This window comes from Sphingomonas metalli (assembly GCF_014641735.1).
GTDB lineage: Bacteria > Pseudomonadota > Alphaproteobacteria > Sphingomonadales > Sphingomonadaceae > Sphingomonas > Sphingomonas metalli.
Genome location: NZ_BMIH01000001.1, coordinates 268962 through 492679 on the forward strand (window position 1 = coordinate 268962; position 223718 = coordinate 492679).

Here is a 223718-nt window from a genome sequence, read left to right on the forward strand (position 1 = left end):
CGCGCGCTCTACGATGGCCGGCTCGATCTCGGCGCCGCGCTCAGCGTGGCGGCGGCTGCATGACGGTCCGCGCCCGCGTCATCCCGTGCCTGGACGTCGCCAACGGCCGCGTCGTCAAGGGCGTCAACTTCGTCGACCTGATCGATGCCGGCGATCCGGTCGAACAGGCGCGCGCCTATGATGCGGCCGGCGCGGACGAGCTCTGCTTCCTCGACATCACCGCCAGTCACGAGGATCGCGGCACCATCCTGGACGTCGTGCGGCGGACCGCCGCGGTCTGCTTCATGCCGCTCACCGTGGGCGGCGGCGTGCGTACCGCCGACGATGCCCGTGCGCTGTTGCTGGCCGGAGCGGACAAGGTCGCCGTCAACTCGGCCGCGGTCTCCCGGCCCGAGATCGTGGCGGAGATCGCCGAACGCTTCGGCAGCCAATGCTGCGTCGCCTCGATCGACGCCCGCCGCAGCGGCGACGGCTGGGAGGTATTCACCCATGGCGGTCGCCGCGCCACCGGCATCGATGCGGTCGCCCACGCCCTTCGCCTCGCCGAACTGGGCGCGGGCGAATTGCTCGTCACCTCGATGGACCGCGACGGCACCCGCGGCGGCTACGACCTCGACCTGGTCCGCGCCATCGCTGACCGCAGCGCCGTACCGGTGGTGGCATCCGGCGGCGTCGGTACCCTGGGCGACCTGGTCGCGGGGATCACCGAAGGTCATGCGAGCGCCGTCCTCGCTGCCTCGATCTTCCATTTCGGCGAGGCCTCGATCGCCGAGGCGCATGCCGCCCTCGCCGCCGCCGGCGTACCGGTCCGCCGCCCGCACGATTGACCGCGCCCGCCGGACGCGCCACGGGCATCGGCCATGGACCCGCTCGACCGCCTAGACGCCACCATCCGCGCACGCCGCGGCGCGGACCCCGCCTCCAGCTACACCGCCAGCCTGTTCGCGAAGGGTCGCGGCAAGATCGCGCAGAAGGTGGGCGAGGAAGCGACCGAAACGGTGATCGCCGCGCTCGCCGAGCCGCACACGCTCGCCTCCGAGGCTGCGGACCTCGTCTTCCACCTCCTCGTCCTGCTGGCCGATGCCGGACTGGGTCTGGACGACGTCCGCGCCGAGCTCGTCCGGCGCGAGGGCGTGTCGGGCCACGACGAGAAGGCCGCTCGATCCCCGCAAGGAACCCGCTGATGCCGATCGACGCCACCCAGCCCTACGACCCCGACAACATCTTCGCCCGGATCCTGCGCGGCGAGATCCCGTCCCGCCGCGTCTACGAGGACGATTATGCGATCGCCTTCCACGACATTGCGCCGCAGGCTCCCGTCCATATCCTCGTCGTGCCGCGCGGCGCCTATGTCTCCTGGGACGATTTCTCGGCCCGTGCGCCGGCCGAGGAGATCGCCGGCTTCGTCCGCGCGGTGGGCAACGTCGCGCGCGAGCAGAGGCTGGTCGAGCCGGGCTACCGCCTGCTCGCCAATATCGGCGGCCATGGCGGACAGGAGGTCGCCCATCTGCACGTCCACCTGTTCGGCGGCGCCCCGCTGGGTCGCATGATCGCCGGCTGAGGCCGAAAGGGCACACCGGCGCCGCACCCACAAGCTGGGGTATTGCGCGACATAGATTTGGCTCTAGGCTCCCCTTTTTTACGCATTCCCTTGGGGGTCCCGCCTACATGATCTTCGACCGTGTCAAACCGCTGGAAGCCATTCTGGCGACTGCGGAGAGCAAGTCGCTCCACCGCACGCTGGGCTGGTTCCAACTCATGCTGTTCGGCATCGGCTGCGTCATCGGCGGCGGCATCTTCGTCCTGACGGCGGTCGGCGCGCAGAAGGCCGGACCCGGCCTGATGCTCGCCTTCGCCATTGCCGGCGCGATCTGCATTGTCGCCGCGCTCTGCTACGCGGAGATCGCCGCGATGATCCCCGTCGCGGGATCCGCCTATACCTACAGCTACACGACCCTGGGCGAGACGATCGCCTGGACGGTCGGCTGGGCCCTGATCCTCGAATATGCCGTCGCGGCCAGCGCGGTCTCGGTCAGCTGGTCGGGCTATTTCAGCGGCACCATCCTCAACCAGTTCCTCGGCATCCATCTTCCTGCCTGGGCGAGCGCAGGACCCCTGGCGCTCGGCGGCGCCCCGGGCGGACTGGTCAACCTGCCGGCCGTGTTCATCTCGCTGCTCATGACCTGGCTGCTGATGGTCGGCACCTCGGAAAGCGCCAAGGTCAATGCCGTGCTGGTCGCGATCAAGGTCATCGCGCTCACCATCTTCTCGGCGCTGACCCTGCCGGTGATCGACTCGAACAACTACAGCCCCTTCCTGCCCGCCGGCGTCTTCGGCGGCATCGGCAGCGGCGTCGGCGCGGTCGGGGCGGCGGCGACGATCTTCTTCGCCTATGTCGGCTTCGACGCGGTGTCGACCGCGGCGGAGGAGACCAAGAACCCGCAGCGCAACGTGCCGATCGGCCTGATCGGCTCGCTGCTGATCTGCACGATCTTCTACATCGTCGTGTCCGCGGGCGCGATCGGGGCGATCGGCGGCCAGCCCGTTCTGGGCGCGTCGGGCCTGCCGCTCGAGGCCGGTTCGGCCGAGCTCGCCCGGCAATGCGCCATGCCGCAATATCGCGAGGCGCTGGTCTGCTCGAACGAGGCACTGGCCCATGTGCTGCGCGTGATCGGCTTCGGTTCGATCGGCAACATGCTGGGCATCGCCGCTAACATCGCCTTGCCGTCGGTCATCCTGATCCTGCTGTTCGGCCAGACGCGCATCTTCTTCGTGATGAGCCGCGACGGTCTTCTCCCGGCCGCACTCAGCCGCGTCCATCCCAAGTGGAAGACCCCGCACATCGTCACGGCGCTGACCGGCGTCGCGGTGGCGATCGCCGCCGCCTTCCTGCCGGTCGGACAGCTCGCCGACTGGGCGAATGCCGGCACGCTCTATGCCTTCATGATGGTCGCCATCAACGTCATGATGCTCCGCAAGTCGAAGCCGGATGCGAAGCGGTCCTTCCGCACCCCCGCGCTGTGGCTGGTGGGCCCGGCCACGATCGCGGGCTGCATCTTCCTGTTCGTGAACCTGCCCTGGCAGGCGATGCTGGTCTTCTTCCTCTGGGGCGCGATCGGCCTCGTCGTCTATTTCGTCTACGGCAAGGGGGCGAGCCATCTGGGTCGCGGCATCGTCGAGGCGCATGAGAGCGACGCCGTTTCCGGTCTCGAGCCGCCGCTCCCCGGCGCCCGCTGACCGGGCGATCGTCGCACACGAAAAAGGGCCGGAGGAGCGATCCTCCGGCCCTTTTTCGTTGCTGGCGTATGAGCCGATCAGGCCCTTGCGGCGAGCGCCTTCATGTCGGCCAGCGGACGCGCGCCGAAATGGCTGATGATCTCCGCCGCGCACAGCGCCCCCAGGCTCAGCGAACGCTGCAGGTCCCATCCCTGCGCCTGCCCGTGCAGGAAGCCGGCCGCGAACAGATCGCCCGCGCCCGTCGTATCCACCACCTGCGTCACCGGTGCGGCCGGCACCGTCACGCGCGTGCCGTCGCGCACCGCCAGCGCTCCCTTCTCGGACAGGGTGACGATCAGCGTCTCGACCTTGGGTGCCAGCGCTGCGATCGCGGCCTCCAGGTCGGTGGTCTCCGTCAGCGACATCGCCTCCGCCTCGTTGGCGAAGATCAGGTCGATCATCCCGCCATCGATCAGCGCATGGAAATCCGCCCGGTGCCGGTCGATGACGAACTCCGCAGAGGCGGTGAAGGCGATCTTGCGGCCGGCGGCGCGGGCCACGTCGATCGCCGCCCGCATCGCCGCCCGCGGCTCTTCCGGATCCCAGAGATAGCCCTCGATGTAGAGATAGGCCGCCGCCGCGATCAGCTCGCGGTCAAGCGCCGCGGCCGGAAGATAGTGCGACGCGCCCAGAAAGGTGTTCATCGTCCGCTGGCCGTCGGGCGTCACGAAGATCAGGCAGCGACCGGTCGTCGGCGCACCGGCGCGCGCGGGAGTGTCGAAGCGGACGCCGGCGGCGCGGATGTCGTGCGCGAACACCTCGCCGAGCTGATCGTCCGCGACCTGCCCGATAAAGGCGGCCCGTCCGCCCAGCGCGGCGATCCCGGCAAGCGTGTTGGCGGCCGAACCGCCGGAGACTTCGCGCCCCGGCCCCATCTTGGCATAAAGCGCATCCGCGGCCTCCGGCGAGAAGACGAGCTGCATCGCCCCCTTGGTCATCCCCTCCCCGGTCAGGAAGGCGTCGTCGCACTGGGCAAGGATATCGACGATGGCATTGCCGATCGCGACGACATCATAAGCGGGGCTGGTCAAGTCGGAACTCCGGTTCGCATAGCAAAGCCGCCGCGATAGAGGGGCCGCCCGGCGCGTGCAATGTTGACGAGCGGGCGTCGGTAGCTCCAAGCCGCTGGCGATGCTCCGCGCGCTGCTTCTCGCTTTCGGTCAGATCGGCGATCCTGCGGTGTTGCGCGTCCTCGCCAAGTCGCTGGGCGTGACGCTCGCGCTGTTCGTCCTGCTGGGCGCCGGGCTCTGGTGGATCATCGAGGCCCTGCTGACGCCCTGGTTCGGCAACGGTGCCGGCGCGCTCGCTGCCGTGGCGGCCACGCTCGTCATCGTCCTTGCCCTGTGGCTGCTGTTCCGGGCGATCGCGGTCGCGGTCATCGGCCTGTTCGCCGACGAGGTCGTCGTCGCGGTCGAGCGACGTCACTATCCGAACGCGCTGGGACGCGCGCGGGACGTGCCGTTTCTTCGCGCGGCCGCCATGGCGATGCGCTCGGCGCTGCGCGTGATCGCCATCAACCTGGTGCTCGCCCCCGTCTATGTCGCGTTGCTCGTCACCGGTATCGGCACCGGCGCAGCGTTTCTTCTGGTCAACGCCTGGTTGCTGGGCCGCGATCTCGGCGACATGGTCGCCGCCCGCCACCTCGATCCTGCGGCGATGCGTCGCTGGCGCGGCGAGACGAGCGGCCGGCGCTTCCTTCTCGGGCTGGCCGACGCCGTGCTGTTCCTGATCCCCGGCGTGAACCTCTTCGCGCCGCTGATCGGCGCGGCGGCGGCAACCCATCTCTTTCATGCGAGGCGCCTGTGAGGATCACGCTCTTCCTTCTCCCGCTCGGCCTGGCGGCCTGCGCCACTCAGCCGGTTCCGCGCGTTCCGCAGAACAGCGCGCCTCCTGCGCCCAGCTTCTCGGCGGCCGGGCTCGAGCGGGTGATGGGCCAGCATGCGTCGACCCTCACGCGCCTGCTCGGCGAGCCCGATGCCGATGTGCGCGAGGGGCCGGCGCGCAAGCTGCAATTCGCCAGCAATATCTGCGTTCTCGACGCCTATCTCTACCCCGGGAAAGACGGTGCCGAACCCCGCGTCACCTATATCGACACCCGCGAGCCCGACGGCAGTGCGATCGACCGCGCGAGCTGCCTGTCCGCGCTCACCCGACGCGACGGAGGCCGCTGAGCCGCGCGCTGGCCCATGCCGCCGCATCGCGGACGGCCGGATCGGCATCGTTCAACAGGTTCGCCAGCGGCTCGAGCAAGGCCGGATCGCCGCTATTTCCCGCCGCGATCGCGGCATTGCGCACCATGCGGTCCCGCCCGATCCTTTTTATCGGCGAGCCGGCGAAGACCTGGCGAAATCCGTCGTCGTCGAGCGCCAGCAGGTCGGCCAGCTCCGGCGCGACGAGTTCGGCGCGCGGGTGGAAGGCCTGGTTGGCGGCAGCCGCGACCGCGAACTTGTTCCAAGGGCACACGGCCAGGCAGTCGTCGCATCCATAGATACGATTGCCGATCGCGGCGCGGAACTCCTCCGGGATCGGCCCCCTGTGCTCGATCGTCAGGTAGGAGATGCACCGCCGCGCATCGAGTCGATAGGGCGCCGGGAAGGCATCGGTCGGGCAGGCACGCTGGCAAGCGTCGCAGCGCCCGCACCGGTCGATCCCGCCCGCATCGGGATCGAGCGCCAGCGTCGTGTAGAGCGCGCCGAGGAAAAGCCAGCTGCCATGCTCGCGGCTGACCAGATTGGTGTGCTTGCCCTGCCACCCGATCCCGGCCGCCGCCGCCAGCGGCTTTTCCATGACCGGCGCCGTGTCGACGAAGACCTTGAGGTCGCAGCCCGCCTCCTGCGCCAGCCACCGGCCGAGCGCCTTCAGCGCCCGCTTGACGACATCGTGATAATCGCCGCCCTGCGCATAGACCGAGATCCGTCCGATCCCGCCCTCCCCCTCCAGAGCTAGCGGATCGTTCGCCGGTGCGTAGCTCATTCCCAGCGCGACGACGCTGCGCACCTCCGGCCAGAGACCCGCGGGGCTCTCGCGATGATGGGCCCGTTCCTCCATCCAGATCATGTCGCCATGACAGCCATCGGCCAGCCACTGGCGCAGCCGCTCCCCCGCACGCGGAGCCGCATCAGCGCGCGCGATCCCGCAGGCCGCGAAGCCCAGCTCGGCGGCCTTGGCCCTGATCCTGTCTTCCAGCTTGTCGAGCGGCACCCGGCCCCGCTACCACGTCCTGTGCGGCGGGAGAAAGACGTGCCGGAACAACGGGCAGAAGACTGGGCGGTCACCGCCACCGGATTGATCAAGCGTTTCGAGGGGAAGCAGGTGGTCGGCGGGGTCGACCTCGCCGTGCCCCGCGGCGCGATCTACGGCGTGCTCGGCCCCAATGGCGCAGGCAAGACCACGACGCTTCGCATGATCCTCGGAATCATCGAACCCGACGAGGGCTACCGCACACTGCTCGGCTGCGAGCGTCCGCGCGACGCCGGCGACCGGGTCGGCTATCTTCCCGAAGAGCGCGGCCTCTATCCGGCGATGAAGGCCCGTGAGGCTATCGCCTTCATGGGCGCGCTGCGCGGTCTGGCCTGGGGCGAAGGGCGGCGCCGCGCCGCGGATCTGCTCGCGCAGGTCGGGCTCGCGCACGCCGCCGACGAGAAGATCCGCAAGCTGTCCAAGGGCATGGCGCAGCTCGTCCAGCTGCTCGGCTCGGTCGTGCATCGCCCGGATCTGATCGTCCTCGACGAGCCGTTTTCCGGCCTTGATCCGGTCAATCAGGAGAAGCTGGAGGCGCTGATCCTCGCCGAGCGCGACCGCGGCGCGACGATCCTCTTCTCGACCCACGTCATGGCCCATGCCGAACGTCTGTGCGACCGGCTGGCGATCATCGCCGGCGGCCAGCGCCAGTTCGAAGGCACGGTCGACGACGCCCGCGCGACCCTGCCTGCCCAGGTCCACTATCAACCCCGGCAACCCAACCCGGCGCTTGCGGCCCAATTGCCGGCCGGCGCGACGCCGGAGGGCGACGGCTGGCGTTTCGCGATGCCCCCGGACGGGATCGAACCGCTGCTGAACCGGCTGATCGCGGCCGGCCACGGTATCGCCGGGCTGACCATCGAGCGCCCGACCCTGCACGAGGCGTTCGTCCGGATCGTCGGGTCCGTCGAGGACCGCCGCTTCGCCGACCGGAAGGCCGCCGCATGAGCCCGTTTCGCCGCGCCTTGCGCCAGATGCTGACGATCGCCCGTCGCGATTTCATCGCCACCGTCTTCACGCCCGTCTTCCTCCTCTTCCTGTTCGCGCCCGCGCTGATCGGCGGCATGAGCACGATCGGCGGACTGGGCGCCGCCAGCATGGCGGACGGGGCCGCCGACCGGGCCCGGCTGGTGGTGATCGCGCCGCCGCCGCTCGCCGCGATCCTCAGCCGCGAGGATGCGCGCCTGCGCAAGCTGTTCCGCCACGACGAACGCCCCTCGACCCTGTCGATCGTCGCGCCGCAACCCGATCCGGCCGCGCAGGCGCGGGCGCTTATGGGCGAGCAGGGCCGCGACACCGATGCCGTCCTCTACGGCCCCATCGACCGGCCCAGCATCCTGGTACCGGCGCGCAGCCGGCTCACCGGCAATTATCTCGAGGCCTTGGCCCAGGCGACCGTCTCCGCCGGCCGGCCCGATGCCGTCGTCGTCAGCGCCACCCGCATCGCCGCACCGCGACCCGCCGTGTCGCTCGGCGGCCAGCACCAGTCGGGCTTCCTGGCGGTGTTTGGCATCTTCTTCCTCACCCTGTTCCTCGCCGGCCAGGTCGTGGGCACCATGGCCGAGGAGCGGAACAACAAGGTGATCGAGGTGCTCGCCGCCGCCGTTCCGCTGGAGGCGGTGTTCGGCGGCAAGCTGATCGGCATGTTCGGCGTCGCCGTCCTCTTCGTCGCCTTCTGGGGCACGGTGCTCGGGCAGGTCGCCGCGCTCATTCCCCCGGCGATAGCGGCCGATCTCGGCACCCTCACCCCGGCCGTGGGCGGACCGGCCTTCGCGATCCTCTTCGCAGCCTATTTCTCCATGGCCTATCTGCTGCTGGGATCGGTGTTCCTCGGCATCGGCGCGCAGGCCTCGACGATGCGCGAGATCCAGATGCTGTCGCTGCCGATCACGCTGGTGCAGGTCGGCATGTTCGCGCTCGCCTCCGCCGCGGCGCGCCTTCCGAACAGCCTGCTCGCACGCGTCGCGGAAATCTTTCCGCTGTCCTCGCCCTTCGCCATGGCAGGACGTGCCGCCAACTCGCCCGAGATCTGGCCGCACCTTCTCGCCCTGGGTTGGCAGGCCCTGTGGGTCGCCCTGTTCATCACCGTGGGCGCGCGCCTGTTCCGCCGCGGGGTGCTGCAATCGGGCGGCGGTCGCCCCTTCTGGCGGCGGCGGCCGCGCGATCCCATATCCGCGGCATGACAACCGATCGCCGCTCCTTCCTGTCCATCGCGGGACTCGCCCTGCTCTTCGGCTGCCGCGGCACCGCCGAGGCTGCCGAGCGTTACCCCGTCCAGCTCACCGACGCCGAATGGCGTCGCAAGCTGCCGCCGGCCGCCTATGACGTACTGCGGCACGAGGGCACCGAACGGCCCTTCTCCAGCCCGCTCAACGACGAGCATCGCACCGGCACCTTCGCCTGTCGCGGCTGCGCCCAGCCCCTGTTCGCGTCCAGGACGAAGTTCGACAGCGGCACCGGCTGGCCGAGCTTCTGGGCGCCCCTGCCCCGCGCGGTCGCTACGCGGACCGACCGGTCGCTGATGATGGAGCGGGTGGAGGTGCATTGCAGCCGCTGCGGCGGCCATCTCGGCCATGTCTTCGACGACGGCCCAAAGCCGACCGGCAAGCGCTATTGCATGAACGGCGTGGCGATGACGTTTCGCGCTGCCTGAGAACGCCCTGAATTCCCGGTAAATTCGGCAAAGGCGAGACTTTGCCTGAGCCACCTCGTCATGCCGGACTTGGTCCGGCATCCACGGCTCCGCAAGCGCGCAAGCTGTTGACTCCGCGGCACGGTGGATCCCGGACCAAGTCCGGGATGACGAGTGAAAGAGGGCGCTGTTGCCACGTTCGCAAGGAAGTCTCGCGAAGGCCCGGATCTTCGTGAGGAGAGGGCTGCGCCAACTTCAGGGAGACTTCGGCCTGCACGGGGGCGACGACTCGGCCAGCCTCAACCCGCGGCAACCTCGCCGCCCGCATGGTGCGCATAATCCACCGGCGCGTGGCCGGCATAGATGAAGCCCTTGGTCGGATAGCTGGACGTCCCCAGCCCGCCGGTCGGACCGTACCACACCTTCACCCGGCTCCAGTCGCCCGCATCGGACACGTCGATCGCACGTACGTCGGTCTCGACGCCGCCGCGGCGCGACCAGTTGGCATGGGTCAGCAGCACCTCGCGCTCGCTGACGACCTGGCTCACCATCGCGACATGGCCGACGCGCATCCGGCCGGTCGCCTCGAACGCCAGCACCGCGCCCGGCTGCGGCGTGTGGCCGCGCTCGTAACGGCCCTCCGCCTGCGACCACCAGGTATTGGCGTTACCGTACAGATCGATGCCCGAGACGTGGCGCGCAAACGGCGCGCACTGCCAGAACTGCGCCATGGCGGGGGTCGCCGTCATCAGGCCGCACGCTGCCATCAGCGCGAAACGCGCCGCAAAATGCTTCATCATGATCCTCTAGACCCCCCGGTCTCGTTCGGTACGAGTGTCCGCTATGGCAGGTCCGCGACGCTGGAAAGAGCCGCGGGAACCTTATCCGATGAAGCGTGTTTTGGCGCCGACGACCTGTCCAGATCGGGCTTATTGCGCGCCCGAACCCGCCTTCCAGCCCAGGATCTTGTCCACCGTCGTCGCGGTCACCGCATGATAGCCGGGTCGGGCGCGGGCATAGATTCGCGTGGCGAGCGCCCGGCCCCAGTCCCCCTGTCCCCAAAGCTGATCGAACAGCGGCGCGACGAACTTGCGCCGGCCCTGCGCCGTCAGGAACTGCTCCGCCGAGGCTTGCGCAGGCGGGTAGCGGTTGGCCAGCGTCAACGACAGCCAGACGAAGCGGATCTCGGCATTGCCGGTCTCGCTCCAGTGGAAGCGCTGATCCAGCGCCGCCAGACGGTCGGCGGGCATTTGTCGCGGCAGCTGGGTGATGAAGCGCACATATTCCTGCGTCGTCACGTCGCCCGGCACCGCGCCGACGGGCCCGCCCGCCGCATAGGCGCGCGCCGCCGCGTCGATGGCGGGGAAAGCATCGGACCGGACATGCACCGCATTGGCGGGAATCCCGGGCTTGTAGACCCACTGGTCGATCCCGATCCGCTCGGCCTCGCCCGGCTTCAGCAGATTTTTCCGCAGGTCGGCCAGGAAGCCGGCGCTGGTCTGGGGCTGGAAGGCGTGACGGTCGAAATAGCTGCGCAGATAGGCGTCCCAGCGCGCGCGCCCGACGACCGATTCGATGGTGCGCAGAAACGTCGCCCCCTTGTCATAGGCGATCTGCGTCATGCCGTCGTCCGGATCGCGATTGGCGGCGAGGTTCAGGTGAAGCTGCGTGTCGGGGGAGGTCGGCCCGCCGGCCCCTTTCACCGCGGCCTCCATGTCGCTCCAGGCGAGGTCCGCTTCCATCGCCGCACGGCGCGGGCCGTACAGCTTCTCCATGATGCGGTTCTCGAAATAGCTGGTGAAGCCTTCGTTGAGCCAGAAGTCATCCCATGTCGCGTTGGTGACGAGATTGCCCGACCAGCTGTGCGCCAGTTCGTGCGCGATCAGGCTGACGAGGCTGCGATCGCCGGCGATGGCGGTCGGCGTGGCGAAGGTCAGCGTGGGGTTTTCCATACCGCCGAACGGAAAGGAGGGCGGAAGGACGAGCACGTCGTAGCGGCCCCAGCGATAGGGCCCGTAGAGCGATTCGGCGGCGGCGACGAATTTCTCGAGCTCGCCGAACTCCCAGGCCGTCTTCGCCAGAACCGCCGGCTCGGTCCAGATGCCCGTCCGTGGGCCCGTCGCCTTGAAGGCGATGTCGCCGGCGGCGAGCGCGATCAGATAGGGCGCGACAGGCTTGTCCATCCGGTAGGCGAAGGTACAGCGATCCTTCGCGCAGACCGGCTTGCCGACCGCCACGCCGCTCATCACCGCGGTCAGCGGCCGGGGCACGTTGATCCGCGCATCCCAGGTCTGGCGGATGCCGGGCGAATCCTGGGTCGGGATCCAGCTGCGGTTGAGGATCGCCTCGCCCTGGCTGAACAGATAGGGGTATTTCTTGCCCGCCGTCTGCGCGGGATCGAGCCATTGCAGCGCGGCGTTCGGGCCTTGCGGGGTCGCGTAGGCGATGCGGATCTTCGTCGCCGCACCGCGATCGATCGTCAGGGCCGCGCCATGGGCAGCGTCACCCGCGCCGACCGTGTATCGCAGCGGCTTGCCGGCGCCGTCGCTGATCGAGGCGATGACGAGACGGTTGTCGTCGAGCACGATCTGCCGGCCCGGTCCGGTCACGTCGAGCGTCGCGGTACCCCGCAGCACCCGCCCGTCGAAATCGGCGGTCAGGTCGAGCGAGACATGTGTCACCCGTGCCTCCAGCGGGCGCGCGTGACTATGGACGTCGCGGGCATCGGGCGCGGTCAGCACCGGCGCGATGGTCGGAGCGGGCGCCGCTGCGGCGAGCAGTGCGGCGGCGGGAAGGGCGGCGAGCGGGAATGGCGTCTTCATGTGCCGTTTCTACCGCCATTGCGCGGCGGCGCCAGTATCCAGCGATCCTTTCGCCACCTCTTGCCGGCGCAGGCGAACCGCCGTACCCGATCTTCTAAAGACAAGGAGAGGATGACCATGGACATCGACAGCCTGTTCCGCCTGGACGGCCGCATCGCGCTTGTCACCGGCGGCAGCCGAGGAATCGGACGGATGATCGCGGAAGGCTTCGTCGCCTCTGGCGCGAAAGTCTATGTCTCCTCGCGCAAGGCCGCCGCCTGCGAGGAGACGGCCGCGGCGCTCGGGCCGAACTGCATCGCCCTGCCCGCCGATGTGGCGACCGTCGACGGCTGCCGCGCCCTCGCCGCCGCCATCGCCGAGCGCGAGCCGCGGCTCGACATCCTCGTCAACAATGCCGGCGCGGCCTGGGGCGTACCCTTCGATCAGTTTCCCGAACAGGGCTGGGACAAGGTGATGGACCTCAACGTCAAATCGCCCTTCTTCCTGACCCAGGCGCTGCATCCGCTCCTCAGGGCGGCCGGCGATCCGACGCGGCCGGCCAAGGTCATCAACATCACCTCGATCGACGGTCTCCGGCTGAACGCGTGGGAGACGTACAGCTATCACGCCTCGAAATCGGCCCTCATCTACCTGACGAAGCGTCTCGCCGCGCGGCTGGTGCGCGACGGAATCAACGTCACCTCGATCGCGCCCGGCGCCTTTGCCAGCGACATGAACAAGGCCGCCCGCGATCATGGTGATGCCGTCGCGCGAAGCATCCCCGCCGGCCGCATCGGCCATGACGAAGACATGGCCGCCGCCGCCATCTACCTCGCCAGCCGGGCCGGCGACTATGTGGTGGGCGAGACGATCACCGTCGACGGCGGCCTCGTCCACGCCGCGCTGGGGCAGTCGATCGATGCTTGAGCGACTGTCGTCTCACCGGCAGGACGTCGATCAATCCTCCCTCCCCTCAAGGGGAGGGGCAAGGCTGGAAACTTCGCCTACCGCCGCTCGAACAGCTTCCAAACCCTTGGATAGCTGGTCGGCTTCGGCTGGCCGTCGAGACGCACCGCACGCCGGATCACGATCGGCCGCAGGATCATCTGCCCCTTCATCGCGTCCATCCCGCCCCCGGACGGCAGCGCGAGGATGCGCTTCACCACCTCCATGCCCGCGGTGACATGGCCGAACGCGGCATAGCCGGGATAGCCGGGCCGCGCGTCAATCTGCGGCGTCGGGCCGACCGAGATCACGAAATTGCCGCCCGCCGAATCGGGACTGTCGCCCCGCGCCATCGAGATGGTCGCGTCGAGGTGGCGGATGCCCGTCTGCGTCGTCGTCTCCAGCTTGAACGGCGGCAGGATGCGGTTGGCGTCCTGCCGGATGCCGCCCTGGATGAAGCCGCGCTTCGGATCGGCCTTGCTCCGCGCCGCCCGGTAGAAGACGGTGCCGTCGAAGCGTCCGTCATCGACATAGGCGAGGAAGTTCGCGCTCGTCTTCGGCGCGCGGCGCATGTCGAGCGCGACCATGATCGGCCCCGCTTCCGTGTCGAGGCGCACCCGCACCACGCCCGGCCTCGCTCCCGGGGCCTGGGCGGGAGCGGCACTGGCAACCAGAAGGAGGAGGAGCGGTACGAAGGACTTCACGCGCGTCGCACTAGCCCGCCGATCCTGTCGCCCCGGTGAAGCCGCCGCGCATCTATCGCGCGATGCCGCCGGCGGCGAGCACCGCGAGTGTCACCAGCTCGCCCGCGGTCGAGGTCATCGGCGCGATCTGCACCGACTTCTCCATGCCCACCAGCACCGGCCCGATCATGCTGTCGCCGCCCAGCTCGCGCAGCAGCTTGGCCGAGATGTTGGCCGATTGCAGCCCCGGCATCACCAGCACGTTGGCGGGCCCGGACAGGCGCGCGAAGGGATAGTTGGCGAGCTGCCGGGGGTTGAGCGCCACGTCGGGCGCCATCTCACCCTCATATTCGAACCCGACCTGGCGTGCGTCGAGCACGCCCACCGCCGCACGGATATTCTCGAGGAAATGCCCCTCGGGATTGCCGAAGGTCGAATAGGAGAGGAAGGCGACGCGCGGCTCATGCCCCATGCGCCGCGCCACCTGCGCCGTCTGCTCGGCGATGTCGGCCAGTTCCTCGGCGGTCGGCCGCTCGTTGACCGTGGTGTCGGCGATGAAGACGGTGTGGCTCTGCCCGACCAGGATATGGATGCCGAACGGCGTGCGGCCGGGTGCGGGATCGATCACCCGCTTCACCTCGCGCATCGTATGCGCCCAGGTGCGGGTGATGCCGGTGATCATCGCATCCGCCTCGCCGAGCTGGAGCAGCACCGCGCCGAAGATGTTGCGGTCCTGGTTGATCATCCGCTCGACGTCGCGGCGCAGGAAGCCGCGCCGCTGCACCCGGTTGTAGAGGAAGTCGACCATGCGCGGCACCAGCGGCGAATGGCGGCTGTTATGAACCTCGTACTCCTCGGGATTCTGCACGCCCAGCGCGCGCAGCCGGTCATGCACGTCGTCGCGCCCGACCAGCACCGGCGTGCCATAGCCGCCTTCCTTGAACGAGATGGCGGCGCGCAGCACCACCTCTTCCTCGCCCTCGGCGAACAGCACGCGCTTGGGGTGCGCCTTTGCCCCTTCATAGGCGAGCGTCAGCAGCGCCGTGGTCGGATTGAGGCGCGCGCGCAGCGACTGGCGATAGCCCTCCATGTCGAGGATCGGCTTGGTCGCGACGCCCGAATCCATCGCCGCCTTGGCGACCGCGGCCGGCACCACCTCCATCAGTCGCGGGTCGAACGGCGCCGGGATGATATAGTCGGGCCCGAAGCTGTGGCGCGTGCCATAGGCGATCGCGACCTCCTCGGGCACGCGCTCGCGTGCCAGCTCGGCGATCGCGCGCGCGGCGGCGATCTTCATCTCGTCATTGATCCCGGTCGCCCGCACGTCGAGCGCGCCGCGGAAGATGAAGGGGAAGCCGAGGACGTTGTTGACCTGATTGGGATAGTCCGACCGGCCGGTCGCCACGATCGCATCGGGCCGCGCCGCCTTGGCCAGCTCCGGCCGGATCTCCGGCTCCGGATTGGCCATGGCGAAGATGATCGGCTTGGGCGCCATGTCGGTGACCATCTCGGGCTTCAGCGCGCCCGCCGCCGACAGGCCCAGGAACACGTCCGCGCCGTGCAGCGCCTCGGTCAGGCTCCGCCGCTCGGTCGCCACCGCATGCGCGGACTGCCACTGGTTTACGTTGTCGCGGCCCTGATAGATCACGCCGGTGCGGTCGCACATGATGACGTTGTCGTGGCGGACGCCCATCGCCTTCATCAGCTCGGTGCACGCGATCGCCGCCGCGCCCGCCCCATTCACCACCACCTTGATGTCGCCCAGCGACCGCCCGGTCAGCAGGCAGGCGTTGATCAGGCCCGCCGCGCAGATGATCGCGGTGCCGTGCTGGTCGTCATGGAAGACGGGAATATTCATCCGCTCGCGCAGCGTCTGCTCGATGATGAAGCATTCGGGCGCCTTGATGTCTTCGAGGTTGATCCCGCCGAAGCTCGGCTCCAGCAGCTCGACCGCATCGATGAAGCGGTTCACGTCCTCGGTCTTCAGCTCGAGGTCGATCGAATCGACGTCGGCGAAGCGCTTGAACAGCACCGCCTTGCCCTCCATCACCGGCTTGGAGGCCAGCGCGCCCAGATTGCCCATGCCCAGGATCGCGGTGCCGTTGGAGATGACCGCGACCAGATTGCCCTTGGTCGTGTAGTCGTAAGCGGTTGCCGGATCGTCCGCGATCGCCTGCACCGGCACCGCCACGCCCGGCGAATAGGCCAGCGCCAGGTCGCGCTGCGTCGCCATCGGCTTCGACGCGACGATCTCGATCTTGCCCGGCCGCCCCTCCGAGTGGAACAGCAACGCCTCCCGTTCGGAGAACTGGACGTTATTGACGGCGTCGGACATCTGGGGCTCCCGGGCTTGGACGCTAGGGCTCTTGGCGGTTTCGCGCGGGGCTTTCAACCCGCCGGACGCGCATCGGACCGCTCCGGCCAGCTTGCTTCGGCCAAGGCTGCCGCCCTACAGCCCTGACCCTCGGGGCCAGGCGGGATTCGCCGGCCTTCTTCACGGCACCTGCCACCTGCTCGATTGATCGCTCCCGATGTCCAACCCCGCCCCTACGCCGATGATGGCGCAGTATCTGACCTTGAAGGAGGAGGCGGGCGACTGCCTGCTCTTCTACCGCATGGGCGATTTCTTCGAGCTGTTCTTCGACGATGCCCGGGTCGCCAGCGCCTGTCTCGACATCGCGCTCACCGCGCGGGGCGAGCATGACGGCGACAAGGTCCCGATGTGCGGCGTACCGGTCCACAGCGCCACCGCCTATCTCCAGCGCCTGATCAAGGCCGGGCACCGCGTCGCCATCGCCGAGCAGACCGAAAGCCCGGAGGCGGCGCGCAAGGCGCGCGGATCCAAGGCGCTGGTGAACCGCGCGATCGTGCGCGTCGTCACCGCCGGCACGCTGACCGAGGAGGCGCTGCTCGATGCGCGCACCGACAATTGGTGCGTCGCGATCGGCGAGGCGGCGGGCGCGGTCGCGCTGGCGGCGGCCGATGTCTCGACCGGCCGCTTCCAGGTCATCACCCTGTCGCCCGATGCGGTGCCGGCGGAACTCGCCCGGCTGGCCGCGGCGGAGGTGGTCGCCTGCGATGCCGGCGCCTTCGCCGCCGCCGCCACGACGCTGCGGCCGCGTGCGGAGTTCGACAGCAATGCCGGCGAGGCGCGGCTGAAGCGCCAGTTCGGCGTCGCAACGCTCGACGGCTTCGGCCAGTTCGGCCGGGCGGAACTGGCCGCGGCGGGCGGCCTCGTCGCCTATCTCGACCATACGGCCAAGGGCGCCCTGCCCTTCCTCCGCCCGCCGGTCCTTCATCGCGCGGCCGGCACGATGGCGATCGATGCCGCGACGCGCGAAAGCCTGGAGCTGACCTGCACCACCGGCGGCCAGCGCAAGGGATCGCTGCTCGATGCGGTCGACCGCACCGTCACCGGTGCCGGCGCGCGGCTGCTCGCCGCCGATCTGGGTGCGCCGCTGATGGACCGCGCCGCGATCGACGCGCGGCTCGATCTCGTCCAATGGCTGCACGACGACGGCGCGATGCGGGAGCGTCTGCGCGCGAGCCTGAAGGCGATGCCCGATATCGGCCGCGCGCTCGGCCGGCTCGCCGCCGGGCGCGGCAGCCCGCGCGATCTCGGCCAGCTGCGCGATGGCCTCGACGGCGCATGGCATCTCGGCGAGCGGCTCGGCGACGGCGGCCCCGCGCTCCTCGCGGAACTCGCACCGGCGCTGCGCGGCCATGGCGCGCTGATCGACCTGCTCCGCCGCGCCCTCGTGCCCTCCCCGCCGATCGAGGCCAGCGCGGGCGGATATATCGCCGCGGGCTACGACCTTGCCCTCGACGACCTGCGCGATGCGGGTGCGGGCGGCCGCCGCGCCATCGCCGCGCTGGAGGCGGAGATGCGCAGCGTCACCGGCATTGCCGCGCTCAAGGTCCGCCACAACAATGTCCTCGGCTATCATGTCGAGGTACCCGCCCGTGCCGCGGACGCGCTGATGAAGCCCGACAGCGGCTTCACCCATCGCCAGACTCTGGCGGGCGTCGTCCGCTTCAACACGCCTGCGCTGCACGAGGTCGCGGTGAAGGTGTCGCAGGCGGGCGCCCATGCGCTCGCCGCCGAAGCCGCGCATCTGGAGGAACTCACCGCCACCGCGCTCGCCGATCGCGAACGCATCGCCGCCACCGCCGACGCGCTCGCCCGGCTCGACGTCGCGGCCGCCCTCGCCGAACGCGCGGCGGAAGGCGGCTGGGCGCGGCCGGCGCTGGTCGATCATGCCTGTTTCGAGATCGTCGGCGGCCGCCATCCGGTTGTCGAGGCCGCGGTCGCGAAAGCCGGCGAGCGCTTCGTCGCCAATGACTGCCGGCTGTCGGAAAGCTCCCGGCTATGGCTCGTCACCGGCCCCAATATGGGCGGCAAGTCGACCTTCCTTCGCCAGAACGCGCTGATCGCCGTCCTCGCGCAAGCCGGCAGCTTCGTGCCCGCGACGGAGGCGACGCTGGGGCTGGTCGACCGGCTGTTCAGCCGCGTCGGGGCGTCCGACAACCTCGCGCGCGGCCGATCCACCTTCATGGTCGAGATGGTCGAGACGGCGGCGATCCTGGCGCAGGCCACCCCGCGCAGCTTCGTCATCCTCGACGAGGTCGGGCGCGGCACCTCCACCTATGACGGGCTCGCCATCGCCTGGGCCGTGGTGGAGGCGATCCACGAGGACAATCGCTGCCGCTGCCTGTTCGCGACCCACTATCACGAGCTGACGCGCCTCGCCGAGCGGTGCGACGCGCTGTCGCTCCATCATGTCCGCGCGCGCGAATGGAAGGGCGATCTGGTGCTCCTGCACGAGGTTGCCGATGGCCCGGCCGATCGCAGCTACGGCCTCGCCGTCGCGCGCCTCGCCGGCATGGCCCCGCAGACGGTCGCACGCGCGAAGGCGGTACTCGCCAAGCTGGAGGCGGGCCGTGCGAAGACCGGCGGCATCGCGGCAGGCCTCGACGACCTCCCCCTCTTCGCCGCCGCGCGCGAGGTGGAGGAGCCGGCCCCCGATCCCCTGCGCCAGATGGTCGAGGCGCTCGATGTCGACGCCTTGACCCCGCGCGAGGCGCTGGACACACTCTACCGGATGAAGGGGATCGTTCGGAAGGGGTAGGATGCTGGGATTGGCCGCATTGTTACTGGTTCAGGCGGCGCCGTCGCCCCCGGCCGAAGCGCTGCCGCTCGCGCGCGAGCTGGCCGAGGCGGGTACGCTCGCCACGCTGCTGCCCATGCTGATCGGCAAGGATCTGGACGATCTCGCCAAGGAGCGCCCCGGCTTCACGCCCGAACAGCAGCGGCAACTCCGCGCCACGGGGGAAGCCATCGCCGCCCGCCGCCGCGGCCAAGTCATCGACGCGCTGGCCACGGCCTATGCCCGTCGCCTGTCGGTCGCCGACCTGCGCACGCTGGTGGCGGCAAGCCGCACGCCTGCCGCACGGGCGAAGCGCGCCGCCGACGTCCCTGTGACGATGGAGGCCATGGCGACGCTCGGCTCGATCGACCTCAAGAAGGAGACGGCGGCGCAATTCTGTCGCGACACCCGTCTCTTCTGCGACCGCTAAGGCAAGCGGAAGAACATCAACCATGGTCGATTTCCGCCTGAACCCCGCGCTGGATGCGGATGCGCTCGCCAGCGTCTACCGCCTCGATCGTCACCTGCGCATTCCGGATTTCCTCGCGCCCGAGGGTGCCGAGGCACTACGCCAACACCTCGCCGGCCGGGACGACTGGCGTCAGGTGATGAACAGCGGCGACAAGGTCTTCGAATTGGATCGCACGACGCAGGCGAGCCTGTCGCCGGACCGGCGCGTGGCGCTCGACGACGCGCTCGCCGCCGGAGCCCGCGAGGGCTTCCAGTACCGCTACGAGACCGTGCGCATATCCGATGCGGCGAGCGTTCGCGACGCATCCAGCGACCTGCTGGCGGCCTTCGCCCGGTGGCTCTCCGGCGGCGAGGCGCTCGCCTTCCTGTCGCGCGTGATCGATGCCCCCGACCTCGTCTTCGCCGATGCGCAGGCGACGGCCTATGCGCCGGGCGACTTCCTGACGGGGCATGACGACGAGGTCCCCGGCAAGGATCGGCGCGCCGCCTATGTCTTCGGCCTCAATCCGCGTTGGCGGCCCGAATGGGGCGGCTTGTTGCTGTTCCACGAGGCGGCCGACCGGCTGACCGGCGTCAGCCCCGGCTTCAACACGCTCGACCTGCTCGCGGTGCCCCAACCGCACAGCGTCTCGATGGTGACGCGCGCGGCCGCCAACCGTCGCTATTCGATCACCGGATGGCTGCGCGCCCAGCCCCAGCCGGCCTGATCCGCGCTCTGGCGTTCGCCTGCGCGCGCGGCCATGGTGCGCCGCGATGAGCCGCTTCGACACCCTGCCCAACCGCCGCGCCATCGCCGATCGTCGCGCCCTGGCGGAGGCGATCGCCGCCCTGCCCGATGCCGGGCTGCGCCCCGCCGCGGTCGCGCTGCTGCGCGAGACCCTCGCGGCCGGTCGCGAGGAGATCGCCCGCCGCCTGTCCGAACATCCCAGCCGCGGGCTGGAGGTGGCGGCGGCGCAGGCCTATCTGATCGACCAGCTCGTCCGCCTGCTCTTCGACCTCGTCGTGTCGCGGCTGCACCCGTGCGAGCAGCCGATCCTGGTGCTGGCGGTGGGCGGCTATGGCCGCGGCGAGATGGCGGCGCATTCCGATGTCGATATCGGCTTCCTCACCGGCGCGCGCGCGACGCCCGCCGCGGAGGCGGCGATCGAGGCCATGCTCTACGCGCTCTGGGATCTGGGGCTGAAGGTCGGCCATAGCAGCCGCTCGCTCGACGAGATGATCCGCCAGGCGAAGAGCGACGTGACAATCCGGACCGCGCTGCTGGAAGCGCGATACGTCACCGGCGATCAGGCGCTGTACGACGAGGCCTCGCGCCGCTTCAAGGCGGAGGTGCAGCGCGGTACCGAGCGGCGCTTCGTCGCCGACAAGCTCGCCGAGCGCGACGCCCGCCACCTGCGAATGGGCGACACGCGCTACGTCGTCGAGCCCAACGTCAAGGAGGGCAAGGGTGGGCTGCGCGACCTGCATACGCTCTTCTGGATCGGCAAATATGTCTACGACGTCGAACGGGCGCGCCAGCTGGTCGATGTCGGGCTGCTGACCGCGGCCGAATACCGGCTGTTCCACCGCGCCGACGAATTCCTCTGGGCGGTGCGCTGCCATCTGCACGTCATCACCGGCCGCGCCGAGGATCGCCTGACCTTCGACGTCCAGCGCGAGATCGCTTCGCGCATGCGGTTCCGCGACCGTGCGGGCAAGCTCGGCGTCGAGCGGTTCATGCAATATTACTTCCTCCAGGCCCGTTCGGTCGGCGTGCTGACCGGCGTCTTCCTCTCGCATCTCGACGAGCGCTTCGCAGCGCGCGGGCGGCGACTCGGCTTCCCGCGGATCCGCCGCGCGCCGCGCCGGCTGCGCGGCTTCGTCATGGATCGCGGTCGTCTGGCCATGCCGCGCGACGACTTCTTCCAGGAAGATCCGGTGCGCCTGCTCGAGATCTTCGCGCTCGCCGATGCGGAGGGGCTGGAGATCCACCCGCTCAGCATGCGCGCCGCCGCGCGCGATGCGAAGCTGATCGACGACTATCGCAACGATCCGCGCGCCAATGCGATCTTCCTCGAACTGCTCACCTCTCCGGGCGACCCGGAGCTGGTGCTGCGCTGGATGAACGAGGCAGGCGTGTTCGGCCGCTTCGTGCCCGACTTCGGCCGCGTCGTCGCGCAGATGCAGTTCGACATGTACCATCACTTCACCGTCGACGAGCATACGATCCGCGCCATCGGCCTGGTCGCGAAGATCGAGGCGGGTACGCTGAAGGAGGATCACCCGCTCGCCACCGGCGTGATCGACCAGATCGTCTCGCGCCGGGCACTCCGCGTCGCGGTGTTGCTGCACGACATCGCGAAGGGGCGCGGCGGCGATCACTCCATCCTGGGCGCGGCGGTGGCCGAGCGGCTCTGCCCGCGCTTCGGCATGACCCCGGCCGAGACCGAGACGGTGGCATGGCTGGTCCGCCACCACCTGCTGATGTCCGCCACCGCCTTCAAGCGCGACCTGTCGGACTTCAAGACGATCCTGGATTTCGCCAATGTTGTCGCCAGCCCGGAGCGGCTGCGCCTGCTCCTCGTGCTGACCGTCGTCGACATCCGCGCGGTTGGTCCGGGGACGTGGAACGGCTGGAAGCGCCAGTTGCTCACCGACCTGTACGACGCCGCCGAGGAGGTGCTGCGCCTCGGCCACAAGCAGCGGGGTCGCGAGGAGCGGATTGCCGCCAAGCAGGAGGCGCTGCACGCCGCGCTGGGCTGGGACCGCGCGCGGTTCGACGCTCTGGTCCGTCGCCTGCCGCCGACCTATTGGATCGCCGAGCCGCCCGACGTGCTGGCGGCGAATGCCCGGCTGATGGACGCGGCCGGCGACGCCGCGCTGCTCATCCATGCCCAGGTCTATCCGGAACGCGGCGCGACGCTGGTGACCATCTACGCCGCCGACCATCCCGGCCTCTTCTACCGGATCGCCGGCGCGATCCACGTCGCCGGCGGCAACATCATCGATGCGCGCATCCACACGACGCGCGACGGCATGGCGATCGACAATTTCCTGGTGCAGGACCCGCTTGGCCGGCCGTTCGACGATGCCGGCCAGCTCGCCCGGCTGGAAGCGGCGATCCGCGACGCGCTCGCCAATCGCGGCAAGCTCACCGACCGTCTCGTCGCCAAGCCGGCCGCCCGGCCACGCGCGGACAGCTTCCCGATTCAGCCCAACGTCCTGATCGACAATGGCGCGTCGAACCGCTTCACGGTGGTGGAGGTCAACGCCCGCGACCGGCCGGCGCTGCTCAACCAGCTCGCCCATGCGCTCTTCCAGTCGAAGGTGACAATCCACTCCGCCCATGTCGCCACCTATGGCGAGCGGGCGGTCGACACCTTCTACCTCACCGACCTGACCGGCGACCGGATCACCGCCGCACCCCGGCTCAAGGCGCTGGAGAAGCGGCTGCTGGAAGCCGCGGCCGGCGCCGCCCGTACGGGTTGAGGAGGAGACCTCTACCTCCTCAACCTGCCCCTAAACCGTTCATGCTAGGCCTGTCGAAGCACTGTTCTTCTTGCCACAAGCACCGACGCCCGAGGCAAACGCGCGGTGCTTCGACAACCTCAACACGAACGGCGTGGGTTACGTTCGGCCTGGCGGCTTCCCCTCAGAACCGCGACCGCAAGGTCACGCCGTAGGTCCGCGGCTCGGCCAGATAGGCCGAGTAGAGCGCGTTGGCGACGCTGCCGAAGCGCTGGGTGTTGGCGATCGACCCCGCCCCCTGGAAGGGCGAGTTGAAGGCGACCTGGATATAGTCCTGGTTCAGCAGGTTCTGCGCCCAGAATTCGAGCGCCCAGAGCTGCTTGGGCCCGCGCAGGCCGATGCGGGCATTGACCAGCGCATAGCCGTCCTGCCGCTTCTCCGGCGCCAGGTCGGAACCGGTATTGTAGTCGGAGGTCAGGCGGCCATCGACGTAGAACAGCGCCGACATGCCGCTCGACCCGATATCCGGCGTCCAGGCGAGCGAGGTGGTGACGACGTTCTTCGGCGCATTCGACATCGCGCTGCCCGGCAGCAGGAACAGCGCCGGATCGAGCGGCTCGCCGGCGGAACTGCCGACGAGGTTCTTGCGGAAATGCGTGTCGGCATAGGTGTAGCCGGCGGTGAAGGTGAAGTTGCGCGCGGGGTTCATTACCGCCTCCAGCTCCACGCCCTGCGAGATCACGCCCGGCTTGTCCGCCGCACCCACGCAGCTTCCGGTACCGGGCACCGCCGGCGCGTTGTCGCGATCGGCGCCGCCCAGATCGTTCTTGCAGCCCTGGATGTTCTGCACGACAAAGATCGAGCCGTTGAAGGTGTTGAGCTGGAAGTCGGTGAATTCCTGCCGGAACGCCGCGACGTTCAGGCTGAAGGCGCCGCGCACGTTGAACTTGGCGCCGACTTCATAGGCATTGACCTTCTCGGCATCGAAGCGCAGTCCCGAGGCATCGGAGGCGACGCGCGGCGCGAACACACCGTTCGGCCCGCCGAGGTCCGACCGGTCGAGATTGTAGCCGCCCGCCTTGTAACCCTTGGCGTAGGAGGCATAGGTCATCAGCCGCGGCGTCGGCTTCCACGACACGACCGCGGTGCCGGTGAACTCGCCGTCCTTGAAGCCGTCGCGCAGGTTCAACGCGTTGAGCGTCGAGGAGTTGTTGCCGACGCAGCTCAGCGTCACGATCGCCGCGATATACTGGCGCGCGGCGGCCGGGACTGCCGCATTCGCGATCAGCGGCGACAGGGTCGCCTGCTGCACCGGGCACAGCGTATTGTTGTTGTTGAAGTTGGCGCGGAAGTCCTTCTTCTCGTGCGTGTAGCGCAGGCCCAGCGTGACCGAGAGCGTGTCGGTCAGATTGATGATGTTGTGGGTGAAGAACGCGAAGTTCTCGCTGTTCTGCCGATAGACCGAGCCCTGATCGCCGACATTGTTGATCTGGTAGAGGCGGTCGAGCCCGGCCAGCACCGTCGGCCCCAGCGCACCGAAATTGGCGCCGATCGCCTGCCGCGCCGTCGCGCCGCCCAGCGCTGCCAGCGGCGTGGTGCCGAGGCAGCCGGGATTGTTCTGGTTCTGCAGGAACGAGGCGGGATTGGCGGTGGCGACGAGGCGGCAGGCGGCGAATTGGCCGTACTGTGCGCCGAACTTGAAGTTGTCGACCAGCCGCAGCTTTTCCTTCGAATAGAAGCCGCCGATCAGCCAGTCGAGCTTGCCGTCGAATGCCGATCCGTTGAGGCGCACTTCCTGGGTGAAGGTATGGAACTGGCGATAGGCGTCGCCGTCGCCCGCGCGGTGCGCCAGATCGACATTGGTATAGTCGACGTCGCCAGCATTGCCGGACTTGTATTCGCGATAAGCCGTGATCGAGGTCAGCGATGCGCCGCCGAGATCGACGTCGAGCTGGGCCGAGCCGCCATAGTCCTTGGTCTTGTTGCGATAGGTCTGGCCGGGCGTGATCGCGACCTCGCGGTTGAACGGATCGGAGCGGATGCCGGCCAACGGATAGGCCGCGCCCTGCCGCCGCAGGATGTCGACGATCCGGTTGCTGCTGTTGTACTGGAACGCGCCGCTGGCGTTGGTCGTGCTGCCGTTCGCGTTCTGCGTCACCACGGTGCCGGTCGGCACCTGCGTTTCCGACTGGCTGTAATAAACCGCGCCGCAGCAGCTTTCGTTGCGATAGGTATAGTCGCCGATGATCCGCAGGCTGACCGCGTCGGTCGGCTTGAACAGCAACTGACCGCGGACGAAGTAGCGGTCGCGATCGTTGACGCGGCTCTCCGTCCCGTTCGCCGCGGTGACGTTGCGGTAGAAGCCGTCGCGCTTGTTGTAGACGCCGTCGACGCGGAAGGCGAGCGTGTCGCCGATCAGCGGACCGGTCAGGCCGCCGACGAAGCGGATATTGTCGTAATTGCCGTAGGTTGCCTCGGCGACCCCGCCAAAGGTGAATTCGGGCGAGCGCGTGACGATGTTGATCAGGCCGGCCGAGGCGTTGCGGCCGAACAGCGTGCCCTGCGGACCGCGCAGCACCTCGACCCGTTCGATCTCGCCGAGTTCGTTGAGGCCGACGCCGGTACGGCTGCGATAGACGCCGTCGATGAACACCGCGACCGAGCTTTCGAGGCCCGGATTGTCGCCCACGGTGCCGATGCCGCGGATGCGCGCGGAGGCATTCGCCTCGGATCCCGTCGAGGACACGAGCAGCGACGGCGCGAGCTGGTTCAGCTGGCGGATGTCGTTCGCGCCGGTGTTCTGCAGGGCTTCCTGCGTCACCGCGCTGACCGCGATCGGCACATCGCTCAGCGGGCTGGCGCGCCGCGTCGCGGTGACGATGATGTCGCCGGCGGTCGCACCGCGTTCCTCGCTCTCGGCAGCCGGGCCGGCACCGATCGTGCCGGCCTGCACAGCGCCCGCCGCCGTGCCCTGGCTCGGCACCTGCCGCTCCGCGCCCGTGGTGGGGGTCGGCTCCTGCGCCAGGGCGGGAGCGGCCAGGGCGATCGTCGCCGCAGCAGACAGCAGATACGCGGTCGCGCGCATGGGCATCCTCTCCTTTTCGGTCGATATTCGTTGTTTCGAATATCTGGTTTGACGCCAGCTTAGCATCGCGCCCGGCAGCGTCTACCATTTTTGAAGATTGACCATGTTGCAGTCGCATATTCGCGTGCGGGTGTCACAGGGTCGCAACATCGTGCAGCGCAGCATCCGCCGCGACCGCGCTCGCGTCGCGGTCCTGCCTCGCGCCGCAACCGCGTGCTTGCCGTAGGGGAAAGCCGCATTGCCGTCGTCCCGCAGGTTGAACATGCCTCCTCGATCGGCTTAGCCGCAGCAATGCCACCATCCCGTACCGGTCGTCGCGCCATCCTCCTTCTCGTCATCGCCTTGGGCTTGCGCATCTGGGACTGGGGCAATCCCGTGATCCATGTCGACGAGCAATATTATCTGCTCGTCGGCGACCGCATGCTGCGGGGCGCGCTGCCCTATGTCGATGTCTGGGATCGCAAGCCGGTCGGCCTGTTCCTCCTCTTCGCGGGATTCCGGCTGCTGCCCGGCGACGGCATCCTCGCCTACCAGATCTCGGCGACGCTGGCCGCGGCGCTGACCGCCATGCTGGTCGCATCCGGCGCGGAGAGGGTCGGCGCCCATCGGCGCGGTGGGCTTCTGACTGCGATCCTGTACCTGGTCGGATTGTCGCTGCTCGGCGGACGAGGTGGCCAGGCGCCCGTCTTCTACAATCTGCCGATCGCGGCAGCCGGACTTCTCACTCTGACGCTGCCCGGGCGGAGCGTGCGGGGCATCGTCGCCAGCGGAGCGGCCGCGTGCCTGTTGGCCGGGATCGCCATCCAGATGAAATATACGCCGGCGATCGAGGGAAGCTTTTTCGGCCTCGCGCACGTCTATGCCTTGTGGCGTCGCGGAGCCTTGCGCGCGCTGCCCGGCGCGGCGCTGCTCTGGCTTGGCCTGGGATTGCTCCCGACGGCACTCGCCATCGGCTATTACGCGCATGTCGGACAGTTCGGCGCCTGGTGGTTCGCCAACATCACCTCGATCGGCCTGCGTCCCGGCTATCCCTTCGCCGAATGGGCCATGCGCCTCCTTGGCATCGTCGCGCAGCTTGCTCCGCTGGGGATCGCCGCCGGGATCGGATGGCGCACCCGCCCGAGGACCGGCCTGGTGGCCGCTTCGAACCGTCTGGCATTCGGCTGGCTGGCCGCCGCGACCCTCGGCTTCGCCGCGATCGGCACCTTCTTCGATCATTACGCCCTGCCACTGCTCGCACCGCTCACCATCGCCGCCGCGCCCGTGCTGGGGCGCCACGCGAAGGCGGCGATCGCCCTGCTGACCGCAGCCTTGCTGCTGCTGGGGATCGAGGCCGCGCGTCGGCCCCGGGACGGTGCCGCGGCGCGGCAGGTCGCGGCGCTCGTACGCGCCGAAACCGGCAAGGACTGTCCCTATGTCTTCAACGGGGATACGATAACCTATCTGCTGGCCGATGCCTGCCTGCCGACCGCCTATGCCTTTCCCAACCTGCTGGCCTATACCACCGAACGGGGAGCCACGGGCATCGACGAGGCCGCAGAGGTTCGCCGCATCCTCGCCGGCGATCCTCCCGTGATCGTCACCACCGACCGGAGGCTCGCCATCTGGAACCCGGCAAGCCTCGCCGCCCTCCGGTCCGCCCTGACACGCCGCTACCGGCTGTCGCTGTCGGTGCCGCGCAGCGACTGGCACACGCTCGTCTATATCCGGCGACGCGCAGCCACCGAACGGCGATCACGCTGAAACGACAAGGGCGACGATCGCGCCCCTTGCGCGACCGTCGCCCTGATCCCGTCGAAGAGCGGGCCGCCGAAACGACGGCGCGCGACTCACTTGGGCGCTAGCACCATCAGCATCTGCCGGCCTTCCATGCGCGGATAGGCCTCGACCTTGGCGACCTCGTTCACCTGCTCGGCGACCCGCTGCAGCACCGCCATGCCCAGCTGGCCATGGCTCAGCTCGCGCCCGCGGAAGCGCATCGTCACCTTCACCTTGTCGCCCTCGCCGATGAACTCGACCACCTTCTTCATCTTGGTGTCATAGTCGTGATCGTCGATGTTCGGACGCATCTTGATCTCCTTGATCTCCTGCGTCTTCTGCGACTTGCGGGCGAGGTTCGCCTTCTTCTGCGCCTCGTACTTATACTTGCCGACGTCGAGGAACTTGGCGACGGGCGGATCGGCGTTGGGCGACACTTCGACCAGGTCGAGGCCGACTTCCTGCGCCTGCGCGATCGCTTCGCGCGTGTACATCACGCCGAGATTCTCGCCCTCGTGGTCGATCACGCGGACCTTCTGGCTCTGGATCCACTCGTTGAAGCGAGGGCCGTTCATCGGCGGCGCCTGCATCGGCCGGCGCATCATGGGAGGACGTATGGGTATTTCTCCTGTTACAGTTCTGGATCTTATATAAGCCGAATGCGCGCGAATTTGAAGGCTAGTCGAGCGTGTCGAGCCTGATGGTCACGCCGGCCAGCAAAGCCGTGACCGGCTCGTGCGCCTCATGCTCCGAAATCGCCGTATAACGACCGTCGACCGGGCGTCGATGGACCCGGATCGTCTGGCGCACGGCATCGACGACCCAATAGTCCTCGACGCCATGTTCGGCGTAGAGCGGCGCCTTGACGCGCAGATCGTAGCCCAGCGAGCTGTCGGCCACCTCGATCACCAGCATCAGGTCGGGACCGCGCACCTGTCGCGGCAGGCCACCGACCCGCCACACGACCAGATCGGGTTCGAGCAGCCGGACCGGCGACAGGGTCACTGACGGCTCGACGAAGAGACGGAGTTCGTCCGGCAGCATCCGCGCCAGGGCGCGGTTTAGCCTCGACTTCATCATCTCGTGCCAGTCCGCCTTCGCCGCCGCCGTCGGCACGATCTCCCCGTCGATCAGCTCGAAATTCTCGTTCTCGGCGAACACGCCGGCCGCCGTGAGCTCATAAACCTGATCGACCGTCAGGCGGGCGGGGATGGTCCCTTTCTGGATGTCCTGAAAGACGGTCATTGCACCTCGTCAGCGCAGATCGGGCGGAGTCGCCTCCGCGCGCAGCATAGCCACCGCCTCGGCGAGCGTCACGATCTCCTGCGCCTGGCTGCCCAGCCGGCGGATCGCGACCTTGCCCTCCTCCGCCTCGCGCTTGCCGACGACCAGCATCGCCGGAACCTTGGCGAGCGAGTGTTCGCGCACCTTGTAGTTGATCTTCTCGTTGCGCAGATCGGTCTCGACGCGCAGTCCTGCGCGCCGCAGCGCCGCTGCGGCCTCGCCGGCATAGCCGTCGGCATCCGACACGATCGTCGCCACCACCGCCTGCACCGGCGCCAGCCAGAGCGGGAAGCGACCCGCATGATGCTCAATCAGGATGCCGATGAACCGCTCGAACGTACCCAGGATCGCCCGGTGCAGCATGATCGGCCGGTGCCGGTTCCCGTCCTCGCCGACATAGGAGGCGTCGAGCCGCTCGGGCAAAACGCGGTCGGACTGGATGGTGCCGACCTGCCAGGTCCGCCCGATCGCGTCGGTCAGATGGAATTCGAGCTTTGGCGCGTAGAAGGCCCCCTCGCCCGGCAACTCCTCGAACTTCGCCTTGATCGTCTCGGACAGGCCGGACGACTGCACCGCCTCGCGCAACTCCGCTTCGGCCTTGTCCCACATGTCATCGCTGCCGAAGCGCTTGTCGGGGCGCAGCGCCAGCTTCACCGCATAATCGTCGAAGCCGAGGTCCTTATAGACCGAATCGAGCAGCTCGCAGAACTTGCGCACCTCCTCGACCAGCTGGTCCTCGCGGACGAAGATATGGGCGTCGTCCTGCGTGAACTGGCGTACCCGCATGATGCCGTGGAGCGCGCCATGCGCCTCGTTGCGATGACAGCAACCGAACTCCGCCATGCGGATCGGCAGGTCGCGATAGCTCTTGATCCCCTGTTTGAAGATCAGGACATGCGCCGGGCAGTTCATCGGCTTGAGCGCCATCAGCTCGCCCTCACCGGTGAAGATCGCGCCCTCGTCCTCGGTGTTCGGCACCTCGTCGGGCACCACGAACATATTCTCGCGATACTTGCCCCAATGCCCCGACTGCTCCCATTGGCGCGCGTCCATCAGCTGCGGCGTCTTGACCTCGGCATAGTCGGCCGCGTCCAGCCGGCGGCGCATATAGGCCTCCAGCTGCCGCCACAGCACGAAACCGTTGGGATGCCAGAAGACCGACCCCTGCGCCTCGGACTGGAGGTGGAACAGGTCCATTTCCTGCCCGATCTTGCGATGGTCGCGCTTGGCCGCCTCTTCCAGCCGGAAGAGATGCGCATCGAGCTGCTTCTTGTTGAGCCAGCCGGTGCCGTAGATGCGGCTGAGCATCGCGTTGTTCTGGTCGCCGCGCCAATAGGCGCCCGACACGCGCGTCAGCTTGAACGCCTGCGGGTCGATCCGGCCGGTGGTCGGCATGTGCGGCCCGCGGCACATGTCGAGCCATTCGCCCTGGCGATAGATGGTCAGCTCCTCGCCATCGGGCAGTTCGGCGGCCCATTCCGCCTTGAACGTCTCGCCCTGCTGCTTCCACGTCTCGATCAGCTGCTCGCGGCTCCAGACCTCGCGCGTGAAGGGCTCGTTCTTCGCGATGATGCGCCGCATCTCCGCCTCGATCGCCGGCAGATCGTCCTCGGTGAACGGACCGCGATCGGGCGCGGGGGCGAAGTCGTAATAGAAGCCGTCGTCGGTCGCCGGGCCGAAGGTGATCTGCGTGCCGGGGTACAGATGCTGCACCGCCTCGGCCATCACATGCGCAAGGTCATGGCGCGCCAGCTCAAGAGCGTCCGCCTCGTCCTTGCCGGTCACCAGCGCCAGCTGCGCATCGCCCTCGAACGGCCGCGACAGGTCGCGCAGGTCGCCATCCACCCGCGCCGCGATCGCCGCCTTGGCCAGCCCCGGCCCGATCGCCGCGGCCACGTCCGCGGGGGTAGTTCCGGGCGCGACCTCGCGGACGGAACCGTCGGGCAGCGTGATACGGAACATCGCGGACATGGAAAAACTCGTCGGTTGGAGAAGGGTGCGGCTTATGCTGCCCGATGCGCCTTAAAGGCAACCGATGCATTTTTCCATGCGAGAGGCGTCGCGGCGGATCACGCTATCCCGAACGGCACGACGTGATTGTCCTGCGTGTGCCCGATCCGGGCGCGGCCCAGATAGGGCACGCCCATCTCGCCGCACCAGCGCAGGATCATCGTCTCCAGCGTCTCGCCCCAGGGCGGATCGTTCGCCACGATGTCGCTGACCGCCCCCAGCCGCACACCGGCCACGCCCTTTAGCTGAGTGGCATGGGCGAGCGTGAAGAGCATCCGGTCGACGGCATAGAGCGGCTCCGACACCTCCTCGATCAGCAGCACATGGTCGGTCAGGTCGGGCAGGAACGGCGTTCCCGTCAGCGCATGGAGGATCGACAGGTTGAAGGCCGCCGCCGGCCGTTGTCCGAGATCCGGCTCCAGCCCCTGCGGGTCGCCCCGCGCGATCCAGCCGAGCGTCCGCGCCACAGTGGCGTCGCCGCCGGCACGGTTGATGTCGGTCGCCATCGGCGCATGGCAGGGCCGCCCGATCCGCCGCGCGTAAAGCGCACCGAGCAGGAACCCCATGTCGGAATAGCCCGCATAGATCTTCCGCGCCGCCGCGGGCGCCAGCTGCGGCATCACCTGGGCCAGCAGCCGGTTCGAGCCATAGCCGCCCCGCGCGAACCAGACGGCATCATAGCCGGGATCGTTCGCCACCTCGACCAGCGCCGCCGCGCGCGCGGCATCCGGGCCGGCGAAATGCCCTTCCGACAGGAAGCATTGCGGGTGGAAGACCAGCTCCACCTCCGGATAGGCGATCGCGGCGAAGGCACCGGCCCGCGTCGCCACCACAGGATCGACCGGCCTGCCGGGCGCCACCACCCCGATCCTCATGCCGTCCGCCTCCCGCGCTTGCCCCGTCCGTGCGGGGGCGATAGCCCGCAGGGATGGAGCATCGCAAATTCTTCTTCGTGGGTATTGGCGGGTCAGGCATGATGCCGCTGGCGATGATCGTCCGCGCGCGCGGCGGAACGGTCGCCGGCTCGGACCGCGGGCTGGACCAGGGCCGCACCGCAGCCAAGTTCGATGCGCTGCGCGACCTCGGCATCGCGCTGTTCCCACAGGACGGCAGCGGCATCACCGATTCGACCCAGACGGTCGTCGCCTCCGCTGCGGTGGAGGACAGCGTGGCGGATATCGTCGCGGCTTCCCGGCTCGGCTGTCCGCGCCAGTCGCGCGCGCAGCTGCTCGCCGAGCTGTTCAACGCCGCCGCCCTGCCGATCGGCGTCGCCGGCACCAGCGGCAAGTCGACCGTCACCGGCATGATCGGCTGGCTTCTCCACGCCTGCGGTCGCGACCCGACGGTGATGAACGGCGCGGTGATGAAGAATTTCGCCCGCCCCGACGCCCCCTTCGCCAGCGCGCTGGTCGGCAGCGGCGCGCCCTTCGTCAGCGAGGTGGACGAAAGCGACGGCTCGATCGCCCTCTACCGCCCCGCCATCGCCGTGCTCAACAACGTCACGCTCGATCATAAAACGCTGGAGGAACTCCGCACCCTGTTCGGCGACTTCGCCCGCCATGCCCGCCACGTCGTCGCCAATGCCGGCGACCCGGAAACCGCCGCGCTGCTCGCCGGTCTGCCGAACGTCACCACCTTCGCGGTCGAGGGGCCAGCCGATCTCTCCGCGACGAACCTGCGCCCCGAACGCTTCGCCGTCGGCTTCGACCTTCATGCGCGGGGAGAGGTTCACCCGATCCGGCTGGCCGTGCCAGGACGCCACAACGTCTCCAACGCCCTCGCCGCCGTCGCCGCGGCAGAGGCGGCGGGTGTTCCGCTCGCTGAGGCAGCGCGCGCCATCGCCGGCTTCACCGGGCTCCGCCGTCGCTTCGATCTGGTCGGCGAGGCGAACGGCGTCGCGGTGATCGATGATTTCGGCCACAATCCCGACAAGGTCGCCGCGACGCTCGACACGCTCCATGCCCATCCCGGCCGACTGCTCGTCCTCTTCCAGCCGCATGGCTATGGTCCGCTCAGGCAGATGGGCCACGAACTCGCCCGCACCTTCGCCGAACGTCTGCATCCTAAAGACGTGCTGGTCATGCCCGATCCAGTCTATTTCGGCGGCACCGTGGCCCGCGAGGTGACGAGCGCCGACATCGTCGCCGCCGTCGCCGCCGCCGGCCGACAGGCGCACCACGATGCCGATCGCGACGCCGCAGCTCGCCGCCTGATCGACCTCGCCCGCCCCGGCGACCGCATCGTGATCATGGGCGCACGCGATGACACGCTGACCCAGCTGGCCTCCGGCATCGTCGCAGCACTTACGTGAGGGTGTAAAGGGCCCTTGACGTAAAGCGAGCTTGTCATGTAAAGCGTCCTTCACAAACTGAAGGAGGCCGTTCGATGCGTTTTTCTCCCGCGCAGCAGCGCTACAACCGTCGCGCCCTGTGGCTGAGCATCGCCTATATGGCGTTGCTCCTGCCTGCGGTTTACCTCCTGTCGCGCCATATGGTCGGCGGCCCGGCTGCCTATGTGATCGGCGTCGCGCCAGCCTTGCCCATCTGCGGCCTGTTCTGGGCGATGGGCCTCTATCTGGTCGAGGAAAGCGACGAGTATCTGCGGATGATGCAGACCCGCGCACTGCTCGTCGCCACCGCCATCGCGCTCACCGCCACGACGATCTGGGGCTTTCTGGAAGGGTTCGAGCTGGTTCCCCACCTGCCCGCCTATATCTGGTCGGTGGTCTGGATCGGGGGCCTCGGCATCGGCGCCGGCACGTGCCGGATCACCGCGCGGCGGTCGGCATGAACAACCATCTGCGCGGCCTGCGCGCGGAGCGGGGCTGGAGCCAGCAGGACCTGGCCGACCGGCTGGAGGTCAGCCGCCAGAGCGTCAACGCGATCGAGACCGGCCGCTACGATCCCTCGCTCCCGCTCGCCTTCCGCATCGCCGAGCTGTTCAGCCTGCCGATCGAACAGGTCTTCGTCAGCCCCTCCGCCACCGGCTGACCAGCGGCTTGCGGGACCCGGCGCTCGCGCTCTAACCACGGGCGATCATGACCGATCCTCGCTCCGCCGCTCCGCCCGCCGCCGCGCCCCGCCCGCGCCTCGCCTTCCATCACACGCCGGGCGAGGGCCCGACCGTGGTCTTCCTGCCCGGCTATGCCAGCGACATGCTGGGGTCGAAGGCGCTGGCGCTGGAAGAATGGGCGAAGGCGGCCGGGCGCGCCTACCTGCGGTTCGACTATGGCGGCTGCGGCCAGAGCGAGGGGGCGTTCGAGGATCAGACCCTGGCCGGCTGGCGCGACGATGTTGTCGCGATGATCGACCAGGTCGCGCGCGGGCCGGTCGTGCTGGTCGGATCGTCGATGGGCGGCTGGCTGATGCTGCTCGCGGCCAAGGCGCGGCCGGAGCGCGTGGTCGGGCTGATCGGGATCGCGCCGGCGCCCGACTTTACCGATTGGGGCTTCTCGACCGACGAGAAGATGGCGATCCTGCGCCAGGGGCGGCTCGAGCGCGCGAACCCCTATGGCCCGGAGCCCACCGTCTACACCCGCGGCTTCTGGTCGTCGGGCGAGGCCAATCGCCTGATGTTCGGCACCATCGCCTTCGCCGGCCCGGTGCGGCTGCTGCAGGGACAGGCCGACCCCGACGTGCCCTGGGCGCGCACGGTCCAGCTGGCGCAGATGCTCGCCAGCACGGACGTGCAGACCTGGCTGGTAAAGGACGGCGACCATCGCCTGTCACGCCTGCAGGATATCTCGCTGCTGATCCGTGCGGTGCACGACGTGCTCGCCGCGGTGGATCAGAAATCCGGGGAAACCCTCAACCCTCAAAGCGTTGGAACCGCATGAAATATCTGCACACGATGATCCGCGTCGCCGATCCCGAGGCGACGATCCGCTTCTTCGAGGTACTCGGCCTCAGGGAGGTCCGGCGGATGGAGAATCAGGCCGGTCGCTTCACCCTGATCTTCCTCGCGACGCCCGAGGAGATGAAGGGGCCCGGTCAGCGCGCGGACGCCGAGGTCGAGCTGACCTATAACTGGCCGGCAGAGGACGGCAGCGCGCCCGAAACCTATAGCGGCGGCCGGAACTTCGGCCATCTCGCCTATCGCGTCGACAATATCTACGAGACCTGCCAGCGGCTGATGGACCATGGCTACACCATCCATCGCCCGCCGCGTGACGGTCACATGGCGTTCGTGAAGACGCCGGACGGCATATCGATCGAACTGTTGCAGGACGGCCAGCTCGCCCCCGCAGAGCCCTGGGCGTCGATGCCGAACACCGGCAGCTGGTAGAGGCGATGCCGGCGCTCGAGATCATCGCCGTGCCGGTCCTGGCGGACAATTACGCCTGGCTCCTCTTCGATCCGCAGACCGAGGAGGTCGCGGTGGTCGATCCCGGCGAGGCCGGGCCGGTCCTCGACGCCGCAAAGGCGCGGGGCTGGACGGTGTCGCAGGTGTGGACGACCCACTGGCATCCCGATCATACCGGCGGCAATGCGGACATGAAGGCGGCCGGGGCGACGATCACGGGACCGGCCGCCGAGCGCGACCGTATCCCCACGCTCGACACCCTGATCGGCGAGGGCGACGTGGTGCGGATCGGCCATCATACCGCGCAGGTCTGGGCCGTTCCCGGCCACACCGCAGGGCATATCGCCTTCCACTTCGCCGAGGACGATGTGATCTTCACCGGCGATACGCTGTTCGCCATGGGCTGCGGCCGCCTGTTCGAAGGGACGCCCGAGCAGATGTGGCGCAACATGGAGCGGTTCGCGGCGCTGCCGGACGAGACCCGGGTCTATGGCGGCCACGAATATACCGCCGCCAACGCCCGCTTCGCCGCGCATGTCGACCCGGACAATGCCGCCATCGCCGATCGCCGCGTCGAGGTGGATCGGCTGCGCGCGCGCGACCAGCCGACGCTGCCGACCACCATCGGTCAGGAGCGCGCGACCAATCCGTTCCTGCGCGCCGGCTCCGCCGAGCGCCTGGGCGCGTTGCGAGCGCAGAAGGACGGATTTCGAGGATGAAGGACAGGAGAGCTCCGATGCGTATCGCCGTGATCGCGACTTGCTTGCTCGTGGCGGGTTGCGCCGCAGGCGGGGCGCCATCCTCCAGCCGGGCGGCGGGCGACCCGGTCTCCTACGACAGCAAGCGCCGGCTGTCCGACGCGCTCAAGGGCCTCACCCCCGGCCAACCGCAGACCTGCCTGCCGCTCGGCCGGTCGCCGTCGAGTGAGTCGTTCGGCAGCACGGTCCTCTACCGCTTCGGCCGCAACGAGGTGTGGCGCAACGATACGGGTCCGGGTTGCGAGCGCATGGGCCAGAATGGCGACGTGATGGTCGTCCGGACGCCGATCGGTCGCTTCTGTCGCGGCGACATCGTCCAGCTGGTCGACCGGGTCAGCGGCTTCCCGAGCGGCAGTTGTGCGTTCGGCGACTTCATTCCATACCGGCGGGCGAAATGACCCGCGCGCTCTGGATCCTCCCCGCCGCCGTGCTGCTCGCCGCGCCCTTGACCGCGCGGACGCAGCGCGATCCCTTCGCCGGACGGGTGGCGGGCACGCCGCAGCAATGCATCCCGGTGTCGCAGACCCAGGGCGGCACGGTGATCGACCAGAACACCATCGTCTATGAGGGGCTGGGCGGCCGCAAATATCGGGTCAGCCCGATCGGCCCCTGCCCCTTCCTGCGGCCCATGACGATCCTGATCACCCAGATCTATGGCGGCCAGCTCTGCCGCAACGACCGGTTCCAGACGATCGAGCCCGGCATGACCATCCCGTCGGCCTATTGCCGGTTCGGCGAGTTCGTGCCGTACAGCAAGCCGAAGAAGCAGTAGAGTCGCCGGCAACGCTGAACGTCGCCCAGCGAAGGCTGGGACCTCGTGCGGCTCATGCCACGCTTGCCCGAAGAGATCCCAGCCTTCGCTGGGATGACGGGAGATATCGGTCCTGAATGCTCCCCGCCGTTCGTGCTGAGCTTGTCGAAGCACTGTTCTTCCCCCTCTACTTCAGGGGAGGGGCTAGGGATGGGGCGCTTCCACAGGCGCAAGGTCTTTGGGGAGACGCCCCACCCCAACCCCTCCCCTGAAGGGGAGGGGCTTTCCGTGACCAGCAGATCGGACACCAGCACAAGCAGGCGCCCCCCCTCCGTTCGTGCTGAGCCTGTCGAAGCACCGTTCTTCTCTTTCCGGAGCGCCATCTCTTGAGGAAGAAGTGCAGTGCTTCGACAAGCTCAGCACGAACGGTCGAGATCAGGCGGTCACCATTCCGGCCCTGCCTTCACAACACGAACCGGCTGAGATCCGCATTCCGCGCGATGCCGGAGAGCTGCTTCTCCACATAGGCCGCGTCGATCGTCAGCGTGGACCCGCCGCGATCCTCCGCGTCGAAGCTCACTTCCTCGAGCAGCTTCTCCATCACCGTCTGCAACCGGCGGGCGCCGATATTTTCCACCTGCCCGTTCACCTCGGCGGCGATCTTCGCCACCGCGGCGATGCCGTCCTCGGCGAAGGCGATCTCCACCCCCTCGGTCGCCAGCAGCGCGCGATATTGCGCGGGCAGCGAGGCCTTGGTGTCGGAGAGGATCGCGACGAAATCCGCCTCGGTCAGGCCCTTCAGCTCGACCCGGATCGGCAGGCGGCCCTGAAGCTCGGGCAGCAGGTCGCTCGGCTTGGCGACGTGGAAGGCACCGCTCGCGATGAAGAGGACATGGTCGGTCTTCATCGGCCCGTATTTGGTCGCGACCGTCGTCCCCTCGATCAGCGGCAGCAGGTCGCGCTGCACGCCCTCGCGGCTGACCGATCCGCCGCGCACGTCGCTGACCGCGATCTTGTCGATCTCGTCGAGAAAGACGATGCCGTTCGCCTCCGCATCCGCCAGCGCGGTGCGGTTGACGTCGTCCTGATCCAGCCGCTTGTCCGCCTCCTCCTCGACCAGCTTGTCCCACGCCGCACGCACGTTGAGCTTGCGCCGCTTGAGCGGCTGGCCGCCGCCGAACGACTTCATCATCTCGGTCAGGTTGATCATCTGCGGCGCACCGCCCGGCACGTCGAACGGCATGGAGGGCGCCTGCTCGACCTCGATCTCGATCTCGGTCTGGTCGAGATGGCCGTCGCGGAAGCGCTGGCGGAAGCTCTCGCGCGTCGCCTGGCTCGCATCCTTGCCGACCAGCGCGTCGAGCAGCCGGGCGAGCGCCGCCTCCTCCGCCTTGTCCTTCACGGCGGTGCGACGACGTTCCTTCTCCAGCCGGATCGCCTCCTCGACCAGGTCGCGCGCGATCTGCTCGACATCGCGGCCGACATAGCCGACCTCGGTGAACTTGGTGGCCTCCACCTTCACGAACGGCGCATCCGCCAGCTTGGCGAGGCGGCGGCTGATCTCGGTCTTGCCGCAGCCGGTCGGGCCGATCATGAGGATGTTCTTGGGGCTCACCTCGTCGCGCAGATCGGGCGAGAGCTGCTGGCGCCGCCAGCGATTGCGCAGCGCCACCGCGACCGCCCGCTTGGCGTCCTGCTGCCCGATGATGTGCGCGTCGAGCGCCGCGACGATGGCCTTGGGGGTCAGGGAGTTGTTCATAAAACCTCGTCATCCCGGCGAAGGCCGGGATCTCGTGCCGCAGGAGCGGACGTCGTTACGGAAAGACCCCAGCCTGCGCTGGGGTGACGCTGGGTCAAGAAGCCGCGTCCAGCGTCTCGATCGTCAGCCGGTCGTTGGTGTAGACGCAGACCTCCGCCGCGATCGCCATCGCCTTGCGCGCGATGGTCTCGGCATCGCTCTCATAGTCGACCAGCGCCTTGGCCGCGGCGAGCGCATAATTGCCGCCCGATCCGATCGCGGCGACGCCGGCTTCCGGCTCGAGCACGTCGCCATTGCCGGTCAGGATCAGCGTCACGTCCTTGTCGGCGACGATCATCATCGCCTCCAGGTTGCGCAGGAACTTGTCGGTGCGCCAGTCCTTCGCCAGCTCGACCGCGGCGCGCAGCAATTGGCCCTGATGCTGCTCCAGCTTGCGCTCCAGCCGCTCGAACAGCGTGAAGGCATCGGCCGTCGCCCCGGCGAAGCCGCCGATGACGCTGCCGTCGCCCAGCCGCCGCACCTTGCGCGCATTGGGTTTCATCACGGTCTGGCCCATCGAGACCTGACCATCGCCCGCCACGACGACCTTGCCGCCGCGCCGGACCGAACAAATCGTGGTGCCGTGCCATGTCGGCATGGCGCTGTCGTTCCCGCTCATGCGCGCCGATGTAGGCGCGCGCCGCCGCGGGTCAATCTCACCCGGCCAGCTTGTCGACCTTGGTCTTGAGCGAGGCGAGCTCCGCCTTCAGCGCGGCGATCTGATCGTCCTTGCTGCTTTCCGCCGCGACGGGGGCCGTCGTCGTCGGAGCCGACGGGGTGGCGGCACCCGCCGCGGCTGCGGCCGGCTTGAAGGCGCTGGTCGCGGCATCGATCATCGCCATGTTGCGGCGCGCGATCTCGGCGAAGGGCGAGCCGGCAAAGGCATCCTCGACGGCCGAGCGGAACTGCTCCTGGTTGCGGCGGAAGCTGTTCATCGACGCCTCCAGATAGCCGGGCACCATGGCCTGCATCGAGTCGCCGTACATGGAGATCAGCTGGCGCAGGAAGCTGACCGGCAGCATCGCCTGCCCGCGGCTCTCTTCCTCCATGATGATCTGGGTCAGCACATTGTGGGTGATGTCGTCGTCGGTCTTGGCGTCCACTACCTTGAAGTCGCGCCCTTCGCGGGTCATCGCCGCGAGATGCTCGAGCGTGATGTAGGACGAGGTTTCGGTATTGTAGAGACGACGGTTGGCGTACTTCTTGATGATGACGCTGCCACCAGCATTGTGCTTCTTCATGGCTCCCCCCGGTGCGATCCACCTTTATGTCGATGAACCAGCCTACTACGCCGCTTGACGCGCCGCAACATGCGCCAAGGCCCCTACCCCTGTTCCTTTCGATGCTGCGCAGCGAGACCGCAGCAACACCGGACCGACTGAGCGCTGCGCTGCGCGGCCTTGCCGCCTATCAGGCTGCCGGGCGCGAGCCCCCGCCCCCTTCGCTGCCGCTATGCCGCACGCACGGACAGGCCCGGCTGACCGGGCTTGGCGGAGGGGGCCGGCCGGTCGTGCTCATCCCCTCGCTGATCAATCCGTCCACCATCCTCGACCTGTCGGAGGACGTGTCGCTGCTGCGCTGGCTGTCGACAGAGGGATGGCAGGCCTGGCTTCTCGACTGGGGTGTTCCGACCCCGGACGAGCGCGGCCGCGACATCATCGGCCATGTCGAAACGCTGCTCGTCCCGCTTCTCGCAGGGTTCGAGCGACCGCCGGTCGCGATCGGCTATTGCCTGGGTGGCACGATCGCCTGGGCGGCGGCCGCACGCCTGCCGCTTGCCGGCGTGGCGACGATCGCCGCGCCATGGCGGTTCTCGGGCTATGGGGACGGACGCGCGGCGATGGTCGATCTCTGGCAAGGCGCAAAGCCGTCCGCCGAGGCGCTGGGGCTGGTGCCCATGGAGGTGTTGCAGGCGGGCTTCTGGCGGCTCGATCCGAAGCGGACCGTCGACAAATATGTCGCCTTCGCCGATCTGGCCCCCAACGGTGCGGAGGCGCGCGCCTTCGTCCGCCTCGAGGACTGGGCCAATGCCGGTGCGCCGCTGACCTATGCCGCCGGCCGCGAGCTGTTCGAGGATCTGGTCGCGGCCGATCGGCCGGGTTGCGGCAGCTGGTCGTGCCATCCCGCCACCCTCCCCTGCCCGACGGTGGAATTCGTCTCGACCACCGACCGTATCGTGCCGGCCGCGACCGCGGCGGGCCTGGCCGACCGGCGCGACGTGCAGGCGGGCCATGTCGGCATGATCGTCGGGCGGCAGCGCCATCGGCTCTGGCAGGCGCTCCACGACTGGATCGCAGCGCTGCCAGCGACTAGATAGGCGACGAGCATTTCCCCCGGAGAGGACGCCCCCATGACCAGCCCCACCGATGTCGTCATCATCGCCGCCAAGCGCACGCCCGTCGGCAGCTTCCTCGGCGCCTTCGGCTCGACCCCTGCGCACGAACTCGGCCGGGTCGCGATCGAGGCGGCGCTCGAACAGGCGGGCGTGAAGGGCGAGGAGGTGTCGGAGGTGATCCTCGGTCAGGTCCTCACCGCCGCACAGGGCCAGAACCCGGCGCGTCAGGCGTCGATGGCCGCCGGCGTCCCCAAGGAGGTACCGGCCTGGGGCGTGAACCAGGTGTGCGGCTCGGGCCTGCGCGCGGTCGCGCTGGCGGCGCAGGCGGTCGCGACCGGCGACGCGCAGATCGTCGTGGCGGGCGGTCAGGAGTCGATGTCGCTCAGCCCGCACGCGCAGACGATGCGCGGCGGCACCAAGATGGGGAATGTCAGCCTCGTCGACACCATGGTGCATGACGGCCTGACCGACGTCTTCAACGGCTATCACATGGGCATTACCGCCGAGAATCTGGCGGAACAATATCAGGTCACCCGCGACGACCAGGACAGCTTCTCGGTCCGCTCGCAGAACCTTGCCGAGAAGGCGCGCGCCGAGGGTCGCTTCCGGGACGAGATCGCCCCCGTGACCGTCAAGGGGCGCAAGGGCGACACCATCGTCGCCGACGACGAATATATCCGTGCGGGCGCGACGCTGGAGAGCGTGTCCGGCGTACGCCCCGCCTTCAAGAAGGACGGCACCGTCACCGCGGCCAATGCCTCGGGCCTCAACGACGGCGCCGCCGCGATCGTCATCACCACGCGCGAGGAAGCCGAAAAGCGCGGCGCGCCGATCCTGGCGACGATCCGCAGCTGGGCGTCGGCCGGCGTCGACCCGTCGGTGATGGGCATCGGCCCCGTCCCCGCGACCCGCCGCGCGCTGGAGAAAGCCGGCTGGCGCGTCGCCGATCTCGACCTGATCGAGGCGAACGAGGCCTTCGCCGCCCAGGCGCTGTCGGTGGGCAAGGAACTCGGCTGGGACGCCGACAAGGTCAACGTCAACGGCGGTGCCATCGCGATCGGCCATCCGATCGGCGCCAGCGGCGCCCGCGTCCTGACGACGCTGATCTACGAGATGCAGAAGCGCGACGCGAAGAAGGGCCTCGCGACCCTGTGCATCGGCGGCGGCATGGGCATCGCCATGTGTCTCGAGCGGTAGAACTTAGCATATGTCAGAGATGCTGCTGGATTGTGACAATCTGTCACATTCACGCAACACCGGATTTTGAAAACATCTGTAGTCATTTATGAACTTCAGATGAACCATTGTTCACGAACTCCGAGCCGTGTTCTCTCCCGTGAATGGCAATCGTGCCGTTCACGGGGGTTATTGGATGCGTTCGAAATTCCGTCATCTTGCTAGCGCGACCGCACTCACGGGATCGCTGTTCCTGACGGTTCAGGCTTGGGCACAGACCTCTGAAACGTTGCCGCCGGCGCAATCGGCTGGCCTGACGCCGACCGGGCAGGATCCTGCGGCAATCGGCGCGGATGGCGAGCCGGAGACCGACGGGGTGATCACCGTCACCGGCTCCCGCATTCCGCGGCCGGAGAGCGACGGGATCCTACCCGGCATCCAGATCGATTCTGCGCAGATCCGGGCACGCGGCTTCACCAATGCGCTCGACGCCCTGAACGACAATCCGCTCACCGGGCCGGGCGCCAGCTTCAATGGCAACAATGGCGGCCAGACGGCCAGCCTTGGCCGTGCCTTCGTCGACCTCCTCGATTTGGGAACGCAGCGCACTCTGACGCTGGTCAACGGCCGCCGCTTCGTGTCGGGCAATTCGGCATCGCTGTTCGTCGAGGGCAATGCGACGGGCAGTCAGGTCGACACCAATGTCATCCCCACCTCGCTCGTCCAGCGGATCGACGTGCTCACCGTCGGCGGCGCCGCCGCCTATGGCTCCGATGCGATCGCCGGGGTGGTGAACTATATCCTGCGCGACGATTATGAAGGTTCGGAAGTCCGGGCACTGGCGGGCCTTTCGTCGCGTGGCGACGCCGGGGTCCAGCAGACCAACATCGTATGGGGCAAGAATTTCGCCGGCGGCCGGGGCAACATCACCCTTGCCGCGGAATATACGCATCTCGACGGTCTACAGGCGGACAGCCGCAGCTTCCGCCTCGCACGCCCGAACACGATCACGAACTATGCCAGCGGCGGCGCCCGCAACCCCAACTTCTCGCCGAACGGCACCATCGTCAACGTGCAGGCCAACAACAACGGCGCCTTTCTGCGGACATCGGACGACCTGATCCCCAGCACTGCCTTTGGCCAGGGCTTCATCAATCAAACGCTGAGCTTCAACGGCACCATCCTGAACGTATTGGGCGCTCCCACCCGTGCGCTCTACACGCCGGACGCGAACGGCTTTCTCCTCTTCGCAAACGGTATCGGCCAGCCGTCGATCACCAACTTCACGACCGGAGTGCAGCTGGTACAGGGAACGCCCGGATCGACGCTGACCGGGTTGGGACTGAGCGGAAACGGTCTCAACGGACGGACGACCGCGGCCACCAACCTGCCCATCACGACCTTCGCCCCGACCGCATTGCCGAGCGGCGTGACTCCGGCTCAGGTCTTCGCGCAGTTCGGCGTGACGCCGCCCGCCGGCGTCACCGGAACCCCGCTGACCACGCTGGCGATCAACGTGCTCCAGGCTAATCGTCCGACCGCACGTGAGTTCTTCGCGGCAAACCCGAACGTCAATATCAATGCGTTCCTCGGCACCTTCATCCCGAACCTCCCACGCATCGCCAATACGGACACGACGCTCGTCACCGTGCGCTCGAATGCCAACGGCGGTACGGTGCAGGTACCGCTCAATCAGGTTCTGCCCTATATCGCCGTCCCACTGGAATTCACGCCCGACGGGCAGGTCCGCAACTACACCGCCGTCAGCGGTTTCAACCCGACCTCGCAGGGCACGCTGTCGCAATCACCCGGTTCGAACGGCGGCTTTTCACGTTCGATCGAGAACATCGTCGTGCGCGTCCAGCAGGACCGGTATGTTTCCAATCTGATCGGCAAGTTCGACGTCACCGACGAGGTCACGGCGTTCACCGAGAACTTCTTCACCCGGACGAAGTCCGTGGCCCTGCGGAACAGCCCCAGCCAGAACTTCATCACCTCGACCGCCGAGAACGCCGCGCTCGTTCTGAACGTGAACAACCCCTATCTCGACTCCTCTGATCGCAGCGCTCTCAACGGGGTGGGCATCAACTCGGCGACGCGCGGCGGCTATTTCACCCTGACGCGGCAAAATCAGGACATCTTCGGCGACAATCCCGTCACCTCTACGGACGAGACCTATCGGCTGCTGGTGGGCGCGAAGTCCAAATTTGAAGCCCTCGGGCGTCAGTGGAATGCCGAGATCTCCGCGGCGTATGGCCGCTCGACTTCGGTCGTCCGGTCGACGCAGATCAACGACATCGAATATCAGCTCGCCCTTGACGCGGTCGATGAGGGTCAGGCGCTGCGCGGCGTGGCGAACGGCAACATCGTCTGTCGGGCGCAGCTCTTCCCGAACCAGTATATCGGCTATAGTCCGCTCGGCATCTCGGCCAATCTGACCCGCCAGCCCGGCGCCGGCGGGTTGCCGACCGAGGTCGTGGTCCAGCCGCGCATCACAGCCGACCAGATCGCCGCATGCCGACCGCTCAATCCGTTCGGCTACAACCAGATGTCCGAAGCGTCCAAGGCCTATGTTCGCCAGAACAACGTCTTCAGGAACGTGTCGCAACAGACGGTGCTCCAGGCGTTCTTTGGTGGATCGCCTTTCCGGCTGCCCGCTGGCGACCTCAGCTTCTCGATCAACGGCGAGTATCGAAAGGAACAGCTCGCCTACAAGACCGACCTGCTGAACCAGCTTGGCCGTGGCCGCTCGGCGCCGTCGGCCAATACTTCGGGCCAGACCGAGACTTACGAGGTCGGTGCCGAGCTACTCGTGCCGATAACGGGGCCGGACTTCCTGCCGTTCCTCGGCCGGCTGGAGTTCCAGCCGGCGGTCAGGACCTCGCAGCAGAGTGGGCGTGCAGCGACCTACCGCAATCTTGCCGGACAGATCGTCGAGCCGCGCGCAAACGGCGACGCGAACACGATTTACAGCCTGGCGGGTACTTGGGCCCCGATCCGCGATATCCTGGTCCGCGGCAACTACACGCGATCGGTCCGTAACCCTTCGGTGGTCGAGCTCTTCCTGGGCGGCCAGCCGTCCTTCACCACCCCCATCGACTACTGCTCGCCCGCAAACATCGATCTTGGCCTGCAGGCGACGGCCCGCCGCCAGAACTGCGTTGCCGACGTGATCCGTCGCGGTGTCGTTTTCAACGGCCAGACGATCACGACGAGCGATGTCGCAACCCAGTTCCTCGCTCAATATGTTCCATTGGGTCAGGGCCTCCAGGGAAGCTTCGCCGGTGCGCCGACCCTTCAGCCCGAGAAGGGCAAGAGCTGGACCGTTGGCACCATCCTGACGCCGCGCTTCATTCCTGGTTTGGAGCTGAACTTCGACTATATCAGCCTCGATCTGTCCAACATCATTTCCCCGACAACGCTCGCTACGGCAGTGCAGTTCTGCTACGACAGCTCGACCTTCCCCAACACGGCACCTCAGACGGGCGCAAATACCTGCGACTTCTTCTCGCGCGGGACCGATTTCCAGATTCAGAACGGTTTCGCCTCGGGATTTATCAACCTGTCCGCGACACAAGTCCGTGCGATGCTGATCGGCGCGCGATATGGCTTCGACCTGCCCAAGGATTGGGGTCGCCTGAACTTCAAGGCAACCGCCTATCACCTGGTGCGCTACACCTCCTCCGCAGCGGGCGACTTTACCGACGCGCAGGAATCGGCTGGCACCTATGATCGCCCGCAATGGCGTACGCAGCTCATCACCCGCTACGAGAATGGCCCGTTCTACACGCAGTTGACCTGGAACTGGCGTGATCGCACGCGCCTCTTCTCGTCGGGCCAGCCGGCGACGATCGAGGTCGCCAATCTCGTCGTCTATCCGCGTCTCAATACCTTTGACTACGTTATCGGCACGGATATCGGTGAGAACTTCAACATCCAGTTCGTGGTCAACAATATCACGGACAAGAATTATATCGGCGACCTCGGCTACTATAACAGCCCGAATGTCGGCTATTACGATCAGATTGGCCGCCGTTTCCAAGTCGCGGTCCAAGCCAAGTTCTAACGCGACGATCGTCTCGAAGGGCTGCCCACGGGCAGCCCTTCTCGTTGCTCAGGACGGGCGCTGCACCGGCACCAGGAGCCGCCGGTCACCCACCTTGATGTCGGCGAAGTCGACGCCGTAGAGCTGCGCGGCGCTCTCGATGGTCAGGACCGTTTCACAAGGCCCGGCCGCAACGACCTGCCCCTCCTTCATCAGCACCACATCGTCGGCCGCGAGGGCGACTTGCGGCAGGTCGTGGAGAACGACCACCACGCCCGCCCCGCCCGCTGCGATTCCGCGCAGCCGGCCGAGCATATCGAGGGCGTGCGCGGGATCGAGGCTGGCGAGCGGTTCGTCGACGAGCATCCATTGCGGCGTGCCGGCGAGCACGCGGGCCAGCAGGACGCGCGAACGCTCGCCGCCGGACAGCGCGCCGACCGGACGGTCGGCGAAGCCCGCCACCCCCGTCGCCGCCATGGCAATGCCGATCGCGTCCGGATCGCGGTCGCCGTGGGGCAGGCGACCGAGCGTTACGACCTCGTCCACCCGCATGTCCCAATGGACGATCGCGTCCTGCGGCAGATAGCCGATCCTACGCGCCCGCTCGCGGGCCGGCATCGTCGCCACCGCCACCCCGTCGAGCGTGACGTCGCCCTGATGCGTCAGCAGCCCCGCCATGGCCTGGAGCAGCGAAGACTTGCCCGCGCCGTTCGGTCCGAGGATCACAGTCACGCGGCCCGGCATCAGGGCGAGCGAGACATCCTCCACGACGACATGCCGGCCGCGGCACACCGTGACCCGGTCCAGCGTCAGCGCCATCCCGTCCTCCGCGATCCGAGCAGCAGCATGAGGAAGAAGGGCGCCCCGATCATCGCCATCGCCACGCCCAGCCGCACCTCGCCGGCGCCCGGGGCGAGCCGCACGAGGCTGTCCGCCGCCAGGAGCAGGGCGCCGCCGCCGAGCGCCGAGGGCAGCAGCAGCGCCGCGGGTCGGTGCCCGAAGACCGGGCGCAGCAGATGCGGCACGACCAGCCCGACGAAACCGATGACCCCGGTCGCCGCCACCCCCGCGCCCACTGCCAGCCCGGTTCCCGCCACGACCAGCAGGCGGACGCGTCCCGGACGGATCCCCAGCGAGCGCGCGGCCGGCTCGCCGAGCGCCAGGGCGTCGAGCGCCGGCGCCGTCAGCGCCAGCAACAGCCCGCCCGCTGCCATGGCCGGCAGAGCGCGGGCGACGTCGGGCCAGCTGCGATCGGTCAGCGCCCCCATCAGCCAGTCCATGACCTCGGCCACGGCATAGGGATTGGGTGCGATGGATATCAGGAAGGCGGTCAGGGCGCCGCCCAGGCTGGCCAGCACCGTTCCGGCGAGGACGAAGGTCACCGTCGAATCCGAACGCCAGGTCAGCGCGGCGAGAAGCGCCATCGCCGCCGCCGCGCCCAGGATGGCGGCGGCAAAGACTGCACCACCGCTCGCCGACCCGGCGATGATCGCAGCCACCGCGCCCAGCGCCGCGGCGGACGAAACGCCGACCACGCCCGGATCGGCGAGCGGATTGCGCAGATAGCCCTGCAGCACCGCGCCCGACAGGCCGAGCGACGCTCCCAGCGCGGCGCCCAGCACGGCACGCGGCAGGCGCAGTTCGAGGACGATCCACCAGCGCGGATCGTCACTGCCCCAGGCCGAGAGAGGCACCCAAGCCTTGCCGCACATCAGCGAGCCCGCGAACAGCAGCGCGACCAGCAGGGTCAGCAGCAGGATCTTGGCCCCGCGGCTCATCGTCCCATGCCTTGCCGGATCGCGGCCAGGCGGCGGAGCGCCGGCACCATCACCGGCCCGCCGCAATTGACCAGCGAACGGGGCAGCCGCGCCTCGGGCACCCCGGGAAGCAGGCGTCGCCGCAGCATCGCCGCGCGGCCGCCCCCCGGCGCGATCACCACCGCCGGCGGCGCGCCGACGATCTGCTCGGCCGGCAGCCGCCCGGTGAAGCTCAGGCCGTAGCGCGCCGCGGCATTGCGGAAGCCGACATGCGTCATCATCGCATCGAGCAGCGTGCCCGAGCCGGTCGCCAGATCGCCGGCGATGTAGAGCAGCGCGCTCGGCCCGGCCGGCGCCCGCGTCGCCGCCAGGGTCCGGTCGATCCGGGCGACCATCCGCTCTCCCGCCGCCGTCGCTCCGACGGCGCGGGCGAGATCGCGCACCTGCGCGCGGCTGGCCTCGATCGTCTGCGGCGCGTCGAGATAGAGGGTCTTCAGCCCCGCCCGCGCAAACGCCTCGCGCGTCGCGACCGGCGTGAAGCTGGATGCGACGACGAGATCCGGGGACAGGGTGAGCACTTCCTCCGCTGTGCCGGCCGTCGCGCGGAAGCGGCGGGCGACGGCGAGCGATATCGAGGTCGCGCCCTCATCCTGCGAATAATGGCTGATTGCCGCGATCCGCGATGGCGGCAGCAGCCGGACCAGCATCGCGTCGGCGCAGGGATTGGTGGAGACGATCCCCCCGCCCCCCGCTGCCCCGTGCGGCGAACAGCCGGCGAGCAGCAGGAGGGGAAGGATCGAACGCATCAGCCCAGTCTCACCCGAACGCCCGCATAGGCGGCACGACCATAGGTGCCATAGCCGGATACCGTCTGATACCGCGCGTCGAACAGGTTCTCGACACGGCCATAGAGCGCCAGTCGCGGCCCGATCGGAAGCTCCGCTCGCACGCCGGCCAGCACATAGCCGTCCAGCCGCACCGTATTGGCGGCATTGTCGAAGCTGTCGCCGACCACCGACACGGTGGATCCGAGCGCGAGGCCGAAGGGCGCCTGCCAGTCGACGTTCAGGTTCACGGCGTCCTGCGGCCGGCGCGCCAGCAGCTTGCCAAAATCGGCCCCGGCCTGGCGGTTGCGCGCGTTGGTGCGCGTATAGTTGAGCGAGACGTCGAGCGTGTCGACCGGTCGCAGCGCGACGACCGCCTCGAAACCGTCGGCACGGGTGCGCTGGATATTGTCGTACACGCCGTAGAGCCGGTCGACGCAGATCGAACCGGCCGTCGCCTGTTCGGCCTGGGAGCAGGACCGGAAGACGATCTGGTTGCGCGACACGCGGTTGAAGTAGGTGACGCCGATCCGCGCCCGCCCGTCGAGCAACGCCTGCTCGACGCCCGCATCGAAGCTGCGGGCGGTCTCCGGATCGAGGGTGACGTTCCCATAGGCCGAGTAGAGCTGGTAGAGAGTAGGCGCCTTGAAACCTTCGCCATAGCTGGCGCGGAGGGTCGTCCCGCCGTCGAGCGCGAGCGCCGCATCCGCGCCGAAGGTCGTCCGGCCGCCGAAGCGCCGGTGATCGTCGTGGCGCACCCCGCCGGTCAGGGTCAGCTGGCGGACCGGCTGGACGATCAGTTCGCCGTAAACGCTGGTGATGCCCGTGCGCTGCTCCGGGCCGCCATCGGTGTACCGGCTGTTCTCGTGCTCCGCGCCGGCGATCAGGCGGACCGGATCGGCGATCCGGAAATCGCCCTGATATTCGTAGCGCTCCGACCGGCCGCGCCCGAAGAAGGACGGGTCCGCGCCAAAGGCGGGCTCGTAATTGTCGCGATTGATGTCGGCGATGGTAAAGGCGATCCGGTTCCGCAGCCGCCCTCCGGCCAGATCGGCATGGGCGCCGGCATAGCCGTAGATCTCCTGAGTAGTGGAATAGTCGCTGGTGTCGGCGAAGCTGTAGTTCGGCGGCGGATAGCCGTCGAGGCCGGCGCGGCTGTGCGCATACCAGCCGCGCAGGTCGATGCCGATCCCCGGCGCGAGCTCCAGCCCGAGCCGGCCGTTCGCGCCATATTGGCGATAGCCGTCACGCTCGGCACCATCGGCCGCGGCGGAGATGCCGTCGGTCCGCAGGTAGCCGCCCGTGAGCGAACCGGAGAGCGCGCCCGTGCCGCCCGCCACGCCGGCGCTCGCGAACACCTGGTCCGCATAGCCATATTCGGCGTTGGCGCGCGCCGAGAAGCCCTCGGTGGGCGTGCGGGTCATGATGTTGACGACGCCGCCGATCGCCTGGCTGCCCCAGGGCACGGAATTGGGACCGCGCAGCACCTCGATCCGCTCGACCGAGGAGGAGAGAAGGTTGGCGAAGTCGAACCCGCCGCCGGTCGACGACGGGTCGTTGACCCGCACCCCGTCGATCACGACCAGCGTCTGGTCGCCCTCGGCGCCGCGCAGCCGGACCGCGGTAAGGCCGCCGACCGAGCCGTTGCGCGTCACGCTGACGCCCGGTGTCGTGGCGAGCAGGTCGGACACCACCACCGTCTGCCGCCGCTCGATCTCGGCGCGGTCGATCACGGTGATGGCCTGACCGACCTCGTCGCGCGACTGTTCGGCGCGGGCGGCGGTGACGACGATCTGGCTGTCGTCGGTCTGCGGCTGGTCCAGGCTTTGCGCGGCGGCGGGTCCGGCGATCAGGGCAGCGCAGGCTGCCGACAGGTAGAGAATCTTCAACATCGAACACGTCCTCATGACGGCCGCCGCGCACCATGCGCGAAAGGCCCTTGGGGCGTCGCTCGCTCGAGGAATAAGCCTCGTCCGCGCCGGTACTCCCGCCGGTGCGATGGATCGACCGTGACCGGCAGGTCTCCTGGCTCCCGGGTCGTCGCATGCCGCCCTGCCTTCCCGGTTTCCCAGTGGCGTCGTCGGGCGGCGGCTCGCCGGTTACAGTTGCGGGAACAGCGCCGGTCTCGCACCGGCTTCCCTTTTCATCCGCCTCCCGGCGGAACCTGTCACGGCGCGGCGGTTAGCCGCGGGGCGAGGGAAGGTCAATGATGCCGGAGCACCCGCCCGTCAGCTGCCCTTGCGCCCGATCGCCTCGACCCGCGCCGCCAGCTCCTCGCGCACGCTGGGCGACACGAACTTGGCGACGTCGCCGCCATAGAGGGCGATCTCCTTGACGAGCCGGCTGGCGATCGGCTGCAACGCCACGTCCGCCATCAGGAAGACGGTCTCGACATGGCGGTTGAGCTGCTGGTTCATGCCCGCCATCTGATACTCATATTCGAAGTCCGCGACCGCGCGCAGCCCGCGCACGATCATGCTCGCGCCCTCGCGCGTGGCGAAGTCCATCAGCAGAGAATCGAAGGCGACCACATCGATCGCCCCGCCGATCTCCGCCACCTCGCGCCGCACCGTCGCCATCCGCTCCTCGAGCGTGAACATCGGCGACTTGGAGGGATTGGTCGTCACCCCGATCACCAGCCGGTCGACCAGCTTCGCGCCGCGGCGGATGATGTCCATATGCCCCAGGGTCAGGGGGTCGAATGTGCCGGGATAGACCCCGATGCGCTGGGTCATGCCGCTGCTCGTGATGAATTACGGGATTGCGTCGTCAGCCGGTCGCGACGAGAGTCGAGCCGAAACCCCTTCCCGTCGTCCCCGCGCAGGCGGGGATCCAGACGCGCGGGAGCCTTCCGCATCTCCCGCAACGCCAGAGGATCTGGATCCCCGCCTGCGCGGGGATGACGGAAAAGAAAGCGAGGGAAACATGGCCCGCAACGCCGCGTCCAGACGCCTTGCGTCGCCAGCCCACCGACACCACTTCCAACCCTCACCGGTCCCGCTCCACCACATACCGCGCCACGGCGCGCAATACCTCGGCTTCGCGGCCGTAGCTGCGCAGGTGGTCGATCGCCTGATCGACCAGCATCCGGCACTGCTCGCGTGCCCGATCCACCCCGAGCAGCGACAGGAACGTCTCCTTGCCCGCCTCACCGTCCTTGCGCAGCTTCTTGCCGGCCAGCGCCTCGTCGCCTTCCGCATCGAGCAGGTCGTCGGCGATCTGGAAGGCGAGCCCGATGTCGCGCGCATAGCCGCGCAGATGCAGTCGACCTTCCGGCGGAACGCGACCCAGGATCGCGCCCGCCTCCACCGCCGCGCAGATCAGCGCGCCGGTCTTCATCTGCTGCAGCCGCGTGACGGTCGGCAGGTCGAAGCGCGAGCGCTCCGCCTCCAGGTCCATCATCTGCCCGCCCGCCATCCCCGACGGGCCGGAGGCGCGGGCGAGATCGAGCACGAGCTCGCTGCGCACGAAGGGATCGGGATGCGTCTTCGGGTCCGCCAGGATCTCGAAGGCGAGCGCATGGAGGCAATCGCCCGCCAGGATCGCGGTCGCCTCGTCGAACGCCTTGTGCACGGTCGGCTTGCCGCGGCGCAGATCGTCGTCGTCCATCGCGGGCAGATCGTCGTGGATCAGCGAATAGACATGGATCGCCTCGATCGCGGTTCCCACCAGCACCGCGCAGTCGCGATCGACCTTGAACAGATCGGCCGTCGCCACCGTCAGCAGCGGACGCAACCGCTTGCCTCCGCCGATCGTGGCATGCCGCATCGCCCGGTAGAGCGAGGCGCGCGGATCGTCGGGCACGGACAGCAGCGCATCGAAGCGCCGGTCGACCGCGGCCGTGATCTCCGCCACCGCCTCGGCCAGCGTCTCCGACATGGCCCGCACCTCGCTGTCAGCCGGCGGCAAAGGGTCGCACCCCGGCCGGCTTGCCCTCCGCATCCAGCCGGATCGCCTCGATCCGCGCCTGCGCCGCATCGAGCCGCTCGGCACAGCGTGCGCGCAACCGGTCGCCGCGCTCGTAGAGGCGGATCGACTCGTCGAGCGTCGCATCGCCGCTCTCCAGCCGACCCACGATCCGCTCCAGTTCCTTCAGCGCGTCCTCGAACGAGAGGTCGTCGACGGGCGTTTCGGTGTCCATTCGGCCGCTATGCGACACGCATCGGCACGTGGCAAGGATACCCCAGGGTCGGCACGACGTTGTGGCCGCCATGTTCACCCCCATCAATCCTGCGACCGGCGAGGCCGGAACCCCCATCCCTGCCCTGACCGACGATGCGCTGGAGGCGCGGCTCGCCCGCGCGGCCGAAACCTTCGTCCGCTGGCGTACCAGCCGCCTTGACGAGCGCACCGCCCTGCTCGCCGCCATCGCCGACCGGTTCGAGCGTGACAAGCGCCGCCTGGCCGAGATCGCGGTGCGCGAGATGGGCAAGACGCTGAAGACCGCGACCGCCGAGGTCGAGAAGTGCGCCGCGGCCTTTCGCCACTATGCGCAAGCCGGGCCGTCGATGCTGGAAAGCCGCCGCTTCGAGACGCCGATGGGGCCCGCCACCGCCCGCTGGCTGCCGCTGGGCCCGGTGCTGGCGATCATGCCGTGGAACTTCCCCTATTGGCAGGTCGTGCGCTTCGCCGCGCCGACGATCATGGCGGGCAATGTCGGGCTGCTCAAACACGCCTCGCTGACGCAAGGGGTCGGTGCGGCGATCGAGGAGACGATCCGCGCCGCCGGCGCGCCGGACGGACTGTTCCAGAACCTCGCCATTCCTTCCAGCCGCGTCGATGCACTGATCCCAGACGACCGGATCGCGGCGGTGACGCTGACCGGCAGCGAAGGCGCGGGCATCAAGGTCGCAGAGGCTGCGGGCCGACAGCTGAAGAAGGTGGTGCTCGAACTCGGCGGCTCCGACCCCTTTATCGTCATGCCGTCCGCCGATCTCGACGCGGCGGCCAAGGCGGCGGTCGCGGCGCGTATCCAGAACACCGGCCAGTCGTGCATCTGCGCCAAGCGGATGATCGTCCACACCGATGTCTACGACGCCTTCATGGAGCGGTTCGAGGCCGGGATGCGGGCGGTCAGGGCTGGCGACCCGATGGCCGACGAGACCGATATGGGCCCGCTGTCGAGCGAGGAGCAGCGCCAGACCGTGCTCGACCAGCTCGCCCAGATCCGCGAGGCGGGCGGCCGACTGCTGTTCGGCGGAGAAGCGCTGCCGGGGCCGGGCGCCTTCATGTCGGCCGGCATCCTGGTCGACGTGCCGCCCGCCTCCGCCGCCGCGCAGGAGGAGCTGTTCGGCCCGATCGCCATGGTGTTCCGCGCACGGGATCTCGACGCGGCGATCGCGCTCGCCAATAACGTGCCGTTCGGCCTCGGCTCCTCGGTCTGGACCAACGACCCGGACGAACGCGAACGGTTCGAGCGGGACATCGCCGCCGGGATGACCGCGGTGAATCGCATGCTCTCCTCGACCCCGGAGGCGCCGTTCGGCGGGATCAAGAAGTCCGGTCACGGCCGCGAGCTGGGGCCTTATGGGCTGCACGAGTTCATGAACCTGAAGACGGTGTTCGGCTGAAGGGGACGGGCAGCGCTTGCGATCGCGCGCTGCCCCTACTCCGTTCGTGCTGAGCGAAGTCGGAACCTTGTTCTTCTGTCCACGCCGTGGGCGATCCACCCCTCACCCCTGCTCGCCCAACACCTCCTTCACCAGATCCTTGCGGCTGAGCTTGCCGATCATCGTCTTCGGCAGGCTCTCGCGCACCACCACGGTATCAACCCGCTCGTGCCGACCGAGCTGCGGGTTGAGCCAGCTTGCCAGCGCCGCGCCGTCGACCGCGGCGCCCTCCTCCAGCGTCACATAGGCGCGCGGCTGCTCGCCGCGATAGGCGTCGGGTATGCCGATCACCAACGCCTCCTTTACCGCCGGGTGGTGGTGGAGCACCGCCTCGATCTGGCTTGGAAAGACCTTGAAGCCGCTGACCGCGATCATGTCCTTCAGCCGGTCGACCACCCGGATGAACCCGTCCGCATCGATCGCCCCCACGTCGCCGGTGCGCAGCCAGCGTCGCCCGCCGGCATCGGTGACGAAGACCTGTGCATCCGCCTCGGGCCGGTTCCAGTAGCCCATCATGATCTGCGGCCCGGCGATCGCGATCTCGCCCGGTTCGCCGTCCGGCGCGGGACGCGTAGGATCCTCCTTGTCGAGCAGACGGATATCAGTGCCCGGCAGCGGCTGGCCGATCGTTCCCGAGCGCGCATGGCCGTCATAGGGATTGGACGAGACGACGCCCGAGCTTTCCGAAAGCCCGTATCCCTCGACCAGCGTCGCCCCGGTGACTGCCTGGAACCGCGTCTTGAGTTCCGCCGGCAGCGGCGCGCCGCCCGATACGCAGATCCGCAGCGAGGAGAAGTCGGTCCGCGGCGTCGCGGGATGATCGAGCAGCGCCTGATACATGGTCGGCACGCCGGGCATCGACGTCGCGCGCGTCCGGGCCAGCGCGGCGAGCACCTGTCCCGCGTCGAACCGCGGCAGCATCACGATCTCGCCCCCGGTCAGCACCGTGCGGTTGAGCACGCAGGTATTGGCGAAGACATGGAAGAGCGGCAGCACGCCCATGATCCGGTCGACCGACCGTCCCCGCTCGGGATCGAGGCTGGCGACCTGCTCGGCATTGGCGGCCAGATTGCGGTGCGACAGCATCGCGCCCTTGGGCGTGCCCGTCGTGCCGCCGGTATATTGGATCAGTGCGACGTCGCGTTCGGGATCGATGGCGGGTCGGCCGCAACCGCCATCGTTGGCGATCAGCTGCGAGAAGGCCATGACCCGCGGGTCCTGCGGCCGCACCGCCACTTCGCGCCGCCGCGTGAGGCGGTAGAGAATCGACTTGGCCGGCGGCAGCGCACCGGCCACCGACCCGACCACCAGCCGCTCGAGCGCGCTCTCCTCCAGCACCTTCAGCGCCGTCGGCAAAAGCGCGGTGGCCGACAGGGTGAACAGGAGGCGCGTTCCCGAGTCGGCGACCTGGTCGCACAGCTCCGCCGCCGTGTAGAGCGGGGAGAAGTTGACGACGGTCGCACCCAGCTTGAGGATGCCGTAATAGGCGGCGACATAGTGCGGGACGTTGGGCAGGAAGAGCCCGATCCGGTCGCCCCGTCCATATCCCAGGGCGGCCAGCCCGCAGGCGACGCGATCGGCGCCGTCGAGCGTCTCGCCATAGCTGTAGTGGCGACCCAGGAAGTCGATCAGCGGGGCATCGCGATTGACCCGTGCAGACGCCTCGAACAGGTCGACCATGGAGTGCGGATCGGGCGTCCAGTCCCACCGGACGGGATGGCGATAATGGTCGGCCCAGGCCAGCGCGCTGCTCATTGACACAGGTGTAAGCAAGGCGGGTACAAAGGCAATAGGGACGCGTCCGGCCGGATCAGGCCCGGGCTATTACGCCGCCATCGACAGGCTCGCGGCATCGCGCGCGCGGTCGCGTCCCGCCGCCTTGGCCGCGTAGAGGGCGCGGTCGGCCTGGCGGTAGAGGTCCTTCCAGTCGGTCTCGCGCAGCAGGGGCCCGGTGCAGCTGCCGATGCTCGTCGTCACCATCATGTCGAACGGCATCCGCGCCCCGCGCAGGGCATGGAGCAGCGCGTCGACATCCAGTCCCGTCGCGGCGTCGACCACGACGGCGAATTCCTCGCCGCCGATGCGCGCCACCAGCGCGTCCTCCGGGACGGCATCGGCCAATGTCCGGGCAAAGCTTCGCAGCACTTCGTCCCCGCCATCGTGTCCGATCGTCTCGTTGATGACCTTGAAATGGTCGAGATCGGCCAGCACCAGCAGCTGCGGCCGCTGCCGCCCGATCGCGCGATGGAGGAAGGCGCGGCGGTTGAGCAGCCCGGTCAGCGGATCGGCATCGGCCAGCGCGCGCGCCAGCATTTCCCGCTCGCGCGCCTCGTCCCGCTGATGCTGGAGGAGGCGCAGGCGATAGGCGATGCCGATGCCCGACAGCAGCGCCTCGACCGCCATCGACAGGATGGTCGACTGGTCCAGCCAGAAGTGCCACCCGATCAGCCCCATGGCCTGCGCGATCCGCATGCCGGCGAAGACGATCGGCGCGCCCCAGGCGATCGCGAAGACCCACAGATAATCGCTGCGCACGCGCCACGCGCGCACGAGCACCGCCGGCACCAGCAGCATCAGCGCGACGAAGCTGCAGGTCATCGCCCGATCGAGTGCGATGGCGTGCCAGGGCGACAGCAGCGCCGCGGTCCAGCTCGACAGGAACAGTGCGGCGATCACGCCATTGGCGGCATGGCCCAGCCAGCCCGCGAAGACGCGCCGCTCGAAAAAGGATCGCGCGAAGACCAGCACCATCGCAGCGGATCCGCCCAGCAGCACCCAGTTCAGGCGCAAGCGGCTGTTATTGTCGATCGCCGGCATTATCTGGGTCAGGATGCCCGAGGTCGACAGGGCATAGCCGATGATGCAGCCGAGCAGCAGGCAATAGCTGATCTGGAAGCCCTGTCGCAGCGCGGCCACCAGCGCGAGATTGTAGATGAGCAGCGCGGCGATGCCGCCGATCAGCACGCCGTAAAAGCCTGCCAGCATCAGCTCGACCTGATCGTCGCGGCGATGCGTGCCCACGACCGGGCCCAGCACGATGCCCCGCTGATTGCCCGCGCCCTCGACATGCCACAGCAGGCGGACGGGCGGCGTCGATGCGCGCGGGATCGGCAGCTGGATCGCCGCCCCCATCTTCAGGTAGCGACCCGTCGTCGCGCTGGTGAAGCCGAGCGTGCGGATCGTCCCGTCGGCGTAGAGGATGTGGAGCGTGACCCGGTCCTGGAAGACGCTCGACATGCGGATCACGTCGAACCGGCCGGGCGGGATAGGCTGCGACAGCACCCAGAAGTCGCCGCTGCCGAAGCTGCGCTGGTCGTGCGCGCAGTCGAAGCGATCCGGGCGGGCGAACAGCGCCGGCGCCGCCATGCCCCGTTCCGCGCGCGCGATGCAGACGTTCAGCTTCGGACCGCCGAGCGAAGCGGCGGCGGGCGCGGACAGGACCAGCGCGAGGCACGCCGCCACCATCCTCCACACGATCCGCCACGCCGCTTCCATCGCACAAGGGCTACGGCCCGCAAGGCAAAGGAAGGGTTAACAAAATCCTGCGCGTCACAAGTTTCGTCGCATTTGTTCAAGGCTTTGGGCCGTTCGCTTACGGCGGGGAAGAGCAATGCTTCGACGAGCTCGACACGAACGGGAAGGTCCGGCGCGCGTCCGGATCGCTCGCAACGCGGCGATCCCATGTTGGAGAATGTTTCACGTGGAACATTCCGCGAACATCGGGATCAACCGCCCGTCTCCCCCGAGCGGTCCCAACGATCGATGATGGCCGGGGTGACCGGCAGGGCACGCAGAGGAGTACCACCCACCGCCAGACTCCACCCACAAACGAATGGCCCGCCTTCCTCCCGGAAGACGGGCCGCCCGATCACCCGAAGCGCATCCCTATTTGGCGACGACCGCAGCCTTGCCGCCCTTCTTGCGCGGCTTCTTCGGCGCGGCCGGTTCGATGCCGAAGGACAGAGCGCCCTCCTTCATCCGCACCGTCACCTCGCCGCCATGGACGAGCTTGCCGAAGAGAAGCTCCTCCGCCAGCGGCTGCTTGATCTTCTCCTGGATCAGCCGGCCCATCGGCCGCGCGCCGTACAGCTTGTCATAGCCCTTGTCGGTCAGCCACTTGCGAGCCTCTTCGTCCAGCTTGATGTGGACGTCGCGGTCGGCCAGCTGCAATTCCAGCTGCAGGATGAACTTGTCGACAACGCGGGCCACCACCTCGGTCGGGAGATAGCCGAAGGGCACGATCGCATCGAGCCGGTTGCGGAACTCCGGCGAGAACATCCGCTGCACCGCCTGCTCGTCCTCACCCTCGCGGGTCAGGTTGCCGAAGCCGACCGTCTCGCGCGCCATGTCGGCGGCGCCCGCATTGGTCGTCATGATCAGGATGACGTTGCGGAAGTCGACCGTCTTGCCGTGCTGGTCGGTCAGGCGGCCATTGTCCATGACCTGCAACAGGATGTTGTACAGGTCCGGATGCGCCTTCTCGATCTCGTCGAGCAGCAGCACCGAGTGCGGATTCTGGTCGACCGCATCGGTCAGCAGCCCGCCCTGGTCGAAGCCGACATAGCCGGGAGGCGCGCCGATCAGCCGGCTGACCGAATGCCGCTCCATATATTCGCTCATGTCGAACCGCTGGAGCGGGATGCCCAGGATCGAGGCGAGCTGCTTGGCGACCTCGGTCTTGCCGACGCCGGTCGGGCCGGTGAACAGATAGTTGCCGATCGGCTTTTCCGGATCGCGCAAGCCGGCGCGGCTCAGCTTGATCGCCGCCGCCAGCTTCTCGATCGCAGCATTCTGGCCGAACACCACCCGCTTCAGATCGGTCTCGAGCGATTCCAGTGCCTTCTTGTCGTCGGTGCTGACGCTCTTCGGCGGGATGCGCGCCATGGTTGCGATCACCGCCTCGATCTCCCGCGCGGTGATCGTCTTCTTGCGCTTGTTGGCGGGCACCAGCATCTGCATCGCGCCGACCTCGTCGATCACGTCGATCGCCTTGTCGGGCAGCTTGCGATCGTTGATGTAGCGCGCCGACAGCTCGACCGCCGACTTGATCGCATCCGGCGTGTACTTGACCGAATGGTGATCCTCGAAGGCGGAGCGCAGCCCCGCCAGGATCTTGATCGTGTCCTCGATCGTCGGCTCGTTCACGTCGATCTTCTGGAACCGGCGCAGCAGTGCGCGATCCTTCTCGAAGTGGTTGCGGAACTCCTTGTAGGTGGTCGAGCCGATGCAGCGGATCGAGCCGCCCGACAGCGCCGGCTTCAGCAGGTTCGAGGCGTCCATCGCGCCGCCGCTGGTCGCGCCGGCACCGATCACCGTGTGGATCTCGTCGATGAAGAGCACCGCGTGCGGCAGCTTCTCCAACTCGTTGACGACTGCCTTCAGCCGCTCCTCGAAGTCGCCGCGATAGCGGGTGCCCGCCAGCAGCGCGCCCATGTCGAGAGAGTAGATCACGGCTTCGCGAAGCACGTCGGGCACCTCGCCCTCGACGATCTTGCGCGCCAGCCCCTCCGCGATTGCGGTCTTGCCGACGCCGGGATCGCCGACATAGAGCGGGTTGTTCTTCGACCGGCGGCACAGGATCTGGATGGTGCGGTCGACCTCGGGCCCGCGCCCGATCAGCGGATCGACCTTGCCGCCCTTCGCCTTCTCGTTGAGGTCGACGGTGAACTGCTTCAGCGCGCTTTCCGTCTTGCCCTTCTCCTGTCCCTTGGCCGGCTTTTCTTCCTCGACGCCCTTGGGAGTCGGGGTCTCCGCCGCCGCCGCGCCGCCCTTGCCGACGCCGTGGCTGATGAAGCTGACCGCATCGAGGCGGCTCATGTCCTGCTGCTGCAGGAAATAGACGGCGTAGCTCTCGCGCTCGCTGAACAGGGCGACGAGCACGTTGGCCCCGGTCACCTCGTCGCGGCCCGAGGACTGGACGTGCAGGATCGCGCGCTGGACCACGCGCTGGAACCCGCTGGTCGGCGAGGGATCGGTGGCGGCATCGACCTTCAGTGCATCGAGCTCGGTATCGAGATAGTGCGCGACGGTGGTCTTAAGCTCGCCGAGATCGACGTGGCACGCGGTCATCACCTTGGCCGCATGCTCGTCGTCGACCAGCGCCAGCAGCAGATGCTCCAGCGTGGCATATTCGTGGCGGCGCGAGGACGCCGCCTCCAGCGCCTTGTGAAGCGTGGTCTCCAGCGCAGGGGCGAAAGAAGGCATTCAGATTACTCCGGTCGGACGCGTCTGCGCGTCCTGTGTGCCTATGTCGGCATCGCGGGGCCCCGCATCAAGCGCCCCCCGTGCACCGCCATGGCTCCCCTCGGCGTGCCGCCCGGAGGGAGCCCGAAGGATCATCGGCGGAACAACGCGTCGGCATTGGCGATGTGGTCGCTGGCCCGCTCGAGCCGGCCGCGGGTGCGAGCGATCTCGGCCTCCAGCGCGGCAATGCGCGCGGTCAGCTCGTGGCGCGACAGCCGGTCGAGATCCTCCGCGGCGAGTGCCGCGAGGAGGTCGTTCGGCCGCGAGGGTGCGTCGTCGATCTCCATCGGACACAGCGTTGACCCGCCGCCGCACGTTGTCAATATGGCCGACAGTTTCAGGGGGCTGAAGACCGATGACGACCATTCCCGCCGCGATGCTGGCGATCGATCCGGCGGACCATGGCGGCCCGGAGGTCCTGCGCCTCGAGGAACGGCCGGTGCCGCAGCCCGGCCCGGGCGAGCTGCTGATCCGCGTCGCCGCGGCGGGGGTCAACCGGCCCGAGGTGATGCAGCGCCAGGGCAAATACCCGCCCCCGCCCGGCGCCCCGTCGATCCTGGGACTGGAGCTGTCCGGCACGGTGATGGCGGTCGGCGACGGCGTGGAGCCGGAGCGGGTCGGCCAGCCGGTCTGCGCGCTCGTCGCCGGCGGCGCCTATGCCGAATATGCGGTGGCGCCGGCGGGCCAGTGCCTGCCCGTCCCCGCCGCCCTGTCGATGGAGGAGGCGGCGGCGATCCCGGAGACGCTGTTCACCGTGTGGACCAATCTGTTCGAGCGCGCCTATGCGGTCGAAGGCGACAGCGTCCTCGTCCATGGCGGCACCTCGGGCATCGGCACCATGGCGATCGCGCTCGGCCGCATCTTCGGGCTGACCGTGATCGTGACCGCGGGCAGCGACGACAAGTGCGCCGCGGCCCTGCGCCTGGGGGCCGCGCACGCGATCAACTACAAGACCGAGGATTTCGTCGAGCGCGTCGCCGCGATCACGCAGGGCAAGGGGGTGCAGGCGGTGCTCGACATGGTCGGCGGCGACTATGTGCCGCGCAACCTGCAATGCCTGGCGGAGGATGGCCGCCACGTCTCCATCGCGGTGCAGCGCGGGGCGACCGCGACCGTGCCGCTGTTCGACATCATGCGCCGCCGCCTGACCCTGACCGGCTCGACGCTGCGCCAGCGCTCTACCGCCTTCAAGTCGCTGGTCGCGGACGAGATCCACCGCTCCGTCTGGCCGCATGTCGAAGAGGGCAAGCTGAAGCCGGTGATCGACGCCGTCTTCCCGATCGCCGACGCCGCGGAGGCGCATCGGCGGATGGAAGCCGGCGACCATGTCGGCAAGATCGTGCTGCGCGTCCGGCAGGACTGACCGGCGCGGGCGCGGCGCCGGGCCGCCCGGTCCGCCTTCAACCTTGCCCTTTGGGGGATCAGCGCGTACATCGCCACCATGGTGTGGCCGCTCCGTGAAGGGGCGGCCCTTATTGTTTCCGACGGAGTCTTGCTCTCGTGGCCCAGCCGCTGATGCCCCATGCGACCGCTTCCTGGCTGGTCGACAACACCTCCCTCTCCTTCTCGCAGATCGCCGATTTCTGCGGCCTCCATGTGCTCGAGGTGCAGGCGATCGCCGACGATACCGCCGCCACCAAGCTGACCGGCCGCGATCCCGTGCGCGCGCACGAGCTGACCCAGGACGAGATCGAGAAGGGTCAGGCCAATCCGGACTATCGCCTCCAGATCAGCAAGGGTCCGGAGCAGGTCCGCCGCACCAAGGGCCCGCGCTACACGCCGGTGTCGAAGCGGCAGGACAAGCCCGACGGCATCGCCTGGATCATCCGCAACCATCCGGAGATTTCGGACGGGGCGATCAGCAACCTGATCGGCACCACCCGTACGACGATCGCCGCGATCCGCGACCGCAGCCACTGGAACATCGCCAACATCACCCCCAAGGATCCGGTGACGCTCGGCCTCACCTCGCAGCGCGAGCTCGACGCGGCGGTGGCCAAGGCGGCGAAGGCCGCGGGGACCGAGGCGCAGCCGACCGATACGAGGCTGGAGGGCGATCGCGAGGCGCTGATCGCGCAGCTCCAGGCCGAGCGCACCCAGTCGAGCCGCGACGCGGACGCGGCGGCGCACGGTGACGATCCCGCCGCACAGGCGCGCGCGCTGTTCGACGACCCGTTCCGCCGCTGAGGGTTCGGGCATCACGGACGAGATATAGATGGCCGTCTGTTCGTGACCGCCCGGACTGAACCGGCGTCATCCCGGCGAAGGTGAGACCTTCGCAAAGGTCCTCCGTCCACCCCGGCGCAGGCCGGGGTCCAGCTGGGTGAGCTTTGCAATAACTTACGGCCGTCCCCCGACTGGACCCCGGCCTCCGCCGGGGTGGACGAGGGGTATTGAACAGGCAGACCTTCGCGAAGGCTGAAATCTTCCGCTGACAGCGCGAGGCGAGAGTCGCCAAAGACCCCAGCCTGCGCTGGGCCGACGGTTGAGGCTGAGAGGATGTCTGGCGCCCCGCTTCGACCGTTCGCCCTGAGCGCAGTCGCAGGGCCTGAGACTTGACCGTGTTTCGACTTCGCTCAGCACGAGCGGGTCAGAGTGCTGCCATCCAGCCCTAAACGGCCCCTGCCCACCCCCGCTTGGCGTCCACGCCCGCCACGCCTATGCTCCGCCGAAAATCAGCTGGGAGCGGAATGGCATGTGCGACGAACTTACGGCCGCCGACAATGATCGCGGCGCGGGCGACGGCACCACGCGACGGCAGTTCGGGGTGGCGCTCGGCGCCGCGTCGCTCGCCGCCCTGCTTCCCAGCCCGGTCGATGCCCTGCCCGTCGATGGCCGCGCCGTGTCGATCGCCACGCCCGACGGCAGCGCCGACGCCTTCTTCGTCGCGCCCGCCAAGGGAAAGCATCCGGGCGTGCTGATCTGGCCGGACATCATGGGCCTGCGCCCCGCCTTCGAGCAGATGGCCCGCCGCCTCGCCGAGTCCGGCTATGCGGTACTGGTGGTCAACCAGTTCTATCGATCGACCCGCGCCCCCTTCCTCAAGCCCGGCGAGAGTTTCGATCAGCCGGCGGTGCGCGAGCGGATCATGCCGTGGCGTGCGCCGCTGACGGCGGACGCCGTCACACGCGACGGCCGCACCTTCATCGACTGGCTCGACGCCCGGCCCGAGGTGGATCGCAAGCGCGGCCTGGCGGTCACCGGCTATTGCATGGGCGGGCCCATGATGCTGCGCACCGCCGCCGCCCGCGCCGACCGGGTCCGCGCGGGTGCGTCCTTCCACGGCGCGGCGATGGTCGGCGAGGGTCCGGACGCGCCGATCCGCCTCGTTCCGCAGCTCAAGGGCGGCTATCTGATCGCCATCGCCGCGAACGACGATGCGCGCGCACCGGGCGACAAGGATGCGCTGCGCACCGCCTTCAAAGAGGCGCGCGTGCCGGCGGAGATCGAGGTCTATGCCGGCGCCGATCATGGCTGGTGCCCGCCCGACAGCCGCGCCTACAACCAGGCCCAGGCGGAGCGCGCCTGGACCCGCCAGCTGGCGCTGCTGCGCCGACTCTGACCTGCCGCAAGGGGAGTTCGACGATGACGCTGACGCTCTACACAAACCCGCAGTCGCGCGGCCGTATCGCCCGGTGGATGGTCGAGGAGACGGGCGCGCCCTATGAGGCGGTGATCCTCGACTATTCGACCACGATGAAGGACGAAGGCTATCGGGCGATCAACCCGATGCTCAAGGTGCCCGCGATCCGCCACGACGACCGGATCGTCACCGAATGCGCCGCGATCTGCGCCTACCTTGCCGAGGCGTTTCCGGAGGCGGAGCTGGATCCCCGGCCCGGGGAGCTGGCTGATTATTATCGCTGGCTGTTCTTCGCCGCCGGGCCGCTGGAACAGGCGGTCACCAACGCCTCGATGGGCGTCACGCCAAACGAGAACCAGCAGCGGATGGTCGGCTATGGCGACTTCGCCAGAGTGATCGACGTGCTCGAACAGGCGGTCGGGCGGGCGCCCTATATCGCCGGCGACCGCTTCACTGCCGCCGATGTCTATGTAGGATCGGGCGTAATGTGGTACACGCAGTTCGGGCTGGTCGAGAAGCGCCCGGTCTTCCTCGACTATATCGCGCGGCTGCAGGAGCGGCCCGCCTATCGCCGCGCCGCGGAAAAGGACGATGCCGCGCTCGCGGCGGCCGCGTCGGGCGATCAGGGCGGTTGACAATCCCGGTAGGTGGCCCTAGCTGGCCGCTCTTCTCCGCTCGGGCAGTGGCCGGGTGGGGCTACGCTATTGGAAAGTGATGAGGGCCATGTTCGCAGTGGTGCGCACGGGCGGCAAGCAGTATCGCGTCGCCGCCGGAGACAAGATCGTCGTCGAGAAGATCGACGGCGAGGCCGGTTCGTCCGTGACGCTGGGCGATGTCCTGCTCGCGGGCGAGGGCTCTGAGTTGAAGGCGGTTTCGGGCCTGACGGTCGCCGCTGAAATCGTGGCGCAGGCGAAGGGCGAGAAGGTCATCGTCTTCAAGAAGCGCCGTCGTCATAACTATCGCCGCCGCAACGGCCATCGCCAGAACCACACGATCCTCAAGATCGTGTCGGTCGGCTGATCCAGCGCGCGAACAGGAGTAATCGCAAATGGCACATAAGAAAGCAGGCGGTTCGTCGCGCAACGGTCGCGATTCGGCCGGTCGTCGCCTCGGCGTGAAGAAGTTCGGTGGGCAGGAGTGCGTCGCCGGCAACATCCTCGTGCGCCAGCGCGGCACCAAATTCTATCCGGGTGCGAATGTGGGCATCGGCAAGGACCATACCCTGTTCGCGCTCGTCGACGGCCGCGTCGCGTTTGCCAAGGGCAAGCTCGGCCGCAGCTTCTGCTCGGTCGAGATTATGGCCGAGGCCGCCGAATAACATCGGGTAACCAGCCGGGTTGCCCACCAGGGCAGATCCGGAGCCTTCACTCGAAGGCCAGCCAAAGCAAAAAGGGAGCCGGGTCCGCCCAGGCTCCCTTTTTTCATGCTCCCTCCCCCCGGTTGTCGTGCCCGCGTCACATGCGCGTGCCAGCGGCAACCCGACGCGACGAGGAGTATGAAGAATGTTCGCGCGGACGGAGAGACTGATGCTGCGCCCGGCCTGGCCGGAAGACGCAGCCGCGCTGGCGACGGCGATCGGGCATGCGGCGGTGCTGCGCATGCTGTCGCGCGTGCCCTTCCCCTATGACATCAAGGATGCCGCCGACTGGATCGCCGGGCCGTGCGACTTGCATGCGCCGCGCTTCGTCATCGAGACGCTGGAACAGGCTACGCCGCGCCTGATCGGCGGCATCGGCCTGTCCGATCCCGATGCGGGTACCGCCAATCTCGGCTATTGGCTAACCCCCGAGGCTTGGGGACGCGGCTATGCGACCGAGGCGGCGCGCGCGGTGGTGGAGATCGCCCGTCATGCGCTGCCGCTGACCCGCCTGACCGCTCGCCACTTCGCCGACAATCCCGCCTCTGGCCGCGTGCTGCGCAAGCTCGGCTTCCGCTTGACCGGCACGGTCGGCGATCTGCACTCCGCTGCGCGCGACGAGGCGGCTCCCTCTGTCGAATATGCGCTCGATCTGGCGGACGATGGTCGAGGGCTCATGCCGATGGCGGCGTAGGACGCGACGCCATGGTATCCACCATTCGCCCTGAGCGAAGTCGAAGGGCATGAGACTCACCTGTGCTTCGACTTCGCTCAGCACGAGCGGGTAGATCTCAGGCCGCCGCCAACTTCCGCGCGCCCGGCAGCAGTGCGTCCTCATATTCGCTCTCGGCAAGCGCGATCAGCGCGCGATCGTCGTGCTTCCAGGGGTGGAAGCCCGGCAGGAAATAGCTGAACCAAGCCCCTGCGACCTTGCGCACCATGCCGGGGCTGCCGAAGGCGTACCAGACGATCTTCGCCCAGACCGCGGGTCCGGTAAGCCCGTCCTGCCGCAGCAGCTCGAGAATGCCGCGCCGCCGCCCGTCGAAGAAGCGCCAGGTCACGATCAGCATCAACAATGACTTGATCTTCCAGCGTTTCCACCGCGTCCAGTCGCGCGTCGCATGAAGCCATGTGTCATAGGCGACGCCCTTGTGCTCGATCTCCTCGGCGGCGTGCCACCGCCACAGTCCGGCCGCCTGCGGGTCGCCGCCCGCCAGATGACGCGGGTCGGCGAGCAGGGCATGGGCGAGGATCGCGGTGAAATGCTCCAGCGCCATCGTCGCGGCGAGATTGCCGATCGGCGGACGCCCCTTGGTCAGCGCCAGCACGTCCTCGACATGGCGTTCCAGCAGGCGGATGTCGTAACCCTGGTCGACGACGTGCCGGTTGAATGCCACATGCTCGCGGCTGTGGATTACCTCCTGCTTGACGAAGGCGTTGATCTCGCCGTGGAGCTTGGGCGGCGTGCCCTCGCGGAACGCCTTCACGCTCTCCACGAAATAGGCCTCTCCCTTCGGGAAGGTGACCGACAGCGCATTGTAGAAGGCGGTGGCGATCGGATCGTCGTTCAACCAATAGCGCTTCAGCGCCTGCCCGCGCCCGAACCGCACGTCGCGCGGCGTGATGGTCAGATCCGACGGAGTGGTTGCCTTCGCCATGAACTTCTCCAAGACTTCCAGTGCCGGCTCGCGGCTATTGACAACGATGTAAGTAAGGCCTGTTGCCCGCCATGTCAAACCGCCGTCGCCTGGCTCCCGAAGAATCGCGCATGGCCGCGCTCGACGCGGCGCGCGCGCTGCTGATCGAGGCAGGGCCCCAGGGCGTGACGCTGAAGGCGGTGGCGGCGCGGATCGGCCGCACCCATGCCAATCTGCTCCACCATTTCGGCTCCGCCGCCGGCCTGCAGAAGGCGCTCGCCGAGCGGATGGCGGCGGATATCACTGCGACGATCGGCGAGGCGGTGCTGGCCGCCCGCGCCGGTACGCGCGACCCGCGCGCGATCGTCGACCTGACCTTCGACGCGTTCGACCGGGAGGGCGCGGGCGCGCTGGCGAGCTGGATGATCCTGTCGGGCAATCGCGACGCGCTCGATCCGATCCTGGCCGCCATCCATCGGCTGGTCGATCAGCTCGCCCAGGGTATCGGCATCGGCGCGCGGCCGATCGCCGACCAGACGCTCCACCTCGTCCTCGTCGCGCTGGGCGACGCATTGCTCGGCGACCCTATGGCGGCAGCGCTCGGCCTGTCACGGACGCGCGCGCGGGAGATGGCGCTGGAGGGATTGCTGGGGTCGCCGGCAGCGCACGGGGCGGGTGGCCATAGCTGACGGCGCGGGCCGCCGCGGCCAAGCCGCGTCGTCGGTCCTTGCAATAGCAAGGCCGGCCGGGCGCGCGTAGCGTCTCGATTTAGCGGCGCTAACTCGGTACACGCGCGCCATGCATTTTCTGGATCAGGCCAAGATCTTCGTCCGCTCGGGCGCCGGTGGCCCCGGCGCGGTCAGCTTCCGGCGCGAGAAGTTCATCGAGTATGGCGGCCCCGACGGCGGCAATGGCGGGAAGGGCGGCGACATCGTGTTCGAGGCGGTGGCCGGCCTCAATACGCTGATCGACTTTCGCTACACCCAGCATTTCCGGGCCCCGCGCGGCCAGGGCGGGTCCGGCGGCAACCGGACCGGCGGCGGCGGCGACGATCTGGTGATCCAGGTTCCCGTCGGCACCCAGATCCTGTCGGAGGACAAGGAAGAGGTGCTGCTGGACTTCACCAGGGTGGGCCAGCGCGAGGTGTTCCTGCGCGGCGGCGACGGCGGGCGCGGCAATGCCAGCTACAAGACCTCGACCAACCGCGCGCCGCGCCAGCACGGCACCGGATGGCCGTATGAAGAGGCGTGGGTCTGGCTGCGGCTGAAGCTGCTGGCCGATGCGGGCCTTGTCGGCCTGCCCAATGCCGGCAAGTCGACCTTCATCAACGCCGTCACCAATGCGCAGGCGAAGGTCGGCGAATATGCCTTCACCACCACCCGCCCCCAGCTCGGCGTGGTGCGGCACAAGGGACGCGAGTTCGTGATCGCGGACATCCCCGGCCTGATCGAGGGCGCCGCGGACGGCGCCGGGATCGGCGACCGGTTCCTCGGTCACATCGAACGCTGCCGCGTGCTGCTTCATCTGGTCGACGCCAATGGCGAGGACGTCGCTGAAAGCTATCGCATCGTGCGCGAGGAGCTCGAGGCCTATGGGGCGGGTCTGGCGGAAAAGCCGCAGGTCGTCGCGCTGAACAAGATCGACACGCTCGACGAAGAGCTGATCGCCGCCCTGTCCGCCGAGCTGGAGGAGGCGAGCGGCGGCCCGGTCATCCCGCTGTCCGGTGCGGCGGGCACGGGCGTGGACTGGGTGCTCGACAATCTGATCGAGGCGATCGGCCCTGCGCCCGGCGCCGTCGCGGACGACGATGAGGGCGAGGACGTGGTGGAGTGGTCGCCGGTTTGAGGATGCGGCGGTCGCGCGCAAATGGTATCAACAGGTATGGCGACGCAAATTGACTATCCGCTGCTGACTGCGAAGGACTTCCTCGAAATCGACTTCGGGGAACGGAAGGCGGAGCTCGATAACGGGGTCATTCGCATGATGGCGGGCGGATCAGCCCGCCACGCGCAGGTACAGACGAACATCCTTATAGCGCTTGCAGAACGGCTGCGCGGCAGCGGATGCCGCCCCTATAACTCCGACATGGCGGTACGGACGCACGATCTGTCGATCCGCTACCCGGACGTCAGCGTGTTTTGCGGGCGCAGCGATCCGGCCAATGACGCGCTCAAGGCCTTTGACGATCCCCGCCTTGTCGTCGAGGTTCTGTCGGCCGGCACCGCCCGCACCGATTTGCGCGTGAAGCTGTACGAATATCAGGCGATGGACAGTATCGACACGATCCTGTTCGTCGATATCGCCACCGAGCGCGTCCGGGTCATCCAGCGGACCGGGCCGCACGGCTGGAGCGACGTGGCGCATGATGCGCCGTTCGACGTCCCCCTCCCCGCGCTCGGCACGACATTGCCGCACGCCGAGATGTTCGCGCGCGATTGATCGCGGGGGCACGCCCGCGCTAACGGGAGGCGATGCTGTTTCCACCCGCCTCCTGCCGACGACTGGTCGTCAAGATCGGCTCGGCGCTGCTCGTCGATCCGGACGGGGCGGTGCGTGCGCAATGGCTGGCCGGGATCGCCGCCGACATCGGCGCGCGCAGCCGGGCGGGGCAGCAGGTGGCGGTGGTCTCGTCCGGCGCGATCGCCCTGGGCGCGCGCCGCCTCGGCCTCGCAAAGGGCGGCCGGGCCAGCCTCGAAGATGCGCAGGCCGCCGCGGCGACCGGGCAGATCGCCCTCAGCCGCATTTGGGCGGAGGTGCTGGGTGCCGAGGGACTGACGGCGGCGCAGATGCTCGTCACGCTGGGCGATCTGGAGGACCGGCGGCGATATCTCAACGCCGCGGCGACGCTGGGGCGGTTGCTGGGACTCGGCGTGGTGCCGGTCATCAACGAGAATGACAGCGTCGCCACCGCCGAGATCCGCTTCGGTGACAACGACCGCCTCGCCGCCCGCGTGGCGCAGGCGGCCGGCGCCCATGGCGTCGTCCTGCTGTCCGACATCGACGGCCTCTACGATCGCAATCCGGCCGAGCCCGGCGCCGTCCATATCTCGACCGTCGCGCGCATCGATGCGAAGGTGGAGGCGATGGCCGATACCCGCTCCGCCTCGGGCATGGGATCGGGCGGCATGACCTCGAAGATCGCCGCGGCGCGGATCGCGACCGGGGCAGGCATCCCGCTCGCCATCGCCTCCGGCCGCGTCGATCGGCCGCTTGGCGAGGCGCGGCGCCATACGCTGTTCGCGGCGGAGCGCGTGGCATCCGCGCGCAAGGCCTGGCTGGCCGGCGGCATCACCGCCGCCGGCGCGATCCATGTCGATGCCGGCGCCGCCCGGGCGATCGTCGCCGGCGGCAGCCTGCTCGCAGCCGGAGCCGTGCGGATCGAAGGCGCGTTCGGCCGCGGCGATCTGGTGACGATCGAGGGCCCGGCCGGGGTCGTTGCCCGCGGCCTGTCCGAATATGACGCCGCGGACGCCGCGCGCCTGCTCGGCCGGCAGAGCGACGAACAGGCCGCGATCCTCGGCCACGAACCGCGCGCCGCCCTCGTCCACCGCAACCATCTGGCGCTGCTGTGACCGTCATCGCGATGACCGGCGCGACCGGCTTCGTCGGCAAGGCGGTCGTCGCGCAGGCGCTCGCCGCCGGCCACCACGTCCGCGCCCTCGCCCGCCGCCCGCAACCCGACCGGGCGGGCCTGCACTGGGTCGCCGGTTCGCTGGAGGATGACGGAGCCTTGTGCGAACTGGCGCGCGGAGCCGATGCGGTCATCCATGTCGCCGGCGTGGTCAACGCGCCCGATCGCTCGGCCTTCGTGGCCGGCAATGTCGAGGGGACCCGCGCAGTGCTCGCCGCCTCGCGCGGCATCGCCCGCTTCGTCCATGTCTCGTCGCTCGCCGCCCGCGAGCCGGGGCTTTCGGACTATGGCTGGTCCAAGGCGGAGGCGGAGCGACTGGTCGAGGCCTCTGCCCTGCCCTGGACGATCGTCCGTCCGCCCGGCATCTTCGGCCCCGGCGATCTCGACCAGCTCGACCTCTACAGGCTCGCGCGGCGGGGGCTGGCGCTGCTGCCGCCGCCCGGATTCCTGTCGCTGATCGCGGTCGAGGATCTGGCGCGGCTGCTGCTCACGCTCGCGACGCAAGAGGCCCCGCGCACGATATACGAAGCCGATGACGGCAGCGAAGGCTGGACCCACGCCGCCTATGCCCGGGCCATCGGCGCCGCCGTCGGGCAGCGCGTCCTGCCGCTGCACCTGCCGCCCGCCCTGTTGCGGCTGGCGGCCTGGGTCGACGGCCGGCTGCGCGGCGACGCTGCGCGGCTGACGCGCGATCGCGTCTCCTATTTCTGCCATCCCGACTGGCGGATCGATCCGGCCCGCCGCCCCCCCGCCGCTCTCTGGCGGCCGGAAGTGCCGACGACCCAGGGGCTGGCCGATACCGCGCGATGGTATCGCGCGCAGGGCCTGTTATAGCCGCAACCTTGCCGCATTTGCTGCCCAAGGATTTTTCATGAGCGACCGCCCGAGCATCTTAGACACCGTCACCGCGCAGATCGAACCCTTTAACAAGAAGGGCGTCGCGCTGACCGAGGCGACCAGCTTCCAGAGCGATCTGGAGTGGGACAGCCTGACCGTGATGGATTTCGTCGCGGCGATCGAGGACGAATTCGACATCGTCATCACGATGAACATGCAGGCGGAGATCGAGACCGTCGGCCAGCTGGTCGATGCCGTCGCCAAGCTGAAGGACACGCAGTGACCGAGACCGGGCTCCAGACCGAGACGCTTCCCGCCGCGCCCGCTGCCGCGCCGACGGCCGGCGACCTGATGGCGAAGTTCGATCCGCTGATTGCCGAGCGGCAGAAGCTGATCGACAGCGGCGTCATCGATCCGTTCGCGATCGTGATGGAAGAGGTCAGGAGCCCGACCGAAGCGGTGATCGACGGTCGCGAGACGATCCTGCTCGGCACCTACAACTATATGGGCATGACCTTCGACCCGGACGTCATCGCCGCAGGCCGCACGGCGCTGGAGAATTTCGGGTCGGGCACCAATGGCAGCCGCATGCTCAACGGCACCTTCCGCGACCATATCGAGGCGGAAGAGGCGCTGCGCGACTTCTACGGCACCACGGGCGCGATCGTCTTCTCGACCGGCTATATGGCCAATCTGGGCATGATCTCCACCCTGGCGGGCAAGGGCGACTATGTCATCCTCGATGCCGACAGCCATGCATCGATCTATGACGGCTGCAAGCAGGGCTACGCGGAAATCGTCCGCTTCCGCCACAACAGCGTCGAGGATCTCGACCGCCGCCTCGGCCGCCTGCCGAAGGACGCGGGCAAGCTGGTGGTGCTGGAGGGCGTCTATTCGATGCTGGGCGACGTCGCCCCGCTCAAGGAGATGGTCGCGGTCGCCAAGAAGCATGGCGCGATGGTGCTGTCGGACGAGGCGCACTCCATGGGCTTCTACGGCCCCAACGGCCGCGGCGTGTACGAGGCGCAGGGCTGCGAGGGCGAGGTCGACTTCATCGTCGGCACCTTCTCCAAGTCGGTGGGCACGGTCGGCGGCTTCTGCGTGTCGAACCATCCGAAGTTCGAGGCGATCCGCCTCGCCTGCCGCCCCTATATCTTCACCGCCAGCCTGCCGCCCTCGGTCGTCGCGACGGCGGCGGCCTCGATCCGCAAGCTCAAGGTCGCGCATGAGAAGCGCGCGCGGTTGTGGGACAATGCCCGCAACCTGCATGGCGGGCTGAAGGCGCTGGGCTTCAACATCGGCACCGAGACGTGCGACAGCGCCATCGTCGCGGTGATCCTGGAGGACCAGACCCAGGCGGTGGCGATGTGGCAGGCGCTGCTGCTCAGCGGTCTCTATGTCAACGTCGCCAGGCCGCCGGCGACCCCGGCCGGGACCTTTCTGCTGCGCTGCTCCATCTGCGCGGAGCACACGCCCGCGCAGATCGCGGCCGTGCTGGAGCGGTTCGCCGCGGCAGGACGGGCTACCGGCGTGATCGCCTGACGGACTAGCGGCTATCGCGAAGGCCGCCAAGCGGGTACAAGGGACACGGTGGAGCGGGAAAGCGACACGAAAGCGCCGGGGGGCGCCGGGCTGTGGCAGACGATATCGCTGGTCGCGATGGCGCTGCTGGCAGGCGCTGTGCTGGTCGCGTTAACCATAACGCTGCGGGGTGCGAACCGGGAGCGGGACCATGCGCTCGAGCTCCAGCGCCACAGCTATGACGTGATGATCCTCGCCCGTTCGCTGGCAGGAACGATCGCGCGGTCGGAGGCGTCGCTCGGCCGCTACGTCATTTCCGGCGACCGGGCGATGGGCCAGCTCTATTTCGACGACTGGCGCCTGGCCGAATCGCAGATCGACCGGCTCGACCAGCTGACCAGCGACAATGCCGCGCAGGACCCGTCGATACGCCGCCTGCGCAAGGCCTATGAGGCGCGCGGGCAGGACCTGTCCGAAACCGCGCTGTCGACCACCTATGGCCGCAACTCGCAGGCGCTGGCCCGCTACTACCAGTCGCGCAAGGCACGCGCGCTGATGACCATCAATGGCGAGCTCGACCGGATCATCGCGCGCGAGCGGCGATTGCTCGACAGCCGGGTCGCCAACGCCAGCAAATCGGTGGCGCGATCGAGCCTGATCGCCAGCATCCTCGCGACCTTCGGGCTGGCGCTGGTCCTGGGCGTCATCGTGCTCGGCTGGCTGTCGGTGCGGGCCGTCAACGAGCGCACGCGGGCGCGTGACGAGGCCGCGGCGGCGCGGGAACGGGCGGAGGCGCTCGCCAGCGCAGTCGCGGAGGCGACCAGCGCGCTGCAGGCGCGCGAAGCCGTGCTGCGCCAGGTCCAGAAGATGGAGGCCGTCGGGCAGTTGACCGGCGGGATCGCCCATGATTTCAATAACATGCTTGCCGTGGTTCTGGGCGGACTGGAGCTGGCGCGCCGTCACATCGCCACCGACCCCGCCGGAGCGGAGCGGCATCTGGAGAATGCCGCCGAAGGCGCCAGCCGCGCCGCCGCGCTGACCCGTCGCCTGCTCGCCTTCAGCCGGGAGGAGCCGCTCAACCCCGAATCGATCGCCGCGGCGGAGCTGATCGACGCCATGTCCGAGCTGCTCGACCGCACGCTGGGCGATGCGATCACGCTCGACGTGCGGCACGAGGCGGACGGCTGGCGCGTCCGCGCCGATCGCGTGCAGCTGGAAAATGCCGTGCTCAACCTCGCGGTCAACGCGCGGGACGCGATGGGCGGCCGTGGCACGATCCGCGTCACCACCGCCGCCCGCCGGCTGGCCGCCGGACAGGTCGGGGCCTGCGCGGCGGGCGACTATGTCGCGCTGTCGGTCGCCGACGAGGGCTGCGGCATGACGCCGGACGTGGTCGAGCGGGTGTTCGAGCCGTTCTTCACCACCAAGGAAAAGGGCAAGGGCACCGGCCTGGGGCTCAGCCAGATCTTCGCGTTCGTGCAGGGACTGTCGGGCGAGATCGCGATCGACACCGCGCCGGGCCGGGGCACGACCGTCACCCTCTACCTGCCCCGCGATCTCGTCGCGCCCATGGCCGCGGTGGTGGAGGAGCAGCCGGCCCGGATCGAGACCGAGACGGTCGGGCTCGACGTGCTGGTCGTCGAGGACGATCCGCGCGTCCTCGCCGCCACGCTCGGCGCTCTCGAGGAGTTGGGGCACCGCGCGATCGGCTGCGACGATCCCCTCGCGGTGCCCGACCTTCTCGCCCGGCATCCCCGGGTGACGCTGCTCGTGTCCGACGTGCTGATGCCCCGCCAGACCGGGCCGGAGATGGTCGCGGGGCTGCGCGACCGCTTCCCCCATCTCGCCGTCCTGTTCGTCACGGGTTATGCGGGCGAGGGCGCCGGCAGCGAGCTGGGCATCCATCAGGTCCTGCGCAAGCCCTTCACCCTGGCCCGGCTCGAGCGCGCCATCGCGGAGGCCATGCGGGGCCAGCGCCTGCCCGCCGAGCCGATCGCCGCGGAATAGCGCCGCCGCCCCCCGCCGCCATCATCCGCCGCTCCGCCGCAAAATCGGCTGGCGCCCGGCCGAGACGGGCGATACCGCGGGCGCGATGAAATCGATCGATCGCTACATGGCGCGGCTGATCGCGCTGCCGCTGCTCGCGACCCTGGTGATCGCGGCGATGCTGCTGATGCTCGACCGGATGCTGCGGCTGTTCGACTTCGTCGCGACGCAGGGCGGGCCGGTCAGCGTCGTGTGGCGGATGCTCGCCAATCTGCTGCCCGAATATCTCGGCCTCGGCATCCCGATCGGCCTGTTGCTCGGCATCCTCCTCGCGTTCCGCCGCCTGGCGACGTCGTCCGAGCTCGACGTGATGCGCGGGGTCGGGATGAGCTTCAACCGGCTGCTGCGCATCCCCTTCATGTATGCGGTCGGTCTCGCCATCGTGAACATCCTGATCCTCGGCTTCGTCCAGCCTCAGGCCCGATACTATTACGAGCAGTTGCGCTTCGAGCTGCGCACCGGCGCGCTCGGCGCCTCGATCAAGGTCGGCGAATTCACCAACCTCGGCAGCCGCATGACGCTGCGGATCGAGCAGAGCCGCGACAGCGGCCGCGATCTCGCCGGCATCTTCGTCCATGTCCAGACGCCCAAGAACGACTGGATCGCCGTGACGGCGGAACGCGGCCGCTTCATGGCGACCGACGACCCCAACGTCATCATCTTCCGCCTCAACAACGGCACGCTGATCCACAACCATCCCGACTTCCGCACGCCGCGGGTGCTGCAGTTCACGGCGCACGACCTCCCGATCGACCTTCCGCGGTTCGAGAGCTTCCGGCAGCGCGGCGAGCGGAGCCTGGAGTTCACGCTGCCCGAACTCGCCCGGCTGGGGCACAGCAACGCGATGACGGAAAAGCAGCGCGATACCAGTCGTGCGGAGTTCCACTTCCGCCTAGCCGAGGTCGCGACCATGTTCCTGCTGCCGATGCTGGCGGTCGCGCTGGGCGTGCCGCCGAAGCGCTCCTCCTCGGCGCTCGGCGTGTTCCTGGCCGTCGTGATGATCGTCACCTTCTTCAAGCTGCTCGAATATGCGCAGAGCGTGGGTGAGCGCGGTGCGGTCGATCCGGCGGTGGCGCTCTGGACGCCCTTCGCGATCTTCACCGCGCTGGTGGTGTGGATGTACTGGCAGATCGCCTATGTGCCCGGCGGCCAGCCGATCGCCGCGCTGGAGCGGGGCTTCGCCTCGATCGTCAAGGCGGTGACGCGGCGCCTGCCCGGCCGCAAGCGCGCCCCGATCCCCGGAGAACAGCCGGCATGAGCTTCTTTCCCTCGCGCACCGTCGCCATCTACATGGCGCGGCTGTTCCTGACGCGCACCTTCGCCATCCTGTTCGCGCTGGTCTTGGTGCTCCAGGCGCTCGACCTGCTGAGCGAGTCGGGCGACATCCTGTCGGTTCCGGGCAACGGGCAGGCGCAGATCCTGACCTATGTCTCGCTGCGCGCACCCCAGATCATCGCCCGCTTCCTGCCCTTCTCGGTGCTGCTCGGGACGATCCTGACGCTCATCACCATGAACCAGAACAGCGAGATCATCGCGCTCAAGGCCGCCGGCCTCTCGGCGCATCAGGTGCTCGCGCCGCTGATCGTGGCCAGCCTCGGCGTCGCCGGCGTCTCCTTCGTCTTCAACGAGCGGATCGTGACCCGCGCGACCGCGACGCTGACCCAGTGGGAGAAGGTCGATTACGGGGTCATGCCGTTCGACCGGGGCGACCGGTCGAACGTCTGGGTGCGCGACGGCGACGACCTGATCCAGGTCGACCAGATCAAGGGCCGCGGCGACCAGGCGCTGCTCGGCGGGGTGACGCTCTACGACCGCGCCGGCGGCAATCTGCAGTCGATCGTCCGCGCGCCGCGCGGCCGGCGCGACGGCGACGGCTGGCAAATCGCACCGGCCACACGGTTCGAGGTGGCGACCGGCAAGCTGTCGCAGATCGGCGCGGTCGTGATCGGGCGCGGGGTCCGGCCCGACCAGTTCACCCTTGCCTCGGTCGATCCGGACAGCCTGCCCTTCGACCAGCTCGAGTCCGCGATCGACGATTTGGCGGAGTCGGGCCGCCCGACCAAGGCGCTCGACGGCGCCCTGTGGCACAAGCTGTCGGGGCCGCTGTCGTCGATCCTGATGCCGCTGCTGGGAGCGGTCGCGGCGTTCGGCATCGCCCGCTCGGGCAAGCTCTTCGTCCGCGCCGTGATCGGCATGGCGCTGGGCTTCGCCTATTTCGTCGCGGACAATTTCGCGCTCGCTATGGGCAATCTCGGCGCGTACCCGCCGTTCCTCGCGGCCTGGGCGCCCTTCCTGCTCTTCTTCCTGATCGGCGAAGCGGTGCTGTTCCGCACCGAGGAATAGCGGCCACTTGGCCGGAATCGTCGCCCCAGCGCAGGCTGGGGCTTCCTGCGGCTCCTGCTTCGCGCCAAACCGGGAGATCCCAGCCTTCGCTGGGATGACGACGGGATGGTCCGAACGGTGCAGGCTCTAGCGCCGGATCATCGTGCTCCGCGCGATGCGACCGACTAGCACCGGCAGGCCCGTATAGCTCGCCTTGTGATAGGGCGAGCCGGGTTCCAGCAGCGCGGTCAGCCGGCGGTGCGCTTCGCCCAGCGCGTGGTAGGGTACGCTGGGGATCAGGTGGTGGAGCGCATGATAGCGCAGGCCCACCGGCGCCCAGAGGCCGGGCAGCAGCGTCGGCGGCGGCACGTTGACCGAATCGAGATACTGCGCCGTGACGCTCATCGGCTCGCCCTCATTCTCCCACAGATGCGCGACCAGCGTGCGCACCTGGTTGAGCACCGCGACGGCCGCGGCGATGCCGAGGATGATCGCAAAGGACCGCAGCGGGATGATGCCGGTCGCCGCCATCGCGATCAGCGCGATCGCCCAGAGGCTGGCGGCCGTCTCGACCCGGTCCCACAGCCGCTTCGCCTCGCCCTCCGGGGCACGACGGCGGAATTGCGGGTTGATCGCGAGCGCGGAGAAACGCTCCACCACGGCGGTGCGCAGGCGCGGGGACAGCAGCGACAGCGGCGACAGGACCGCGAAGCGGATGAGCAGCCCGACCGGCGCCAGCGCCGACACGACGATGAACAGCGGCAGGGTCCACGGCTTCATGAGCGCGAGCGGCAGATATTCCGGATCCTCCGCCGTGCCATAGCGGGTCTTGGCATGATGGAGATTGTGCACGCCCTCGTACATGAAGGACGGGATCAGCATCGGCACGCCGACCAGCGCGTTCCACCCGGCGCGAAAGCCCGGCAGCGCGCTGTGCTTCATGTGGCTCACCTCATGGATGAAGCTCATCGCGCGATACAGCGCCAGGACCGACACGATCGCGGCGACGGTTACGATCGCCGTTGACGATGCGCTGGCCGCCACCACCAGCGCGCCATAGCCGATCCCGCAGGATGCGATCAGATCGCCCCAATACACGGCCGGCTTCGGCTGCGACAATTCGCGCGTCAGATCGGCCGCCGCGCGGAGCATCGCCTTGTCGTCGGCGACGCGGGTGGACGTGGCGCCCGTCGCTGTGACGGCGCGGTCGAAGGTGATCGTGCTGGTCATGGCCTCGCTCATTGCCTCCAGATAGTGGCGACAGCATGGCTTTGACAGCCGCAGGCGATGACAGAATCCTCACTCGCCATGATCGGTCCTGCCGTTTACAGACCCGCGATCATATGACCGGGGGTGTTTGGGCATGGCTGACGTGATCATCCGCAAGATCGACAGCAAGCGAGACCGTAAGGCTTTCGTCGAACTGCCCTTTCGACTTTACGCCGACGATCCGAACTGGGTCGCGCCGCTCAAGTCGGAAGCCCTCGGCCTGATCACGCCCGAGAAGAACGGCTGGTACAGCCATGCCAGGGCGCAGCTGTTCCTCGCCGAGCAGTACGGGCGCGCCGTCGGGCGGATTTCCGCGCATATCGACACGCTGGCGCTGACGCTCGATCCGTCGCTCGGCTTCGGCCCCGGGGTCGGCCAGTGGGGCCTGATGGATGCCGAGCGCGAGGAAGTCTTCACCGCCCTGCTCGCCGCGGCGGAACAGTGGCTGCGCGAGCAGGGCATGACTCGCGCGCTCGGTCCGATCTCCCAGTCGATCTGGGAGGAGCCGGGCCTGCTGATCGACGGATACGATCATCCGCCGACGGTGATGATGGGTCATGCCAAGCCCGAATATCGCGGCTGGATCGAGCGGGCGGGCTATGCGCCGGTCAAGACGCTCTACACCTATGAGCTGGACATCACGCAGAAATTCCCGCCGATCGTGCAGCGGATCATCCAGTCGGGCGAGCGCAACCCGCGCATCCATGTGCGCGAGGTCGACAAGTCGAAGTTCGAGGAAGAGGCGGCGATCATCCTCCACATCCTCAACGATGCATGGTCGGACAATTGGGGCTTCGTGCCGCTCACCCCGCCCGAGATCAAGGACGTCGGCGTCAAGCTGAAGCCGATCGTGTTCAACGACCTGATCCGCATCGCCGAGCTGGACGGCAAGCCGGTCGCCTTCATGATCACCCTGCCCGACCTTAACGAGCCGCTGAAGCCGCTCAAGGGATCGCTCCTGCCCTTCGGCTGGGCGAAGCTGCTGCTCTGGCTGCGCCGCCCCCAGGTTCGGACGATGCGCGTGCCGCTGATGGGCGTGGTGAAGGAGCTGCAGTCCTCGCGCATGGCGAGCCAGCTGGCCTTCATGATGATCGAATATATCCGCCTCGCCTCGGTGACGCGATATGGCGCCAGCCGCGGCGAGATCGGCTGGATCCTGGAGGACAATCAGGGGATGCGCTCGATCGCGGAGACGATCCAGAGCCGCGTCAACAAGACCTACCAGATCTATGAGCGGGGGATCTGAGGCGAGCCGTCCCGCTCCGCTCAGGACGTATCCCCTCCTTTCGCCGTGAGCTTGTCGAAGCCTGTCCGGAGCGCCTGCTGGGCGAAGAGAGGCAGTGCTTCGACGGGCTCGGCACGAACGGAACAGTGGGTCAGCCCGGTGACGGCCCGCATCCGCAAGACCTCTGCGAACGTCGCGACGGTAACCCCTTCAACTCGTCATCCCGGACGTGCTCCGGGATCAACCGATCCGCAGAATCCACGGCTTGTGCATGTGTGGTGCCATGGATGCCGGAACAGGTCCGGCATGACGGCGCGACTTTCGCAGAGGTCCCGCATCCGCGGAAAAGGATCCGATGGTCCGCCCCTCGGCCCCGCGCCTGCGACGCGGGGCCCGTCGGCGCGCATCAGCGACGGCGCGGCAGCAGGCGCGGATCGATGCCCTGGGCCTGCCAGTCGCTCAGCGCGCGGCACTCGCGATGGGCGAGACGCGAGCCGGTGACGTCGTTGACGACGCAGTAGCGCTGGTCGGGATTGTCCGCGCGGCTCGTCTTGCCGGTCGCGGCAGGAGCCGAGGCCGCGGCGCTCGCCGTGTCGGGTGCGGCGGCCATGGCGGTGCCCGCAAACAGGCTGGCAACGGCGACGGAGGCGATGATCTTGGTGCTGGCAAACATGGTCTTCACTCCCTTTGGATGGCGGCGGCGGCCGCATCCAGGGCTTTGCAGACCCCGTGCCAACTTCAAAAATGGCTGAATCCCGCCATTTCCGAGATTGGTGTGTTAGTTCAATATACCGCCTGTTGGCGCGATCCGCCGATTGGTGGCGGATCGTCAGAACTGCGCCACCACCCCGCCATAGACCCGCAGGCCCGGCGCATCGTGGTTGAGGCCGGCCGCGGTACCGACATCGAATTGCAGCCGCTCGGTCGGCCGCCATCCCGCCGCCAGACCGGCCAGCCATTCGGTACGATGCTCATCCGGGTCATTGTCGCGCTCGGCCTGCACCTCCGCGACGAGATGGATGGCCTTGCTTGCCTCCCACTCGGCGCCGACGACGCTGCTATAGGCGAGATGGCGGCCGTGCCCGCTTTCGTTCGCGGCGGCCTCGACCTCGGGCGTGAACTCCAGCTGGATCGAGTCCGACGCGTCCCAGGTCACCGGCGCGATCAGCCCCGCATGCCAGGTTCCTGCGCCCGCCGGCGGGCGGCCGGTCGGAAGGATGGCGAAGGGCAGTAGCGCCACCGACAGGCCATGGCCGTCGGGATTCATCAGGTTCTGCTTGAAGCCCAGCCGCAGGTCACCGACGCCTCCGTGGGTCTCCACCGAGCCGTCCGCAGCCCGTTCGCGCTCCTGCGCATAGGGCGTCCAGCCGAGCCGCAGCTCGCTCGCCTCCCCCACGCCGATCCGCAGGCTGGTCGAACCGATCACCACCGTGTCGCGGCGCTCTCCGTCCTCGCGCTCCCGCGTCCATTCGGCGAGGCCCGTCGCGACCTGCACATGTCCGGTGCCGATCGTGCAGGCGGAGGTGCCGAGGCCGGGACGCTCGGTACAAAGATCCTCGGCGTGAGCGAGAGCGGGCGTCAGGAGCGTGGCGGCGATGAGCGCGATGCGGCCGATCACCGCAGGCGCACCCAGGTCGGCGCGTGATCGCTCGCCTTCTCCCGCGCGCGATAGTCCTTGTCGACGCCGGCATCGACGAGCCGGTCGGCCGCCTGGGGACTGAGCAGCAGATGATCGATGCGGAACCCTGCGTCCCGCTGCCACGCGCCCCCCTGATAGTCCCAGAAGGTCCAGACGCCGCCGGTCGGGTGCCGGGTGCGCAGGGCGTCGGTCCAGCCCTGCGCCACGAGGCGACGATAGGCGGCACGGCTTTCGGGCTGCATCAGCGCATCCTCCGCCATCGCGCGGACGGAGAAGGTGTCGTCGTCATTGGGGATGACGTTATAGTCGCCGGCGAGGATCGCCGGAACCTCTTCGGCCAAGAGGTCGCGTGCGCGCGCCGCGAGGCGCTCCATCCAGCGCAGCTTGTAGTCGAACTTGGGACCGGGACGCGGATTGCCGTTGGGCAGGTAGAGAGAGGCGACGACGAGCCCCTCGATCTCGCATTCGAGATAGCGGCTATGCTCGTCGTCCGGCTCGCCGGCCAGCCCGCGATGCCGCTCGACCGGCGTCTTCCCGCGGGCAAGCACCGCGACCCCGTTCCAGGCCTTCTGCCCGTGCCACACCGCGCCATAGCCGGCGGCTTCGACCTCGGCGATCGGAAAGCCCTCGTCGGCCGATTTCAGTTCCTGGAGGCAGACGATGTCGGGCTGCGCCTCGGCGAGATACTCGATCACGCGCGGCAGCCGCGCCTTGATGCCGTTGACGTTGTAGGTGACGACCTTCACGTCAGACCGAGAAGCTGGTGCCGCAGCCGCAACCCGACGCCGCCTGCGGATTGTCGACCCGGAATGCCGCGCCACCGAGCGACTCGACGAAGTCGACCTGCGCCCCGCGGACGAGGTCCAGGCTGATCGAGTCGACCACGAGCCGAACGCCGTCGGTCTCCGCGATCAGATCGTCTCCGTCCGGCGCATCGGCGAGCCCGAAGCGGTACTGGAAGCCCGAGCAACCGCCGCCCTCCACCGACAGGCGCAGGATGGCGGGCTTGTTCTGCCTGGCCGCGATCGCCGCGACGCGCGCGGCGGCGGCGGGGCTGAGCGAGATGTCGGCAGACAGGATCGGTGCGGTAGCCATGGGTGACAGATAGGCGGTGTCCCGGGATGCGGCAACCGAGCCGATCTTGGCGGCTTGATAGCTCGGGGCCCGCCCGTCATGGCGAGGGCGATGGGGGACGCGGACGGACAGGAGGACCATGCCGGCCACCGCGCGCGGCTGCGCGCGCGGTTGCTCGCCGATCCGAAGGGGCTGCTCGATCATGAACTGGTCGAGTATCTGCTCGCGCTCGCCATTCCGCGGCGCGATACCAAGCCGCTGGCCAAGGCGCTGCTGACGGAATTCGGCGGTCTGGGCGGGCTGTTCGCGGCAGAGGCCGACGCGCTGCGCCGGGTCGACGGCATGGGCGATGGCGCCGCCGCCGCGATCCGCATCGCTTGCGCCGCCGCCAATCGCCTGCTCGCCACGGAGGTCGCCGCGCGGCCGATCCTCGGCAACTGGCAGGCGCTCCTCGACTATTTGCGGGCCGACATGGCGCATCACGGCGTCGAGCGTTTTCGCGTCCTCCACCTCAGTACCCGCAACATGCTGATTCGCGACGAGGTGATGAGCCAGGGCACGCTCGACGAGGCGGCAGTGCATGTGCGCGAAGTGATCCGTCGCGCCCTGGAGATCGGTTCGGCGGCGATCATCCTCGTCCACAACCACCCCTCTGGCGACCCCTCCCCCAGCCGCGCCGATATCGAGGTCACCCGCTCGATCATCGAGGCCGGCAAGCGGCTGAACATCGCCGTTCACGATCACCTGATCATCGGGACGCGGGGGCATGTGTCGCTGCGGGCACAGGGGTTGATCTAGAATCGGGCAGACAAGGGTTTCGCGCAGAGGCGCAGAGGACGCAAAGGTGTTTTGGCCTAACCACGAGCGCGGTTCAAAACCGTTCATGATGAAGTAGACGACGCGGCACCGGTGTGCCTTTCAATCCTTCTCCGCGTCCTCCACACCTCTGCGCGCCCCTCTCCCGCCCACAAACGCGAAGCGCCGCCGGATCGCGAAGACCCGGCGGCGCCGATCACGCTGCTGTCACGACAGCGTCAGGTTCAGGACTGGCCCTGCTGGAGGAAGCCGGTGACCTCCGCCTTGTCCAGCGCCTTGTTCTTGTCCTTGTCCGCCTGCGCGAACGCAGCGGTCAGCCACTTCTTCGTCTCGGCGCTTTCCGCCTTGGTGGCGGGATCGCTCGCCGTCTTCAGCGCGACCATCCATTCCGAGAACTCGGCGCGGCTGAGCTTGCCGTCGCCATTCTTGTCATAGGTGCCGAACTGCGAGTCGACGGCCGAAGCGACCTGGGTCTCGCCAGCGGGCTGTGCCGACGCCGTATCGGTCGTCGAAGCGGGCGCGGCGGGCTGTGCAGAGTCTGCGGTAGCCGGCGCGGCTGGTGCAGTCGTCGGCGCGGACTGTGCAGTTGCATCGGTGGCCGGCGGCGTTGCCGGGGCCGGAGCCGTCGTTTGCGCCATAACAGGCGCAGCGATCGTCATCGAACCAGCCAAAAGCATCATCTTGAGCATGATAACTCTCCTCTATGGCTGCACCGGCATTCCTCGACAGGAATATTTCACTCGAGGGCGCCGGTGCTTTCAAAACCGGGTGCAGAACTTCAGATAGTCGGTTCCGGTTCCGGTTTGAAGGGCTGGCCGCATGCTGCTAACGGCCTCTTCAGGCTCCCGCCGAGGGGAGAGCACGACGGCCCGTGGCCAAAGCAGGACGAGAGACACACATGATTCCGCGCTATTCCCGCCCCGACATGGCCGCGATCTGGACCCCGGAGAGCCGCTTTCGCATCTGGTTCGAGATCGAGGCGCACGCCACGGACGCGCTCGCGAAGCTCGGAGTCGTGCCGCAGGAAGCTGCCGCCCGGATCTGGGAAGCCGACACCGCCGCCGGCCCCTTCGACGTCGCCCGGATCGACGCGATCGAGGCGGAGACCAAGCACGACGTCATCGCCTTCCTGACCCATGTCGCCGAGCGGACCGGGCCGGAGGCGCGCTTCCTGCACCAGGGCATGACGTCGTCGGACGTGCTCGACACCTGCCTCGCGGTGCAGCTGGCCCGGGCGTCCGACATCCTGATCGCGGACCTCGATCGCCTTTTGGAGGTGTTGAAGCGCCGCGCCTTCGAGCACAAGCTGACCCCGACGATCGGGCGCAGCCACGGCATCCATGCCGAGCCGGTGACCTTCGGCCTGAAGCTGGCGCAGGCCTATGCCGAGTTCGATCGCAACCGCACCCGCCTCGTCGCCGCGCGGGCCGATGTGGCGACCTGCGCCATTTCGGGGGCGGTGGGTACCTTCGCCAATATCGACCCCTTTGTGGAGGAGTATGTCGCCGGCAAGCTCGGCCTCTCGGTCGAGCCCGTCTCGACCCAGGTGATCCCGCGCGACCGGCACGCGATGTTCTTCGCGACACTGGGGGTCATCGCCAGCTCGATCGAGCGGCTCGCGACCGAAGTCCGCCATCTCCAGCGGACCGAGGTCCTGGAAGCGGAGGAGTATTTCTCGCCGGGTCAGAAGGGCTCGTCGGCGATGCCGCACAAGCGCAACCCGGTGCTGACCGAGAACCTGACCGGCCTTGCCCGCATGGTGCGTGGCTATGTCACGCCGGCGCTCGAAAATGTCGCGCTCTGGCACGAGCGCGACATCAGCCATTCGTCGGTGGAGCGTTATATCGGCCCGGATGCGACGATCACGCTCGATTTCGCCCTCGCGCGGCTGACCGGGGTCATCGACAAGTTGCTCGTCTATCCGGCGCGCATGCAGAAGAATCTCGACCGGATGGGCGGCCTCGTCCATTCGCAGCGCGTGCTGCTCGCCCTGACCCAGGCGGGCGTCAGCCGCGAGGACGCCTATCGCCTCGTCCAGCGCAACGCGATGAAGGTGTGGGAGTCGGACGGCGCGCTATCGCTGATGGACCTGCTCAAGGCCGATCCGGAGGTCGGGGCCGCCCTGCCCGCCGAGGCAATCGAGGCGCGTTTCGACCTCGACTATCACTACAAGCATGTCGACACGATCTTCGCCCGCGTCTTCGGCGAGGCCGGGGACGGGCGGGCCTGACTGGTTCGGCTGGGTGCGGTTGCTGCCGCGCCGGGCCGGATCAGCTTCTAGCCAAGGCGGGAATAGCGGTGCGCGAACTCGCGATCGGACATGATCAGGTAGCGCACCGCGTCGATGAACGACCAGAGCCCCGTCACGATCAGGCCGATGATCGTGACGGACAGCAGCAGCATCAGCACCCCGCTGCCGTTCCGGCCGAGGTAGAAGCGATGGATGCCGAGCGGCCCCAGGAACAGGGCGAGCACCGCGGCGATATATTTGTTCCGGTCACTGGTCCGGGGTTCCGGCGGGGCGACAGGGGGCACCGCGTGCCCTGGAACGGTGGGCAGCGGGAAGACGCTCAGCGCACGATCGTCGCGCTCCTCGAAATCGACCGCCATGCCGACCGCGGGCTCACCCCGCGTCGCCCAGTCGCCGGCCGAGAATCGGTAACGGCGGCCGTCTTCGCCCGCGACCATCCCCTCGCCCGTCCGTACGTCCACCCCCAAGACCTGCCCGCGCATCGATCGCCCTCTATGCTGAGCGGATCATGATGCCGTGCCCGCGGATCAAGGCAAGCCCCAGGCGGCGCTGCGGGCCGGAGCGACCCGCCATCCGATCAGGCCGCCCAACCCGCCAGCCAGTCCGCCAGCGCCTGAGGGGTCAGGCTGCGCGCGTCCGCCAATGCGGTCTCCCGGCCCTTGTTGATGAGCCGGTCGCTCTTCGGATCGACGATGAGCAGCGCCGGCACCCCGGCGAGCCGACCGGTGATGCCGTAATGCGCGGGGATATTCAAATTGGCATCGAAGCGGCCGACATCCACCGTCACCACCTCGAAATGCTTCGCGACGAACCCGCGCATCTGGGGCAGCTCCATCACGCCCGCCAGCAACCGGCAGTCGAGGCACCAGTTGCCGCCCAGGTCGATCAGCAGCCGCTTGTGCCCTTTCAGGGCCCGCGCGCGGGCAGCCGCCACCTGCGCCTTCGCGTCACCCGCATGATAGGGCAGCGGCAGCGGCTTGGGCAGCGCATCGAAACTCGCGATCGGCACGCGCGGCGCGCTGACCGGCGCGGCGATGGCGGCAGCTGCGATTCCCAACGTGGCGCAAAGGGACAGGATCAGGCGACGGGACATGCGGGTTCCTCAACTGTAGGCGTCGGCAGCATCTGGCCATGGCGGTGGACGCGCAAGCAAGGATTGATTTCAGGTGCCGACCGGCGGGTATGGGATCGTCGCGAAAGCCTCGGGGTCACGCCGGCCTTCTTGCGGGGTCGACCGCCGGCAGGATACGTGGCGGGGCGTATCCGGATCAGCGAATTCCAGATCGCGCCCAGCGACATCCCAGCGAGGGCAAAAGCGAGACATCTGCGGCAGTCGCGGCGGTAGCATCTTCCAATCGTCATCCCGGACTTGTTCCCGGGATCCACGGTCCCACGAGTCCAACGGCTTATGGGCTTGTGGCACGGTGGATGCCGGAACAAGTCCGGCATGACGAGGTGACGTTCGCTAAGGCCTCGCGAAGGGTGAATCTCCCGGAGACAGGCCAAGGCAGAAGCTTTCGAAGGCTCTACGCTACGCCGCGGCGACGATGGAGGTCGGGGTTGGTCGATTGCCCGCCTATCGGGGACTTGCGATTGCATCGGACGCAATCGTGATAAATTGTTACAAAATTGCAAATCCACGACACGATCGCCATATCGCGCGTGCCGGATATGTCGCCGGCACAGGAGACTACACCATGCGCATGTTCGAAACCGTGACCAGCACCATGCTGGCGATCGCGGCCCAGGCGCTGGTGGTCGGCGTGGTCGTCACCACGCTCTAACCATCGGCCACACCGCCCCCGTACCGGGGGCGGACAGGCCGACATTGCTCCTACTCTCCTACCAGCGCGGACTTCAGCTTCGAGAAGAAGCCTTGGGTCGCCGGACACTCTTCGCCCGTCTCCGTCTCCCGGAATAGCTCGAGCAGCTCGCGCTGCCGGGTCGACAGCTTGGTGGGCGTCTCCACCTCGATCTGCACGACGAGATCGCCATGGCCGCGGCCTTGCAGCACCGGCATGCCGGCACCGCGCTGGCGCAATTGCTTGCCCGACTGGATGCCCGCCGGGATCTTGATCTCGTGGGTGCGCCCGTCGAGTCCCGGAATCGCCAGCGAGCCGCCGAGCGCCGCGGTGGTGAAGCTGATCGGCGCGCGCGCGAACAGCGTCGTGCCCTCCCGCTCGAAGATCGCGTGCCGCTTGACGTGCAGGAAGATGTACAGGTCGCCTGCCGGCGCACCACGCGGTCCGGCCTCGCCTTCGCCGGTCAGGCGGATGCGCGTACCCTCGTCGACGCCTGGCGGAACGTCGACCTGCAAGGTCTTGGTCTTCTCGATCCGCCCCTCGCCGCGGCAGTCCGCACACGGGTCGGCGATGACCTGGCCCGAACCCTGGCACACCGGGCAGGCGCGCTCGACCACGAAGAAGCCCTGCTGGGCCCGCACCTTGCCATGCCCGTTGCACTGGCGGCACGTCGCAGCATGGGTGCCGGGCTTGGCGCCCGACCCGTGGCAGGTATCGCATTCCGCCGAGACATCGACGGTGATCTGGGTCGACTTGCCGTGAAACGCCTCTTCCAGCGTCACTTCCATGTCGTAGCGCAGATCGGCGCCGCGCCGGGCCTGGGGCCGGCCGCGGCCACCCCCCATGAACTCGCCGAACACGCTTTCAAAGATGTCGGAGAAGCCGCTGAAGTCCTGCGGCCCCGCCCCGCCGCCACCCTGGCGGAACGCGGCATGGCCGAACCGGTCATAGGCCGCGCGCTTCTGCGGGTCCTTCAGACAGTCATAGGCTTCGGAGACGGCCTTGAACTTGGCCTCTGAGTCCTTGCACCCGGCATTCTTGTCCGGGTGGTATTTCATCGCGAGCTTGCGATAGGCGGTCTTGATCGTCGCCGCATCGGCGGTGCGATCGCATTCCAGCAGCTCGTAATAGTCGATCTCGGTCATCATTTCAGGCCCCCGCCCCTCATCCCGTCACCCCGGCGGAGGCCGGGGTCCAGTGCCGAGAACGCCGTGGTTCGTGGCTCTGGATACCGGCCTGCGCCGGTATGACGGGGGAGAGTCATGTCACTATACCTTTGGTGTCAGGCCTTCTGGCTGTCGTCGACTTCGGAGAATTCGGCGTCGACCACATCGTCGCCGCCCGCTTCGCTGCCGGCCGCCGCACCGCCCGCAGGCGACGCCTCGGCCTGCTGCTGCTTCTCGTAGATCGCCTGGCCCAGCTTCATCGCGACCTGCGCCAGCGCCTGCGCCTTCTCGTTCATCTGATCGGGATCGCCACCCTCGACCGCGCTCTTGGCGGCCGCGATCGCGGTCTCGATCTCCGACTTCAGCGAGGCGTCGACCTTGTCGCCGTTGTCGGCGAGCTGACGCTCGGTGGTGTGGATCAGGCTCTCGGCATTGTTCTTCGCCTCGGCCGCCGCACGACGCTTCTTGTCCTCCTCGGCGAACTGCTCGGCGTCGCGGACCATCTGGTCGATGTCGTTGTCCGACAGACCGCCAGAGGCCTGGATGCGGATCTGCTGCTCCTTGCCGGTGCCCTTGTCCTTGGCGGAGACGTTGACGATGCCGTTGGCGTCGATGTCGAACGTCACCTCGATCTGCGGAACGCCGCGCGGCGCCGGCGGGATGCCGACCAGGTCGAACTGGCCGAGCAGCTTGTTGTCCGCCGCCATCTCGCGCTCGCCCTGGAACACCCGGATCGTCACCGCGCCCTGATTGTCGTCCGCGGTCGAATAGACCTGGCTCTTCTTGGTCGGAATCGTCGTGTTGCGGTCGATCATGCGGGTGAACACGCCGCCCAGAGTCTCGATGCCCAGCGACAGCGGGGTCACGTCGAGCAGCAGCACGTCCTTCACGTCACCCTGGAGCACGCCCGCCTGGATCGCGGCGCCCATCGCCACGACCTCGTCGGGGTTGACGCCGGTGTGCGGATCCTTGCCGAAGAAGGACTTCACCACCTCGCGCACGCGCGGCATTCGGGTCATGCCGCCGACCAGCACCACCTCGGAAATCTCGCCCGAGGAGACGCCGGCATCGGCCAGCGCCTTCTTGCAGGGCTCCAGCGTCCGCTTGATCAGATCCTCGACCAGCCGCTCCAGATCGGCGCGGGTGATCGTCTTAACGAGATGCTTCGGCCCGTTCTGGTCGGCCGTGATGAAGGGCAGGTTGACCTCGGTCGACTGGGCGGACGACAGCTCGATCTTCGCCTTCTCGGCGGCTTCCTTCAGCCGCTGGAGCGCCAGCTTGTCCTTGGTGAGGTCGATGCCCTCATCCTTGCGGAAGCCCTCGGCCAGATAATCGACGACCTTGTTGTCGAAATCCTCGCCGCCCAGGAAGGTGTCGCCGTTGGTCGCCTTGACCTCGAACACGCCGTCGCCGATCTCGAGGATCGAGATATCGAAGGTGCCGCCGCCAAGGTCATAGACCGCGATCGTCTTGCCGTCCTGCTTCTCCAGCCCATAAGCCAGCGCCGCCGCGGTCGGCTCGTTGATGATGCGCAGCACCTCGAGCCCGGCGATCTGGCCGGCATCCTTGGTCGCCTGGCGCTGGGCGTCGTTGAAATAGGCCGGCACGGTGATCACCGCCTGGGTCACCGTCTCGCCCAGATAGGACTCGGCGGTCTCCTTCATCTTCTGAAGGGTGAAGGCGGAGATCTGCGAGGGGCTGTAGTCCTTGCCGCCTGCATTGACCCACGCGTCGCCATTGGGACCGCGCGCGATCTTGTAGGGGACCAGCTCGGTATCCTTCTTGGTCACCGGATCGTCGAAGCGGCGGCCGATCAGGCGCTTCACCGCGAACACCGTATTGTCGGGATTGGTCACCGCCTGGCGCTTGGCCGGCTGGCCGATCAGTCGCTCGCCGTCCTTGGCGAAGGCGACGATCGAGGGCGTGGTACGCGCGCCCTCGGCATTCTCGATCACCTTGGGCTTGCCGCCCTCCATCACCGCCACGCAGCTGTTGGTGGTGCCGAGATCGATACCGATAACTTTAGCCATGAGTTCGTTTAGCCCCTCACACACAATTGAATTCGAGTGACGGCGCCCCGTTACGGCAGCGCAATCTCTCCGTGGATGGCGGCGATATAGGAGGGGTTCGGCTTGCCGCAAGAAGCCGCGCTCCGGTAGACGGAACCGCGATGACACATTGGAGTTGGCGGGCGATGCGGGGTGCCGGGCGAATGACGACAATCTGGTCGGGCGCAGCCGCCGCGACGGCGATGCTCGCCGCCTGCAGCCAGCCGGCCGAGCTGCGGGTCGATTCGGCCTGGATCCGGATGCCTGCCGCGGCGGGCCGCCCCGGCGTCGTCTACTTCACCGTCCATGGCGGAGAGGCGCCGGCGCGGCTCATCGCGATATCCTCCGCCTGGGCGATCCGCACCGATATGCACGAGAGCATGGGCGGGCCGGGCGGCATGGCGTCCATGAAGCCGATCGACCATGTCGACATACCCGCGCGCGCCGACGTGGCATTCGCGCCCGGCGGTCGCCACGCCATGGTCTACGGCATCAACCCGGCCGTGCATGTCGGCGACACCATGACCTTCACCTTCACCTTTGCCGACGGGCAGCGGATCCGCCGCATCGCGCGGGTGGTCGGACCCGCCGCGTCCGGTCCGGCATGACGGCAGCCGTCCCCACCCCGCCCGGCGCCGCGCGCCGGCTGACCGAGGGCGAGGCGGCGCTCGCCCGGTCTGTCTTCGGCAGCGCGATCGCGACGGACGGCGTGGAGGTGCGGCGGCGGAAATGGGCTTTTTTCCAGCCCCGCGGCGTCGCCATGGCACCGTGCGGGCATCTCCATTTTCATCACCGAAGCGAGAACTGGCGCGAGGATTATGCCGACGAGGGCCTCTCGTTGCGCGGCCTCTTCATCCACGAGCTGACCCATGTCTGGCAGTGGCAACGCGGCATCTACCTGCCGCTCGCCCGCCATCCCTTCTGTCGGTACAGCTATGTCATGAAGCCCGGATGGCGGCTGCAACGATATGGCCTGGAACAGCAGGCGGAAATCGTCCGCCACGCCTATCTGCTGCGCGAGGGCTATGTGGTGCCCGGTGCACCGTCGCTGGATCAGTACGAAACGTTGCTGAACGCCTTCCGCTGACGCAAAAAGGGGGCCGCCGGATGTCTCCGGCGACCCCCTGTCCTCATTCCCCCCGGAATCAGGCGTAGGTGACGTTGGTCTTGGCGCGGCGATAGCGGGCGGCGCCAGCAACCATGCCGAAACCGAGCAGCATCATGCCCCAGGTCGCGGGCTCCGGCACCGCGGCCGCCAGCAGGCGGACGGTGACGGTCGAGGTGGCGCGACCGCCGGTCACACCGACCAGATCGTTGAACCGCACCGAGAAGCTGGCGCCGTTGCTGGCGGTCAGCGTCTGCGTGCCGGTCGACCAATTCAGAGCGCCGCCGGTCAGGGCGCCGAAGAAGGTCAGGTACCCGACGGTGCCGGCCGTGGTCGCGGTGGCGAACGGATCGCTGAACGCGAGCGTCGCGCTGACGTTCGCCGAACCGACGCCCGTGCCGGTGAACACGAAGTTGGCGAAGTTGAACTCGGTGCTCTGCCCGACGTTCAGGCTGAACGGCGAGAAGGTCGCGAGCGAGGCCGTGACATTGCAATTGCCAAGGCAGGTCTTGTTGCTGACCTGGATGTTCGACGCCGCCGAGTTGACGGTGAACTGCGTGGCAGCGGCGGCAGGCGCGGACGCGACCGCGGCGACGGCCGCGGTGGCCATCAGAAACGTCTTCATATTGTATCCCCCCAAAAGGATGCCGATCGGACTCGATCAGCACTTCTCACCTAACTGATTAGGATTTTTTGGAAAGACTAAATTAACCAAGTATCCGCCCTGTGCCACATTGATACGCTCATCGAGCGTCTTGAGAGGGGCTGAGAAATAGCCTCAAACTTGATCCATTTTGGGTCTTGCCGCCTACCGATGCTTGCTCTGATCGCCGACGTGCTGGGCCCCGCGGGCTGCAGCAAGCTGGGTCTGGCGATGCCTCTCGGCATAGCCGCGGCGCTGCACCTCGCTTCGCGCATCATGGCAGCGCGGACAGCAGAAACCCGCGACATAGGCCTCCGTATCCCGATCGGCCGGCGATACCGGCATGCGGCACCCGCGGCAGAGTTCGTGCGTCCCCGGCACGAGCCCATGCCCCACTGCGACCCGCTCGTCGAACACGAAGCACTCGCCCTGCCAGCGGCTGTCCTGTGCCGGCACCTCCTCCAGATAGCGGAGGATGCCACCCTCGAGATGATGGACGTCCAGCACGCCCTCCGCCTTCATCAGCGCGGTCGCCTTTTCGCAGCGGATGCCGCCGGTGCAGAACATCGCCACCCGCCTGCCCGCCAGTTCGTCGCGATGAGTCCGAACCCATTCGGGGAAGTCGCGGAAACTCTCCGTGCCCGGATCGACCGCGCCGCGGAAACTGCCGATCGCGACCTCATAGGCGTTGCGGGTGTCGATCACGATCGTGTCGGGATCGTCGATCAGGGCATTCCAGCCCGCCGGCTCCACATAGTGGCCGGCGTCGCGCACCGGGTCGATGTCCGGCACGCCCATGGTGACGATCTCCGCCTTCAGCCGCACCTTCAGCCGGTGGAAGGGCATGACCTCGGCCTCGGCATATTTGGGCTCGATGTCGCCGCATCCGGGCAGCGACCGGACCGCATCGATCAAGGTCGCCATCCCCACGGCCGGACCGGCGACGGTGCCGTTGATGCCCTCGCCCGCGATCAGAAGCGTGCCGCGTACTCCGGCCGACTCCGCTACCGCGTGCAGCCGGTCGCGCACCCACGCCGGATCCTCGAACCGTGTGAAACGGTACAGGGCGGCGATCCGGACGCTCACAGCGCGTCGAAATCGATCGCCGCGTGGCGATCGAGCCAATTGGGTGCCTCCGGCATCGGATATTTGAGGCCGGTGGCGCAGTTGAACAGCACCACCCGCTCGGCCTCGTCCACCTCGCCGGTCCGCAGCGCCTCGCGATAAGCCGCCAGCGTCGCGCCCCCTTCGGGACACAGCAACAGTCCGTCCGCCCTGGCGCAGTCCGCCACGGCCTTAAGGATAGCCGGATCGCCGACTCCCAGCGCCTTGCCCCCGCTCTCGCGCACCGCGCGCAGGATCAGGAAGTCGCCGACCGCCCGGGGCACGCGGATGCCCGCTGCGACCGTATGCGCGTCGTCCCAGCGCTCGGCATGCTCCTCGCCCGCCTCGAAAGCGCGCACGATCGGCGCACAGCCCGACGCCTGCACCGCATACATGCGCGGCCGCTTGGCGCCGATCCAGCCGAGCCGCTCCAGTTCGTCGAAAGCCTTCCACATGCCGATCAGGCCGGTCCCGCCGCCGGTCGGATAGAAGATCGCGTCGGGAAGCTCCCAGCCGAGTTGCGCGGCGAGCTCCAGCCCCATCGTCTTCTTGCCCTCGATCCGATAGGGCTCCTTGAGCGTCGACAGGTCGAACCAGCGCCCCTCCGCGGCGCCTTTTCCCACGATCGCGCCGCAATCGTCGATCAGCCCGTTGACCCGCCACACCCGCGCGCCCTGCACGGCGATCTCGCGCACGTTCACCTCCGGCGTGTCCTCGGGACAGAAGACGATCGTCTCGATCCCGACGCGGCTGGCATAGGCGGCGAGCGCGGCGCCGGCATTGCCGTTGGTCGGCATGGCGATCCGGGTGACGCCCAGTTCCCTGGCCATCGCCACCGCCATGACGAGGCCCCGCGCCTTGAAGCTGCCGGTCGGCAGGCGGCCCTCGTCCTTGACCAGCACATTGCCGCCGCCAGCGCTCTTCGAGATCGGCACCAGCGGCGTCTCGATCTCGCCCAGGCTGACGATATTCTCCGTCCGCCGCACCGGCAGCAGCTCGCGCCACCGCCACAGATCGGTATCGCGAGCGGCGAGCGCATCGCGGGTCAGGCTGCGCCCGACCGCGTCGAGATCATAGCGCACCAGCAGCGGCCGACCGACCCGCGACAGGCCGTGAAGCCGGTCCGCCTCGTAGCGCTCTCCCGTCATCGAACATTCGAGATGCGTGACGAAAGTCGGGCGGTCGGCGGTGAGGTTGTCGTTCATCTATCGTCCTTGCAGCATGCGCGCGATCCCCGCCGCGCGCTGCCGGTGCATGCCCGCATGGGTATTCGCGGCGGCCAGATCGCGCCCCGCCCGTCCCATCCTGCGCAGCGCTGCGGGGTCACGCGTCGCCTCGACCAGCGCCTCGGCCAAGGCGCTAGCGTCGCCGGGCGGGATCAGCATGCCGGTCTCGCCATCGCGCACGCAGGCGCGCGTGCCGGGCGTGTCCGCCGCGATCGTCGAGACGCCCTGCGAATAGGCGTCGTAGATGATGCGTGGCTGCTCGTCGGACAGCGAGGGCACCAGCACCGCATCATAACCGCCCAACAGCTCGAAAAAGGCAGGTCCATAGGGGACCTGATCGAGGACGCGGACATGCGCCCGCCCCCAGTCGGTGCCGGCGGCCGAACGCAGGCCGTCCAGCTCCGGTCCATCACCGATGATGTCGATATGGACCTGCGCCGCGCGCCCGGCGAGCAGGCGGAGCGCTTCGGCGACGATGGCGGTGCCCTTCTCCGCGATCATCCGGCTCGCGAACAGGAAACGGCCGGGCCCGCCGCGCATGGACTGTCGCGTCGCGATCGCCTCGACCGGCAGGACGACGCCCTCGTCGATCCAGCTCGCCTGGAACAACGCGCCACCGCCGGCCCGCGGCGCCGGCAGGGTGCGGCGATAGTCGTCCTGCGAATAGGCAGCGTAATCGGCCTGGCGAAGGCAGAAGCGGTTCATCGCCTCCCAAAGCGCCGCCTTGCGCCGGCGGCTGCCGTCCACCGCCTCCCCGTGCGGGACGCGCCAGAAGGCGCTCTCCACGACGATCACGATCCGCCGCCCCAGCAGACGGGCCAGCGGTACCGCCACCCAGCCCGCGGGAAAGGGGAAGCCGGCGATCCCGCAATGTACGACGCGGGCGCGCGGCACCTCGGCCAGCAGTCGCGCGATCATTCCGACCATCGCGAGATACTGGCCGGCGCCGCGCCGCACGGTACGCCAGCCGCGTACGGTAACACCGGCCACTTCGGTCCAGCCGGGCTCGGGCGCGGCCTGCCGGATATAGGGACAGGCCAGTATCAGGCGCGGCAGATAGGCCGGGTGGAGCAGCAGATCCTTCGCCCAGGACGGATCCGCGAAATAGCGGCCGTCGGGGGTTCGCACGAGCGGGATGTTCAGCGCCAGCAGGTACGGCGCATCGACGATCGCGATCGACTCCCCCCCATCGTCGTTCATCCCGCCTTCGCCACCGCGACCAGCGCCGGACGGAGCAGCCGGTCCTTGATCATGTATCCGGCCTGCATCTCCTGCACGATCGTGCCCGGCTCGGCATCGCTGGGCATCTCCATCATCGCCTGATGCTTGTTCGGGTCGAGCGGCTGTCCGAGCGCCTCGATCCGGGTGATGCCGTGGCGCGCGAACACGCTGTCCAGCTCGCGGCCGGTCGCCTCGAGCCCGGTCACGAGACCCTTCATGCGATCGTCGTCGCGCAGGTCGGCCGGGATCGCCGACAGGCCGCGCGACAGATTGTCGGCGACGGACAATACGTCGCGGGCGAAGGCGGTCGCGGCATAGTTGCGCGCGTCGGCGGCGTCCTTCTCGGCGCGGCGGCGGACGTTCTGGATGTCGGCCTGCGCGTAGAGCACGTCCTGCTTGGCCGCGGCGAGCTGGTCCTCCAGCTCCGCGATGCGCTTCGCCGCCGCATCATGCTCGGCCACCTCGGGCGCCGCCTCTGCGGTCTCGGCCCGAACGTCCTCCGGGGTCGGCGCGCCGGCGCCGCTATTGGTCTCGTCGATCATCTGTTTCCCTGTATGTCGGCCCGGATCCGGGCCAGCGTTGCCGCGATGCATGCCACCATGGGCACGGACCGCGCGGAGTTCAACCGCCCTGGCCGATCTGCCCTACCCCATCAGCCGTGCCAGCGTCGCCGCGGTCAGGTCGACCATCGGCACGACGCGGGCATAGTTGAGCCGTACCGGGCCGATTACCCCGACCACGCCGACCAGCCGCCCGTCCCGCCCGCGAAACGGCCGTGCGATCACCGAGGAACCGGACAGCGAGAACAGGTTCGTCTCCGCCCCGATGAAGATGCGCGTCGCATCGCCGCCGCGCGCCGAGTCGAGCAGCCCGGCGATCTCCTGCTTGCCCTCGAGATCGTCGAGCAGATCGCGGACCCGGTCCAGATCGGCGGCGGCGGCCGCATCGATCAGTCGGCCCTGCCCGCGCACGATCAGCACCGGACGCCGGTCGCCATCCTCGCTCCACACTGCCAGCCCGCGCTCGACCAGCGTGCGTGCAGCGGCGTCGATAGCCGCACGGCCATCGGCCAGTTCGCGGTCGATCCGCGCGCGGGCCTCCGCAAGGGTCAGCCCGGCGAGCGTCGCCGACATGAAATTGCCCGCCTCAACCAGCGCCGACGGCGGCACGCCGGCGGGCAGCGTGACGACGCGGTTCTCGACCGAGCCGTCCTCCCCCACCAGCACCGCCAGTGCCCGGCCCGGCGACAAGGGAACGAAGCCGATCGAGCGCAGCACCAACTCGCGCTTGGGCACCATCACCAGCCCGGCACAGGCGGACAGGCCGGACAGGGCAGCGGTGGTCGCGGCCAGCGCCTCCTCGACCGGGCCGTGCCGCTCCACCTCGGTCTCGATCGCGGCGCGCTCCTCGGGCGTCGGCTCGTGCGCCTGCATCATCCCGTCGACGAACAGGCGAAGGCCGCGCTCGGTCGGCAGGCGACCGGCGGAGGTATGCGGCGCGGCGAGCAGCCCCAGTGCCTCGAGCTCGCCGAGCACGCTGCGGATCGAGGCGGGCGACAGGCCGATGCCGGATAGCGCCAGCGTCTTCGAGCCCACCGGCTGGCCCGACGCCAGATAGCCGTCCACCACCGCGCGAAAGATATCGCGGGCGCGGTCGGTCAGCTCGGTGACGGGCGGTGTACGCATGGCGATGATCTAGGCTGGCGTGGCGGCGGATGGAAGGCTAGGCCGGCCGTCACATAACACGAAAAAGGACCGTTCATGCGCCCCAGCGGCCGCGCGCCAGATCAGATGCGCGCCATCACCATCGAGCCCCGCTTCACCCGTCATGCCGAGGGATCGGTGCTGATCGGGTTCGGCGATACCAGGGTACTCGTCACCGCCTCGGTCGAGGAGCGCGTGCCGCCGTTCCTGCGCGGCAAGGGCGAGGGCTGGGTGACGGCCGAATACGGGATGCTGCCGCGCGCGACGCACACCCGCGGCAGCCGCGAGGCGGCGAAGGGCAAGCAGTCCGGCCGGACGCAGGAGATCCAGCGGTTGATCGGTCGCTCGCTGCGCGCGGTCTGCGACATGAAGCTGCTGGGCGAACGGCAGATCGTCCTCGACTGCGACGTCATCCAGGCCGATGGCGGCACCCGCACCGCCTCCATATCCGGTGCGTGGGTGGCGCTGCGTCTCGCCGTCGACGGACTGCTCGCCTCGGGCAAGCTGACCGCCGACCCGATCCGGCAGAAGGTCGCGGCGGTCAGCTGCGGCATCTATCAGGGCACGCCCGTCCTCGACCTCGACTATGACGAGGACTCGAACGCCGATGCCGACGGCAATTTCGTCCTGCTCGAAAACGGCCATATCGCCGAGGCGCAGGCGACGGCCGAACATGCTACCTATGACGAGGAGTCTCTGCTCCGCCTGCTGCGCCTCGCGCGGATGGGCTGCACCGACATCTTTCGCGCCCAGGCCGAGGCGGTGAAGTGAGCGGCGAGGGAGAGGAGCCGCAGGCGATCCGCAAGCTCGCCCCCGGCAAGCTCGTCATCGCCAGCCACAATGCCGGCAAGGTGCGCGAGATCGCGGCGCTGCTCGAAGGGCGCGGGCTGGACGTGGTGTCCGCCGGCGCGCTCGACCTGCCGGAGCCGGAAGAGACCGGCACCACCTTCGTCATGAATGCCGAGCTGAAGGCGCGGGCGGCGGCCGACCTTTCGGGGCTGCCCGCCCTGGCCGACGACAGCGGGCTGTGCGTCGATGCGCTGGGTGGCGATCCCGGCATCTTCTCCGCCCGCTGGGGCGGCGACGCCAAGGATTTCGGCCATGCCATGCGGCTGGTCGAGGACAAGCTGCAACAGGCGGGCCCCGACGCCAGCCGCGACGCGCATTTCGTCTGCGCGCTCGCACTCGCCTGGCCCGACGGGCATGTCGAATGGTTCGAGGGGCGGGTCGACGGCACGCTCGTCTGGCCCCCGCGCGGCGACAAGGGGCATGGCTATGACCCGGTCTTTCGCCCGAATGGCGACGATCGCACCTTCGGCGAGATCGACGAGGCGGAAAAGAACGCGATCAGCCATCGCGGCGACGCGTTCCGCCAGATGGTCGCGGCCGTCTTCTAGTCTTGGGTCCACAACCGTGGCCCCATCCCCCGCCCGGTCAGAAGGCGGCGCGACCCAGCACGTTGCCGGCCGGAGCGTAGCGGCAGACGAGAACGTCGTCGGCCGCACCCTTGGCGACGGCGCAGCCGACATGGGTCGTACCGCGCCAGACCATCTGGGTGTAGTGGCCGACATCCTTCCACAGCCCGGTGCGGCTGAAATGCGGCGTGGGGGCACTGACATAGTCCTGCGCCTCCGCCATCCACGCGCCGACCATCTCCGTGTAGGTGAAGCCGCCGTGGGTCCCCATCCACAGATTCTCGCCGACGCCGCGCGGCGCGGCGAAGCGCCCCTCGTGGGAGAAGGCGCCGCTGGCCGCGAGTTCCTCGGCGTGCAGCCGCGCGGACTCGGCCAGTTCCTCGCTCCACAGCAGCGGCGGCACGCCGACGAGCGCCCGGGTGGTGGCATGCGCGACCAGCATCGTGCGGCGCAGGGCCAGGTCGGTCTCCGGCCGGGTCGGGCGGGGCAACCGGTCGACCCAGGGCTCGGTGGAGGCGCCGGGCTGCGGCGCGACCGGGGACGGCGGCGCGGCCCAGCCGGCGACCGCCACCGTAGAGGCGAGCAGCATCGGGATGTTTGCCTTTGGCATATCATTGGGATTACCGGGAAATCGTGAACGAGCCGCAAATGCAGACCGACCTCGCGCTCTACGTCCACTGGCCATTTTGTGTCTCGAAATGCCCCTATTGCGACTTCAACAGCCATGTCCGTGCCGCGGTGGATCAGACGGCGTGGCGCGACTCGCTGATCGCCGATCTGGCACATGAGGCAGCTCTGTTGCCGGGGCGACGAGTCGGGTCGATTTTCTTTGGCGGCGGCACCCCGTCGCTGATGCCTCCATCGACCGTAGCCGCGATCCTCGACGCCGTGCAGACGCATTGGCAAGTGTCGGACACGATCGAGATCACGCTGGAGGCGAACCCGTCCTCGGTCGAGGCGGCGCGGTTCGCCGATCTCGCCGCAGCGGGAGTGAACCGGGTGTCGCTCGGGCTGCAATCGCTCGACGACGCGGCTTTACGCTTCCTGGGCCGGGCGCATGACGCGCGCGAAGGGCTGGCGGCCGTCGCGACCGCCCAGGCCAGCTTCGGGCGGGTCAGCATCGACCTGATCTATGCCCGACCGGGCCAGACGCTGTCCGCATGGCAGGCCGAGCTGGATGCCGCCCTTGCGCTCGGTACCGAGCATCTGTCGCTCTACCAGCTGACGATCGAGCCCGGCACCCGCTTCGCCACCGAAGCCGCGGCCGGCCGGCTCGTCATTCCCGACGGCGACGCCGCCGCCGACCTGTTCGAGGCGACGCGCGCGATCACCGCCGCCGCGCGGCGGCCGGCCTACGAGACGTCGAACCATGCCGCGCCGGGTGCGGAGAGCCGCCACAATCTGACCTATTGGCGCTATGGCGACTATGCCGGCATCGGCCCCGGCGCGCATGGCCGCCGGGCCGGTCTGGCGACGATGCGGCACAGGAAGCCGGAGAATTGGATGGCCGCGATCGAGCGCAACGGCCATGGCCTGCAGGTGGAAGACCCCCTCGCCCCCCACGCCCGCGCGACCGAGGCGCTGGTGATGGGGTTGCGGCTGGCGGAGGGAGTGGATCTGAAGCGGATCGCGGCCCTGGCGGGCGGGACTGCACCGATCGACCAGGGTGCGGTGGAGCGGCTGTCGCTTCAGGGTCTCGTCGCGCTGACCGACGATCGCCTGCGGGTGACGGAGGCGGGTGCGCTGCTGCTCGATGCGATCCTGACCGAGGTGGTGGCGGACGACGTGGCGGTGGCCTGATTACGCGAACCTCCAACCCGTTCGTGCTGAACGAAGCCGAAGCACCGTCAAGTCTCAGGCCCTTCGACTGCGCTCAGGGCGAACGGAACGTGATGAAGAGCAGCTGATGTGCCGCTACTTCCCGAACCCCGTGGGCGCGGGCGACACCGTCACCGTCGTGCCGCCGCGGATCTCCTGCACCTCCAGCGCGCGCTCGGCGATGCCGTCGCGGCCGAAGCGGAAGGCACCGTCCAGTCCAGCGAAGCCGTCCGCCTCGCGCAACTTGCTTTCCGGAAAGGCCGCGCCCGGCCGCCAGTCGCGCGCGATCCGCACCGTCAGCAGCACCGCGTCATAGCCCAGGCTGGACAGGCGATAGGGCGCGGACCCGAACCGCGACCGGTATTTCACCGCATATTGGCGATAGAGCGTGTTGGGCACGCTGGCGAACCACGCGCCGGCCAGGCCGGGCCGGGCCGCGACGCCGCTTTCGGTATTCCACAATTCGGTGCCGAGCAGCCGCGTCGTCGCGCCGCTGCCTCGCTTCACCACCGGAGCTGCCGCCGCAGCGATGCTGCCGGCATCGGCGACCAGCACCGCGCCATAGGGCGCCTTGGCGACCAGCCGCTGGGCGGCAGCGGCCACGCCGCCGGCAGTCCGGCCATAGGTCTGCAGCGAGACGACCTGCCCGCCCGCCCCTTCGACAGCCCGCAGGAACGCCGTGGAGGCCCGTTCGCCGTACAGACCGTTCGGGACGAGCCCGGCAAAGGTCTGCACCCCGCGGCTGCGCGCGAAATCGACCACACGCTCCACGGACTGGGCCGGGATATAGCCCATCAGATAGACGCCGCTGCCCGCAACGCCGATATCGTTGGAGAAGCTGATCACCGGGACGTTCGCCGCCCGGGCGATCGGTGCGACCGCGCGCACGTCGTCGCTGAGCAGCGGCCCGAGGATCAGCTGCGCGCCCTCGTCGATTGCACGGCGGGCCGCCCCGGCCGCGCCGCCGCTGCCGATGGCCGCGGTATCATAGTTGGTGATCCGCACCGTCTGGTTCTGCGTGTCGAGCAGCGCCAGCATCGTCGCATTGGCGATCGACTGGCCGACCCCGGCATTGGGACCGGTAAGCGGCACCAGCAAGGCGACGCGGCTGCGGTTGACGTCGCGCGGCAGGCCCGCCTCGACCTGCGGCGTCACCGGCCGCTCGGCCCGCGTCACCGGCCGTTCGGGTGCCGGCTCCGCGCCGCGGGGGATCACCGTCTGGCAGGCGGACAGCAGCACCGCCGCGGCCAGTGCCGCCCAGCGCCCGACGGTGCGGCGTTGCGAAATCCAGCCTGCCTCTGCCATGACGCTCCCCATGCCTCCTTTTGATCCCGGCCTCTACATCGTCGCGACGCCCATCGGCAATCTCGGCGACCTGTCCCCCCGCGCGGCCGACGTGCTTTCACGCGCGGACGTGGTGGCGGTGGAGGACAGCCGGGTGACGGCCGGCCTCCTCCGACATATCGGTGCGAAGCGCCCGATGGTTCCCTATCACGATCATAATGCAGAAGAAGTTCGGCCCGGCCTGATCGCCCGCATGGGGCGGGAGGCGGTCGCGCTGGTCTCCGATGCGGGCACGCCGCTGATCTCCGATCCCGGCTACAAGCTGGTGCGCGACGCCCGCGCGGCGGGCCATATGGTCGTGACGATTCCCGGCCCCTGCGCCGCGATCGCCGCGCTGACGCTCGCCGGCTTGCCGACCGACCGGTTCCTGTTCCTCGGCTTCCTGCCGTCCAAGGAGAAGGCCCGGGCGGACGCCATCGCCGAGGTGGCCGCCGTGCGCGCGACGCTCATCATCTATGAGAGCGGCCCCCGCCTTGCGACGTGCCTCGCCGCGCTCGCCACCGGGCTGGGGGACCGGGAGGCAGCGGTGACGCGCGAGATTACCAAGCGCTTCGAGGAGGCGGTGACCGGCACCCTCTCTTCACTCGCCGGCCGCTATGCCGAAGCGCCGCCCAAGGGCGAGATCGTGATCGTCGTGGCTCCGCCCGGCGAAGCCCCGCCCCCCGACCCCGCCGACGCCGACGCCGCGCTCGCCGAGGCGCTCACCCGCCTGCCCGCCGCCAAGGCCGCCGGCGAGGTCGCCAAGCGCTTCGGTCTCGATCGCCGCACCCTCTACGCCCGCGCGATGGAGTTGAAGGGTGCGTGACCGCCGCAAGGCCGAAGCCGCCGGCCGCCGCGGCGAGCGACTCGCCGGCTGGTGGCTGCGCCTGAAGGGGTGGCGCATCCTCGACCACCGCGTCCGCACCCCGGCGGGCGAGGTCGATCTGGTCGCGCGCAAGGGCAATCTCGTCGCCTTTGTCGAGGTGAAGGCGCGCCGCACCGCCGCCGAGCTCGACCATGCCATCGACCAGCGCCGCCTCGCCCGCGTCGCCGCCGCGGCGGAGGTGCTGATGCCGCGCTACGCAGGGCCGGGCGACGACATTCGCGTCGACGTGATCCTGATCGCACCGGGCACCCGGCCGCGCCATATCGAGAATGCCTGGATCGGCTGAACGGCCGCGATCGCCGCTGTTCCGCTTCCGGCCCAGCCTGTATGCGAGCGGCGACCTGCCGCCGTCCCGACCTGTTGAGGATTTCGCATGACCATGACCGTCGCCGTCCAGATGGACCCGCTCGACTCGATCAATATCGCCGGCGATTCGACCTTCGCGCTGATGCTCTCGGCCCAGGCGCGCGGGCACCGGCTGTTCCACTACGACGCGGGCGATCTCAACTGGTCGGACGGGCGGCTCTGGACGCGGGCGCATCCCGTGACCGTGCAGCGCGTCGCGGGCAACCACTATCGCTTCGACGAACCGGTAAGCCTCGACCTGGGCGCAGAGGCCGACGTGGTCCTGATGCGGCAGGACCCACCCTTCGACCTCGGCTATATCACCGCGACGCATCTGCTCGAGCGGATCGCCGAACACACCCTGGTCGTGAACAATCCCCGCAGCGTCCGCAACGCGCCGGAAAAGGTCTTCGTGCTCGACTATCCGCAGTTCATGCCGCCGACGCTCGTGACCCGGTCGCTCGAGGAGACGCGCGCGTTCCTGAAGCGGCATGGGGCGATCGTTGTCAAACCGCTGCACGGCAATGGCGGCAAGGCGATCTTCCGCGTCGGCCCTGAGGGCGAGAACCTCTCGGCGTTGCTCGAGGTCTTCAACCAGACGTGGCGCGAGCCGCACATGGTCCAGGCCTTCCTGCCCGCGGTGGCGAAGGGCGACAAGCGGATCGTGCTGGTCGATGGCGAAGTGGCGGGCGCGATCAACCGCCTGCCCGGTGAAGGCGAGATCCGCAGCAATCTCGCGGTCGGCGGCTCGGCAGAGAAGACCGAATTGACCGCGCGCGAGCAGAAAATCTGCGCGGTGCTCGGGCCCGAGCTCAAGCGGCGCGGGCTGCTCTTCGTCGGGATCGACGTGATCGGCGGCGAATGGCTGACCGAGATCAACGTCACCTCCCCCACCGGCATCGTCGCGATCGAGCGGTTCGACGGCACCGACGTGGCGGGCATGATCTGGGACGCGATCGAGGCGCGGGTCGGAGAGAAAGCCGCCAGCCCGCGTTGACCGGGGCGTGACCGCCTTCATTCTCGAATGGATCGCCCGCGGCGGCTATTGGGGCATCTTCGCCCTGATGGCGCTGGAGAATATCGTGCCGCCCATTCCGTCGGAGGTCATCATGGGCCTCGGCGGCATGGCGGTGGCGCGCGGCCATATGCAGCTCGGATGGCTGATCGCGGCGGGCACCGCGGGCACCGTGGCGGGCAATTACTTCTGGTACGCGGTCGGCCGACGGTTCGGCTATCTGGGTCTCAGGCCCTTCATCGACCGGTGGGGTCGATGGCTGACGCTCGAATGGGAGGATGTCGAGCGGATCACCCGCTTCTTCCACGATCGCGGCGGCTGGGTCGTGTTCGTGTTCCGCTTCATGCCGACCTTCCGCACCATGGTCTCGCTGCCCGCGGGCATGTCGGCGATGCCGCGCTGGAAGTTCCTGCTCTGGACGGCGGCGGGCTCGGCGATCTGGAACAGCGTGCTCGCCGCAGCCGGGCTGATCCTCGACCGGCGCTTTCAGGAGCTGGACCGTTATGTCGGCCCGGTCGCCGTCGCGCTGACGGTGGGGATCGTGGGGTTCTATATTTACCGGGTGATGACGTGGCGGCCGCGTGCGCGGCGGGGGTAAACCCGGAGAACCGGGCACAGCTCTTGGTCGTCGGCGCGCCCCCCTTCACCCTTCCGCCGGCCGCTCGCCGACGCCGCGGCAGCGGTCGGAGCAATATTTGACCTGATCCCAGTCGCGCGCCCATTTCTTGCGCCAGGCGAACGGCCGGTGGCAGCTCGCGCAGATCTTTTCCGGCAGATGCGGCTTTCGGTGCGCCACGGGTCAGCGTCGCCGTGCCAGCAGCCGGGTGATCTCCCGCTCCCCGACGCGTACCGCGGCGACGGCGATCCGCTCGGATGCCCAGCCGATCGCCCAGCCGGCCGCCAGTCCGATGATCTGCCGCTTGCCATTCTCCGCCACGCGGACCGCGGGCGGCGCGTCGGTCGCCACAGCCGGAGACGGCGACGACGCTGCCTTCGCCAAAGCGGCACGGGCTCCGGTCGCAACCAGCTGGCTCGCCAGCATCCGCGCGCCGCTGCGCATCACGGCCGGCCGGCGCAGCACCGCGCCGACCAGGATCGTCGCGGCCGCGATGGCGAGCAGCGGCGGGGCGCCGTTCTCCTCGGCCGTTGCGCTCCTGCGGGCGAGCGTCTGCACCGCCACCGTCGTCTGCGTCACCCCTGGTCCTCCCCGTCCTCGGCATCGCTGCGCACCTGCGCATGGGCGAGCACCGCGAACAAGCCCGCGCCGCCGACCAGATTGCCCAGCACCGCCGGGGCGATCAGCGCGAACAGCGTCTCGCCCACGCCGGCATGCCCTGCGAACATCAGCAGGAACGCCTCGTCCGACCCGACCACCGAATGGCTGAACCCGGCGATCGCGACGATATAGGTGATCGCGAAGATGACGAGAAACGCCTGCGCCCGCGCATTGGGCAGGATCCATGCGATCGTCGCGATCAGGAAGCCGGCGGGGATCGCGTTGAGGAAGGTCTCGCCCGGCCCCAGTTCGCGGATACGCCCGGAAATCTCGATCGCGGCTATCCGCAGGTCGTGATCACCCAATATGCCCGCGGCCATCAGCCCGGCCGCTATGCACGTTCCGATGAGGTTGGCGCTCAGCACCAGCGCCCATAGCCTCGCCGTTCGCCCCAAGGCCTGCCAGGACGGGCGGGTGACGAGCGGCAGCATCGCCGTGACGGTGCTTTCGGTGAAGAGCTGGAGCCGCCCGAGAATGACGATCAGGAAGCCGATCGGATAGCCCAGCGAGACCACCAGATCGCGCCACGGCGCGTCCGGCAGATCGCGCTGCAACGCCGCCTCCGCCAGCAACGAACTGTTGATCGCCAGCCCCGCCGCCAGGCCCGACCAGATCAGCGCCGCCGCCGGCCGGGCCAGCTCCGCCTCGCCCTCTTCGCGCACCGCGCGATGGAGCTCGCGGGCATTGGCCGCCTTCAGCTCCTCGACATCGTCGTCCTGGGCGCGGGGCGCTTCGTCTGCCATCGACAACGACAACGGCTCGCTCCGGCCTTTGCTCCTAGGGTGCGCCTCGCTAAGGCGCCGCCATGAACGATCCCGTCACGATCCGCCGTCTCTATGGCCGCCGGCAGGGCCACAAGCTGCGCGCCGGCCAGGCCGCGCTGGTCGAGGCGTTGCTGCCGCGCATCGCCGTCCCTGAGACCGGGCCGCTGGACGCGGCGACGCTGTTCGGTGACGAGCGCCCGCTTCAGCTGGAGATCGGCTTCGGCGCGGGCGAGCATCTCGCCGGTCAGGCTGCCGCCCATCCGGATACCGGCTTCATCGGCTGCGAGCCCTTCCTCAACGGCGTGGTCGGCGCGCTGAACCATGTCCGCGACGGCGATCTTAGCAATGTCCGCCTGCATATGGGCGACGCTTTGGAAGTGCTGGAGCGGCTGCCCGACGCCGCGCTGTCGCGCGTCTACCTGCTCCATCCCGATCCCTGGCCCAAGGCCCGCCACGCCAAGCGGCGCATGGTCAATCACGGGCCGATGGACATGATCGCGCGCAAGCTGATGCCGGGCGGCGAGTTCCGGCTGGGCACGGACGATCCCACCTATTGCCGCTGGGCGATGATGGTGATGAACCAGCGCACCGACTTTCAATGGCTTGCCGGCAGCGCAGCGGATTTCCTGTCGCGCCCCGCCGACTGGCCGGAAACCCGTTACGAGCGGAAGGCGCGCCGGCAGGGACACGAGGTCTGGTATTTTCGTTACGCCCGCCGCTAGGATGGCGACATTCTCGACGGAAAGGTCCGCATGATCCCGACACTGCCCGGCGTCGCCACTGTTGCGCAGACGATCACGCTGGCTCTGTCGCCGATCTTCATGCTCACCGCGATCGGCCAGCTGCTCAACGTGCTGACCGGCCGGCTCAGCCGCGTCGTCGACCGCGTGCGCGACCTGGAGCGGCTGCACCCGCATACCACCGGGCCCGAGCATGACCGGCACGTCTGGGAGTTGCGGCTGCTGGACCGCCGCATCTCGATCATCAACGCCTCGCTGTTCCTGGCGGTGTCGAGCGCGGTGATGACCGCCTTCGTCGTCGCCAGCCTGTTCGTCGCGACGCTGGCCAAGCTGCATTTCGCCAGCGCCGTGGCGGTCGCCTTCATCCTCGCCATGCTGCTGCTGATCGCTTCGCTGGTCAGCTTCATGATCGAGGTGCGGGTGTCGCTCCGTGCGATCCATGTCCGCAAAGACCTGCTGAGCTGAATCGTCGGAACCGTAGGAAAGCGCTGAACCCCGACCGGCTAACCTGCGTTATCCGCCTCCACACTCCCCGGAGGACGGCGCGCGGCTCATGGTCAGGACTCTCGGCAAGCTGTTGTTGTGGGTCGCGATCCTTGCCTGCCTCGCCGTGGCGGTGGTGCCGCACTTCACAGGCCGGCCGATCGGCCCGTCACCGCCGCGCGACCCCGCCGGGGTCAGGCACCCGGCCTGAGCAGGTCGAGCACGGCCGCGGTCATCGCCGTCGCGCCCGTCACGATCGACGGCTCCGGCGCGATCTTGAACAGCGGCGAATGGTGCGACGGCACGGGCGGACCGCCCGCCTTGGCCGCCGCCAGCACCTCGGCGGGAGTTCCGCCCACGGCGAAGTAATAGCCCTTCACCCCCGTGTCCGGCTGGACGTAGTAGGCGAAGTCCTCGGCACCCATGCCCTTCTGGTTGAAGGGGATGACGTGATCGGCCCCCAGCGTCTGCGCCATCACCGCATTCAGCCGCCGGGCGAGCGGGGCGTCGTTGATCGTCGTCGGCGTCCCTTCGGTCACCGTGACCACAGGCATCTTGTCCTCGGGCATGCCGTTCATGATCCCGATGCCGCGGGCCACGCGCTTGATTCCGGCGAGCAGTTGCGCGCGGGTCGCCTCGTCATTGGCGCGCACCGTCACCTGCAGCTTCGCCTCGTCGGAGATGATGTTGTGCTTCAGCCCGGCGTGGAAGCTGCCCACGGTGATGACCCCCGGCGCCAGCGGCTGGCGCTCGCGGCTGATGATGCCTTGCAGGGCGATCACGAGCTGCGAGGCCATATAGACCGGGTCCTTGCCCATATGCGGGCTCGCGCCGTGCGCGCCGATGCCGGGCACGGTGATGTCGACCGAATCAGACGAGGAATATTGGATGCCCTCAGACGCCGAGACGGTGCCCGCCGCTCCTTCGGAATTGACGTGGAAGGCCAGTGCATATTCGGGCTTGGGGAAGCGCGTGTAGAGCCCGTCCTTGAGCAGCGCGGCCGCCCCGCCGACCCGCTCCTCGGCCGGCTGCACGACGAAGACAACGGTGCCGCGCCACCGCTCCCTGAGCGCCGCCAGCCGCCGCGCGGTCGCCACCATCGCCGTGATGTGCGTATCGTGTCCGCAGGCATGCATCACCGGCGCCTCGACGCCGTCCACCCCGACTTGCCGGACCTTGGAGGCGTTGGGCAGCCCCGACTTCTCCTCGACCGGCAGTCCGTCCATATCGGCGCGGACCAGCACGACCGGGCCGGCGCCATTCTTCAGCACCCCGACCACGCCGGTCCCGCCGACCTTGTCGGTAACGACCATGCCGGGGACCTTGCGCAGCTCGGCGGCCATGCGCGCGCCGGTCTTCACCTCGCGGAAGCTCAGCTCGGGATTGCGGTGGAACCAGTCCCACAGCGCGCCGAGATCGCGGTCGTAATCCGCCTTGATCGCTGCGGCATAGTCCGGCGGCGTCTGCGCAGCGACCGCGGTGGCGGACAGACAGGTCGCGGCGAGCGCGAGGGCGGCGGTCAGGCGCATGGATTCCCCTTTTTTGATTGCGGGGGAAGCTATCCGATTGTGGGGACGGGGCAAGAGGCTGTGGGCCTGAGCCGCGTCCTGCCTCTGACCGTCATCCCCGCGCAGGCGGGGATTCAGACGGTGTGACGTCGGGGCTCCAGCCGCTATCGTCAGAGGTTATGGATTCCCGCCTGCACGGGGATGACGGTGATTGTGAACGCGGCATTCCGCCTAACCGACGAACGCCCGCTCGATCACGAAGGTGCCGGGATTCGCGTTCGACCCTTCGACGAACCCCCTCTCCTCCAGCAGCTTGGCGAAGTCGCGGATCATCTCGGTCGAGCCGCACAGCATCACGCGATCGGTCTTCGGGTCGAGCGCCGCTGCGCCCTCGATCCCGGCGAACAGCGTGCCGTCGTCGATCAGCGCGCCCAGCCGCTTGGTGTTGCGGAACGGCTCGCGCGTGACGGTCGGGATGTAATGGAACTGCGCCGCCGCCTCGTCCGCGATCAGCGGATCCTCGGCCAGCTTGCCGTCGAGCTCGTCATGATAGGCCAGGTCGCTGACCCGGCGCACCGAATGGGCGATCACCACCTTGTCATAGCCCGAATAGACGTCCGGATCGCGCATCAGCGACAGGAACGGGGCGAGGCCGGTGCCCGTCGACAGCATGAACAGCCGCTTGCCCGGCAACAGCGCGTCGAGCACGAGCGTGCCCGTCGGCTTCTTGCCCATATAGATGTCGTCGCCGGGCTGGATCAGCTGGAGCCGGCTGGTCAGCGGCCCGTCCTGCACCTTGATCGACAGGAACTCCAGCTCCTCCGCGTAATGCGGGCTGGCGATCGAATAGGCGCGGACCAGCGGCTTCTTGTCGCCCGCCAGCCCGATCATCACGAACTCGCCCGAGCGGAAGCGGAAGCTCGCCGGCCGCTCGATTGCGAAGGAGAAGAGATGCTCGTTCCAGTGGCGGACCCACAGCACCTTGGCCGTCAGGAAGGCGGGGTTCTCGGGCAGTAGCGCAGGCGCGCGGGTCTCGGTGGTGACAGTCATCAGGGGTCCGGCAGTGTCTTGCGAATGGCGCGCAATAAGAGGGGGGTGGCGGGGGGTCAACCATAGCGTCCCTCGCCCGGGCCATAGCCGCCCTTCTCCGGGCCCGCCGCCCGCTGCGACCGGACACGTGTTGCTCTGTTGTTCCCGCAGCCTGCTTTACCATATGGTTGGGCATGGCCATCCAGATCCGCACCAGTCTCGCCGAGCCGGAAACCGGCGAGACCTTCGTCCCCCACCGCCCCGCCCGACCGGAGAAGGTGGAGGGCGGCAAACGGTTCGAGCTGGTGAGCGAATATACCCCCTCGGGCGACCAGCCGACCGCGATCCGCGAGCTGGTCGAGGCGGCGCGCGCGGGCGAGAAGGATCAGGTGCTGCTCGGCGTCACCGGTTCGGGCAAGACCTTCACCATGGCCAAGGTGATCGAGGAGATGCAGCGCCCCGCGCTGATCCTCGCGCCGAACAAGATCCTCGCCGCTCAGCTCTATGGCGAGTTCAAGTCCTTCTTCCCGAACAATGCGGTCGAGTATTTCGTCAGTTACTACGATTATTACCAGCCCGAGGCCTATGTGCCGCGGTCCGACACCTATATCGAGAAGGAGTCGTCGATCAACGAGGCGATCGACCGGATGCGCCACTCGGCGACGCGCTCGCTCCTGGAGCGCGACGACGTGCTGATCGTCGCTTCCGTGTCGTGCCTGTACGGCATCGGTTCGGTCGAGACCTATTCGGCGATGATCTTCGACCTGAAGAAGGGTCAGACGGTCGATCAGCGGGAGATCGTCCGCAAGCTCGTCGCGCTCCAGTACAAGCGCAACGACGCCGCCTTCATGCGCGGCAACTTCCGCGTGAAGGGCGACAATCTGGAGATCTTCCCCTCGCACTACGAGGACAGCGCCTGGCGCGTATCGTTCTTCGGCGACGAGATCGAGGAGATCGTCGAATTCGATCCGCTGACCGGATCGAAGGTCGCCAGCCTGAACAGCATCCGCATCTATGCGAACAGCCATTACGTCACGCCCGGCCCGACGATGAAGCAGGCGACCGAGGCGATCAAGCACGAGCTGGCCGAGCGGCTGAAGGAGCTGGAGGCGGAGGGCAAGCTGATCGAGCATCAGCGGCTGGAGCAGCGCACCCACTTCGATCTGGAGATGATCGCCGCGACCGGCAGCTGCAACGGCATCGAGAATTACAGCCGTTTCCTGACCGGCCGCCTGCCCGGCGAACCGCCGCCCACCCTGTTCGAGTATCTGCCGGAAAACGCGCTTCTCTTCGTCGACGAGAGCCACCAGACGGTGCCGCAGATCGGCGCGATGGCGCGGGGCGATCATCGGCGCAAGATCACGCTGGCCGAATATGGCTTTCGCCTGCCGAGCTGCATCGACAACCGCCCGCTCCGCTTCAACGAATGGGACGCGATGCGCCCGCAGACGGTCAGCGTCTCGGCGACGCCCGGCTCGTGGGAGATGGAGCAGGCGGGCGGCGTCTTCGCCGAACAGGTGATCCGGCCGACCGGGCTGATCGACCCGCCGGTCGAGATCAAGCCGGTCGAGGAGCAGGTGCAGGACCTGATCCAGGAGTGCAAGGCGACCACCGCCAAGGGCTATCGCACCCTCGTCACCACGCTGACCAAGCGGATGGCGGAGGATCTGACCGAATATATGCACGAGGCGGGGATCAAGGTCCGCTACATGCACTCGGACGTCGAGACGCTGGAGCGTATCGAGCTGATCCGCGACCTGCGGCTCGGCGTCTACGACGTGCTGATCGGCATCAACCTGCTGCGCGAGGGGCTGGACATTCCCGAATGCGGGCTAGTCGCGATCCTCGATGCGGACAAGGAGGGCTTTCTGCGATCGGAGACGTCGCTGATCCAGACGATCGGCCGCGCCGCGCGCAACGTCGACGGGCGCGTGATCCTCTATGCGGACCGCATCACCGGCTCGATGGAGCGGGCGATGAACGAGACGTCGCGGCGCCGCGAGAAGCAGCAGGCCTATAATCTCGAACATGGCATCACGCCCGCGACCGTGCGCAAGAATATCGGCGACATCATCGCCCATGTCGCGTCGAAGGATCAGGTGACGGTCGAGATCGACGAGGATCGGCCCCACATGGTCGGCCACAATCTGCGCGCCTATATCGAGGAACTTGAGAAGAAGATGCGCAAGGCCGCGGCGGACCTGGAGTTCGAGGAGGCCGGCCGCCTGCGCGACGAGATCCGGCAGCTGGAGAACGAAGAGCTGGGCCTACCGGTGGAGCAGCACAAGGCGCCGATCATGGGCCGCTCGAACGAGGGCAAGCCGGGAACGCGCAAGACGCGGTTCGGCAAGCAGCAGAAGATGCGGATGGGGGGTCGGCGCGGGGGGCGGTGAAATCGCTCGCGCCGACGCCTTTTACCGGCCGTACCGCGCGCCCCCACCGTTCGTGCCGAGCCTGTCGAAATGCTGTTCTTCTTCCCCCCTAATGGGGCACTCTAAAGAAAGGCAGGGCTTCGACACGCTCAGCCCGAACGGGGGTGGGTGTCGCGTATCAGCCCGAACGGGGTGGAGAATTCTCAGATCAGTCCTTCAGCCCCGCTGGCACCGTGCCGCCATTCTTCTCCAGTTCGCGCATCACCGCCTTGTGCAGCCAGATGTTCATCTCGGCCGAACCGTCCTTCGCGCCGGTATAGCCGAGCTCGGTCGCCAGCTCCTTGCGATTGTCGAGCGAGGAGTCGAGGTCGAGCAGCTTCATCAGGTCGACGATCGAGGTGCGCCAGTTGAGGTCGGGATTGCCCTTGCGCGCGGCGATCCCGGTCAGCACCGCCTCGACATCGACCGGCGTCGCCGGCGCAGCCGGTGCGGCGGCGGGGGCCTGAGCGGCGGGGGCCTGCGGCGTCGCGGCCGTGGTATGCGGGTGCGGGGCGGCCTGCGGCGCCGAAGCCGGCGTGGCAGGCGTGTCCTTCTTGCCGCTAAACTGACCGCCCAGCGGCCCGTGGTCGCCGAAGATGGCGCTCTTGATCTTGCCGAAAATGCTCATGTTCTTTCCTTACAGGGGCTCAGCCCATCGACAGATTTTCGGACCCGACGCCGTAATAGCTCGCGACGCGATCGGCATAGGCCTGGTCGAAGACGGGGGCGTTGTTCGCCCAGCTCGGCCCGCCTTCCAGCAGCCGGCGGTCGATGGTGATGACGTAGAGGTCGCGCACCGGGTCGAACTGCAGAAGCTGGAACGGCACCGGATAGAAGCTCTTGCCCATGCCCAAAAAGCCGCCCAGCGACAGCACCGCGTGCGTCACCCGGCCCGAGCCCTTGTGGACCATGAAGGAATAGACCGACCCGACCGCATCGCCGTCGCGGCTCTCGACCTTCACCGAATGCGCGACGTTCGACTGGATCAGGATCTGCGTGGGGGCATCGCTGGGGTTTGACATGCGTTCGGGCTCCATCTGTTGCCCGTCGAACCGGTGGCGCGGTCTGCCGGTTCCATGATCCTCGCGGGTTGAGCATCGCGAACGGCTTGCCTAGGCCGGCGGGATGCGATCCCCCCTCCGACCCGCCCTCGTCCTCGTCGCACTGCTCGCCGCCGGCTGCGTGCCGCAGGTCGCTCCGCCGCCCGTCGCCACCCCCGGTCCGACCCCGACGCCCGCCGCGCCGCCGCCACCCCGGCCCCTGGCGCAGGACTGGCGGGACTGGCCGCGCACCCCGGGTGACTGGCGCTACGATGCGGCGACGGTCGTCGCGCGCTACGATGCACCGGACGGACGGCCGCTCCTGACCCTGGCATGCGACCGGGCGGCCCGGCGCATCACCGTCACCCGCCCCTCGGTTGCCGCGGCGGCGGCGCTGACCGTGCGGACGACCAGCACGGTGCGCGCCCTGGCGGTGCAGGCGCGCGCGCCCGCCGATGCGACGTCGCCGATCATGCTGGATGCGACGCTGGCCGCAGGCGACCGGCTGCTGGACGCGATGGCGTTCAGCCGCGGCACCTTCACCGTCGAACAGGCTGGCCAGTCGCCGCTCGTCCTGCCGGCCTGGGCGGAGGTGGGCCGCGTCGTACAGGACTGCCGCTGAGGGACATCACCGAAGAGCCAGCGATCCTCGTGCAGAATTCTTCTGATTACAAGTCTTGCAACCACCCCCGTCATCGCTCACATTCCAGGTGTCGCCGGAGACGGCGGCATCTTGGCTATCAACAAGCGAAAGGAGGTGATCCGATGTCTCATGGTTCAGCAATGGGGTCGGTTCAGTTCGTTCGGGGGACCGGCTTCTAAAACCTTACGGCCGGCGCCGGGGGGTATCCTCCCCCAATCAACGGCGACGGAAAAGGTGATAGAGGCCCCATGGTCTCCCGGGCTGGAGCTCTCCGGCCGCTGACCATGTTTAGGGGTTGTCGGGCATTCCCGGGAGGGGTGCTCGGCAACCTCTTCTCATATCCGGAGCAGGAGATCGGCCTCCCGCCGCCCCGGCTCTCTCACGCGGCGTACCGGCCCGGCGCAGCGGTCGGGATCATCGGGTAGAGCACGCTCTCCTCGCGCTCGATCCGCTTGCCGAGCGCCTGCATGATCCGCCGCGTTTCCATTCCGAAGGCGATCCACTCCCGGGCCATGCGCTCGGCCGACCAGTTGGCGATATAGGCGCGGTAGCTGTCCGCGAGGTCGCCCATCTCCGCCGCGAACCGCGTCGCCATGGCCGATGCGCGGGGGTCCTGCCCCGTCTTGAGGCTGGGGTAGAGGAGCTTGTCCTCCTTCGCCAGATGCGCCAGGAGCTCGCGGGTCATATTCCACCGGATGCGGGCGATCCGCTCGGGCTCGGCGCGATCCTGCCCGATGGCCCCGAGAAGCTCGGCCGCCAGATCCATCAACGCCCTGTGTTCGGCCGACAAGGTCGCACGATCCAGCATGACCGACACTCCCGGTCCGGTGACGGCCCAGTCCGTCACCGCAAGCATGCTGGATAGTATACCCTGCTTTCCATCGGGTTAAGCGACGGTCAGACCGGCTGGAGCAGCCCCTCGCGCGCGATCTTGTCGCGCCACACCAGCGGCGCGAGCGTGTGGACGTTCTGCCCCTCCGCATCGACCGCGACCGTCACGGGGAAGTCGGCGACCTCGAATTCGTAGATGGCTTCCATGCCCAGATCCTCGAAGCCGACGACCTTGCTCCCCTTGATCGCCCGCGCGACCAGATACGCCGCCCCGCCCACCGCCATCAGATAGGCGCTCCTGTGATCGCGGATCGCCTCCGTCGCGGCCGGACCGCGTTCGGCCTTGCCGACCATCGCGAGCAGACCCTGTTCGAGCATCATGCGCGTGAACTTGTCCATCCGGGTGGCGGTGGTGGGGCCGGCCGGGCCGACCACCTCCTCGCCGACCGGATCGACCGGGCCGACATAATAGATCACCCGCCCCCGGAACTCGACCGGCAGCGGCTCGCCGCGCGCCAGCATGTCGGCGATCCGCTTGTGGGCGGCGTCGCGCCCGGTCAGCATCTTGCCGTTGAGCAGCAGCCGGTCGCCATGCTTCCAGCTCTGCACCACCTCCGGCGTCAGCGTGTCGAGATCGACGCGCTTGGCGGCGGCGTCAGGCTTCCAGTCGACCTTCGGCCATTCGTCGAGCTTCGGCGCCTCCAGATAGGCGGGGCCGGTGCCGTCGAGGGTGAAGTGCGCGTGGCGGGTCGCAGCGCAATTGGGGATCATCGCCACCGGCTTCGACGCGGCATGGGTCGGCCAGTCGAGGATCTTGACGTCGAGGATGGTCGACAGGCCGCCCAGCCCCTGCGCCCCGATGCCGAGCGCGTTGACCTTGTCGAACAGCTCGATGCGCAGCGCTTCCAGATCGTTCCTCGGCCCGCGCGCCTTGAGCTGGCCCATGTCGATCGCGCCCATCAGCGACTCCTTGGCGAGCAGCATCGCCTTTTCCGCCGTGCCGCCAATGCCGATGCCCAGCATGCCGGGCGGGCACCAGCCCGCACCCATCTGGGGCACCATCTCCAGCACCCAGTCGACGATCGAATCGCTGGGATTCATCATCTTGAACTTCGACTTGTTCTCCGACCCGCCGCCCTTCGCGGCGACGTCGACGCTCACCGTCGCGCCCGGCACCATCTCGACGTGAAGGACGGACGGGGTGTTGTCGCGGGTATTGCGCCGGGTGAAGGCGGGATCGGCGAGGATCGAGGCGCGCAGCTTGTTCTCCGGGTGGAGATAGGCGCGGCGCACGCCCTCGTCGACGACCTCCTGCAACGACCGGTCGCCCGACAGCCGGCAATCCTGGCCCCACTTGACGAAGACGGTGACGATGCCGGTGTCCTGGCAGATCGGCCGGTGGCCCTCGGCGCACATCCGGCTGTTGGTCAGGATCTGGGCGATCGCGTCCTTCGCCGCGGGGCTCCGCTCGGCCTCATAGGCCTCGCCGAGCGCCCGGATGTAATCCATCGGATGATAGTAGCTGATGAACTGGAGCGCGTCGGCCACGCTCTCGATCAGGTCGGCGTCGCGGATGATCGTGGTCATGCGCCGCCCCATGCGCCAGCGCGCGGCGCGACGCAATCCGGCGGCGCGGTTGACCCGAGGCTTGAAAACGGGACAAGATGCTTCATGACCCGCGTCGTCGCCTCGCAACAAGCCTGCCGCCCTTTCGAGGCGCCGGACGGCGTGGACGCGAAGGATCGCCGGCCGGACTGACGCCGGCCGTCCCGACGCCCCACCTCTCTCCCCGCCCGTACCGGCGGGGGTCACCGTTCCGGGCGGGCCTACCGATCGGAACCTGTTTATGTCTTTCGAGCCGCTCGACGAGGCCGCGATCGCCCGGATCGCCACGGGCCTTCTGTCCGCCACCCTCCCCAAGGCCGAATGGACCCATGCCGCGCATTTCGCCGCCGCGCTCTGGATCCTGCGCCACCGTCCCGACGCAGCGGATGCGATGCCGGACGTGATCCGGACCTACAATGTCGCGACCGGCGGCGTGAACAGCGATATGGCGGGCTATCACGAGACGATCACCCGCGCCTCGATGCGCGTCGCCGCGCGGTGGCTCGCCGGTTACCCGGAGGAAAGACCGCTCGCCGACATCCTCGCGGCGCTGCTCGATTCGCCCTATGGACGCTCCGACTGGCTGCTGGCCCATTGGAGCCGCGAGCGCCTGTTCGGCGCGGAGGCCCGACGGCGCTGGGTCGAACCTGACCTGACGCCGCTTCCGGCCTGACGACGGATCTTAGCCTCAATCAGTGAACGCGGCGTTCACTACATGTGCAGGCCCGGTCGTAACGCATCCGGTTCTACAGGCCGGCCATGGCTATACGTTCCCGTATCGATCCGGCTCCGTCGCGCGCGCCCATCGCCGTCCTGCTCGGCGTAGTGCCGGATCAGGAGGACGATGGCGAGCTTGCACGCGACCGGCTGGAGCAGGTCGCCGCAGCCTGGCCGATGGCCGCGTCGGTCCAGGGGATCGCGGCCATCGCCGCCTGTCTTGCTACCGGCTGGAGCGTCGCGGCGCTTCTCCTGTCGGTGCTGCTGGCGATCGCCTCCGCCGCGACCTTCGCACTGGTGCGGCTGGTGCCCGACAGCTGGCGCCCCCATCACCGGGCCCAGGGCCTGTCCGCAGCGGCGGTCGTGATCGCCGGCACCCAACTCTCGCTCCTCTGGATGACGAGCGGCGCCGAGCCGGGCAGCGGCCGCTTCGCCGCGACCGTGCTGCTGGCCGGAGCGACCGGACTGTCGGGCCTGGCGATCCATGCGGTGCGGGCAGCGCTGCTCAGCTTCGGCGGCGGCCTGATCCTCGCCCTCGCTGCCTTCACCACCGCGCCACTGGTCGTGGCGGAGGCGGCCGCGCTGCTCGTCGTCCTCGCCTTCGCGACGCTGCGTCTCGCCAATGTCGACCGCGCGACCCTGCGGGCTGCGGTCGCCCGCAGCGGCGAGGGTCGGCAGGCGGTGAAGATGGTCGCCGAATTCGAGGGGCACGGCACCGGCTGGTTCTGGGAGACGGACCGTCAGGGCCGCGTCACCTATCTGTCGGCCAAGGTCGCCGCCGAGATCGCCGAACATGACGATCCGCCCATGGGCCGCCTGCTGACCGACGTCTTCCGCATGGACAGTGCGGCACCGGGCACCGAGCGGACGCTCGCCTTCCACATGTCGTCGCGCACCTCCTTTTCCGACTATTCCGTCTGCGCCGCCACCGACCGCGACGGGGCACGCTGGTGGTCGATCTCCGGCCGTCCGGTGGTCGACGGGCTCGGCCGCTTCCAGGGGTTCATCGGATCGGGCGCCGACCTGACCGAGAAGCGCCGGTCCGAGGCGGAAATCACCCGGCTGGCGCTGTTCGACAGCCTGACCGGACTGGCCAACCGCCAGCGCATGCGGCTGTCGCTCGACAAGACGCTGGCGCAGATCGCCGGACACAATCGGCCGGCCAGCCTGTTCCTGATGGATCTCGACCGGTTCAAGTCGGTCAACGACACGCTGGGGCATCAGGCGGGCGACACGCTGCTCAAGCAGGTCGCGCATCGTCTCCAGCGGGTGGTCGGCGAATCGGGCCTGGTGGGTCGGCTGGGCGGCGACGAATTCCAGGTGCTGCTGCCGGGCACGGATGCGCGCGAGACGCTCGCGACGCTCGCCCGCGCGCTGATCGATGCGCTGTCCCAGCCCTATCAGATCAAGGACACCCAGGTCAGCATCGGCTGCTCGATCGGCATCGCCATCGCGCCGCACGACGGCGAGGACGCCGAGACGCTGATCCGCAATGCCGATCTCGCCCTCTACGCCGCCAAGGGCGACGGACGGGGCGTCCACCGCTTCTACTCGCAGGAGATGCTGGCCGGCGCCAAGCATCGCCAGCAGCTGGAAGACGATCTGCGCGCCGCGATCGGCGCCGGCGACTTCCATCTCTGCTATCAGCCGGTGGTCAGCACCGCCGACGCGCAGATCGTCGGCTATGAGGCGCTGGTCCGCTGGACCCATGCCAAGCGCGGCCTCGTCTCGCCGGCGGAATTCATCCCCGTCGCCGAGGAATGCGGGCTGATCGAGGCCCTGGGCGAATGGGTGATGCGTACCGCCTGCACCGAAGCCGCACGCTGGCCGGCCAACGTGCGCGTCGCGGTCAATGTCTCGCCGGTCCAGTTCGCCAATCCCAACCTGCCCAACATCATCGCCAGCGCCCTCGCCCATTCGGGGCTCGCGGCGGCGCGGCTGGAGCTGGAGATCACCGAAGGCGTCTTCCTCAACGAGAGCAGCGCCACCGACCAGATGTTCAAGGCCCTGAAGGGCCTCGGCGTCCGCCTCGCGCTCGACGATTTCGGCACCGGCTATTCCTCGCTCGGCTATCTGCGCTCGGCGCCCTTCGACAAGATCAAGATCGACCAGTCGTTCGTCCGCGGCATCGCCCAGCCGGACAGCCGCAACGCGGCGATCATCAAGGCGATCGTCACGCTCGCCGACACGCTGGGGATGGAGACCACCGCGGAGGGGGTCGAGATCCAGGACGAGATCGAGCTGGTCCGCGATCTCGGCTGCAGCCACATCCAGGGCTTCGTCTATGGCAGACCGACCCGCGCCGAGGTCGTCGAGGGCTCTTTGAGCAAGGGCGAGGTGATCGCGCGGCCGGTCGGCTTCCGCGTCAGCCGCGCGCCGCGGACGCGCATCCTCCGCTCCGCCCAGGTCGTCGCCAAGGGCAAGCGGCGCGACGTGCGGCTGCGCAACATCTCGTCTCGCGGGGCGATGATCGACGGGATCAAGCTGGACGACGATATCGGGCTGGACCTGCTGATCGACCTGGTCGAGGACCGCATGATCGAGGCACAGGTCCGCTGGGCGCAGGACGGCCGTGCGGGCCTCAGCTTCGCCGAGGCTATCGACGTCAACGATCTGACCGGCGGCATGGCGGCGCGCCGCGCCGGTTGATCCGGCATCACCCCAATGCTTGTGAGGCAACCCGGCGGACGGTAGCATCTCCTTGTAAGATAGGGGAGAATGATGATGCTGTTGATCGCCCTTGTGACGGCCGCCGCCATGCAGGCCATGCCGGCTCCGGCGCCGACGGCCGCTCCCGCCGCCAGGGACAAGAAGATCTGCCGCCGCGACACCAGCATCGGCAGCCGGCTCGACGTGGTGAAGACCTGCAAGACCGCCGCCGAATGGGAGGCCTATAACGCGGCCGTCGCGCGGCTGGAAAACCGGCGCTCCGACGTCACCGGCAGCTCCGGTCGGATCGGGCGCGATCGCTGATTTGCGTTCAAAAAAATTTGCGTTCCACACCTGTTCTCTTGCGCTTCCCGGAAGCGGCGGAGAAACGCGCGTCGCTCGCCGCGCAGCTTCGAACCCTGCGCGCGGCTTGCCGCAACCGGGCGTTTATCCACTTGCCCGCCGACGCCATTTGCACAATCAGTAGCGTCAGGGGCCGGCAACGGACCCAATAACTGGTGTGTTCGTTCAGAAGATCGACGGCGACGCAGGCGATGGCCGGTCGACGAAGGACCCGTTTTGTTCTGCCCGCGACAGTGTTTGCGTGCTAAAAGGACGGACGGCCCCGATTCGAACGGATAGAGAACGTAAGGACTTGGGCAGACGATGGATTTCAGGGACGCAGCCATGACGACCGAGACGATCGATACCGCCCCCGACCTGCTGTCGGCGGCTGCCGCCACCCCGGTCGCGCTCGACAGCAAGTCGGTCACGCCCCGTCCCTTCCCGGTCGAGGTCGATCATTCGCGCGATGCGCTGCTGACCGATTTCGGCAGGGATACGCTCAACGACCGCTACCTGCTGCCGGGCGAGAGCTACCAGGACCTGTTCGTCCGCGTCGCCTCCGCCTATGCCGACGATGCCGCGCACGCGCAGCGCATCTACGACTATATCAGCCGCTTGTGGTTCATGCCGGCGACCCCGGTGCTGTCCAACGGCGGCACGGGCCGCGGCCTGCCGATCAGCTGCTATCTCAACTCGGTGCCCGACAGCCTGAACGGCATCGTCGATACCTGGAACGAGAATGTCTGGCTCGCCTCGCGCGGCGGCGGCATCGGCACCTATTGGGGCAATGTCCGCGGCATCGGCGAGCCGGTCGGCCTCAACGGCAAGACCAGCGGCATCATCCCGTTCGTGCGCGTGATGGACTCGCTGACGCTCGCGATCAGCCAGGGCAGCCTGCGCCGCGGGTCGGCGGCCTGCTATCTCGACATCTCGCACCCCGAAATCGAGGAGTTCCTCGAGATCCGCAAGCCGTCGGGCGACTTCAATCGCAAGGCGCTGAACCTGCATCACGGCGTGCTCATTCCCGACGCCTTCATGGAGGCGGTCCGCGACGGGCAGGAATGGGAGCTGAAGAGCCCCAAGGACGGCAGCGTCCGCGGCAAGGTGGATGCGCGCGCGCTGTTCCAGAAGCTGGTCGAGACCCGGCTGGCGACCGGCGAGCCCTACATCGTCTTCGCCGACCATGTGAACAAGAACATGCCCAAGCATCATCGCGAGCTGGGGCTGAAGGTGTCGACCTCCAACCTCTGCTCGGAGATCACGCTGCCGACCGGGATGGACCACAAGGGCAAGGACCGCACCGCGGTCTGCTGCCTGTCCTCGCTCAACCTCGAGACCTGGGACCAGTGGAAGGACGACAAGCAGTTCATCGAGGACGTGATGCGCTTCCTCGACAATGTGCTGCAGGACTATATCGACCGGCACGAGCCGGGCATGGAGCGCGCCGCCTATTCGGCCGGGCGCGAACGCTCGGTGGGGCTGGGCGTGATGGGCTTCCACTCCTTCCTCCAGGCGCGCGGCCTGCCGTTCGAAGGGGCGATGGCGAAGAGCTGGAACCTCAAGATCTTCAAGCACATCAACGCGCAGGTGAACCAGGCATCGATGACCCTGGCGGTCGAGCGCGGTCCCTGCCCCGATGCGGCGGACGTCGGCGTGATGGAGCGGTTCAGCTGCAAGATGGCGATCGCGCCGACCGCGTCGATCAGCATCATCTGCGGCGGTACCTCGGCCTGCATCGAGCCGATCCCGGCGAACATCTACACCCACAAGACGCTGTCGGGCAGCTTCGCGGTCAAGAACGCCTATCTGGAGAAGCTGCTCAACGAGAAGTCGAAGAACACCGATGCGGTTTGGAACTCGATCCTGGAGCATGGCGGATCGGTCCAGCATCTCGACTTCCTCTCGGTCGAGGAAAAGGACGTCTTCAAGACGAGCTTCGAGATCGACCAGCGCTGGCTGCTCGAACTCGCCGGCGACCGCACGCCCTATATCGACCAGGCGCAGTCGCTGAACCTGTTCATCCCGGCCGATGTCGAGAAGTGGGATTTGCTTATGCTCCACTTCCGCGCGTGGGAGCTGGGCATCAAGTCGCTCTATTATCTCCGCTCCAAGTCGGTCCAGCGCGCCGGTTTCGCCGGCGCCGAGGGCTCGGGCGGGGTCGAGGCGGACAATACGCTCAGCAAGCCGCAATTCTCGCTGGAAGAAACGACGGACTATGACGAGTGTCTGGCCTGTCAGTGAGGTGGTCGGGCGGTCTACTGACACCCTCACCCTCCCATCGCTGACGCGATGGGCCCCTCCCTCTCTCGGAGGAAAGGGGCGCGCCGTTATTTCCCTCTCCCCTCGGGAGAGGGAGGGAGCCGCGCAGCGGCGGAAGGGTGAGGGTGTGCGCAGTTACAACAATCATCGCTCTGGCACCGTCCAGCACGCTCGCCAGCTTCGCCGTGAAGCTCCTGAACCCGAACGCCGCCTGCTACGTGCGTTGCGCGAAGCTTTTCCGCATCTGAAATGGCGCCATCAGGCATCGGTCGGCCCGTTCTTTGCCGACATCCTCTGCTTCTCGGAACGTCTCGTGATCGAAGTCGACGGTGACACCCATGCAGCCAGCCAATCTGCCGATGCTCAGCGCATGGCTTACATGGCGCGCGAAGGCTATCGCACGATCCGCGTCACGAATGCCGATGTCGTGCAGAATATCGAGGGCGTCATCCAACACGTTTCCTTCTCCCTCCGGGAGAAGGAAGGGGCCCATGCGCAGCATGGGAAGGATGAGGATGTGGCGGGCATGAAAATGGGCGGCACCGCATGACCGGCACCGCCCTCACCCTTCCGCCGGCTGACGCCGGCTCCCTCCCTCTCCCAGTGGGAGAGGGAGAGTATGGCTCACTCCCTCTCCCAGTGGGAGAGGGAGAGTATGGCTCACTCCGCCTCTTCGAACATGTCGACGGCGTTCTGGGCGGTGGCGCTCAGCCGCACCGTGTCGCCCTCGACCTCGGCGACGAGGCCGAGCGGCAGGTAGTGGTGCTTGGCGCCCTGCCCGTCCTCGGTCGCGGGGCTGTCGTTCTTGGTCAGCTTGATCCGGTCGCCGTCGACATGGTCGACCGTGCCGACATGGACGCCGTCGGCGCCGATGACTTCTGCGTGTTCCTTGATCTGGCTGGTATCGACCATTCTCATTCTCCTGCAAGTCCGGCCTCGGAACGCATGGAGAAGGAGTTGGTCGCATGAGCTATGCCGTCGGAGTCATGTACGTCGTCGCCGCCGTCCTCGCCACGGTGGGCATCGCGCTGCTCGTCAGCCTTGCTGGTCCCAGCCGGACCGAGCGACAGGTCTACGCCTTTCGCATGATCGGCATCATGGCCACCGCGGCCGGCATCGTCCTCGCCATGTCGGCGACGGCGATGTGGCGGTGGAGCGTCACGCCCTGATCCCCTATCTTTACCGTTCACCGGAGTAAGTTCGCATGTCCCTCCTCGCCGCATCCAAGCAGTACAAGCCGTTCGAATACCCCTGGGCGTTCGAGTTCTGGAAGCGTCAGCAGCAGCTCCACTGGCTGCCCGAGGAGGTGCCGCTGGGCGAGGACTGCCGCGACTGGGCGCAGAAGCTGACCGATCACGAGCGCAACCTGCTCACCCAGATCTTCCGCTTCTTCACCCAGGCGGACGTCGAGGTGCAGGACTGCTATCACGAGAAGTACGGCCGCGTGTTCAAGCCGACCGAAATCAAGATGATGCTGACCGCGTTCAGCAACATGGAGACGGTCCATATCGCCGCCTACAGCCATCTGCTCGACACGATCGGCATGCCCGAGAGCGAATATGGCGCCTTCCTCGAATATGCCGAGCTGAAGGACAAGCACGACTATCTGCAGAAGTTCGGCGTCGATTCGGACGAGGACATCGCCCGCACGCTCGCCATGTTCGGCGGCTTCACCGAGGGCGTGCAGCTGTTCGCCAGCTTCGCGATGCTGATGAACTTCCCGCGCTTCAACAAGATGAAGGGCATGGGCCAGATCGTCAGCTGGTCGGTGCGCGACGAGAGCCTGCATTGCGAGGGCATCATCAAGCTGTTCCACGCCTTTACCAAGGAGCGCGGCTGCCTGACCAAGGCGGTGAAGGACGACATCGCCGATGTCTGCCAGACGACGATCCGCCTGGAGGACAATTTCATCGACCTCGCCTTCGAGATGGGGCCGGTGAACGGCATGACCGCCAAGGACATCAAGAAGTATATCCGCTTCATCGCCGACTGGCGGATGGGCCAGCTGGGCCTGAAGCCGATCTACATGATCGACGAGCATCCGATCCCCTGGCTGACGCCGCTGCTCAACGGCGTCGAGCACGCGAACTTCTTCGAGACGCGCGCGACCGAATATTCGAAGGCCGCGACCCGCGGCCAGTGGAACGATGTGTGGGACAGCTTCGACAAGCGCCAGAAGGCCAAGGCCGGCAAGGCGGCGAACGAAGACCCGGCCGACATGACCGACATGTTCGCGGCTGCGGGCGTAGCTGCGGAGTGAGGCTCTGACCCATGACGGGGGGGGGGGCCGCCCCCCCCCCTCTTCGTGGAGCGGCGATCACCCCTTCGTCGAAGTGACCGGATAGGCCTCAACGCCCCCGCCGAACCGGAACGCTGAAGTCGGCCGGCTTGTCCGCCACCCAGGCCACGAACCGCGCGATCGCAGGATGAGCGCGGAGCACCGCGGGATCGGCATAGGCCCGCGCCAGCTCGTGGTTGGCCAGCGTCGCGTGGATCGTGCGGTGGCAGATAGGGTGGACCGGCGCGGTGATGCGGCCACCCTCGCTCTTCGGCACCAGATGGTGCCATTCCACGCGCTGACCGAGCGGACGCTCGCACAAGGCGCAGGTCGGCGGCGCGGCGTTGCGCGCCTCGGCTAGGGCTGCCGCCGTCGCGAGCCCGGCCTTGCGCTTCACCCGACCTGTCATGCCAGGGATATGGGATGTGCGGCGTCTCGGCGAAAGACCGGCGCCCCAAGCGAAAGGGCGAGGCGGCCCCTCGGCCACCCCGCCCCTTCCGGCAGTCGTGCAGACGATCAGAAGTGCGCGACGAGACCCGCCTGCGGGCGGAAGCTCTCGGCGCTGCCGAAGGTCGACACCTCGAAGCGCAGGCGCACGCCCGAATTGCCGGTCAGGCCGCCCAGGCCGATGTCCTTCGGGCCCACCTCGGCGCCGACGCCATAGGTGATCGCGTGATAGTCGCGGCTGTCCGGGCCGAACCGGTCGAAATTGACCCAGCGATAGCCGACCTTGCCGTAGAACAGGCCGCTCTCGCCGGCGCGGAAGCCGAAGCGGCCGGCGGCGCCATAGCCCCAGTCGATCGCGCCATCGACGCCCTTGGTGACCTCACCCTCTGCACCGACGAAGACGGGGCCGAGCGGAACGTTCGCGCCGACGATGCCGGTCACGGTGCCGCCCTGCAGCTTGCGGCCGCCCAGCGGCGTGGCGGGGATGCCGTGGCCCGGATTGCGGTCGAACCCTTCCCAGCCGCCCATCACGGCGAAATAGGGCTCGAACCCGAAGGCGCCGGTGCCGTCGGGGGCGCCGGTCTCGGTGGTGGCCGGAGCGTCGGTCTGGGTGGCGGTGGCGGCCGGATCGGCCATGTTCGCGTCCTGCGCGAATGCCGGAACCGCCGCGACCGAGACGGTCAACGCTGCGACGGTGGCGAGGAGATAGTTACGCATGTTGTACACCTTGATCTGCTTCGACGACCGGAATGTGGCTGGCTTCCGCCTTGTCCGGGTCCCGCTGAATTCGCGACGATCCGCTTTGTTGCGGCGTCCAGGCGATTAACATGCTTAACCCGGAAACTGTTGCCGCAGCGCAACGCTTTCTGTCGATCTGATGAACCAAAATGGGCGAAAACTGGGCAGGACTGGGGCAGTGCAGTGCAAAAATACTATAGGTGATCTTCGCAGTCTTTTGTCGCACCGTCGGGCAGGGTCAGCACGACCCGCCGCCCCTTGCCGCGCAGCTCGAAGCCGGCGCCGGCATAATGGATGCCCGAGGCGACCGGCTGTTGGCGCAGCGTGACGGACGCGCCACCGACCGTCAGCGCGACCGTGCCGTCGCGGTTGTCGAAGCGGGCCGGCACGACGCTGCCGTCGGTACAGGCGTAGCGCGCGTTCGCAGTCTCCGGCGCCCCTGCCGAGGCGACTGGCACTTCTTCGTCGAACGTCACCGTCCGTACCCGCCAGTCATGCGCGCGCGGGTCGTCGCTGTCGAAGCCGTCCGCGATCCGGTGGAGCAGCGCGGATCCATGCCGGTCACCGATGGCGAACGGCACCGTCACATAGCGCTGGCCCATGCCGGCATCACCGTCGACGGGCGCACCGATCGTCACCGTGCCGGAAAGGCCCGCGAGGACGGCGAGCGCCTGCTGCCGGTCGGCCGGCGTCCCATCCCATTGCGCGGCGGCGGCCCGCTGGTCCTTCGCGATGGCACCGCGCAGGAACGCCGCAGCGACCGCGGCCGGATCACCGGGATCCGGTGCCGCCGTGGCCGGGCGGACAACCGCCTTCGCTTCGGAGGGCCGGCCACCCGCCGTGGAGGGCGAGGCCGACACCACAGGGGCCGCGTTGGACGCCGCCGCTCGCTCGGGCGGCGATGAGCACCCCGGAAGTGCCAGCGCCATCGCCAGCACGACCCCGCAGGCGCGCCCTGTCACGGGCGAAGGGCGGTATCGTCGCGATCGTCCAGTTCGTCGTCGTCGACCGTGTCGCTGTCGAAATCGTCCTGGACGTCGTCCTCGTCCATGTCGTCCTCGTCCATGGTCGTCTCGGCGTCGGTCACGCCGACCTCTTCGTCCTCCATGTCGAGGTCGTCGAGCGGCTCGTCCTCCTCGTCGTCCTCGCCCAGATCGGGATCGAGGTCGATCAGAATCACGCCGTCGCCCGGGCCGTCGCGCGTCGCCTCGAGGATCTCCGCGCGCTGGCTCTCGTCATAGCCTTCCTCGTCATAGCCGTCGTCGCCCGGACCCATGCCCGGCACCTGGTGACCGCCCATGTCGCTCTCCTTCGTTGAACGGAGGATCGAACGGCAGGGCGTATCGCCCGGTTCCCTGCGAGGCGGCGCTTATCCGCCGAACAGCGTGCCGCGTTCGGTGATCGCCACCAGGACGATCGCGGCGATGGCGGTCAGCAGGAAGCCCGCGATCATCGGCATCGTCGTGCCGTCGAACGCCAGCCCGATGACTGCGCCGATCAGCACGCCCGCGGTGATGCTGATGAAGCCCTGGATGCTGGAGGCGGTGCCGGCGATCCCGCCCATATTCTCCATCGCCATCGCCGAAAAGTTGGAGGTGGCGAGGCCGAAACAGGCCATCGTCAGCGCCTGCAGCACGGCGAAGACCGCCAGCGTATCGAGCCCGCCTGCCGCCAGCGCCCAATGGCCGCCGGCGATCGCGATCAGCCCGGCCAGCGCGCTGTGCGCGATCCGCCGCGTGCCCAGCCGCATCACGATCCGGGCGTTGAGCAGGTTCGCCGCCGCCATGGTCGCCGCCGTGCCGGCGAACACCGCCGCCAGCAGCGAGGGTCGGCGAAACACGTCGAACATGATCTGCTGGATCGAGTTGAGATAGCCGTAGAGTCCGCCCATCAGCATCGTCGAGGCGAGCGTATAGCCCAGCGACATCCGGTCGGTGAGCGCGATCCGCCAGCCCGCCAGGATGCGCCGCGGATGGATGGGCAGCGCCGCTTCGGGCCTCAGCGTCTCGGGCAGGCGGATCCAGATCCAGACGAGCAGCGCCGCGGCCGTGCCGGCGATGACCCAGAAGATCGTCCGCCAGTCGCCGAACAGCAGCACCAGCTGGCCGACGCTCGGCGCCAGGATCGGCACGACCATGAAGACCATGAAGGCGATCGACATCACCCGCGCCATCGCCCGCCCGTGATAGCAGTCGCGCACCAGCGCCACCGTGCCGATGCGCGTCGCGGCGACCGTCGCGCCGCCGGCGATGCGGGCGGCAAGCAGCAGCGTGAAGCTCGCCGAGACGGCGGCCAGTGCACTGGCGACGACATAGCTGGCGATGGCCCAGAGCAGCACCCGCCTCCGGCCGAAACGGTCGACCAGCGGCCCGTGGATCAGGTGCGCCGCGCCGAACCCGGCCAGGAAGGCCGATACGACGAACTGGCGCCGGTTCTCGTCCGCCACGCCCAGCGCCTCGCCGATCGCCGGCAGCGCCGGCAGCATCGCATCGGTGCCGAGCGCCCCCAGCGCCATCAGCGAGGCGACGAGGCAGACGAACTCGACAAAGCCGATCGGCGCGCCGGGCAGCGCGGGCGCCGGATGATCCTCAGGTGTCATGATGGCGGACGTGTAGCCGCTGCCAGGCCGCGCCGTCACCCTATCATCGCGCCCGGGCCGGGGTTAAGATGACGTATTCAAGAGGAATCAGGACTATGCTCGACATCCCGACCGCATCCAGCACCGCGGCCGTCCCCACGCTCAGCTTCGCCGACCAGGCCCGCGATCCCGAGGGATTCGCCGCGGAGCTCGGCGGCTCGTTCGAGCGCTTCGGCTTCGCGATCGTCGCCGATCACGGCGTGCCGCAGGACCTGATCGCCCGCGCCTGGGCCGAGACGGAAGCGCTGTTCGCGCTACCCGAAGACGAGAAGCGCGCCTATCACGTCGCCGGCGGCGGCGGTGCGCGCGGCTACACGCCCTTCAAGACCGAGATCGCCAAGGGCGCGAGCGCGGTCGATCTGAAGGAGTTCTGGCATGTCGGCCGCGAGCTGCCCGCCGGTCACCGCTTCGCCGACCAGATGCCCGCCAATGTCTGGCCGACTCGCCCGCAAGGCTTTCGCGACACCTTCCTCGAGCTCTTCACCGCCTTCGACCGCGCGGGCGACCGGCTGCTGTCGGCGATCGCGCGCCATCTGCGCCTCGCCCCCGACTGGTTCGACCATGCGGTGCGGGACGGCAACAGCGTTCTGCGCCTCCTCCACTATCCCCCCATCCCCGCCGATGCGGAGGGCGTGCGTGCCGGCGCGCATGAGGACATCAACCTCATCACCCTGCTGCTCGGCGCGGAGGAAGCGGGCCTCGAACTGCTCGACCGCGCGAGCGGCAAGTGGCTGGCGATCAAGCCGCCCGAGGGTGCGATGGTCGTCAATGTCGGCGACATGCTGCAGCGGCTGACGAACCACGTCCTGCCCTCGACCACCCATCGCGTCGTCAATCCGGCGCCCGAACGGCGCGGCCATTCGCGCTATTCGATGCCCTTCTTCCTCCACCCGGCGCCCGACTTCCTGATCGAGACGCTGCCGCAGACGGTGACGGCGGACAATCCGAACCGCTACCCTACACCGATCACCGCCCATGACTATCTGCACGAGCGGCTGGTCGAGATCGGTCTCATCAAGAAGTAGCCGGGATGGGACGGCAGGGTACCCGCCCTGCCCGTCCCCGCATCAGTGGCGGCTGGCTGCGCCGTCGAGCTTGCTGAGCAGCGTCGACCAGTCGTCCGGCAGCCCGGCGCCGGTCGGAAAGGCGTTGCGCAACGCTGCGCCCACCGCATCCGTCGGTCGCGGTGCACGCACCACCTGCTCGGTGCCCTGGCGCTCGATGCAAAGGGAGGCCGACGTCATCATGGCGTAAAGAACGTCCGTTTTGCGGATATGGTTTCCCCGATTCGGCGCGCTTCGTCGCGCGCGAGTTGGCAATCCGCCCGATGGCGAATAGGTCGGCCGCCATGACGATCGAGGACGAGGACGGCCGCGCGGCGCTGCGCGAGGCGCTGGAGCGGGCGCGGCGCTGGTCGCCCTTCCTGGCCATGATCGCCGAGCGCGAGCCGGCCACGACGGCGGCGATCGAGGCGGGGCGGCTCGACCTCGATCCCGCCATCGATCCCGATCTGCCCGTTGCCGCCGCCCTGCGTCGTCGTCGGCGGGCGCTGGCGCTCACCGTGGCGATCGGCGACCTGGCCGGCCTGCTCGACCTCGGCGCCGTCACCGGCGCGCTGACGCGCTTCGCCGACTACGCGCTCGACACGGCGATCCGGGCCGCGATGGCCGAACGCTATCCGGGCGAGCCCGCGCGCGGTTTCGCCGCGATCGCACTCGGCAAACAGGGCTCGGCCGAACTCAACTATTCGTCCGACATCGACCCGATCCTGCTCTTCGATCCGGCGTCCCTGCCCCGCCGCGCGCGGGAGGAACCGGAGGACGCGGCCGTCCGGATCGCCCGCCGCGCCGTCGAGCTGCTCCAGGCGCGCGACGGCGATGGCTATGTGCTGCGCGTCGACCTGCGCCTGCGGCCCTCGCCCGAGGCGACGCCGATCGCGCTGCCGGTCGGCGGCGCCATCGCCTATTATGAAAGCCAGGCGCTCGCCTGGGAGCGGGCCGCCTTCATCCGGGCACGCGCCGCGGCGGGCGATATCGCGCTGGGACAGAGCTTCCTCGCCACGATCCGACCCTTCATCTGGCGGCGGTCGCTGGATTTCGGCGCCATGGGCGAGATCCGGGCCTTGTCGGCGCGGATTCGCGACCATCATGCGCAGGGCCAGCGGCTCGGCCCGGGCTATGACCTGAAACGCGGCCGCGGCGGCATCCGGGAGGTCGAGTTCTTCGCCCAGATCCATCAGCTGATCCATGGCGGCCGCGATCCGGTCCTGCGTGCGCCGGCGACCCGCGATGCGCTGACGGAGCTGGCGATCGTGGGCTGGATCGAGGCCGACGATGCTGCGGCCCTGTCCGACGCCTATACGCTGCTGCGCACGATCGAGCATCGCGTGCAGATGATCGACGATCGACAGACGCATCGCCTGCCGGAGGGCGACGCGCTCGACCGGGTGGCGCGACTGGCCGGACTGGGCGACGGAGCGGCCCTGATCGAGCGGCTTCGCCCGCATGTCGAGCGGGTGGGCCGCGTCTACGACGCGCTCGACGACAGCCGTCGCCCCGCTTTGTCCACCGATGCCGAGACCCTGGCGCAGGATCTCGCAGCGAAAGGGTTCGACGCGGACAGCGCCGGCCGCCGGATCGCCATATGGCGGCGCGGCGGCTATCCCGCCTTGCGCAGCCCGGCCGCGCGCGAGGCGCTGGAGGCGGTGTTGCCGATCCTGATCGCGGCGCTGGCCAGCGCCCCCGATCCCGACGACGCGCTGCTCAAGCTCGACCGGATGCTCGAGCGCATGTCGAGCGCGATCAACATCTTCCGGCTGCTGGAGGCGCGTCCCGGTCTCGCCGACCTGACCGTGCGACTGCTCGCCCATGCGCCGCCGCTCGCGGACGAGCTGGCGCGGCGTCCGGCGCTGATCGACGGGCTGATCGATGCGAGCGCCCTAGACGGCGTCGGCGACGTTGCCGCACTGGCGGCCGCGATGCGCGGCGGCGATGCCGCGGACTATGGCGCGCGGCTCGACCATGTCCGCCGGGTCGTGGGCGAGGCACGGTTCGCGCTCGGCGCGCAGATCGTGGCGGGGGCCGCCGATCCGCTCGCCGTCGCCGCCGGCTATGCGCGAGTCGCCGACGCTGCAGTCGAGGTCCTGGCGGCCGCGACGGTCGAGGAGTTCGCCACAACCCATGGCCGCGTCCCGGACAGCGAATTGGTGATCCTCGCGCTCGGCCGCTTCGGCGGCGGCGCGCTCACCCACGCCTCCGATCTCGACCTCATCTACCTGTTCACCGGCGACTTCGCGGCGGAGTCGGACGGTGCGAAGCCGCTCGGCGCGACGCTCTACTACAACCGGCTGGTCAGCCGGGTGACGGCGGCGCTCTCCGTCGCCACGGCCGGAGGGCCCCTCTATCAGGTCGACACGCGGCTGCGCCCTTCGGGTGCGCAGGGGCCGCTCGCCGTCTCGCTCGACAGCTTCGCGCGCTATCAGCAGGGTGACGCCTGGACGTGGGAACATATGGCCCTCACCCGCGCCCGGCCGGTCTACGGCTCGACCGAAGCCCGGCGGGCGACCAAGGCGATCATCGACGCCGTCCTCGCCGGCGACCGCCCGGACCGGGACGTCAAGGCGGAGGCGATCGCGATGCGGGCCGAGATGGCGCGCCACAAGCCGCCCCGCGGTTCGCTCGACATCAAGCTTGCGCCCGGAGGACTGGTCGACCTGGAGTTCGCGGTCCACCTGACCCAGCTCGACCGACGCACCGGCTTCGATCCCGATCTCGGTCGGGCGATCGATGCCCTCGCGGCGCAGGGCCTCGCTCCGCCCGAACTCCGCCGGGCGCACGACCTGCTGACCCGATTGCTCGTGACGCTGCGCCTTGTCGCGCCCGATCTGGAGCCGCCGGCCGAGGCGACCCGCGCGCTCGTCGCTGCGGCGCTCGCTCTGCCGGACTGGGCTGCGGTGGTGGACAGCGCCACGGCCGCGCGTCAGGACGTGGCCGATCATTGGCAAAGACTGACGGAGGCATGATGGATACCGGCGATGCGATCCCCGCGGTCGGCGTGACCGCGCTGGACGGAAGCGAGATCGATCTGGCGACGCTCGGCGGCCCGCTCGTCGTCTATTTCTATCCCAAGGACGACACGTCGGGCTGCACGCGCGAGGCGCAGGACTTCACCGCGCTGGCGGGCGACTTCGCCGCCGCAGGCGTACGGGTGATCGGCATCTCGCGCGACACCGTTGCCAGCCATGCCAGGTTCACCGCCAAATACGACCTCGCAGTCGAACTGGTCAGCGACCCCGACGCCAAGGCCGCCGAAGCATTCGGCGTTTGGGGCGAGCGCAAGCTCTACGGCCGCACCTATATGGGGGTGGAGCGGGCAACCTTCCTGTTCGGGCGCGACGGGCGGCTGGTACAGGCGTGGCGCAAGGTGCGCGTGCCCGGCCATGCCGACGCGGTACTGGCGGCCGCCCGCGCCCTGTGACCCCGACGCTGCCCGACAGCCTGGGCGCGGCCTGCCGGGCGGTGCTGCTCGCCGCCGACCCGATGACCAAGGTGCGGCTCGCCCGCGCCACGGCACGGGCATGGCGGCGCGGACAGCTGGCGCATCGCTGCGACGTCGCGATGCCGGACGAGCCGGCGCGTCCCGCGCGGCCCGAACTGTTGCCGGCCAATCGCATGCCCAAGCGCGGACGCGGCGGTTCCGAACGCGGGAGGCTCGCCCTGCTGCATGCGCTGGCCCATATCGAATTCGCGGCGATCGACCTCGCCTTCGACGCGGCGGGGCGGTTCGGCGGCGACTTCCCGCGCCGCTTCGCCGATGACTGGATCGGGGTCGGCGCGGACGAGGCAATGCATTTCGCGGTACTGGAGCGCCGGCTGCGCGCGCTCGGTTCCAGCTATGGCGCGCTGCCGGCGCATGCCGGCCTGTGGGAAGCGGCGGCCGCGACGGCGCACGATGCCGCCGCCCGGATGGCGGTGGTGCCGATGGTGCTCGAGGCGCGTGGTCTCGACGTGACGCCGGAAACCGTCGCCCGCGTCCGGTCGGGCGGCGACGAGACGAGTGCGCGCATTCTCCAGCGCATCTACACCGACGAGATCCGCCACGTCGGAATCGGCGCAAAATGGTTCGGCTATCTCTGCGCCGCGGCCGATATCGTCCCGGCTTCGCACTGGCAGATGCTGGTCCGACGCCACTTCCGGGGCGCCATTAAGCCACCGTTCAACGACTCGGCGCGTGCCGCTGCCGGTCTGACGCGCGATTTCTACATGCCTCTTGTTCCGTTAACCTCTGTCGGGTCACAAGATCAGCGTTGAAGCGCGGTGGGGCTGCGTAACAGCACGAGATTGGATCAGGCCGCATCCTGATGGATGTGGACCGACGATAAAGTGCGGGGTTCGATGAACAAGCGTCTGATTTCGGCGATGGTGACCGTCGCTGCCCTGATGTCCGGCCAGGCCCAGGCGGCACCTGCCGCACCCGAGACCGCTCCGGTCGCCGAAGGCGGCGAGTATATCCCGGTTCCCGGCGCCGAGGCGACCGCCGACCTGAACGCCGACCAGAAGTTCAAGACGCTGTTCCAGACCTGGAAGAGCTTCGACGGTGGCCTGGGTCGCGGCGCGATCGCCATCCCCTCGGTCCAGCCGGTCGCCGACCTCAAGTTCACCAGCAATTTCGGCATCCGCTCCGACCCGTTCCGCGGTACCGCGGCGATGCATGCCGGCGTCGACATCCCCGGCCCGGTCGGCACGCCGATCTACGCGACGGCCGACGGCATCGTCGCCAATTCCAGCTGGCGCGGCGGCTATGGCAACCTCGTTGAGATCAACCATGGCAAGGGTATCGCGACCCGCTATGGTCACCTGTCCAAGCTGCTCGTCGCCGAGGGCGCCCGGGTTCATCGCGGACAGCTGATCGCGCTGATGGGTTCGACCGGCCGCTCGACCGGCCCGCACCTCCATTACGAGGTCCGTATCGACGGCCATGCGGTGAACCCGCTGCCCTTCCTGACCACCGCCGACTATCTGCTCGCGGCGCAGGATCAGGCCGTGCGCGAGATCCCGGTCGCGGTCGAAGGTCCCGCTGCGCAGGATTGACGCCGGGACGATCGATACTCGCCGACACCCGCATCCAGACTTCGATCCACTTGAGCTGAAGCAATCGGCATTTCAGTGAAGGCGATACCTTCGCGAAAGTCGCAATGGCACCCTCTTCCCTCGTCATCCCGGACGTGTTCCGGGATCCACCGTGCGGGAAAGGTCAACGGCTTGCGCGTTCGCGGGGCCGTGGATGCCGGAACGAGTCCGGCATGACGAGGTGACTTTCGCAAAGTTTTCGCGAAGGCTCGGATCTTCCGCCATGAGCGCTCTGCGGGAGCCGCAGAAAGGCCCCGGCCAACGCTGGGCGATGGTTTGTTACAGCGATACATCCGACAGCCCACAGCCGGCGCGTACACCTGCGGCCAGCTGCAGCAGGGCCGCGGCCGCGGCCTTTCAGCTCTCCACCACCTCGGTGCCCGCCTCCCGCGCGCGCTTTCGCTCGGTGAACCATATGCCGATGATCGCCAGCTCGTAGAGCAGGATCAGCGGCACGGCGAGCAGCACCTGGCTCATCAGGTCGGGCGGGGTCAGCACCGCCGCCACCGCCGTCGCGCCGACGATCGCGTAGCGCCGCGCGCCGATCAGCCCCTTGCGGGTGACGATCCCGGCCCGCTCCAGCAGCATCAGCAGCACCGGCAACAGGAACGACAGTCCGAAGCCGAACAGGAACTGCATGATGAAGGAGAGATAGTTGCCGACCGCCGGCAGTGCCTCGCGCTTCACCCCGCCGACCACGCCGTCGAAGCCGAGGAGGAAGTGCAGTGCCATCGGAATGGCCACATAATAGGCCATCGCCGCGCCCGCGATGAACAGCACGGGCGTCGCGAAGAGGAAGGGCAGCAACGCCCGCTTCTCCTTGCGGTACAGGCCCGGCGCGACGAACTGCCACAGCTGGTTGGCGATGACCGGGAACGCCATCATCATCGCGGCGAAGAAGGCGACCTTCACCTGGACGAAGAAGGCCTCGAAGATCTCGGTATAGATCACCGTCCCCTGCCCCGCGCGCAGCAGCGGCTGGACGAGAAAGGCGAAGATCGCTTCGGAGAAATAGAAGGACACGCCGAAGGCCAGCACGACGGCGACGATGCAGTAGAGCAACCGTCGGCGCAGCTCGATCAGATGGTCGAGCAGCGGCGCGCGGCTGTCGTCGATCTCGTCGTGGGTCACCTCGTCGCTCACGATGCAGCACCTTCGGGTCGGTGCGGAACATCGGGCGTGGCGGGAAGGATCTGCGGTTTCTCGACCATCACCGGCTCTTCGATGGCATCATGCGTCGGCATCGGCGGCTCGGCGGGCGTGACGGGATCGGCATTCGTGCCCGAATGGGCAGGCGTGGCCGTACCGGCGGGCGTGACGGGATCGACGGGTGGAGACGGATAGGCGGGAGCGGCCGGCTCCGGCACCGTCTCCGCCGGCGGATGCTCCGCCATGATGCGCGCATTCTCCGCGGCCCAGCGCTTCTCCATCTCCTCCAGCTCGGCCTCGCGCACCATCTGGTCGAAGCCCGCGCGGAACTGGCGCGAGACGCCGCGCGCCTTGCCGACCCAATAGCCCACGACGCGCAGCGCCTTGGGCAGGTCCTTGGGGCCGATCACCACCAGCGCCACGATGGCGACCAGCAGGAACTCGCTCGAATCGATATTGAACATTCAGCCGCGGCCCGCCGCCGATCGCGGGATCAACGATCGTCGCGGACGCGATCGCCCTCGCGATCGAAGGCCGGCTCGGCGCGGCTCTGCGCCTCGATCCGCTTCGACGGCTTGGCCGGCTCGTCTTCCTCGGCCATGCCCTTCTTGAAGTTCTTCACGCCCTTGGCGACATCGCCCATCAGGTTGGAGAACCGGCCGCCGCCAAGCAGCAGAATGGCGACGATGGCGAGGACCAGCAGGTGGATCGGGCTGAAGCTGCCCATGGCGCATACTCCTGAAACTTGCGCCTCATCTAAGCGCTTGGGCGGCCCTTTACCAGCCGATCCGTGACACGCCCGCGTCGAAGAGCGCGTCACGACGCGCAATCGCCTCGGCCGCATCGCAAAATCCGCCAAGATCGAGCCGCGCGGCGGCCATTCGTGCCGCTGCGCCGGGGGCGATCGGTCCGAGACGGTCGGCGATCGCCGCGGCCTCCGCCGGAGTCGCATGGCAGCAGAGCGCAAGGTCGCACCCCGCCGCCACCGCCTGTGCCGCCAGGTCGTCGGGCGAGCCGGCCAGCGCTCCCATCGCCAGATCGTCCGAGATCAGGAGCCCGTCGAAGCCGGTCGCATCGCGGATCGTCGCGATCACGACAGGCGACAGGCTGGCGGGCCGCTCCGCGTCCCAGCACGGATAGATCGGATGCCCGACCATCGCGGCGCGGGCGACCCGCGACACCGTGCGGAACGGCGCTAGATCCTCCTCCAGCGCCTCGGCGGACGCCTCGACGACGGCACGGCCATGATGCGGGTCCGCCGTCGCCCGGCCATGGCCGGGCAGGTGCTTGACGATCGCCGTTACGCCCGTCGCGGCAAGCCCCTCGACCATGGCGCGCCCGAGTGCCGCGACCGCCAGCGGATCGCGCGCAAAGGCGCGGTCGCCGATCGCGCCGTCCCCATGGTGCGCCAGATCCAGAATCGGCGCGGCGTTCCAGTCGATCCCCATCGCGCGCAGCATCGCGCCCTGCGCCATGCCATGAGCGCGCGCCGCCTCGATCGCGGTCATGGGTGCACGGGCGTAGAGTGCCCCAAAGGCGGCGGCGGGCGGAGAGGCCGGCCAGTGCGGCGGTCTCAGCCGGGCGACGCGTCCGCCCTCCTGATCGACGAGGATCGTCAGATCGTCGCATCCGGCCGCCACGCGCAGCTCATTGGTCAGCCCGCGCAGCTGCACCGGATCGACGATGTTCCGGGCGAACAGCATCACGCCGGCCGGCCGGGCACCGGCCAGCACCGCCCGTTCCTCCGACGTCGGCGCGGGTCCTGCGATGCCCCAGACGAAGGGGCTCATTGAATCAGCCGGCGATGAAGCACGCCTCGCCCGCCACGCGCAGCCGGCCGCACAGATCGGCCGCCTGGTTGGCGCTGCCCGCATCGACGCGCAGGCGGTAGAGCGTCTTGCCTTCGCGCGCGACCGGCTGGACCGTCTTGGTCAGCGGCGCCAGATAGGCGAACCGCTTCGCGAACCGATCCCAGGAGGCATTGGCGACCGCCTCGCTGGGATAGGCGCCGAGCTGCACCATGGTGCCGCTGCCGCCACTCGCCCGGCTTGCCGGACGGTCGGCGGTGAGCGGCGCGGGGGCGACCAGCTTGCCGCCACGCCCCGGCACCTCGGCCACGGCATTTCGCCCGCCCGCCTCTTCGGCCGCCGGGCCGGTCCCGGCCGCCGGGTTGCGGCTGGTCGCGACCGGCGCCTCCGGCACGGCCTTCAGGTCGATGGCGCCATTGCCCTGGTCCTTGCCGGCGCTGGTGGCGATAGCGGCGTCGCCCTCCCCTTCGACCTTCAGCCCCCCCGGCTCGTCGGGCCGCACCTTGTACGGCCCCGACGGCGGCGGGATCAGCTGACCGGTGGCCGCGCCGTCACGCCGCTGCAGGGCGAGGACGGCAAAGGCGATCGCCGCGAGCACGACCACCGCGACGACGACCATCGCGACGATCCGCAGCACGGGCGTCCCCCGCTCCTCGTCGGGCTCGACCGTCTCCAGCCAGGGCAGGCGATCCTCGTCGCGAAGGAACGTGTCGTCGCGCATCAATGCATCTCCGATACGGCTTCGACGCCCATGACGCGCAGGCCGTTGCGAATAATCTGCCCGATCCCGTCGGCGAGGAAAAGCCGGGCGCGCGTGGCATCGGCATCCTCCACCACCAGGAAGCGGCGGTCGGGGCGATCATTGCCGACATTCCACAGCGCATGGAAGGCCGCGGCGAGATCGTAGAGGTAAAAGGCGATGCGGTGCGGCTCGCGCGTCGCCGCCGCGGTCTCGATCGTGCGCGGGAATTGCGCGGCCAGCTTGACCAGCGCCAGTTCCTCCGCGTCGAGCCGCGCCAGATCCGCCTCGCCCGCCGCGATCCCCGCCTCGTCCGCCCGCCGGTGGAGCGACGCGATCCGGGCATTGGCGTAATTGACGTAGAAGACCGGATTGTCCTTCGACGCCTCCACCACCTTGGCGAAGTCGAAGTCCATCTGCGCGTCGGCACGGCGGGTCAGCATGGTGAAGCGGACCACGTCCTTGCCCACCTCGCGCACCACATCGGCCAGCGTCACGAAATTGCCCGCGCGCTTCGACATCTTCACGGGCTCGCCGCCGCGCAGCAGGCGCACCATCTGGACGAGCTTGACGTCGAACCGCGTCTTGCCGCCGGTCAGCGCCGCGACCGCCGCGACGATCCGCTTCACCGTGCCGGCATGATCCGCACCCCAGATGTCGATCAGCTGATCCGCGGTCTGCGCCTTCTGGTAGTGATAGGCCATGTCGGCGCCGAAATAGGTCCAGCTACCGTTCGACTTCTTGATCGGCCGGTCCTGATCGTCGCCATAGGCGGTGGAGCGGAACAGCGGCAGCTCGACCGGCTCCCAATCCTCGGGCGTCTCGCCCTTGGGTGCGTCGAGCACGCCGTCATAGACGAGGTCGCGCGACCGCAGCTCCGCCTCCGCCGCCTCCGGCTTGCCGGCCGCCTGCAGCTCCGCCTCGGAGGCGAAGACGTCGTGATGGATACCCAGCAACGCCAGATCGTCGCGGATCAGCGCCATCATCGCCGCCACCGCGCGGGTACGGAACAGGGCGAGCCATTCGCCCTCGGGGGCGTCGCGATAGCGGTCGCCGAATTCCGCGGCGAGCGCCTCTCCCACCGGCACCAGATAGTCGCCGGGGTAGAGGCCCTCCGGGATCGCCACGCTCTCGCCCAGCGCCTCGCGATAGCGCAGATGGACCGAGCGGGCGAGCACGTCGACCTGCCCGCCGGCGTCGTTGACATAATATTCCCGGATTACCCGGTGTCCGGCGAAGGCGAGCAGATTGCCCAGCGCGTCGCCCACCACCGCGCCCCGGCAATGCCCCATATGCATCGGCCCGGTCGGATTGGCGGAGACATACTCGATATTGACCGTGATCCCCTCGCCGGTGCGCGAGCGGCCATAGTCGTCGCCGGCCGCATGCACCGCCGCCAGCTCGGCGCGCCAGGCATCGTCGGTCAGCATCATGTTGATGAAGCCCGGACCCGCGACGTCGACCCGCGCGACCTCGTCCAGCGCGCCGAGTTCGCCCGCCAGCGCCTCGGCCAGCTCGCGCGGCTTCACGCCGGCCGGCTTGGCGAGGACCATTGCGGCATTGGTGGCCAGATCCCCATGGCTCGCATCCCGCGGCGGCTCGACCGTCACGTTGCGGCGATCGAGGCCGTCGGGCAGCGCGCCGCGGGCGACCAGGGCATCGAGCGCCGCATCGATGTGCGCGGCAAAGCGGGTGTAGAGCGTCATGGACCGTCCAAAGCGAGGGAGCGCCCGCCCTTAGCCCAACATCCCCGCCGCCTCAAATCCCGTCCCCGCCGGACGATTGCGTCGGCTGCAAGTGCACCCAGAGGCTTTGCAGTTGCGCCTATGCTGCATCGCAATAAATTGTCACCAACGACATAAAGAGGACACCTGATCGCACCACGCCATCATCAGCGAGGATAACGATCATGCGCACCATCACCATCGCTCTCGCCGCCACCGCCGGCCTGTTCGCCACCGCCGCCATCGCCGCCGACGGGGAGAAGAGCTTCGTCCACGAGGGCTATACCTACACCTACACCTCGACCAAGGATGCCGCCGGGCGCACCGTGATCGAGGGCCATCGCCTTCCGGGCGGCCAGGACTTCCACCTCGTCGTCGCGAACGGCCGGGTCGAGGGCCGTTCGGGCAGCGCCCCGGTCGCCTTCCGCGTCGCCGATGCGAAGGGCGCTGCCACCAGCGCGTCGGGCAGCATCGCCGCGTTCGGCCGCTGATCCGCAAGGGAGCGGCGGCCTTCCGGTCGCTGCCCCGATCTCGGGCGCCTTCGCCAATGGGCGGGGGCGCCCGCTGCGTTTGCGTGCCAGTCCCCGAAGTCTCTTAGGCGACTAGTCCGGCAGATCGTTCGCGTCCGGTCGCAGGCGCGCCACCGCCCCTAAAAGCCGTCCGGCATCTCCACCGGACCGACCACGCGGCGATACTGCGCGACCGCATAGCGATCGGTCATCCCGGCGATGAAGTCGGCGATGTGGCGGCTCCGCTCCGGTTCCTCTTGCGGCAGTCGCTCCTGCCATTCGGGGGGCAGCGTCTGCGGGTCGTCGCGATAGGCGGCGAAAAGCCCGGCGACGACGCCATGCGCCGCCTCCGCCGCCGCGATCTGCATCGGATGGTGGTAGAGGTTGGCGTACATGAAGCGCTTCAGGTCGCGCTCCTCGACCCGCATGCCGTCGGAGAAGCCCGCCAGCGCGCGTCCTGCCGCCCGTACATCGTCGACGCTCGCGACGCCGCTGTCCGCAACCCGCGCCCGGGTCTCGTCCATCAGGTCGGTGACCATTTCGCCGATCTGGCTGCGCACCAGCTCGCGCGCGAGCCGGTCGGGGGCGCAGCCGCCGTGCCGCGCCTCCACGCCGCGCCACACGCGCGCGACGAGCGGCACCTCCAGCAACTGGTCGAGCGTGAGCAGCCCCGCGCGCAACCCGTCGTCGATATCGTGATTGTCATAGGCGATGTCGTCGGCGATCGCGGCGACCTGCGCCTCCAGCGACGGCCAGCGCTCCAGCTCGAGCGGCACCGCCGCATCGACCGCCGCCAGCGCCCAGCCGGGATGACGGACCGGGCCGTTATGCTTGGCCAGCCCCTCCAGCGTCTCCCAGGTCAGGTTGAGCCCGTTCCAGCGCGGATAGGGCCGCTCGATCGCGGTCAGCGTGCGCAGCGTGTGGCCGTTGTGATCGAAGCCGCCGGCATGGCCCAGCGCCGCCTTCAGCGCGTCCTCGCCGGCATGGCCGAACGGCGGATGGCCGATATCGTGCGCCAGGCACAGCGCCTCGGTCAGGTCCTCGTTGAGCCCGAGGGCGCGCGCGACGGCGCGGCCGATCTGCGCCACCTCGATGCTGTGCGTCAGGCGGACGCGGAAATGATCGCCGTCGGGCGCCATGAAGACCTGGGTCTTGTGGCGCAGCCGCCGAAAGCTGATCGAATGGATGATGCGGTCGCGATCGCGCTGGAAGGCATCCCGCGGGCCACGGACGCTGCCGTCGTCCTCGTCATGCTGGCGACCGCGGCTGGAAGACGGGTCCGCCGCCCACGCTGCACGCGCACTCACTTGGATGGCAACCGGTCGACCTGCTGCCCCGCCTCGCTGGTGACGGCGTAGCTCGACACGCCTTCCTTCTTGAGCTTGTTGACGAAGGCGCGCGCCTCCGCATCGGTCTTGAACGGACCGGTCAACACGCGGTTCGTCGCGCGCAGCGGCGTCGTATAACCGTTGCGGCCGGCAAAGGCCGTCGGCGCCTTGGCCTTGGCGGCGCTCCACGCCTTGGCAAGATCGCCCTCGTTCGCGCCGCTGGCGACCTGCACCCAGATGCGGGACGGATTGGCCTTCGCCGCCTTCTTCTCGGCCGCGGCCTTATCGGCAAGCGCCTTCTTTTCCGCCGCGGCCTCCTTCTCGGCGCGCGCCTTACGGTCGGCAGCCCGCTTCTGCGCCGGCGTGAGCGCCGCATCCTTGTCGGCGGTCGCGCTCCGGTCGGCCCGGGCGCTGCGTAACGCGCGCGTGGTCGGCGCCGGATCGTCCGCGGCGGCGTCCCCGGTCAGCTTCGCGGCGACCGCGCGACGCACCGCCGTATCGCGCGCCTCCTTGATCGACGCACCGGCCAGCACACGCCGTCCGGCCGAAGACGCCGGCTCTGCCGCCACGGCAGGCGGAACGGCCGGCGCAGGGTCTTCCACGCCCAGCTCGGACGCCGGGATGGTCAGGCTGGCGACGATCCGTGCCAGTACCGCATCGGCCCGCTGGGTCGAGGCACGCGACTGCACCGGCGCGACGCTGGCCGGTGCCGGAGCCGAGGTCGATGCGGCTGCGACCTGCACCGGCGGTGCCTGCCGGACGGGCGGCGGCGGCGCGGCCGGCACCGTCTGCGCGACTTCGCGCGGCGGACCCATGACCACGGCCGGGGCCGCGGCAACCGATTCGACCGGGCGCGCTGCCACGGTCGCGGGCGGCGTCGTGCGGCCGGCAAGCTGCGGCTGCTCCGCTACCCGCGTCGGCCGGCTCTGCGATGGACGGGTCTGGACGGGCCGCGCCTGTACCGGCTGCCGCACCGAAGGTGTGAATGTCTGCGTGGGCCGGGGGATGGGATCCGCCGCTGCGACCTGCACCGCGCCGGTCGGCCCGTTGAAGGCCGGCAGCGGCGGGGTCAGCTTGGCGTCGGCGAGGCGCTCCGGCGTCGGATAGACTTCGCCGAAATGGACCGCGAAGGCGCGGTCGGTCGCCGACAAGGCCGGCAGGCGGGCGAAGAAGGCTCCGAGTCCCTGCGCCAGCTGCGCGGGCATCATCGTCGTCGCGATCTTGTTCGCACCCGCCGTGTCGCCGTTCATCGCCAGCACGAAGGCACGCGCCCGCCACGCTGCGCGATCCTGCCGGCGGACCAGCGGATCGAGCTGTTCGAGCGCAAGATCGCGCTGACCGGAAATACCGAGCGACAGCGCATAGCGGCGCAGCGTCTCGTCGGTCCGCGCACTGGCGAGCGCCGTGCGATAATCGGCCTGCGCCCGGGCCGGCTGACCGATCAGATCATAGGCGAGCCCGCGGTCGGCAGCGAAGGCCGCCGGCGCCAGCCCGTCGCGCTCGGCCTGCTGGAAGAAGCGCAGCGCCTCGCCGGGCCGTTCCGAGCGCACCAGGACCGAGCCCATGCCGGCCTTCACCCGGCCGTCGCGCGGGTCGATCTTGTCGGCACGCGCGAACAGCGCCGCCGCGCCGCTGAGGTCGCCCAGTTTGAGCGACAGTTCGCCCGCCGTGACCAGCGCCGCCACGTCGCGGGGATTGCTCGCCAACTGGCGCATCTGCGTCGCCAGCAGATCCGCATCGCTCTGCTCGAGCGACTGGACCACCGCCTGGGCGACGGCGGCCTGCGGCAGGAAGGCGGCGGCCAGGGCAGCGGCCGGCAGGGCGGAGGCGGTCAGGCGAAGCGGATGGCGCATGGGTTCCCGAACAGGCTACAGCCGAGCGGCCGCGAGTGGACAATGACACCCCCCGCCGTCGCGCGACGAGGCGGGCGGCAACGGCGATGAACGGGGATCGGCGCGCGAGTTGCTCCAGCTTGTCAGGCCAGGCTCCCGCTTCCCGTCACCCCCGGCAAAGGCCCGGATCCGGTCGCGCGAAGGCCGGTGGCAGAGCGGCGCATCCGATCCGCCTCATCCAATGCGGAGCATAAGGGCTCGGCAGCGGCTTTCGCGAGGTCCGGTCCTGCCTATGCTCACCACCGGCTGAGCGGACCGCGGCTTCGTCGGGCGGCGGATCGGTGGACGGGCGGCTGGGGTCGTCCGCCTGCTGAAGTGCAGGTCCGGCGACCCTTTCCAGGCGGGCAGGCCTCTCGACCCGCCCGGCCCTCGAGCCGTCAGTTGTTGCTCTGGCGGTGCAGGAAGCGCGGGATGTCGAGGGGCTCGCCGCCCTTCTCGTCTTCGCGCTGATTGCCTCGCGCAGCATTCGACATCCGCTCGAATAGCGTGCCGCCCAGCTTGACGCGCGGGGCCGCCGGGGCTGCCTCCGGGGCCGTCTCGGAGCCGGGAGCGACCCAGCGACGCGGGCTTTCCTCGGCCGCCGGCTGGACGGGCGCGGTCGGCTGGGGCGCCGGAGCGGGGACGATCGTATCGGCACCCAGGACCAGCTCGTCGTCGCCCGGCGCGTCCGGCGCGGCGTGAGCGGCCGGCTCGGCGGGCGGGGGCGGCGCAGCCGGCTCGGCGGCCGGCTGGCGGTAGGTCACCGTCTCCTCGACGCGGCGCGGCGCGGTGAAGCTGAAGGGTGCCGGTGCCGCGGCGGGGGCCGCCGGCGCGACCGGGCGCTCGACAGCCTCGATCCCGGTCGCGACGACCGACACGCGGATGCGGCCTTCCAGTTCGGGATTGAAGGCCGAGCCCCAGATGATGTTCGCATCGGGATCGACCAGCTCGCGGATATGGTTGGCGGCCTCGTCGACCTCGAGCAGTCGCATGTCGTCGCCGCCGGTGATCGAGATGATCACGCCCTTCGCGCCCTGCATCGACACGCCGTCGAGCAGCGGGTTGGCGATCGCCTTCTGCGCGGCCTCCAGCGCGCGATTGTCGCCGCTCGCCTCGCCCGTGCCCATCATCGCCTTGCCCATCTCCTGCATCACCGAGCGGACGTCGGCGAAGTCGAGATTGATCAGGCCGGGCATGACCATCAGGTCGGTGATGCCGCGCACGCCCTGCTGCAGCACCTCGTCCGCCATCGCGAACGCTTCCTTGAAGGTGGTGTTGGCGTTGGCGATCAGGAACAGGTTCTGGTTCGGGATCACGATCAGCGTGTCGACGAACTTCTGGAGCTCCTCGATCCCGCCCTCGGCCGCCTTCGACCGGCGATTCCCCTCGAACGCGAAGGGCTTGGTGACCACGCCCACGGTCAGGATGCCCATGTCGCGCGCCGCCTTGGCGATGACGGGCGCCGCGCCGGTGCCGGTGCCGCCGCCCATGCCGGCGGCGATGAAGACCATGTGGCAGCCCTCGAGCTGCTTGGCGAGGCTCTCGATCGTCTCCTCGGCCGCAGCACGACCGATCTCCGGCCGGGCACCCGCGCCCAGACCTTGCGTGATCTTCGCGCCCAGCTGGACGCGGTTGGGGGCCACCGACTGCTTCAACGCCTGCGCGTCGGTGTTCGCCACCAGGAAGTCGACGCCCTGCACGTCCGCGCGCATCATGTTCGCGATCGCGTTGCCGCCGGCCCCGCCGACGCCGATCACCGCGATGCGCGGGGTCAGCTCGTCGACTTCGGGAGCCAGGAATTCGATGCTCATCGCCACGTATCTCCGCCCAGGTCACGCGCCGAGGAACGCCGGGCGGACCGATCATTAATGCTTTCTACCGTGGGAATTGTCCGCTGCCACCCGAAAACCGCAGCGCACCATCCCCATGGCTCAATAATTTGCCCGCGCCGCCTGGATCAGCTTGCGGAAGAGGCCCATGCCGCCCGCCGGCCGCGTCACCGCCTGACCCTGCGTCGCCAAGGTCCTGAGGTCCACCGGATCGGCAGCGGCATAGAAAGCCAGACCCGCGAGCGTCGCGAAAGCCGGGCCGCCATGCGCCTCGGGCAGACCGGTCAATCCGCGCGGCCGGCCGATCCGGACCGAGCGGCCCAGCGCTGCCTGCGCATAGTCGGCGATCCCCTTCAGCTCCGCACCGCCACCGGTCAGCACCACCTGGCGCCCGACCGGCCCCTCGAAGCGCAGTTGCGCGAGCGCCTTGCGGATCTCGCCCATCTGGTGCTCCAGCCGCTGGCGGATCACGCCGATCAGCTGCGCCTTGGTGATCTGCACCCCGGCATGGACATCGTCCTCCGCCGCGATCGGCGTCACCGGGATCATGTCGTGATTGTCGCGCGGAGAGGTGTTGGCGGAGCCGTGGAAGCACTTCATCCGCTCCGCCTGCTGGCGGCGGGTGCCGAAGGCGGACGCGATATCGTCGGTGATGTCCGCCGCCCCCATCGGCAGCGAGCAGAGCCCGACCAGCATCCCGCCCGCGAACAGCGAGACGTTGGTGATCCCCGCCCCCATCTCGACCAGCGCGACGCCCAGCTCGCGCTCTTCCTCCGACAGGCAGGCAAGCCCCGTGGCGACCGGCGCGGCGATGATCGACTTCACCTCCAGATGCGCCGAACGGACGCACAGGTCGAGGTTGCGCACCGGCGACCCGTCCGCCGCGACGACATGGATGTGGACGCCCAGCTTGTCCGCGTGGAGGCCGAGCGGCTTCTTCACCCCGGTCAGCCCGTCGAGCGTATAGAGCGCCGGCTGGGCATGGAGCACCATCCGCCCCTGCGGATCGATCGACTGACGCCCCGCCTGGAGCAGCGCGTCGATATCCTGCTGCTCGACCTGATGGCCCCCCAGCTCCACCTCGACCTCGGCGACGTCGGACACGAGGCCGCCGGCCGAGAAGCCGACCCAGACATTCTCGATATTGAGCCCAGCGATCCGCTCCGCCTGCTCCACCGCCTCGCGCACTGCGGCCTCGGTCGCGCCCATATCGGCGATATAGCCGCGCTTCACTCCGCGGCTTTCGCGCTGGCCGGTGCCCAGCACCACCAGCTCGCCGCCGTCTCCCTTGCGCGCGATCATCGCCGAAACCTTCGACGATCCGATGTCGAGCGCGGTAATCAGCCCTTCGGGCGCCACCTTCGCCATGTTCCGTCCCCTGCCCCGGATGCCCCGAAAATCGTCAGCCTTCGCCCGGACTTGCGCCGTTCACCTCAGCGGGCTCGGCAAGCGCGTGATTCTGGTCGAGTCCGGGCTTGCGCGCAACCAGCTTCGACGGGTCCCGCATATCGAATCGCAGCCAGCCGCGACCCAAGAGCGGCCGCGCCCCGTCCATCTCGGCGAACCGCACCAGCGCCCGCGGCGCGTCCTCCTCGGGCAGCGCGAGCACTTCGCCGCTGTCGAAGGTCAGATCCCAGCGACGATTGCCGATCCAGGTCGCGGCGCGGATCCGCGGCTTGAGCGCCGGCGCGGCGGCGAGCAGGGACTGATAGGCCGCCTCCTGCCGGTCGGCCCCGGGTCCGATGATCAGCGGCAGGTCCGGGATCGCGTCGGGATTGACCGGCTCGAGCAGCACGCCACTCGAGTCGATCAGCGTCAGCTCGCCGCGATCCTGCCACACCGCTGCCGGCGTCCGCTCGACGATGTCGATCAGCAGCGTGTCCGGCAGCCGGCGCGAGACATGCGCATCGGCGATCCAGCCATAGCGCAGCAGCTTCTGCCGCACCGACTCGAGATCGACGAGCGGCATCGCGCGGCTCTGCTGGTCGAGCGCGACGGCATAGACGGTCATCCGGTCCATGCGTTTCAGGCCCGTGATCTCGATCTGGCGAACCCGCAGCCCCGCCTGGCCCGCCGTTTCGGCGAGCGCCGCGCCGACCATGCCCGGCACACCCAGCCAGCTCGCCGCGACCAGCGCGCCCGCCGCGGCGAGGCCGGTGATCGACCAGGTCACGGCCCGGCGCAGCGTCGCCTCGCTGATGGGCAGCCGCGCGATCATCCGGTCGACGAACGACACCTTCTGCACCGGCTGGCGCCGGCGTGGGGCGGGGCGCCGCGGCGGGGCGGCGCGCTTGATCGTGCGACTCATCCCCCCTGCCCTTCCCGATCGCCGATCGCCCCGTCGACGATCGCCCCGTCGACGATCGCCCGGTCGACGATCGCTTCGTCGACGATCGCCTGCACCAGTTCGGCATAGCTCATGCCGATATGCCGCGCCTGTTCGGGCACCAGGCTGAGCGGGGTCATGCCCGGCTGGGTGTTCACCTCCAGCAGGAACAGCCCGTCCACCCCGCGCTCGTCGTCCCAGCGGAAGTCGGACCGGCTGCACCCCTTGCAGCCGAGCAGCCGGTGCGCCTCCAGCGCGAGCGCCTTGCAGGCGTCGGCGATTTCGTCCGGGATACGCGCCGGGCAGACATGCTCGGTCAGGCCGTCGGTGTATTTGGCGTCGAAATCGTACCAGCCGTTCTTCGGGATCAGCTCGGTCACGCCCAGCGCGCGATTGCCCAGCACCGCCGTGGTCAACTCGCGCCCGCGGATATAGGGCTCGGCGAGCAGCTCCTCGAACTCCTGCCACGGCCCCTTGGCATCGGGCCAAATCGGGTCGGAGTAATTGCCGTCCGCGGTGACGATCGCGACTCCGACCGAAGAGCCTTCGTTGACCGGCTTGAGCACATAGGGGCGCGGCAGCGGATCGCGCGAGAACAGCTCCGCCGACTTGACGATCCGCCCGCCCGGCATCGGCACGCCATGCGGGACGAGCGCCTGTTTGGTCAGCACCTTGTCGATCGTGATCACCGAAGTGGCGAGGCCCGAATGGGTATAGGGCACGCCCATCAGGTCGAGCATCCCCTGCACCGTCCCGTCCTCGCCGGGCGATCCGTGCAGCGCGTTGAAGACGAGGTCGGGCTGCGCCTCCGCGATCCGCGCCGCGACATGCTTGTCCATGTCGATCCGCGTCACGCGATGCCCGTTCGCCTCCAGCGCCTCGGCCACGCCCGCGCCGGACATCAGCGACACCGGCCGCTCGGCGGACCAACCGCCCATCAGAACCGCGATGTGCATGACTATCCTAGATCCTCCCCATCCTTGATGGGGAGGGGGACCGGCGCGCAGCGACGGTGGAGGGGCTTCGCCCCGCGCGCTGCGCTTGCGGCAGCGCCCCTCCACCACGCGCTTTGCGCGCCGTCCCCCTCCCCGCGCGCGGGGAGGATCTTCAGGGCGCCCATCACGCCTCCACCCCCACCCGCTGGATTTCCCATTCGAGCGTCACGCCCGACTGCGCCTTGACCTTGTCGCGCACCTCCTCGCCCAGCGCCTCGATCTGGGCGCTGGTCGCGTTGCCGACGTTGAGCAGGAAGTTGCAATGCTTTTCCGACACCTGCGCATCGCCGCGGGTCAGGCCGCGACAGCCGGCGGCATCGATCAGCGCCCAGGCCTTGTGCCCGGCCGGGTTCTTGAAGGTCGACCCGCCGGTGCGGCTGCGCAGCGGCTGCGACGCCTCGCGCTCGGCGGCGATGCGGTCCATCTCCGCGCCGATCGCGGCCGGATCGCCAGGGGTCCCGCGGAACGTCGCCGCGACGACGATCGCGCCCTCGGGCAATGCGCTGTGGCGATAGGTATAGCCGAGATCGGCCGCCGCCAGCGTCGCAATCCGCCCGTTCCGCAGCACGACAGTGCAGTCGACCAGCACATCGGCGACTTCGCGGCCATAGGCGCCGCCGTTCATCCGCACGAAGCCGCCCACCGTGCCGGGGATCGAGCGCAGGAACTCCACCCCCGCTATCCCCGCGTCGCGCGCGGTCGAGGAAACGAGAATCCCCGACGTCCCGCCCCCGCAGACCAGCGTCGTGCCATCGTCGCCGACCTTCGCATAGGACAACGGCTTGCCCAGCCGCACGACCACGCCCGGCAACCCGCCGTCGCGCACGATGAGGTTGGAGCCGAGGCCGAGCGGATAGACGGGCGTCGCCGGATCGAGCGCGGCGAGAAACCCGGCCAGATCCTCGACGTCCGCCGGTTCGAACAGCCACTCCGCCGGTCCGCCGGTCTTGAACCAGACGAGCGGCGAGAGCGGGGCCTTGGGGGTCAGCCGCCCGCGCACCGCGGGCAGCGGCGGGGTCACCACGGCCCGACGCCCCAAAGCCGCGTCCAGGCCTGCCATGCGGCAAGGTTCGCCTCGGCCGCCTTGCGCGCCGCCTCCTGTGCCTCGACAAAGGCGTCGCCGGCGTTCTTCGCCTGTCCGCCGAAGTCGAGCGCGCGCTGCTGGGCCTCCAGCATCTGCTTCTGGAGATCGATCGACGCCTTGAACCAGTCGCTCATCGCTTCTCTCCGATCGCCTGGGCGAGGCCCGCCGCCCATTTGGTGATGTCGCCCGCGCCGAGGCACACGATCATGTCGCCTTCGCGCAGGTCGCCGGCAAGCTCCCCCGCGAGCGCATCGGCATCGGCGACGGTCGCGGCATGGCGGTGGCCGCGTCGCTTGAGGCCCGCAACCAGCGCCTCGGCATCGACGCCCTCGACCGGCGCTTCCCCCGCGGCATAGACCGGCGTCACCAGCACGCGATCGGCGTCGTTGAAGGCGGTCTGGAATTCCTCCATCAGATTGCCGAGCCGCGAATAGCGGTGCGGCTGGACGACGGCGATCACGCGCCCGGTCGCACCCTCGCGCGCGGCGGCGAGCACCGCCCGGATCTCGACCGGGTGATGGCCGTAATCGTCGATGATCGTCGCGCCGCCGACCTCGCCGACCTTGGTGAAGCGGCGCTTGACCCCGCCGAACGTCTCGAAGCCGCGCGCGATGGTCGCGTCGTCGATCCCCAGTTCCAGCGCCACGCCGATCGCCGCCAATGCGTTCTGGACATTGTGCCGACCCGGCATGGGCAGCTCAATCCCCTCGATCGAACGGCTCGTCCCGTCGCGCCCGCGCACGATGCACTCGAAGCGATTGCCGCCGGGGATCGGGGTAACATTGACCCCGCGCACATCGGCCTGGGCCGAGAAGCCGTAGGTGACGACGCGCCGGTCGCGCACCCGCGGCAGGATGTTCTGCACTTCGGGATGGTCGAGACAGAGCAACGCCGCGCCGTAGAAGGGCACGTTCTCGACGAACTCAACGAACGCGTCCTTGACCGCATCGAACGAGCCATAATGGTCGAGATGCTCGGGATCGATATTGGTGACGACCGCGATCGTGCCGTCGAGGCGCAGGAAGCTGCCGTCGCTCTCGTCCGCCTCGACCACCATCCAGTCGCTCGCGCCCAGTCGCGCGTTCGAGCCGTAGCTGTTGATGATGCCGCCATTGATGACGGTCGGATCGACCCCGCCCGCATCGAGCAACGCCGCGACCATCGAGGTCGTCGTGGTCTTGCCGTGCGTCCCCGCCACCGCGACGGTGGACTTGAGCCGCATCAGCTCGGCCAGCATCTCCGCGCGCCGGACGACGGGCACGCGCCGCTCCAGCGCCGCCTCCACCTCGGGATTGGAGCGCGTGATCGCGGTCGAGACGACGACCACCGCCGCATCGCCGATATTCTCCGCCGCATGGCCGATCGCGACCGGGATCCCCGTGTCGCGCAGCCCCTGCACGACATAGCCCTCAGCCACATCCGACCCCTGCACGCGATAGCCGAGATTCCTCATCACCTCGGCGATGCCCGACATGCCGATCCCGCCGATCCCGACGAAATGGATCGTCCCGATATCAGTCGCGACGCCGCGCATCAGATCCTCCCCGGTTGCGGGAAGCGGGACCATGCCGCAGGCATGGTGGAGGGGGACTGCGGCAAGTAAGTCGGCCGCGGCGATCCTCCTCCACCACTCGCCGCGCGAGCGGTTCCCCTCCCCGTTCCCGAGAGGATCTTGACTGTCGCCCTCATGCGAACGCCGCCTTCTGCTGGCGGACCGGCACCGGCAGGCGGGCGAGCGGCGCATCCAGGCTTTCGACCAGATCGGCGAGGTCGCTGACCGCATGCGGGCGGCCGACGCTCTTGGCGCGGCCGGCGGCATTTTCCAGCGCCTGCGGGTCGAGGCCCAGTTTCTGCATCTGCTTGGCGAGTTCCACGGCGGTGAAGGTCTTTTGCGGGATCGTCCGCGCGCCGCCCGCGGCGGTCATCTCGCGGGCATTGGCGGTCTGGTGGTCGTCTGTCGCCGACGGCAGCGGCACCAGAATCGCCGGGCGCCCGGCCGCGGTCAGCTCGGCGATGGTCGAGGCGCCGGCGCGGGCGATGATGAGGTGCGCCCAGGCGAGCTGTTCGGGCAGGTCGGGCAGATAGGTCGCCAGCTCCGCCGCGATCTGATGCTCGGCATATTGCGCGCGCGCCGCATCGATATCCTCGATCCGCGCCTGATGGGTCACCTGCAACCGGCGGCGGAAGTTGGGCGGGAGCATCGCCAGGCCGTCCGGCACGACCTCGCTGAGAATGCTCGCCCCCTGGCTGCCGCCGGTGACGAGCACGCGGAAGATGCCGTCCTCCTCCAGCAGCGGGTAGGGCTTGGCGCGCAGCGCCAGCACCGCCTCACGCACCGGATTGCCGACCAGATGGGTCTTGGCGATCAGCCGCTCCGGCAGGCGCTCGGTCCGCTCATAGGAGGTCGCGATCGCATCGACGCGCCGCGCGACGAGGCGGTTGACCCGGCCCAGCACCGCATTCTGCTCGTGGACCGCAGTCGGGATCTTCTCGGCAAAGGCGGCGAGCAGCGCCGGCATCGCCGGATAGCCGCCGAACCCGATCACCGCCGCGGGGCGGAAGGTGCGATACAGCTCGCGCGCCATCGCCCGCCCGCGCCACATCTCGCGCAGCGCCTTGGCATAGCCCATCGGCCCGCCGGCGAAGCGGCCCGCCGGCAGGACATGCGTCTGCACCCCCTCGAACAGGCCGGGGAAGCGCACCCCGCGTTCGTCCGAGACCAGCGCGACATGGTGGCCGCGCTTCGTCAACTCGGTCGCGAGCGCCGCCGCCGGGACCATATGACCGCCGGTGCCGCCGGCCGCCAATACGTAATGCTTGCTCATTCACCGCTCCAGCGGACCACATAGGGGGACCGCGTCAGGAACGGATTGCGACGGGTGAAGGCCAGGAGCAACCCCATGCCGATCGACAGCGCGATCATCGACGACCCGCCATAGCTGATGAAGGGCAGCGTCATGCCCTTGGACGGAGCGAGGCCGGTGTTGACCGCCATCGACACGAGCGCCTGCGCGCCGAACTGCACGGCAAGGCCGGAGGCGGCGAGCAGCTTGAATTCGTCCTGCTCGTCCAGCAGCTTGACGAAGACGCGCACGACGATCGCGAGAAACACCAGCGCGATCACCCCGCAGGCGATCAGCCCGAACTCCTCGCCGATCACCGAGAAGATGTAGTCGGTGTGCGCTTCCGGCAGGCCGAACTTCGCCGCGCCCGCGCCGGGTCCGGTGCCGGTCCAGCCGCCCGCGGTCAGCGTGCGGTGCGCGGCATCGACCTGGAAATGGTCCGCCGCGCCCTCGCCATCGACCGAGGGGAACAGGAAGGCATCGATTCGGGCGCGCGCCGTTCCGTAGAACAGATAGGCGGCGACCAGCCCCGCCGGTACCATCGCCACCAGCCCGACGATGATCCGGGTCGAGGTGCCCGCGATCATCAGGAGTGCCATCCAGACGGTGCAGAAGATCACCGTCTGCCCGAAATCCGGCTGGAGCATCAGGATCGTCGCGACCAGCCCGGTCAGCCCGCCGGTCATGGTGACGACCGGCAGATCGCGATCCTTGGCCTTGAGCGACAAGAGCCACGCGACCGCGACGATGAACAGCGGCTTGAGGAATTCGGAGGGCTGGACCTGCGAGATGCCGAACTCCAGCCAGCGCTTCGCGCCGTTTTTCTCCACGCCGATCAGCGGGGTGAGCGCCAGCAGCGCGAGGAACACGCCCCCGCCCCACACCGCCAGTCGCCGGGCCTGCGTCACGGGCAGCATCGACACGCCGATCAGCACCGGCAGCGAGACGCCGACCCACATCAGCTGCCGCCAGAAATAATAGAGCGGGGCGATCTTGTGCTTGTCCCCCGAATAGCGCGCCGCCGTCGCGGGGCTTGCCGCCGCCACCGCGATCAGCCCGATCGCGATCAGGAACAGGGTGAGGAGCAGGAGCATCCGGTCGATGTCCCAGAACCAGGTGCCGAGCGGCGAGCGGTCACCGCGCCCCCCGCGCTTCTTCACCTGCGCCATCAGCCGGCCGCCGGCCTTGCCCCGCGCTGCGTCGGTCATGCCTCCCCCTCCTCCGGCAACGCCTGAACGGCGGCCCGGAACGCCGCGCCCCGCGCCTCATAGTCGCGGAACTGGTCGAAACTGGCGCAGGCCGGGGACAGCAGCACCACCTCGCCCGGTCGCGCCTGTGCCGCCGCCGCGCGGACCGCGGCGTCGAGCGTGCCGGCTTCCGTTACCGGCATGTGCGGCGCGAGGATCGCGGCGAAGCGCGGCCCGGCCTGCCCGATCGTATAGGCATGGACGACATGGCCAAACGCCGGCGCGCAGGCGTCGAGATCGTCGCCCTTGGGCTGACCGCCGACGATCCAGTGGACGCGCGGAAAGGCGGCGAGCGCGGGCGCCGTGCTTTCGGGATTGGTCGCCTTGGAGTCGTCGACGAAGGTCACGCCGCCGCGCGCCGCGACCCGCTCCATGCGGTGCGGCAGGCCGGTGAAGCCGGCGAGACCGCGGTCGATATCGACCTCGGACACGCCCAGTGTGCGCGCCGCCGCGATGGCAGCGAGCGCGTTCTGAGCATTGTGCGGCCCCTGCAACGCCGGCCAGCCGCGCTGGTCCATGCACACGCCCGGCGCGATCTTGGTCAGATGTTCGCCCCGCGCCGACAGGCTCCGCGCGATCGCGGCGGAGGCGGCGTCGCCGATCCCGATCACCGCCTCATGCTCGGGCGACTGCATCGCGAACAGCCGCGCCTTGGAGGCGGCATAGCTCTCGAACCCGTCATAGCGATCGAGATGGTCGGGCGTGATGTTGAGCAGCACCGCGACGTCGCAATCGAGGCTCTGGGTCAGGTCGACCTGGTAGCTCGACAGCTCCAGCACATAGACGCCGCCCGCCGGCAACGGCTCCTGTGCGAGGATCGGCAGACCGATATTGCCACCCATCAGGGTCGGGATGCCGGCGGTGCGCAGGATGTGGTGGATCAGCGCAGTGGTCGTCGACTTGCCGTTGGTGCCGGTGATGCCGACGACCTTGTGTGCCGGCAGATCGGCCCGGGCCTGTGCGAACAGCTCGATGTCGCCGATGACGGGAATGCCGGCGGCGCGCGCCTTTGCGGCGAGAGGGTGCGTATTGAGCGGCACGCCGGGCGATACGACGAGCGCGTCGAAGCCGGTCAGGTCGTCGAGGGGCGCAATCTGAAGCCCCTCCCCTTCAGGGGAGGGGTTGGGGTAGGGCGCTTCCGCGGGCACCGACCCTTGAGGCGACGCCCCACCCCCAACCCCTCCCCTGAAGGGGAGGGGGGCAAAAGCGCTGCGCCTCGCCTCATCGGCATCCCATGCGACAACACGCGCGCCCGCCGCCAGCAGCGCCCGCACCGTCGCCGCGCCCGATCGCGCCAGCCCCAGCACCGCATAGCGCCGGCCCGCCCATGTGCGCGAGACGATCACCGCAGCTTCAACGTCGACAGGCCGGCCAGCGCCAGCACGAAGGCGATGATCCAGAAGCGGATGACGACGGTCGGCTCCGACCAGCCGAGCTGTTCGAAATGATGGTGGATCGGCGCCATGCGGAACACGCGCTTGCCGGTCCGCTTGTAGAAGAAGACCTGGATGATGACCGACATCGCCTCGACCACGAACAGGCCGCCGATGATCCCCAGCACGATCTCGTGATGCGCGACGACGGCGATCGTGCCCAGCGCCCCGCCCAGCGCGAGGCTGCCGGTATCGCCCATGAAGACCGCGGCCGGCGGCGCGTTGAACCACAGGAAGGCGAAGCCCGCGCCTACCACCGCGCCGCAGAAGATCGCCAGCTCGCCCGCGCCCGGCACATGAGGGATGCCGAGATAGTCCGCGAACTTCACATTGCCGGCGAGGTACACGATGACCATGAACGCCACCGAGGCGATAATCACCGGCATGGTCGCCAGACCGTCCAGCCCGTCGGTCAGATTCACCGCATTGCCGAACGCCACGATCGTGAACGCCGCGAAGACCGGGTAGAAATACCACAAGTCGATATAATAGCGGTTAGTGAAAGGCAGGAAGAGCCCCGTCCCGTTCTGCCCCATCACGATCCAGGCGGCGATGCCCGCGATCGCGAATTCCAGCAGCAGCCGCACCCGGCCGGGCACGCCCGCGGTCGTCGCTTTCCGCACCTTGTCATAGTCGTCGAGGAAGCCGATCGCGCCGAAGCCGAGCGTGACGAACAGGCACGCCCAGACGAAGGGGTTGGACAGCTCCATCCACAGCACGATCGACAGCGTCATCGCCGTCAGGATCATCAGCCCGCCCATGGTTGGCGTGCCGCGCTTGGCGAGGTGGGTCTGCGGCCCGTCGGCGCGGATCGGCTGGCCCTTGCCCTGCCGCACGCGCAGCCAGCCGATGAAGCGGGGACCGATCACCAGCCCGATCAGCAGCGCCGTCGCCACCGCCGCGCCGGTGCGGAAGGACTGGTAGCGGATAAGGTTGAGAACGCCGGTGAAACCCAGCTGCTCGGCGATCCAGTACAACATGCTATGCGCCCCGCAGGCCGGCGACCACGCGCGCCAGCCCCACCCCGTTCGATCCCTTGACCAGCACCGCATCGCCCGGCGCCAGCATCTCGCGAGCGGCCGCCAGCGCGGCGGGTGCGTCGGCCACATGGACGATGTCCATCCGCCCGGCAAGCGCCGCCGCGAGTGGCGCCATCGCTTCGCCGACGAGCACGGCCGCTTCGACGCGCGCCGCCTCTACCGCGGGGGCAAGGCCGGCATGATAGTCGCCAGAGGCTTCGCCCAGTTCGCGCATCTCTCCCAGTATCGCGACATGGCGCCCCGGCGTGTCTGAAAGCACCGCCAGCGTCGCGCGCATCGAGGCGGGGTTGGCATTGTAGCTCTCGTCGATCACCAGCGCCTCGCCGCCAGCGGGAAGCGCTGCCTGGAAGCGCGCGCCCCGGCCGGGCAGCCCGCCCTGCTCCGCCAGCGCGAGTCCCGCCAGCGCCAGGTCCGCACCCACCGCATCGACCGCCGCCAGCACCGCCATCGCGTTCGACACCCAATGGGCTCCGGGCTGGGACAGGGTGAAGCTCAGCTCCCGCTCGCCGATCCGCGCGGTGACGAAGGTGCCGCCATGGCTGAGCCTCATCGTCTCCGTCGCCCGCACGTCCGCGCCGTCGCCCAGGCCGAAGCTCACGATCCGCCCCGCATGAGGCTGCGCCGCCGCGATCAGCCGGTCGCGATGCGGGCTGTCGAAGGGCACGATCGCGATCCCGCCGGGTTCGAGACCCTGGAAGATCTCGCCCTTGGCATCCGCGATGGCGCTCTCGTCGCGGAAGAATTCGGTATGGGCCGGGGCGATCGTCGTCACGATCGCGACATGCGGGCGCACGAGCCGGGTCAGCGCGGCGAGCTCGCCGGCATGGTTCATCCCCATCTCCAGCACCGCCGCCTTCGTGGCGACGGGCATGCGCGACAGGCTGAGCGGCACGCCGGTATGATTGTTGTAGCTCTTGACCGAGCGATGCACCCGTCCCCGCATCCCGCGGTCGAGACAGGCGAACAACGCTTCCTTCGCGCTCGTCTTGCCGACCGAGCCGGTGACGCCGATGACCTTCGCATCGGTCCGCGCCCGCGCCGCGCGCGCCAGATCCTCCAGCGCGGCGAAGCTGTCGGCGACCCGCACATGCGGATGCGGCGTCCCGGCCGACACGATCGCCCCGGCCGCACCTTGTTCGAAGGCTTGGTCGAGGAAGCGGTGTCCGTCGGTCGTCTCGCCGGTCAGCGCGATGAACAGGTCGCCCGGACCGACCTCGCGCGAATCGAAGGCGACGCCATCGACGGCGAAGTCGCCGGACGAGGTGCCGTCGGTCGCCGCGGCAATCTCCGAAGCGGTCCACAGCGCCATCTCAAAGGCTCCCCGCTGCCTCGCGGGCGACCGCGACATCGTCGAACGGCAGCACCAGATCGCCGACGATCTGCCCCTGCTCATGCCCCTTGCCCGCGATCAGCACGATGTCGGTCGGGCCGGCATCGTGGATCGCCGCCGCGATCGCCTCGCGCCGGTCGCCGATCTCGATCGCTCCGCGCGCGCCGCGCAGCACCTCCGCCCGGATCGCGCGCGGATCCTCGCTGCGGGGATTGTCGTCGGTCACGATCACGCGGTCGGCATGATGCGCCGCGACCTGCCCCATCGTCTCGCGTTTGCCCAGGTCGCGATCGCCGCCCGCGCCGAATACCACGATCAGCCGTCCGCCGGCGTGGGGCTTCAGCGCCGCGATCGCCGCTTCCAGCGCATCGGGCGTGTGCGCATAGTCGACATAGACGGGTGCACCGCTCGCGGCGATCGCGGCGCGCTCCAGCCGTCCCCGGACGGGTTGCAGACGCGCCAGCGCCGACAGCGTTGCCGCCGTCTCTCCGCCGGTCGCGATCACCAGTCCCGCGGCCACCAGCGCATTGGCCGCCTGATAGGCGCCGATCAACGGCAGGCGCACCTGGTGGGTCGCCCCCTCCGCCTCGATCGTCAGCCCCTGGCCGAGCAGGGTCGGCTCGCGTCCGACCAGTCGCAGCGACGTACCCCGCTCGCCGACCGTCATCACCCGGTTGCCGCGCGCCTGCGCAAGATCGAACACGCGACCCGATTCGGCGTCGTCCGCCCAGATCACCGCGGTGCCGTCCGGGCAGAGCACTTCGGAGAAGAGTCGCAGCTTCGCAGTCAGATAGGCGCCCATGTCGCCATGATAGTCGAGATGGTCGCGCGACAGGTTGGTGAAGGCCGCCGCGGCCACGCGCAGCCCCTCGGTGCGATATTGCGTCAGCCCGTGGCTCGACGCCTCGAAGGCGAGATGCGTCACCCCCTCCCGCGCCAGCCCGGCGACGTTCGACAGGAAGGTGACGACATCGGGGGTGGTCAGCCCGGTCGTGACCCGCTCGTCGGCGGTGGTGACGCCGAGCGTGCCGATCGACGCGGCATGATGCCCCGCCATCCGCCAGAGCTGCCGGGTCATTTCCACCACGGAGGTCTTGCCGTTGGTGCCGGTGACCGCCACCGCCGTCTCGGGGAACGGCGCAAAGAAGCGTGCGGCCAGCCGGGCGAAGGCGGCGCGCGGCTCCTCGTCGGCGATGTGGAGCGCCCCGGTCACCCGCGCCTCGGGCCGCGCGACGATCGCGATGGCGCCCGCGCGCACCGCCTCGTCGATGAAGTCCTCGCCGTTGACACGAGCGCCGCGGAACGCGCCGAAGACGGTGCCGGGGGCGACCTTGCGATGGTCGATCGCAAACCCCGTCACCGCGCGATCGTCATGGCTGTCGGTCAGGTGACCCAGCTTCATGACGCGATGCTCAATTGTCGTTCGCCGGCTTGGCGCTGGGATCCTGCCACAGGGTGGGCACGATGTCGGACACGTCGATGTCCCGGTTCTCGTCCGGCACGACGCCCAGCATCGCGCCCACGCGCGAGATGGTGCGCCCGACCACGGGGGCGGCATTCCAGGCAGCGGTTTTCCACCCGAAAGTCTCCTTCGTTCCCAGGGGCGAGTCGAGCATGGCCAGCACCACATAGCGCGGCTGGTCCATCGGGAAAGCCGCCGCGAAGGTCGCGACGTTGCGCGACCGGTCGTAGCCGCCTGCCACCGCGGCCTCGGCGGTGCCGGTCTTGCCGCCGACGCGATAGCCGGGCGCGTCGCCCTTCCGCCCGGTGCCGCGCTGCACGATCAGGCGCAGCATCTGCCGCATCCGCGCGCTGGTGCCCTCGCTGATCACCCGCCGTCCCGCCGGCGCCTGGCCCGGCTCGACCTTCAGCAGCGTCGCCGGCCGCCAGATCCCGCCATTGACCAGCGCCGCATAGGCCGAGGCGAGGTGCAGCGGGGTCACTGCGATGCCATGGCCATAGGCGGTCGTCATCGTCGTCGTACGCGCCCAATAGCCCGGCCAGAGCGGCCGCCCCTTCTCGCGCAGCTCGATATCGGGCTTGGTGTCGAAGCCGAACTTGCGGAACATCGCCTGCATCCGCTCCGGCCCGACCTCATCGGCGATCCGGGCGGTCGCGACGTTCGACGAGTAGATCAGCGTCTCGGCCATGTTCAGCCAGCGCTTCGGATCGCCCCGCTCGTCATGGATCGTGAAACGCCCGACCTGCAGCGGATGCGTCGCGTCGAACCGGCGCTGGAAGGAGGTGACGACGCCGTTCTCCATCGCGGTGGCGACGGTGATCGGCTTGAAGGTCGAGCCCAGCTCGAACACGCTCTGCGTGGTGATGTTGCGCAGCTCTTCGCTGCCGGCCATGCCGACCCGATTGGGATTGAAGGTCGGCAGCGACACCATCGCGATCACCTCGCCGGTGTCGACGTCCAGCACGATCCCGCCCGCCCCGCGCGCGGAGAAGGTCGCCATCGCGCGACCGAGCTCGCTCTCCAGCGCCGCCTGCACGCGGGTGTCGAGCGACAGGGCGACCGGCCGGCCGGCGGTGGCGGGGTTGGCCAGCCGCTCGTCGAGCACCCGCTCCATTCCGCTCATCCCGTGCCCGTCGGTCGACAGGAAGCCCAGCGCGTGCGCCGCCATCGTGCCCTGCGGATAGAGGCGCTGCGTCTCGCGCGCGAAGACCAATGCCGGCTCGCCCAGCGCGTTGACCTGCTCGACCAGCGCCGGGCTGGCGCGGCGCTGCAGATAGGTGAAGGACACGTCCTTGGTCAGCTGGCGGTAGAACCAGGCCTGGTCGCCGCGATCGGGCATCAGCGCGGCAAGCCGGGCCGCGATCTCCATCGGGTCGCCGATAAGCTTCTTGGGGTGGACCGCGATCGTCCAGGCGTCGATCGTCCGCGCCAGCGGCGCGCCGTTGCGGTCGACGATGTCGCCGCGTGCCGCGAGCGCCGCCGCCCGCGCCTCCGCCTCCGAACCCGAAAAGGCCGCGAGCATCGCCAGCCGTCCGAGCACCAGCAGCACCGCCGCCGCGAACAGCAGCATCATCATCATCAACCGCATATGCGCGGTCGCGACCAGCTGATGCCGGGCCTGTGCGCTGCCGCGATGCGCGACCGGACGGGCGACGAGCGTCGTCAACGTTTCGGGCCCGCCTCGGTGCGGGCGCCGGACAGGATCGCGCCGAGCGTCGAATCGGACAGGAGCTTACGATCAAGGGCGGCCACCGCCTCCGGCCGGACCTTCGCCACCGCGGCCGCGGCGCGGACCACGGCGATGTCGGTCGCCCGGGTCGAGACCGGCGTCGACACCGCCGCGACCTTGGCGACGGTGGCCGCCGCGACCGCGGCGACGGCGGCGCGTGGCGCGTCGGCGGCGACCAGCGTCATGGCGCGAACGGGCTGGCCCGTCCCCGACGGCACGACCAGCGCCGCCTGACGCAGACCCTGCGACGGCGCACCCGGCAGCGGCGCGGACACGTCGACCGAGGCGAGCGCCGCCTCGTCGCTGACGAACTGACCCGCGACGGGGGCCGTCAGCGCCAGCGTGTCGCCGTTCCACTTCTCGAGCTGGACGAGGTTCGCACGCGTGTCGAACTCCGTCTCCAGCGCACGGATGTCGCGCTCCGCCGCGGCGATGCGGCGGTTGACCAGATCGAGCTTCTTGCGCTCGCCGGCGACGTGCAGCGACACGAGGTAGAAGCCGAGGACCGCGGCCACGCAACCGCCGAACCAGCCGATCCCCCGCAACCGATACGCCGCCGTCATAGTCCTGTCTCCTGCTGCCACGCCGGGGCCGCCGTGCGCCGTGCCGTCCTGAGGGTCGCGGAGCGTGCGCGGGGATTGCCCGCCACCTCCGCCTCGCCGGCCCGCACCGCGCGGCCGACCGAATCGAAACTGGGTGCCGCGCCCGCACTGGCCTGCGGCAGATGACGCGAGCCTGAAGGGGCGCCGCCGGACCGGTCACGCAGGAAGCGCTTCACCATCCGGTCCTCCAGGCTGTGGAAGGTCACCACCGCCAGCCGACCGCCCGGCTTCAGCACGCGCTCCGCCGCGGCGAGCCCTTCCGCCAGCTCGTCCAGCTCGCGGTTTACATGGATGCGGATCGCCTGGAAGGTGCGGGTCGCCGGATCCTTCTTGTCATGCGGCTTGTGCCCCAGCGCGCGGCGCACGACGGCCGCCAGCTCGGCGGTGCGGGCCAGCGGGCGCGCCGCAACGATCGCCCGTGCGATCCGGCGCGACTTGGGCTCGTCGCCATAGCGGTAGATGACGTCGGCGATCGCGTCCTCGTCGGCCTCGTTCAGGAAGTCGGCGGCGCTCTGCCCTTCCTGGCTCATCCGCATGTCGAGCGGACCGTCCGACTGGAAGGAGAAGCCGCGCCCCGCCTGGTCGAGCTGCATCGACGAGACGCCGATATCCATCGTCACCCCGTCGACCTGCGCCGCGCCCAGTTCCGCCAGCGCACTCTCCATGGTCGAGAAATCGGCATGGATCAACGTCAGCCCGTCGATCGCCTGCGCGCGTCCGGCGGCGATCGCGTCGGGATCGCGGTCGAATGCGATCACCCGCGCGCCGCGCGCCAGCATGGCGCGGCTGTAGCCGCCCGCGCCGAAGGTCGCATCGACCATCGTCTCGCCGGGCCGGGGCGCCAGCGCGTCCACCACCTCCGCGCCGAGCACCGGGATGTGCGGCACGGCCGGGGATTTCCGGGGATCGGTCGCCATCGCGTCCATCACAGGGCTATCCCCTTCTGCGCCATGTGAAACTGCGCCATCGCCTTCACTACACGCGGCATGTCCGGCGTGTCGATCAGCGTCCGGGGGTCCCAGATCTCGATATAGTCGAGCACGCCGTAGAAAAAGGCGTGCTCGCCGATGCCCGCATAGAAGCGCGGAAAGGCGGGCATGATGAAACGGCCCGAGCCGTCGAACGGCACCGCCTCGCCGGACGCGGCCGCGCGCTTGATATTATAGTCGAACTCACCGTCCGGCGCGGTATTCTCCGCCTCGCGCTTGTCGAGCTGCGCGGCGAGGATATCGAGATAGCCGGGATCATAGGCGATCAGGCACGGGTTCTTCTGGTGCGCGCCGATCACGATCGTACCGCCCGTCTTGCCATCGGCCTTGGGGGCATTGGCGGCGAGCGTCGTGCGCAGGGCAGACGGTATGGCGACCCGTCCCTTGTCATCGACAAGACCGATGCCATCGCCCTGATATCGCCCCCTTGTCACGCGCCAACTCCAGCCCCTTCCGGCACGCCCGGTCCCATCGCGGAAAGCAGCTATCGCCACGCTCCACGCCAGAACACACCCATCGGAGATCGCCCCGGAAGTTAACCTGCACGTACCATCCGCGACTTGGGCTCGCAACGGGATTTTTGGGGATTTGAGGGGAAATACGGTGATCGCGCGGCAGGTCGAGGGATCTCGCGGTCACGCCCTTGTCGCGTCGCGGGACGGGTCCGCGACGCGAGCGTCAAAGCTGTTTCAGATCAGGAATATCGCCGCCGCCGCGGCACTCCGGACCCCGGAGCACGGGCGAGCACGCCATCGAGTCGGCAGGCGATTTTTCGGGAATTCACGCGCTTTGAAGCTTAATTCGCCACGGGGGATCGTCGCCCCGGCATACGCCGGGGCGCCGGGCGGTCCTTTCCTCGCGCTATAGCTGGAGATCCCAGCCTGCGCTGGGATGACGATCGCTTCTGAGCGGATATGGCGCGGTTTAGCGCGATTTCGCAAACCGACGGCGGCGCTGGCGCGTCGCGCCGCTGACCAGCACGAAGCCCGTCAGCATCAGCGCCCAGCTGCCCGGTTCCGGCACCGATGAGACCGGTGCGACATCGGTCAGGAATTGCCCCGAGGCCGAGGTCATCGTCACGTTTGTCGGCAGCGCGAAGCGAAGCGTCGCGGTGTTGCCCAGATCGGCCAAGCCGGACTGCGATCCGTCGCCGAGCGCCCTGGCGAGTGCCCGCAGGGTGAAGATCACGTGCGTGCTCCAGCTGTCGCCCGTGAAGGAGACCTTGCCACGGACGATCGCCTCATCGGCGGAGCGCGCGGTGTAGCTGATGCTGCCCTTCGCCGTCCGGTCTGTCAGATCGGCGAAACTGGTGCCACTGAAGCTGAAGCTGGTTCGGGCGGGCTCGTTGGGCTCGCTGAACGAACCGCTCGCGATCCAGCTACCCGTTCCGGCAAAGCTGCCGTGCAGCCCCATCTCGAAGTCGAAGCTGGACACCGTATCTGCACCCGCACCCGCTGCGGTGAAGATCAGATCGTCCTCAAGGCTCGCCTCCGCCCGGACAGAGCTGTTCGCATAGCCCTCAGGGCCGGCGCCCTTATCGGTCACCGATGCGCCGAGCTTGCCGTGCGCGAGGTCGACATAGGCAGAGGCGGTCGTAGCCGGATTGGTGACGGTGGGAAGATCGATGCGCGAGGGCTTCGCACCATAGGCGCGCGATGTCTGCTCTCCGTTACTGGATCCAAACACACCATAATCGCTGCGGACGAGCCGATCCTGTTTGTAGAAGACGCCCTTCGTGCCGTAATAATCCGTCTCGACTTCGGTCCAGAGGAACGTCCCCGCCATGGCCGGTGCGGCCGCACCGGCTAGAAGCAGCGCAACAGCAACTTGAGCAAAGATCTTCATGATGTCGGCTCCGGGTCGCCGCACCATGCTGCGGCGCAGCGCAGGTAATCTGGATCAACATACCTCGCCAAGCGCGGGCTTTAGGATCCATCGGAACAACGCACTGAAACGGGACAATGGACGGAGCCGCAAGGCCGGCATTTCCACGCCCTGTAGGGACGCGGCCGCCAGTTGGCCCCGTCACCCTCGCCTAGCGCGACGGAGTCGTGGCAGGCAGAGCGAGGTTGGCGCTGCTCGGCGCGACGCCCATTTCGGCGAGTGGTTCGCCCGATCCCATCGGCGCGGCATCGTTGGTCGAAGCGATCTCGGCGACCAAATTCGCTTGGGCGGACCCGGCAACGGGCGCCTCGCGGGTCGCGCTGCTGATGATCGCGCTGGCGATCGCGATCAGCACCACCACCGCCAACAGGCCGATCACGCCGACCTTGATGCGCTGGATCGGCTGGGAAGGTTCAGGCCGAACGTCCATCTGGTCCGACAAACATAACCATTCGTCGTGCCGGTCTCAACCCCCGCGCGGGAACGCCGGCTCCACCAGCCCCTTTTCCTGCCGCCAGGACGGGTTGTGGAGCGTCGAGAGATAGCGGAAGCCGGTGTCGCACAGGATGGTCGCGACGCGGCTTCCCTCGCCCAGCCGCCGCGCCAGCGCGACCGCCCCCGCGACATTGATCCCGGAGGACAGCCCCAGGCACAGCCCCTCCTCGTCGAGCAGCCGCCGCACCCAATAATAGCCCTCGTCGTCGCCGACACGGAACTGGGTGTCGATCGGCGCGCCCTCCAGATTGGCGGTGATCCGCCCCTGCCCGATCCCCTCAGCGACCGACGAGCCCTCGGCCTTGAGCTCGCCGTGCTCGTAGTAGTTGAACAGCGCCGCGCCGTGCGGGTCGGTCAGGGCGATCACCACCGATTCATCGTGCGCCTTCAGTCCCATGCCGACACCGGCGAGCGTTCCGCCGGTGCCCGCGGCGCAGGTGAAGCCGTCGATCCGACCCTCCATCTGCGTCCAGATCTCCTCGGCCGTGCCGGTGATATGGGCGCGGCGATTGGCGATGTTGTCGAACTGGTTGGCCCAGATCGCGCCCGGCGTCTCCTCGGCGATGCGCCGCGACGTATGCACGAAGTGGCAGGGGCTCGAATAGGGTGCCGCCGCCACCAGCACCAGCTCCGCCCCCAGCGCGCGCAGCGTGTCCATCTTCTCGCGGCTCTGCGTCTCGGGCATCACGATGATCGTGCGATAGCCCTTGGCGTTGGCGACCAGCGCCAGGCCGATCCCCGTATTGCCCGCCGTGCCCTCCACGATCGTGCCGCCGGGCTGCAACGCGCCCTGCCGTTCGGCCTCCTCGACGATCGACAGCGCCGCCCGGTCCTTCACCGAAGCGCCGGGATTGGCGAACTCGCACTTGCCGAAGATATGGGCGCCGGCCTCGGCGCTCGGCCCCTTGAGCCGGACGAGCGGCGTATGGCCGATGAGCGAAAGCGTGTCGGGGACGATGGGCATGTCCGCCACATAGGCAGCCGGGCACGGCGGGCCAAGCGACGCGCGCTTGATCGCACAGAAGCGCGGCTTTGCCGGACAATTTTGCTATTGCAGCAAACGATGTCTTGACGCTGTAACGCGCAGCGGCGAAGCGCATCCGCGCTATGACGAAGCTCTCCCTCCTCATCCTCACCCCGCTGCTCGCGCTCGGCGCCTGCAACTCGCAGCCCTCGCAGCCCGAGGTGGTCGTGACCAACCCCGACCCGCTGCAGAACAAGCTGGCCACCGCGCCGAAGGCCGAGCTGCCGCCCGCGATCCGCGCCGACAAGTCGCTGCGCTGCGGCGACGGTTCGCTCGTGGCGATCACCTTCTTCCAGGGCGACAAGCAGATCATGCTGCGCGCCCCGGCCAAGGCCGATCCGATCAAGCTCGTCGCGCCCGAGGCCGGCAAGCCCTATGTCGGCGAGAATGGCACCACCGTCTCGGGCGACGAGAAGAGCGTGAAGGTGACGTTGCCGGGCAAGTCCGCGCTGACCTGCCACGACTGACGATCCCGGCCGTCGCCGCGCACCTTCGCGGCACCGGCCGACCGGACCCACATCATACCCGTCCGGAGGATGCTCCGGACGGGTATTTTCTCGCCCGCCTCCGCGAGAGTCGCAACAGCGCCCTCTTTCCCTCGTCATCCCGGACGTGTTCCGGGATCCACCGTGCCGCACGATCGATGGCTTGAGCCTTTGCGGAACCGTGGATGCCGGAACGGGTTCGGCATGACGAAGGAATTTTGCAGAGGCGCCGATGCCGGCTACCCGGACCAGGCGCTCGTCGGTCGCCCCGATCGCAGGTAAGGCCTCAGACTCTTCCGCGCTTCGACATCGTTCGGCACGCCCGGCTCATCATCCCGTCGCGCCCTAAGCGCTCCGTCCCTCAACCACTTGCCCTCTCCCGCCGCTCCCGCCACCTTGACCGCAGTGATGGACCGCCTCGACCCGCAGATCGTGCTCGGCGCCTATGCCGTGGGCGTGTTTCCAATGGCGGATGCGCGCGAGGCGGACGGGGTCTATTGGGTTGAGCCGCGCCGCCGCGCGATCCTGCCGCTGGACGGTTTCCGCCTTTCCCGCTCGCTCCGCAAGACGATCGCCGCCGACCGCTTTCGGGTGACCGCCGACCGCGCTTTCCCCGCGATGATCCGGCTCTGCGCGGAAAGCGCCGCCGATCGGCCGGAGACATGGATCAACGGCAGCATCGAGCAGGTCTTTCTCGACCTCCATCGCGGCGGCAGGGCTCATTCGATCGAATGCTGGGATGGCGACACACTGGTCGGCGGTCTTTACGGGCTCGCGCTTGGCCGTGCCTTTTTCGGCGAGAGCATGGTGAGCCGCGCCACCGATGCCTCCAAGGTCGCGCTGGCATGGCTCGTCGCGCGGCTACGCGTGGGCGGCTTCACCCTGCTCGACTGCCAGTTCCAGACTCCCCATCTCGCCTCACTGGGTGCGGTCGAGATACCGCGCGCGCGCTATGTGGCGTTGCTGGGCGAGGCGCTGTCGGGGCTCGGCGTATCGACGGCCTTTGCCGCGCTCGACGGCGCGGGCGTCGGCGATTTCCGCGCGCTCGAGCGCTTGGGGGCGACCGACTCGGTCTCCTCGCCCGTTGTCGGGAAGGACATCGTGCAACTCTTGGCCCAGACATCGTAGACGGGATGCTGAACGACGTTGAGCGACGGCCGCTCCTTGAACAGCCAGCCTGAGAATACCCGCCGCCACTGCCGGTCGGCGCCACGCACGTCCATCTGCACGAAGGCGCCGGTCAGCGGATCGGCCTCCCAGGGCGCGGTCCGGTCGCAGGCGGACAGGCGCACCACCACGTCGCCGATCCGCACCGCACCGCCCGGCTTGAGCGTCAGCTCGCGCGCCTCGCCGTTCCGCTTGTTGAGGAAGCCGAGCACGGCGACGCGCTGCGCCATCGGCGTCGTGCCCGGCACCGTCGCCGGGCCGCCGGTCGCGACCGTCTCGATATCGTCGGGTACCCCTTCGGGCACCACCTGCGCCGTCCGCACCGGTCCGGTCGCGGCGGGCCGGTCGAGGGCGCGCCAGCCGAACCAGCCGCCCGCCAGCAGTGCCGCGACCCCCAGGGCCACGGCCAGCCAGCGTATCATCCCTCTGGCGTCCATGCTTCATAGTCGCCCGTCGCCGCGGCCCGCTTGCCGCCCTTTTCCAGCGCACCGGCGGGACGATAGGCGAGCGCCGTGCCCGTCATGTTGGGCACCGCCGGCTTCTGCCAGGCGCGCTGCGGCGGCAGGGCGTCGTCGGGCGCGCCATCGATATGGTGGTGCAGCCAGCTGAACCATTCGGGCGGCACCCGGCTGGCGTCGTTCGAGCCGTTGTAGATCACCCAGCGGCGGGGCGCGCCGCTCGTGTTCCTGCCGCCCTCGTAATAGACGTTGCCCAGCGAGTCCTCACCCACGCGCGTCATGCCGCGCAGGCCGTAGAACCAGGTGCTCCAGCTGGCGCCGTTCCACCATGTGAAGGGATTGACGTTGATGCCCATGGGCCAGCGCTTACCCTGCCGGCGCGCCGCCAGCAACCGCCGGTGTGGCAGGAAGACGCGGCCAGGCGACCCGGTCGCCGGGCGCTATGCCGAGCTCGGCCGTCCGCCCGCCGGGTACCTCGAGTACCGCGGCCACGGGTTCACCCGATTCGACAGGCGCTTGCGAGAAGGGGATGGTGTTTTCGCCGATATAGGCGATCGTGCCGTCCGCGCGGATGAAAATGATGTCGAGCGGGCTCGGCGTGTTCTTCATCCAGAAGCTCGCGGAGCGCGGTGCACCGCCGCCCGGCGGATAGGGCGCGAACAACATCCCGAAGTCCGGCGCCAGGTTGGTCCGGTACATCAGCCCCTTCGCCTGCGCCTCGGCGGTGCTCGCCACCTCGGCGCGGAACAGATGCCGGCCCGACGCGGAGGTGATCGTCACCGGCACCAGCTGCACGCCATCGGGCGCGGGCGACGGGCTGTGGCACGCCGCCAGCATCAGGGCGGCCGATACCGCCCAGCGGTTCGCTGTCACGCCGGCTGTTCCACCGCCACCGCCAGCGCGCCCTTGCGTCCATCGACGATCCGCGCGCGGAGCGACTGGTCCGGCTCCACCTCGACGATCCCGCCCCGACGCAGCGTTTCCATATGGACGAACACGTCCGCACCGTCGCTGGCGCGGACGAGGAAGCCATAGCCCTTCAGCCGGTTGAACCATTTCACACGGGCCGGCTCGAAGGGCCCCGCCGTATCCAGCAGCGCCACCGGGTCGATCCGGTCCGGCGCCGCCCGGGCTCGGGGCGCCGGCTCGGCCACGGCATGCGACAGATCGATCGTCAGGATCTGGCTGGCCTGATAGCCGCGTCCCCGCTCCACCGCGAGCGCCTCGACCCGCGCACCTTCGGGCAGGCTGCGGCGGCCATGCGGCTGGAGCACGCTGAAATGGATCAGCACGTCGCCCAGCGCGGCATCGTCCGCGACCGCGAAGCCGAACCCGCGCGTCACGTCGAACCACTTGATAACACCCGACACCGGCAGCGCATCACGCACCGGATCGGCCGGATAGTCCTGATGCTGCGCCTGCGCCCGCATTACGTCACCCCTGACCCCTTATGGTTAGCACGGTTCATCCTCATCGCAACATCCCGCCGCGAGTTCCGCATCTATTTGGGACAGGTCGCCCGGTGCCGCCGCCGCGATACGGCGAGCCAGGGCAAAGCCATGGCCGGCACGGACCATGGCGGCGATCTGCTTCTCGCGCTGCGGTCGCTCCGCCGGGGCGGCCGCGAAGGGGCCGATCCGCCGCCGCCGGGCGAAGGCGAGCGCGCTGTCGAGCGCCGCTGCCGCCACGGCCGGCGCGACGCTGGCGGCATCCGCCTCGCCGACCCGCGCCTGGCGCAGCGCCAGTGCCACCCGCCCCGCGCCCAGTCCCCGGCGGGTCAGCGAACGGGCCTGCGCCTCGGCGAACAGGCGATCGTCGATATAGCCGCGCTCCGCCATCCGTGCGGCGATCGCCTCCGGATCCGCGGGCTCCCCCTGCCAGCCCCGCTCGCGCATCTTGCGGCGCAGATAGTCGGCCAGCTTGCCCCGCGTGGTCGCGAAGCGCTCGACATAGCGCAGCGCCAGCCGGTCGAGCGCCGCGGCGTCGAGAGGGACAGGAGAATGACGCGGCTGTGACATCGGCCATGATTGTGCCACATAGGTTGCCGAGAGGGAAACGGGCACCTCCGCGTGCTCCCCGAACGAAGACCGATGCGAAGGCAAAGACGATGACGACCGACACGCCCATCACGGCCGCGCCCAATGGCACGCCGACCGAGGACGCGCTCCCCCGCCGCTTCGCCGACTTCGCCACGCTGGGCGAGGCGCTGGATTATGCCGCCACCGGCGTGCGCGGTCTCAACTTCCACGATGCGCGCGGCACGCTGGTGCGCCCCTATCCCTTCGCGGAGCTGCGCGAGGACGCGCTGGCGGCCGCCCGCCGCCTGATCGCCGCCGGGGTGAAGCCCGAGGACCGCATCGCGCTCGTCGCCGAGACTTCCGCGGAATTCGCCGCGCTGTTCTTCGGCACCGTCTATGCCGGTGCCTGGCCGGTGCCGCTGCCGCTTCCCACCTCGTTCGGCGGGCGAGATTCCTATATCGACCAGCTCAAGGTCCAGCTCGGCAGCTGCGACCCGGTCATGCTGATCTATCCTCCCGAACTGGCCGCCATGGCCGGCGAGGCCGCGGCGCAAGCCGGGGTCGCCGGGATCGACTGGGCCGAGCTGTCGGGGCGCGACGCCCCCGATGCGCCGTTGCCCGCCGCCGATCCGGAGGCGATCGCCTATCTGCAATATTCCAGCGGCTCGACCCGCTTCCCCCATGGTGTCGCGATCACCCATCGGGCGCTGCTCAACAACCTCGCCGCCCACAGCCATGGCATGGCGATCCAGGGAAGCGACCGCTGCGTCTCGTGGCTTCCCTGGTATCACGACATGGGTCTGGTCGGCTGCTTCCTGTCGCCGGTCGCCAACCAGGTCTCGACCGATTATCTGAAGACCGAGGATTTCGCGCGCCGTCCGCTCGCCTGGCTCGACCTGATCAGCCGGCACCAGGGCACCACCCTCTCCTACTCGCCCACCTTCGGCTATGACATCTGCGCGCGGCGGATCTCGTCGCAGACCCGCGCGTCCGACCGGTTCGACCTGTCGCGCTGGCGCGTCGCAGGCAACGGCGCGGACATGATCCGGCCCGACGTGATGCAGGGGTTCGTCGACGCCTTCGCCGATGCCGGCTTCCAGGCCAGCGCCTTCCTGCCCAGCTACGGCCTCGCCGAGGCGACGCTCGCCGTCTCGATCATGCCGCCGGGCGAAGGTATCCGCGTCGAGCTGGTCGAGGAGACCGAGCTGTCGGGCGGCGACCGCGACGGCCGCCGGCCCCAGCGGTTCCGCGCGATCGTCAATTGCGGCAAGCCGGTGCGCGACATGCGCGTCGAGATTCGCGAGGAAGACGGCACGCCGCTGCCCGAGCGCGCGATCGGCAAGGTCTGGTGCGCCGGCCCGTCGGTGATGGTCGGCTATTTCCGCGATCCCGCCGCGACCGAGGCGTGCATGGCCGATGGCTGGCTCGATACCGGCGACATGGGCTATCTGTCGGACGGCTATCTCTACATCGTCGGCCGCGCCAAGGACATGATCATCGTCAACGGCCGCAACCATTGGCCGCAGGACATCGAATGGGCGGTGGAGCAGCTGCCGGGCTTCAAGGCCGGCGACATCGCCGCCTTCGCCATCACGACGCCCGGCGGCGAGGAGACGCCGGCGGTGCTGGTCCAGTGCCGCAGCAGCGACGAGGCGGAGCGGCTGCGCCTGCGCGACGAGATCCGCGAGCGGGTCCGCTCGGTCACCGGCATGAACTGCGTGATCGAGCTGATTCCGCCACGCACCCTGCCGCGCACCAGTTCGGGCAAGCTGAGCCGTGCCAAGGCGCGCAACCTCTACCTCGCCGGCGAGATCAAGCCCTACGACATCGCCGCCTGACCGGTGCCGGAATTTTGGCGGCCGTCAGGTCGCCAAGTTACGGAAACGATCCGCTAACTCTTCGCCGTTAGGGTCCGCATCGTGGCCCAGCATCCCTCTCCCCTGCAGCCGGTTCGGATAGGCCTCGCGCAGCTCCTCGCGCTGCACGAGGGGCAGGATCGAGTCGAATGGGGCCGGATCCGCGCCGCCCAGCTCTATGCCGGGCGAGCGCTCGCGCCGTTCATGCTCGCGGCGAATCTCGCCTCGGTAATCGCCCTCGCCACGCTGATGCATTTCTGGGTGCCGGCGCACCAACTCGGTATCTGGGGCACGGTGACCAGCGGGGTCGCGGCCTATATCATGTGGCGGCGGCGGCGCGTGCACAGCGGCGCCGACGGCTATGCCGAGCCGGTCGATGTCCGCAACACCGCGATCGAGGGACTCGCGCTCGCTGCGGTCTGGTCGGTCGTGCCGATGGTCTTCTGCCACGAGGCGCCGACCCAGACCGCGCCGGGGTCCGGCATCATCCTGGCAATCCTGATGACCGCCGCCGCCTTCGCCATGGCGCCCCTCGTGCTCGCGACCTTGTGCTTCGTCCTCGGCCTCGGCGGCAGCGTCGCGATCGGCCTCGCGGTCGACGGCGAGCTGCCGGCGGCCTTCGGCGTCCTCCTCTTCGCCCTGCTGCTCGCCGCGATCTGCATCAGCCGCGCGCACACGCTGGTCGCCCTTCGCGCGGCATCGATCGCCCTGGAGGAGCGCGACGAGACGGTCAGCCTGCTCCTGCGCGAGTTCGAGGAATCCGACGCCGACTGGCTGTGGGAGACCGACAATGCCCGGCGGGTGGTCAAGGCCAGCCCGCGCTTCGCGCTGGCCTGCGGGCTCGACCTCGTCAGCATCAACGGCATGCCGTTCCTCCAGGTGCTCGCCGGTCCCGCCTGGGAGACGGGCGATTTCGCCCCCGGCCTGCGGCAATTGTCCGAAAAGCTGAAGGCGCGGCAGAGCTTCCGCGACCTGCGCCTGCCCGTCCGAGTCAATGGCGAGGAGCGCTGGTGGGAGCTTGCCGCCTCGCCGCGCTTCGACGAGCGGGGCAATTTCTGCGGCTTCCGCGGCGTCGGCTCCGACGTGACGCAGCAGCGCGACGCCGCCGACAAGATCAACCGCATGGCCCGGTCCGACACCTTGACCGGCCTGCCCAACCGCCTGTCGATCAACGAGGTGCTGGTCCGCGCGCTGCTCGATGCCGAGAAGTGGCGCAGCCGCTGCGCCTTCATGATGATCGACCTCGACCGGTTCAAGGCGGTCAACGACACCCTCGGCCACCAGGTCGGCGATCGCCTGCTCAGCCGGGTGGCCGAGCGGCTGGCGCGGCTGATGACCGAGAATGCGATGTGCGGCCGGCTCGGCGGCGACGAGTTCGCGGTGGTCGTGCGCGACGCCTCGGACCTGCTCGCGATCGAACAGCTTGCCCGCCGGATCATCGAGACGCTGTCCCGGCCCTATGACGTCGACGAGCACACGCTGCATATCGGCGCGTCCGTCGGTCTGGCCATCGGCCCGCGCGACGGCAAGACCGCCGAGGAGCTGATCCGCTCCGCCGATCTGGCCCTCTACCAGTCGAAGGATGCCGGCGGCGGCGTCTTCCACGCCTATGAGCCGCGCCTCCATGCTCAGGCGGAGGAGCGCCGGGTGCTCGAACAGGCGCTGCGTCAGGCGCTGGAGAAGGGCGAGATGTATCTCGCCTATCAGCCGGTGGTCGATGCCGATACCGGCCTGCTCACCGGCTTCGAGGCCCTGCTCCGGTGGAACAGCGCCGATTTCGGCAACGTCTCGCCCGCCAAGTTCATCCCGCTGGCGGAGGATGCCCGGCTGATCGTCCCGATCGGCGACTGGGTTCTGCGCGCCGCGTGCGACGAGGCGGCGCGCTGGCCGGGCCATGCCCGGGTCGCGGTCAACGTCTCGCCCGAGCAGCTGCATAACCCGCATTTCGTCACCACCGTGGCCTCGGCCCTCGCCACTTCCGGCCTGGCGCCAGAGCGGCTCGAGCTCGAGGTCACCGAGAGCGTGTTCATGCACGAGGGCATGGGCGCGACCAAGGTCCTGGAGCGGATCCTGGAACTGGGCGTGCGGCTTTCGCTCGACGATTTCGGCACCGGCTATTCCTCGCTGGGCTATCTGTCGCGCACCCGCTTCTCGACGATCAAGATCGACCGCAGCTTCGTGCAGGGCGCCGCGAAGGGCGCGCCGGAGGCCACCGCGATCATCCGCGCCGTCGTGGCGCTGGCCCGCAGCCTCGGCATGGCCACGACCGCCGAAGGCGTCGAGACCGAGGCGGAGCACCACATGGTCCGCGACTTCGGGTGCAGCAAGGTGCAGGGCTTCTACTTCAGCCGCCCGGTTCTGGTCGAGGAAGCCCGGCATCTCGCCGCCCGGCGCGAGCGCGAGGCCGCCTAGAGCCGGACGAGGATCGGCGCGCCTCCGGTCAGCGCGGTCGAAGGGCCTGAGGCCCGCTATTTCAGGGGATCGTGCCCCCAATTCATCAGCGAATAACGCCAGGGCGAATGCTCCTTGTCCTCTTCCGGACCGCCCTGCTTCAGGTGGCGGTGCACATAGCCCGTCACCTTCTTCATCTGCGCATAATCCTCGTCGGTGAGATCCGCCTTCTTCTTGTGGCGGATCGCGACGATATGCTCGCCCATGTCATGGCCGACACCGGTGCCGCTCTCGCGGCTCTCCTCGGTCTTCAGCCATTTTTCCAGCTCGGCCGGCGTCATGTTCACTGCATCGGTGAAATCGGCGTAGATCGCATCCTTGTCGTCGTCGGCCATGGCACTTCCTCGTCATCGACTGGAAGGCCGAACGTCGCGGCCGCGATCAGGGTTGCGCGAGCCGGTCCATGACGCTGGCATAATGGACGGCGGCGATGCTGAAATCGATCAGGAACCCGATCCACATCGCGGCGAGCACCGCGTTCGAGGCGAGGAACAGCCGGAAGCGTAGCCGCACCGCGCCCGCGATATGCGCCTGGCTGTGCAGCACGCGCAACGCGACGAAGATCCAGGCGAGCAGCACCTGCGCGATCCCGGCCTGCCGCGTCCCGGTCAGCAGCGGCACGAGGACGAGGAACAGTACAGGCATCTCGAACAGGTTGCGCAGATTGTCCGCCGCCCGGCCGGCACCCTCGAAGTAGCGCGTCGCGGCCGCACTGGTCGTGAAGTCTTCGCGCCGCGGCGGCTGGCGCTTCATGAACGCGACGCGCTCGCGCACCGTCAGGATCGCGACGGTGAAGACCAGCGCGACGAAGCCGAAGACCGGCCAGAGGATGTGGAAGGCGATCATCGATGGACACCCGGGCTCTGGTGGGGCGGGATCGACAGCAACGGCTCGTCCGCCGCCCTGCCGCGCCGCGCCAGCACCTGGCGCACGCGCCGCGCCAGCGCCTCGCGCGAGTAGGGTTTGGGCAGCAGTTCCAGCCCCGGATCCAGCCGGCCGCCGTGGACGATGCCATTGCCCGCGCCGTCTTCGGCATAGCCGGAGGTGAACAGCACGGCGAGGTCGGGGCGGCCCGCCTGCGCCGCGCGCGCCATTGCCGCGCTGTCGATCCGGCCGGGCATGACGACATCGGTGAAGACCAGGTCGATCGACCGGTCGTCCGCCAGGATCGCGAGGGCGGCGTCGGCGCTCGCCGCGGTCAACACCGTATAGCCGAGGTCGCGGAACATCTCGACCACGGTCGCGCGCACCGCCTCGTCGTCCTCGACCACCAGGACGGTCTCGGTCCCGCCCACCGCCTCGGCCTCGCCGACGATGCGCTCGTCCTCCTCGGCCCCGGCCGCGCGCGGGAAGTACAGTTCGACCGTCGTGCCCCGCGCCGGCGCCGTCTTCAGCACGACATGGCCGCCCGACTGGCGGACGAAGCCATAGACCATGGACAGCCCCAGCCCCGTCCCCTTGCCCTCGCGCTTGGTCGAGAAGAAGGGTTCGAAGACACGGTCGGCGATCTCCGGCGGCATGCCCGATCCGGTGTCCGCGACCGACAGGCGGACATAGTCGCCCGCGACATGCTCGTCGCCCGCCGGCAAGGTCGCATTGGCGAGCGCGATGGTCAGCCGTCCCTGCCCTTCCATCGCATCGCGGGCATTGATGACGAGGTTGAGCAGGGCATTCTCGACCCGCGCGGGATCGACGAAGGTGTTCCACAGCGCGTCCGCGATCTCCCATTCGATCGCCACCGCCTCGCCGACCGCGCGGCGCAGGATGGCATCCATGCCGTGGATCAGCCGCGCGATGTTGACGGTGCGCGGCTCGAGCGCCTGACGCCGGCCGAAGGCGAGAAGCTGGGAAGCCAGCTTGGCGCCGCGCTCTACGCCTGCCATCGCATTGGCGACGCGGCGATAGGCCTTCTCGTCACCGGCGACGTCGCGCTCCAGCAGTTGCAGGTTGCCCGACACGATCTGGAGGAGGTTGTTGAAGTCGTGGGCGATCCCACCGGTCAGCTGGCCGATCGTCTCCATCTTCTGCGCCTGCACCAGCGCCATCTCGGCCTGCCGGCGCTCGGCGATCTCGGCGACGATCCGCGCCTCCAGCGTCTCGTTGAGCTGGCGCAGCTGCTCCTCGGCATGGCGGCGATGGGCGATCTGACGGGTCAGTGCCGCGGCCTGTTCGCGCAGCGCCTCCTCAGCCGCGCGCCGCTCGGTGATGTCGGTATGCACGCCGACCCAGCCGATCACCCGGCCCTCCGGCGACAGGCTGCGCACCGCGCGGATCAGGAAGACGCGCCACTGGTTGTCGAACCGCCTGACGCGATGCTCGAAGGCATAGGGCGCCCCCGTCTCGATCGCCCGCCGCCAGGCGGCAAGCGTCGGTTCGACATCCGCAGGATGGACCGCCGTGGTCCAGCCATAGCCGGCATAGTCCTCCGCCCTCTGACCGGTCAGCGCCGCCCAGCCCGGCTGCTCGTCGACCATCCGGCCGTCGCCGTCGGTGGTCCACAGCACGCCGTGCACGGCATCCATCGCCGACCGGAAGCGGCTGTTGCTGACCGCCAGCGCCTCCTCGCGGCGGACCCGCTCCTCGACGTCGAAGGTCAGCGACTGGAAGCCGGCGACGCTGCCGTCGCTGCCGATCCGCGGAATGTAGCGGATCTCCACCCGGCGCGCGCTGCCGTCGCGGTGGATCAGCGTGGTCTCGGTCTGCATCGGCGCGCCGGCCAGGGCCCGCCCGACCAGCGGCGCCCGCTCGGCCCCGTCGGGGCCCGCCAGCTCTCGCCAGTGCCGGCCCAGCACGTCGTCCGGCTTCATCCCCAGAAAGTCGGCCAGCGCGGTGTTGGCGAAGCGGCAGACCAGATCGCGGTCGAAATAGGCGATCATCACCGGCAGCGCGTTGGTCAGCAGGCGCATCTCCGCCTCGCGCCGTCCCGCCTCCTGCTCCGCCTTGACGCGGGCGCTGTTGTCGATGACGGTGCACAGCACCCCTTCCACCCGCCCCGCCTCGTCCCGAACCGGAGTGTAGAACAGGTCGAAGTACAGATGCTCGTCGCGTCCGTTTCGGTGCAGCGTCACCGGCTGGTCGCGATAGCCGACCACTTCCCCGGCGAAGCCGCGGGCCAGGATGTCGCGGTTCCAGTCCCACACTTCCGGCCAGGTCTGCTCGACCAGCCCGCCCAGCGCCTGCGGATGGCGACAGCCCGCGATGTCGATATAGCCGTCATTGTACAGCATGACATGGGACGATCCCCACATCAGCACCTGCGGGACGGGCGAGCCCAGCATGTTCGAGACGGTGATGCGCAGGGCCGCGGGCCAGCTGGCGACCGGTCCCAATCCGCTGTTCGACCAGTCGCGCTCGCGGATCAGCCGGCCGCACTCCCCACCGCCTGCCGGCCAGCTGTCGGCGGGCGCATTCGGTGCGGAAAGATGACGGAGCGGCATCAACTGGAAGGACATGACATATCGAAACGGACTGTCAACGATCCGCATGGAGCGCTTTGATCAAGGTCAAAGTGCAGGGTCGGGCGGCAGTCCCGACGATCCCGCGGAGGTACGGCCCTGCGCTCTGCCGAAAGCGCCGCTATCGCGGAGTGCCAGGCGAATTTGCTGGGAAAGTTCGGCGCCGACGACCATTTTCACCCGATGAAGCGGATATCGTTCAGCACCCAGGTATTCACCGGCATGGCGGCCGGGCTCGCCCTCGGCTTCTGGGCGCGCGAGAGCGGCAGCCCGGCTCTGGCCGAGGGCCTGCGCATCGTCGGCGAAACCTTCGTCCAGCTGCTCCGCGTCCTCGTCGTGCCACTGGTCTTCACCGCGATCGTGGCGTCGATCGCGGCGCTCCGCGACCTCGGCAACGCCGCGCGGCTGGTTGCGGGCACGCTCGTCTGGTTCGCGATCACCGCCCTGATCGCCGTGTCGATCGGCCTCACCCTCGGCACCCTGATCCAGCCCGGCGTGCAGGCAGGCGTCGACGCCGCCGCCGCCGTACGGCCGGGCACGACCGGATCGTGGCTCGACTTCCTGCGCGGGCTGGTGCCGGCGAACATTCTGGGCCTGGCAGCGTCCACGAAACAGGCCGATGACGGCTCGCTGACCACCGGCCTGTCGTTCAACATCCTCCAGATCATCGTCGTGGCGATCACCATCGGCGTCGCCGCGGTGCGCACCGGCGAGGCGGGCGCCCCCTTCCTCGCCTTCAACGCCGCGGCGCTCGCCATCTTCCGCCGCGTCCTGCGCTGGGTAGTTCGCCTGACCCCGATCGGCACCGCCGGCCTGCTCGGCCATGCGGTGGTTCAATATGGCTGGCAGTCGCTCGCGGCGCTGGGCAGCTTTGCGGGCGCCATCTATCTCGGTCTCGGACTGGTCCTGCTCGTCGTCTATCCGGCGCTGCTCCGGCTCAACGGCCTGTCGGTCGGTCGCTTCTTCGCCGCGGCCTGGCCGGCCATCCAGCTCGGCCTCGTGTCGCGCTCCTCGATCGCGACGCTGCCCGTGACCGAAGCGGCGGTGGAGCGGATCGGCGTGCCGCGCAGCTACGCCGCCTTCGCCGTTCCCTTCGCCGCGACGACCAAGATGGACGGCTGCGCCGCGATCTATCCCGCGGTCGCGGCGCTGTTCGTCGCGCAATATTACCATGTGCCGCTCCACGCGACCGACTATCTGCTCGTCGTCCTCGTCTCCGTCATCGGCTCGGCCGCGACTGCCGGGCTGACCGGCGCGCTGGTGATGCTGACGCTGACGCTGACCACGCTCGGCCTGCCGCTGGAAGGGGCGGGCCTGCTCCTCGCGATCGATCCGATCCTCGACATGGGCCGGACCGCGGTGAACGTCGCCGGCCAGGCGCTCGTCCCGACCATCGTCGCCCGCCGCCAGGGCCTGATCGACCAGATCGCCCCGGCGCACACCGAAGAGCCGGTGGCGCAGCCCGCCTGACCTCACGGCGGGCCGCTCCCTCCGCGCCGCCGGGCTCAGTCCGCCAGGATCGGTGCGGTCAGGATCGCGCGCAGCCCGGGCGTATTGTCCAGAAAGGCGATCTCGCCGTCGAGCCGCGCGACCATCGCCGCCATCATCCGGCTTCCGAAGCCGCTATTGTCGCCGTGCTTGCCGGTCCCCTCGTCCGCGACGATCAGGCGCAGGCGGTTGCGGTGCTGCTCCAGCGCGATGGCGATCGGCCCCGGCGCGCCGGCATAGGCGTATTTGGTGGCGTTGATGACCAGTTCGGTCATGATCAGCCCGACATTCACCGCCCGGTCGGTCTGGATCAGTACCGGCGCCAGATCGACCCGCATCTGCGCCGCCCAGTCGCCGCCGAACGACGCCTTCATGTCGGCGATGAGTTCGTCGAGATAGCGGGACAGATCGACCGTGCCGATCTGGTCGTCGCGGTACAGGCGGCGATGGACCAGCGCCACCGCCGACAGCCGCGCCTGCGCCTCGCCCAGCTGCTCGGCGAGCGCACCGGGCCCTGCGGCGCGGGCCTGCATCGACAGGAAGGCGCCGACCAGCTGCAGGCTGTTCTGCACCCGGTGGTCGACCTCCTTCATCAACACGTCCTTCTGGACCAGCAGCGCATCCTTGTCGGCCAGCGTTCGGGTCAGCACGGCGTTGACGTCGCGCAACTCGCGCGTCCGCCGCGCATCCTCGAAGGCGCGGCGCAGCCTGCGGGCAGCCTCCACCTCCTCGAGCGTCCAGCGCCGGGCGCGCCCGCGCACCGCCTCCGTCCAGGTCGCGAACGACGCGCGCGGGGTCAGCGTCGCGCCGGGTGTCGCCGGTACCGCCTTGTGCGGGTTGCCGGCCCATTCCACCTCAGTGACCTGCTCGACGCGCAGCCATAGCAGGGTCGCGTCTCCCTCGATCAGCGGAAGCGCCAGCACGCCCGCGAACGCGCCGGTCAGGTCCGGCCATACCGCGCCCGCCTCATGCGTCGCGAAGGGATCGGCGGCGACCTGCCCGCGCGCGCGCATCGCGAGATCGCGCAACCTATCCTCCGGCGGACAGTCCCCGTCGGTGATCACCCGCCGCGGGGTCACGAGCGCGAAGCCGTCGCCGCCGAGCAGCGCCCGCAGCTCCGGTGCGGTCCGCTCCACCGCGCTCTCGAGCGCCGGTCCGTCCGCCAGTCGCAAGGCCAGCCCGTCTTCGGCCGAACGCAACCGCAGCCGCTCGCGATAGGCCTCGGCTTCCTCCTTGGCGCGGATCTGCCGCGCCAGCGAGGTGGCGAGCAGCGCGGCCGCCTGGCGGATGTCGGCCGGCAGCAGCCGGGGGCTGTCGTGATGGCAGGCGATCAGCCCCCAGAGCAGCCCGTCCTTGACGATCGAGATCGACGCGGAGGCGCCGACGCCCATGTTGCGCAGATACTGGACGTGGATCGGCGACACGCTGCGCAGGCCCACATCGGACAGGTCGATCCCCGCAAGCTCTGCCGGCCGGATCGGCGCCGGCTCATACTCCACGTCGGGGATCGCCCGCGTGCGGTTGCGGACGTAGAGAGCGCGCGCCTGGCGCGGAATGTCGGAGGCAGGGAAATGGTGGTGGAGGAAGGCGCCCAGTGCCGGATCGCGATCCTCGGCCACGACGCGGCCGGCATCGTCGTCGAGGAAGCGATAGATCATCACCCGGTCGAACCCGGTCAGCCCGCGGAACACGATCGCCGCCCGCTCGCACAGGCCCTGAAGATCGGTCGCCCGCTCGAATTGCTGGGCGATCAGCTCCAGCCGGCTCATCATCGCGCCCGCGGTCGGCGGATCGGCCGCGGCGGGCTCCAGCTCGGCGATCAGATACTCGCCGCTACGGTGGAGGGCGACGTCCCAGCGCTGTCCGTCGACCGTCACCGGCACGCCGATCACCGTGCCGCCCGGCCCGATCATCACGCCTTCCAGCAGCGCAGGAACGCTTTGGCCGAGCAGGTCCGAAAGGTCGCCGCCCAGCCAGTCGGGCGTCAATCGCCCCTCCACATCCCCAGCCGCCGCCGCCACGCGATGGCTGGCGGCCTCGGCGATCAGCAACAGGCCGTGCGGCTGGATCGATCCGGGAATGTGGATGGGTTCGCGATCGCAGCCCGTCTGGTCGAGGCCTGGTCCCGGCAACGGGTTGTGAGATGCCATACGCGCACGAAAAGTCCCTGTTCGGTAAGAGACATGGACCTTTCGTTACGCTGACGCAATTGCCCGTACGGTAGGACGGCTCATGGGCCGCCCGAATCGGGTTGATCCATATTTATTTTTGACACGCGACGATGGCGGCGATCACGCTCAGCGTCTCCTGCGGATCGCGCACGCGGACGGTGTCGAGGCCCAGTTCCTTGGCGGGATAGTCGTTGCCGCCAGGGAAGATCGCATCGCCGATGAACATCATCGCGTCGAGCGCGATGCCGCTCTCGTCGCGCAGCCGCTTCAGGCCATAGGCCTTGTCGACCCCCTCCTGCGTGATGTCGATCGAGGTCGCGCCACCCATGTTGATCGACAGGCTCGGCAGCCGCTGGCGCAGATCGGCCTGGATCACCTTGCGCTTGGCGAAGTCGGGGTCCCAATGTTCCTTCGCGTCGATCGGCGCCTGCTGGCCGAGCGCGGAGAAGGTGATCTGGCTGCCCCGATCCTCGATCCGCTCGCCCCAGGTCTGCTCGGGCACGAAGCCGGTCGCTTCCAGCGAGGCGTCGAACGCCTCCAGGATCTTCGCCTTGGTCGCATCGTCGAACAGCTCGGCATAGACCGCCGACCACGCGCCGTCGCGATAGGTGTAGAGCTTGGTCCCGGTTGTCGGCATCAGCCACAGTTTGCTGCGATCCGCGCGTTCCGGCAGGCGGCTCGCAACCTGCTTGTCGAACTGCGGCCAGTCGCCGCCCGAGATCACCGCGACATGCGCCACGCCCAGCAGGTCGGCCAGCGCCTCCCCCATATCGTCCTTCAGCGGCTGCTTGCTTTCGGCGAGAGTGCCGTCGAGGTCGAAGGCGACGAGGTGCTTCATCCGGTATGATCCCCTTTTAGGATGATGGTATCGATGGCGTGCGCGACGCCATCGGCGTCGTTCGCGAGCGTGACGGCGCCGGCGCGATCCTTCACCGCCTGCGGGGCATTGCCCATGGCAATGGCGAGGCCCGCGCGGTCCAGCATGGGCAAGTCGTTCGCCTGATCCCCGATCGCCGCCGTATCGCTCAGCGGCACGTCGAACGCCTCGGCAAGGCTGGAAATGCCCGCGCCCTTGTTGGCTTCTTTGGCCGTCACGTCGAGATAATAGGTCTGGCTCTGCGCGATCGTCGCCCTCGCGTCGTACAGCGGCGCGATCTGTTCGTGCAGCGCACGCAGCACCGGCTCGTCGTCGCTGACGAAGGTGATCTTGTCGGCGCGCGCGATCAGCTCGGCGAAGTCGGTGGTGACCACCGGCTCCTGCGCGGAGGCGACCCGCTCATGCTCGACATGAACGCCCCGATCGGTGGAGGCATACCAACGATCGTCGGCGAACACCCAGATATCGACCGGCTCGCCCTGCGCGGCGTCGAGCACGCCGGCCGCCACCTCGGGGTCGATCGGATGATGCGCGATCACCTCGCCCGAGCGGCGGAAGATGATCCCGCCATTGAATGCCGCCAGCGGGGCATCCAGCGCCAACGCCTCGACCAGCGGCATCAACCCCGATCGCGGCCGCGCCGAGATGATCGTGAACCCGACCCCCGCCGCTGCCAGCCGGCGCACGGCAGCGATCGTGCCATCGGTCAGATGCTTCTGCTTGTCGACCAGCGTGCCGTCGACGTCGGATACGAGTAGCCGGATCATAATAGCCCCTCCCCTTCAGGGGAGGGGTTGGGGTGGAGCGCTTCCCCATAGACCTTCGCTTGTGGAAGCGCCCCACCCCCGACCCCTCCCCTGAAGGGGAGGGGAGCGAAACAGCGCAGCCAAGCCGACCAGCCGTGACCTGTCACTGCGGGATCTCGGTATGCCCACCGAACCCGAACCGCATCGCCGACAGCACCTGGTCGCCGAACGTATGCTCGATCCGGCTGCGGTAGCGGGCGAAGAGCGCGGCGGTCAGCACATTGGCCGGCACCTTCTCCTCCATCGCCGCGTCGATCGTCCACTGGCCCTCGCCCGAATCGGCGACATGGCCACTGAACTGCGACAGCATCGAGTCCTTCGCGAGCGCGATCGCGGTCAAATCGAGCAGCCAGGACGAGATCACGCTGCCGCGCCGCCAGACTTCGGCAATGTCGGTCAGGTTCAGGTCGAACCGCTCGTCTTCGGGAAGCTTGTCGCTCGACTTCGACTTCAGGATGTCGAAGCCCTCGGCATAGGCCTGCATCAGGCCATATTCGATGCCGTTATGGACCATCTTGACGAAGTGCCCCGCTCCCGGCGGGCCGGCATGGATGTACCCCTTCTCGGCGCGCGGATCGACCTTGTCATGGACGCGGCCCGGCGTGCGCGGGATCTTGCCTGCGCCCGGCGCCAAGGTCTCGAACACGGGATCGAGCAGCCGCATCGTCTCGTCGTCGCCGCCGATCATCATGCAATAGCCGCGATCGAGGCCCCAGACACCGCCGGACGTGCCGACATCGACATATTTCAGGCCCCGGTCCGCCAGCATCTTCGCGCGGCGGATGTCGTCCTTGTAGAAGCTGTTGCCGCCGTCGATCACTATGTCGCCGGCTTTCGCGCCCTCGGCGATCGCCGCGACCGTCTGTTCGGTGATGGCGCCCGCGGGCAGCATGACCCACCAGATCGCCGGGCTGTCGAGCTTGCCGCGCACCTCGACGAGCGAGGCGGCGCCCTCCGCGCCGTCGGCGACCAGCTTCGCCACCGCATCGGGATCGCGATCGAAGGCGACGATCTGGTGCCCGCCCTGCATCAACCGGCGCGCCATATTGCCGCCCATCCGGCCGAGGCCGATCATCCCGAGCTTCATTGTCGATCCTTACCTGTGCTGCCCGACACTCCGGGCGACCGCCGCGGAGCACTCCCGCGTGGGATAACCCGTCAGACGCGCCGCGGTTTCCCACGACGAGCGCGGTGCGGGACGCGGCGGCCCCGCACCGTCGCCGCGATCAGGCGGTCGCCGGCTGCTTGGCGGCGATCGACCCGAGCAGATCGTCGAACGCCTTGGCGAAGGAGGCGACGCCCTCCTCGACCAGCGTGTCGGTGACGCTGTTGAGGTCGAGGCCCAGCCGCTCCGCCTCGGCCAGCACGTGACGCGCACCGTCCACGTCCTGGGTCAGCGTCTCGGCCACCGTCCCGCGCTCGCGGAACGCGTCCATGGTCTTGGGCGGCATGGTGTTGACCGTGTCCGGCCCGATCAGCGTGTCGACATAGAGCGTGTCGGGATAAGCCGGGTCCTTCACCCCGGTCGACGCCCAGAGCAGCCGCTGCGGCTGCGCGCCCTTGGCGGCCAGCGCCTGCCAGCGATCCGACGCGACGAAGTCCTGGTACCAGGCATAGGCGAGCTTGGCGTTGGCGATGGCGACCTTGCCCCGCAGCGCCTTCAGCGCCTCCGCCTCGGCATTGCCGGCCGCGACCCGCTCGTCGATCTTCTTGTCGATCACCGTGTCGATCCGGCTGACGAAGAAGCTGGCGACCGAGGCGATCCGGTCGATCGGCTGCCCCTGCCGCACCCGCTCCTCCAGCCCCATGGCATAGGCCTCGGCGACCTTGATATAGGCGTCCTGCGAGAAGAGCAGCGTGACGTTGACGTTGATCCCGGCCGCAATCGTCGCCGCGATCGCCGGCGCGCCCGCGGGGGTGCCGGGGATCTTGATCATCAGGTTCTCGCGGTCGACCGCGTCCCACAGCTTGCGCGCTTCGGCGATCGTCGCGTCGGTGTCGTCGGCGATGTACGGCGACACCTCCAGGCTGACATAGCCGTCCTTCGAGCCCAGCCGGTCGTAAACGGGCTTCAGCGTCTCGGCGGCGGCCTTGATGTCCTGGATCGCCAGGTGCTCGTACCGGTCGATCGTCGCCGCGCCCGGATGCTCGCGGTCATAGGCAGCGAGCGTGTCGTCATAGGCGTCGCCATGACCCATCGCCTTCTCGAAGATCGACGGGTTGGAGGTGACGCCGGTCAGCGAATCGTCCTGCACCAGCTTTTCGAGGCCGCCGGCCTCCAGGAACTTGCGGTCGACGAAGTCCAGCCACACCGCGGTGCCGGCGGCGGAGAGATCGTTCAGCGTGCCCATCACTTGTTCTCCATCGCTTCACGGGCGACCTTGACGAGATTGTCGACGGTGAAGCCGTATTTGTCCTGCAGCTTGGCGATCGGGGCGGAGCCGCCGAAGGTCGACATGGTGACGGTGCGCCCCTTGGTCCCGACATAGCGGTCCCAGCCGATCGATCCGGCCATCTCCACCGCGACGCGCGCGGTGACGTTCGCCGGGAAGACGCTCTCCTTGTACGCCGCGTCCTGCAGCTCGAAACGATACCAGCTCGGCATCGAGACGACCCGCGCCCTCACCCCCTCGGCGGTCAGCTTCTCATAGGCCGCGACGGCCATCGACACTTCGCTGCCCGTACCGATCAGGATCACCTCGGGGTCTTCCGCGCCTGCCAGCACATAGGCGCCCTTCATCACCCCCTCGGCAGAGGCATAGGTGGTGCGGTCGAGCGTCGGCATCGCCTGGCGCGACAGGACGAGCACCGTCGGCGTGCCGCTATTGTCCATCGCCGCGCGCCAGGCCCAGGCGACCTCGTTGGCGTCGCCCGGCCGGATCGTGTCGAGCCCGGGGATCGCGCGCAGCGAGGCGAGGTGCTCGATCGGCTGGTGGGTCGGCCCGTCCTCGCCGACGCCGATCGAATCATGGGTGAAGACCCAGACCGAGCCCAGCTCCATAATCGCCGACAGGCGGATCGGCGGGCGCATGTAATCGGCGAAGACGAGGAAGGTGGAGCCGTACGCCTTGAGGTGCGACAGCGCCATGCCGTTCACCACCGCGCCCATGCCATGCTCGCGCACGCCGAAGTGGAAGTTCTGGCCGCCGTAATTGGAGGCTTCGAAACTGTCCTTGCCCTTGATGTCCGTCTTGGTCGACGGCGCGAGATCGGCCGATCCGCCGACCAGCCACGGCACCTTGGCCGCCAGCGCGTTGAGCACCTTGCCGCCCGAGTCGCGCGTCGCGAGACCCTTGGCGTCGGCCGGGAATTCGGGAATGCCGGCGTCCCAGTCGTCGGGCAGCCTGTCCTTCAGCATCAGGTCGAGCTCGGCACCGAGCTCGGGATATTCGCTGCGATAGCGGTCGACCATCGCCACCCACTCGTCGCGCAGCTTGCCGCCGCGCCCGCCGATCGCCTCGCGGAAATGCTCGGTGACGCCCTCCGGCACGTAGAAGCTCTTGTCCTCCGGCCAGCCATAGGCGCGCTTGGTCGCGCGGACATTCTCCTCGCCCAGCGGCTCGCCATGCGCCTTTTCGGTGCCCGCACGCGGGCTGCCCCAGCCGATGACCGAATGGACGACGATCAGCGTCGGCTTGTCCTGCGTCGCGCGGAAGGCGTCGAACGCCTTCGAGAGAGCGGCGACGTCGTTGGCGTCGTCGACATGGATGACGTTCCAGCCATAGGCCTTGAAGCGCAGGCCGACATCCTCGTCGAAGGCGAGGTCCGTGCCGCCCTCGATCGAGATGTGGTTGCTGTCGTAGATCCAGCAGAGGTTCGACAGCTTGAGATGGCCCGCCAGGCTCGCCGCCTCGCTCGCCACGCCCTCCATCATGTCGCCGTCGCCGCACAGCGCGTAGACGTCATGGTCGAACACCGGATATCCCGGCTTGTTGTAGCGCGCCGCCAGCCAGCGCTCGGCGATCGCCATGCCCACCGAATTGCCGCAACCCGCGCCCAGCGGACCGGTCGTCGTCTCGACACCCGTGGTGTGGCGATATTCGGGGTGCCCCGGCGTCTTTGAGGAAAGCTGGCGGAACTGCTCGATATCCTCCAGGCTCACCGCCTCGCGACCGGTCTTGTTCCCCTCGGCATCGATCTCCTCGATGCCGGCCAGATGGATCAGGCTGTAGAGCAGCATCGAGGCATGGCCGACCGACAGCACGAAGCGGTCGCGGTTCGGCCAGTCGGCGTGGCGGGGATCGTAGCGCAGATATTTCGCCCAGAGCGCATAACCGACCGGCGCGAGCGCCATCGGCGTGCCGGGATGGCCCGAATTCGCCTTCTGCACCGCGTCCATCGACAGGGTGCGGATCGTGTCGATCGTCAGGCGATCGGGACTGCCGTCTTCGCGGAACGACGCGTCCGCATGGGGGGCGGCGGTCTGGGTATCGGACATGGGAAAAGGGCCTCGTGCTGGTCTACAGGGGAACGCGCGATCCGCGGCTCGGGTTTCGCCTTTAGTCGGACAACGGCCTGCGTTCCAGTCGCGTAACGACGCCGCGGCGCACGATATATGCGGCATCGACCTCGGTCAGGAACAATCCGTGCCCCAAGACGCCCGGCATCGTATCGAGGCGGGCGGCGAGACCCGCGGGATCGTCCAGCGCGACATGCCAGTCAATGACCAGATTGCCGTTGTCGGTGCGGTAAGGTGCGTCCCCGGTCATCCGCAACGCGCCCGAGTCGCCGAGCTGCGCGGCGACGCTTGCACGCGCGAAGGGCAGGATCTCGACGGGCACCGGGGCGCCGCCGATCGCCTCGACCCACTTCGATCCGTCCGCGATCACCACCATCCGTCGGCTGGCGGCGGCGACGATCTTTTCGCGCAGCATCGCACCGCCCGCCCCCTTGATCGCGAACAGCCGCGGATCGATCCGGTCGGCGCCGTCGATCGTCAGGTCGACCCGCGCGACATCGGCGAAGTCGTGCACCCGGATGCCGCCCGCCTCCGCCTGCGCCGCCGACGCGGCGGAGGTCGCGACCGCCTCGATCCGCAGGCCGGCCGCCACCCGCTCGATCAGCAGGCGGATGGCATGCGCCGCGGTGGAGCCGGTCCCCAGCCCCACCAGCATCCCCGGCTGCACCTCCGCCACGGCGGCGGCGGCGGCGGCGGCCTTGTCGGCATCGGCATCGGCATCCTGATCGGTCATGGCGGTTCCTGGTGCAAAATGTGGCGATGGCGACAAATTGTTACATCTGCGCCCTTGGCAACCAACATAGTCCTCGTGCATTCGCCCTGCATCGCCCGGGCTGTTCTGCCCGGCGCTTCGGCATGAAGGAAACGATCGCAATTGGCGCGAGGCAACCGACTCGGACGGCCGGCCATGGCCCTGATCGCGACGGCGCTGCTGGCGGGATGCGGCAGCGGCGGCGACAAAGCCCAGAAGGGTGATGCGAAGCGCGGCGGCGGCGGCCCGCCCCAGGTGGGTTATGTCGTCGTCCAGCCGACCAGCGCGGCACTGGTCACCGAGCTCGCCGCGCGCGTCACGGCGTTCGAAAGCTCCGACGTGCGACCGCAGGTGACGGGTATCATCCGCCGCCGCTTCTTTACCGAGGGGGCGGTCGTCCGCCGCGGCCAGCCGCTCTACGAGATCGATCCGCGCCTCTATCGCGCCGCCGCCAACCAGGCCTCCGCCAACGTCGCCAGCGCGCAGGCGCAGGCAGAAGCGGCGCGGATCCTCGCCGACCGCTACCGCCCGCTCGCCCAGATCGAGGCGATCTCGAAGCAGGATTATACCAACGCCGTGGCGCAGGCGCGGCAGGCCAATGCCGCAGTCGCCCAGACCCGCGCCGCGCTGGAGACGGCGCGGATCAACCTGCGCTTCACCACCGTGCCCGCGCCGATCACCGGCCGCATCGGCCGGTCGCTCTTCACCGTCGGCGCGCTCGTCTCGGCGACGCAGACCGATCCGCTCGCGCAGATCCAGCGGCTCGACCCGATCTTCGTCGACATCCAGCAGTCGGCCGCCGACCTCCTGTCGCTGCGCCGCTCGCTCGCCAGCGGCGGGGTCGTGCCCGCCACCGCGCGCGTCCGGCTGAAGCTCGAGGACGGCAGCGACTATGGCCAGACCGGTTCGGTCGAGTTCGCCGAGACGATCGTCAATCAGGAAACCGGCACCGTCACGCTGCGGGCGCGCTTCCCCAATCCGCAGGGGCTGCTGCTACCGGGCATGTTCGTCCGCGCCAGCTTCGCCCAGGCGATCGATACGTCCGCCTATCTCGTCCCGCAACAGGCCGTCTCGCGCGATCCGAAGGGCAATGCGACGGTGATGGTCGTGGGCGCCGACAACAAGGTCCGCCAGCAGACCGTCACCGCCGAGCGGACGCAGGGCCGCTACTGGGTGGTCACCAACGGCCTGAAGACGGGCGACAAGGTCGTGACGCAGGGGCTCAACGCGCAGCTGCGCCCCGGTACTGCGGTCCGCCCCGTCCCCGCCACCGCGCCGCAGCAGGTCGCCCCGCCTAAGCAGGGCGAGCAGCCGCAGGGCCAGGGCAAGGCCGGCGGCACCGGCAACGGCGGCGGGGCGCGCTGACACCCGATGCTCAGCCGCATCTTCATCGACCGTCCCATCTTCGCATGGGTGCTCGCGATCATCGTGATGATGGCGGGCGCCGGCGCGATCATGGGACTGCCGATCGCTCAATATCCCGACGTCGCGCCGCCGCAGGTCTCGGTGCGCGCCACCTTCCCCGGCGCCTCGGCCCAGACGCTCCAGAATTCGGTCACCCAGGTGATCGAGCAGCAGCTGACCGGCATCGACGGGCTGCTCTATTTCAGCTCCTCCTCGTCCAGCCGCGGGCAGGTGACGATCACCGCCACCTTCGACAAGGGCACCGATCCCGACATCGCGCAGGTGCAGGTACAGAATCAGGTCCAGCAGGCGGTCGCGCGCCTGCCGCAGCAGGTACAGCAGCAGGGCCTCGTCGTCCGCAAGTCGAACCCCGACTTCCTGCTGATCGCCGGCGTCTATGACGAGACCGACCAACGCACCAACCAGGACGTCAGCGACTTCCTCGTCTCCAACCTCCAGGATCCGCTCGGCCGCGTGCCGGGGGTGGGCGACACCAACGTCTTCGGCTCGCAATATGCGATGCGCATCTGGCTCAATCCGGAGCGGCTGGCGAGCTATTCGCTGATCCCGTCGGACATCACCGCCGCGATCCAGGCACAGAATACCGAGGTCGCGGCGGGCGAGGTCGGCGGGCTTCCGTCCGCGCCCGACCAGATGCTCAACGCGACCGTGACCGCCCAGTCGCGCCTCCAGACGCCCGAGCAGTTCCGCCAGATCATCGTCAAGACGCTCCCCTCGGGCGCGACGGTGCGCCTCTCCGACGTGGGGCGCATCGAACTGGGCGCGGAGAGCTACGCCTCGGTCAGCCGGATCAACCGCCACCCCGGCGCAGGTATCGCCGTGCTGCTCGCCCCCGGCGCGGACGCGCTCAAGACCGCCGAGCTGGTCAAGGCCGAGATCAGCCGCGTCTCCAAGGGATTTCCGGCGGGCCTGAAGGTCGCCTATGCCAACGACACCACCGCCTTTATCGAGCTGTCGATCGAGGAAGTGGTCAAGACGCTGATCGAGGCGGTGATCCTCGTCGTCATCGTCATGTTCGTCTTCCTGCAAAGCTGGCGCGCCACGCTGATCCCGACGATCGCGGTGCCGGTGGTGCTGCTCGGCACCTTTGCGGTCTTCTACCTCGCCGGCTTCTCGATCAACACGCTGACCCTGTTCGGACTCGTCCTCGCCATCGGCCTGCTCGTCGACGACGCGATCGTCGTCGTCGAGAATGTCGAGCGATTGATGGAAGAGAATCCCGACATGTCGCCGCGCGACGCGACGATCGAGTCGATGAAGGAGATCAGCGTCGCGTTGATCGCCATCGCGCTCGTCCTGTCGGCGGTGTTCCTGCCGATGGCGTTCTTCGGCGGGTCGACCGGCGTCATCTATCGCCAGTTCTCGATCACCATCGTCTCGGCGATGGTGCTGTCGGTGCTGGTCGCGCTGATCCTTTCCCCCGCCCTCACCGCCTCGCTCCTCAAGCAGAAGGCCAGGGAGGCGGAGGAAGGTGCGTGGCTGAAGCGCCGCTTTCCGCGCGTCGCCGGCTGGGGGACGAAGTCCGCCGACTGGTTCAACCGCACCTTCGATCGCGGCGTCGAGCGCTACGTCGCCGGCGTCAAGTACACGGTGGCGCGCAAATGGCTCTTTCTGATCATCTATGCCGGGCTCGTCGCGCTGCTCGCGGTGCTGTTCCTGCGCCTGCCCACCGGCTTCCTGCCGACCGAGGACCAGGGTTCCGCGCTGGTCCAGTTCCGCCTGCCCGCCGGCGCGACGCAGAACCGCACGCTCGAGGTCCAGCGTCAGGTCGAAAGCTATTTCGCGCAATATGAAGGCAAGAATGTCGGGGTGATGTTCACCGTCGCCGGCGGTGGCGGCGGCGGCGCGAGCGGCCAGAATACTGGTCAGGGCTTCCTGAATTTCGTCGACTGGGCCGATCGCAAGGGCAAGGAAAACACCGCCGACGCGATCACCCAGCGCGCCTCTGGCGCGTTCCGCGGGCTGCGCGACGCCCAGGTCTTCGCGCTCGTCCCGCCGGCGATCCGCGGCCTCGGCCAGTCCGACGGCTTCACCATGGAGCTGCAGAATACCGGCGGGCTGACGCAGGAGCAGTTCGATGCAGCGCGCGACAAGCTGCTGGCGCTCGCCAATGCCGACTCGATGCTGTCTTCGGTCCGCCTGACCGAGCTCCCGGACATCGCCACGCTCCAGGTCGATATGGACCAGCAGAAGCTGGCCGCGCTGGGCCTGACCCAGACCACCGTCAATTCGACGCTGACGACCGCCTGGGGCGGGCAATATGTCAACGACTTTATCGACCGCGGCCGCGTCAAGCGCGTCTACGTCCAGGGCGACGCGCCCTATCGCTCGGCGCCGGACGATCTGAAGCAGTGGTTCGTGCGGGGTTCGAACGGCCAGATGGCGCCCTTCTCCTCCTTCGCGACGATCGACTGGGGGACGGCGCCGACCACCCTGTCGCGCTTCAACGGCATCCCGTCCTTCGAATTCCAGGGCTCCGCCGCGCCCGGCTACAGCTCGGGCGACGCGATGGCGCGGATCGCGGAACTCGCCGCGCAGATTCCCGGCACCTCGGTCGCCTGGGCGGGCCTCTCCTATCAGGAGCGGCTGTCCTCGGGCCAGGCGCCGATCCTCTACGGCCTGTCGATCGTCGTCGTCTTCCTGTGCCTCGCCGCCCTCTATGAAAGTTGGTCGATTCCGTTCGCGGTGCTGCTCATCATCCCGCTCGGGCTGATCGGCGCGATCGCCTTCGTCACGCTGCGCGGGCTGACCAACGACGTCTATCTCCAGATCGGCCTGCTCACGACCATGGGGCTGGCGGCGAAGAACGCGATCCTGATGATCGAGTTCGCCGAACAGGCGGAGCGTAAGGGCGCCCGGGTTATCGATGCGGCGCTGGAGGCGGCCAAGATCCGTCTCCGGCCGATCCTGATGACCAGCTTCGCCTTCATCTTCGGCGTGCTGCCGCTCGCCATCTCGACCGGCGCGGGCGCCAACAGCCGCATCGCGATCGGCACGGCGGTGATCGGCGGCATGCTGTCGGCGACCTTCCTCGCCATCTTCTACATCCCGCTCTTCTTCGTCCTCGTCCGCCGCGGCGTCCGCGACGGCCTCGCCAAGCTGCGTGGCCGCCCCACCGGCCATCGCGGCGGCGGCCATGGCCACGACGAGGACGGCGAACCTTATGGCCCGCCCGAGCCGCAGGGCCCGCACCAGCCGGAGGGTGCACGATGAGCCGCCGCTCCACGGCCAGCCTGCTCGCCCTGGCGACCGCGCTGTCCGCCTGTTCGCTCGCGCCCAAATATGTCCGGCCGGAAGCGCCCGTGCCGCCGTCCTGGCCGATCGGCGACGCCTATCTCCGCCAGTCGGAGGCGGCGCTGCCGGCCATCACCTATCCGTCGGTGTTCACCGACGTCCGGCTCCAGCGGTTGATCGCGCAGGCCCTGGTCAACAATCGCGACCTGCGCATCGCCGCCGCCAATATCGAGACGGCGCGCGGCCAGTATCGCATCCAGCGCGCCAGCCTGCTGCCGCAGGTCGACGCCACCGGCCGCTATTCGCGCTCGGGCGGCGGTTCGGGCGCGACGACGATCGCCGGCACGGGCACGGGCAGCGGCGGCACGGGTACCGGCGGCACCGGGACCGGCGGCACCGGGACGGGCACCGGAACCGGTGATACCGGAACCGGAACCGGAACCGGTACCGGCAATGGCGGGACCGGCACGATCGTCACCTCCGGCAGCGGCCGCAGCGCCTGGTCGGCGCAGATCGGCGTCACCGCCTTCGAACTCGACCTGTTCGGTCGTATCCGCAGCCTGTCGCGCGCCGCGCTGGACCGGTATTTCTCCACCGAGGCCGCCGCGCGCGCCACCCGGCTGACGCTGGTCGGCGACATCGCCGATGCCTGGCTCGCCTATGCGGCGGACCAGTCGCTGCTCAAGATCGCGCAGGATACCGCCGTCTCGGCGCGCCGGTCGGTCCAGCTCACCCGCGCACGCGTGGAGGGCGGCATCGCGCCGCGCACCGACGTCGCCCAGGCCGAGCAGATCCTGGCGACCGCCGAAGCCGATCTGGCGGAGCAGCGCACCGCCGTCGCGCAGGACGTCAACGCGCTCCAGCTGCTCGTCGGCGCCCCGATCGATCCGGCCTTGCTGCCCGACACGATCGACCGCGCCGCGGCGACGGTGGTCGAGCTGCCTGCGGGTCTCGACTCGGGCATCCTGTTGCGACGGCCGGACGTGGTCCAGGCCGAATATGAACTCCGCGCCGCCAACGCCCAGATCGGCGCGGCGCGCGCGGCGCTGTTCCCGCGGATCTCGCTCACCGGGCTGGTCGGCTTCGCCTCGACCGCGCTCACCTCGCTCTTCAGCAGCGATGCCTTCAGCTACTCGGTCGCGCCGTCCGTATCCTATTCGATCTTCCGCGGCGGCGCCGGCATCGCCAACGTGCAGGTCAGCGAGGCGCAGCGCGACCTGGCGCTGGCTACCTACGAACGCGCGATCCAGAGCGCCTTTCGCGAGACCGCCGACGCCCTGGCGCGTCAGGGCACGATCGCGGACCAGCTCGCCGCCAATCGGCGCTTCGCCACCGCTGCGGCCGATACGCTCCGCCTGACCGACGCCGCCTATCGCGGCGGCATCACGCCCTTCCTCAACACGCTCGACGCCCAGCGCCAGCTCTACAGCGCCCAGCGCAACTATGTCGCAACCCAGCTCGTTGCGGCGAGCAACCGCGTGACGTTGTACCGGGTGGTGGGGGGCGACTCCTCGCTGGAGGCGACGGCGCAGGGGCCGAAGCCGGTCTATCCGAACGGCGCGCCCCGGGTCGAGGCGGAGCAATAGACCCGATCGATCCGAACTGAACCGAACGTCATCCTAACGAAAGCTGGGATTTCCCGTTGCTGGCTCGAGACATAAGCCGCGAGAGGCCCCAGCCTGCGCTGGGGCGACGTTTGATACAGGCGGCTTTCCTCCGACCGTTCGTGCTGAGCGCAGTCGAAGCACAGGTGAGTCGCACGCCCGTCGACTGCGCTCAGGGCGAACGGGAAGCTGGAGGGCGTTTTTCGCCCCCCCTCACCTCAACCCTGCGCATCCTTGATCGGCGTCACCACGTCGCGCCCGAACTGGACGATCATCTCGCCGATCTCGCGGGCCTGCGCCATCGAGCGGCTGCCCTGTTCGCGCAGGAAGTCGCCCTGGATCCGCATCACGTCCGACAGGTCCTTGGCCTGGGCCGCGGCGCGCATCGCGGCGAAGGCCTGCTGCGTATTCTCCTCCGCCTGTTCGATCATGCGCAGCCCGATCGCCGAGCCGCCTTCTGCCATCTTCTGGCCGGACTGCTGCATCGCCTCGCCCGCGCGGCGTGCAGGATCGGCGAAGCCCTGTTCGAAGCCGCGCTGGGCCTGATCGGCGGCCTGCTTCATCTGCTCGGCGCCCGCGCCGGTCGTCGTATCGTCCGCCATCTGCTGTCTCCAAGGGATGATCTTACCAGCGCAACGTCGGCCGCGGCATTGCGATCCATTCTCATGGCTTGGAGCGGTTCCCTTCCCCCGCGACCACTGCTATCGCGCCCCCATTCAGACCTCCCCGACGTCTTCGCGGCCCCGCGGCCCTGCCGCCCCTGACGAGCCCGATGGCGCAACAGGCAAAGGATGCACATGACCGCCATCGGCCAGGACACGCTCAAGACCCGCTCGACCCTCACCGCCGGCGGCAAGACCTACGACTATTTCAGCCTCGCGAAGGCGGCGGAAAAGTACGGCGACATCAGCCGCCTGCCCTTCTCGATGAAGGTGCTGCTCGAGAACATGCTCCGCTTCGAGGACGGCGTGACCGTGACCGAGGCGGACGTGCAGGCGATCATCGACTGGCAGAAGGACGCGCGCTCGAACCGCGAGATCCAGTATCGCCCGGCCCGCGTGCTGATGCAGGATTTCACCGGTGTCCCTTGCGTGGTCGACCTTGCCGCGATGCGCGACGCGATCACCAAGCTCGGCGGCGACGCGGCCAAGATCAATCCGCAGGTCCCCGTCCACCTCGTCATCGACCATTCGGTCATGGTCGACGAGTTCGGCACGCCCAAGGCGTTCGAGGACAATGTCGACCTGGAATATCAGCGCAACGGCGAGCGCTACGAGTTCCTGAAATGGGGATCGAAGGCGCTCGACAATTTCCAGGTCGTGCCGCCGGGCACCGGCATCTGCCACCAGGTCAATCTGGAATATGTCAGTCAGGCGATCTGGTCCTCGGCCGAGACGGGCGAGCATGCGCAGGGCTCGGCCACGATCGCCTATCCCGACACGCTGGTCGGCACCGACAGCCACACCACCATGGTCAACGGCCTGGGCGTGCTCGGCTGGGGCGTCGGCGGGATCGAGGCGGAGGCGGCGATGCTCGGCCAGCCCGTCTCGATGCTGATCCCCGAGGTCGTCGGCTTCAAGCTGACCGGCGCCCTGCAGGAGGGGATCACCGCGACCGACCTCGTCCTCACCGTCACCCAGATGCTGCGCAAGAAGGGCGTGGTCGGCCGCTTTGTCGAGTTCTACGGCCCCGGCCTCGCCTCGATGACCCTCGCGGACCGCGCGACGATCGCCAACATGGCGCCCGAATATGGCGCGACCTGCGGCTTCTTCCCGATTGACGAGCGCACCATCGACTATATGCGCCTGACCGCCCGGTCGGAGGAGAATATCGCGCTGGTCGAGGCCTATGCGAAGGCGAACGGCTTCTGGCGCGACCAGGATGCGCCCGACCCGATCTTCACCGACACGCTCGAGCTCGACATGGCGACCGTCACCGCCTCGCTCGCCGGCCCGAAGCGCCCGCAGGACCGCGTGTCGCTCGGCAAGGTCGACGAGGTGTTCAACGGCGACCTCCTCAAGGTCTACAGCAAGGAGCAGGCGCAGCGCGTGCCGGTCGCGGAGCGCGGCCATGACATCGGCGACGGCGACGTGGTGATCGCCGCGATCACCAGCTGCACCAATACCTCCAACCCCTCGGTCCTGGTCGCCGCCGGCCTCGTCGCCCGCAAGGCGCGCGAGAAGGGCCTGAAGCCGAAGCCCTGGGTGAAGACCTCGCTCGCCCCCGGATCGCAGGTGGTCACCGACTATCTGAACAAGGCCGGACTGACCGCAGACCTCGACGCTATGGGCTTCAACCTCGTCGGCTATGGCTGCACGACCTGCATCGGCAATTCGGGTCCGCTGCCCGGCCCGATCTCGACCGCGATCAACGAGAACGACATCGTCGCCGCCTCGGTCCTGTCGGGCAACCGCAACTTCGAGGGCCGCGTGTCGCCCGACGTGCGCGCCAACTTCCTCGCCAGCCCGCCGCTGGTCGTCGCCTATGCGCTGAAGGGCACGGTGACCGAGGACATGCACGAAACGCCGCTCGGCCAGGGCAGCGACGGGCAGGACGTGTATCTGAAGGACGTGTGGCCGTCGAACGACGAGGTCGTGTCGCTGATGAACGCGAACATCGACGACGAGATGTTCCGCAGCCGCTACGGCAACGTCTATCAGGGCGACGCCAAATGGTCGGGCATCAACGTCACCGGCTCGGCGACCTATAGCTGGCCTGCCGCTTCGACCTATGTCGCCAACCCGCCCTATTTCGAGGGGCTGGAGATGACCCCGGCGCCGGTGACCGACATCATCGAGGCGAAGCCGCTGGCGATCCTCGGCGACTCGATCACCACCGACCACATCTCGCCAGCCGGCTCGATCAAGGCGGACAGCCCCGCGGGCCGCTATTTGCAGGAGCATCAGGTCAGCCGCGCCGACTTCAACAGCTATGGCGCGCGCCGCGGCAACCACGAAGTCATGATGCGCGGCACCTTCGCCAATATCCGCATCAAGAACGAGATGGTGCCGGGCGTCGAGGGCGGGATGACCCGCTATGACGGCGAGGTCATGGCGATCTACGACGCGGCGATGCGCCACAAGGCCGACGGCACCCCGCTCGTCGTCGTCGCGGGCAAGGAGTACGGCACCGGCTCGTCGCGCGACTGGGCGGCGAAGGGCACCAACCTGCTGGGCGTGCGCGCGGTGATCGCCGAAAGCTTCGAGCGCATCCACCGCTCGAACCTCGTCGGCATGGGTGTCCTCCCGCTTCAGTTCGCCGAGGGCGTGACCCGCGAGACGCTGGGGCTGACCGGGGACGAGACCTTCACCATCGACAATGTCGCCGGCCTGCGCCCGCGCCAGGAGGTCGGGGTCACCCTGAAGCGCGCGAACGGCTCGACCGAGACCTTCGCCACCCGCTGCCGGATCGATACCGTCAACGAGCTGGATTACTTCCTCAACGGCGGCATCCTCCAGTACGTGCTGCGCAAGCTGGCGGCGTGATCGCAGCGGCGCCGTGGCCGGATACGGCTGCGGCGCCGCTGAACGTGCGGCCGGGTGGCCTTAAACCTTCCGTTCGTGCTGAGCTTGTCGAAGCACTGCCTTTCTTGCCACGGACGGAGCGCCAAAGAGCAAAGCTCAGGGCGAACGGTGAAGAATGGCAAGTCTGTCTCGCCCGCTCTCCCACCGCCATCATCGAGCCACATATCACCGCCATCATCCGCCCCGCTAATCCGGGAGTTCCGATGCGTATCTGGCCGATCCTGATCCTCGCCGCCCTGCCTGCCGCCGCACTGGCAGCCCCCGCCCCGGTCACCGGCCGCTGGCTGACCGCGGAAGGAAAGGCACTGGTCGAGGTCGCGCCCTGCGGCAGGGCGCTATGCGGGCGGATCACCAGGGTGCTCAAGCCTCGCCCCGGCGGCCCGGCGGTCGATGCGAACAATCCCGATGCTTCGCTGCGCACCCGCCCGATCGAGGGCATCACCATCCTGTCGGACTTCGCGCCCGCAGGAGATCGGTGGAAAGGCCGGATCTACGATCCGGAGTCCGGCCGCACCTACCGCTCCGAGCTGGTCGCGGACGGCAATCTGCTCAAGGTGAAGGGCTGCTGGGGGCCTTTCTGCCGCAGCCAGGAATGGAACCGGGCGCGCTGAGCCGCCCGACCCTCGGTCAGACGGTGAAGCTCTCGCCGCAGCCGCACGCGCCCTTCGCATTGGGATTGTCGAACACGAAGCCCGCGGTGAAATCGTCCTCCACCCACTTCATCGTCGATCCGACCAGATAGAGGATCGACCCGCCGTCGACGAACAGCGTGCCGCCGGGCGTCTCGATCCGTTCGTCGAAGGGCTTGGCCTCGGTCACGTAATCGACCGAATAGGCGAGCCCCGAACAGCCGCGGCGAGGCGTCGACAGCTTCACACCGATCGCCCCCTCGGGCGCGCGCGCCATCAGGTCGGCGATCCGCGCTTCCGCAGTCGGGGTGAGGTGGAGCGCCGCAGGGCGCTGGCGCAGGGTCGTGGTCGTCATCGTTCCTTCCTTCCTCCCCGGCCGGGGAGCAGCCGTCGCAGCTACACTTCAATCCACCGACGCCGAACCGGACGTCATCCCAGCGAAGGCTGGGATCTCGTTGTGAGAACGTCCGGCAGAAGCCGCATGAGGCCCCAGCCTGCGCTGAGGCGACGGTTCTGGCTGGAACGTTCGACGCTTACAGCATTCCCAGTTCCAGCTTCGCCTCGTCCGACATCTTCTGCGGATCCCATGGCGGATCCCAGACCAGATTGACCTCCGCCGTCGCGATCCCCGGCACTGCCGCGACGCGCAGCTCCACCTCGCCCGGCATCGACTCGGCGACCGGGCAATGCGGCGTCGTCAGCGTCATCGTCACCGCCGCATGGCCGCCCTCGGCGATCTCGACGCCATAGATCAGCCCCAGATCGTAGATATTGACCGGGATCTCGGGATCGAAAATATCCTTGAGCGCGTCGATCACGCCCTCGTACAGCGCCCCTCCCGGCACCGTCGGATCGTCGCCGCGCGGCTTTTCTGCCAGGAAGCCCGACAGATAGTCGCGCTCCCGCGCCGGCGCCGATGCGGCGGCCGCCGGCGCATCCTCGACCCGCGCCTTGGGCGGCGGGGTGACGCCGTCCACCTCTTCCACCTCGAAGCTGCTCATCCGACCATCCCGTTCATCCGAAAATCCGCGTCACACGCTCGACGCCCTTCACCAGCGCGGCGACGTCCTCGGGCCCGTTATAGACGCCGAAACTCGCCCGCGCCGTCGCCGGAAGGCCCAGTGCGTCCATCAGCGGCTGCGCGCAATGATGGCCGGCCCGGATCGCCACCCGGCTCTCGTCCAAGATGGTGCCGATATCGTGCGGATGCACCCCCTCGATCGCGAAACTGACGATCCCGGCGGAGTCGTCGGGCCCGAACAGCCGCACGCTGTTGATCGCGCCCAGCCCCTCGCGGGCCTGCGCCACCAGCGCGCTCTCGTGCGCATGGATCGTCGGAAGGCCGATCGCGTCGACATAGTCGATCGCCGCGTGCAGCCCGAGCGCGCCGACGATATGCGGCGTCCCCGCCTCGAACCGGCCGGGCGGCGGGGCGTAGGTCGTCTTCTCGAAGGTGACGCGATCGATCATCGCCCCGCCACCCTGCCACGGCGGCATCGCATCGAGCAGCTCGGGCCGCCCCCACAGCACACCGATCCCGGTCGGGCCATAAAGCTTGTGACCGGAAAAGACGTAGAAATCCGCGCCCATAGCAGCGACGTCGACCGGCAGCCGCGGCACCGCCTGACAGCCATCGACCAAGAGCTTCGCGCCCACGCGATGCGCCAGCGCCGCCGCCGCCGGCACGTCGAGGATCGAGCCGAGCACGTTCGACACATGCGCCAGCGCCACCAGCTTGTGGCGCTCGGTCAGCATCGCCGCCATCGCGTCGAGGTCGATCCGCCCGTCCGCGGTCAGCGGCGCGACATCGATCGCCGCGCCGGTCCGCTCGGCGACCATCTGCCAAGGCACGATATTGCTGTGATGCTCCAGCAGCGACAGCATGATCCGGTCGCCCGGCTTCAGCACCGTCCCCGCCCAGCATTGCGCGACGAGGTTGATCCCCTCGGTCGCACCACGCACGAACACTATCTCGTCCGGCGAGCCCGCGCCGATGAACCGCGCCACCCGCGCCCGCGCCGCCTCATAGGCCAGCGTCATGTCCGCCGAGCGCTGGTACACGCCGCGATGTACGGTGGCATAGGTCTCGCCATAGGCCCGCGCGATCGCGTCGACCACGACCTGCGGCTTCTGCGCGGTGGCGGCGGTGTCGAGATAGGCCCAGCCCGCCGGGATGGCGGGGAAGTCGGCTAGAGTGTCGAGCGGCCGCGTCGCCATCACAGCTCCTCCCCGCTCGCGGGGAGGGGGACCGCCAGCCGCAGGCTGGTGGTGGAGGGGGAGTGCCCCGCAGCACAGCGCGTGCGGAGGCCCCCCTCCACCATGTTCCGCATGGTCCCCCGCCCCGTCCCGGGGAGGATCTGAAAAGCCAGCATCACAACACCCGCTCCAGCCACGCATCCGCATCCGCCGCAAAGGCTTCGCGGACCGTCTCGTTGCCGATCCGGTCCAGCGCATCCGCCACGAACGCCCGCGTCAGGATCGCCTGCGCCCGTCCGCGGGGGATGCCGCGGCTCTGCATGTAGAACAGCGCCCGCTGGTCGAGCTCGCCCACGGTCGCGCCATGCGCGCACTTCACGTCGTCGGCGAAGATCTCGAGCTCGGGCTTGAGGTTCACGGTCGCGGTCCGCTGGAGCAGCAGCCCGCGGAGCGACTGCTCGCCATCGGTCTTCTGCGCATGCCGCGCCACCTCGACCCGCGCCGCGAGGCTGGCGGTGGAGCGGTCCGCGGCCACCGCGCGCCACAGCTGGTGCGATTGGCCATTGGGCTCGGCATGGCGCACCGCGACCGCGCATTCCTGCCGCTGCTCGCCCGCGGTCAGCAGCGCGCCGCCGAACTCCGCGAAGGCGCCCTCGCCCGCGACCAGCGTCGCATCGATGCGCGACCCTGCTGCCCCCGCGCCGAGGAAGGTGGTGACGAGGCTCGCGCCTGTCCCCAGATGCGCTTCCTCGCGCAGCGACACGAAGCCGCCGTCCTGCACCAGCCTTACGGCACGCATCAGCCGCGCCGCCCTGCCCAGCCTCACGCGCAGGAAACGGTTCGACCAGCCCGCCCCGGCATAGGTCTCCACGACCTGCGCCGCGGCATCCTCGGCCAGCACGATCTCGGCGGGCAGATGGTTCGCCCCGCCGCTCGCCAGATGCACGACCTGCACCGGATGCGCGACTGCATCCTCCGCCAGATGGAGCATCCAGCCCGGCCCTGCCGCCTGCCGCCCGAGCGGATGATCGCTTGCCGGGACGGGGGCGAGCGTCACGCGATGCAGATCGCTGGCGTCGCGATCGACCACCCCGTCGCGCACCACGATCCGCGCGCCCGGCAGATCGAGGAACAGCGCCGCCGGATCGACCGGAGCCCCCGCCGGCATGGCCGCCGCCGCCGCGATGCCCTCCGGGTCGGACCAGCGCCACCCTTCCTCGCGGGTCGAAGGCAGTTCGAGGACGGACATCAGATCCTCCCCATCGCAGATGGGGAGAGGGACCGCCGCGCGGCGGTGGTGGAGGGGCCGGCGAAGCCGGTGCTGCGCACCGCCCCTCCACCACTCGCTGCGCGAGCGGTCCGCCTCCCCGCGCGTTGCGCAGGGAGGATTTTCCCGGCCATCACGCCGCCACTCCCGCATAGCCCTCACGCTCGAGCTCCAGCGCCAGTTCCGCCCCGCCCGAACGGACGATGCGGCCGTCGGCCAGCACATGGACGAAGTCCGGCTTCACGTAATCGAGAAGACGCTGGTAATGGGTGATCAGCAGCACCGCCTTGTCGGGCTTGCGCATGATCCGGTTGATCCCGTCGCCGACGATCCGCAGCGCATCGATGTCGAGGCCCGAGTCGGTCTCGTCGAGGATCGCGAACTTGGGGTCGACGATGCCCATCTGCACCATCTCGTTGCGCTTCTTCTCGCCGCCCGAAAAGCCGACATTGACCGGCCGCTTCAGCATGTCCTGGTCGAGCCCAAGCGCGTCCGCCTGCGCGCGCGCCAGCTTCAGGAACTCGCCGCCGGACAGCGGCGCCTCGCCGCGCCCCGCCCGCTGCGCATTGAGCGCCTCGCGCAGGAACTGGACGTTGCTGACGCCGGGGATCTCGACCGGATACTGGAAGCCAAGGAACACGCCCGCCGCCGCGCGCTCATGCGGTTCCAGCGCCAGCAGGTCGACCCCGTCGAACGTCACCGATCCCTCGGTCACGTCGTACCCCGGCCGCCCGCCAAGGACGTAGCCCAGCGTCGACTTGCCTGCACCGTTCGGCCCCATGATCGCGTGGATCTCGCCCGCTTTCACGGAGAGCGAAAGGCCCTTGAGGATTTCCTTGCCGTCGATCTCGGCGTGGAGGTTTTCGATTCGAAGCATATTCATCCTTCAAGCCCCTCCCCTTCAGGGGAGGGGTTGGGGTGGGGCGCCCACCGCAGGGGCGACGATTGGAGTTCGCCGAGAAGACGGATCAGCACGCCCTCTACGTTCTGCATGATATCCGTATTGGTGAAGCGGATGGTGCGATAGCCAAGTTCAGAAAGGCGTACATCGCGGCGAACGTCGGTTCCCGCGTCGCCATGCGTATGCCCGTCGACCTCGACGATCAACCGTGCCGCAGGGCACAGCAAGTCCGCGACATTGGATCCGATCGCGGCCTGCCGCCGGAACTTGAAACCGCCAAGCTGTGATCGGGAGAGATGCGCCCACAGGCACTTCTCAGGCTCGGTCGGGTTGCGGCGCATTGCCGAGGCAAAATTCTGAACACGGACGATGGCGTTCGCGGACACGCCCCACCCCTTACCCCTCCCCTGAAGGGGAGGGGAATTGAGCCGACGTGCTTCATCGAACGGCGTCAAGGTCACCCGACCGACCCCTCAAGACTGATCCCCAGCAGCTTCTGCGCCTCGACCGCGAATTCCATCGGCAGCTGCTGCAGCACCTCACGCGCGAAGCCGTTGACGATCAGCCTCACCGCCGCTTCCTGATCCAGCCCGCGGCTCATCGCGTAGAACAGCTGGTCCTCGCTGATCTTGCTGGTCGTCGCCTCATGCTCGATCTGCGCCGATGGGTTGCGCACCTCGATATAGGGCACGGTATGCGCCCCGCACTGGTCTCCGAGCAGCAGCGAGTCGCACTGGGTGAAGTTGCGCACCCCTTCCGCGGTCGGCGCCACGCGCACCAGACCCCGATAGGTATTGTCCGAACGCCCGGCGCTGATCCCCTTCGACACAATCGTCGAGCGGGTGTTCTTGCCCAGATGGATCATCTTGGTGCCGGTATCCGCCTGCTGGCGGTTGTTGGTCACCGCGACCGAGTAGAACTCGCCGACCGATTCGTCGCCCGCCAGCACACACGACGGATATTTCCACGTGATCGCGCTGCCCGTCTCGACCTGGGTCCAGCTGACCTTGCTGTTCCGGCCCTGACACAGCGCGCGCTTGGTGACGAAGTTGTAGATGCCGCCGACGCCGTTCTCGTCGCCCGGATACCAGTTCTGGACGGTCGAATATTTAATCTCGGCATCGTCCAGCGCGACCAGCTCGACCACCGCGGCATGGAGCTGGTTCTCGTCCCGCATCGGCGCCGTGCAGCCTTCAAGATAGGATACGTACGCGCCCTTGTCGGCGACGATCAGCGTTCGCTCGAACTGCCCCGTATTCTCCGCATTGATGCGGAAATAGGTGGACAGCTCCATCGGGCAGCGCACACCCTCGGGCACATAGACGAAGGTGCCGTCGGAAAAGACCGCGCTGTTGAGCGTCGCGAAGTAGTTGTCGCGCTGGGGCACCACCTTGCCGAGCCACTTGCGGACGAGCTCGGGATATTCGCGCACCGCCTCGCTGATCGACAGGAAGATCACGCCCGCCCGCTTCAGCTCCTCGCGGAAGGTGGTCGCGACCGAGACGCTGTCGAACACCGCATCCACCGCCACCCGGCGCGGCGGCGTGGCGCCCGCCTCTGCATCGGGAGCGACATTGGCGAGCAGCTTCTGCTCCTCGATCGGGATGCCCAGCTTCTCATAGGTGCGCCGGATCTCGGGATCGAGCTCGTCGAGCGAGGCGATCGTCGCCTTCGCCTTGGGCTCGGCGTAATAATAGGCGTCCTGATAGTCGATCGGCGGCACGTTCAGCTTCGCCCAGTCCGGCGCCTCCAGCGTCTGCCACAGGCGGAACGCCTTCAGCCGCCAGTCGAGCATCCACTCCGGCTCACCCTTCTTGGCGCTGATGTAGCGGACGGTGTCCTCGCTCAGCCCCTTGGGCGCGAAGTCCTGCTCGATGTCGGTGGCGAAGCCCCACTCGTACTTCTTCGATACGGCCGCATGGGCCTCTGCGTTCTTGGTCGCCATGTCAGTTACCTGCTGCCGCGGCCAATGCCGGGGCCCTGGGGGAATCGGAAGAAGGAGCGGGAACGGAAGAGAGCCGCGCCAGCGACACGCCCGCCAACGCGTCGCGGATCGCGTCGTTGACCAGCCGCCAGTGCGGCTTGACCGAACAGCGCGCATCGATCGTGCAGTCGTGCGTCGCGCCCTCGATGCAGGCGGTCAGCGCGATCGGCCCCTCCACCGCCTCGACAATGTCGGCAAGGCTGATCGCCGAAGGCGGCCGCGCCAGCCGGAACCCGCCGCCGGTCCCGCGCGCACTTTCCAGCAGCCCCGCCGCGGCCAGCCGGCTGACCAGCTTCTGCGCGGTCGGCAGCGGCACGCCCGTCTCCTCCGCCAGCACGGTCGCGTTCAGCCGCGCCACACCGCCGCAATGGCGCGCGGCGGCGGCCATCAGCACGACCGCATAGTCAGCAAGGGAGGACAGGCGCATGAGCTAATCGGACCATTTAGTTCCGATTGGCCAGATGGTGCAGCGCGGTGGGGTAATCAACCACTATCTTTGCAAACGACTCGCACCGTGGGGCCGGGTGCGGGGCGGTAGCGCGGGGTCGCGGAGTCGCGGACTTGGGTCGCGCAGAGGCGCGGAGGTCGCGGAGGTGACGCACGCAAACTCCCAACTTCGTCGCCCCGGCGAAGGCCGGGGCCCAGTTGGGGGACGCGAGTGAATTCCACAAACCTCTACCCAACTGGGTCCCGGCTTCTGCCGGGGTGACGCGTTGGGTTGGAACGACCTGGACTCACCACATCCTCCTCTGCGCTCTCCGCGCCTCCGCGCGAACCATCCCTCCTCCGCGTCTCCGCGCCTCCGCGCGAGCACGCATCTTCTTCTCGCCCCCCGCCTGTGCCAAGAGCGCGGGCATGGCCTGGTATCACCCCGCCCTCTTCGCCCTCGACGCCGAGCGCGCGCACGCTCTCACCGTGAAGATGCTCGCCGCCTGGGGCAGGATCGGCACGCCGTTGGGGCAAGGCCCAGCGAATTTCCCCCGCCTCGCCACCCGCGTCGCCGGCATCGACTTCGCCAACCCGCTCGGCCTCGCCGCGGGAGCCGACAAGAATGGCGAGGCGATCGCCGGTTTCTTCGGCCTCGGCTTCGGCGCGGTGGAGATCGGCACGCTGACCCCCCGTCCCCAGCCCGGCAATCCCACGCCGCGCCTGTTCCGCCTGCCCGCCGACCGGGCCGTGGTGAACCGCTACGGCTTCAACAATCAGGGCCTCGCCGCCGGCCTCGCCCGCATACCCGTGAGGCGCGCCGGCGTCCTCGGGATCAATGTCGGCGCCAACAAGGACTCGACCGACCGCATCACCGACTATGCCGACAGCGTCGCCGCCGCCGCGCCGCGTGCGGATTACGTCACGATCAACATCTCCTCCCCTAACACCCCCGGCCTGCGCGACCTGCAGAGCGGCCATGCGCTGCGCGACCTGCTCGTCGCCTGCGCCGCCGCCCGCGGCACGACGCCCCTGTTCCTCAAGGTCGCCCCCGACCTCGAACCCGCGCAGATCGACGAGATCGCCGCTGCCGCCATTGCCAACCGGGTCGACGCGATCATCATCGGCAACACCACCATCACGCGCCCGAGCCTCGCCTCGCCGGCCGGGGCGGAAACCGGCGGCCTGTCCGGCGCGCCGCTCGCCCCCCTCGCCCGCCAGCGACTGAAGGACTTCCGCCACGCCACCGGCGGCGCAATCCCGCTGGTCGCGGCCGGCGGCATCGGCGATGCGGCGGAGGCGCTGGCGCGGATCAAGGCGGGGGCCAGCCTGATCCAGATCTACACCGCCCTGATCTATGACGGGCCGGGCCTGCCGGGCCGCATCCTGCGCGACCTCGACGCGCTGCTGGCCCGCGAGGGCTTCGCCTCGGTGGCGGAGGCGGTCGGCACCGGCTGACGGGTTGCCGCCGGGGCGAATGGCGCTACGGTCCCCCGCCATGAAGACGCCTGCGCTCGCGCTCGCCGCCCCGCTCCTCGCCCTCCTCGCCGCACCCGCCGTCGCGCGCGCGCCGGCTTCTCCGCCGCAGGGCATGGTCAGCGCCGCCGACCCGCGCGCTGTCGCCGCCGGGGTGGAGATCCTGCGCGCGGGCGGCAGCGCCACCGACGCCGCCATCGCCACCATGCTCGCGCTCGGCGTGGTCGAGCCGCAGAGCAGCGGCCTGGGCGGCGGCAGCTTCTGGGTCAGCCATCGCGCCGGCAGCCGCACGCCCACCACGATCGACGCACGCGAGACCGCGCCCGCCGCCGCCGACGCCCGCTGGTTCTACGGGCCGGACGGGCAGCCGCTCAGCCATGCCGAGGCCGTGCCGGGCGGGCGCAGCGTCGGCGTGCCCGGCGCGATCCGCGGCATGGCGCTGGCGCACCGCCAGTCCGGCAAGCTCCCCTGGGCCAGATTGTTCGCCCCCGCGATCCGGCTCGCGCGGCAGGGCTTCACCGCCTCGCCGCGCTACGTCAACGCGGTCGCCAGCTTCGGCGGCCACCTGACCCCCGCCGCCCGCGCTCTGTTCCTCCGTTCCGATGGCCAGCCCTATGCGGAAGGGGAAACGGTGCGGAACCCCGATCAGGCCGCGCTGCTCGAACGGCTCGCGCGGCTCGGCCCCGACAGCTTCTATGTCGGCCCGCAGGCGGCGAAGCTCGTCACCACCGTCGACACCGCCGCCCGCAACCCCTCGCGCATGACCGCGGGCGACCTCGCCAGCTACGACGCCAAGCCGCGCCCGACGATCTGCACCAGCTATCGCAGCTATCGCATCTGCGGCATGGGCCCGCCCTCTTCGGGCGGGATCACGGTGATGATGATCCTGAAGCAGATCGAACGCTTCGACATGGCCGCTCTCGGCAAGGACAATCCCACCGGCTGGCACCTGTTCGCGGAGAGCAGCCGCCTCGCCTATGCCGATCGCGACCTCTATGTCGGCGACCCGGATTTCGTCTCGGTCCCGGTCGCGGGGTTGCTCGATCCGACGTATCTCGCCTCCCGCTCCGCGCTGATCGCGCCCGACCGGACGATGGCGAGCGTCACCGCCGGCACCCCGCCCGGCGCGCCGAAGCGCACCCCCGCCCCGGTCAGCGAGATCGCCGGCACCACCGATCTCGTCGCCGCCGATGCGCGCGGCAATGTCGTGGAGGTGACAACCACGGTGGAGGGGCCGTTCGGATCGGGGCTGGTGATGGACGGCATCGTCCTCAACAACCAGCTCACCGATTTCGACATCGTGCCCGCCAAGGCCGGCTATCTCGTCGCCAACAGGGTCGAGGGCGGCAAGCGGCCGCGCAGCTCGATGTCGCCGACGATCGTCTACAATCCCGACGGCAGCGTCCGCCTCGCGCTCGGCGCGGCCGGCGGCTCCACGATCATCGCGCAGGTCGCCAAGGCGATCGTCGGCGTGCTCGACTGGAAGCTGACCGCGCAGGATGCGATCGGGCTCGGCCTCGTCTACGCGCCCGGCCGCGTGGCGACTCTCGAACGCGGCACCGCGGTCGAGGCGATGGCGCCGGCGCTGACGGCCTTGGGCGAGCCGGTGACCGTGGCGCCGCTCGGGCTCAAGGCCAATGCCATCGAGCGCGTCGCCGGCAAGTGGGTCGGGGCCGCCGATCCGCGCAGCGAGGGCGTCGCCATGGGTCAGGACGGCTCGGTGACGCAGATCGAGCGTTTCCGCGAGCGCAACCGGCCGTCAGAATAGGCGGGGCGCCGCCGGCGGATCGACGCGGCCGGAACGGGCGATACAATCGACGGCGCCGCCCACGGCGCGTGAAGGAGAGGCGATGCGCACGCTCGAACATTTCCCCAATCTGGTCACCATGTTCTTCACCCGCGCGCGCGAGAAGGGCGACGCTCCTTTCCTCTGGGCGAAGCGCGACGGGGCATGGCAGGCGACCAGCTGGGCGGAGGCCGCGCGGCAGGTCGCCAGCCTCGCCGCCGGCCTGCGGGCGGTGGGGATGAAGCGCGGCGACCGGGTGATGCTGGTGTCGGAAAACCGGCCCGAATGGTGCATCAGCGATCTTGCGATCATGGCTGCGGGCTGCGTGACGGTGCCGACCTATGTCACCAATACCGAGCGCGATCACCTCCACATTCTCGAAAACAGTGGCGCCTGCGGAATCATCGTCTCCTCGGCCAAGCTCGCCAAGGTGCTGATGCCCGCCGTCCTTCACTCCAATCAGGGCCAGACGGTGATCGGCATCGACGAGATGCGCGCACCCACCGCGGGGCTCGACTTCCATCGCTGGCAGGACCTGATCGACCGCCACCCGACCCCGCCGGAGACGATCGCCGCAGAGGCGAACTTCCGCCGCGAGGACCTGGCCTGCATCATCTACACCAGCGGCACCGGCGGCGCGCCGCGCGGGGTGATGCAGCATCACGGCGCCATCCTGCACAACGTCAATGGCTGCTGCACCGTCATTTCCGAGGATTTCGGCTGGGACGACGAGGTCTTCCTCTCCTTCCTCCCCCTGTCCCACGCCTATGAGCATACCGGCGGCCAGCATTTCCCGATCGGTCTCGGCGGCCAGATCTATTATGCCGAGGGGCTGGAGAAGCTCGCCGCCAATATCGAGGAGGTGCGCCCGACCATCATGGTCGTTGTCCCCCGCCTGTTCGAGGTGCTGCGCACCCGCATCAGCAAGACGATCGACAAGCAGGGCGGCCTCGCCGCGACCCTCATGGCGCAGGCGTTGCGCGTCGGGGCGCGCCACTATGACGGCAATCTCCGCCTGATCGACCGGCCTGCCCAGCTGCTGGTCAACACGCTGTTCAAGCCGAAGATCGGCAGGAAGTTCGGCGGTCGGCTGAAGGCAATGGTCTCGGGCGGCGCGCCGCTCAACCCGGAGATCGGCATCTTCTTCCAGTCGCTCGGCCTCACCTTCCTCCAGGGCTATGGCCAGACCGAGGCGGCGCCCGTCATCTCCTGCAACCGCCCTTCCGCCGGCCTGAAGATGGACACGGTCGGTCCGCCGCTGGCGAATACGGAGGTGCGGATCGCCGACGATGGCGAGATCCTGGTGCGCGGCGAGCTCGTGATGCACGGCTATTGGCGCAACGAGGCGGAGACGGCGCGCGTCCTGAAGGACGGCTGGCTCCACACCGGCGATATCGGCGAGATCGATCCGGCCGGCCGCATCCGCATCACCGACCGCAAGAAGGACCTGATCATCAACGACAAGGGCGACAATGTCGCGCCCCAGAAGATCGAGGGGATGCTCACCCTCCAGCCGGAGATCGGACAGGCGATGCTGTTCGGCGACCGCAAGCCCTATATGGTCGCGCTTCTCGTTCCCGATGCCGACTGGACGCAGGAATGGTGCGCCCGGGGCGGCGGCCGCTGCGACTTCGCCCGATTGGCCGAGAATGCCGACTATCGCGCCGCGCTGATGGCCGCGGTGGAGCGCGTCAATCGCGACCTCTCGGTCACCGAACGCATCCGCCGCTTCATCCTCGCCGACGAGCCCTTCGCGATCGAGAACGAACAGCTGACGCCGAGTCTGAAGATCCGCCGGCACGTGATCCGCGGGGTGTATGGCGAGCGGCTGGATGCGCTGTATCGGTGACGGCGGCTGCGATGGTAGCGAACGCCCAAAATGCCAGCCTTCGCTGGCATGGCGTGGGATTCCTGAAGACGTCACGCCAGCGAAGGCTGGCATCTCCCGCGACTCAAGCGATGAGGTCGAACAAGTCTCGCCATTCCGGATTGCTCTGTTCGATCAGCCGGATCTTCCAGTCCCGCTTCCACGCCTTCAGCCGCTTTTCTCTCACGATCGCGTCCTCGATCGTGTCATAGGGCTCAGCGAGCACGAGCGTCCGAATTCCGAAGCGTCTGCAAAAGGCCGAACCCACATCCCGGCGATGCTGGTCGATCCGGGCGGCCAAGTGAGCGGTGACGCCGATATAGAGCATCCCGCGCGGGGCGCTCGCCACGATATAGACCCAGCCGCCCCGCATGGCGCGAGCTTAATGGCCAGGGCCTGATACTCCAGACCGCGATCTGGACGGACAAGAAGTCGTTCGGGGCTGGCACTCCATCCAAATGAAGAGGCCCCAGCCTGCGCTGGGGCGACGGACTTGGAGGTAGCCCGTCCCACGTTCGTCGCCCCAGCGAAAGCTGGGGCCTTTCTCGGCTCTAGCTCCCCCTACTTCCCCAGCGCCGCGGTCACCGCCCCCGCCTTGTCCTTCGGCACCACCGCCATCGTCCAGTCGGTATCCGGCCGCAGATAGCGGGCGGCCAGCACCTGGATGTCGGCAGGGGTCGTGCTGTTCAGGTCGCTGCCGATCGACCGGAGCGCGGTCAGCCGGCGGGTGTCGAAGCTGCCGCCGGCCATCTGCATCATCCAGAACTGGCTGGAGGTCGAGGCGCGCAGCAATTGCTGCTGCATCGGCTTCAGGATGCGGTCCAGCTCGTCCTGCGTCACCGGGTTCTTGGCGAGGTCGGCGGCGATCTCGCGCGAGAGGCGGAAGAAGAGCGGGACATTGTCCGGCGCCACCTGCCCCACCGCGACCAGCTTGCCGCCGCCGGTCATGCCGACCGGCCACTGGCTGTCGACCGAGGGGCTGTAGCTCGCCCCCGTTCCCTGCCGCAGCCGCTCGAACAGCCGGTCCGAAAAGATCTGCGCCAGCACGTCGAGCTGGCGGCTGGTGCGGATCTCGGCAATGCCGCCGCCCGTCGGCCAGGCGATCACCGCCGCCGCCTGATCCTCCGGGCCGACATGGGTGCGGATCACGGGCTGGGCCACATGCGCCGGAAAGGCCGGCGGCACCGGCGAGCCGGGCACGTCGCGCCGCGGCTTCATCGCGCCGAACGTCGCGGCGACCGCGGCGATCGCCTCGTCGGTCTTGACGTCACCGAACACCATCACCTCGATCGGGCCGGAGGCGAGGAGCGGTTGCCAGTCCTTGCGGAAATCCTTGGCGGTCAGCCGGTTGATCTGCTCGGTGGTCGGCGCGGTCCAGCGCGGGTCGCCGCTGCGCAGCAGGCTGTCCAGATCGCGCGACAGCACGCCCGACGGCGAGGAGTCGTAGCCGCTTTGGGCGGTCAGCGCGACCGCCTTCGCCCGTGCGATCGGCGCCGGGTCCCAGCCCGGAAAGGCCAGCTTCGCCGCCATCAGCTTCAGCTGGTCACGATAGTCGGTGGGCGAAGTCATTGCCGCCAGCTGGAAGGCGTCGTCGTCGATCCCGAAATCGAGCCCGATCCGCCGCCCCGCCGACAGCGCCTCCAGATCGTCCTGGTCGAGCTTGCCGACGCCGCTCGCCACCAGCGCGCTGTCCGCCGCCCAGGCGGTGCTCGGACGGTCGGCGGGCAGCGCGTCATAGCCGCCGCCGAACCGCGCGCGGACATAAACGCGCCCCGATTCGGCGGGGTTGGAGAAGACCAGCAGCTTGACGCCATTGGCGAAGGTCACCCGCTCCAGCCCGATCTCCGGGCTCGACACCCGCTGCGCCACCGTTCCCGGCTGGCCGAGCGCGGGCAGGCTCGAAAAGTCGACCGCCGCCTGCACCCGCCGCTTGCCGGCGAGGCCCTTCACGTCCGCCTTCAATGCGGTCGCCAGCTTCTCCGCCGCGCCCTGCTCGGGCTGCTGGGTGTTGACGATGGCGCGGGTCGCGTCGCCCTGGAAGACGCGCCGGGTCGCCGCCAGCACCGTGTCGGGCGTGAACATCCCCTTCGCGCGCGCCTGTTTGAAGATGTCGTAGGAGACGGCGGGCGAGGCGACCGTCTCGCGGATGTCGATCGCGCCCGCCATGTCGTCGGCCTGCTTCGCCCCCGCCTCGACCCGCGAGGTTTCCACCGTGGTGCGCAGCGAGGTGTCGTAATCGGCCAGCTCGCGGTCGATCTCCGCCTGGGTCGGCGCGGTCGCCAGCGCGTCCGCGATCACCGCGCGCACGTCGCGCAGCGCAGGCTCCCACTGGTTGCCGACCGGCACGATCGTCGTGAAGGTGCCGTTGGCCGAGCGCGACTGATCGTCGAGCGATACCGAGGCCTGGAGGAAGCTGCCCCCCGCCCGCGCCCGCCGCTCCAGCCGGCGGCTGACCACGAAGGTCGAGACCATGTCGACCATCCGCTTCTGGTTGAAGGCGATCGTGTCGGCATTGTACTGCCACGGCCGCAGCACCGCCATCGCCACCACCGGCGGCAGACCGGGTTCGGCCAGCACCGCGGTCGGCGGCTTGGTGGGGTCGGGCTTGCCGAAATCGGGGGCGGGCACGTCGGGGCCGTTGGGCGCCCAGCCGGCGAAATGCTTCACCACCAGCCGCGACAGCAGCGCCGGGTCCATGTCGCCCGAGATGATGACCACCGCCCGGCTCGGCCGGTACCAGCGGTCGTGGAACGCCTTCATCCCCGCGCCATTGGCGGCGAGCAGCGTCTTCTCGACCCCGATCGGCGAACGTTCGGCGAGCGGCTGGCCGGCGAAGAACGCCTCGCGCAGCGCGTCCTGATAGCGGACCTGCGGCCCCGGCTGCTCGCGCTTCTCGGCCAGCACGATCGAGCGCTCGGCGTTGACCGAGGCATCGGTCAGCACCGGCGCGGCCATCATGCCCGACAGGATGTGCAGGCTCTCGTCGAGCGTCGCCTCGGTCGCCGACGGCAGGTCGAGCCGATAGACCGTCTGGGTCGGCGTGGTCGAGGCGTTCGAGTCGGAGCCGAAGGTGGCGCCGAACCGCTGCCACACCCGCTTCGCCTCGCCATCGGGCACATAGGCGGAGGAGCGGAACGAGAGATGCTCGATGAAGTGGGCGAAGCCGCGTTCGTCATCCTTCTCGTACAGCGAGCCGACGTCCATCGCCACGCGGACCGAAACCTGCCCGGGCGGCACGCCGTTGCGTCGGACCGCATAGCGCAGGCCGTTGGGCAGCGTGCCGAAATGCCATTCGGGATCGGGCTGGATATCGCTGTCCTTGAACAGCCAGGCGCTGGTGTCGACCTTCACCGCCTCCGGCGCGGCGGTCGGCGGCGCCTTGGCCGGCGCGGACGCGCTCTTCGCAGGAACCGCCTTCGGCCTCGGCGGCGGTGCCGCGACGACCGGAACGGTGGACAGGAGGAGGAGCGGGATCAGGGAAGCGCGGAACGCGCGCGGTACAAACGCCATGGCCCGCCATGTAGCGTGTCGCGGCCCCGCTTCACACCCCCCGCTTCGATGACGGCGGCCGGACAGCCGCTTCATCTGCCCTCGCCGCCCCAGCTTTTCCTCGCCCGCCGGCAACACATCGTTTCCCGCGCCCGGCTTGATCCGTCCGTCCCCCTCCTCCACATGGCGGCCATGCTGATCGAGACCGAAGCCACGCCCAACCCGGCGACGCTCAAATTCCTGCCCGGCCGCACCGTGATGGCCGACGGCACCCGCGACTTCGCGACGCCCGAGGAGGCGGCGGCCAGCCCGCTCGCGGAAACGCTGTTCGACCTGGGCGACGTCACCGGCGTCTTCTTTGGCCGCGACTTCGTGTCGGTGACGATCGCCCCGGGCACCGACTGGCGCGACGTCAAGCCGGACGTGCTGGCGGTGCTGCTCGATCATTTCAGCGCGCACATGCCGCTGTTCAAACAGGGCGGCGCGGGCTTCTCCGTCCCCGCCGCGGAGGATGAGGCCCTGCCGGCGGACGACCCTGCCGATGCGGAGATCGTCGCCCAGATCCGCGAGCTGATCGACACCCGCGTCCGCCCCGCCGTCGCGAACGACGGCGGCGATATCGTCTATCGCGGCTTCGACAAGGGCAAGGTCTATCTCAAGATGCAGGGTGCCTGCTCGGGCTGTCCTTCGTCCAGCGCCACGCTGAAGAACGGCATCGAGCAGCTGCTCCGCTACTATGTTCCCGAAGTCACCGAAGTGAGGGCCGTTTGATGCCGCAGCTCGATTCCACCGCGCTCGATCAGCTGTTCCGCGAGGCGCGGACCTTCAACCATTATCTCGACACCCCGGTCACCGCCGACGATGTGCGCGCGATCTGGGATCTGGTGAAGATGGGGCCGACCTCCGCTAACCAGCTGCCCGCCCGTCTGATCTGGTGCCTGGATCGGGATGCCCGGGAGCGGCTCGCCGCCACCGCCAGCGACACCAATGCCGATAAGATCCGCGCCGCTCCCGCCGCGGTGATCATCGGCATGGATACCGAGTTCCACGAGCAGCTGCCCCGCCTCTTCCCGCATGCCGACGCCAAGAGCTGGTTCGACGGCAACCGCGAGCTGCGCGAGGTCTCGGCGATGCGCAATTCCTCGCTGCAGGGCGGCTATCTCATCCTCGCCGCCCGCGCGCTCGGGTTCGACGTCGGGCCGATGTCGGGCTTCGATGCCGGCGCGGTCGACAAGGCGTTCTTCGCCGACCAGCCCTCGGTGCGCACCAATTTCATCGCGACGCTCGGCCATGGCGACCGGTCGACCCTGTATCCGCGCTCGCCCCGGCCCGCATTCGAGGAATTCAACCGCATCCTGTGAGGCGGCTCGGGCTCTAACGCCCGCAGCTACTGGACGAACCCCCGGCGGATACGCCATTCAGCCGAGATCGGCCGGAGTTTCCTCGTCTTGCGCACGCTCGTCATCGATACCGCCACCGCCGCCTGCTCGGCCGCGCTGATCGAGGACGGACGCGTGATCGACGGGCGCTACGAGGAGGTCGGGCGCGGCCATGCCGAGCGGCTGGTGCCGATGATCGCCGAACTGATCGATGGCGGCCGCGCCGATCGCGTGCTGGTCGATGTCGGCCCCGGCAGCTTTACCGGCGTGCGCGTCGGCATCGCGGCGGCGCGCGGCCTGGCCCTGGGCTGGCGGGTGCCGGTCCATGGCTATTCCTCGCTCGCGCTGATCGCCGCCACCGCCCTGTCGCACGTCCCGCACCCGCATGTTGCCGCGGTGCTGGAGGCGGGGCATGGCGAGCTCTTCATGCAGATCTTCGCCGCCGACCTTAGCGCGCGCGCCGAGCCCGCCTCGCTGCCCCCGGCCGAGGCGGCGGCGCGGATCGGTGACGTGCCGGTGGTCGGCAGCGGCCTCGCGAGGCTCGAGGGGCTGGTGCCGCCCGGCCTGCGGCGCCTGCCCGATGCGCGCGACGTCGTGCTGCTCCCCGCGCGCCTCGCCGATCTCGACCCCCGCCCGCTCTACGGCCGCGCGCCCGATGCGAAGCTGCCCGCGGCGCGGATGCCGGCGGCGCGATGACCGTCCACAGCGTCTCCCTGCGCGCCGGTGATGCGCGCGACGTCGCGCTGGTCGACGCGCTGATGGCCGCGTTCGATCCGCGCTATGGGGAAGCTTGGACGCGGGGACAGACGCTGGGCGTTCTCGCCATGCCCGGCGTCCGCCTGCTCCTCGCCGAGGACGAGGCGGGTCCGGCCGGCTTCGCCCTCACCCGCACGATCATGGACGAGGCGGAGCTCCTCCTCCTCGCCGTCGCGCCCGACCGCCGCCGGCGGGGGGTCGGCGGCGCGCTGCTCCGCGCGGTGATCGCCGCCTGCCGCGAACAGGGCGCCGCGACGCTTCACCTTGAGGTGCGCGGCGGCAATCCGGCGGTCGAGCTCTATGCGGCGCACGGCTTCCACAAGGTCGGCGAGCGGCGCGGCTATTACCGGGGTCGCGACGGCGCCCAATATGACGCGCACACCTATTCGCGCACGCTCTGATCCGATCGGTCGGGCTTATTGCGAGTCGGTAGCCCTTTTCGCAACAAGCCAATGCGCGTACATGGGGCGCAAGCCACGGGGAACGACATGCCGCGCAAGATCGATCTGGAAGCCCTCTGCAATCAGAAGGGGCTTCGCATCACCGAACAGCGCCGTGTCATCGCGCGCGTCCTGTCCGAAGCGGACGACCATCCCGATGTCGAGAAGGTCTATGAGCGCGCTTCCGCGATCGACAAGGGCATCTCGATCGCCACCGTCTACCGCACGGTGCGCCTGTTCGAAGAGGCCGGCATCCTCGACCGGCACGATTTCGGCGACGGCCGCGCCCGCTACGAACCTTCGCCCGAGGCGCATCACGACCATCTGATCGACGTCGAGACAGGCCGCGTGCTCGAGTTCGTCGATCCCGAACTCGAGCAACTGCAAAAGGCGATCGCCGAACGCCTCGGCTTCCGCCTCGTCGACCACCGCATGGAATTGTACGGGGTGAGCCTCGACCGAAAGAGCTGAGGACAGGGGGCTGACCGCGATCGGCTAGGTCGGCCGCCTTTTTCATTCGTCATCCCGGACGTGTTCCGGGATCCACCGTTCCGCATGATCTTCGGCTCGTGCGCTTGGGGCGCCGTGGATGCCGGAACACGTCCGGCATGACGAAAGCTCTACAGAAGCTCATCCCCACCGGCGAAGGGGTGCCGCTTCAAGCGATCCAAAGCTATCACCCCATCGATGCCGACCCTCCGCGCCACGTTCCGCCTGCTTGCGCTCGCGCTGCTGCTCGTCGCTCTCGCACCGCTCGACACCCTTTGGCGGCTCGCACGGAGGCCCTCGCCCTGGCCGCAGCGCTTCCTCCGCGCCGCCGCCCGCCTCCTCGGCGCGCGACTCCGCATTATCGGCACGCCGCGGCGGCACGATGTGGTGATCCTCGCCAACCATCTCAGCTGGCTCGACATCCTGCTGCTCGGCGGGGCGTGCGGGGCCAGCTTCGTCAGCCGCGAGGATATCGGCCGCACGCCGCTGGTCGGATGGATGGCGCGGCGGAACCACACCATCTTCATCGCCCGCGGGGACCGGATGGGGGTCGAGGCGCAGATCGCCGCGATCCGTGCCGCGCTCGGACCCCACCCGGTCGCGATCTTTCCCGAAGGCACCACCGGCAGCGGCGATCCGCTGCTGCCGTTCAAGCCCGCGCTGCTCGCCGCGCTCGACCCGCCGCCGCCGGGCCTCGTCGTGCAGGCGGTGCGGATCGACTATGGCGACGCCACGCGCGAACTGGCCTGGGTCGATGCCGAACCCGGTCTGTCGCACGCGCGCCGCGTCCTCGGGCGGCGGGGCAGCTTCACCGCCACGCTCGAGTTCGACGCGCCCTTCGCCCCGGCCGGCGGACGCAAGGCGATCGCCGCCGAGGCGCGCCGCCGGATCGAGGCGATGGCTCAGCCGCCGAAGGTGTAGCTCAGCGCGACGCCGGCCGACAGCTGGTTGCGCGAACCGAAACGCCGCACCACCGGCGAATCGGCCGGATCGCCGACCAGCCGGTCGTACTTCGCATAGCCATAGACGCCCCAGCGCGATCCGAGCTGGCGCAGGGCGCTCGCCGCCGCGCCCACCGCCTGGATACCGCCCTTGGGATCATAGGGCGCGATGCCGGAGGTCAGACTGTCCGCCTGGCTCACCCCGAAATAGGCGCGATTGAACTTGCGTTCCGACAGGGTCAGCCGCGGCCCCAGCGAGAAGAGCCAGCGATCGGCGTCGCGCGCGACATAGTCCGCGCTCAGCAGGCCCACCCAGGCCTTGTGGCCGCCGATGCCGCGCCGCGCCTCGGCGCGCAGCCGGATATTCGGGTTGACGGTATATTGCACCGATCCGCCGACCTCGACCGTGAAGCCGACCTTTGGCAGCAGGCCGTCGGTATCGCGCCGTCGCCGGCTGCCCTGGAAGTTCAGTGCCGGACCGATCGCGAAGCCGTTGCTGCGGATCAGGTTGAGCCCGCCGCTCTCGTCCGGCGCCTCGAAGGGGAATTCGGGCTGCCGCGAACGGTCGATATTGATGAACGGTAAGATGTTCGTGTTGTCGGCGCCCGGATAACGGGGCGCGATCTGCGGCCCCAGCATCACGCGCGTGCGCATCGCCGGGCGGACGTCTTCGCTCACCACGTCCTGCGCGGCCGCCGGCGCCGCGGCCGTCAGCATTACCGCGATCATCGCAGCCTTGGTCATGGAAACCCCTTTTCCTCTTTATAGTAGATATGAACCCCGGCATGGCCGTTGCGGTTCCAGCGCCCGCTTCTGGCGGCAGACCAACGTCTGGGCTATGGCCGCGCGGATGAGCCACCAGCCTCCTGCCGACCAGCCACGCACCTTCCACGTCAAGTCCTTCGGCTGCCAGATGAACGTCTATGACGGCGAGCGCATGGCCGAACTGATGGCGGCGCAGGGGCTGACCGCGACGCAGGACGCGGCGGCGGCGGACCTCGTCGTCCTCAACACCTGCCACATCCGCGAAAAGGCGACGGAGAAGGTCTATTCGGATATCGGCCGCCTCCGGAAGGACGCCGCGGCGCAGGGTCGCGCACGGCCCATGATCGCGGTGGCCGGCTGCGTCGCCCAGGCCGAGGGGGCGGAGATCGTCGCCCGTGCCAAGGTCGACGTGGTCGTCGGTCCGCAGGCCTATCACAATCTGCCAGACCTCGTCGCCCGTGCCGCCGCCGGCGTGCCCGCACTCGACACCGACATGCCCACCGCCTCCAAGTTCGGCCAGCTGCCCGCCCGTCGCCGGGTCGGCCCGAGCGCCTTCCTGACGGTGCAGGAGGGATGCGACAAATTCTGCACCTATTGCGTCGTACCCTATACCCGCGGCGCGGAGATCAGCCGGCCCTTCGAGGCGATCGTGGACGAGGCGAAGGCACTGGTCGACGCCGGCGCGCGCGAGATCACGCTGCTCGGCCAGAACGTGAATGCCTGGACCGACGAGGGTCGGGGCCTGCACGATCTGATCCGCGCGATCGACCGCATCAACGGCATCGCCCGCATCCGCTATACGACCAGCCATCCCAACGACATGACGCAAGGGCTGATCGACGCGCATCGCGACGTCGAGACGCTGATGCCCTTCCTCCATCTTCCCGTGCAGGCGGGCAGCGATCGGGTGCTGCGGGCGATGAACCGCTCGCACACGCGCGACTCCTATCTGCGCCTGATCGACCGGATCCGCACCGCCCGCCCCGATATCGCGCTGTCGGGCGACTTCATCGTCGGCTTCCCCGGCGAGACCGAGGCCGACTTCGCCGAGACGCTCAGCCTCGTCGACACGGTCGCCCATGCCCAGGCGTTCAGCTTCAAATACAGCCCCCGTCCCGGCACGCCGGCCGCGACCATGGCGGACCAGGTACCGGCCGCAGTGATGGACGACCGGCTGCAGCGCCTCCAGGCTGCGCTCAACCGCGACCAGCACGCCTTCAACGCCGCCAGCATCGGCCGCCGCTGCACCGTGCTGATCGAGCGTAAGGGCAAGCTGCCCGGCCAGATGCTCGGCAAGTCGCCTTGGCTCCAGTCGGTCCACCTGCTCACCGATGCGGCGATCGGCGATCTGGTCGAGGTCGAGGTGACCAGCGCCGGCCCAAACTCCCTCGGCGCGGTGGAGCGGCTGCGGCAAGTCGCCTGACCACGACGTCCAATTTCGGAACGGCATTCGACGGAAATTCCCGAAGCCGTCGTCGCACAGTCGTCACATCCCCTGGCTAACGCGCTGTTTACCAAGGGAGAAATAATTGATGTCGTTCCGTTTTCTCGCGCTCGCCGCGATCGTCCCCGCTTGCCTTCTGTCTGCCGCGCCGGCCGCTGCCGCGTCGCTGCAAGTCGTCTCGGGCGAGCGCGCCTTCACCACCTCCGCCTTCGGCACGACGGGGCAGAGCTTCACCGCCATCGGCACCAGCCTGTCGTCGATCGGCTTCCAGTTCGCGCTGTTCAATGCCGGCAGCGCCGCGCAGGATTACACGCTGTCGATCCGCCGTGGCGACGGGCTGGCCGGCGACCTCGTCTACAGCCGGACCTTCGGCGTCGGCGCGGGCGTCTCCTCGCGCACCCTGACCTGGGTCGACATCGCCCTGCCCGACGTGGTCACGGAGGCGGGCGCCGTTTATTCGGCGGTGATCTCGGGCGGCGGCAACCGCTACGGGATTGGCATGGGGCCGACCGTCAACATCTATACCGGCGTGCCGCTCTCGGGCGACGCCTATGCCGGCGGTCGCGCGCTGTTCACCACCGTGCCCTATGCGAACTGCACCACCAATCGCGACTGCGACCTCAACTTCCGGCTCACCGCCGCCGGCGCGGTGCCCGAGCCGGCGACCTGGGGGATGATGACCGCCGGGCTGGCGATGACCGGCCTCGCGGTGCGCCGCCGCCGGCGTCGCGCGGCCCTCGCCGCCTGATCCCGCCATCGTTCCTCACGCAGGTTGCCGCACAGGCGCTTGCGTGAGGGCGGCGGAACGGCCACCTTTGCCGGCGATGCCCGTGGAAAGGACCGCATGAGCCGCAAGCCCGTCCCCGCCCAGATGGGCGAGCGTAGCCGTGTCGAGGTGTTGTTCGACAAGCCCCAGCTGCTCGCCGCGCTGTTCGGCCAATATGACCAGAACCTCGTCGCGCTGGAAAACCGGCTCGGCGTCTACATCACCGCGCGGGGCAACCGCGTGGGGCTGGAGGGAACGGCGGAGAATGTCGCGCTGGCCCGCGACGTGCTCCAGGATCTCTACACGCGGATCGGCCGCGGCGAGGAGGTCGATACCGGCCTGGTCGACGCCTCGATCGCGATGATGGCGGAGCCGACGCTCGACGGCATCATCTCCGCCGAACGGGGCGGCGGCGCGCCGCCGATCATGATCCGCACGCGCAAGAAGACGATCGTTCCGCGCACCCCCGCCCAGGCGCATTACATGCGCGAGCTGGTGTCGAACGACATGATCTTCGCGCTCGGCCCGGCAGGCACCGGCAAGACCTATCTGGCGGTCGCGCAGGCGGTGGCGCAGCTGATCGCCGGCAGCGTCCAGCGCCTGATCCTGTCGCGCCCGGCGGTGGAGGCGGGCGAGCGGCTCGGCTTCCTGCCCGGCGACATGAAGGAGAAGGTCGATCCCTATCTCCGCCCGCTCTACGACGCACTCTACGACTGCCTGCCCGCCGAGCAGGTCGAGCGGCGCATCGCCAGCGGCGAGATCGAGATCGCACCGATCGCCTTCATGCGCGGCCGCACGCTGGGCGACGCCTTCGTCATCCTCGACGAGGCGCAGAACACCACGCCGGCGCAGATGAAGATGTTCCTCACCCGCTTCGGCCAGAACAGCCGCATGGTGGTGTGCGGCGACCCCAATCAGGTCGATCTGCCCGGCGGCGTCAACGCCTCCGGCCTCGCCGACGCGGTCCGCCGGCTGGAGGGTCTCGAAGGCATCGCCATGAGCCGCTTCACTGCCGCAGACGTCGTTCGCCATCCGATTGTCGGGCGGATCGTGGAGGCGTATGAGGGAGCTGGTTGACGCAACGGTATATCCATCCCATTAAACAGGATATACCGGAGGGAACGATGGCCTCATTGTATATCAAGGATCCAGAGACCGCTGCGCTCGCGGATCGTCTCGCGCGTCGGCTGGGCACTACCAAGACCCAGATCGTTCGACAGGCATTGACGGCCCTTGAGCGCAGTATTCCCGAACGCCCGAGCAAGATGGCTTTGCTGGCCGCCCTCGATGATTGGCGAAAACACCATCCCTTGCCACCCCAGAGCGGGCAGGCCGCAGACAAGGCGTTTTTCGACGCGATGTGGGACGATGCGGATTGATCGTCTTCGTTGACGCATCGGCACTCGTCGCCATCACCAAGGGGGAACCGGAACGAGCCGACCTCCTCGATCGATTCACGCTATTCGAGCGTGGCCTCTGGTCCGCCATGTCCTGCTGGGAAGCTGTTTCGGCATTGTCGCGGTCCTATCGCATGAATTTCGCTGACGCCGTGACCGAGGTGCGGAACACCGCCGGAATCATGAGGTTGAAGCTCGTTGAAATCGACCGTGATGAACTGGATGCGGCTCTGGATGCCTATGATCGATATGGCAAAGGCTCAGGTCATCCGGCGAAGCTGAACATGGGCGACTGCTTCGCCTATGCCTGCGCCAAAACCAATAGCGCCCATCTGCTCTATAAGGGCGACGACTTCTCCCATACGGACCTTGGCCGATGATCCAGATCGAACTCTCCCGCGAAGATCCCTGGCCGGAGGGTGATTGGGAGGCGCTGGCGGTGCGTGCCGCGCGCGCCGCGATCGAGCGGACGCCGCATGGCCCTCTGCTCGACACGCCCGCGCTGGTCGAGATCAGCGTGCGCCTCGCCGCGGATGACGAGGTGCGCCACCTCAACCACCAGTATAGGCATAAGGACAAGCCGACCAACGTCCTGTCCTTCCCCATGGTCCAGCCCGACCTGATCCAGTCGGTCAGCCTCAACTCCGACGATGGCGAGCTGCTGCTCGGCGACATCGTGCTCGCGCACGGCGTCTGCGTCGCCGAGGCGGCGGAGCG

215 protein-coding genes, 1 pseudogene and 1 riboswitch (2 of these 217 cut by a window edge) are annotated in these 223718 nt (G+C 68.8%); of the genes and pseudogenes, 101 read left to right on the forward strand and 115 right to left on the reverse strand.

Annotation, left to right across the window (positions count from 1 at the left end; translation table 11 throughout):
• The 5 genes from hisA to IEX18_RS01640 form a co-directional block, all read left to right on the forward strand.
• Positions 1-63, forward strand: the 3' portion of a protein-coding gene (gene hisA, locus IEX18_RS01620; protein ID WP_188656877.1) for a 1-(5-phosphoribosyl)-5-[(5-phosphoribosylamino)methylideneamino]imidazole-4-carboxamide isomerase. 675 nt of this gene lie to the left of the window's left edge; 63 of the gene's 738 nt are visible here — the last part of the coding sequence; its start codon lies off the left edge, out of view; it ends in the stop codon at positions 61-63.
• Positions 60-827, forward strand: coding sequence for an imidazole glycerol phosphate synthase subunit HisF (hisF, locus tag IEX18_RS01625; RefSeq protein ID WP_188656878.1), 768 nt, complete (start codon positions 60-62; stop codon positions 825-827). The genes hisA and hisF overlap by 4 nt, the downstream gene beginning before the upstream one ends.
• Positions 828-860: 33 nt before the next feature.
• Positions 861-1184 (forward strand): phosphoribosyl-ATP diphosphatase, encoded by a 324-nt coding sequence (locus IEX18_RS01630; protein WP_188656880.1) that lies wholly within the window; start codon positions 861-863, stop codon positions 1182-1184.
• On the forward strand, positions 1184-1561 hold the full coding sequence (locus tag IEX18_RS01635) for a histidine triad nucleotide-binding protein (protein WP_188656882.1): 378 nt from the start codon (positions 1184-1186) through the stop codon (positions 1559-1561). Before IEX18_RS01630 ends, IEX18_RS01635 begins: the two co-directional genes overlap by 1 nt.
• Positions 1562-1668: 107 nt before the next feature.
• Positions 1669-3237 carry an amino acid permease gene (locus IEX18_RS01640; protein WP_188656884.1) on the forward strand — a complete coding sequence of 523 codons (1569 nt, stop codon included), beginning with the start codon at positions 1669-1671 and terminating at the stop codon, positions 3235-3237.
• 77 nt (positions 3238-3314) lie between these two features.
• Here the strand turns inward: IEX18_RS01640 and IEX18_RS01645 are convergent, their stop codons facing one another.
• The gene (locus tag IEX18_RS01645) at positions 3315-4307 is read right to left on the reverse strand and encodes an adenosine kinase (RefSeq protein ID WP_188656886.1); all 993 of its coding nucleotides are present in this window, start codon (positions 4305-4307) and stop codon (positions 3315-3317) included.
• A 100-nt stretch (positions 4308-4407) separates the two neighbouring features.
• Here IEX18_RS01645 and IEX18_RS01650 point away from each other — a divergent pair, with 100 nt between their 5' ends.
• Both IEX18_RS01650 and IEX18_RS01655 read left to right on the forward strand, forming a co-directional pair.
• Complete coding sequence (locus IEX18_RS01650; RefSeq protein ID WP_188656888.1) at positions 4408-5082, forward strand: EI24 domain-containing protein; 675 nt, start codon at positions 4408-4410, stop codon at positions 5080-5082.
• On the forward strand, positions 5079-5447 hold the full coding sequence (locus tag IEX18_RS01655) for a hypothetical protein (protein WP_188656889.1): 369 nt from the start codon (positions 5079-5081) through the stop codon (positions 5445-5447). The genes IEX18_RS01650 and IEX18_RS01655 overlap by 4 nt, the downstream gene beginning before the upstream one ends.
• Here IEX18_RS01655 and queG read toward each other — a convergent pair.
• Positions 5422-6462, reverse strand: coding sequence for a tRNA epoxyqueuosine(34) reductase QueG (gene queG, locus IEX18_RS01660; RefSeq protein WP_373284521.1), 1041 nt, complete (start codon positions 6460-6462; stop codon positions 5422-5424). The two genes, IEX18_RS01655 and queG, sit on opposite strands and share 26 nt — an antisense overlap.
• Between queG and IEX18_RS01665 the strand changes: the two genes are divergently transcribed.
• The 3 genes from IEX18_RS01665 to msrB are packed head-to-tail and all read left to right on the forward strand — an operon-like array spanning position 6349 to position 9169.
• Positions 6349-7464 carry an ABC transporter ATP-binding protein gene (locus IEX18_RS01665; RefSeq protein WP_373284522.1) on the forward strand — a complete coding sequence of 372 codons (1116 nt, stop codon included), beginning with the start codon at positions 6349-6351 and terminating at the stop codon, positions 7462-7464. The two genes, queG and IEX18_RS01665, sit on opposite strands and share 114 nt — an antisense overlap.
• Positions 7461-8699 carry an ABC transporter permease gene (locus IEX18_RS01670; RefSeq protein ID WP_188656898.1) on the forward strand — a complete coding sequence of 413 codons (1239 nt, stop codon included), beginning with the start codon at positions 7461-7463 and terminating at the stop codon, positions 8697-8699. Before IEX18_RS01665 ends, IEX18_RS01670 begins: the two co-directional genes overlap by 4 nt.
• A complete protein-coding gene (gene msrB, locus IEX18_RS01675) occupies positions 8696-9169 on the forward strand; it encodes a peptide-methionine (R)-S-oxide reductase MsrB (RefSeq protein WP_188656900.1) in 474 nt (157 codons plus the stop codon). The genes IEX18_RS01670 and msrB overlap by 4 nt, the downstream gene beginning before the upstream one ends.
• Positions 9170-9447: 278 nt before the next feature.
• Here msrB and IEX18_RS01680 read toward each other — a convergent pair whose 3' ends face one another.
• Positions 9448-9948, reverse strand: coding sequence for a CHAP domain-containing protein (locus IEX18_RS01680; protein WP_188656902.1), 501 nt, complete (start codon positions 9946-9948; stop codon positions 9448-9450).
• A 129-nt stretch (positions 9949-10077) separates the two neighbouring features.
• Entirely contained in the window at positions 10078-11970 is a 1893-nt protein-coding gene (locus IEX18_RS01685) for a M1 family metallopeptidase (protein WP_188656904.1), read from the reverse strand.
• Between the two features lie 117 nt (positions 11971-12087).
• Between IEX18_RS01685 and IEX18_RS01690 the strand changes: the two genes are divergently transcribed.
• Positions 12088-12876: an SDR family oxidoreductase gene (locus tag IEX18_RS01690; protein WP_188656905.1), complete on the forward strand. Its 789-nt coding sequence runs from the start codon at positions 12088-12090 to the stop codon at positions 12874-12876.
• A 77-nt stretch (positions 12877-12953) separates the two neighbouring features.
• On the opposite strand, the gene IEX18_RS01695 is transcribed toward IEX18_RS01690, so the two are convergent.
• Both IEX18_RS01695 and IEX18_RS01700 read right to left on the reverse strand, forming a co-directional pair.
• The gene (locus tag IEX18_RS01695; RefSeq protein ID WP_188656906.1) at positions 12954-13598 is read right to left on the reverse strand and encodes a peptidylprolyl isomerase; all 645 of its coding nucleotides are present in this window, start codon (positions 13596-13598) and stop codon (positions 12954-12956) included.
• Between the two features lie 52 nt (positions 13599-13650).
• On the reverse strand, positions 13651-15912 hold the full coding sequence (locus IEX18_RS01700; protein ID WP_188656907.1) for an NADP-dependent malic enzyme: 2262 nt from the start codon (positions 15910-15912) through the stop codon (positions 13651-13653).
• Between the two features lie 220 nt (positions 15913-16132).
• On the opposite strand from IEX18_RS01700, the gene mutS reads away from it, so the two are divergent.
• The 4 genes from mutS to IEX18_RS01720 are packed head-to-tail and all read left to right on the forward strand — an operon-like array spanning position 16133 to position 22663.
• The gene (mutS, locus tag IEX18_RS01705; protein ID WP_188657777.1) at positions 16133-18706 is read left to right on the forward strand and encodes a DNA mismatch repair protein MutS; all 2574 of its coding nucleotides are present in this window, start codon (positions 16133-16135) and stop codon (positions 18704-18706) included.
• Between the two features lie 19 nt (positions 18707-18725).
• Positions 18726-19154 (forward strand): DUF2059 domain-containing protein, encoded by a 429-nt coding sequence (locus IEX18_RS01710; RefSeq protein WP_188656909.1) that lies wholly within the window; start codon positions 18726-18728, stop codon positions 19152-19154.
• 22 nt (positions 19155-19176) lie between these two features.
• A complete protein-coding gene (locus tag IEX18_RS01715) occupies positions 19177-19902 on the forward strand; it encodes a 2OG-Fe(II) oxygenase (protein WP_188656911.1) in 726 nt (241 codons plus the stop codon).
• Positions 19903-19948: 46 nt separating this feature from the next.
• Positions 19949-22663 carry a [protein-PII] uridylyltransferase gene (locus IEX18_RS01720; protein ID WP_188656913.1) on the forward strand — a complete coding sequence of 905 codons (2715 nt, stop codon included), beginning with the start codon at positions 19949-19951 and terminating at the stop codon, positions 22661-22663.
• A 163-nt stretch (positions 22664-22826) separates the two neighbouring features.
• Here IEX18_RS01720 and IEX18_RS01725 read toward each other — a convergent pair whose 3' ends face one another.
• Complete coding sequence (locus IEX18_RS01725; protein WP_188656914.1) at positions 22827-25727, reverse strand: TonB-dependent receptor; 2901 nt, start codon at positions 25725-25727, stop codon at positions 22827-22829.
• A gap of 291 nt (positions 25728-26018) precedes the next feature.
• Between IEX18_RS01725 and IEX18_RS01730 the strand changes: the two genes are divergently transcribed.
• Entirely contained in the window at positions 26019-27470 is a 1452-nt protein-coding gene (locus IEX18_RS01730) for a hypothetical protein (RefSeq protein ID WP_188656916.1), read from the forward strand.
• Between the two features lie 86 nt (positions 27471-27556).
• Here the strand turns inward: IEX18_RS01730 and infC are convergent, their stop codons facing one another.
• The 4 genes from infC to IEX18_RS01750 form a co-directional block, all read right to left on the reverse strand.
• Complete coding sequence (gene infC, locus IEX18_RS01735; protein ID WP_188656917.1) at positions 27557-28090, reverse strand: translation initiation factor IF-3; 534 nt, start codon at positions 28088-28090, stop codon at positions 27557-27559.
• Positions 28091-28163: 73 nt separating this feature from the next.
• Positions 28164-28730 (reverse strand): Uma2 family endonuclease, encoded by a 567-nt coding sequence (locus IEX18_RS01740; RefSeq protein ID WP_188656919.1) that lies wholly within the window; start codon positions 28728-28730, stop codon positions 28164-28166.
• A gap of 9 nt (positions 28731-28739) precedes the next feature.
• On the reverse strand, positions 28740-30740 hold the full coding sequence (gene thrS / locus IEX18_RS01745; protein WP_188656921.1) for a threonine--tRNA ligase: 2001 nt from the start codon (positions 30738-30740) through the stop codon (positions 28740-28742).
• 98 nt (positions 30741-30838) lie between these two features.
• Positions 30839-31654, reverse strand: coding sequence for an LD-carboxypeptidase (locus IEX18_RS01750; RefSeq protein WP_188656922.1), 816 nt, complete (start codon positions 31652-31654; stop codon positions 30839-30841).
• Between the two features lie 53 nt (positions 31655-31707).
• Here IEX18_RS01750 and IEX18_RS01755 point away from each other — a divergent pair, with 53 nt between their 5' ends.
• The 8 genes from IEX18_RS01755 (at position 31708) to IEX18_RS01790 (ending at position 36611) form a co-directional block, all read left to right on the forward strand.
• On the forward strand, positions 31708-33090 hold the full coding sequence (locus tag IEX18_RS01755) for a glutamate ligase domain-containing protein (protein WP_188656924.1): 1383 nt from the start codon (positions 31708-31710) through the stop codon (positions 33088-33090).
• Positions 33091-33164: 74 nt separating this feature from the next.
• Positions 33165-33569, forward strand: a complete 405-nt coding sequence (locus IEX18_RS01760; protein ID WP_188656926.1) for a hypothetical protein — start codon at positions 33165-33167, stop codon at positions 33567-33569.
• Positions 33566-33769: a helix-turn-helix transcriptional regulator gene (locus tag IEX18_RS01765; protein ID WP_188656927.1), complete on the forward strand. Its 204-nt coding sequence runs from the start codon at positions 33566-33568 to the stop codon at positions 33767-33769. Before IEX18_RS01760 ends, IEX18_RS01765 begins: the two co-directional genes overlap by 4 nt.
• A 47-nt stretch (positions 33770-33816) precedes the next feature.
• Entirely contained in the window at positions 33817-34614 is a 798-nt protein-coding gene (locus IEX18_RS01770) for an alpha/beta fold hydrolase (RefSeq protein ID WP_188656929.1), read from the forward strand.
• Positions 34611-35063 carry a VOC family protein gene (locus tag IEX18_RS01775; RefSeq protein ID WP_188656930.1) on the forward strand — a complete coding sequence of 151 codons (453 nt, stop codon included), beginning with the start codon at positions 34611-34613 and terminating at the stop codon, positions 35061-35063. The genes IEX18_RS01770 and IEX18_RS01775 overlap by 4 nt, the downstream gene beginning before the upstream one ends.
• Positions 35064-35068: 5 nt before the next feature.
• A complete protein-coding gene (gene gloB, locus IEX18_RS01780; RefSeq protein WP_188656932.1) occupies positions 35069-35800 on the forward strand; it encodes a hydroxyacylglutathione hydrolase in 732 nt (243 codons plus the stop codon).
• A gap of 17 nt (positions 35801-35817) precedes the next feature.
• On the forward strand, positions 35818-36237 hold the full coding sequence (locus IEX18_RS01785; RefSeq protein WP_188656933.1) for a hypothetical protein: 420 nt from the start codon (positions 35818-35820) through the stop codon (positions 36235-36237).
• Positions 36234-36611, forward strand: coding sequence for a hypothetical protein (locus tag IEX18_RS01790; RefSeq protein WP_188656935.1), 378 nt, complete (start codon positions 36234-36236; stop codon positions 36609-36611). Before IEX18_RS01785 ends, IEX18_RS01790 begins: the two co-directional genes overlap by 4 nt.
• A gap of 442 nt (positions 36612-37053) precedes the next feature.
• On the opposite strand, the gene hslU is transcribed toward IEX18_RS01790, so the two are convergent.
• From hslU to phaR, 3 genes are all read right to left on the reverse strand, one after another.
• Positions 37054-38349, reverse strand: coding sequence for an ATP-dependent protease ATPase subunit HslU (gene hslU / locus IEX18_RS01795; protein WP_188656936.1), 1296 nt, complete (start codon positions 38347-38349; stop codon positions 37054-37056).
• 94 nt (positions 38350-38443) lie between these two features.
• A complete protein-coding gene (gene hslV, locus IEX18_RS01800) occupies positions 38444-39007 on the reverse strand; it encodes an ATP-dependent protease subunit HslV (protein ID WP_373284516.1) in 564 nt (187 codons plus the stop codon).
• Positions 39008-39044: 37 nt separating this feature from the next.
• Complete coding sequence (phaR, locus tag IEX18_RS01805) at positions 39045-39629, reverse strand: polyhydroxyalkanoate synthesis repressor PhaR (protein WP_188656938.1); 585 nt, start codon at positions 39627-39629, stop codon at positions 39045-39047.
• Positions 39630-39730: 101 nt separating this feature from the next.
• On the opposite strand from phaR, the gene IEX18_RS01810 reads away from it, so the two are divergent.
• From IEX18_RS01810 to IEX18_RS01820, 3 genes are all read left to right on the forward strand, one after another.
• Positions 39731-40705: a polyhydroxyalkanoate synthase family protein gene (locus tag IEX18_RS01810; protein WP_188656940.1), complete on the forward strand. Its 975-nt coding sequence runs from the start codon at positions 39731-39733 to the stop codon at positions 40703-40705.
• Between the two features lie 33 nt (positions 40706-40738).
• Positions 40739-41920: an acetyl-CoA C-acetyltransferase gene (locus IEX18_RS01815; protein ID WP_188656942.1), complete on the forward strand. Its 1182-nt coding sequence runs from the start codon at positions 40739-40741 to the stop codon at positions 41918-41920.
• Between the two features lie 127 nt (positions 41921-42047).
• On the forward strand, positions 42048-45965 hold the full coding sequence (locus IEX18_RS01820; protein WP_188656943.1) for a TonB-dependent receptor domain-containing protein: 3918 nt from the start codon (positions 42048-42050) through the stop codon (positions 45963-45965).
• 48 nt (positions 45966-46013) lie between these two features.
• Here the strand turns inward: IEX18_RS01820 and IEX18_RS01825 are convergent, their stop codons facing one another.
• The 7 genes from IEX18_RS01825 to IEX18_RS01855 form a co-directional block, all read right to left on the reverse strand.
• On the reverse strand, positions 46014-46763 hold the full coding sequence (locus IEX18_RS01825) for an ABC transporter ATP-binding protein (RefSeq protein WP_188656945.1): 750 nt from the start codon (positions 46761-46763) through the stop codon (positions 46014-46016).
• On the reverse strand, positions 46754-47722 hold the full coding sequence (locus tag IEX18_RS01830) for a FecCD family ABC transporter permease (protein WP_188656946.1): 969 nt from the start codon (positions 47720-47722) through the stop codon (positions 46754-46756). Before IEX18_RS01830 ends, IEX18_RS01825 begins: the two co-directional genes overlap by 10 nt.
• Positions 47719-48507, reverse strand: coding sequence for an ABC transporter substrate-binding protein (locus IEX18_RS01835; RefSeq protein ID WP_188656948.1), 789 nt, complete (start codon positions 48505-48507; stop codon positions 47719-47721). Before IEX18_RS01835 ends, IEX18_RS01830 begins: the two co-directional genes overlap by 4 nt.
• Positions 48507-50417 (reverse strand): TonB-dependent receptor plug domain-containing protein, encoded by a 1911-nt coding sequence (locus tag IEX18_RS01840; protein WP_229664298.1) that lies wholly within the window; start codon positions 50415-50417, stop codon positions 48507-48509. Before IEX18_RS01840 ends, IEX18_RS01835 begins: the two co-directional genes overlap by 1 nt.
• Positions 50418-50523: 106 nt before the next feature.
• Positions 50524-50708, reverse strand: a riboswitch (cobalamin riboswitch).
• 45 nt (positions 50709-50753) lie between these two features.
• Entirely contained in the window at positions 50754-51260 is a 507-nt protein-coding gene (gene coaD, locus IEX18_RS01845) for a pantetheine-phosphate adenylyltransferase (protein ID WP_188656952.1), read from the reverse strand.
• 253 nt (positions 51261-51513) lie between these two features.
• Positions 51514-52404, reverse strand: a complete 891-nt coding sequence (locus IEX18_RS01850) for a polyprenyl synthetase family protein (RefSeq protein WP_188656954.1) — start codon at positions 52402-52404, stop codon at positions 51514-51516.
• A 16-nt stretch (positions 52405-52420) separates the two neighbouring features.
• Positions 52421-52666 carry an exodeoxyribonuclease VII small subunit gene (locus tag IEX18_RS01855; protein WP_188656956.1) on the reverse strand — a complete coding sequence of 82 codons (246 nt, stop codon included), beginning with the start codon at positions 52664-52666 and terminating at the stop codon, positions 52421-52423.
• A gap of 70 nt (positions 52667-52736) precedes the next feature.
• On the opposite strand from IEX18_RS01855, the gene IEX18_RS01860 reads away from it, so the two are divergent.
• Complete coding sequence (locus IEX18_RS01860; protein WP_188656957.1) at positions 52737-54095, forward strand: NAD-dependent succinate-semialdehyde dehydrogenase; 1359 nt, start codon at positions 52737-52739, stop codon at positions 54093-54095.
• A 102-nt stretch (positions 54096-54197) separates the two neighbouring features.
• Here IEX18_RS01860 and IEX18_RS01865 read toward each other — a convergent pair whose 3' ends face one another.
• The 4 genes from IEX18_RS01865 to IEX18_RS01880 all read right to left on the reverse strand — a co-directional run bounded on the left by IEX18_RS01865 (position 54198) and on the right by IEX18_RS01880 (position 60664).
• Positions 54198-55889 carry a long-chain-fatty-acid--CoA ligase gene (locus tag IEX18_RS01865; protein ID WP_229664299.1) on the reverse strand — a complete coding sequence of 564 codons (1692 nt, stop codon included), beginning with the start codon at positions 55887-55889 and terminating at the stop codon, positions 54198-54200.
• Between the two features lie 69 nt (positions 55890-55958).
• Positions 55959-57629 (reverse strand): GGDEF domain-containing protein, encoded by a 1671-nt coding sequence (locus tag IEX18_RS01870; RefSeq protein WP_188656959.1) that lies wholly within the window; start codon positions 57627-57629, stop codon positions 55959-55961.
• 390 nt (positions 57630-58019) lie between these two features.
• Positions 58020-60338 carry an ATP-dependent Clp protease ATP-binding subunit ClpA gene (gene clpA / locus IEX18_RS01875; RefSeq protein ID WP_188656961.1) on the reverse strand — a complete coding sequence of 773 codons (2319 nt, stop codon included), beginning with the start codon at positions 60336-60338 and terminating at the stop codon, positions 58020-58022.
• Positions 60339-60469: 131 nt separating this feature from the next.
• The gene (locus IEX18_RS01880; protein ID WP_188656963.1) at positions 60470-60664 is read right to left on the reverse strand and encodes a DUF1192 family protein; all 195 of its coding nucleotides are present in this window, start codon (positions 60662-60664) and stop codon (positions 60470-60472) included.
• A gap of 68 nt (positions 60665-60732) precedes the next feature.
• Between IEX18_RS01880 and IEX18_RS01885 the strand changes: the two genes are divergently transcribed.
• The 7 genes from IEX18_RS01885 to IEX18_RS01915 all read left to right on the forward strand — a co-directional run bounded on the left by IEX18_RS01885 (position 60733) and on the right by IEX18_RS01915 (position 66011).
• Positions 60733-61740: an NAD(P)H-quinone oxidoreductase gene (locus IEX18_RS01885; protein ID WP_188656964.1), complete on the forward strand. Its 1008-nt coding sequence runs from the start codon at positions 60733-60735 to the stop codon at positions 61738-61740.
• 137 nt (positions 61741-61877) lie between these two features.
• Complete coding sequence (locus tag IEX18_RS01890) at positions 61878-62564, forward strand: DUF1013 domain-containing protein (protein ID WP_188656966.1); 687 nt, start codon at positions 61878-61880, stop codon at positions 62562-62564.
• A 508-nt stretch (positions 62565-63072) separates the two neighbouring features.
• Positions 63073-63939, forward strand: a complete 867-nt coding sequence (locus IEX18_RS01895) for a dienelactone hydrolase family protein (RefSeq protein ID WP_188656968.1) — start codon at positions 63073-63075, stop codon at positions 63937-63939.
• A 23-nt stretch (positions 63940-63962) separates the two neighbouring features.
• Positions 63963-64595 carry a glutathione S-transferase family protein gene (locus IEX18_RS01900; protein ID WP_188656970.1) on the forward strand — a complete coding sequence of 211 codons (633 nt, stop codon included), beginning with the start codon at positions 63963-63965 and terminating at the stop codon, positions 64593-64595.
• An 88-nt stretch (positions 64596-64683) separates the two neighbouring features.
• Entirely contained in the window at positions 64684-64980 is a 297-nt protein-coding gene (rplU, locus tag IEX18_RS01905; RefSeq protein ID WP_188657780.1) for a 50S ribosomal protein L21, read from the forward strand.
• 28 nt (positions 64981-65008) lie between these two features.
• A complete protein-coding gene (gene rpmA, locus IEX18_RS01910) occupies positions 65009-65278 on the forward strand; it encodes a 50S ribosomal protein L27 (RefSeq protein WP_188656972.1) in 270 nt (89 codons plus the stop codon).
• A 184-nt stretch (positions 65279-65462) separates the two neighbouring features.
• On the forward strand, positions 65463-66011 hold the full coding sequence (locus IEX18_RS01915) for a GNAT family N-acetyltransferase (RefSeq protein ID WP_229664300.1): 549 nt from the start codon (positions 65463-65465) through the stop codon (positions 66009-66011).
• Between the two features lie 97 nt (positions 66012-66108).
• On the opposite strand, the gene IEX18_RS01920 is transcribed toward IEX18_RS01915, so the two are convergent.
• Positions 66109-66975, reverse strand: coding sequence for a metal-dependent hydrolase (locus tag IEX18_RS01920; RefSeq protein WP_188656973.1), 867 nt, complete (start codon positions 66973-66975; stop codon positions 66109-66111).
• Positions 66976-67046: 71 nt separating this feature from the next.
• On the opposite strand from IEX18_RS01920, the gene IEX18_RS01925 reads away from it, so the two are divergent.
• From IEX18_RS01925 to lptG, 10 genes are all read left to right on the forward strand, one after another.
• Entirely contained in the window at positions 67047-67643 is a 597-nt protein-coding gene (locus tag IEX18_RS01925; protein WP_188656975.1) for a TetR/AcrR family transcriptional regulator, read from the forward strand.
• 109 nt (positions 67644-67752) lie between these two features.
• On the forward strand, positions 67753-68799 hold the full coding sequence (gene obgE / locus IEX18_RS01930; RefSeq protein ID WP_188656976.1) for a GTPase ObgE: 1047 nt from the start codon (positions 67753-67755) through the stop codon (positions 68797-68799).
• A gap of 36 nt (positions 68800-68835) precedes the next feature.
• The gene (locus IEX18_RS01935) at positions 68836-69393 is read left to right on the forward strand and encodes a Uma2 family endonuclease (RefSeq protein ID WP_188656978.1); all 558 of its coding nucleotides are present in this window, start codon (positions 68836-68838) and stop codon (positions 69391-69393) included.
• A gap of 32 nt (positions 69394-69425) precedes the next feature.
• Positions 69426-70526, forward strand: coding sequence for a glutamate 5-kinase (gene proB, locus IEX18_RS01940; RefSeq protein WP_188656980.1), 1101 nt, complete (start codon positions 69426-69428; stop codon positions 70524-70526).
• Positions 70523-71419: an NAD-dependent epimerase/dehydratase family protein gene (locus tag IEX18_RS01945; protein WP_229664301.1), complete on the forward strand. Its 897-nt coding sequence runs from the start codon at positions 70523-70525 to the stop codon at positions 71417-71419. The genes proB and IEX18_RS01945 overlap by 4 nt, the downstream gene beginning before the upstream one ends.
• A gap of 37 nt (positions 71420-71456) precedes the next feature.
• Complete coding sequence (locus IEX18_RS01950) at positions 71457-71705, forward strand: acyl carrier protein (protein WP_188656981.1); 249 nt, start codon at positions 71457-71459, stop codon at positions 71703-71705.
• Positions 71702-72964 carry a serine palmitoyltransferase gene (gene spt / locus IEX18_RS01955; RefSeq protein WP_229664302.1) on the forward strand — a complete coding sequence of 421 codons (1263 nt, stop codon included), beginning with the start codon at positions 71702-71704 and terminating at the stop codon, positions 72962-72964. Before IEX18_RS01950 ends, spt begins: the two co-directional genes overlap by 4 nt.
• Positions 72965-73081: 117 nt before the next feature.
• Positions 73082-74950 carry an ATP-binding protein gene (locus tag IEX18_RS01960; protein WP_188657784.1) on the forward strand — a complete coding sequence of 623 codons (1869 nt, stop codon included), beginning with the start codon at positions 73082-73084 and terminating at the stop codon, positions 74948-74950.
• Positions 74951-75035: 85 nt separating this feature from the next.
• Complete coding sequence (gene lptF, locus IEX18_RS01965) at positions 75036-76247, forward strand: LPS export ABC transporter permease LptF (RefSeq protein WP_188656982.1); 1212 nt, start codon at positions 75036-75038, stop codon at positions 76245-76247.
• On the forward strand, positions 76244-77332 hold the full coding sequence (gene lptG, locus IEX18_RS01970; protein WP_229664303.1) for an LPS export ABC transporter permease LptG: 1089 nt from the start codon (positions 76244-76246) through the stop codon (positions 77330-77332). Before lptF ends, lptG begins: the two co-directional genes overlap by 4 nt.
• A gap of 126 nt (positions 77333-77458) precedes the next feature.
• On the opposite strand, the gene IEX18_RS01975 is transcribed toward lptG, so the two are convergent.
• The gene (locus IEX18_RS01975; RefSeq protein WP_188657786.1) at positions 77459-78541 is read right to left on the reverse strand and encodes a fatty acid desaturase family protein; all 1083 of its coding nucleotides are present in this window, start codon (positions 78539-78541) and stop codon (positions 77459-77461) included.
• Positions 78542-78674: 133 nt separating this feature from the next.
• Between IEX18_RS01975 and IEX18_RS01980 the strand changes: the two genes are divergently transcribed.
• Positions 78675-79826 carry an N-acetyltransferase gene (locus tag IEX18_RS01980; RefSeq protein ID WP_188656983.1) on the forward strand — a complete coding sequence of 384 codons (1152 nt, stop codon included), beginning with the start codon at positions 78675-78677 and terminating at the stop codon, positions 79824-79826.
• Positions 79827-80211: 385 nt separating this feature from the next.
• Here the strand turns inward: IEX18_RS01980 and IEX18_RS01985 are convergent, their stop codons facing one another.
• The 4 genes from IEX18_RS01985 to IEX18_RS02000 form a co-directional block, all read right to left on the reverse strand.
• Positions 80212-80478, reverse strand: coding sequence for a hypothetical protein (locus IEX18_RS01985; protein ID WP_188656984.1), 267 nt, complete (start codon positions 80476-80478; stop codon positions 80212-80214).
• Positions 80479-80634: 156 nt separating this feature from the next.
• The gene (locus tag IEX18_RS01990) at positions 80635-81423 is read right to left on the reverse strand and encodes a transporter (protein WP_188656985.1); all 789 of its coding nucleotides are present in this window, start codon (positions 81421-81423) and stop codon (positions 80635-80637) included.
• Entirely contained in the window at positions 81420-82190 is a 771-nt protein-coding gene (gene xth / locus IEX18_RS01995) for an exodeoxyribonuclease III (protein WP_188656986.1), read from the reverse strand. Before xth ends, IEX18_RS01990 begins: the two co-directional genes overlap by 4 nt.
• Position 82191: 1 nt before the next feature.
• Positions 82192-82539, reverse strand: a complete 348-nt coding sequence (locus IEX18_RS02000; protein ID WP_188656987.1) for a HesB/IscA family protein — start codon at positions 82537-82539, stop codon at positions 82192-82194.
• A gap of 90 nt (positions 82540-82629) precedes the next feature.
• On the opposite strand from IEX18_RS02000, the gene radC reads away from it, so the two are divergent.
• Complete coding sequence (gene radC, locus IEX18_RS02005; RefSeq protein WP_188656988.1) at positions 82630-83316, forward strand: RadC family protein; 687 nt, start codon at positions 82630-82632, stop codon at positions 83314-83316.
• Between the two features lie 242 nt (positions 83317-83558).
• On the opposite strand, the gene IEX18_RS02010 is transcribed toward radC, so the two are convergent.
• Complete coding sequence (locus tag IEX18_RS02010) at positions 83559-84023, reverse strand: EF-hand domain-containing protein (protein ID WP_188656989.1); 465 nt, start codon at positions 84021-84023, stop codon at positions 83559-83561.
• 209 nt (positions 84024-84232) lie between these two features.
• On the opposite strand from IEX18_RS02010, the gene purB reads away from it, so the two are divergent.
• Positions 84233-85564: an adenylosuccinate lyase gene (purB, locus tag IEX18_RS02015; RefSeq protein WP_188656990.1), complete on the forward strand. Its 1332-nt coding sequence runs from the start codon at positions 84233-84235 to the stop codon at positions 85562-85564.
• A 47-nt stretch (positions 85565-85611) separates the two neighbouring features.
• On the opposite strand, the gene IEX18_RS02020 is transcribed toward purB, so the two are convergent.
• On the reverse strand, positions 85612-86067 hold the full coding sequence (locus IEX18_RS02020; RefSeq protein WP_188656991.1) for a TM2 domain-containing protein: 456 nt from the start codon (positions 86065-86067) through the stop codon (positions 85612-85614).
• A 95-nt stretch (positions 86068-86162) separates the two neighbouring features.
• The gene (locus tag IEX18_RS02025; RefSeq protein ID WP_188656992.1) at positions 86163-86678 is read right to left on the reverse strand and encodes a thioredoxin family protein; all 516 of its coding nucleotides are present in this window, start codon (positions 86676-86678) and stop codon (positions 86163-86165) included.
• Between the two features lie 517 nt (positions 86679-87195).
• Between IEX18_RS02025 and IEX18_RS02030 the strand changes: the two genes are divergently transcribed.
• Entirely contained in the window at positions 87196-87369 is a 174-nt protein-coding gene (locus tag IEX18_RS02030; RefSeq protein ID WP_188656993.1) for a hypothetical protein, read from the forward strand.
• A gap of 50 nt (positions 87370-87419) precedes the next feature.
• On the opposite strand, the gene dnaJ is transcribed toward IEX18_RS02030, so the two are convergent.
• Both dnaJ and dnaK read right to left on the reverse strand, forming a co-directional pair.
• A complete protein-coding gene (gene dnaJ / locus IEX18_RS02035; protein WP_188656994.1) occupies positions 87420-88535 on the reverse strand; it encodes a molecular chaperone DnaJ in 1116 nt (371 codons plus the stop codon).
• 134 nt (positions 88536-88669) lie between these two features.
• Complete coding sequence (gene dnaK, locus IEX18_RS02040; protein WP_188656995.1) at positions 88670-90583, reverse strand: molecular chaperone DnaK; 1914 nt, start codon at positions 90581-90583, stop codon at positions 88670-88672.
• A gap of 182 nt (positions 90584-90765) precedes the next feature.
• Here dnaK and IEX18_RS02045 point away from each other — a divergent pair, with 182 nt between their 5' ends.
• Both IEX18_RS02045 and IEX18_RS02050 read left to right on the forward strand, forming a co-directional pair.
• Positions 90766-91209: a copper chaperone PCu(A)C gene (locus IEX18_RS02045; protein ID WP_229664304.1), complete on the forward strand. Its 444-nt coding sequence runs from the start codon at positions 90766-90768 to the stop codon at positions 91207-91209.
• Positions 91206-91688 (forward strand): vgr related protein, encoded by a 483-nt coding sequence (locus tag IEX18_RS02050; protein ID WP_188656996.1) that lies wholly within the window; start codon positions 91206-91208, stop codon positions 91686-91688. The genes IEX18_RS02045 and IEX18_RS02050 overlap by 4 nt, the downstream gene beginning before the upstream one ends.
• A gap of 58 nt (positions 91689-91746) precedes the next feature.
• Here the strand turns inward: IEX18_RS02050 and IEX18_RS02055 are convergent, their stop codons facing one another.
• The 6 genes from IEX18_RS02055 to hrcA all read right to left on the reverse strand — a co-directional run bounded on the left by IEX18_RS02055 (position 91747) and on the right by hrcA (position 97585).
• Positions 91747-92331 (reverse strand): PEPxxWA-CTERM sorting domain-containing protein, encoded by a 585-nt coding sequence (locus IEX18_RS02055; protein ID WP_229664305.1) that lies wholly within the window; start codon positions 92329-92331, stop codon positions 91747-91749.
• A 183-nt stretch (positions 92332-92514) separates the two neighbouring features.
• On the reverse strand, positions 92515-93435 hold the full coding sequence (gene trhO / locus IEX18_RS02060) for an oxygen-dependent tRNA uridine(34) hydroxylase TrhO (RefSeq protein WP_188656997.1): 921 nt from the start codon (positions 93433-93435) through the stop codon (positions 92515-92517).
• The gene (locus IEX18_RS02065; RefSeq protein WP_188656998.1) at positions 93432-94658 is read right to left on the reverse strand and encodes a threonine synthase; all 1227 of its coding nucleotides are present in this window, start codon (positions 94656-94658) and stop codon (positions 93432-93434) included. The genes trhO and IEX18_RS02065 overlap by 4 nt, the downstream gene beginning before the upstream one ends.
• The gene (locus IEX18_RS02070; RefSeq protein WP_188656999.1) at positions 94659-95879 is read right to left on the reverse strand and encodes a glycosyltransferase; all 1221 of its coding nucleotides are present in this window, start codon (positions 95877-95879) and stop codon (positions 94659-94661) included. It abuts the gene before it with no gap.
• A complete protein-coding gene (grpE, locus tag IEX18_RS02075; protein ID WP_188657000.1) occupies positions 95876-96442 on the reverse strand; it encodes a nucleotide exchange factor GrpE in 567 nt (188 codons plus the stop codon). Before grpE ends, IEX18_RS02070 begins: the two co-directional genes overlap by 4 nt.
• 102 nt (positions 96443-96544) lie before the next feature.
• On the reverse strand, positions 96545-97585 hold the full coding sequence (gene hrcA, locus IEX18_RS02080) for a heat-inducible transcriptional repressor HrcA (protein WP_188657001.1): 1041 nt from the start codon (positions 97583-97585) through the stop codon (positions 96545-96547).
• A 75-nt stretch (positions 97586-97660) separates the two neighbouring features.
• Here hrcA and rph point away from each other — a divergent pair, with 75 nt between their 5' ends.
• Complete coding sequence (rph, locus tag IEX18_RS02085; protein WP_188657002.1) at positions 97661-98374, forward strand: ribonuclease PH; 714 nt, start codon at positions 97661-97663, stop codon at positions 98372-98374.
• On the forward strand, positions 98371-99000 hold the full coding sequence (gene rdgB, locus IEX18_RS02090; protein WP_188657003.1) for an RdgB/HAM1 family non-canonical purine NTP pyrophosphatase: 630 nt from the start codon (positions 98371-98373) through the stop codon (positions 98998-99000). Before rph ends, rdgB begins: the two co-directional genes overlap by 4 nt.
• A gap of 37 nt (positions 99001-99037) precedes the next feature.
• Here the strand turns inward: rdgB and IEX18_RS02095 are convergent, their stop codons facing one another.
• Positions 99038-99628, reverse strand: a complete 591-nt coding sequence (locus IEX18_RS02095; RefSeq protein WP_229664306.1) for a CAP family protein — start codon at positions 99626-99628, stop codon at positions 99038-99040.
• Positions 99629-99666: 38 nt separating this feature from the next.
• On the opposite strand from IEX18_RS02095, the gene hemW reads away from it, so the two are divergent.
• Positions 99667-100818 (forward strand): radical SAM family heme chaperone HemW, encoded by a 1152-nt coding sequence (gene hemW, locus IEX18_RS02100; protein WP_188657004.1) that lies wholly within the window; start codon positions 99667-99669, stop codon positions 100816-100818.
• Positions 100819-100932: 114 nt separating this feature from the next.
• Here the strand turns inward: hemW and IEX18_RS02105 are convergent, their stop codons facing one another.
• The gene (locus IEX18_RS02105) at positions 100933-102141 is read right to left on the reverse strand and encodes a penicillin-binding protein activator (RefSeq protein ID WP_188657005.1); all 1209 of its coding nucleotides are present in this window, start codon (positions 102139-102141) and stop codon (positions 100933-100935) included.
• Positions 102142-102151: 10 nt separating this feature from the next.
• Here IEX18_RS02105 and rsmI point away from each other — a divergent pair, with 10 nt between their 5' ends.
• The 4 genes from rsmI (at position 102152) to IEX18_RS02125 (ending at position 105003) form a co-directional block, all read left to right on the forward strand.
• The gene (gene rsmI, locus IEX18_RS02110; RefSeq protein ID WP_188657006.1) at positions 102152-102985 is read left to right on the forward strand and encodes a 16S rRNA (cytidine(1402)-2'-O)-methyltransferase; all 834 of its coding nucleotides are present in this window, start codon (positions 102152-102154) and stop codon (positions 102983-102985) included.
• Positions 102978-103331, forward strand: a complete 354-nt coding sequence (locus IEX18_RS02115) for a YraN family protein (protein ID WP_188657007.1) — start codon at positions 102978-102980, stop codon at positions 103329-103331. The genes rsmI and IEX18_RS02115 overlap by 8 nt, the downstream gene beginning before the upstream one ends.
• An 87-nt stretch (positions 103332-103418) precedes the next feature.
• Entirely contained in the window at positions 103419-104387 is a 969-nt protein-coding gene (gshB, locus tag IEX18_RS02120; RefSeq protein WP_188657008.1) for a glutathione synthase, read from the forward strand.
• Positions 104388-104394: 7 nt separating this feature from the next.
• Positions 104395-105003 carry a DedA family protein gene (locus IEX18_RS02125; protein WP_188657009.1) on the forward strand — a complete coding sequence of 203 codons (609 nt, stop codon included), beginning with the start codon at positions 104395-104397 and terminating at the stop codon, positions 105001-105003.
• Between the two features lie 45 nt (positions 105004-105048).
• On the opposite strand, the gene IEX18_RS02130 is transcribed toward IEX18_RS02125, so the two are convergent.
• From IEX18_RS02130 to IEX18_RS02140, 3 genes are read right to left on the reverse strand one after another with little or no spacing between them, the layout of a single operon-like run.
• Positions 105049-105201, reverse strand: coding sequence for a DUF2256 domain-containing protein (locus IEX18_RS02130; protein ID WP_188657010.1), 153 nt, complete (start codon positions 105199-105201; stop codon positions 105049-105051).
• Positions 105202-105204: 3 nt separating this feature from the next.
• Positions 105205-105600: a hypothetical protein gene (locus tag IEX18_RS02135; protein WP_188657011.1), complete on the reverse strand. Its 396-nt coding sequence runs from the start codon at positions 105598-105600 to the stop codon at positions 105205-105207.
• The gene (locus IEX18_RS02140) at positions 105597-106424 is read right to left on the reverse strand and encodes a formate/nitrite transporter family protein (RefSeq protein WP_188657012.1); all 828 of its coding nucleotides are present in this window, start codon (positions 106422-106424) and stop codon (positions 105597-105599) included. The genes IEX18_RS02135 and IEX18_RS02140 overlap by 4 nt, the downstream gene beginning before the upstream one ends.
• A gap of 62 nt (positions 106425-106486) precedes the next feature.
• Here IEX18_RS02140 and trmB point away from each other — a divergent pair, with 62 nt between their 5' ends.
• The 3 genes from trmB to IEX18_RS02155 all read left to right on the forward strand — a co-directional run bounded on the left by trmB (position 106487) and on the right by IEX18_RS02155 (position 107879).
• The gene (trmB, locus tag IEX18_RS02145) at positions 106487-107167 is read left to right on the forward strand and encodes a tRNA (guanosine(46)-N7)-methyltransferase TrmB (RefSeq protein WP_188657013.1); all 681 of its coding nucleotides are present in this window, start codon (positions 106487-106489) and stop codon (positions 107165-107167) included.
• Between the two features lie 30 nt (positions 107168-107197).
• Positions 107198-107650, forward strand: coding sequence for a DUF2721 domain-containing protein (locus tag IEX18_RS02150; RefSeq protein WP_373284517.1), 453 nt, complete (start codon positions 107198-107200; stop codon positions 107648-107650).
• Positions 107651-107738: 88 nt separating this feature from the next.
• The gene (locus IEX18_RS02155; protein WP_188657014.1) at positions 107739-107879 is read left to right on the forward strand and encodes a hypothetical protein; all 141 of its coding nucleotides are present in this window, start codon (positions 107739-107741) and stop codon (positions 107877-107879) included.
• Here IEX18_RS02155 and IEX18_RS02160 read toward each other — a convergent pair.
• Positions 107863-109197, reverse strand: a complete 1335-nt coding sequence (locus IEX18_RS02160; RefSeq protein ID WP_188657015.1) for an amidohydrolase — start codon at positions 109195-109197, stop codon at positions 107863-107865. The two genes, IEX18_RS02155 and IEX18_RS02160, sit on opposite strands and share 17 nt — an antisense overlap.
• Before the next feature lie 210 nt (positions 109198-109407).
• Entirely contained in the window at positions 109408-110226 is an 819-nt protein-coding gene (locus IEX18_RS02165) for a ferredoxin--NADP reductase (RefSeq protein WP_188657016.1), read from the reverse strand.
• A 173-nt stretch (positions 110227-110399) separates the two neighbouring features.
• Between IEX18_RS02165 and uvrB the strand changes: the two genes are divergently transcribed.
• On the forward strand, positions 110400-112598 hold the full coding sequence (gene uvrB, locus IEX18_RS02170; protein WP_188657017.1) for an excinuclease ABC subunit UvrB: 2199 nt from the start codon (positions 110400-110402) through the stop codon (positions 112596-112598).
• A 187-nt stretch (positions 112599-112785) separates the two neighbouring features.
• Here uvrB and IEX18_RS02175 read toward each other — a convergent pair whose 3' ends face one another.
• Together IEX18_RS02175 and IEX18_RS02180 are read right to left on the reverse strand one after the other, a co-directional pair.
• A complete protein-coding gene (locus IEX18_RS02175; protein ID WP_188657018.1) occupies positions 112786-113244 on the reverse strand; it encodes a DUF3597 domain-containing protein in 459 nt (152 codons plus the stop codon).
• 19 nt (positions 113245-113263) lie between these two features.
• Positions 113264-113638 (reverse strand): PRC-barrel domain-containing protein, encoded by a 375-nt coding sequence (locus IEX18_RS02180; RefSeq protein ID WP_188657019.1) that lies wholly within the window; start codon positions 113636-113638, stop codon positions 113264-113266.
• 103 nt (positions 113639-113741) lie between these two features.
• Here IEX18_RS02180 and IEX18_RS02185 point away from each other — a divergent pair, with 103 nt between their 5' ends.
• A complete protein-coding gene (locus tag IEX18_RS02185) occupies positions 113742-114278 on the forward strand; it encodes a hypothetical protein (protein ID WP_188657020.1) in 537 nt (178 codons plus the stop codon).
• Positions 114279-114678: 400 nt separating this feature from the next.
• Here the strand turns inward: IEX18_RS02185 and IEX18_RS02190 are convergent, their stop codons facing one another.
• Together IEX18_RS02190 and IEX18_RS02195 are read right to left on the reverse strand one after the other, a co-directional pair.
• Positions 114679-115155: a hemerythrin domain-containing protein gene (locus tag IEX18_RS02190; protein ID WP_229664308.1), complete on the reverse strand. Its 477-nt coding sequence runs from the start codon at positions 115153-115155 to the stop codon at positions 114679-114681.
• Positions 115156-115196: 41 nt separating this feature from the next.
• Positions 115197-116717, reverse strand: a complete 1521-nt coding sequence (locus tag IEX18_RS02195) for a fumarate hydratase (protein WP_188657021.1) — start codon at positions 116715-116717, stop codon at positions 115197-115199.
• 259 nt (positions 116718-116976) lie between these two features.
• Here IEX18_RS02195 and IEX18_RS02200 point away from each other — a divergent pair, with 259 nt between their 5' ends.
• From IEX18_RS02200 to IEX18_RS02220, 5 genes are all read left to right on the forward strand, one after another.
• Positions 116977-117408 (forward strand): hypothetical protein, encoded by a 432-nt coding sequence (locus tag IEX18_RS02200; protein ID WP_188657022.1) that lies wholly within the window; start codon positions 116977-116979, stop codon positions 117406-117408.
• Positions 117409-117494: 86 nt separating this feature from the next.
• On the forward strand, positions 117495-120101 hold the full coding sequence (locus IEX18_RS02205) for a putative bifunctional diguanylate cyclase/phosphodiesterase (RefSeq protein WP_188657023.1): 2607 nt from the start codon (positions 117495-117497) through the stop codon (positions 120099-120101).
• A 69-nt stretch (positions 120102-120170) separates the two neighbouring features.
• Positions 120171-120425, forward strand: coding sequence for a hypothetical protein (locus IEX18_RS02210; protein WP_229664309.1), 255 nt, complete (start codon positions 120171-120173; stop codon positions 120423-120425).
• A 342-nt stretch (positions 120426-120767) separates the two neighbouring features.
• Positions 120768-122687: a ribonucleoside-diphosphate reductase subunit alpha gene (locus IEX18_RS02215; protein ID WP_188657025.1), complete on the forward strand. Its 1920-nt coding sequence runs from the start codon at positions 120768-120770 to the stop codon at positions 122685-122687.
• A 145-nt stretch (positions 122688-122832) separates the two neighbouring features.
• A complete protein-coding gene (locus IEX18_RS02220) occupies positions 122833-123255 on the forward strand; it encodes an endonuclease domain-containing protein (RefSeq protein WP_229664310.1) in 423 nt (140 codons plus the stop codon).
• Positions 123256-123365: 110 nt separating this feature from the next.
• Here IEX18_RS02220 and IEX18_RS02225 read toward each other — a convergent pair whose 3' ends face one another.
• The gene (locus IEX18_RS02225; protein WP_188657027.1) at positions 123366-123617 is read right to left on the reverse strand and encodes a DUF2171 domain-containing protein; all 252 of its coding nucleotides are present in this window, start codon (positions 123615-123617) and stop codon (positions 123366-123368) included.
• Positions 123618-123670: 53 nt separating this feature from the next.
• On the opposite strand from IEX18_RS02225, the gene IEX18_RS02230 reads away from it, so the two are divergent.
• Both IEX18_RS02230 and IEX18_RS02235 read left to right on the forward strand, forming a co-directional pair.
• Positions 123671-123874 (forward strand): hypothetical protein, encoded by a 204-nt coding sequence (locus tag IEX18_RS02230; RefSeq protein ID WP_188657028.1) that lies wholly within the window; start codon positions 123671-123673, stop codon positions 123872-123874.
• A gap of 35 nt (positions 123875-123909) precedes the next feature.
• Entirely contained in the window at positions 123910-124965 is a 1056-nt protein-coding gene (locus tag IEX18_RS02235; protein WP_188657029.1) for a ribonucleotide-diphosphate reductase subunit beta, read from the forward strand.
• Positions 124966-125053: 88 nt separating this feature from the next.
• Here the strand turns inward: IEX18_RS02235 and IEX18_RS02240 are convergent, their stop codons facing one another.
• The 5 genes from IEX18_RS02240 to IEX18_RS02260 all read right to left on the reverse strand — a co-directional run bounded on the left by IEX18_RS02240 (position 125054) and on the right by IEX18_RS02260 (position 128767).
• On the reverse strand, positions 125054-125392 hold the full coding sequence (locus IEX18_RS02240; RefSeq protein WP_229664311.1) for an HNH endonuclease family protein: 339 nt from the start codon (positions 125390-125392) through the stop codon (positions 125054-125056).
• A gap of 107 nt (positions 125393-125499) precedes the next feature.
• Entirely contained in the window at positions 125500-126147 is a 648-nt protein-coding gene (locus IEX18_RS02245) for an opacity protein (protein ID WP_188657030.1), read from the reverse strand.
• Positions 126148-126362: 215 nt separating this feature from the next.
• Positions 126363-127130: an MliC family protein gene (locus IEX18_RS02250; RefSeq protein ID WP_188657031.1), complete on the reverse strand. Its 768-nt coding sequence runs from the start codon at positions 127128-127130 to the stop codon at positions 126363-126365.
• The gene (locus tag IEX18_RS02255; RefSeq protein ID WP_188657032.1) at positions 127127-127468 is read right to left on the reverse strand and encodes a DNA primase; all 342 of its coding nucleotides are present in this window, start codon (positions 127466-127468) and stop codon (positions 127127-127129) included. Before IEX18_RS02255 ends, IEX18_RS02250 begins: the two co-directional genes overlap by 4 nt.
• Positions 127469-127537: 69 nt before the next feature.
• Positions 127538-128767, reverse strand: a complete 1230-nt coding sequence (locus tag IEX18_RS02260; RefSeq protein WP_188657033.1) for a multidrug effflux MFS transporter — start codon at positions 128765-128767, stop codon at positions 127538-127540.
• Positions 128768-128862: 95 nt separating this feature from the next.
• On the opposite strand from IEX18_RS02260, the gene IEX18_RS02265 reads away from it, so the two are divergent.
• Positions 128863-129831, forward strand: a complete 969-nt coding sequence (locus IEX18_RS02265; protein ID WP_188657034.1) for an isopenicillin N synthase family dioxygenase — start codon at positions 128863-128865, stop codon at positions 129829-129831.
• Positions 129832-129873: 42 nt separating this feature from the next.
• Here IEX18_RS02265 and IEX18_RS02270 read toward each other — a convergent pair whose 3' ends face one another.
• Positions 129874-130053 (reverse strand): hypothetical protein, encoded by a 180-nt coding sequence (locus IEX18_RS02270; protein WP_188657035.1) that lies wholly within the window; start codon positions 130051-130053, stop codon positions 129874-129876.
• A 101-nt stretch (positions 130054-130154) separates the two neighbouring features.
• Between IEX18_RS02270 and glnE the strand changes: the two genes are divergently transcribed.
• From glnE to IEX18_RS02290, 4 genes are all read left to right on the forward strand, one after another.
• Positions 130155-132827, forward strand: coding sequence for a bifunctional [glutamate--ammonia ligase]-adenylyl-L-tyrosine phosphorylase/[glutamate--ammonia-ligase] adenylyltransferase (gene glnE / locus IEX18_RS02275; RefSeq protein WP_188657036.1), 2673 nt, complete (start codon positions 130155-130157; stop codon positions 132825-132827).
• Positions 132827-133282, forward strand: coding sequence for a peroxiredoxin (locus tag IEX18_RS02280; RefSeq protein ID WP_188657793.1), 456 nt, complete (start codon positions 132827-132829; stop codon positions 133280-133282). Before glnE ends, IEX18_RS02280 begins: the two co-directional genes overlap by 1 nt.
• Before the next feature lie 62 nt (positions 133283-133344).
• Positions 133345-134115, forward strand: a complete 771-nt coding sequence (locus tag IEX18_RS02285; RefSeq protein ID WP_188657794.1) for a ferritin-like domain-containing protein — start codon at positions 133345-133347, stop codon at positions 134113-134115.
• An 84-nt stretch (positions 134116-134199) separates the two neighbouring features.
• Complete coding sequence (locus IEX18_RS02290) at positions 134200-134895, forward strand: M23 family metallopeptidase (RefSeq protein WP_188657037.1); 696 nt, start codon at positions 134200-134202, stop codon at positions 134893-134895.
• Between the two features lie 396 nt (positions 134896-135291).
• On the opposite strand, the gene tatC is transcribed toward IEX18_RS02290, so the two are convergent.
• The 6 genes from tatC to argS are packed head-to-tail and all read right to left on the reverse strand — an operon-like array spanning position 135292 to position 140336.
• Positions 135292-136080: a twin-arginine translocase subunit TatC gene (gene tatC, locus IEX18_RS02295; protein WP_373284523.1), complete on the reverse strand. Its 789-nt coding sequence runs from the start codon at positions 136078-136080 to the stop codon at positions 135292-135294.
• Complete coding sequence (gene tatB, locus IEX18_RS02300) at positions 136074-136547, reverse strand: Sec-independent protein translocase protein TatB (protein WP_188657038.1); 474 nt, start codon at positions 136545-136547, stop codon at positions 136074-136076. Before tatB ends, tatC begins: the two co-directional genes overlap by 7 nt.
• 29 nt (positions 136548-136576) lie before the next feature.
• The gene (locus tag IEX18_RS02305) at positions 136577-136810 is read right to left on the reverse strand and encodes a twin-arginine translocase TatA/TatE family subunit (protein WP_188657039.1); all 234 of its coding nucleotides are present in this window, start codon (positions 136808-136810) and stop codon (positions 136577-136579) included.
• Between the two features lie 49 nt (positions 136811-136859).
• Complete coding sequence (gene nagZ / locus IEX18_RS02310) at positions 136860-137873, reverse strand: beta-N-acetylhexosaminidase (RefSeq protein WP_188657040.1); 1014 nt, start codon at positions 137871-137873, stop codon at positions 136860-136862.
• Between the two features lie 4 nt (positions 137874-137877).
• Positions 137878-138612, reverse strand: coding sequence for an SPOR domain-containing protein (locus tag IEX18_RS02315; RefSeq protein ID WP_188657041.1), 735 nt, complete (start codon positions 138610-138612; stop codon positions 137878-137880).
• Positions 138612-140336: an arginine--tRNA ligase gene (argS, locus tag IEX18_RS02320; RefSeq protein WP_188657042.1), complete on the reverse strand. Its 1725-nt coding sequence runs from the start codon at positions 140334-140336 to the stop codon at positions 138612-138614. The genes IEX18_RS02315 and argS overlap by 1 nt, the downstream gene beginning before the upstream one ends.
• A 203-nt stretch (positions 140337-140539) precedes the next feature.
• Here argS and IEX18_RS02325 point away from each other — a divergent pair, with 203 nt between their 5' ends.
• On the forward strand, positions 140540-140845 hold the full coding sequence (locus tag IEX18_RS02325; protein WP_188657043.1) for a hypothetical protein: 306 nt from the start codon (positions 140540-140542) through the stop codon (positions 140843-140845).
• 158 nt (positions 140846-141003) lie between these two features.
• Here IEX18_RS02325 and IEX18_RS02330 read toward each other — a convergent pair whose 3' ends face one another.
• The 22 genes from IEX18_RS02330 to IEX18_RS02435 all read right to left on the reverse strand — a co-directional run bounded on the left by IEX18_RS02330 (position 141004) and on the right by IEX18_RS02435 (position 166314).
• Positions 141004-142170, reverse strand: a complete 1167-nt coding sequence (locus IEX18_RS02330; RefSeq protein ID WP_188657044.1) for a deoxyguanosinetriphosphate triphosphohydrolase — start codon at positions 142168-142170, stop codon at positions 141004-141006.
• Positions 142167-144044, reverse strand: coding sequence for an SPOR domain-containing protein (locus tag IEX18_RS02335; RefSeq protein WP_188657045.1), 1878 nt, complete (start codon positions 144042-144044; stop codon positions 142167-142169). Before IEX18_RS02335 ends, IEX18_RS02330 begins: the two co-directional genes overlap by 4 nt.
• A gap of 416 nt (positions 144045-144460) precedes the next feature.
• The gene (ftsZ, locus tag IEX18_RS02340) at positions 144461-145873 is read right to left on the reverse strand and encodes a cell division protein FtsZ (RefSeq protein ID WP_188657046.1); all 1413 of its coding nucleotides are present in this window, start codon (positions 145871-145873) and stop codon (positions 144461-144463) included.
• Between the two features lie 120 nt (positions 145874-145993).
• The gene (gene ftsA / locus IEX18_RS02345; RefSeq protein WP_188657047.1) at positions 145994-147259 is read right to left on the reverse strand and encodes a cell division protein FtsA; all 1266 of its coding nucleotides are present in this window, start codon (positions 147257-147259) and stop codon (positions 145994-145996) included.
• 34 nt (positions 147260-147293) lie between these two features.
• Positions 147294-148199 carry a cell division protein FtsQ/DivIB gene (locus tag IEX18_RS02350; RefSeq protein ID WP_188657048.1) on the reverse strand — a complete coding sequence of 302 codons (906 nt, stop codon included), beginning with the start codon at positions 148197-148199 and terminating at the stop codon, positions 147294-147296.
• On the reverse strand, positions 148196-149173 hold the full coding sequence (locus tag IEX18_RS02355) for a D-alanine--D-alanine ligase (protein WP_188657049.1): 978 nt from the start codon (positions 149171-149173) through the stop codon (positions 148196-148198). The genes IEX18_RS02350 and IEX18_RS02355 overlap by 4 nt, the downstream gene beginning before the upstream one ends.
• 163 nt (positions 149174-149336) lie before the next feature.
• Positions 149337-150272, reverse strand: a complete 936-nt coding sequence (gene murB / locus IEX18_RS02360; RefSeq protein ID WP_188657050.1) for a UDP-N-acetylmuramate dehydrogenase — start codon at positions 150270-150272, stop codon at positions 149337-149339.
• Positions 150230-150430, reverse strand: coding sequence for a hypothetical protein (locus tag IEX18_RS02365; protein WP_229664313.1), 201 nt, complete (start codon positions 150428-150430; stop codon positions 150230-150232). The genes murB and IEX18_RS02365 overlap by 43 nt, the downstream gene beginning before the upstream one ends.
• Complete coding sequence (murC, locus tag IEX18_RS02370) at positions 150427-151830, reverse strand: UDP-N-acetylmuramate--L-alanine ligase (protein ID WP_188657796.1); 1404 nt, start codon at positions 151828-151830, stop codon at positions 150427-150429. Before murC ends, IEX18_RS02365 begins: the two co-directional genes overlap by 4 nt.
• Before the next feature lie 151 nt (positions 151831-151981).
• Positions 151982-153121 (reverse strand): undecaprenyldiphospho-muramoylpentapeptide beta-N-acetylglucosaminyltransferase, encoded by a 1140-nt coding sequence (murG, locus tag IEX18_RS02375; protein ID WP_188657052.1) that lies wholly within the window; start codon positions 153119-153121, stop codon positions 151982-151984.
• Positions 153118-154347, reverse strand: a complete 1230-nt coding sequence (locus IEX18_RS02380; protein ID WP_188657053.1) for an FtsW/RodA/SpoVE family cell cycle protein — start codon at positions 154345-154347, stop codon at positions 153118-153120. The genes murG and IEX18_RS02380 overlap by 4 nt, the downstream gene beginning before the upstream one ends.
• Positions 154344-155732, reverse strand: a complete 1389-nt coding sequence (gene murD, locus IEX18_RS02385; RefSeq protein WP_188657054.1) for a UDP-N-acetylmuramoyl-L-alanine--D-glutamate ligase — start codon at positions 155730-155732, stop codon at positions 154344-154346. The genes IEX18_RS02380 and murD overlap by 4 nt, the downstream gene beginning before the upstream one ends.
• Complete coding sequence (gene mraY / locus IEX18_RS02390) at positions 155729-156799, reverse strand: phospho-N-acetylmuramoyl-pentapeptide-transferase (protein ID WP_188657055.1); 1071 nt, start codon at positions 156797-156799, stop codon at positions 155729-155731. The genes murD and mraY overlap by 4 nt, the downstream gene beginning before the upstream one ends.
• Position 156800: 1 nt before the next feature.
• Complete coding sequence (locus IEX18_RS02395) at positions 156801-158168, reverse strand: UDP-N-acetylmuramoyl-tripeptide--D-alanyl-D-alanine ligase (protein ID WP_188657056.1); 1368 nt, start codon at positions 158166-158168, stop codon at positions 156801-156803.
• 1 nt (position 158169) lies between these two features.
• Positions 158170-159591, reverse strand: a complete 1422-nt coding sequence (locus tag IEX18_RS02400; protein ID WP_188657057.1) for a UDP-N-acetylmuramoyl-L-alanyl-D-glutamate--2,6-diaminopimelate ligase — start codon at positions 159589-159591, stop codon at positions 158170-158172.
• A 10-nt stretch (positions 159592-159601) separates the two neighbouring features.
• Positions 159602-161317 carry a peptidoglycan D,D-transpeptidase FtsI family protein gene (locus tag IEX18_RS02405; RefSeq protein ID WP_188657058.1) on the reverse strand — a complete coding sequence of 572 codons (1716 nt, stop codon included), beginning with the start codon at positions 161315-161317 and terminating at the stop codon, positions 159602-159604.
• On the reverse strand, positions 161314-161943 hold the full coding sequence (locus IEX18_RS02410; RefSeq protein ID WP_188657059.1) for a hypothetical protein: 630 nt from the start codon (positions 161941-161943) through the stop codon (positions 161314-161316). The genes IEX18_RS02405 and IEX18_RS02410 overlap by 4 nt, the downstream gene beginning before the upstream one ends.
• Positions 161940-162908, reverse strand: a complete 969-nt coding sequence (gene rsmH / locus IEX18_RS02415) for a 16S rRNA (cytosine(1402)-N(4))-methyltransferase RsmH (protein ID WP_188657060.1) — start codon at positions 162906-162908, stop codon at positions 161940-161942. Before rsmH ends, IEX18_RS02410 begins: the two co-directional genes overlap by 4 nt.
• The gene (locus IEX18_RS02420) at positions 162908-163405 is read right to left on the reverse strand and encodes a division/cell wall cluster transcriptional repressor MraZ (protein WP_188657061.1); all 498 of its coding nucleotides are present in this window, start codon (positions 163403-163405) and stop codon (positions 162908-162910) included. The genes rsmH and IEX18_RS02420 overlap by 1 nt, the downstream gene beginning before the upstream one ends.
• A 490-nt stretch (positions 163406-163895) precedes the next feature.
• Complete coding sequence (locus IEX18_RS02425) at positions 163896-164816, reverse strand: PEPxxWA-CTERM sorting domain-containing protein (RefSeq protein WP_188657062.1); 921 nt, start codon at positions 164814-164816, stop codon at positions 163896-163898.
• 190 nt (positions 164817-165006) lie between these two features.
• Positions 165007-165285, reverse strand: a complete 279-nt coding sequence (locus tag IEX18_RS02430; RefSeq protein WP_229664314.1) for a hypothetical protein — start codon at positions 165283-165285, stop codon at positions 165007-165009.
• A gap of 36 nt (positions 165286-165321) precedes the next feature.
• Complete coding sequence (locus IEX18_RS02435) at positions 165322-166314, reverse strand: cysteine synthase A (RefSeq protein ID WP_188657063.1); 993 nt, start codon at positions 166312-166314, stop codon at positions 165322-165324.
• A gap of 143 nt (positions 166315-166457) precedes the next feature.
• On the opposite strand from IEX18_RS02435, the gene IEX18_RS02440 reads away from it, so the two are divergent.
• Both IEX18_RS02440 and aat read left to right on the forward strand, forming a co-directional pair.
• Complete coding sequence (locus IEX18_RS02440; protein ID WP_188657064.1) at positions 166458-166841, forward strand: hypothetical protein; 384 nt, start codon at positions 166458-166460, stop codon at positions 166839-166841.
• Positions 166842-167267: 426 nt separating this feature from the next.
• On the forward strand, positions 167268-167987 hold the full coding sequence (gene aat / locus IEX18_RS02445) for a leucyl/phenylalanyl-tRNA--protein transferase (RefSeq protein ID WP_229664315.1): 720 nt from the start codon (positions 167268-167270) through the stop codon (positions 167985-167987).
• Positions 167988-168022: 35 nt separating this feature from the next.
• On the opposite strand, the pseudogene IEX18_RS18790 reads toward aat, so the two are convergent.
• The 5 genes and pseudogenes from IEX18_RS18790 to IEX18_RS02470 all read right to left on the reverse strand — a co-directional run.
• Positions 168023-168463 (reverse strand): annotated as a pseudogene (locus tag IEX18_RS18790) (DUF2155 domain-containing protein); the annotation flags it as partial.
• Positions 168445-168840 carry an NADH:ubiquinone oxidoreductase subunit NDUFA12 gene (locus IEX18_RS02455; RefSeq protein WP_188657066.1) on the reverse strand — a complete coding sequence of 132 codons (396 nt, stop codon included), beginning with the start codon at positions 168838-168840 and terminating at the stop codon, positions 168445-168447. The gene IEX18_RS02455 and the pseudogene IEX18_RS18790, both read right to left, overlap by 19 nt.
• A 10-nt stretch (positions 168841-168850) precedes the next feature.
• Positions 168851-169321, reverse strand: a complete 471-nt coding sequence (locus tag IEX18_RS02460) for a DUF192 domain-containing protein (protein WP_188657798.1) — start codon at positions 169319-169321, stop codon at positions 168851-168853.
• Between the two features lie 32 nt (positions 169322-169353).
• Entirely contained in the window at positions 169354-169914 is a 561-nt protein-coding gene (locus tag IEX18_RS02465) for a cold-shock protein (protein ID WP_188657067.1), read from the reverse strand.
• A 24-nt stretch (positions 169915-169938) separates the two neighbouring features.
• Positions 169939-170502 carry a RecX family transcriptional regulator gene (locus IEX18_RS02470; RefSeq protein ID WP_188657068.1) on the reverse strand — a complete coding sequence of 188 codons (564 nt, stop codon included), beginning with the start codon at positions 170500-170502 and terminating at the stop codon, positions 169939-169941.
• Between the two features lie 89 nt (positions 170503-170591).
• Here IEX18_RS02470 and IEX18_RS02475 point away from each other — a divergent pair, with 89 nt between their 5' ends.
• Entirely contained in the window at positions 170592-172340 is a 1749-nt protein-coding gene (locus IEX18_RS02475) for a fatty acyl-AMP ligase (RefSeq protein ID WP_188657069.1), read from the forward strand.
• An 81-nt stretch (positions 172341-172421) separates the two neighbouring features.
• A complete protein-coding gene (locus tag IEX18_RS02480; RefSeq protein WP_229664316.1) occupies positions 172422-174770 on the forward strand; it encodes a putative bifunctional diguanylate cyclase/phosphodiesterase in 2349 nt (782 codons plus the stop codon).
• A 56-nt stretch (positions 174771-174826) separates the two neighbouring features.
• Here IEX18_RS02480 and IEX18_RS02485 read toward each other — a convergent pair whose 3' ends face one another.
• The 3 genes from IEX18_RS02485 to IEX18_RS02495 are packed head-to-tail and all read right to left on the reverse strand — an operon-like array spanning position 174827 to position 178261.
• Positions 174827-175144 carry a DUF3140 domain-containing protein gene (locus tag IEX18_RS02485; protein WP_188657070.1) on the reverse strand — a complete coding sequence of 106 codons (318 nt, stop codon included), beginning with the start codon at positions 175142-175144 and terminating at the stop codon, positions 174827-174829.
• A 46-nt stretch (positions 175145-175190) separates the two neighbouring features.
• Positions 175191-175655: an MAPEG family protein gene (locus tag IEX18_RS02490; protein WP_188657071.1), complete on the reverse strand. Its 465-nt coding sequence runs from the start codon at positions 175653-175655 to the stop codon at positions 175191-175193.
• Positions 175652-178261, reverse strand: a complete 2610-nt coding sequence (locus IEX18_RS02495; protein ID WP_229664317.1) for a hybrid sensor histidine kinase/response regulator — start codon at positions 178259-178261, stop codon at positions 175652-175654. The genes IEX18_RS02490 and IEX18_RS02495 overlap by 4 nt, the downstream gene beginning before the upstream one ends.
• Positions 178262-178447: 186 nt before the next feature.
• Between IEX18_RS02495 and IEX18_RS02500 the strand changes: the two genes are divergently transcribed.
• Positions 178448-179734 carry a dicarboxylate/amino acid:cation symporter gene (locus IEX18_RS02500; protein ID WP_188657072.1) on the forward strand — a complete coding sequence of 429 codons (1287 nt, stop codon included), beginning with the start codon at positions 178448-178450 and terminating at the stop codon, positions 179732-179734.
• A 35-nt stretch (positions 179735-179769) separates the two neighbouring features.
• Here the strand turns inward: IEX18_RS02500 and IEX18_RS02505 are convergent, their stop codons facing one another.
• The 7 genes from IEX18_RS02505 to rpiA form a co-directional block, all read right to left on the reverse strand.
• On the reverse strand, positions 179770-181884 hold the full coding sequence (locus tag IEX18_RS02505; RefSeq protein ID WP_229664318.1) for a histidine kinase dimerization/phosphoacceptor domain -containing protein: 2115 nt from the start codon (positions 181882-181884) through the stop codon (positions 179770-179772).
• Positions 181885-182014: 130 nt separating this feature from the next.
• Positions 182015-182761 carry an HAD-IIB family hydrolase gene (locus IEX18_RS02510; RefSeq protein ID WP_188657074.1) on the reverse strand — a complete coding sequence of 249 codons (747 nt, stop codon included), beginning with the start codon at positions 182759-182761 and terminating at the stop codon, positions 182015-182017.
• Entirely contained in the window at positions 182758-183567 is an 810-nt protein-coding gene (locus IEX18_RS02515; protein WP_188657075.1) for a Cof-type HAD-IIB family hydrolase, read from the reverse strand. The genes IEX18_RS02510 and IEX18_RS02515 overlap by 4 nt, the downstream gene beginning before the upstream one ends.
• A 142-nt stretch (positions 183568-183709) precedes the next feature.
• The gene (gene gnd / locus IEX18_RS02520) at positions 183710-184693 is read right to left on the reverse strand and encodes a phosphogluconate dehydrogenase (NAD(+)-dependent, decarboxylating) (protein ID WP_188657076.1); all 984 of its coding nucleotides are present in this window, start codon (positions 184691-184693) and stop codon (positions 183710-183712) included.
• 139 nt (positions 184694-184832) lie between these two features.
• Positions 184833-185957: a transaldolase gene (tal, locus tag IEX18_RS02525; protein WP_188657077.1), complete on the reverse strand. Its 1125-nt coding sequence runs from the start codon at positions 185955-185957 to the stop codon at positions 184833-184835.
• Positions 185957-188044: a transketolase gene (gene tkt, locus IEX18_RS02530; RefSeq protein ID WP_188657078.1), complete on the reverse strand. Its 2088-nt coding sequence runs from the start codon at positions 188042-188044 to the stop codon at positions 185957-185959. The genes tal and tkt overlap by 1 nt, the downstream gene beginning before the upstream one ends.
• A 61-nt stretch (positions 188045-188105) precedes the next feature.
• Positions 188106-188798, reverse strand: coding sequence for a ribose-5-phosphate isomerase RpiA (gene rpiA, locus IEX18_RS02535; RefSeq protein WP_188657079.1), 693 nt, complete (start codon positions 188796-188798; stop codon positions 188106-188108).
• Positions 188799-188972: 174 nt separating this feature from the next.
• On the opposite strand from rpiA, the gene IEX18_RS02540 reads away from it, so the two are divergent.
• Genes IEX18_RS02540 through IEX18_RS02550 form a run of 3 tightly spaced genes read left to right on the forward strand, consistent with a single transcriptional unit; the run spans position 188973 to position 195061 of the window.
• The gene (locus IEX18_RS02540) at positions 188973-190181 is read left to right on the forward strand and encodes an efflux RND transporter periplasmic adaptor subunit (RefSeq protein WP_188657080.1); all 1209 of its coding nucleotides are present in this window, start codon (positions 188973-188975) and stop codon (positions 190179-190181) included.
• 6 nt (positions 190182-190187) lie between these two features.
• Positions 190188-193454, forward strand: coding sequence for an efflux RND transporter permease subunit (locus IEX18_RS02545; RefSeq protein ID WP_188657081.1), 3267 nt, complete (start codon positions 190188-190190; stop codon positions 193452-193454).
• Complete coding sequence (locus IEX18_RS02550) at positions 193451-195061, forward strand: efflux transporter outer membrane subunit (protein WP_188657082.1); 1611 nt, start codon at positions 193451-193453, stop codon at positions 195059-195061. The genes IEX18_RS02545 and IEX18_RS02550 overlap by 4 nt, the downstream gene beginning before the upstream one ends.
• Before the next feature lie 236 nt (positions 195062-195297).
• Here the strand turns inward: IEX18_RS02550 and IEX18_RS02555 are convergent, their stop codons facing one another.
• Positions 195298-195681 carry a phasin family protein gene (locus IEX18_RS02555; protein WP_188657083.1) on the reverse strand — a complete coding sequence of 128 codons (384 nt, stop codon included), beginning with the start codon at positions 195679-195681 and terminating at the stop codon, positions 195298-195300.
• A gap of 195 nt (positions 195682-195876) precedes the next feature.
• Between IEX18_RS02555 and acnA the strand changes: the two genes are divergently transcribed.
• Positions 195877-198564 carry an aconitate hydratase AcnA gene (acnA, locus tag IEX18_RS02560; protein ID WP_188657084.1) on the forward strand — a complete coding sequence of 896 codons (2688 nt, stop codon included), beginning with the start codon at positions 195877-195879 and terminating at the stop codon, positions 198562-198564.
• 242 nt (positions 198565-198806) lie between these two features.
• The gene (locus IEX18_RS02565) at positions 198807-199214 is read left to right on the forward strand and encodes a DUF2147 domain-containing protein (protein WP_188657085.1); all 408 of its coding nucleotides are present in this window, start codon (positions 198807-198809) and stop codon (positions 199212-199214) included.
• 16 nt (positions 199215-199230) lie between these two features.
• On the opposite strand, the gene IEX18_RS02570 is transcribed toward IEX18_RS02565, so the two are convergent.
• From IEX18_RS02570 to IEX18_RS02605, 8 genes are all read right to left on the reverse strand, one after another.
• Entirely contained in the window at positions 199231-199587 is a 357-nt protein-coding gene (locus tag IEX18_RS02570; RefSeq protein ID WP_188657086.1) for a HesB/IscA family protein, read from the reverse strand.
• 178 nt (positions 199588-199765) lie between these two features.
• Positions 199766-200233, reverse strand: coding sequence for an SUF system Fe-S cluster assembly protein (locus tag IEX18_RS02575; RefSeq protein ID WP_188657087.1), 468 nt, complete (start codon positions 200231-200233; stop codon positions 199766-199768).
• 13 nt (positions 200234-200246) lie between these two features.
• On the reverse strand, positions 200247-201449 hold the full coding sequence (locus IEX18_RS02580) for an aminotransferase class V-fold PLP-dependent enzyme (RefSeq protein ID WP_188657088.1): 1203 nt from the start codon (positions 201447-201449) through the stop codon (positions 200247-200249).
• Positions 201450-201603: 154 nt separating this feature from the next.
• The gene (locus IEX18_RS02585; protein WP_188657089.1) at positions 201604-202677 is read right to left on the reverse strand and encodes a SufD family Fe-S cluster assembly protein; all 1074 of its coding nucleotides are present in this window, start codon (positions 202675-202677) and stop codon (positions 201604-201606) included.
• 151 nt (positions 202678-202828) lie between these two features.
• Positions 202829-203572 carry a Fe-S cluster assembly ATPase SufC gene (gene sufC / locus IEX18_RS02590; protein WP_188657090.1) on the reverse strand — a complete coding sequence of 248 codons (744 nt, stop codon included), beginning with the start codon at positions 203570-203572 and terminating at the stop codon, positions 202829-202831.
• Positions 203573-203574: 2 nt separating this feature from the next.
• Positions 203575-203982, reverse strand: a complete 408-nt coding sequence (locus tag IEX18_RS02595; protein WP_229664319.1) for an endonuclease domain-containing protein — start codon at positions 203980-203982, stop codon at positions 203575-203577.
• Positions 203983-204053: 71 nt separating this feature from the next.
• Positions 204054-205541 (reverse strand): Fe-S cluster assembly protein SufB, encoded by a 1488-nt coding sequence (gene sufB / locus IEX18_RS02600; protein ID WP_188657091.1) that lies wholly within the window; start codon positions 205539-205541, stop codon positions 204054-204056.
• A gap of 1 nt (position 205542) precedes the next feature.
• The gene (locus tag IEX18_RS02605) at positions 205543-206007 is read right to left on the reverse strand and encodes an SUF system Fe-S cluster assembly regulator (RefSeq protein ID WP_188657092.1); all 465 of its coding nucleotides are present in this window, start codon (positions 206005-206007) and stop codon (positions 205543-205545) included.
• Between the two features lie 428 nt (positions 206008-206435).
• Here IEX18_RS02605 and IEX18_RS02610 point away from each other — a divergent pair, with 428 nt between their 5' ends.
• From IEX18_RS02610 to IEX18_RS02620, 3 genes are all read left to right on the forward strand, one after another.
• Positions 206436-207464, forward strand: coding sequence for a quinone-dependent dihydroorotate dehydrogenase (locus IEX18_RS02610; protein ID WP_188657093.1), 1029 nt, complete (start codon positions 206436-206438; stop codon positions 207462-207464).
• Positions 207465-207504: 40 nt separating this feature from the next.
• Positions 207505-209250, forward strand: a complete 1746-nt coding sequence (gene ggt / locus IEX18_RS02615) for a gamma-glutamyltransferase (RefSeq protein ID WP_188657094.1) — start codon at positions 207505-207507, stop codon at positions 209248-209250.
• A gap of 82 nt (positions 209251-209332) precedes the next feature.
• Complete coding sequence (locus tag IEX18_RS02620; RefSeq protein ID WP_188657095.1) at positions 209333-211117, forward strand: AMP-dependent synthetase/ligase; 1785 nt, start codon at positions 209333-209335, stop codon at positions 211115-211117.
• Between the two features lie 103 nt (positions 211118-211220).
• Here the strand turns inward: IEX18_RS02620 and IEX18_RS02625 are convergent, their stop codons facing one another.
• Together IEX18_RS02625 and IEX18_RS02630 are read right to left on the reverse strand one after the other, a co-directional pair.
• Complete coding sequence (locus IEX18_RS02625) at positions 211221-211508, reverse strand: GIY-YIG nuclease family protein (RefSeq protein ID WP_188657096.1); 288 nt, start codon at positions 211506-211508, stop codon at positions 211221-211223.
• A 188-nt stretch (positions 211509-211696) separates the two neighbouring features.
• Complete coding sequence (locus IEX18_RS02630) at positions 211697-214645, reverse strand: M16 family metallopeptidase (protein WP_188657097.1); 2949 nt, start codon at positions 214643-214645, stop codon at positions 211697-211699.
• Between the two features lie 171 nt (positions 214646-214816).
• Here IEX18_RS02630 and IEX18_RS02635 point away from each other — a divergent pair, with 171 nt between their 5' ends.
• From IEX18_RS02635 to IEX18_RS02660, 6 genes are all read left to right on the forward strand, one after another.
• Positions 214817-215395 (forward strand): NifU family protein, encoded by a 579-nt coding sequence (locus tag IEX18_RS02635; protein WP_188657098.1) that lies wholly within the window; start codon positions 214817-214819, stop codon positions 215393-215395.
• The gene (locus IEX18_RS02640) at positions 215395-215985 is read left to right on the forward strand and encodes a malonic semialdehyde reductase (RefSeq protein WP_188657099.1); all 591 of its coding nucleotides are present in this window, start codon (positions 215395-215397) and stop codon (positions 215983-215985) included. Before IEX18_RS02635 ends, IEX18_RS02640 begins: the two co-directional genes overlap by 1 nt.
• A gap of 87 nt (positions 215986-216072) precedes the next feature.
• A complete protein-coding gene (gene tsaB, locus IEX18_RS02645; RefSeq protein WP_188657100.1) occupies positions 216073-216699 on the forward strand; it encodes a tRNA (adenosine(37)-N6)-threonylcarbamoyltransferase complex dimerization subunit type 1 TsaB in 627 nt (208 codons plus the stop codon).
• Entirely contained in the window at positions 216696-217160 is a 465-nt protein-coding gene (locus IEX18_RS02650) for a GNAT family N-acetyltransferase (RefSeq protein WP_188657101.1), read from the forward strand. The genes tsaB and IEX18_RS02650 overlap by 4 nt, the downstream gene beginning before the upstream one ends.
• Before the next feature lie 87 nt (positions 217161-217247).
• Positions 217248-217670 (forward strand): Fur family transcriptional regulator, encoded by a 423-nt coding sequence (locus IEX18_RS02655; protein WP_188657102.1) that lies wholly within the window; start codon positions 217248-217250, stop codon positions 217668-217670.
• Positions 217671-217886: 216 nt separating this feature from the next.
• Positions 217887-218609: a lysophospholipid acyltransferase family protein gene (locus IEX18_RS02660; RefSeq protein WP_188657103.1), complete on the forward strand. Its 723-nt coding sequence runs from the start codon at positions 217887-217889 to the stop codon at positions 218607-218609.
• Here the strand turns inward: IEX18_RS02660 and IEX18_RS02665 are convergent.
• Positions 218591-219373 (reverse strand): MipA/OmpV family protein, encoded by a 783-nt coding sequence (locus IEX18_RS02665; protein WP_188657104.1) that lies wholly within the window; start codon positions 219371-219373, stop codon positions 218591-218593. The genes IEX18_RS02660 and IEX18_RS02665 overlap by 19 nt on opposite strands.
• A gap of 106 nt (positions 219374-219479) precedes the next feature.
• Here IEX18_RS02665 and miaB point away from each other — a divergent pair, with 106 nt between their 5' ends.
• From miaB to ybeY, 6 genes are all read left to right on the forward strand, one after another.
• Complete coding sequence (gene miaB / locus IEX18_RS02670) at positions 219480-220817, forward strand: tRNA (N6-isopentenyl adenosine(37)-C2)-methylthiotransferase MiaB (protein WP_188657105.1); 1338 nt, start codon at positions 219480-219482, stop codon at positions 220815-220817.
• A gap of 109 nt (positions 220818-220926) precedes the next feature.
• The gene (locus tag IEX18_RS18505) at positions 220927-221586 is read left to right on the forward strand and encodes a PEP-CTERM sorting domain-containing protein (protein ID WP_229664320.1); all 660 of its coding nucleotides are present in this window, start codon (positions 220927-220929) and stop codon (positions 221584-221586) included.
• A gap of 96 nt (positions 221587-221682) precedes the next feature.
• Positions 221683-222681 carry a PhoH family protein gene (locus tag IEX18_RS02680; RefSeq protein ID WP_188657106.1) on the forward strand — a complete coding sequence of 333 codons (999 nt, stop codon included), beginning with the start codon at positions 221683-221685 and terminating at the stop codon, positions 222679-222681.
• 47 nt (positions 222682-222728) lie between these two features.
• The gene (locus tag IEX18_RS02685) at positions 222729-222983 is read left to right on the forward strand and encodes a type II toxin-antitoxin system VapB family antitoxin (protein WP_188657107.1); all 255 of its coding nucleotides are present in this window, start codon (positions 222729-222731) and stop codon (positions 222981-222983) included.
• On the forward strand, positions 222980-223381 hold the full coding sequence (locus tag IEX18_RS02690) for a type II toxin-antitoxin system VapC family toxin (RefSeq protein WP_188657108.1): 402 nt from the start codon (positions 222980-222982) through the stop codon (positions 223379-223381). Before IEX18_RS02685 ends, IEX18_RS02690 begins: the two co-directional genes overlap by 4 nt.
• Positions 223378-223718: the 5' portion of an rRNA maturation RNase YbeY gene (ybeY, locus tag IEX18_RS02695; protein ID WP_188657109.1), read on the forward strand. 169 nt of this gene lie beyond the right edge of the window; only the first 341 of its 510 coding nucleotides appear in the window; the start codon lies at positions 223378-223380; its stop codon lies beyond the right edge, outside the window. The genes IEX18_RS02690 and ybeY overlap by 4 nt, the downstream gene beginning before the upstream one ends.

Excerpts from the sequence above, each read along its gene's own strand:
- hisF (WP_188656878.1), top strand. The coding sequence starts at position 60 with ATGACGGTCCGCGCCCGCGTCATCCCGTGCCTGGACGTCGCCAACGGC.
- IEX18_RS01630 (WP_188656880.1), top strand. The coding sequence starts at position 861 with ATGGACCCGCTCGACCGCCTAGACGCCACCATCCGCGCACGCCGCGGC.
- IEX18_RS01635 (WP_188656882.1), top strand. The coding sequence starts at position 1,184 with ATGCCGATCGACGCCACCCAGCCCTACGACCCCGACAACATCTTCGCC.
- IEX18_RS01640 (WP_188656884.1), top strand. The coding sequence starts at position 1,669 with ATGATCTTCGACCGTGTCAAACCGCTGGAAGCCATTCTGGCGACTGCG.
- IEX18_RS01650 (WP_188656888.1), top strand. The coding sequence starts at position 4,408 with ATGCTCCGCGCGCTGCTTCTCGCTTTCGGTCAGATCGGCGATCCTGCG.
- IEX18_RS01670 (WP_188656898.1), top strand. The coding sequence starts at position 7,461 with ATGAGCCCGTTTCGCCGCGCCTTGCGCCAGATGCTGACGATCGCCCGT.
- msrB (WP_188656900.1), top strand. The coding sequence starts at position 8,696 with ATGACAACCGATCGCCGCTCCTTCCTGTCCATCGCGGGACTCGCCCTG.
- IEX18_RS01680 (WP_188656902.1), bottom strand. The coding sequence starts at position 9,948 with ATGATGAAGCATTTTGCGGCGCGTTTCGCGCTGATGGCAGCGTGCGGC.
- IEX18_RS01685 (WP_188656904.1), bottom strand. The coding sequence starts at position 11,970 with ATGAAGACGCCATTCCCGCTCGCCGCCCTTCCCGCCGCCGCACTGCTC.
- IEX18_RS01690 (WP_188656905.1), top strand. The coding sequence starts at position 12,088 with ATGGACATCGACAGCCTGTTCCGCCTGGACGGCCGCATCGCGCTTGTC.
- IEX18_RS01700 (WP_188656907.1), bottom strand. The coding sequence starts at position 15,912 with ATGTCCGACGCCGTCAATAACGTCCAGTTCTCCGAACGGGAGGCGTTG.
- mutS (WP_188657777.1), top strand. The coding sequence starts at position 16,133 with ATGATGGCGCAGTATCTGACCTTGAAGGAGGAGGCGGGCGACTGCCTG.
- IEX18_RS01715 (WP_188656911.1), top strand. The coding sequence starts at position 19,177 with ATGGTCGATTTCCGCCTGAACCCCGCGCTGGATGCGGATGCGCTCGCC.
- IEX18_RS01720 (WP_188656913.1), top strand. The coding sequence starts at position 19,949 with ATGAGCCGCTTCGACACCCTGCCCAACCGCCGCGCCATCGCCGATCGT.
- IEX18_RS01725 (WP_188656914.1), bottom strand. The coding sequence starts at position 25,727 with ATGCGCGCGACCGCGTATCTGCTGTCTGCTGCGGCGACGATCGCCCTG.
- IEX18_RS01730 (WP_188656916.1), top strand. The coding sequence starts at position 26,019 with ATGCCACCATCCCGTACCGGTCGTCGCGCCATCCTCCTTCTCGTCATC.
- infC (WP_188656917.1), bottom strand. The coding sequence starts at position 28,090 with ATGATGCGCCGGCCGATGCAGGCGCCGCCGATGAACGGCCCTCGCTTC.
- IEX18_RS01740 (WP_188656919.1), bottom strand. The coding sequence starts at position 28,730 with ATGACCGTCTTTCAGGACATCCAGAAAGGGACCATCCCCGCCCGCCTG.
- thrS (WP_188656921.1), bottom strand. The coding sequence starts at position 30,740 with ATGTCCGCGATGTTCCGTATCACGCTGCCCGACGGTTCCGTCCGCGAG.
- IEX18_RS01750 (WP_188656922.1), bottom strand. The coding sequence starts at position 31,654 with ATGAGGATCGGGGTGGTGGCGCCCGGCAGGCCGGTCGATCCTGTGGTG.
- IEX18_RS01755 (WP_188656924.1), top strand. The coding sequence starts at position 31,708 with ATGGAGCATCGCAAATTCTTCTTCGTGGGTATTGGCGGGTCAGGCATG.
- IEX18_RS01760 (WP_188656926.1), top strand. The coding sequence starts at position 33,165 with ATGCGTTTTTCTCCCGCGCAGCAGCGCTACAACCGTCGCGCCCTGTGG.
- IEX18_RS01765 (WP_188656927.1), top strand. The coding sequence starts at position 33,566 with ATGAACAACCATCTGCGCGGCCTGCGCGCGGAGCGGGGCTGGAGCCAG.
- IEX18_RS01770 (WP_188656929.1), top strand. The coding sequence starts at position 33,817 with ATGACCGATCCTCGCTCCGCCGCTCCGCCCGCCGCCGCGCCCCGCCCG.
- IEX18_RS01775 (WP_188656930.1), top strand. The coding sequence starts at position 34,611 with ATGAAATATCTGCACACGATGATCCGCGTCGCCGATCCCGAGGCGACG.
- gloB (WP_188656932.1), top strand. The coding sequence starts at position 35,069 with ATGCCGGCGCTCGAGATCATCGCCGTGCCGGTCCTGGCGGACAATTAC.
- IEX18_RS01785 (WP_188656933.1), top strand. The coding sequence starts at position 35,818 with ATGCGTATCGCCGTGATCGCGACTTGCTTGCTCGTGGCGGGTTGCGCC.
- IEX18_RS01790 (WP_188656935.1), top strand. The coding sequence starts at position 36,234 with ATGACCCGCGCGCTCTGGATCCTCCCCGCCGCCGTGCTGCTCGCCGCG.
- hslU (WP_188656936.1), bottom strand. The coding sequence starts at position 38,349 with ATGAACAACTCCCTGACCCCCAAGGCCATCGTCGCGGCGCTCGACGCG.
- hslV (WP_373284516.1), bottom strand. The coding sequence starts at position 39,007 with ATGAGCGGGAACGACAGCGCCATGCCGACATGGCACGGCACCACGATT.
- phaR (WP_188656938.1), bottom strand. The coding sequence starts at position 39,629 with ATGAAGAAGCACAATGCTGGTGGCAGCGTCATCATCAAGAAGTACGCC.
- IEX18_RS01810 (WP_188656940.1), top strand. The coding sequence starts at position 39,731 with ATGCTGCGCAGCGAGACCGCAGCAACACCGGACCGACTGAGCGCTGCG.
- IEX18_RS01815 (WP_188656942.1), top strand. The coding sequence starts at position 40,739 with ATGACCAGCCCCACCGATGTCGTCATCATCGCCGCCAAGCGCACGCCC.
- IEX18_RS01825 (WP_188656945.1), bottom strand. The coding sequence starts at position 46,763 with ATGGCGCTGACGCTGGACCGGGTCACGGTGTGCCGCGGCCGGCATGTC.
- IEX18_RS01830 (WP_188656946.1), bottom strand. The coding sequence starts at position 47,722 with ATGAGCCGCGGGGCCAAGATCCTGCTGCTGACCCTGCTGGTCGCGCTG.
- IEX18_RS01835 (WP_188656948.1), bottom strand. The coding sequence starts at position 48,507 with ATGCGTTCGATCCTTCCCCTCCTGCTGCTCGCCGGCTGTTCGCCGCAC.
- IEX18_RS01840 (WP_229664298.1), bottom strand. The coding sequence starts at position 50,417 with ATGTTGAAGATTCTCTACCTGTCGGCAGCCTGCGCTGCCCTGATCGCC.
- coaD (WP_188656952.1), bottom strand. The coding sequence starts at position 51,260 with ATGACCCAGCGCATCGGGGTCTATCCCGGCACATTCGACCCCCTGACC.
- IEX18_RS01850 (WP_188656954.1), bottom strand. The coding sequence starts at position 52,404 with ATGTCGGAGACGCTGGCCGAGGCGGTGGCGGAGATCACGGCCGCGGTC.
- IEX18_RS01855 (WP_188656956.1), bottom strand. The coding sequence starts at position 52,666 with ATGGACACCGAAACGCCCGTCGACGACCTCTCGTTCGAGGACGCGCTG.
- IEX18_RS01860 (WP_188656957.1), top strand. The coding sequence starts at position 52,737 with ATGTTCACCCCCATCAATCCTGCGACCGGCGAGGCCGGAACCCCCATC.
- IEX18_RS01865 (WP_229664299.1), bottom strand. The coding sequence starts at position 55,889 with ATGAGCAGCGCGCTGGCCTGGGCCGACCATTATCGCCATCCCGTCCGG.
- IEX18_RS01870 (WP_188656959.1), bottom strand. The coding sequence starts at position 57,629 with ATGGAAGCGGCGTGGCGGATCGTGTGGAGGATGGTGGCGGCGTGCCTC.
- clpA (WP_188656961.1), bottom strand. The coding sequence starts at position 60,338 with ATGCCTTCTTTCGCCCCTGCGCTGGAGACCACGCTTCACAAGGCGCTG.
- IEX18_RS01880 (WP_188656963.1), bottom strand. The coding sequence starts at position 60,664 with ATGGAGATCGACGACGCACCCTCGCGGCCGAACGACCTCCTCGCGGCA.
- IEX18_RS01885 (WP_188656964.1), top strand. The coding sequence starts at position 60,733 with ATGACGACCATTCCCGCCGCGATGCTGGCGATCGATCCGGCGGACCAT.
- IEX18_RS01895 (WP_188656968.1), top strand. The coding sequence starts at position 63,073 with ATGTGCGACGAACTTACGGCCGCCGACAATGATCGCGGCGCGGGCGAC.
- IEX18_RS01900 (WP_188656970.1), top strand. The coding sequence starts at position 63,963 with ATGACGCTGACGCTCTACACAAACCCGCAGTCGCGCGGCCGTATCGCC.
- rplU (WP_188657780.1), top strand. The coding sequence starts at position 64,684 with ATGTTCGCAGTGGTGCGCACGGGCGGCAAGCAGTATCGCGTCGCCGCC.
- rpmA (WP_188656972.1), top strand. The coding sequence starts at position 65,009 with ATGGCACATAAGAAAGCAGGCGGTTCGTCGCGCAACGGTCGCGATTCG.
- IEX18_RS01915 (WP_229664300.1), top strand. The coding sequence starts at position 65,463 with ATGTTCGCGCGGACGGAGAGACTGATGCTGCGCCCGGCCTGGCCGGAA.
- IEX18_RS01920 (WP_188656973.1), bottom strand. The coding sequence starts at position 66,975 with ATGGCGAAGGCAACCACTCCGTCGGATCTGACCATCACGCCGCGCGAC.
- IEX18_RS01925 (WP_188656975.1), top strand. The coding sequence starts at position 67,047 with ATGTCAAACCGCCGTCGCCTGGCTCCCGAAGAATCGCGCATGGCCGCG.
- obgE (WP_188656976.1), top strand. The coding sequence starts at position 67,753 with ATGCATTTTCTGGATCAGGCCAAGATCTTCGTCCGCTCGGGCGCCGGT.
- IEX18_RS01935 (WP_188656978.1), top strand. The coding sequence starts at position 68,836 with ATGGCGACGCAAATTGACTATCCGCTGCTGACTGCGAAGGACTTCCTC.
- proB (WP_188656980.1), top strand. The coding sequence starts at position 69,426 with ATGCTGTTTCCACCCGCCTCCTGCCGACGACTGGTCGTCAAGATCGGC.
- IEX18_RS01950 (WP_188656981.1), top strand. The coding sequence starts at position 71,457 with ATGAGCGACCGCCCGAGCATCTTAGACACCGTCACCGCGCAGATCGAA.
- IEX18_RS01960 (WP_188657784.1), top strand. The coding sequence starts at position 73,082 with ATGGCGCTGCTGGCAGGCGCTGTGCTGGTCGCGTTAACCATAACGCTG.
- lptF (WP_188656982.1), top strand. The coding sequence starts at position 75,036 with ATGAAATCGATCGATCGCTACATGGCGCGGCTGATCGCGCTGCCGCTG.
- lptG (WP_229664303.1), top strand. The coding sequence starts at position 76,244 with ATGAGCTTCTTTCCCTCGCGCACCGTCGCCATCTACATGGCGCGGCTG.
- IEX18_RS01975 (WP_188657786.1), bottom strand. The coding sequence starts at position 78,541 with ATGACCAGCACGATCACCTTCGACCGCGCCGTCACAGCGACGGGCGCC.
- IEX18_RS01980 (WP_188656983.1), top strand. The coding sequence starts at position 78,675 with ATGGCTGACGTGATCATCCGCAAGATCGACAGCAAGCGAGACCGTAAG.
- IEX18_RS01985 (WP_188656984.1), bottom strand. The coding sequence starts at position 80,478 with ATGTTTGCCAGCACCAAGATCATCGCCTCCGTCGCCGTTGCCAGCCTG.
- IEX18_RS02000 (WP_188656987.1), bottom strand. The coding sequence starts at position 82,539 with ATGGCTACCGCACCGATCCTGTCTGCCGACATCTCGCTCAGCCCCGCC.
- radC (WP_188656988.1), top strand. The coding sequence starts at position 82,630 with ATGGGGGACGCGGACGGACAGGAGGACCATGCCGGCCACCGCGCGCGG.
- IEX18_RS02010 (WP_188656989.1), bottom strand. The coding sequence starts at position 84,023 with ATGCTCAAGATGATGCTTTTGGCTGGTTCGATGACGATCGCTGCGCCT.
- purB (WP_188656990.1), top strand. The coding sequence starts at position 84,233 with ATGATTCCGCGCTATTCCCGCCCCGACATGGCCGCGATCTGGACCCCG.
- IEX18_RS02020 (WP_188656991.1), bottom strand. The coding sequence starts at position 86,067 with ATGCGCGGGCAGGTCTTGGGGGTGGACGTACGGACGGGCGAGGGGATG.
- IEX18_RS02025 (WP_188656992.1), bottom strand. The coding sequence starts at position 86,678 with ATGTCCCGTCGCCTGATCCTGTCCCTTTGCGCCACGTTGGGAATCGCA.
- dnaJ (WP_188656994.1), bottom strand. The coding sequence starts at position 88,535 with ATGATGACCGAGATCGACTATTACGAGCTGCTGGAATGCGATCGCACC.
- dnaK (WP_188656995.1), bottom strand. The coding sequence starts at position 90,583 with ATGGCTAAAGTTATCGGTATCGATCTCGGCACCACCAACAGCTGCGTG.
- IEX18_RS02045 (WP_229664304.1), top strand. The coding sequence starts at position 90,766 with ATGACGACAATCTGGTCGGGCGCAGCCGCCGCGACGGCGATGCTCGCC.
- IEX18_RS02050 (WP_188656996.1), top strand. The coding sequence starts at position 91,206 with ATGACGGCAGCCGTCCCCACCCCGCCCGGCGCCGCGCGCCGGCTGACC.
- IEX18_RS02055 (WP_229664305.1), bottom strand. The coding sequence starts at position 92,331 with ATGAAGACGTTTCTGATGGCCACCGCGGCCGTCGCCGCGGTCGCGTCC.
- IEX18_RS02065 (WP_188656998.1), bottom strand. The coding sequence starts at position 94,658 with ATGAACGACAACCTCACCGCCGACCGCCCGACTTTCGTCACGCATCTC.
- IEX18_RS02070 (WP_188656999.1), bottom strand. The coding sequence starts at position 95,879 with ATGAACGACGATGGGGGGGAGTCGATCGCGATCGTCGATGCGCCGTAC.
- grpE (WP_188657000.1), bottom strand. The coding sequence starts at position 96,442 with ATGATCGACGAGACCAATAGCGGCGCCGGCGCGCCGACCCCGGAGGAC.
- hrcA (WP_188657001.1), bottom strand. The coding sequence starts at position 97,585 with ATGCGTACACCGCCCGTCACCGAGCTGACCGACCGCGCCCGCGATATC.
- rph (WP_188657002.1), top strand. The coding sequence starts at position 97,661 with ATGCGCCCCAGCGGCCGCGCGCCAGATCAGATGCGCGCCATCACCATC.
- IEX18_RS02095 (WP_229664306.1), bottom strand. The coding sequence starts at position 99,628 with ATGCCAAAGGCAAACATCCCGATGCTGCTCGCCTCTACGGTGGCGGTC.
- hemW (WP_188657004.1), top strand. The coding sequence starts at position 99,667 with ATGCAGACCGACCTCGCGCTCTACGTCCACTGGCCATTTTGTGTCTCG.
- IEX18_RS02105 (WP_188657005.1), bottom strand. The coding sequence starts at position 102,141 with ATGGCAGAGGCAGGCTGGATTTCGCAACGCCGCACCGTCGGGCGCTGG.
- rsmI (WP_188657006.1), top strand. The coding sequence starts at position 102,152 with ATGCCTCCTTTTGATCCCGGCCTCTACATCGTCGCGACGCCCATCGGC.
- gshB (WP_188657008.1), top strand. The coding sequence starts at position 103,419 with ATGACCATGACCGTCGCCGTCCAGATGGACCCGCTCGACTCGATCAAT.
- IEX18_RS02140 (WP_188657012.1), bottom strand. The coding sequence starts at position 106,424 with ATGGCAGACGAAGCGCCCCGCGCCCAGGACGACGATGTCGAGGAGCTG.
- trmB (WP_188657013.1), top strand. The coding sequence starts at position 106,487 with ATGAACGATCCCGTCACGATCCGCCGTCTCTATGGCCGCCGGCAGGGC.
- IEX18_RS02150 (WP_373284517.1), top strand. The coding sequence starts at position 107,198 with ATGATCCCGACACTGCCCGGCGTCGCCACTGTTGCGCAGACGATCACG.
- IEX18_RS02155 (WP_188657014.1), top strand. The coding sequence starts at position 107,739 with ATGGTCAGGACTCTCGGCAAGCTGTTGTTGTGGGTCGCGATCCTTGCC.
- IEX18_RS02160 (WP_188657015.1), bottom strand. The coding sequence starts at position 109,197 with ATGCGCCTGACCGCCGCCCTCGCGCTCGCCGCGACCTGTCTGTCCGCC.
- IEX18_RS02165 (WP_188657016.1), bottom strand. The coding sequence starts at position 110,226 with ATGACTGTCACCACCGAGACCCGCGCGCCTGCGCTACTGCCCGAGAAC.
- uvrB (WP_188657017.1), top strand. The coding sequence starts at position 110,400 with ATGGCCATCCAGATCCGCACCAGTCTCGCCGAGCCGGAAACCGGCGAG.
- IEX18_RS02175 (WP_188657018.1), bottom strand. The coding sequence starts at position 113,244 with ATGAGCATTTTCGGCAAGATCAAGAGCGCCATCTTCGGCGACCACGGG.
- IEX18_RS02180 (WP_188657019.1), bottom strand. The coding sequence starts at position 113,638 with ATGTCAAACCCCAGCGATGCCCCCACGCAGATCCTGATCCAGTCGAAC.
- IEX18_RS02185 (WP_188657020.1), top strand. The coding sequence starts at position 113,742 with ATGCGATCCCCCCTCCGACCCGCCCTCGTCCTCGTCGCACTGCTCGCC.
- IEX18_RS02190 (WP_229664308.1), bottom strand. The coding sequence starts at position 115,155 with ATGCTTGCGGTGACGGACTGGGCCGTCACCGGACCGGGAGTGTCGGTC.
- IEX18_RS02195 (WP_188657021.1), bottom strand. The coding sequence starts at position 116,717 with ATGACCACGATCATCCGCGACGCCGACCTGATCGAGAGCGTGGCCGAC.
- IEX18_RS02200 (WP_188657022.1), top strand. The coding sequence starts at position 116,977 with ATGTCTTTCGAGCCGCTCGACGAGGCCGCGATCGCCCGGATCGCCACG.
- IEX18_RS02205 (WP_188657023.1), top strand. The coding sequence starts at position 117,495 with ATGGCTATACGTTCCCGTATCGATCCGGCTCCGTCGCGCGCGCCCATC.
- IEX18_RS02210 (WP_229664309.1), top strand. The coding sequence starts at position 120,171 with ATGATGATGCTGTTGATCGCCCTTGTGACGGCCGCCGCCATGCAGGCC.
- IEX18_RS02215 (WP_188657025.1), top strand. The coding sequence starts at position 120,768 with ATGGATTTCAGGGACGCAGCCATGACGACCGAGACGATCGATACCGCC.
- IEX18_RS02225 (WP_188657027.1), bottom strand. The coding sequence starts at position 123,617 with ATGGTCGATACCAGCCAGATCAAGGAACACGCAGAAGTCATCGGCGCC.
- IEX18_RS02230 (WP_188657028.1), top strand. The coding sequence starts at position 123,671 with ATGAGCTATGCCGTCGGAGTCATGTACGTCGTCGCCGCCGTCCTCGCC.
- IEX18_RS02235 (WP_188657029.1), top strand. The coding sequence starts at position 123,910 with ATGTCCCTCCTCGCCGCATCCAAGCAGTACAAGCCGTTCGAATACCCC.
- IEX18_RS02240 (WP_229664311.1), bottom strand. The coding sequence starts at position 125,392 with ATGACAGGTCGGGTGAAGCGCAAGGCCGGGCTCGCGACGGCGGCAGCC.
- IEX18_RS02245 (WP_188657030.1), bottom strand. The coding sequence starts at position 126,147 with ATGCGTAACTATCTCCTCGCCACCGTCGCAGCGTTGACCGTCTCGGTC.
- IEX18_RS02255 (WP_188657032.1), bottom strand. The coding sequence starts at position 127,468 with ATGGGCGGTCACCAGGTGCCGGGCATGGGTCCGGGCGACGACGGCTAT.
- IEX18_RS02260 (WP_188657033.1), bottom strand. The coding sequence starts at position 128,767 with ATGACACCTGAGGATCATCCGGCGCCCGCGCTGCCCGGCGCGCCGATC.
- IEX18_RS02265 (WP_188657034.1), top strand. The coding sequence starts at position 128,863 with ATGCTCGACATCCCGACCGCATCCAGCACCGCGGCCGTCCCCACGCTC.
- IEX18_RS02270 (WP_188657035.1), bottom strand. The coding sequence starts at position 130,053 with ATGATGACGTCGGCCTCCCTTTGCATCGAGCGCCAGGGCACCGAGCAG.
- glnE (WP_188657036.1), top strand. The coding sequence starts at position 130,155 with ATGACGATCGAGGACGAGGACGGCCGCGCGGCGCTGCGCGAGGCGCTG.
- IEX18_RS02280 (WP_188657793.1), top strand. The coding sequence starts at position 132,827 with ATGGATACCGGCGATGCGATCCCCGCGGTCGGCGTGACCGCGCTGGAC.
- IEX18_RS02285 (WP_188657794.1), top strand. The coding sequence starts at position 133,345 with ATGACCAAGGTGCGGCTCGCCCGCGCCACGGCACGGGCATGGCGGCGC.
- IEX18_RS02290 (WP_188657037.1), top strand. The coding sequence starts at position 134,200 with ATGAACAAGCGTCTGATTTCGGCGATGGTGACCGTCGCTGCCCTGATG.
- tatB (WP_188657038.1), bottom strand. The coding sequence starts at position 136,547 with ATGTTCAATATCGATTCGAGCGAGTTCCTGCTGGTCGCCATCGTGGCG.
- IEX18_RS02305 (WP_188657039.1), bottom strand. The coding sequence starts at position 136,810 with ATGGGCAGCTTCAGCCCGATCCACCTGCTGGTCCTCGCCATCGTCGCC.
- nagZ (WP_188657040.1), bottom strand. The coding sequence starts at position 137,873 with ATGAGCCCCTTCGTCTGGGGCATCGCAGGACCCGCGCCGACGTCGGAG.
- IEX18_RS02315 (WP_188657041.1), bottom strand. The coding sequence starts at position 138,612 with ATGCGCGACGACACGTTCCTTCGCGACGAGGATCGCCTGCCCTGGCTG.
- argS (WP_188657042.1), bottom strand. The coding sequence starts at position 140,336 with ATGACGCTCTACACCCGCTTTGCCGCGCACATCGATGCGGCGCTCGAT.
- IEX18_RS02325 (WP_188657043.1), top strand. The coding sequence starts at position 140,540 with ATGCGCACCATCACCATCGCTCTCGCCGCCACCGCCGGCCTGTTCGCC.
- IEX18_RS02335 (WP_188657045.1), bottom strand. The coding sequence starts at position 144,044 with ATGCGCCATCCGCTTCGCCTGACCGCCTCCGCCCTGCCGGCCGCTGCC.
- ftsZ (WP_188657046.1), bottom strand. The coding sequence starts at position 145,873 with ATGAGCATCGAATTCCTGGCTCCCGAAGTCGACGAGCTGACCCCGCGC.
- ftsA (WP_188657047.1), bottom strand. The coding sequence starts at position 147,259 with ATGGCGAAGGTGGCGCCCGAAGGGCTGATTACCGCGCTCGACATCGGA.
- IEX18_RS02350 (WP_188657048.1), bottom strand. The coding sequence starts at position 148,199 with ATGAGTCGCACGATCAAGCGCGCCGCCCCGCCGCGGCGCCCCGCCCCA.
- IEX18_RS02355 (WP_188657049.1), bottom strand. The coding sequence starts at position 149,173 with ATGCACATCGCGGTTCTGATGGGCGGTTGGTCCGCCGAGCGGCCGGTG.
- murB (WP_188657050.1), bottom strand. The coding sequence starts at position 150,272 with ATGGCAGGCCTGGACGCGGCTTTGGGGCGTCGGGCCGTGGTGACCCCG.
- IEX18_RS02365 (WP_229664313.1), bottom strand. The coding sequence starts at position 150,430 with ATGAGCGACTGGTTCAAGGCGTCGATCGATCTCCAGAAGCAGATGCTG.
- murC (WP_188657796.1), bottom strand. The coding sequence starts at position 151,830 with ATGCGCGGCGTCGCGACTGATATCGGGACGATCCATTTCGTCGGGATC.
- murG (WP_188657052.1), bottom strand. The coding sequence starts at position 153,121 with ATGAGCAAGCATTACGTATTGGCGGCCGGCGGCACCGGCGGTCATATG.
- IEX18_RS02380 (WP_188657053.1), bottom strand. The coding sequence starts at position 154,347 with ATGACCGACGCAGCGCGGGGCAAGGCCGGCGGCCGGCTGATGGCGCAG.
- mraY (WP_188657055.1), bottom strand. The coding sequence starts at position 156,799 with ATGTTGTACTGGATCGCCGAGCAGCTGGGTTTCACCGGCGTTCTCAAC.
- IEX18_RS02395 (WP_188657056.1), bottom strand. The coding sequence starts at position 158,168 with ATGGCGCTGTGGACCGCTTCGGAGATTGCCGCGGCGACCGACGGCACC.
- IEX18_RS02400 (WP_188657057.1), bottom strand. The coding sequence starts at position 159,591 with ATGAAGCTGGGTCACCTGACCGACAGCCATGACGATCGCGCGGTGACG.
- IEX18_RS02410 (WP_188657059.1), bottom strand. The coding sequence starts at position 161,943 with ATGACGGCGGCGTATCGGTTGCGGGGGATCGGCTGGTTCGGCGGTTGC.
- rsmH (WP_188657060.1), bottom strand. The coding sequence starts at position 162,908 with ATGGACGCGATGGCGACCGATCCCCGGAAATCCCCGGCCGTGCCGCAC.
- IEX18_RS02425 (WP_188657062.1), bottom strand. The coding sequence starts at position 164,816 with ATGAAGATCTTTGCTCAAGTTGCTGTTGCGCTGCTTCTAGCCGGTGCG.
- IEX18_RS02430 (WP_229664314.1), bottom strand. The coding sequence starts at position 165,285 with ATGGACGTTCGGCCTGAACCTTCCCAGCCGATCCAGCGCATCAAGGTC.
- IEX18_RS02435 (WP_188657063.1), bottom strand. The coding sequence starts at position 166,314 with ATGCCCATCGTCCCCGACACGCTTTCGCTCATCGGCCATACGCCGCTC.
- IEX18_RS02440 (WP_188657064.1), top strand. The coding sequence starts at position 166,458 with ATGACGAAGCTCTCCCTCCTCATCCTCACCCCGCTGCTCGCGCTCGGC.
- aat (WP_229664315.1), top strand. The coding sequence starts at position 167,268 with ATGGACCGCCTCGACCCGCAGATCGTGCTCGGCGCCTATGCCGTGGGC.
- IEX18_RS02455 (WP_188657066.1), bottom strand. The coding sequence starts at position 168,840 with ATGGGCATCAACGTCAATCCCTTCACATGGTGGAACGGCGCCAGCTGG.
- IEX18_RS02460 (WP_188657798.1), bottom strand. The coding sequence starts at position 169,321 with ATGCTGGCGGCGTGCCACAGCCCGTCGCCCGCGCCCGATGGCGTGCAG.
- IEX18_RS02465 (WP_188657067.1), bottom strand. The coding sequence starts at position 169,914 with ATGCGGGCGCAGGCGCAGCATCAGGACTATCCGGCCGATCCGGTGCGT.
- IEX18_RS02470 (WP_188657068.1), bottom strand. The coding sequence starts at position 170,502 with ATGTCACAGCCGCGTCATTCTCCTGTCCCTCTCGACGCCGCGGCGCTC.
- IEX18_RS02475 (WP_188657069.1), top strand. The coding sequence starts at position 170,592 with ATGACGACCGACACGCCCATCACGGCCGCGCCCAATGGCACGCCGACC.
- IEX18_RS02485 (WP_188657070.1), bottom strand. The coding sequence starts at position 175,144 with ATGGCCGACGACGACAAGGATGCGATCTACGCCGATTTCACCGATGCA.
- IEX18_RS02490 (WP_188657071.1), bottom strand. The coding sequence starts at position 175,655 with ATGATCGCCTTCCACATCCTCTGGCCGGTCTTCGGCTTCGTCGCGCTG.
- IEX18_RS02495 (WP_229664317.1), bottom strand. The coding sequence starts at position 178,261 with ATGTCCTTCCAGTTGATGCCGCTCCGTCATCTTTCCGCACCGAATGCG.
- IEX18_RS02500 (WP_188657072.1), top strand. The coding sequence starts at position 178,448 with ATGAAGCGGATATCGTTCAGCACCCAGGTATTCACCGGCATGGCGGCC.
- IEX18_RS02510 (WP_188657074.1), bottom strand. The coding sequence starts at position 182,761 with ATGAAGCACCTCGTCGCCTTCGACCTCGACGGCACTCTCGCCGAAAGC.
- IEX18_RS02515 (WP_188657075.1), bottom strand. The coding sequence starts at position 183,567 with ATGATCCGGCTACTCGTATCCGACGTCGACGGCACGCTGGTCGACAAG.
- gnd (WP_188657076.1), bottom strand. The coding sequence starts at position 184,693 with ATGAAGCTCGGGATGATCGGCCTCGGCCGGATGGGCGGCAATATGGCG.
- tal (WP_188657077.1), bottom strand. The coding sequence starts at position 185,957 with ATGGGCACGCTGAACGATCTCTCCGCCGCCGGCACCGCGGTGTGGCTG.
- tkt (WP_188657078.1), bottom strand. The coding sequence starts at position 188,044 with ATGTCCGATACCCAGACCGCCGCCCCCCATGCGGACGCGTCGTTCCGC.
- rpiA (WP_188657079.1), bottom strand. The coding sequence starts at position 188,798 with ATGACCGATCAGGATGCCGATGCCGATGCCGACAAGGCCGCCGCCGCC.
- IEX18_RS02540 (WP_188657080.1), top strand. The coding sequence starts at position 188,973 with ATGGCCCTGATCGCGACGGCGCTGCTGGCGGGATGCGGCAGCGGCGGC.
- IEX18_RS02545 (WP_188657081.1), top strand. The coding sequence starts at position 190,188 with ATGCTCAGCCGCATCTTCATCGACCGTCCCATCTTCGCATGGGTGCTC.
- IEX18_RS02550 (WP_188657082.1), top strand. The coding sequence starts at position 193,451 with ATGAGCCGCCGCTCCACGGCCAGCCTGCTCGCCCTGGCGACCGCGCTG.
- IEX18_RS02555 (WP_188657083.1), bottom strand. The coding sequence starts at position 195,681 with ATGGCGGACGATACGACGACCGGCGCGGGCGCCGAGCAGATGAAGCAG.
- acnA (WP_188657084.1), top strand. The coding sequence starts at position 195,877 with ATGACCGCCATCGGCCAGGACACGCTCAAGACCCGCTCGACCCTCACC.
- IEX18_RS02565 (WP_188657085.1), top strand. The coding sequence starts at position 198,807 with ATGCGTATCTGGCCGATCCTGATCCTCGCCGCCCTGCCTGCCGCCGCA.
- IEX18_RS02570 (WP_188657086.1), bottom strand. The coding sequence starts at position 199,587 with ATGACGACCACGACCCTGCGCCAGCGCCCTGCGGCGCTCCACCTCACC.
- IEX18_RS02575 (WP_188657087.1), bottom strand. The coding sequence starts at position 200,233 with ATGAGCAGCTTCGAGGTGGAAGAGGTGGACGGCGTCACCCCGCCGCCC.
- IEX18_RS02580 (WP_188657088.1), bottom strand. The coding sequence starts at position 201,449 with ATGGCGACGCGGCCGCTCGACACTCTAGCCGACTTCCCCGCCATCCCG.
- IEX18_RS02585 (WP_188657089.1), bottom strand. The coding sequence starts at position 202,677 with ATGTCCGTCCTCGAACTGCCTTCGACCCGCGAGGAAGGGTGGCGCTGG.
- sufC (WP_188657090.1), bottom strand. The coding sequence starts at position 203,572 with ATGCTTCGAATCGAAAACCTCCACGCCGAGATCGACGGCAAGGAAATC.
- sufB (WP_188657091.1), bottom strand. The coding sequence starts at position 205,541 with ATGGCGACCAAGAACGCAGAGGCCCATGCGGCCGTATCGAAGAAGTAC.
- IEX18_RS02605 (WP_188657092.1), bottom strand. The coding sequence starts at position 206,007 with ATGCGCCTGTCCTCCCTTGCTGACTATGCGGTCGTGCTGATGGCCGCC.
- IEX18_RS02610 (WP_188657093.1), top strand. The coding sequence starts at position 206,436 with ATGGCCTGGTATCACCCCGCCCTCTTCGCCCTCGACGCCGAGCGCGCG.
- ggt (WP_188657094.1), top strand. The coding sequence starts at position 207,505 with ATGAAGACGCCTGCGCTCGCGCTCGCCGCCCCGCTCCTCGCCCTCCTC.
- IEX18_RS02620 (WP_188657095.1), top strand. The coding sequence starts at position 209,333 with ATGCGCACGCTCGAACATTTCCCCAATCTGGTCACCATGTTCTTCACC.
- IEX18_RS02625 (WP_188657096.1), bottom strand. The coding sequence starts at position 211,508 with ATGCGGGGCGGCTGGGTCTATATCGTGGCGAGCGCCCCGCGCGGGATG.
- IEX18_RS02630 (WP_188657097.1), bottom strand. The coding sequence starts at position 214,645 with ATGGCGTTTGTACCGCGCGCGTTCCGCGCTTCCCTGATCCCGCTCCTC.
- IEX18_RS02635 (WP_188657098.1), top strand. The coding sequence starts at position 214,817 with ATGCTGATCGAGACCGAAGCCACGCCCAACCCGGCGACGCTCAAATTC.
- IEX18_RS02640 (WP_188657099.1), top strand. The coding sequence starts at position 215,395 with ATGCCGCAGCTCGATTCCACCGCGCTCGATCAGCTGTTCCGCGAGGCG.
- IEX18_RS02650 (WP_188657101.1), top strand. The coding sequence starts at position 216,696 with ATGACCGTCCACAGCGTCTCCCTGCGCGCCGGTGATGCGCGCGACGTC.
- IEX18_RS02655 (WP_188657102.1), top strand. The coding sequence starts at position 217,248 with ATGCCGCGCAAGATCGATCTGGAAGCCCTCTGCAATCAGAAGGGGCTT.
- IEX18_RS02660 (WP_188657103.1), top strand. The coding sequence starts at position 217,887 with ATGCCGACCCTCCGCGCCACGTTCCGCCTGCTTGCGCTCGCGCTGCTG.
- IEX18_RS02665 (WP_188657104.1), bottom strand. The coding sequence starts at position 219,373 with ATGACCAAGGCTGCGATGATCGCGGTAATGCTGACGGCCGCGGCGCCG.
- miaB (WP_188657105.1), top strand. The coding sequence starts at position 219,480 with ATGAGCCACCAGCCTCCTGCCGACCAGCCACGCACCTTCCACGTCAAG.
- IEX18_RS18505 (WP_229664320.1), top strand. The coding sequence starts at position 220,927 with ATGTCGTTCCGTTTTCTCGCGCTCGCCGCGATCGTCCCCGCTTGCCTT.
- IEX18_RS02680 (WP_188657106.1), top strand. The coding sequence starts at position 221,683 with ATGAGCCGCAAGCCCGTCCCCGCCCAGATGGGCGAGCGTAGCCGTGTC.
- IEX18_RS02685 (WP_188657107.1), top strand. The coding sequence starts at position 222,729 with ATGGCCTCATTGTATATCAAGGATCCAGAGACCGCTGCGCTCGCGGAT.